Genomic DNA, 226,279 nt, shown 5'->3' on the forward strand with positions numbered 1-226,279 from the left:
CGATCCAGACCCCGTCAAGGATCGTGCCCGTCAGGCGGGCAAGGCTGGCCGTGGCCAGCCTGATGCATCAGCCGTGCACGCGGAAACGCTCGGCGTCATCCATGTAGGCCTTCTCGCCAAAGCCGCCTTCGTTGGAACCGAAAGGCATCATGGCGCGCAGCTTCCAGCTGGCCGGCAGGTTCCACTCGGCAGTGGCAGCCGCATCCGGCAGCGGATTGTAGTGCTGCAGGCTGGCGCCGATGTTGGCTTCAGACAGTGCCACCCACACGGCAAACTGGGCGATACCGCTGGCCTGCTCGGACCAGATCGGGAAGTTGTCGGCGTAGGCAGCAAACTGCTCCTGCAGGCCCTTCACCACGTCCTGGTCTTCGTAGAACAGCACGGTACCGGCGCCGGCAGCAAAGCTGTTGATCTTGGCTTCGGTCGGGCCAAAGCTGTCAGCCGGCACGATCTGGCGCAGCGCGTCCATCACGAAACCCCAGAACTTGTTGCTCTCGGCACCAAACAGGATCACGGCGCGCGAGCTCTGCGAGTTGAAGGCGGAAGGAGACTGCTTGACGGCATCCTGGATCAGGCGCGTCACAGCGTCCTGGGACAGCGGCAGGTTCTTGCCCAGGGCGTACTGGCTGCGGCGCTTGCTGATGATGTCGATAAACTGGCTCATGGTGTTCTCCTGAAAATGGTCTGGCCCGCTCGGGCTCAAGAAATCGGCAGCACTGCGCTGCCATGGATTCAATAGTAGGGCAAGCAACTTGCCTACGGAATCGTCAAGATGGAAATTCTTTCTTTCCATTCTTGACATGATTGGTCATGCACCGGACATCAGCCGATGGCCGGGGCATCCACCAGCACCAACTCGGCATCCTCGCTGGCCGTGATGCGGATCAGTTCCTCGTCGCGGATGGCAGCGCCATCACGTGCCTGCAGCGGCACGCCGTTGACTTCGACCTGGCCCTTGGCCGGCACCAGATAGCCGTGGCGGCTGGCATCGGCAAAGCGGTATTCCACGCTTTCGCCCGCCTTCAGCGTGGCACCCAGCACGCGCGCCTGGGCACGGATCGGCAGGGTGCCTTCGTCGCCGGCGATACCGCTGGCCAGCGTGACAAACTGGCCAGAACGGTCACCCTTAGGGAAGGGCTGCGTGCCCCAGGACGGCTCGCCACCGCGCTGGTCCGGGAAAATCCAGATCTGGAAGATGCGCGTGGTTTCCGACTCCAGGTTGTACTCCGAGTGGCGGATGCCGCTGCCGGCGCTCATCACCTGCACATCACCGGCCACGGTACGGCCCTTGTTGCCCAGGTTGTCCTGATGCGTGATGGCGCCTTCGCGCACATAGGTCATGATTTCCATGTCGGCATGCGGGTGCGGCGGGAAACCGGTCTGCGGTGCAATCGCATCGTCGTTCCAGACGCGCAGCGCACCCCAGTGCACGCGGTCGGGATCATGGTATTCGGCAAAGGAAAAATGGTGCTTGGCATCCAGCCAGCCGTGGTTGGCGGCACCGAGGCTGTCGAGGCTGCGTCGTTCAATCATGTCAGTGTCCTTGGGTGTATGTTTACGATGACTCCAGTGTAGATTTTTCAGCATCACTTCAGAATCCGAAAGATGGAATATCATTCTTTCCAATTCCTTCATCATGCAAGGCCACACCATGCAGAAACTTCCCGATCTCGAAGCCTGGGCGATTTTTGCCAAGGTCGCCGAAACTGGCTCCTTTGCCCGCACCGCCACCGCCTTCTCGCTGTCGCAGGCCACCGTCTCCAAGGCCATCAGCCGGCTGGAGGCGCGCATCGGCACCACGCTGTTCCACCGCAGCTCGCGCCGCGTCACGCTGACGGATAGCGGCCACGCCGCCCTGGAGCGCGCCAGCCGCATCCTGGAGGATGGCGAAGCGGTCGAGGCCGAAATTGCCGAACAGTCCACCAGCCTGCGCGGCCTGATCCGCATCTCGGCACCCATGTCCTTCGGCATCCGCAAGCTGGCGCCACTGCTGCCGGATTTCATGCAGCAGCATCCGAAAGTGCAGCTGGATATCCAGTTTGACGACCGCCAAGTGGATCTGGTGGCAGACCGCTTCGACCTGGCCCTGCGCATTGCCAAGCTGCACGATTCCAGCCTGCTGGCGCGCCGCGTCTGCCGCATGCGCGTGTTGCTGGTCGGTGCGCCCTCCTACTTTGCGCAACACGGCAAGCCGCAGCACCCGCGTGATCTGGCGCAACACCGCGCGCTGCAATACACCCTGATGCGCAGCCCGGCGCACTGGCGCTTTACCCACGCCGAACACGGTGACTACCAGCAGGAAGTGCCGGCGCAAATCCAGGCCAACAACGCCGAAGGCCTTACCCCCGCCCTGCTCGCCGGCCTCGGCCTGGCGCTACAGCCCGAATTCCTCGTCGATGACGACCTCGCCGCCGGCCGCCTGGACACCGCCATGGAGGACTGGCAGATCGAGGAGCTGGCGCTGCATCTGGTCACGCCGCCGGGACGCAGAAGGCCGGCGCGGGTGCAGGCGCTGATGGAGTATCTGGTGGGGCGGCTGGGGGAAGCAGGCTGACATGCCGTGCGTAGTCACAAGTGCCGCCCTGACGTTATCACCGCAAATTCTGCGGCGATAAAGCACTGCAATCACCGCAAGATCGGCGGCAGGCAACAAAAAAGGCCTTGAACTCGCGTTCAAGGCCTTGAATGGGTGGTGGGTCGTGCGTGACTCGAACACGCGACCAACGGATTAAAAGTCCGCTGCTCTACCAACTGAGCTAACGACCCACTCGGCTTCTGTTGTCTTATCGATCACAGAAGCTGAAATTATAGCGAGGTTTTTTCGGTTTTGACAAGTGGTGTGGAAATTTTTTTCAACATCCACCCTGCTGCGGCCATACCGAAGCTCGCCGTCACCGCCACGGCCGAGCCGTAGCCGCTGCAATTCAGGCTGCCATCGGGGCTGTCGGCACCGGTCTCGCAGGCTTCGGGCATGCGCACAGGTTCGCGACTGAAGACGCAGGCCACGTCCATGCGCTTGCCGTCGCGCGGCGCACCATGCTGCTTGCGCAGGCGATAGCGCAGCTGCGCCAGCAAGGGATCGTGGGTCACACGCGACAGGTCATCGATCTGCATCAGTTCGGCCTGCTGTTTGCCGCCCGCCGCGCCCACGGTAATGAAAGGCAGCTTGCAACGGCGTGCCCAGGCCGCCATGGCGGTTTTGGCCGCCATCTGGTCGCAGGCATCAATCACGCCATCGACATCAGACGGCACCAGCCCCAGCCAGTTGTCGGGATCGACAAAATCATCAATCAGCTGCACCTGGCAATCCGGGTGGTAGCTGGCAATGCGCTGCTGCATGGCCTCGATCTTGGCCTGGCCCAGCGTGCGGTCGGCAGCGTGGATCTGGCGGTTGATATTCGATTCGGCCACGTGGTCCATGTCTACCAGCGTCAGCTTGCCGATGCCGGTGCGCGCCAGTGCCTCGGCCGCCCAGGAACCAACGCCGCCAATGCCGACCACCAGCACGTGCGCGGCCGCAATGCGCGCTGCACCTTCCTGGCCATACAGGCGCGCCACGCCGCCAAAGCGGCGCCCGGCATCCACCTGCACCGGCAACTCCATCGCGTCCATCATTTCAGTCGCGCCAGCCGGTCACGACCCACGCCAGCCGCTTCGGAAGACGGGTAGCGCGCAATCAGCTGCTGCAGCGTGCTGCGTGCGCCAGCGGTATTCTTCAGGCCGATCTGGCAGTTGGCAATGGACAACATGGCCTCGGGCGCACGCTCGTGATTCGGCGCCTGGCGCACCACGGTCTGGAAATGGCCCATGGCCGACTGGTAGTTGCGCAGCGCGTAATCGGAGTTGCCCAGCCAGTAGCGTGCCGCAATCGCTTCTTCGCCACGCGGGTGCTGGTTCAGGTAGTTGCGAAAGCCGGTCTGCGCACGGGCGTAATCGGCCTTGCGGAAATGCGCCAGCGCAGCATCGAACACATCCTGGCCATCGTCGGCCTCGACACTGGCTGCCGGCTTGTCGGCCGCCGGCCGGGTGGCGGCTGGCGCAGCCGCCTTGGGCGCAGGAGACGCCGGGGCCGTCGCAGGCTGCTCGGTCATGGCGCGCGCCAGGTCGGTGTGGCGCTCCTGGAGCTCGTTCAGCTCGCGCGTCAGCTGCTCCTCGCGTCCGCGGGAGCGTGCCAGTTCGGTCTGCAGGGTATCGATCTGGCCCTGCATCTGCTGCACGCTGCTGCGCATGCCGGTCATTTCCTGCTGCATGCCCTGGTAGCGCTCGCGCAGGTCCAGGATGGCACGGCGTGCCTCGTTGTCGCCAAACAACTGCGCCTGTGCCGGCTGCAGCGCTGCCAGCGACAGCGCCGCTACCAGCACGGTACGCGATTTCAGATATCTCGGGATCATTCCTTGTCCATTCCTCGGGTGGGACGGGTTCAGCGGTAGCGGAACTCCACGCGGCGGTTGCGCTCGTCATTGCCGGCGCCCGGCACCGCCGGCTGCTCCTTGCCAAAACTCACGGCCTCGATCTGGCTATCTTGCACGCCTTGCAGCACCAGGGCACGGCGTACCGCTTCGGCACGACGCTGGCCCAGCGCCAGATTGTATTCGCTGCCCCCGATTTCATCGGTATGGCCTTCCAGCACCACGCCAGTGCCACGGTTGGCATTCAGCCAGCGCGCCTGGCCTTCCACCACCGGGCGCGCATCGGGGCGCACGCTGTAGCTGTCAAAGTCGAAGAACACGGTGCGCGCCACGTCTTGCGGGCCGCCGCGCGTACCATCGGCCTGGCCAACGCCAACCGGCGTGACGGTGCTCTGGCCGGCGCTGCCAGCCTGGTTGCCGGCGGCATCGGCACCGGTCTTGGGGGCGGAAGAACAGGCAGCCAGGGCGGCGGTGAGTGCCAGGGTCAAGAGGGCGCGTTGCATGGGCTATCTCCAATCTATATAAGGTGGCACAAGGCCGGTCATGGCAGCCCGGTTCAGGCTGCCGCGTGGTCAATTATTGCAGCGGGGCCCAGGCCGGCTCCCGCAATTCTCCCTGACGACCCGCCAGACGGGTCTTGATGCTGCCGTCCACCGTGGTCGTCATCAGGGTCTTCTGGCCACCGATGCGGGTGGCGTACACCAGCATGCGGCCGTTCGGGGCAAAACTCGGGCGTTCGTCGTGCGCGGTATCAGTCACCAGCTGCACGCTGCCATCGCGCAAGTCCATCACCGCCAGCTTGAAGCCGCCGCTGCGCGTGATGTAGGCCAGCAACTGGCCATCGGCGCTCACGGTCGGCGAAATGTTGTAGCCGCCCTGCCAGGTCACGCGCTGGGCATCGCCACCACTGGCAGGCATGCGGTAGATCTGCGGCGCGCCGCCACGGTCGCTGACAAAGTAGATGCTGCGGCCGTCCGGGCTGAAGCGCGCTTCGGTATTGATGCTGCTGCCACTGGTCAGCTGGCGCGGCTGGCCGCCAGTCGCCGGAAGCAGGTACAGATGCGAGCCGCCATCCCGCGTCAGCGTCACCAGCAGCTGGCTGCCATCGGGCGACCAGGCTGGCGCGCTGTTGGAGCCCTTGAAATTGGCCACTTGCTGGCGCTGGCCGGTACGCACGTTGTGCACGAACACCACCGGCTTGCCGAGTTCGAAGGACACATAGGCCAGGCGGCTGCCATCGGGCGACCAGCTCGGCGAGATGATCGGGTGGTTGCTGGCCAGCGCCGGCTGCGCACCTTCACCATCGGCATCGGACACCCACAACGTATGGCGGCCACCGGCCTTGGTCACATAGGACAACCGACTGGAAAACACGCCTTGCCGGCCGGTGATCTGCTGATAGATCCAGTCGCTGGCGCGGTGCGCGGCCAGACGCAGGTCGGCCGCTGCCACGGCATAGGTCTGCGAACCCATGTCACGCTGCTGCACCACGTCCCACAGGCGCACCTGCAGCTGCCAACCATTGCCCTGGCGCTGCACGTTGCCGGCCACCAGGTAATCCGATCCCGCCTCGCGGAACACGGCCAGCGCCGGTCGGCTGGCGGCATCGAGCTGTTCGCTGCTGACGGGCACCGACTTGAACAGGCCGCTGCGCAGCAGGTTGGCCAGGATGATGCCGGAAGGCTGCTGCGGCGCGCTGGCTTCGCCACGGAACGGCGACAGCGTGATCGGGTACTGGCTGATGCCGGCACCGGTGACTTCCACACGGAATTGCGCCTGTGCCGTCAAGGACAGCAGCAGGCCGGCCAGCAGGATCCAGAAAGAGCGCCACAGTGGGCGGGACAAGGTGGGACGAAACATCGGCATCTACATGGCAAACAGCACTGCCACCAATCAGCAGCGCAACAGGCGATGACTGGCCGCTGGCAACATGCCGGCAGCCGTCGTGATCGGAACATGGTAGGCCATGCCCGTGACAGACTGGCTGCGCAACGGGTTACAAAGGGTAAGCAATGGCGACACCCTGCATGTCCGGCCCGCGTCGCACGCGCGCACTACAATGCAGGCATTCCCTGTCACCGGACTGCCATGAACGATTCCCCCCAGGGTGCTGCTGACAGCGCCACCACGCATCGGGGCAGCACTGCCTCCGACTTTGTTCCCAGCCAGCATTCGCTGCTGGTGCGCTTGCGCCGTGTCGCCGCCTATTTCGGTGCCGATCCCAAATGGTGGGTGATTGCCGTACTGGCCACGGTGCTCAGCGCGCTGACCGAACCGGCGGTGCCGGCGCTGCTCAAGCCGCTGCTGGACCATGGCTTTACCGATGGCACGCTGAATATCTGGCTGGTGCCGGCCGCCGTGCTGTTCCTGTTCATCGTGCGCGGCGTCGGCGGCTTTATCGCCCAGTACGCGCTGTCCCGCATCGCCAACGACGGCATGGTCAAACTGCGCCGCGAAATGTTCGGCCGCCTGCTCGATGCCGATCTCGGCCTGTTCGCACGCCAGTCGGCCAGCAGCCTGTCCAACACCGTGGTCTACGAAGTGCAGAACGGCGCCACCCAGCTGGTGCAGGCACTGATGGGCATGACGCGCGACTTCTGCACGCTGGTGGCGCTGGTCGGCTACCTGCTCTATCTCAACTGGCAGCTCACCATGGTGATCGTGATACTGGTGCCCGGCATGTCCTGGGTCATGCGCAAGCTGTCACGTCGCCTCTACGGCCTGGCCAAGCAGAGCCAGAAAGCCACCGATGAACTCGCCTATGTGGTCGAGGAAAACGTGCTGGCACACCGCATGGTGCGCCTGCATGGCGCACAGGAACAGCAGGCGGGCCGTTTCCACATCCTGAGCCGCAAGCTGCGCCAGCTGGCACTCAAGTCCACCGTCGCCAGCGCCGCGATGACACCGCTCACGCAGTCGGTCGCCGCCATCGCCCTGTCCGGCGTGCTGACGATTGCGCTGTGGCAATCGCAATCGCTGCAGGGCAGCGAACGCGAAGTCACGGTCGGCGGCTTTGTCGCCTTCGTCACTGCCATGCTGCTGCTGGTGGCGCCCATCCGTCGCCTGGCCGATGTCGCCAGCCCGATCACGCGCGGCGTGGCCGCGCTGGAACGCGGCCTGGCCATGGTCGAAACCGTGCGCCCCGAACAGGAAGCCGAAACGCCCGCCAGCAGCCCGCTGCCAGCCCAGGTGCGCGGCGAGATCCGCTTCGACAACGTGACCGTGCGCTACCCCTCGCAATCCCCTGGCGTGGCACCGCATGACCTGCCCAACACGATTCCGGTCGAGGCACCGGAACCAGACGACAGCCTGGAAGCGCGCGAGCAGCAGGCCGCCAGCGCCGGCATTCCGCCCGAGCTGGCGGCCGATGCCGATCAGGGCGCGGCCCTGCAACAGGTCAGCCTGGAGATCCGTCCCGGCGAAGTGGTAGCGCTGGTCGGCCCCTCGGGATCGGGCAAGACCACGCTGGTCAACCTGCTGCCGCGCTTTGTGCTGCCCACCGGCGGCCAGGTCGAGCTCGACGGCATCGCACTCGACCAGTGGCCGCTGGCCGCGCTGCGCCAGCAGATCGCCATGGTCAGCCAGGACGTGGTGATGCTGAACCAGACGATTGCCGCCAACGTCGCGCTGGGTCAGGAGATCGACCGCGCCCGCGTGGAGCAGGCGCTGGAAGCGGCGAATCTGGCCAGCCATGTGGCGCGCCTGCCGGCCGGCATCGATACCGAAGTCGGCCACAACGCCACCCAGCTGTCCGGCGGCCAGCGCCAGCGCCTGGCGATTGCACGCGCCATCTACAAGAACGCGCCCATCCTGATCCTCGACGAAGCCACCTCGGCGCTCGACAACGAATCGGAACGCCTGGTGCAGGAAGCGCTGCAGCGCCTGATGCAGGGCCGCACCACGCTGATCGTGGCACACCGCCTGAGCACCATCGAGCACGCCGACCGCGTGGTGGTGATGGAGCAAGGCCGCATCGTCGAACAGGGCACGCACGCCGAGCTGCTGGCGCTGGGCGGCGCCTACGCACGCCTACAGCACCACGGCCTGGCGCAGTGAGCGCCGCCGGCCGGCAGCTTACATCAGCACCACGTCGTACTGTTCCTGCGAGAACAGGCCCTCGGCCTGCAGCGAGATCGGCTTGCCGATGAACTCGCTGAGCGAAGCCAGGTGCTGGCTTTCCTCGTCCAGGAACAGGTCGATTACCTGCGGTGCTGCCAGGATGCGGAACTCGGCCGGGTGGAACTGGCGCGCCTCGCGCAGTACCTCGCGCAGGATCTCGTAGGCCACGCTGCGCGGGGTCTTGACGGTGCCGCGCCCTTCGCAAGCCGGGCAGGGTTCGCACAGCATGCGCTCCAGCGATTCGCGCGTGCGCTTGCGTGTCATCTCCAGCAGCCCCAGCTGCGAAAAATCCCCCACCGTGGTCTTGATGCGGTCGCGTTGCAGCTGCTTGCGCAATTCGGCCAGCACGCCCTCGCGATGCTCGGCACGCTGCATGTCGATAAAGTCCACGATGATGATGCCGCCCAGGTTGCGCAGCCGCAGCTGGCGCGCAATCGCCTGCGCCGCCTCCAGGTTGGTCTTGAAGATGGTCTCGTCGAAATTGCGCGTGCCGACAAAACCACCGGTGTTGACGTCGATCGTGGTCAGCGCCTCGGTCTGGTCCATCACCAGATAGCCGCCGGATTTCAGGTCCACGCGGCGGCCCATCGCCTGCGCCACTTCCTCGTCGATGTTGTAGAGGTCAAAAATCGGCCGCTCGCCGCTGTACAGCGCCAGCTTCTGCACCGCGTTCGGCATGAAGGTCTGGCCAAACGCCAGCAGCACCGCATGCTGCGTGCGCGAATCGATGCGTACGCTGGCGGTGTGCTCATCCACCATGTCGCGCAGCACGCGCTGCATCAGGTTCAGGTCCTGGTGCAGCAATGACGGGGCCGGCAGCGTACGCGCGGCCTGGCGCACGCGCGCCGCGGCCTTGCGCAGATACAGCATGTCTTCCTGCAGGTCGGTATCGGGCGCGTCTTCGGCATTGGTGCGCACGATATAGCCGCCGGGACGGTCCAGCCCGGGCTCGGGCGGCAGCGTCTCCATCAGCTGCTGCACGCGCTGGCGCAGGACATCGCGCTGCTCCAGTGCAATCTTCTGCGATACGCCAATGCTGCCGTCGTCACGCGGCAGGTGCACCATCAGGCGACCGGCGATGCTGATATGGGTGGACAGGCGCGCGCCCTTGCTGCCGAGCGGGTCCTTGATCACCTGCACCATCAGCGTCTGGCCTTCAAACACCAGTTTCTCGATCGGCTTGGGTGCCTGCTGCGAGCGTTCGCCCTCTTCCTCGCGCCGGTCACGACCCTGGCCACGCTGCCAGACGTCGGCCACGTGCAGGAAGGCGGCGCGCTCCAGGCCGATATCGATGAATGCCGATTGCATGCCGGGCAACACGCGTGCTACCTTGCCCAGATAGATATTACCCACCAGGCCGCGCTGCAGCTCGCGCTCCACGTGCAGTTCCTGCACCACGCCGTTTTCGACGACGGCCGCCCGGGTCTCCTGCGGAGACCAGTTGATCAGAATGTCTTGTTGCATGAATGAGAATCCAGCGCCTGCGACTGTCGCAGGCCGATGCTCATATTGTCCACCCGAAAGTGCGCAACAACCGGGCGGTTTCGAACAGCGGCAATCCCATGATGCCGGAGAAGCTGCCCTCGATGCGCGTGATCAACGTGGCGGCATGGCCCTGCACGCCATAGCCGCCGGCCTTGCCAAACGGCTCGCCAGTCTGCACATAAGCGGCCATGCGCGCCTCGTCCAGCGTATCGAACACCACTTCGGATTCGGACAGCGCCTGCTCCATGCGCACGCCATCGGCCTGCGACAGCGCGATGGCGACGGCCGTCAGCACCTGGTGCCGGCGGCCGGACAGGCGGCGCAGCATCTCCAGCGCCTGGCCGTCGTCGGCCGGCTTGCCGAGGATGCGCTCGTCCAGCGTGACCGTGGTATCGGCACACAGGATGGGCGCCGGCGGCAGGCCGCGCGCCTGCCAGCGTCGCACCGCGGCTTCGAGCTTGAGCCGGGTCACGCGCTGCACATAGGCATGTGCCAGCTCGCCTGGCAGCTCGGCTTCCAGGCTTTCGGCATCTTCTTCGGGGCCGGGCAGCAGCAATTGATGCGCCACGCCGATCTGCTCCAGCAGCTGGCGGCGGCGCGGGCTTTGCGAGGCCAGGTAGACAAAATCCTGCAACATGCTTATTCGCGGTGGTAAGGATGGCCGGCATTCACCGACCAGGCGCGGTACAGCTGCTCCACCAGCAACACACGCGCCATGGCGTGCGGCAACGTCATGTCGGACAGGCGGATGCGCTCATGCGCCTGCTGGCGCAGGTCGGGGTGCAGGCCGTCCGGCCCGCCAATCAGCAGCGCCACGTCATCGCCCTGCTGCTGCCAGCCGTGCAGGCGCTCGGCCAGCGCCCTGGTGGTGAGTGCGGTACCGCGCTCGTCCAGTGCCACCACGCGGCGGCCTTTCTGCGTGCCGCCGTCGATGGCGGCCTCGATGCGCTGCATCTCGGCCTGCATCATCTGCTGGGGGGTCTTGCCGCCGCTGCGCGGTTCGGTCTTGACGGTGCGGCAATCCAGCCGCAACTCGGGCGGAAAGCGCTTGGCGTAATCGTCAAACGCGGTCTGCGCCCAGTCCGGCATTTTCTGGCCCACGGCCACGATGACCAGTTTCATGGCCAGCCTGCGGGAATCCGTGCCGCCCGCTCAGGCCTTGCCGACCGGCTTGCTGCCCACGGTCTTGCCGACGATCAGCTTGACCTCGGGTGCAGCGCTGGCGGTACGGCGGCGCGGCGTAGTGGCGGGCTTGGCCTCCGTCGTGGCGGCATCAGCAGCCGGCTTGGCCGTAGTGGCGCGCGGCTTGCGCGCTGCCGCGGGCTTGGCTGCCGTGGCAGGCTTGGCGGCAGCGGGCTGGCGACGGCTGGCGGCGGGCTTGCCCAGGCGCATGCGCACCGGCTTCTCGCCCCAGATGTCTTCCAGCATGTAGTACTGGCGGATCGCCGGCTGCATCACGTGCACCACGGCGCTGCCGCAGTCCACGATGATCCACTCGCCGTTTTCCTCGCCTTCGCTGCGCGGCTTGGGAAAGCCGGCTTCGCGCACGGCATCGCGCACGCTGGAGGCCAGCGCCTTGGTCTGGCGGTTGGAGGTACCGGAAGCGATGATCACGCGTTCGAACAGCGGCGACAGGTGCGCCGTGTTGTAGACCACGATGTTCTGGGCCTTCACATCCTCCAGGCCATCGACGATGGCGCGCTGCAGCTTCTGGATCATCTTGGCCGCAGCCGGGCTGTCTTCGGCAATGCCGTCATCGCCCATGGGCAGATCGGTTTCGGGATTTGCCTCGCGGACGGGCGGCTTGGGAGGGGTCTTCTTGACTGCGGAACGTTCAGTGGCCATCAGGGTGTCTGGTGAAAGATAAAGTTTATGGTGCGCAATATACTGTGCTACGGCTGGGGGCACAAGGGTTTGCAGCCAGTCCTCCAGCTGCTCGGGGCTTTCGTGCTCACGCTCCAGCACGCCGGCGCGGATGCGGGTGGAGCTGAAATCGCTGGGCGGTAGCTGCAGCACTTCGGTGCGCAGGGCCGGCAGCTGCTGGCGCAACTGCTGCAGGTCCAGCTCCAGCTGGCCGCTGCCCTGCTGGCCGTCGGGGCGACACAGCACTGCCACCGTCACCTGCCGCAGCAGGTCTTCGGCGCGCTGCCATTGCGGCAGTGTCAGCAGCAGGTCCTGCCCCATCAGCAGGAACCATTCGACTTCCTGTTCATGCCGCGCGGCATGGCGCTCCTGCAGCTCCTGCAGGGTATCGATGGTGTAGGTGATGGTGCCGCGCTGCACCTCGCAATCGTCCACCTGCACCTGCGGCAGGCTGGCAAACGCCAGCTGCGCCATCACCATGCGGTGACGCGAGGCGCTCAGCCGGCGCTGCTTCATCCAGGGCTGGCCGGTGGGCACCACATACAGCAGGTCCAGCTGCAGCTGCGCCACGGCCGCCGCCGCCAGCCCCACATGGGCCAGGTGTGGCGGGTCAAAGGCACCGCCGTAAATGCCGATTCGCTTGATGGGCATGGTCAGGCCGCCAGCCAGTCCTGCCGCGGCAGGAACTCGGTATACAGGCGCGCCTCGGCACTGCCCGGCTGCTCGCCACGGCGATAGGCCCAGCTGGCCTGCGGCGGCATCGACAGCAGGATCGATTCGGTACGGCCACCGGACTGCAGGCCGAAGTGCGTGCCACGGTCCCAGACCAGGTTGAATTCGACGTAGCGGCCACGGCGATAGAGCTGGAAGCTGCGCTCGCGCTCGCCCCACGCCTGGTCCTTGCGGCGCTGCACGATCGGGATATAGGCCGGCAGAAAGCCGTCGCCGACCGCCTGCAGCATGGCAAAGTTGCGTGCGTGGTCGAACTCGGAGAAATCGTCAAAGAAGATGCCACCTACGCCGCGTTGCTCCTGGCGGTGCTTCAGGTAGAAATATTCGTCGCACCATCGCTTGAAGCGCGGGTACTTGTCCTCGCCAAACGGTTGCAGCGCATCGTGGCAGGTCTGGTGGAAATGCACGCAGTCTTCACGCTGACCGTAGTACGGCGTCAGGTCCATGCCGCCGCCAAACCAGCACACCGGGCTGCCGCCAGCCGGCAAGGCCGCCAGCATGCGCACGTTCATGTGCACGGTGGGCACGTAGGGGTTGCGCGGGTGGAACACCAGCGACACGCCCATGGCCTCGAACGGCGCACCGGCCAGCTCCGGGCGATGCTGCGTCGCCGAGTGCGGCAGCTGCGGGCCGCGCACATGCGACAGGCCGACGCCGGCGCGCTCGAACACCTCGCCGCCTTCCAGGATCATGGTGCGGCCACGGCCCTGCAGCAGCTCGCCCGGCGCCTTCTGCCAGTCGTCCACGACAAAGCGGGCTTCGGGTTCAAAGGCGGCCACGGCATCGGTGATGCGCTGTTGCAGGCCGGTGAGATAGCTCAGCACGGCCTGGGTGTCGGCCGCTGCGGTCAGGGAATCTGTCATGCGGATATCCGGAAAATGCGGGCGGCTCAGGACCTGGAGCCGTCGCGGGAAGCCTGGCGGTCAAACGGGCGCACTGGCGCCGCGTTGTCGGGGTGGTAGCCGGAGCGGCCGGCGTAATACTCGGCCAGGCCGGCAAAATCGGCCTCCATGTCACCGCTGCAGCGTGCGAAGTGCTGCACGCCGACCTCCTTCTTGCCAAAATCAATAAAAGCCAGGCCGAGCGGACAATCGGCGGCGCGCCACAGGTGGTAGAAACCGGTACGCCAGCCATTGGTCTTGCTGCGCGTGCCCTCGGGCGTGACGGCCAGCCAGAAGAAATCGGCCTGGCGCATCTGCGCCACGGTTTCCTCGACCACGCCATGCGCAGCGCGGCGGTTGATGGCAACGCCACCAATCGCGCGGATCCAGTTGCCCAGCACCGGCACGTTCACCACGCTGTCCTTGATCCAGAAACGGAAGGGTACGCCAATCGCCCACTTGAACAGCAGGCCGACCGAAAAATCCCAGTTGGAGGTGTGCGGATAGACCACGACCAGGCCACGCGTCTCGGGCAGGCCATTGAAGTAGGACTTCCAGCCCAGCCATTGCAGCATCTTGCCGGCCAGCTTGCTGCCACGACCGGGAAAGACCGGCTGCGCCGGCATCGGATAGACCTGCAGACCCCGCATGCGTCCTGTTCCTGTTGCCGCTGCAGGCGGCGTCACCTCCGGCCCGGTCATGCCTGCGAAACGGTCGAAGGCACGGCGCGGAAGCCGATATCGGTACGGAACTGCATCTGCGGCAGCTGCACTTCCTGCATCGCGGCATAGGCCTTGGCCTGCGCCTGGCGCACGCTGTCGGCCAGCGCCGTCACGCACAGCACGCGCCCACCGCTGCTGACCAGCGTGCCGTCTTCCTGCAGGCGCGTGCCAGCGTGGAATACCTTGAGCTCTTCCTCGACATCCTGCGGCAGCTGGCAGATGGCCTCGCCGGTACGCGGGTGCATCGGATAACCCGGAGCAGCCACTACCACGCCCAGTGCGACACGGCGATCCCATTGCGGCTCGACATCGGCCAGGTGCTTGCCGGTACCGGTAGCCGGTTCGGTCGCCGCCATCAGCAGCTCGACCAGGTCGGACTTGAGGCGCATCAGGATCGGCTGGGTTTCCGGGTCGCCCATGCGGCAGTTGAATTCCAGCGTCTTGAGCTGGCCTTCGGGACTGATCATCAAGCCGGCGTAGAGGAATCCGGTGTAGGGAATACCGTCCTTGGCCATGCCGCGCAGCGTCGGCAGGATCACCTCGCGCATGGCGCGGGCGTGCACGTCGGCCGTGACGATGGGTGCCGGGGAATAGGCCCCCATGCCGCCGGTGTTCGGGCCCTGGTCGTTGTCCTGCAGGCGCTTGTGGTCCTGGCTGGTGGCCAGCGCCACCACTTCCGTGCCGTCACACACCACCATGAAGCTGGCTTCCTCGCCCTGCAGGAATTCCTCGATCACCACGCGGGCACCACCCTCGTTGTGCTGCACGCCCAGGGTGTTGTCGACCAGCATGAAATCGATGGCGTCATGCGCTTCCTGCAGCGTCATCGCCACTACCACGCCCTTGCCGGCGGCCAGGCCATCGGCCTTGATCACGATGGGCGCGCCCAGCTTGTCCACGTAGGCATGGGCTGCGGCAGGATCGGTAAAGGTGTCAAACGCCGCCGTCGGGATGCCGTGGCGCTGCATGAAATCCTTGCTGAAGGCCTTGGAGCTTTCCAGCTGGGCCGCCTGTTGCGTAGGGCCGAAGATGCGCAGGCCGGCAGCGCGGAACTTGTCCACCACGCCGCCTGCCAGCGGTGCCTCGGGGCCAACCACGGTGAGTTCGATCTTGTGCTGCAGCGCCCACTGGCACAGCGTGTCCAGATCCATGGGCGGCAGGTTTTCGAGCTTGTTCTCGTGCGCGGTGCCACCGTTGCCGGGCGCCACATAGACCTTGTTGACGCGTTCGGATTGCGCCAGTTTCCAGGCCAGCGCATGTTCGCGGCCACCGCCGCCAATCACCAGTACTTGCATCGTTTACTCTCCCAGATCCAGTTCAGCGTTGTGGTAGACGTTCTGCACGTCGTCCTGATCCTCGAGCATGTCGAGCAGTTTTTGCATTTTGGCAGCATCTTCGCCGGTGAGCGCAATGCTGTTTTCGGCACGCATGGTGACTTCTGCCAGCTCCGGCACCAGGCCGGCGGCCTCGAGCGCGTTCTTCACCGCCTCGAACTCGGCCGGCGGCGTCAGCACCTCGATCGCGCCATCGTCATCGGTGATCACGTCTTCGGCGCCGGATTCGAGCGCCACTTCCATCACCTTGTCTTCATCGGTGCCGGGGGCAAAAAACAGCTGGCCGCAGTGCTTGAACTGGAACACCACCGAGCCTTCGGTGCCCAGGTTGCCGCCGTTCTTGCTCAGGATGTGACGCACTTCGGCCACGGTACGCACGCGGTTGTCGGTCATCGTGTCCACCATGACGGCGGCACCGCCGATGCCGTAGCCTTCGTAGCGGATTTCCTCGTACTGCACGCCCTCGAGGTTGCCGGTGGCCTTGTCGATATTGCGCTTGATGTTGTCGGCCGGCATGTTGGCGGCCTTGGCCTTGTCTACCGCCAGGCGCAGACGCGGGTTGGCGTTCAGATCGCCGCCACCCTGACGCGCCGCCACAATGATTTCACGGATCAGGCGCGTCCAGATACGGCCGCGCTTTTCGTCCTGACGACCTTTGCGATGCTGGATGTTGGCCCATTTGCTATGACCTGCCATGGTGGATAATCCTCTGTATTCTTTCTGGGGGGTTAGCCCTTGCTGCAACACCCAGCATTCTACTTTTGATCCCGTTGCACGGAGCACTTCCATGGCCGAACCCCTGCTGATCGCCCAGAATTCGCACACCAGCTGCCACTTGCTGCCTGGTCTGGCCAACCGCCACGGCCTGATTACCGGTGCCACCGGTACCGGCAAGACCGTCACGCTGCAGAAAATGGCCGAAGCCTTTTCCGCTATCGGCGTGCCGGTATTCATGACCGACATCAAGGGCGACCTGAGCGGCATCAGCCAGCAGGGCAGCATCGGCAGCAAGATGGCCGGTGTGCTGCAGGAGCGCGGCATTGCCCTGCCTGAACCGGTCGCCTGCCCCACCACCTTCTGGGACGTATTCGGCGAGCAGGGCCACCCGGTGCGCACCACCATCAGCGACATGGGCCCGCTGCTGCTGTCGCGCATGCTGGACCTGAACGACACGCAAAGCGGCGTGCTCAACCTGGTGTTCAAGATCGCCGATGACAACGGCCTGCTGCTGCTCGACCTGAAGGACCTGCGCAGCATGCTGCAGTACGTGGGCGAGAACGCCAAGCAGTTCACCACCGAGTACGGCAACATCAGCAGCGCCAGCGTCGGCGCCATCCAGCGCGGCCTGCTGCAGCTCGAGACACAAGGCGGCAACCAGTTCTTTGGCGAGCCCATGCTCGACATCGCCGACCTGATGCAGACCGATGGCGGCAAGGGCATGATCAACATCCTGGCCTCGGACAAGCTGCTGCAGGCACCACGCCTGTACGGCAGCTTCCTGCTCTGGCTGCTGTCCGAGCTGTTCGAGCAGCTGCCTGAAATCGGCGATCCGGAAAAGCCGAAGCTGGTGTTCTTCTTCGACGAGGCGCACCTGCTGTTCGACGACGCGCCCAAGGTGCTGCTGGAGCGCATCGAACTGGTGGTGCGCCTGGTGCGCTCCAAGGGCGTGGGCGTCTATTTCGTCACGCAGAACCCGATCGACGTGCCCGATACCGTGCTGGCGCAGCTCGGCAACCGCGTGCAGCACGCCCTGCGCGCCTTCACCCCGCGTGACCAGAAGGCGGTCAAGGCCACCGCCGAAACCATGCGCAGCAATCCCGACATCAACATCGTCGAAGCCATTACCGAACTCGGCACCGGCGAGGCACTGGTCAGCTTCCTCGACGAAAAAGGCCGCCCCGGCATCACGCAGCGCGTGTTTGTCGTGCCGCCAGGCAGCCAGATCGGCCCGATCACGCCGCAACAGCGCCAGTCGCTGATGGCCCGTTCGCTGGTCGCCGGCACCTACGAAAAAACCATTGACCGCGAATCCGCCTACGAGATTCTGATGCAGAAGCGCGCCATGCCAGCTGATGCCGGCAAGGCCGGCTCCAAGGGCGCAGCGGCTGCTGCCGCCGAAGACAGCGGCATGCTCGGCGGCATGGGCACCATGGTCAAGGAAGCGCTGTTTGGCCGTACCGGCCCGCGTGGCGGCCAGTACGATGGCCTGGTGCAGTCGATGGCCAAGTCGGCGGTGCGCAGCGCCGGCCGTGAAATCATCCGTGGCGTGCTCGGAGGCATCCTGGGCCGCCGCCGCTAATCCGCAGGAACACCACCATGTCCGAAGTCCACCACATCACCCACCCGCTGATCCAGCACAAGCTCACGCTGATGCGCAACAAGCAGGCCAGCACCAGCTCCTTCCGCCGCCTGCTCAACGAGCTGAGCGCGCTGATGGCCTACGAAATCACGCGCGACATGCCGATGCAGGAGATCGAGGTCGAAACGCCGCTGGAAACCACCACCGGCCAGATCATCGACGGCAAGAAACTGGCGCTGATCAGCATCCTGCGCGCCGGCAACGGCCTGCTGGATGGCATGCTGAGCATCGTGCCGGGCGCGCGCGTCGGCCATATCGGCCTATACCGCGACCCGCAGACGCTGCAGGCGGTCGAATACTATTTCAAGATGCCGAGCCACATGGAAGAGCGCGATGCCATCGTCGTCGATCCGATGCTGGCCACCGGCAACTCGGCCGTGGCCGCACTCGACAAGATCCGTGCGCTGAAACCGCGCAGCATCAAGTTCATGTGCCTGCTGACCTGCCCGGAAGGCATTGCCACGCTGCACAAGGCGCATCCGGACGTGCCGATCTACACCGCGGCGATCGACCGCGGCCTGAACGAGAAGGGCTATATCGTGCCGGGCCTGGGCGATGCGGGCGACCGCATCTTTGGCACGCTCTGAGCGATCGGCAGCCGCTCAGCGGCGCTTCAGGTAGTGGGTGCAACTGGCGCCCGCTTCCTGCTGGCCCAGCAAGGCATTGCCAGTCTGCACGGCAAAGGCCTGGAAATCGCGCAGCGCACCGGGATCGGTGGTGATGATTTTCAGCACCTGGCCGCTTTCCAGCGTGTTCAGCGCCTTCTTGGCCTTGAGGATGGGCAGCGGACAGCTCAGGCCGCTGGCGTCGAGTTCAACGTCGAAAGCAATATCAGTCGTCATGGTCAGGCCGGGAAGACACCGGTAGAAAGATAGCGGTCGCCGCGGTCACAGACCACGAACACGATGGTGGCATCACGCACGGTGGCGGCCACCTGCTGGGCCACCCACAGCGCGCCCGCCGCGGAAATACCGGCAAAAATGCCCTCTTCACGCGCCAGTTGGCGGCACATGTCTTCGGCATCGGCCTGGGTTACGGAAATCTGCTCATCCACCAGGCTGGCATCGTAGATGCTGGGCATGTATTCTTCCGGCCACTTGCGGATGCCGGGAATGCGCGAGCCTTCGGCCGGTTGTGCCCCGATGATGCGCACGTCCGGATTCTGCTCTTTCAGGTAGCGGCTCACGCCAGTGATGGTGCCGGTCGTGCCCATGGCGCTGACAAAGTGGGTCACGCGGCCACCGGTATCACGCCAAATTTCCGGGCCGGTGGTCTGGTAGTGCATCAGCGGGTTGTCGTGGTTGCCAAACTGGTCCAGCACCTTGCCCTTGCCGTCGGCCTGCATCTGCAGCGCCAGGTCGCGCGCGTATTCCATGCCGCCGCTCTTGGGCGTGAGGATCAGCTCGGCGCCATAGGCGCGCATGCTTTGCGCACGCTCGATGCTCAGGTCTTCCGGCATGATCAGCAGCATGCGGTAGCCACGGATCGCCGCCACCATGGCCAGCGCGATGCCGGTGTTGCCACTGGTGGCCTCGATCAGGGTGTCGCCCGGGCGGATCTCGCCGCGCGCCTCGGCCTGCATGATCATGGACAGCGCCGCGCGGTCTTTCACCGAGCCGGCCGGGTTGTTGCCTTCAAGCTTGCCCAGGATGATGTTGCCGCGTGCGGCATTCTCTGGCGCGCCAATGCGCTGCAGCGCCACCAGCGGGGTATTGCCGATGAACTGTTCGATGGTGGGATAGGTCATGGGAGCTGTTCTGGGTAGGGAAATCAATCGCTTTGCCCGATTCTACTTCCGGTGCCGGAACCGCACGCCGGATAGGTCTACAGCGCGCATCGCCACGCGTGCGGAATCGCCGGAACGGGCTGCAATTTCTGCTGCAGGCCGTGTCACACCTATGGCACAATGGAGGGCTTCACAAGCCCCGGTGGTGGAATTGGTAGACACAGGGGATTCAAAATCCCCCGCTAGCGATAGCTTGTCGGTTCGAGTCCGACCCGGGGCACCAAGCGCACGGCCTACTTCCAGGCTGGCGTCACCACCTCTCTTTCGGCATGCGCCTGCCTGCAGCGCGCCACCATGCCCGCCCTTCCACACCGTCTGTCCGCCCCCTGCCCAGTTGCCGGTGGCATGACCGTGGGTGCAAGCCCTTCTACCGTCTGCCGGCCGCAGGCCGCATAATCCCGCCATGGCACTGATTACCCTGTTGAACGCGCATCTGGCTTTTGGCCACGTGGCCCTGCTGGATGGCGCAGATTTTTCCCTCGAAACCGGTGAGCGCGTCGGCCTGATCGGCCGCAATGGCGCCGGCAAGTCCTCGCTGCTGCGCATCCTGGGCGGGCTGGAGCAGGCCGACGACGGCAACCTGCAGCTGCAGCAAGGCGTGCGTGTCGTCTATGTGGCACAGGAACCGCTACTGGACCCGCAGCACACGGTGTTTGAAGCGGTCAGTGCCGGCCTGGCCGAGGTGCTGGAACTGCGCGAACGCTATCTGCAGACCACCGACACGCACACGCTGGACCAGCTGCAGGGCCGCATCGAGGCACTGGACGGCTGGACCTGGGAACAGCGCGTGGAAGAAACCCTGCAGCGCCTGCGTCTGGACGGTGCTGCCATCGTCGGCGACCTGTCGGGCGGCACGCGCAAGCGCGTAGCGCTGGCGCAGGCGCTGGTCACGCGCCCCGACGTGCTGCTGCTGGACGAGCCGACCAACCACCTGGACATGGATTCCATCCTCTGGCTGGAAGAGCTGCTGAAGAACTTCCGTGGCAGCGTGGTCACCATCAGCCACGACCGCGCCTTTCTGGATGCCGTCTGCACCCGCATCGTCGAGCTGGACCGCGGTCACTTGACCAGTTACCCGGGCAACTTCGCGCAGTACCAGATCCTCAAGGAAGAGCAGCTGGCGCAGGAGGCCGTCATCAATGCGCGCGCCGACAAGCTGCTGGCGCAGGAAGAAGTCTGGATCCGCAAGGGCGTGGAAGCACGCCGCACGCGCAGCCAGAGCCGCGTGGCACGCCTGCACCAGTTGCGCGATGCGCGCGCACAGCGGCGCGAAGCGGTGGGCCGGGTACGGCTGGACGTGGACAGCAGCGTGCCCAGCGGCAAGATCGTGGCCGAGTTGAAAGAGGTCAGCAAGGCCTATGGCGAACGCAGCATCGTGCGTGATTTCAGCGCCACCATCCTGCGCGGCGACAAGGTCGGCCTGATCGGCGCCAACGGTGCCGGCAAGACCACGCTGCTCAAGCTGATCCTCGGAGAAATCGCGCCGGACAGCGGCAGCGTGCGCCAGGGCGCCAACCTGCAGGTCGCCTACTTTGACCAGATGCGCGCCAGCATCGACATGGACGCCACGCTGGAAGACTTTATCAGCCCGGGCAGCGAGTGGATCGAGATCGGCAGCCGCAAGCAGCACGTGAAAAGCTATCTGGGCGATTTCCTGTTCAGCCCGGCACGCGCCGCCTCGCCGGTGCGCAGCCTGTCCGGTGGCGAGCGCAACCGCCTGCTGCTGGCACGCCTGTTTGCGCGTCCGGCCAACGTGCTGGTGCTCGACGAACCCACCAACGACCTCGATATCGATACGCTGGAGCTGCTGGAAGAGCTGCTGCAGAACTACGAAGGCACGGTATTCCTGGTCAGCCACGACCGCGAGTTTCTGGACAACGTGGTCACCAGCACCATCGTCAGCGAAGGCGATGGCCGTTGGCGCGAATACGAAGGCAGCGTGCAGGACTGGCTGACGCAATCGCAGCGCGCTGTCGAACTGGCACGCAGCGCCGAACCGAAACCGGCAGCCAGCAAGCCTGCCGCCGCCGACAGCGCCGCCCCGGCCGCGCCGCGTGGCGGCAAGCGCAAGCTCAGCTACAAGGAACAGCGTGAGCTGGACGCCCTGCCGGCGCTGATCGAATCGCTGGAGACAGAACAGACGGCGATCCAGGCCGAACTGGCCGACGGCACGCTCTACAGCAGCGATCTGGAACGCGCGCTGGCACTGCAGGCGCGCGATACCGAGATCGAGGAAGCCCTGATGACTGCGCTGGAACGCTGGGAAATCCTGGGTGAAATCGGCTAATCTCCTGGACTGCCATGCCCGCCCACTCGCACGCTCCCATCTCACGCCAGCCACGCTGGCTGCTGGCATGGCTGCTGGGTCTGTTGCTGGTGCTGGGCGGCTGCGCCAACCTGCCGGCCAATGACCAGCAGACACCCTCCTACGCCCTGCCGATGCAGCAGGCCACGCCGCTGGGCCAGCTGGCTGGCCAGTTGCGCCAGCAATCCGGCAGCCGCCACACCACCGGCTTCCGCCTGCTCGGCAGTGCCGATACCGCCTTTTCTGCCCGGCTCGCCCTGACGCAGCAAGCCCAGCGCACGCTGGACCTGCAGTACTACGCCATTCATGCCGATGCCTCCACGCGCGAACTGCTGCTGGCGGTGCGCGATGCTGCGGCACGCGGCGTGCGCGTGCGCATCCTGCTGGACGATTTCAACACCCAGGGGCCGGACGCCCAGGTGCTGCAACTGGCCTTTGTGCCCGGCGTGGAAATCCGCCTGTTCAACCCGATCCGCGGACCTCGCAGCAATGGCTTTTTGCGCATCCTGAGCTCGCTGCACGATTTCAAGCGCATGCAGCACCGCATGCACAACAAGCTGTTCCTGGCCGACAACGCCTTCGGCATCACGGGTGGCCGCAACCTGGGCGATGTCTACTTCGGCCAGGGCGATCGCAGCAACTTCATCGATCTGGACGTACTGGCCACCGGCCAGCAGGTACGCGCCATGTCGGCCAGCTTTGACAAGTACTGGAACAATCCGCTCGCCTACCCGGTGGAAACACTGTTGAGCAAGAAGGAAATCGCCGCCCTGACGCCGGCCTCCGGCAGCAGCGAACCGGCAGCGGACAGCCACGGCATCGGCCCGACACAGACAACGCCGGCGCAGCGCAGTTTCCCACAAGCCATGGAACTGGCCAGCCAGCCCTGGATCTGGGCCCCCAGCGTGCTGCTGAGCGACAGCCCGGCCAAGCTGGATCCGGAAGACCACAGCAGCGATGACGTCCCGACCGTGGTCGAGGGCCTGCTGGACATGATGCAGCAGGCGCGCCAGCAGATCACGATTGTGTCGCCCTACTTTGTGCCAGGCGACAAGATGATGGAGCGCTTCGCCGAACTGCGCCAGCGCGGCGTGAAGATCGTGGTGCTGACCAACTCGCTCTCGTCCACCGATGCGGCCTTTGCCCATATCGGCTACGCGCGCTACCGTGAGCGCCTGCTCGCGCTGGGCGTGCAGCTCTACGAAATGCGCGCCCTGCAGCAGTCTTCGGTGCGCTCGGCCTTCGGCTCCTCCGGTTCCCCCAGCCGCGCCAGCCTGCACTCCAAGCTGGTGATCGTGGATGGTCGCATCCTCAGCATCGGCTCGATGAACCTGGACCTGCGCTCCAAGCTGCAGAATACCGAAGTGGCGCTGATCATCCGCAGCCGTGCGCTGTCACGCGAAATCACCGAACGCATGCAGCCACTGCTCGACAACGGCACCTGGAAAGTGCTGCAGCAGCCCGATGGCAGCCTGCTGTGGCAGCTGCAACCACCGGGCAGCGGACCGGATCAGCTGAAAGACCCCGACAGCAGCGCCTTGTTGCGCTCGATTTTGTGGATTATTTCACCGCTGGCACCCGACGAATTGCTGTGACCTCTGGCCTGCAACCCGGCAAATAGGCTAGAATCAATGCTTCACTGCATCTGATGCAGTACGCCGACTTAGCTCAGTTGGTAGAGCAACGCACTCGTAACGCGTAGGTCGCCAGTTCGATCCCGGCAGTCGGCACCACCCTATTCGGATTCCAACAGAATCCTTCAGAAAAGCCAGTTTCCCACAAGGAACTGGCTTTTTTGTCGTCCGCATCCAGCACGACAAGGCTGCACTATTTGGCAATTGCCACGCGTCGGCAATACCCACAAACACGTGTCGCAGCCTACAATCATTGCCATAAATAGCCCCGCAGCAGGAACACAAGGAGCCCCCATGAAGAGCTGGCAATACGCCAACCGCGCAGCCGCCATGACACCGTCCATCATCCGCGAGATTCTCAAGGTGACGGAGCGTCCGGACATCATCAGCTTTGCTGGCGGCCTGCCCTCGCCGCAGGCGTTCCCGGTGCAGGAGTTCCGCGAGGCTTTTGACAAGGTGATGAGCGAGCATCCGCGTGCGGCGCTGCAGTATTCTTCCAGCGAAGGCTTTGCCCCGCTGCGCGAGTGGGTGGCGGCCTCGCTGCCCTGGCAGGTGCATCCGGATCAGGTGCTGATCACCACCGGCTCGCAGCAGGCGCTGGATCTGGTCGGCAAGGTCATGCTGGACATGGGCAGCCGCGTCATGACGCAGACGCCGACCTATCTGGGTGCGCTGCAGGCCTTCTCGGTGTTCGAGCCCGAGGTGATCGGCCTGCCCAATGATGACCAAGGCGTGCAGATTGCGGCTATGGAGCGCGAACAGCTGCGCTACGGAGCGCGCTTCCTCTACCTGCTGCCCACCTTCCAGAACCCGACCGGCCTGACGCTGTCTGCCAGCCGCCGCGAAGAGCTGGCGAGTTCGCTGAATGCCCTCGGCCTGCCAGTGGTTGAAGACAACCCCTATGGCGAACTCTGGTTCGACAACCCGCCGCCGGCCCCGATCAGCAGCCTGCTGCCGGAACAGAGCCTGTATCTGGGCTCGTTCTCCAAGGTGCTGGCACCGGGCCTGCGCCTGGGCTATGTGGTGGCACCGGACCATGTCTATCCCAAGCTGCTGCAGGCCAAGCAGGCGGCCGACCTGCACAGCCCGACGCTGAACCAGCGCCTGGCCTACGAAGTGCTGTCACGCCCCGGCTTCCTCGACGGCCACCTGCAGCGTACGCGCCAGCTCTATCGCGACCAGTGCCAGGCGATGCTGGATGCGCTGCGCCGCCACATGCCCGAGGGCGTGACCTGGAACGTGCCGCGCGGCGGCATGTTCCTGTGGCTGCGCCTGCCCGAAGGCCTGGACAGCACGCACATGCTGCCGCTGGCGGTGCAGCACGGCGTTGCCTATGTGCCGGGCGCCGCCTTCTACGAGAACGATGCCGACGTGCGCACCATGCGCCTGAGCTTTGTCACCGCCAGCGCGGAAGAGATCGATCGCGGCATTGCCCAGCTGGCACGCACGGTCAACGAGTCACTGGACGCGCGCCGTTCAGCCAGCTGAGTCACGCAGGGTATCGGCCGGCAAGCGGTCGATTTCCTGCAGCAGGCTGGCCAGTCCCTGCCCCACCGCCTCCAATAGCGCCTGGCCTTTGGCGGCACTGGCCTGCGTCGCCTTGCCGGCAGCGCCCAGCGGGTGGTAATCCTGCATCTGCCAGGCCAGCTTGGCGCTGCGGCCGTTGCCCAGCAGCGGAAAGTGTTCGGCGCGATATTCGGAACTGCTGGCAAAGTCCTGAATGGCTTCGCTGCGCACCAGCTCCGGGTGCAGTGCCTGCATCAGGCTGGTTTCGGTGGCACCGGCGTGGATGCCAAAACGGTGTTCATGCTCATCAAACGCGCCACCAGCCGCGCCCAGCGGCAGGTTGAACCAGCTGCAGCTGTAGACCAGCATGCCCAGCCGCGCACGCAGGTCGCGCGCCACCACATCGAGCAAACCGACGTTGCCGCCATGCGTGTTGAACAGCACCAGCTTGCGCACGCCACTGGCATGCACGCATTCGGCAATCTCGGTCCAGAGCCGGATCACGGTCTCGGCCTTGAGCGTGAGCGTGCCGGCAAACGCCGTGTGTTCCGGGCTGAATCCGATCGCCTGCGTAGGCAGGAATACGGCCGGCAACTGTTGTGGCAGCCAGGGCAAGGTCGCCTGCACCATGCCATCGGCCAGCGCGGCGTCCACGCGCAGCGGGAGATGCGGCCCGTGCTGCTCGATGGCCGCCACCGGCAATACGGCGATGGCGCGCGCCTTGTCCAGCCGGGCAAAGTCGGCACTGACGGCATCGGCCCAGAAACGCGGAAAGGCAGTGTTAGCGGTATCTTGCATGTTGGCATGATACCGAAAGCGCCATGCCTGCACAGGCCTTTGCCGGCCGGCTTCCGGCTCAGCTAGCTTGCCGCGATAATGGCTTGTCCTGTGGACGCGGCCGGCTGTTTGGCCAGAACCAAGACGACAACCATCCCATGCCTGTGATTTCTCCCGAATTTTCCCGCCATTTGCGCCACCTGGCGGGTGCCGGACTGGCCGCCCTGGGCCTGCTGGCTGGCGCCAGCCAGGCGCAATCCAATCCGGCCGCGGACACTACCGAAGTCCGTACCGATCAGGTGCAGGCGCGTCTGCTGGCGCATGCTCCCGAAGGCGTGATGGCCGGCAAGCCGGTCTGGCTCGGCCTGCAGCTGACGCACCAGCCCGACTGGCACACCTACTGGAAAAACCCCGGCGACAGCGGCCAGGCCACCACGCTGGAGTGGAGCCTGCCGCCCGGCGTCACGGCCGGCGAGATCCAGTGGCCCATGCCGAGCAAGTTCCCGATCGGCCATCTGGCCAACTATGGCTACGATGCCAGCGTGCTGCTGCCAGTGCCGCTGACGCTGGCAGAAACCCCGCAGCAGCCGCTGCGCGTGCAGCTGGAAGCCTCCTGGCTGGTGTGCCGCGTCGAGTGCATTCCGCAAAGCGGCACGTTCGCGATCACGCTGCCTGTGCAGCAGTCCATCGCCAGCCATGCCGCCCTGTTCGACGCCACGCTGCAGCAGGTGCCGCATGCCCACGCCAAGGTGCAGGTCAATGCGCATGTGCAGCCGCAAGACAGCACGATCCGCTTTGAAGCCAGCCAGCTGCCGGCCGACTGGCAGGGCAAGCCACTCAACCTGTACCCGGAAGATTTCGGCATCACCCAGCCAGCCGCTGCTGGTGAGCAGCGCTGGGATCAGGGAACCTGGCAGTTGACCGTCCCGCTGCAAGCCTTCCGCTCCACCAGTCCGGAAACGCTGTCCGTGGTGCTGGTGCCGCAGGCCGATACCGATGCCAAGGGCGTGATCCGCAATGCCGCCGATAGCGCCGGCGTGCTGGCCAGCGCCCCGGTACAAGGCGAGTGGCCAGCGCTGCAGCAGGTGACCGGCCTGTCGCCCGAGCTGGCGGCCGCGCTGCAGGCCGGCCAGAATGCGCCTGCCACAACGACCAGTGTGGCCCCGGTATCGCTGCTGCTGGCACTGGGCGGTGCCCTGCTCGGCGGCCTGCTGTTGAACCTGATGCCCTGCGTGTTCCCGGTGCTGGCGATCAAGATCATGGGCTTTGCGCGCCACGCACACAGCCCCTCGGCGCTGCGCGTCAGCGGCATCGCCTATACGCTGGGCGTGCTGGCCAGCGTATTGCTGCTGGGCGTGCTGCTGCTGGCGCTGCGCGCCGCCGGCGAACAGCTGGGCTGGGGCTTCCAGCTGCAGAATCCGTGGATGGTAGCCGGCCTGGCCGCACTGTTCACGCTGATTGCGCTCAACCTGTCCGGACTGTTCGAGTTTGGCCAGCTGCTCTCCTTGGGATCGCGCAACAGCGACAAGGAGCGCCATCCGGTCACCGATGCCTTCCTGTCCGGCGTGCTGGCGGTGGTGGTGGCATCGCCCTGTACCGCCCCCTTCATGGGAGCCTCCATGGGTCTGGCGATCAACCTGCCGGCCTGGCAGGCGATGCTGCTGTTTGCGCTGCTCGGCCTGGGGCTGGCACTGCCGATCCTGCTGCTGTGCCTGTTCCCGTCGCTGCTGCGCTGGATGCCGCGCCCCGGCGCGTGGATGCAGACCTTCCGCCAGCTGTTGGCCTTCCCGATGCTGGCCACGGTGCTCTGGCTGGTCTGGGTGCTGGGCCAGCAAAGCGGCATCAATGGAGCGGTCACACTGCTGGCGCTGCTGCTGATCGGCAGTGCGCTGGTCTGGTCGCTGGCGCTGCCCGGCCGCGGCCGCTGGTGGCTGGCCGGCGTATTTGCGCTGGCGCTGGCCTGGCTGGGCTGGCAGCATGGCGCGCGCCTGGCGACGCCAGTCGCCAGCAGCGCCACGGCAGCCGATGCCCAGTGGCAGCCCTGGTCGGAGGCGCGTGTGCAACAGGCGCTGGCAGCAGGCCAGCCGGTATTTGTCGACTACACCGCTGCCTGGTGCATCACCTGCCAGTTCAACAAGCAGACCGTGCTGTCCACGCCGGAATTCCAGCAGGCGGTGCAGGCGCGCAATGTGCTGCTGCTGCGCGCCGACTGGACCCGCAACGATCCCGCCATCACCGCCTCGCTGAACGCGCTGGGACGCAACGGCGTGCCGGTCTATGTGCTGCATGATCCGGCCAAGCCGCAACAGCCGCAGATCCTGACCGAAATCCTGCGCTTGGAAAACGTGCAGCAGGCCTTATCTGCCTTGTCATAAGCACCACCAACCAAGGAGACCTCCATGACCGATCGCATCCGCCAGATTCTGGAAAACGACCGCACCATTGCCATTGTCGGCATGTCCGACAAGCCGCATCGCGCCAGCCACGAGGTCGCCCACTACCTGCAAAAGCACGGCTACCGCATCGTGCCGGTCAATCCGCTGCTGGCTGGCCAGCAACTGCTGGGCGAAACCGTTTATGCAGACCTGCCGGCTGCCGCTGCGGCCCTGCAAGCCGCTGGCGAAGCCCCGATCGACATGGTGGACGTATTCCGCCGCAGCGAGGACGTGCCGCCGGTCGCCGACCAGGCCATCGCCATTGGTGCCAAGACGCTCTGGCTGCAACTGGCCATCTCCCACCCGGAGGCTGAGCAGAAGGCCGCCGATGCCGGCCTTCAGGTGGTGCGCGACAAGTGCACCAAGATCGAACACGCCCTGCTGGACTGAGGCATGGCGGCAGGCACCGGTCGCTCGCGCTGGCTACTGGCTGTGCCGGTTGCTGCCGCGCTGCTGGCCGGGGCTGGCCTGAGCTGGTGGTGGCTCTCACCCCAGCTGGATCAGCGCACGTTGCAGGCGCAGATCCTGGAACAGGAAGTGACGCGCCAGCACAAGGAACTGCTGGGCTACTCGCGCTACACCAGCTACCTGAGCGTCAGCAAGCAGACCCTGGAAGCCCAGGTCAAGCTGCTCACCGCCACCATGGTGCGCGCCGAAGGCGTGACCCAGGTGCTGGAGCGCAACATCCTCGGAATTCCGTCCACCGGTACCGTGGCGATCTGGTACACCGCCGAATACCCGTTTGGCTACGACCTGCAGCCCGGCCAGTACGATATCCGCCCGACCGCGACAGACATCGAAGTGCGACTGAAAAAGCCGCGCCTGGTGGCAACGCCCGCCGTACGTGACCTGCGCTACCAGATCCTGTCCGGTGGCCTGTTCACCGACGAGAAAGCTGCCGTGATCGACCTGTATGCCCAGGCCGCACGCCAGGCCCAGGCCCAGGGCGAACGGCTGGCCGCCGAACCGGCCGTGGTCGCCCTGTGCGAAAAGAAGCTGACCGAGTTCCTGCGCGATTTCCTGGCCAAGCAACCCGGTGTTACTGTGGTGCCGCATATCCGCATCGTCTATACCGATGCGTGACAAGCCCTTGTCATTACACCAATCTTGCAGGTATTCACGAAATTGTCATATTGAGTGCCTAGTATTCCATTTACAGTGCAACGCTGAGGCGTGACCTCGCTCTGAGAAATTCAAGTTACACATTTGTGACACCCCCTGCCGTGAGGCCAGCCAGCCCGGTAGAATTCTTTCGCAATAGCCACATGAAACAGGACTGCAGCACAGTCCGGAAGGGAAAACAACATGCGTGCCATCAAGGAAGCGCGAAAATTCATCAAGGCCAACCCGGCCGACCCCAGTGCCGTCACCCTGTCCCGTCTGGTGCTGGCACTCGAATCCGAAGCCGATTTCCCGATCGCTGACATCTACCTGCTGGACTACAGCAACTTCAAGATCGCCCTGCAAATCCTGCAGGAATGGCGTCTGGACCGCCACTACGCCGGCAAGTCCAAGCTGCTGGACACCTCGCGTCAGGCGACCGGCAATGGCAGCACCGCTGCCAGCACGGAAAGCGATACCAACAACGCAGCTGCAGCTGATGCCCAGCCTGCTGAAGCCGCTGCCGAGAAGAAGCCGGCCAAGGCCAAGGCTCCTGCCAAGCGCAAGTCGGCCGACAAGTAAGCCGGTGCTGTGCCACGCCTTGTGCCTGGCCAGCCCATGAAAAAAGCGACCTGGTAGCAGGTCGCTTTTTTGTGTGCCGTTGCCGGCGTCAGGAAGCCACTACGGCCGAATCAGGCCAGAGCAGCGCATCCACGCCATACAGCTGCGCCAGCGATTCGAGCCGCTGCGGCACCTGTTCCAGCTCCAGCCGGCCTCCGGTGGCACGCTCCAGCTCCAGCAGCACGGCCAGCACCGAGGAATCGAAGCGCGTCAGCGCCCCTGCCTGCACCCGGACCGCATCAGCACCCTGCAGCTGCCTGCAGCGCGCCAGCAGATCCTGCTGCACCTGGCGGGCATTGGCCATGGTCACTTCGGCTGGCAGCGCCAGCATGGCGGCTTGATCCGGCTGTGCCATCTTACTTGCCAGCCAGTTCGCGGTTCTGCTGCTGCAGCGAAGCGATCAGGCCGTTGATGCCCTTGGCGCGCACGATCGGGGCAAACTGCTGCTGGTAGGAGTTGACCTGCCAGATGCCTTCGATGGCGATGTTGTAGACACGCCAGCCCAGTGCGCTGTTGGGCGCCTTTTCCAGACGGTAGTCGATCTTGGCCGGGGTGGAGCTGCCCATCAGCTCGCTGCGCACCAGCACGTCGTTGCCGGTAGCACGCACCGGCAGCACCTTGAGCGAGCGGTTGCCAGCCAGCTTGAAGGCACCGGCGTAGGTACGCACCAGCAGTTTCTTGAACTCGTCCTGCACCTGCTTCTTCTGGGCAGGCGTGGCCTGGCGCCAGGCCGGACCCACGGCAGTGCCCATCATGCGCTCGAAGTTCACATGCGGCATGACGCGGCTGTCCACCAGCGCCATGATGCGGTTGACGTCACCGCCCTGCACCGACTTGTCGGCCTTGATGGCGGACAGGATGTCACCCGCCACCTTCTCGACCATGGCCTGCGGACCCAGATCGGCAGCCAGCACGCTGGCGGGCAGCGTCAGGGCACCACCGGCCAGCACGGCACCAGCCAGTGCACCCAGGGACTTGTTCAGGCTACGACGATTCATCATTGCGATTTCTCCTTGTTCATTACGGGCCGTGGTCCGGGCATTCGCCCTCCCTCCACGGCTCAGGTATTTGTTGGATGGCTCATGGTGCCGCAGGTTCCGGTCCGGCGCCGGACCAGTTGCAACAAGCTGCTAATCCGATGCGCCTGTCTGTCACATCTGGACGCGCTTGTTGCGCCTGCACCACGCTTCAGGGTTGTACGGAAGCTGCAGTTCCCGCCGCCAGCGGCTCCACAGTCATGCGGATGGTGCTGCCAGGCGCGCCCGCCACGGGCAGCAGTTCGGTGCGTGCATCCGGGTTGGCAGTGCGTACCACCGGCATGGGTGCGGCCGTGACGGCTTCGTCCGCGGCCGGTACCTCTGGCGTCACGGCAGCAGCCGCCCCTTCGTCGGCTGGGGGAATATAGCCTGCATCGTCGCCATCGACCGGTGGCAGGTAGCCATCGTCCTCACCACCTTCGCCAGCAGCGCCGGCGCCCGTCACGCGGGAATCGCGGTTCTGCAGGTAGGCATCACGGGTAAACACATAGGGATCGAGCGCAATCTGGTCACGCAGGTCGCTGGCTTCCATGTACTTGTCACGTGTGCTCACCACGTCCAGGCCGTACAGCGCATTGCGCACGCCGACATCATCCAGGTGGCCCAGCGGGTTGCCGAAGGAGTCGACCGGACGGGCAATGGTGTCGCGCAGCGTGGACGAGCCCAGCAGCGGCAGCACCACATACGGGCCGGACTGGACGCCATAGTGCGCCAGCGTCAGGCCGAAATCCTGCTTGACGCGCGGAATCTGCGCTTCCGTGGCAATGTCCAGCAGGCCACCCAGGCCCAGCGTGGAGTTGATGGTGAAGCGCCAGAAGCTGTTCATCGCCTCCTGGCCCTTGAACTGGGCCAGGCTGTTGACGGTCGACCAGGCATCCGACAGGTTGTTGAAGAAGTTGTCCACGCCGGTCTGTACCGGGCTGGGCGTGACAAAGTCATAGGCCTTGGCGGCCGGCTTCAGCACGGCGCGGTCCAGCGCATCGTTGAACTTGTAGACGCTGCGGTTCAGCGGCTCCATCGGATCGCGCGGATGCGCATCAGGGCCGGTGGCGCAGCCGGCCAGCAGGGCCGTGGCCGACAGGCTGACCGTCAGCAGCAGGCGGCCGGAAGATCGGGAGGTCATGGGGGTGTTCATTATTGGCTGGCTCCGGAGGCAGGTTCATCGGCCGGGGGCAGGCTGCCATCCGCAGCATCACCGCCGCTGGCGGCATCCGCCTTGGCAGAGTCCAGTGCCGTGCTGTTGATCAGCTGGCCGATCAGGTTTTCCAGCACCACGGCAGACTGGGTGTTGCCAATGACGGCACCATCGGCCCACTGGTTGTCGGAATAGCCGGCTTCGATACCGATGTACTGGTCACCCAGCAGGCCGCTGGTCATGATCTTCAGCATGCTGTCATCGGGGAAATGGTATTTCTGGTCCATGTCCAGCACGGCCACGGCCTGGTAGGTGGTGTTGTCGAACTCGATGCGGTTGACGCGGCCCACCACCACGCCGGAGCTTTTCACCGCAGCTTGCGGCTTCAGGCCGCCAATGTCCTGGAATTCGGCGCGCACCTGGTAGGCGTCACGCGGGGAAATGGTCAGCAGATTGCCGGCCTGCAGCGCCAGGAACAGCATGGCTGCCGCTCCCAGCATCACGAACAGGCCTACCCAGATATCGATTTTTGAACGTTGCATGTGCACGCTTCCTTTGCTTGTCTTGTCGATCTTGTCTAGTTACGCGCCGAACATCATCGCCGTGAGCAGGAAGTCCAGCCCCAGCACGGTCAGCGAAGCGACCACCACGGTACGCGTGGTGGCGCGGGAAACCCCTTCGGGCGTGGGACGGGCGGTATAGCCCTCGAGCAGCGCGATAAAGGTGACAGCGACGCCGAACACCACGCTCTTGATCACGCCATTGGCGATGTCATCCCAGATGTCGACACCGGCCTGCATCTGGCCCCAGAAGGCACCGGCATCCAGCCCGATCAGCGGCACTGCCACCAGCCAGCCGCCGATGATGCCAACCGCGCTGAAAATCAGCGCCAGCACCGGCATGGCGATGATGCCGCCCCAAAAACGCGGCGCCAGGATGCGGCTGACCGGGTTGACCGCCATCATCTCCATGGCGTCGAGCTGCTCGCCGGCTTTCATCAGGCCGATTTCAGCCGTGAGCGAAGTACCGGCACGGCCGGCAAACAGCAGGCCGGTGACCACTGGCCCCAGTTCGCGCAGCAGGCTCAGCGCCACCATCAGGCCGACGGTTTCGGCCGAGCCGAAGCTCTTGAGGATGTAATAGCCCTGCAGCCCCAGCACGAAGCCGACAAACAGGCCGGACACCGCAATGATGGACAGGGAATAGTTGCCCAGGAAGAACACCTGGTCGCGGATCAGGCCGGGGCGCTTCCAGGCGCCGAGCGAGAGCAGCAGGCGCACGAACAGGCGCGCACCAGTGCCCAGACGCACCAGCTGCTGACGCAACGCAAAGCCGATATCGGCAGGATTGAACAGGCTCATGGCTGCCCCTTCCGGCCGCGCAGGCCCAGGTCGGCTGCCAGATCGGGGCCGGGGTAATGGAAACGCACCGGGCCTTCCGGCTCGGCGTGCACGAACTGGTGCACCAGCGGATCACTGCTGTTGCGGATTTCTTCTGCCGTGCCCTGGGCGGCGATACCGCCATTGGCCAGGATCACCAGGTGGTCGGCGATATGGAAAGTCTCTTCCAGGTCGTGCGACACGATGATGCTGGTCAGGCCCATGGAATCGTTCAGGCGGCGGATCAGGCGCGCGATGGTGCCAAGCGAAATCGGGTCCAGGCCGGCGAACGGCTCGTCGTACATGACCAGTTCGGGATCGAGCGCGATGGCGCGTGCCAGCGCGACGCGGCGTGCCATGCCGCCGGAAATCTCGCTCGGCATCAGGTCACGCGCGCCACGCAGGCCAACGGCATGCAGCTTCATCAGCACGATGTCGCGGATCATGGCCTCGGGCATGCGGGTGTGCTCGCGCAGCGGAAAAGCCACGTTCTCGAACACGCTCATGTCGGTGAACAGCGCGCCAAACTGGAACAGCATGCCCATGCGGCGACGCAGCTTGTACAGCTCGGCATGCGACAGCTGGCCGACGTCCTGGCCGCCGAGCAGCACCTGGCCCTGCTGGGCGCGCTGCTGGCCACCGATCAGGCGCAGCACCGTGGTCTTGCCGCCACCGGATGCGCCCATGATGGCCGTGACCTTGCCGCGCGGCACTTCGAGCGATACGTCGTCGAGGATCTTGCGCCCGCCGTCATAGCCGAACTGCACATGCCGCAGCGCGACCAGCGCCGTCGAGGGCGCAGCCGGCTCCGTTCCCGCCTGTGGGGAAAGTTGCGAAGTTTCTTGCATCACGCGATTTTAGTAGTTTTACCGATTGGCAGTCAGTACAAGGACTTGACCTGTTGCGCCAATGGTCCATTTCCGGGCGTTGTTCACGCTCCTGAAACAGACGACTGGATCAGCTGACCAGCACCTCGCCGCGCAGCGAGTGCGGCAGCGCCTCGGTGATGCGCACGTCGATCATCTGGCCGACCAGGCGGTCACGGCCGGCACCGGCGCCAAAGTTGACGATGCGGTTGCAGGCGGTGCGGCCCATCAGCTCTTCAGGATTCTTGCGCGAGGGACCTTCGACCAGGATGCGCTGCACCGTGCCAACACGGCTGGCACTGATGGCGCGCACGTTCTGCTCGATGGTGGCCTGCAGGTGCTGCAGGCGCTTGAGCTTGACCTCGTGCGGGGTGTCATCGTGCAAGTTGGCGGCCGGCGTGCCAGGGCGCGGGCTGAAGATGAAGCTGAAGGAGGTGTCGTAGCCAACGTCCTCGATCAGGCGCATCATCTTCTGGAAGTCGTCTTCGGTCTCGCCGGGGAAGCCGACGATGAAGTCGCTACTCATCGACATGTCCGGGCGCACCGCGCGCAGCTTGCGGATGATGCTCTTGTACTCCATCGCCGTGTAGCCGCGCTTCATCGCCATCAGGATGCGGTCGGAACCGTGCTGCACCGGCAGGTGCAGGTGGCTGACCAGCTGCGGCACCTTGGCGTAGACGTCGATCAGGCGCTGGGTGAATTCGTTCGGGTGGCTGGTGGTGTAGCGGATGCGCTCGATGCCGGGGATTTCGGCCACGTACTCGATCAGCAGGGCAAAGTCGGCGATCTCGCCGCTGTCGCCCATGGGGCCGCGGTAGGCGTTCACGTTCTGGCCCAGCAAGGTGATTTCCTTCACGCCCTGCTCGGCCAGGCCGGCGACCTCGACCAGCACTTCCTCGAACGGGCGGCTGAATTCCTCGCCACGCGTATAGGGCACGACGCAATAGCTGCAATACTTGCTGCAGCCTTCCATGATCGAGACAAAGGCGCTCGCGCCTTCGACACGCGCCGGCGGCAGGTGGTCGAACTTCTCGATTTCGGGGAAGCTGATATCGACCTGCGGCTTGTGCTGGGCGCTGCTGCTATCGAGCAGCTCCGGCAGGCGGTGCAGCGTCTGCGGGCCGAACACCACGTCCACGAAAGGCGCGCGCTTGATGATTTCCGCACCTTCCTGGCTGGCGACGCAACCTCCCACGCCAATCTTCACGCCCTTGGCCTTCAGGTGCTTGACGCGACCGAGGTCGCTGAACACCTTTTCCTGCGCCTTTTCGCGCACCGAGCAGGTGTTGAACAGGATCAGGTCGGCATCTTCGGGGTTGTCGGTCTTCTCGTACCCCTGGGCGGCGCCCAGCACGTCGGCCATCTTGTCCGAGTCGTACTCGTTCATCTGGCAGCCAAAGGTTTTGATAAAGACTTTCTTGGGTGTGGTGGTCGTGGTCATGGTGTGGCAGCGGTTCGTGGTGTTGATCCAGAGGCTGGGGGAAAATATGGGGAACTGCGCATTTTAATGCGGCGTCTGCAAAGAGCCAAACTTCGCATTACCATGCAGATACACCGCGTGACGTTTTTGGTAGCCTTGCTTCATGTCTTCCCAAGCCCCTGATACCCCGACTTTCCTGCCGCACCAGCACAAGGTGCTGGGCGAACTGTTGCGCCTGCAGCGCGATCCCGATGGCCTGTTGAGCAACCCAATTCCGGATGTGAACATCAACGGCATGCTGTTTGGTGGCCAGCTGATCGGTCAGGCGCTGATGGCGGCCTGCGAGGATCTGCCGGAAGACCTGATCGCGCACCAGATGCAGCTGAGTTTCCTGATGCCGGGTCGCCCGGGCGCGCCAATGCGCTACGAGGTGCTGTCGCTGATGCATGGCCGCAACTTCTCGGTGCAGCAGGTGACCGGCTGGCAGAACGAGCGCCGCATCATCGTGGCGACGGTGTCCTTCCACCGTGGCGAGCTGGGCCCGACGCACCAGGTCAGCATGCCGCCCAATGTGCCCGATCCGGAATCGCTGCCGACCATGCGCGACATGGTCCTGAGCGATGAATCCGGCCTGGTGCCGGGCCACGTCAAGGGCGTGCTAAAGCATGCCTCCATCGTCGACCTGCGCCCGCTGGACGGTCTGGATTTCCTGCTGCAGCACGTGGAAACACATTCGTTCCGCTACTGGGTGCGCATCCGCGACACGCTGCCCGATGATCCGCAGCTGCATCTGGCCGCGCTCGGCTACATGTCGGATTACTGGTTCCCGTTTACCGCACTGTCGCCGCATCTGGACAACAAGTTCACTTCCGGCCTGTTCCTGGCCAGCCTGAACCACGGCATCTGGTTCCACAACGCAGTACGCGCCGACCAGTGGCTGCTGGTCGACGCGCGTTGTCCGGCTACTGGTCACGGCCGTGGCCTGACCGTGGGCAATGTCTTCACCCAGGACGGCACCCTGGTCGCCTCGCTGGCGCAGGAAGGCCTGCAGCGCGGCTGGGTCGCCCTGGGCAGCGATATCCTGCCGCCGGGTATCAAGACGGCAGGATAAGGCGGCGCGCCTAGCGCGCCTGGGCTCAGGCGCGCTCCACGCGCACCGGCAGGCCCTGGCGCACGACGCCGCCCGAGACGGTCTCGACCCAGGTGTTGACGTGGCCGTTGCGGGTGGCATCGGCAAAGCCCAGCGTGTTCAGGCAGACGCCCGTCGCCAGATCCGGGTTGCTCGGCATCGCCTTGCCGTCGATGCGGTGTTCGCGCGCGCCCAGCTCCCAGTGGCCATAGCCGTGCTCGATGGCAATCGCGCCCTGCTGGATGCCGTCTCGCACGATCGCCACACCGACCAGGCTACCGCCCGGGCTGGTGACGCGGATCTTCTGGCCGTTGCCAATGCCCAGGCGTTCGGCGTCGGCACGGTGGATGGAGATCGGGTTGTGCGGGTGTACCTGACGCAGGCGGCTCACCGCGATCGACATCGAACTCATCAGGTTGGACTTGTAAGACGTCATCAGGAACGGGTATTCCTGTTCGGTGTAGCGCTCGCGCATCGGCGTGCCGTCGGCGAGGCGCGTCGGGTGCCAGGTCGGGCAACCGTCGAAACGCTGGCCGGTCATGGAGTGGCGCATCTTGCTGATCTCTTCGCTCCAGACCTGCATCGCCGGCTTGTGGCTAGCCTTGATCTGATTACCTTTCCAGGCATCTTCCAGCTTGTCGAAACGACCGCCGCGCGTCATCACCATGGCGACCTTGCGCCATTCTTCCGGCTTGAGCGCACCCTGCAGCTGGGCTGCATAACGCTTCACGCCGGTCACTTCCAGATCGTCATCGGAGGCATCGCCAACCGGCTTGCCGCCGGACCAGGCGATGTTGGCGATACCGCGCAGGTAGAAGTCGGTGGCGCTGTCCAGATCGTAGGCATTGCCTTCCTTGTCCTTGAGCGCGCCCTTGCCGAAACCCGGCATCTTGAGCGTGCGGGCACAGGCGAACAGGAAGGATTCCAGGTTCACCGGCTCGCCCGTGGCCGTCCTAGCGACCTTGGGTTCGACCACTGGCGTGCGCACGGTGGAGGACTTGACCACCACATCAGCCCAGGGCACGGAGATACCCCAGCTTTCGTAGGTCACGGTATCGGGCACGATGTAATCGGCGTAGGCATTAGTCTCGTTGATGAAGGGGTTGATCGACACCACCAGCGGCAGGATGGACGGATCCTTCAGCTTGTCCAGCAAGGCATTGCGGAAGCCATTGATCGAGTACACCGGGTTGCTCATGTGGTTGAACCAGACCTTGGCGCGATAGGGATAGCCGTTCAGGGCCGATGCCACCATCTCGCTGCTGATATTGCCCACGGCCGGGTACCAGGGTGCCTGCGCCGGGTACGGCGACTGGCCGCTGTCCTTCTTGCGCTTGAATTCGCTGGTCTTCTCGTAGGGGAAGCGGCTGCGCGACAGTGCCACGCCGGCCGGCTTGGCCTTGCCCGGGAACTGGGCAAAGTTGTAGCGCGGACCGGGGCCGAAGGGGCCGAACTGGCCGGCATCCAGCACCAGGCCACCGGCCACGTTGATGTTGCCGACCATCACGTTCAGCATGGCGATGCCGTAGGCGGTGTAGAAACCGGCACCACCCATGGTGCCACCGTGGGCATCGGCCACGGCCAGCTTGCCGTGGCTGGTGAATTCCTTCGCCAGCTCCTCGATCTGCTCGCGTGGCACGCCGCACAGTTCAGCGTATTCGTCCAGTGTCTTGCGCTGGGTTTCGCGCTTGAGCAGCGTGAAGGAGGTGGCCACGGCCACACCCAGATCATTCTCGGTCCAGGCCGGCACGTCAATCGTGCTATCGACTTCCAGGTTCACCGGAGCCAGCGTGGTGTGCGGTGCCAGCGTGCCGTCGGCCAGCTGCACCACGTAGACGTCCGGCACTTCCTCTTCGGTCGGGGGTGCCGGCGGCGTGGCCGCAGCGGCGGGCTTGGCGGCAACAGTACCGGCGACAGCTGCCGAGGCAGCAGCGACCGGAGCCGGAGCAGCAGCCACGACTGCGCTGGCGACGGGGGCAGCGGCGCTGGCCACGGCAGCCGGCTTGGCAGCGGCGACGCCCGTAGCGGCAGCCGCCGCCGGAGCCGCTGCAGCAGGTGCCGCTGCCGGTGCTTCCGGCTTTGGCTCGGGCTTGGGGCGCGGCCAACCCAGGTCTTCACCGCGCAGGAAGGTGCCAAAACGCGGATGCTTGGGATCGGCGATCACCAGGTGGGTGGCGTTGGTCCAGGTGGCTTCACCGGCAGCGGCCATGGCCTGCGGGCCGGGTTGCTGCAGGTAGCGCACGTCGTAACGCTGGTTCTCGATGATCCAGCGCAGCATGCCCATCACCAGTGCCAGGTCGGATGCCGGCTTGACCGGCAGCCAGCGGTTGCCGCTGCCGGCAGCCAGGCTGGACGAGGTCGGCAGGATCGGCGATACCACCACGTAGCGGAACGGGTTCTCCTTGCGCGAGCGCGCTTCGGCCAGCTGGCGGCCCTGGCGCTGGAACGGGTTGCCGGATTGTGCCGGCGCCGCACCGATGAACAGGCCGAAACGGGCCGACGGCCAGTCCGGCTTGCCGTGCGGCTGGCCTGCCAGGTCACCCAGGGCAGCACCGGTACCGACGCGGAAGGTCTGGCCGCAGTAGGAGCCGTGGTTGGCAAAGTTGCGCGATCCGAAAGACTGCTCGGCAAAGCGGCGCACCAGCGCGGTGCGACCCTCGTTGGCCGAATCGGTAAAGATGAACTGGTTCGCCAGCGGGCCGTATTCCGGGTTTTGCGCATCAATCAGCGTCTTCTGGTCGAAGATGGCGCGCATGCCATCGACCTGGCCTTCGCCGAACAGGTCGCCGCCTTCGCAGACTTCCTGCACCAGCTGCTCGAAGGAAATCGTTTCCCATTTGCCGGAGCCACGCGGGCCGACACGCTTGAGCGGCTGCAGCACGCGATGCGGGTTGTTCTGCTGCTCCAGCATGGCCGAACCGCGTGCGCAGGAGGTGGCGCGGCCTTCCAGGCCGTTTTCACCACCCAGCATGGCATAGACCTCGCGCACCGGCGTTTCCATTGGCGCCGGATTCACGGTCGCCAGCGGGTGGTAGGGGTTGCCGGCCACGCGCAGGATGCGGTTCTGGGCATCATCGACACGTACGCGCACGCCGCACTGGGTCCAGCAGCCCAGGCAGCTGGACATGCTCACGGTCTGACCCGGCTGGGTGCTGAGCTGGCCAGTCGCGGCATCAATGATGAATTCCGGCGTCAGCGAGTTGCCGCGCAGGGCATCGGCCGTGGGCGTGCCGGCCGTGCCGGTCACCAGCCCCTTGGCGGCCTTGTAGACGGTCTGGCCGTAGCCGGCGGCAAAGGCGGCCAGGCCACCGGCGGCGATACCGCCGTGCGTCAGCAGCTTGCGACGGGAGGTGCCGCCAGCCTGCTTGTCATTGCGGGAAGGAGTGTGCTTGTCAGTCATGGTCTTGTTCCTCGTCATTCCAGTCGTCGTCCGTCAGGCGCTTGCCAGCGGCTTGCCGGGGTAGCGTTCCAGCGCGTAGGTCACCATGGCCAGCAGTGCAGCCACCAGGCCAAACACGCCCACCATGCCGAGCACGCCATCGCTGCCCCAGGAGATACCCTGCAGATACAGGCCGGCACCAAACTTGGGCACCGTCTGCACGGCCATGAACACCATCCAGCGGAACACCCAGGAAGCGGCCAGCATCAGCACCGCCAGCAGCAGCTGGTCACCGGCCGTCAGGGACTTCTGGCCGAGCGGACGCCAGACCATGGCCAGCAGCAGCACGCCACCCAGGATCGATCCCAGCAGCGCCAGGCGCCAGGCGCCGAACTCGTTGAACAGCTGCAGCGCCGCATCAAAGGAAGGCTCCTGTCCGGTGGCACCCAGGGCCGCCCAGGTCACGGCTGCGGCCAGCAGCACCAGCGTGCAGAGCTGCGCCATGCGGCGTACCAGGCCAGCCGGGAAGCTGTCACGCCAGTTCGCCGGCAGCCAGCGCGCCACCAGCAGCATCGCGCCCAGGCTGCCCAGCCAGCCGGTCAGGGCCAGGTTGACCGGCAGCAGCAGCGTGTGCCACAGCGGACGCGCCTTGATCACCGCCATCTCGCCGCCGGTATAGACCAGGATCGATACCGCACTGAGCGCCAGCAGCAGCGCCACCAGGCGCAGCAGGCCCTGCTTGCCCTGCCACCAGAGCAGGCTGAACAGCAGCGACAGCACGACGAACACCGGCAGCAGGTAGGCGCCGAGCGACATCCACGACCAGGGCGTGGGGTTGGCGTAGAAATGCCAGAACCGGCCCGGCTGGTGCAGGTCGGCCAGCAGCGATACCGGTGCCGCGATACAGGCGGTCAGCAACACGACCACCGCCGCCGGCAGCAGGCGCGCCATGCAGGAACCCGGCTTGCCGAAAGCCAGTACCGATGCCGTCAGCGCGGTAGTGGCGGCGATGCCGATCAGGAAGAAATATTGCACGGCCCAGGGCAGCCAGGCCGCTTCGTAGGCAGGGGTCAGCAGTTCGATAATGCCCATGATGGACTCCTTGTTCAGTGACCGGCCACGACGCGCACGCCGGCCTGGCCGTCAATACCGTCGACAAACGCGTCCGGCAGGCCGATGTAGAACACGTGCGGGCGCGTGTCCAGATCAGGCTTGAGCGTCTTGATGTCGTCGCGGTTTTCGCGCAGCAGCGTGGCGACTTCGCTGTCCGGGTTGTTCAGGTCGCCGATCTTGCGCGCGCCGCCCACGCAGCTTTCGACGCAGGCCGGCAGCAGGCCGGCTTCCAGGCGGTGCTCGCAGAAGGTGCACTTGTCAGCCGTCTGCGTCTCGTGGTTGATGAAGCGCGCGTCATACGGACAGGCCTGTACGCAATAGCCGCAGCCGACGCAGCGCTCGTTGTCTACCAGCACCACGCCATCGGTGCGCTGGAACGTCGCCTGCACCGGGCAGACCGGCACGCAGGGTGGGTTGTCGCAGTGGTTGCACAGGCGCGGCAGGCTGACCATGGCCGGCGGTGCGCCTTCGACCTTGGTATCCACCTCGTACTGCAGCACGGTAGTGCGGAACTGGCCGATCGGCGGCAGGTTCTCCATGGAGCAGCTGACGGTACAGGCCTGGCAGCCGATGCAACGGCGGATATCGACCACCATGCCGTAGCGCTTGCCTTCTTCGCCTGGGCGGCGCACCGGCTGGCTGTTGATGGCGGCCTCGGCCGGATCGGCAACCACCACGCCGGTGGCGGTCACGCCCAGGCCGAGCATGGCGCGCAACAGGCCGCGCTTGCTGCCAGAGGGAGGAGTGCTAGGAGTTTTCATACGCGGGGCGTCCTGTAAGCAGATTCACACAACATGGCTTATTCTGTAAAAACCCGTCCCCGCTGCCCATCCGGAAGAGCGGGCATGCCCCTAGACTATTTTCCCTATTGCCAGAAGGGACATTCCTCCTAGAATTTCGGCTTGTCTACCCATCCCATCCCCGCATGACGAACCAGCCTCCTGTTCCGCGCCGCACCCTCTGGCTGCGCGCCGGCCTGCCCTGGCTGCTGATCGGCCTGGCGCTGCTGCTGCCGGCACTGGCCCAGGCCAAGCCGCTGCGCCTGGGCGTGCTCGCCTATCTGGGTGCCGAAGCCGCCGTCGAGGAATGGAGCCCGGTCGCGCGCCAGTTGGAACAGGCCCTGCCCGACTACCAGGTCGAGCTGCTCTCGCTCGATCACGCCGCCTTGCAGCAGGCAGCCGAAGCACAGCAAATCGATTTCGTCATCACCAACCCCGGCCATTACGTCGAGCTGGAATCCAGCCTTGGCGCCTCCCGCCTGCTGACGCTGCAGACCGGCAGCAGCATGCCCGGATCGGCCTGGCAGGCGGTCGGCAGCGCCGTCGTCACGCTCAGTGGCCGCACTGATATCCAGCGCCTGCGCGACCTGCGCGGCAAGCGCGTCGCCATCATCGGGCAACAGGGCTTTTCCGGTTACCAGCTGGTCTGGCGCGAACTCGCCGCCGAAGGCATCGATCCGGCACGTGACCTGACCCTGGAGGTGGTCGGCCTGCCGATGGACAAGGTGCTGGAAGCCGTCGCCGCCGGCCAGGTCGATGCCGGCCTGGTGCGCGCCTGCATGCTGGAAAGCCAGCCGGCCTGGCTGGAGCGTTTCCGCGTCGTCGCGCCGCGCCGCGAAACCGGCTTTCCCTGCGCCAGCTCAACCCGGCTCTACCCCAACTGGCCGCTGGCCGCCTTGCGCCATACCGATCCGGTACTGGCCAAGCAGGTCACCATCGCCCTGCTGGAAATGGACAGCCGCAGCAGCCCGATCCACTGGACCGTGCCGGCCGATTACCAGTCGGTACACGAATTGCAGCGCGAGCTGCATATCGGCCCCTACGCCGTGCTGCACACGCCCACGCTGGGCGATCTGGCTGCACGCTTCTGGCCCTGGCTGGCTGGCCTGGCGGCGCTGATCATCTTTGGCGGCCTCTATACCGCCCATGTGGAACGGCTGGTGCATGCGCGCACCTCAGCGCTGCGCACCGCGCTGGCCGAGCGCAAGGAGCTGGAGCAGCACCTGCGCCAGAGCCGCGAACAGGCAGAGCACATGTCGCGCCTGTCGGTGCTGGGAGAGTTGTCCGGCACGCTGGCACACGAGCTGAACCAGCCGCTGGCCGCCATCGGCAACTATGCGCAAAGCCTGACGCGCCGCATCGACAACCAGCGCCTGACGCCCGATGCCGTGCGTGAAGCCGCACGCGAGATGACCGGCCAGGCCGAACGCGCTGCCGGCATCCTGAGCCGCATCCGCAGCTTTGCCAAGAAGCGCGTGGCGCAACCCGAGCTGCTGCAGCCCACGCCCATGGTGCAGGAAGCCATCGCCCTGTTCCGCGACATGCAGGTCAACCCGCCTGAAGTCACGCTGCTGGACGAGCTGACAGCCGAAACGCGCGTGGTCGCCGATCCGCTGCAACTGCAGCAGGTGCTGCTGAATCTGCTCAAGAACGGCTCCGACGCCACGCAGCAGCTGCCACCGGAACGGCAGCGCCTGGAAGTGCGACTGGCGACCAGCAGCTCCAGCCTGCAGATCATGGTGCGTGACCACGGCGAACCCTTGCCGCCGGAGCGTCTGGCGCACCTGTTCGATCCCTTCTACACCACCAAGCCGAGCGGCATGGGGCTCGGCCTGTCCATCTGCCGCAGCATCGCCGAAGCCCACGGCGGCCGGCTGGATGCCGAATCCGCCGACAATGGTACCGGTCTGGTCTTTACCCTCACCCTCCCGCTTGCATGATGTCCACCGATTCCCTTCCGTCCACCTCCTGGCAGATCCATGTCGTCGATGACGATGAAGCCTTCCGCCGCTCGCTGGTGTTCCTGCTGGAATCGATGGGCTGGGACGTGGTGGCGCACACCTCCGCGACCAGGTTCCTGGAGCAGGGCCTGCCGCAAGCATCTGCCATCGGCTGCCTGCTGCTGGATGTGCGCATGCCCGGCATGAGCGGGCTGGAACTGCAGCAGCAGTTGCGATCGCTGGAGTGCGCGCTGCCGATCGTGTTCCTGACCGGCCATGGCGATGTCGAACTGGCAGTCCAGGCGATGAAGCACGGGGCCTTCGATTTTCTGGAAAAACCGTTCAAGGACCAGCGCCTGCTCGACATCGTGGCCGCTGCGCTGCGCCAGCGCGAAGCCAGCCTGCAATCCGAAGAGCGCACACGCCAGGCCAGTACCCGCCTGCAGCAGCTGACCCCGCGTGAAGCCGAAGTCGCGCTGCTGGTGGCACGCGGCCTGCCCAACAAGCTGGTGGCACGCGAGCTCGACATCAGTGAAAAAACCGTGCACATCCACCGCCAGCACGTGATGGAAAAAACCGGCCTGGGCAGCGCGGCCGAACTGGCGCGGCTGATCCTGCAGGCAGATCCGCAAGCGCTGGATTGACGCGCTGCCGCCTCCACCTCAGGCGCACCGTCCTTCCCCGCAGCACATTCACGCAAGCGGAATGTGCGTATCCCCCGGCACGTATCATGGATCGGCATGCGCGCTTGCGTCCTGGCAAAGCGCCACCCACAAGGACAGCACCATGGCCACCATGAACACCCCCGCCTACTACGACACGGTCCCCGCCATCCTGATGATGGACCCGCTGGCCCGGACCCTTGGCTCTGCCGAAGACGGCCTGATCGAATACCGCTATCTCGATGCCGTCAAGCTGACCGGCCACTCCTGCCCCACCGTCGCCGGTGCCTGGCAGTTGACCCACGCCGCCCTGGCACGGCTCTATCCGGACAGTACGCCGGTGCGCAGCCATATCCGGGTGGAATTCCGCCAACCGCTGGATGAAGGCGTGGTGGGCGTGATCGCCAGTGTGGTGAGTCTGGTCACTGGCGCCGCCAATGCCGGCGGCTTCAAGGGCCTGGCCGGACATTTTGGCCGCAAGGACCTGCTACAGTTCGAGGTACCGATGCGCGGCGACATCCGACTCACGCGCCTAGATTCAGGCCAGTCGGTGGAATTCATGCGCCGCGGCCACAGCGTGCCGAGTCCGGCCAACATGAGCCAGCTGCTGCGCCCGGCACTGGAGCCGCAGGCGTCCGACGCGGAACGACAGGCGTTTGCCACGGTCTGGAGCGGCTGGGTCGAACAGACGCTGCAGCCGACCAGTGCGCCGGACTGGGTCGAGCTGGAGGCCTGAGCCTCCTCAGCCCGGCTTAGTGCAGGAACGGCAGCTGCGTAAAGACCTGCAGGATGGCAGCGTTGACCAGGTCCACGAAGAACGCGCCCACCATCGGCACGATCAGGAAGGCCTTGTACGACACGCCATAGCGATCGGTAATCGCCTGCATGTTGGCAATTGCCGTTGGCGTGGCGCCCATGCCGAATCCGCAATGGCCTGCCGCCAGCACGGCAGCGTCATAATCGCGCCCCATCACCGTGAAAGTCACGAGGCTGGCATACAGCATCATCACCACGGTTTGCACCGCCAGGATCAGCAGCACCGGCAGCGCCAGATCGGTCAATTCCCACAGGCGCAAGGAGAGCAGCGCCATCGCCAGGAAGAGTGACAGCGAGGCGTTGCCAAAAACGTCAATGGCGCGATCGAACATGTCAAACTTGAAGAAGTTGGTCAGCACGTTGCGAATGATCACGCCGCCGCCCAGCGCCCAGACAAAAGTCGGCAATTCAAAAGCCGTGCCTTTTGCCGCCGTCGTCATGACCCCGGCAAACGCCATGCAGGCGGCAAACAGGGCCAGCGTCTCGATGGTGGAGGATGCGGTGATCAGGCGGATTTCGTCCGGCTTGTCGAACATGGCCTCGTCCAGCTGGTCACCAGATTCGGTATGGCGCGTGCTGTAGAGCGATTGCGAGGCGGCAACGGCTTCCACCTGCGTCTGCTGCTCGGGCTCGGGCAGCTTCTGGTGCCCCATCCTCGCCAGCAGATAGCGGGCCACCGGCCCACCGATCAGGCCACCCGCCACCAGGCCAAAGGTGGCCGTGGCAATGCCCAGCGTCGTGGCACCGGTCACGCCATAGCGCTGCTCCAGCACCGGCCCCCAGGCACCGGCGGTGCCGTGGCCGCCAGTCAGGGTGATCGAGCCCGTGACCAGACCCAGCAGCGGCTCCAGCCCCAGCAGGCTGGCCATGCTCACGCCCACCGCGTTCTGCAGCAGGATAAACACCGCTACCACCAGCAGGAAAATCGCCAGCGGCTTGCCACCCGCCCGCAAGCGGCTGAAGTCGGCGCTCAAGCCAATCGATGAGAAGAACATCAGCATGAAAGCTGTCTGCAGCTGCGTCTCGAACTTGAAAGTCAGCCCGAAAATGGAGTTGAGCAGCACCACCACGATCCCTGCCAGCAGGCCTCCCGCCACCGGCTCCGGAATATTGAAATCCGACAGGAACCGGATCTTGACGATGAGGAAGCGGCCCAGCAGCAGCACCAGCGTGGCCAGAATCATCGTGTAGTAACCGTTGAGCGCAATTTCCATCTCGACATCCTCCAGTCCAATGAAGCCCGGCGTCCGGCAGACGCCCTCCTTTCTTCATGCAGCCGTGTGGACATCCTCTCCAGGGAGTCCGTAGCGGCCAGCTACCTGAGCCATTCTAGGCCATGCGTCCGGTCGTTCTGGCGAACGCACCATCGCGAAACGATCCACGAAAAAAATCCCCTGATGATGACTCATCAGGGGATTTTTCATGTCTGGTGGCGCTTCACGGATTCGAACCGCGGACCTGTGGATTATGATTCCATCGCTCTAACCGACTGAGCTAAAGCGCCGAAGAACGACATTGTAGCAGCATTTTTGCCGGCGTGTCACAAAAATGTGCGCCGCCGGCAAAAAAATCAGTTGTTGGTGAAGTTGGCAGGACGCTTCTCGACGAAGGCCGCCATGCCTTCCTTCTGGTCGTTGGTGGCAAACAGGCTGTGGAACAGGCGACGCTCGAACCACACGCCGTCGTTCAGCGAACCTTCGAAGGCGCGGTTCACGGCTTCCTTGGCTGCGTACACGGTCAGGCGCGGCATGCTGGCGATCACCAGGGCGGCAGCCAGGGTTTCTTCCATCAGCTTGTCCAGCGGCACCACGCGGCTCACCAGGCTGGCGCGCTCGGCTTCCTCGGCGTTCATCATGCGGGCGGTCAGGCACATGTCCATGGCCTTGCTCTTGCCCACGGCGCGCGGCAGGCGCTGCGTACCACCGGCACCCGGGATCACGCCCAGCTTGATTTCCGGCTGGCCGAACTTGGCATTGTCGGCGGCGATGATGAAGTCGCACATCATGGCCAGTTCGCAACCGCCACCCAGTGCGTAGCCGCTCACGGCAGCAATCACCGGCTTGCGGATGGTGCGGATGCCTTCCCAGTTGCGGGTGATGTAGTCACCGCCGTAGGCATCGGCAAAACTGTAGGTCGCCATGCCACCAATGTCGGCACCAGCGGCAAAGGCTTTCTCGCTGCCGGTCACGATGATGCAGCCGATCTTGTCGTCAGCGTCAAACGCCTTCAGCGCCGCGCCCAGTTCGTCCATCAGGGTGTCGTTCAGCGCGTTCAGGGCCTTCGGACGGTTCAGCGTGACGATACCGACCTTCTCGCCTTCCACACGGGTTTCAATGCAGGTATAGCTCATGGATTTGTCTCTCCTCTAGATCATGGGGGATGTCGATGATTCCTCCTGCACTATAAACGACAACGGTGACGTATACGTCAGCCAAGGCGCTGCAGGCAGGAGGAATAGCTGGGATAATCTTGCGCCATGTCTGCTGTCATCGACAAGCCCCCCCTCTGGCGCACTGCCCTCTCCCTGTTCAAGGGCTTTGACGGCTGGCTGGCGCTGGCCATCCTGATCCTGATGGGCATCGGCCTGACCGCCATGTACTCTTCCGGCTTTGACCACGGCACACGCTTTGTCGACCACAGCCGCAACATGCTGCTGGCCTGGGCCATCATCCTGGCCGTGGCGATGGTGCCGCAGCAGCGCCTGCAGCAGCTGGCGGTACCACTCTACACGCTAGGCGCCGTGCTGCTGCTGGCGGTACTGCTGTTCGGCATCACCAAGAAAGGCGCCACGCGCTGGATCAACATCGGCGTGGTAATCCAGCCGAGTGAACTGCTCAAGATTGCCGCCCCGATGATGCTCGCCTGGTGGTTCCAGCGCCGCGAAGGCACGCCACAGACCATGGATTACGTGATCGCCTTCGGCCTGCTGCTACTGCCAGTCGGCCTGATCATGAAACAGCCGGACCTGGGTACCGCCCTGCTGGTGCTGATGACCGGTGCCTCGGTGATCTTCTTTGCCGGCCTGAGCTGGAGGCTGGTGCTGCCGCCCATCATCCTCGGCGCCATCGCCATCACCCTGCTGGTCTGGAATGGCGATGCCCTGTGCCAGCCCGATGTCGACTGGCACATCCTGCGCGAATACCAGCGCCAGCGTGTCTGCACCCTGCTCGATCCCACGCGCGATCCGCTCGGCAAGGGCTTCCACATCCTGCAGGGCATGATCGCCATCGGCTCCGGTGGCGTCTGGGGCAAGGGCTTCATGCAGGGCACGCAGACGCACCTGGAGTTCATCCCGGAGCGCACCACCGACTTCATCTTTGCCGCCTACTCCGAAGAGTTCGGCTTTATCGGCAACATCGTGCTGCTGCTGGCCTTCATCTTCCTGATTGCCCGCATCTTCATCATCGCCGCCCAGGCCAGCACGCGCTTTGGCCGCCTGATGGCCGGCTCGATTGGCGTGATGTTCTTCACCTACACCTTCGTCAACATCGGCATGGTCAGCGGCATCCTGCCGGTGGTGGGCGTGCCGCTGCCCTTCATCAGCTATGGCGGTACCGCCATGGTCACGCTGGGGCTGTCGCTCGGCATCCTGTTCTCCATCGCACGCGACCGGCGTACCTTCCATAGCTGAAACACAGGGATCTGCCAGCTTGCGTGACATATGCACGGTATCCACGCAAACACGGATTCCGCCTGGCTTTTTTCACCTTACCATGTGCGTGCAGACCCCTCCGGCAGGGGCCGGATATGCGTGTCTGCACCATCCCTCAGGAGACGTACATGGCAGGCCAGATCGATCTGAAAAAATCCAGCAACGGCAAGTTCTTCTTCACGCTCAAGGCCAGCAACGGCCAGGCCATCCTGAGCAGCGAGATGTACGAAACCCGCGCCAGCGCCAACAAGGGCATTGCATCGGTGCAGAAGAACGGCGCCGACGCCAACCGTTTCCAGCGCCTCGAAGCCAAGGATGGTTCGCCCTACTTCGTGCTCAAGGCCGGCAACCACCAGGTCATTGGCCAGAGCCAGATGTACAAGAGCGAAGCCTCGCGTGACAACGGCATCGAATCGGTGATGAAGCACGCCCCCGAAGCCACCGTCAACGACCTGACGGCCGAAGCCTGACTCTCCCCTGACCCGGCACGCCATCCCCCCGGATGGCGTCGGATATCCGCTGCCAGCGGCTGGAGCGGCTGGCCTTCTGCGCCTACAATCCGCCCATGAACCTGACCAGCGCCCTGACTGCGGCCATGCCCGCCCCTTCGTCCCAGAATACCCGCCAGCCCCTGGAGATTGCCGAATCGCTGTTGCTGGCTCCCTTCGGCCTGAGCCAGGCCCAGCTGCACAAGGTGCTGGCCAGCATGCGCACTCGCGGTGTCGATGATGCCGACCTGTATTTCCAATACACCTGCAGCGAGGGCTGGAGCCTGGAAGAAGGCATCGTCAAGACCGGCAGCTTCAGTATTGACCAAGGCGTCGGCGTGCGCGCCGTGGCGGGTGAAAAAACCGCTTTCGCCTATTCCGATGACATTTCGCTGGCTTCGCTGAAGGACGCGGCACGCACCGTGCGCACCATCGGCTCGGCCGGCCAGCACGGCCGCGTCAAAGTGGAACCGGCCAGCAAGATTGGCAAGCTGTCGAAGAGCCGCCGCCTCTACACCCCGGAAAACCCGATCCTGACGCTGGACAGCAGCGCCAAGATCCAGCTGCTGGAGCGCATCGAAGGCATGGCGCGCGCCAAGGATACGCGCGTCAAGCAGGTCATGGCCGGCCTGGCCGGCGAATACGATGTGGTGCTGGTGGCGCGTGCCGACGGCAAGCTGGCCGCCGACGTGCGCCCGCTGATCCGCCTGAGCCTGACCGTGATCGTGGAGCAGAAGATCGGTGGCGAGCTGCGCCGTGAAGTCGGTTCTGCCGGCGGCGGTGGCCGTCTGGGCATGGACTATTTCGACGATGCCATGCTGCAGCAGTATGTCGATGAAGCGGTGGGAGCCGCGCTGACCAACCTGGAAGCGCGCCCGGCCCCGGCCGGCCAGATGGACGTGGTGCTCGGCTCCGGCTGGCCCGGCGTGCTGATCCACGAAGCCGTCGGCCACGGCCTCGAAGGCGATTTCAACCGCAAGGGCAGCAGCGCCTTTGCCGGCCGCATCGGCGAACGCGTGGCAGCCAAGGGCGTCACCGTGCTGGATGACGGCACCCTGCCCGACCGCCGTGGCAGCCTGAACGTGGACGACGAAGGCCACGCCACGCGCCAGACCGTGCTGATCGAGGACGGCATCCTCAAGGGCTACCTGCAGGACCGCATGAATGCGCGCCTGATGAAGACCAAATCCACCGGCAACGGCCGCCGCGAGAGCTACGCCCACCTGCCGATGCCGCGCATGACCAACACCTATATGCTCGGCGGCAGCGAAGACCCCGAAGCCATTATCGGCAGCCTCAAGCGCGGCCTGTACGCCACCAACTTCGGCGGCGGCCAGGTCGACATCACCAGCGGCAAGTTCGTGTTCTCGGCCAGCCAGGCCTGGTGGGTGGAAGACGGCAAGCTGCAGTATCCGGTCAAGGGCGCCACGCTGATCGGCAACGGCCCGGACGCGCTGACCCGCGTCAGCATGATCGGCAACGACATGCGCCTGGACAGCGGCGTCGGCACCTGCGGCAAGGAAGGCCAGAGCGTGCCGGTGGGCGTTGGCCAGCCGACCATGCGCATCAACGGCCTCACGGTGGGCGGTACGGCGTGACGCAATCCACATGTCGGGCCGGAATTGCATGTCCGACCTTGACATGCGGGATTAGGCTCATGGTATAGTCAGTTCCATGCAAGTTTCACGCGCTTTCTATTTTGGCTTTTGGTTCTCTGTCTTTGGCGGACGAGAGGCTTGAGCACACCTGAAAAGCGTAACCCTCCTGAACCGCCCGGAAACCCCTGGCGGTTTTTTTTTCGCCCCGTTTTTGACCAGTCAACCTACCCACACAGGAGCTCTCCGATGACCCCGCCCAAGACCAGCGACACGACTCTGTATGCACAGCCGGCCGACAAGACTGGAACGACCGACAACGCCCGCATCAAGAGCCTGACCATGCTGCCTCCTCCCGAACACCTGATCCGCTTCTTCCCGATCAAGGGCTCCCCGGTTGAAAAACTGGTGGGCAATACCCGCAAGACCATCCAGCAGATCATGCGCGGCAAGGATGACCGCCTGCTGGTCGTCGTCGGCCCCTGCTCGATCCACGATCCCAAGGCGGCGCTGGAGTACGCGCAGCGCCTGAAGCAGCAGCGCGACCACTTCGCCGACACGCTGGAAATCGTGATGCGCGTCTACTTCGAGAAGCCGCGCACCACGGTGGGCTGGAAGGGCCTGATCAACGACCCCTACCTGGACGAAAGCTGCCGCATCGACGAAGGCCTGCGCATTGCGCGCCAGCTGCTGATCGACATCAACCGCCTGGACCTGCCGGCCGGCAGCGAGTTCCTGGACGTGATCTCCCCGCAGTACATCGGCGACCTGATCTCCTGGGGCGCGATTGGTGCACGCACCACCGAAAGCCAGATCCACCGCGAACTGGCCAGCGGCCTGTCGGCCCCGATCGGCTTCAAGAACGGCACCGACGGCAACCTGAAGATCGCCACCGACGCGATCCAGGCGGCGTCGCGCGGCCACCACTTCCTGTCGGTGCACAAGAACGGCCATGTCGCCATCGTCGACACCGAAGGCAACCCGGACTGCCACGTGATCCTGCGCGGCGGCAAGCAGCCCAACTACGACGAGGCCAATGTCGATGCCGCCTGCGGCGACCTGAAGGATGCCGGCCTGCGCCCGACCGTGATGGTCGACTGCAGCCACGCCAACAGCAGCAAGAAGCACGAAAAGCAGCTCGAGGTCTCGCGCGAAGTCGCGCGCCAGCTGGCCTCCGGCTCCGACAAGGTGTTCGGCGTGATGCTGGAAAGCAATATCCACGCCGGCGCCCAGAAGTTCACGCCGGGCAAGGATTCGCTGGCCGGGCTGGAGTACGGCAAGAGCATTACCGATGCCTGCCTGGGCTGGGATGACACGCTGCAGGCGCTGGAAATCCTGTCCGAAGGCGTCAAGGCGCGTCGCAAGCAGGGAAAATAAGCGCTAGTGCTTTCCCTGAGTCGGCTTCCGCACACGTCAACTCTTTCTAAAATGGGTGGATTCCGGTCACCTGCTGTGACCGGTTCCAGCCAACGGAGACATGCGACATGCAAAGCGAATTGATCGTCAAGTTCAGCCCCACCAAGGAATTCATCATCCCGCTCGACTCGGTGCCCGAGATGGACACCCAGGAAGCACGTACCTGGCTCGACCAGGAATTCGTGCGCCTCGACTGCGAGCCGATCCGTTCCTCGGGCAAGGTGCTGAATGCCGACAAGGTGGTGCGCATTGCCCAGAGCGCCGGTCCTTCCGGCTTTGAAAACCAGGAATGGGCCACCAGCTTTGCCAGCGCCGCCAAGACGGCACTGGCCAAGCAGGTCATCAGCATCGATGCCGAAAACACCATGATCTCGTTCTGAGATCCAGGATTTCCCCGCAAGTACGCCAGCCTCGCGCTGGCGTTTTGCTGTCTGCGGTCTTGCCTGCGGCTAGGGTTTTCCCCGGTACGACCCGGCAGTTGCCTGCCCCTATGATGGTTTTTGCCGCTCCGGCAGGCACCCTCATCACGACAGGAGACACCGTATGATCTGCCCTGCTCCTGCGTCTTTACCAATGAGGAGCTGGCCAGCCTGCCGCCCGCCATTCCCGGCGACCAGCTCTGACGCTGTCCTGTTTGTCCGTTACCCGCCTTTTTCGTGACTGCTACGCCTACCCCATCGACCCTCGCCCAGCGCCGCCGCGTCATCCTGGCCGGCATTTGCGCCCTGATCCTTACCGTTGGCATGGGCCGCTTTGCCTATACGCCGATGCTGCCCATCATGAGCGAGCAGGCCGGGCTGTCAGCGCTGGCCGGCGGCTGGCTGGCCACGCTGAACTATGCCGGCTACATGAGCGGCGTCCTGCTGGCCGCCACGGTCGGTGACCTGCAGCAGAAATACCGCCTGTACCGTTACGGTCTGCTGCTGGCTCTGGTCAGCACGGTCGGCATGGGGCTGACCGAAAACGTCTACCTGTGGGCGCTGCTGCGCTATATCGCCGGCTTTTCCAATATCGCCGGACTGTTGCTGGCCTCCGGCCTGGTGCTGAACTGGCTGATCCGCCACGGCTTCAAGCCGGAGCTCGGCCTGCACTTCATGGGCATGGGCCTGGGCATGGTGGTGACTGGTGTTGCCGTGGCCAGCATGGTCGACCACCTGTCCTGGCAGGGGCAATGGATCTGGCTGACGCTGCTCGGACTGCTGTTCTTCGTGCCAGCCTGGTGGTGGATGCCGGCCCCGGCCAGCATGCCGCCAGCTGCGGCCGGCGCCAGCCCTGCAGCAACGGTCACCAGTCCGGGCGGCCGCTGGATGCGACTGATGATGGGCGCCTATTTCTGCGCCGGCTTCGGCTTTGTCGTTACCGCCACCTTCATCGTCGCAATCCTGCTGGAATTGCCCTTGCTGGCCGGCAAGGGCAACTGGGTCTGGGTGATTGCTGGCGTTGCCGCTGCGCCCTCCTGCTTCCTCTGGGATCGTATCGCCGGTGCCATGGGCCAGGTGCAGGCGCTGCTGCTGGCCTATGCGCTGCAGACCCTGTCCATCATCCTGCCGGTGTTTACCGGCAGCGCCACGCTCAACGTGATTGGCGCCATCCTGTATGGCGTGACCTTTGTCGGCATCGTCAGCCTGACGCTGACGCTGACCGGACGCCATTTCCCGGCCAACCCTGCCAAGGCCATGGCGCGCATGACCGTAAGTTATGGCGTGGCCCAGATTTTCGCGCCGGCCATGGCCGGCACCATCGCCAATGCCACTGGCAGTTACCACGGCGCCCTGATCGTGACCGCCCTGGTGATGGTGCTGGGCATGGGGTTGCTGCTGGCCGTGCTGCAGGAAGAAAAGCGACACGCCCAACACGGCCGAGTACAGGTTGTCTCCTGAAGCAGCCCGCCGGCCAGACCGTACAATCAGCGCATGCACATCCATATTCTCGGTATCTGCGGCACCTTCATGGGAGGTGTCGCCGCGCTGGCCCGTGAGGCCGGCCACAAGGTCACCGGCTGCGACGCCGGTGTGTATCCCCCCATGAGCGACCAGCTGCGCGCGCTCGGCATCGACCTGATCGAAGGCTTTGGCGCGGAACAGACCGCGCTCCAGCCCGACATGTACGTGGTCGGCAACGTCGTCAGCCGCGCCCGGCTCGATGATGGCAGCCCCAAGTTCCCGCTGATGGAAGCGATCCTGGAGCAGGGCCTGCCCTACACCAGCGGTCCGCAGTGGCTGGCCGAGCATGTGCTGCAGGGCAAGCACGTGCTGGCACTGGCCGGTACCCATGGCAAGACCAGCACCTCCTCGATGCTGGCCTGGGTGCTGGAGCAGGCCGGCCTGCAGCCGGGCTTCCTGATTGGCGGCGTGCCGCTCAACTTCGGCATCTCGGCGCGCCTGGGCAGTGTCCCGGCTGGCCATGCGCGCGGCTACTTCGTGATCGAGGCCGACGAGTACGATACCGCCTTCTTCGACAAGCGCAGCAAGTTCGTGCACTACCGCCCGCGCACCGCCGTACTCAACAACCTCGAGTACGATCATGCCGACATCTTCCCCGATCTGGCTGCCATCGAGCGCCAATTCCACCATCTGGTGCGCACCGTGCCGGGTAGCGGCTGTATTGTCGCCAACGGTCTGGAAGAGAGCATCACGCGCGTGCTGCACCAGGGCTGCTGGAGCCAGGTGCAGACCTTCGGCACCGCCGTGAGCGACTATGTGGCCGACGGCGAGCCGCACGATTTTGCCGTGCTGCACCAGGGCCGTCAGGTGGCACACGTGCGCTGGAACCTGACCGGCACCCACAACCAACTTAACGCGCTGGCCACGATTGCCGCGGCCGCCCACGTCGGTGTGGCCCCTGAAGTCGCCGCCGAGGCACTAGGCAGCTTTGTCAACGCGCGCCGCCGCATGGAAATGCGCGGCAGCGTGGCGCGTGACGGTGGCGACATCACGCTCTACGACGACTTTGCCCACCATCCCACGGCCATCCGCACCACGCTGGACGGCCTGCGCCGCAAGCTCGACAGCGATGGCCGCCAGGGCGAACGCATCCTGGCGATTTTCGAGCCGCGCAGCAACACCATGAAGCTGGGCACGATGAAGGCCCAGCTGCCCTGGAGCCTGGAGCAGGCCGATCTGTCCTTCTGCCACTCCGGCGGCCTGGACTGGAACGCGGCAGAGGCACTGGCGCCCATGGGCGAACGTGCCTGCGTGGCCGGCGATATCGATACGCTGATCCAGCAGGTGCTGGCTGCGGTCCAGCCCGGCGACCACCTGCTGTGCATGAGCAACGGCGGCTTTGGGGGCATCCACGGCAAGCTGCTGGACGCCCTGCAGGCCCGGAACTGAGCCATGGCCGGCAGTTTCGACGAGGAACTGGCCCAGGCCGCCGCCCGGCTGGTGGTGGAGGAAGGGCTGGAGTTCGGCCCGGCCAAGCAGCGCGCGCTGAAACAACTCAAGCTCCCGGCGCGCACCGCCCTGCCCGGCAACGACCTGGTCGAAGCCGCCGTGCGCGAGTATCTGGCGGTATTCTGCGCCGATACCCAGCCAGCCGAGCTGCTGGCCCTGCGCGAGCTGGCGCTGCAGTGGATGGACCGCCTGCAGGCCTTCCAGCCGCTGGTGTCCGGTGCAGTGTGGCACGGCACCGCCACGCGCCTGAGCGATATCTACCTGCACCTGTTCAGCGATGACCCGAAAGCAGTGGAGATCAGCCTGATCAACGAAGGCGTGGACTACGAGGCCAGCCGCGTGGCCGGCCTGCGTGGTGTCGACGCCGATGCCCTGAGCATCCATGCCTGGAGCCCTGAGCTGCAGGAGGATATTGGCGTGCATCTGCTGGTACACGATACACTGGCCCAACGGGGCTCGCTGCAGCTGGACCAGCAGCAGCGCAAGCCGCGCGGTACCGCCAGCCAATTGCGCGAGCTGATCAACCAGGATTGAAATCGCCTTATCGTCTGGCAATTTCCTACTTTTGAGGCCATTTCCATGCAAAACTCCAAGACCGACACCTCATCCACGGCCAGCAGCAGTCGCCGACGCTGGCTCGGCTGGACGCTGGCCTCGGTCGCCGCAGGGGCGGCCGGCGTAGCCGGATGGCGCCAGTTCGGGCCGCGCCAGGCCCCGGTACCGGAAGCGGTGGCTGGCGTGCCGGAGCGCTGGCTGACGCATGCATTTGCCCAGCCCGGCCAGATCGGCACACGCACGCTGGAAAGCTTTCAGGGCAAGCCGCTGCTGATCAACCTGTGGGCCACCTGGTGCCCACCGTGCATCGAGGAAATGCCGCTTCTTGACGCCTTCTACCAGCAAAATGCAGCAAAAGGCTGGCAAACCGTCGGTATCGCCGTTGACAAACCGGAAGCCGTGGAGCGCTTCCTGCAGCGCATGCCGGTGCAGTTTCCGGTCCTCCTGGCCGGCAACCGCCTCGGCATGGAGCTGGCTGGAGATCTCGGCAATACGGCGCGCGGCCTGCCGTTCAGCCTGCTGCTGGACGCCCAGGGAAATGCGCTGGCAGCCCATACCGGGCAGCTGGATTTGCCGCGGCTGCTGAAATGGCACCAGCGTGCTTTTTCGTGAAATCCGTACAGTTGACGGATTTTTACGTAAAATCAATACATTCCGCACTTCTGCTGAAGTGTCTTCCGGCCCGGGCCAACGTCACCCCGGCCCAGTCGTATAAACGTAGTTAACGCTACTTATCTTGCATTTAGGCGCAGATCAGCCAAAAATACTGACTGATGCCAGCAAACAAGGGGCTCCGCGCCCTAAGAAAGGTCAATAATGGATCTACGCAAACTCAAGACCTTGATCGACCTCGTGTCCGAATCCAACGTTTCGGAACTGGAGATCACCGAAGCCGAAGGCAAGGTCCGCATCGTCAAGGGTGGCCCCGAGATGGCCCAGGGTCATGCGCCCGTCATGATGCCGGTAGCTACTGCCCCGGCCGCAGCTGCACCGGTCGCAGCCGCTGCACCGGCTGCCGCACCTGCCGCCGAAGCCGCCCCCGAAGAAACCGGCTTCCAGATCAAGTCGCCCATGGTCGGCACCTTCTACCGCGCCAGCAGCCCCGGCGCCAAGGCCTTTGTCGAAGTCGGCAGCACGGTCAAGGAAGGCGACACCCTGTGCATCGTCGAAGCCATGAAGATCCTGAACGAAATCGAATCCGAAAAGGCCGGAACCGTGACCAGGATCCTGTGCGACAACGGCGACGCCGTGGAATTCGGCCAGCCCCTGTTCGTGATCGAGTGATGCACGCCGTGCCGACGCTGAACCGCCGGCACCCCTGCACGATCCCTTTGCGCGCAGCCTGCTGCGTAGCCCCTGAACAGTGAGGACACGACGATGTTCAAGAAAATCCTGATCGCCAACCGAGGCGAGATCGCCCTGCGCATCCAGCGCGCCTGCCGCGAAATGGGTATCAAGGCCGTCATGGTCTATTCCGAAGCCGATCGCGACGCCATGTACGTCAAGATGGCGGACGAGGCGATCTGCATCGGCCCGGCCCCCTCGGCCCAGAGCTACCTCAACATGACCGCCATCATCGCGGCCGCCGAAGTCACCGATGCCGAAGCCATCCACCCCGGTTACGGCTTCCTGTCCGAAAACGCCGACTTCTCCGAGCGCGTCGAGCAGAGCGGCTTCGCCTTCATTGGCCCGACCGCCGAATCGATCCGCCTGATGGGCGACAAGGTCTCGGCCAAGGCCGCCATGATCAAGGCCGGCGTGCCCTGCGTGCCCGGCTCCGACGGCGAACTGCCGGACGATCCGGCCGCCATCCGTGCCATTGCCAAGCGCATCGGCTATCCGGTGATCATCAAGGCCGCCGGTGGTGGCGGTGGTCGCGGCATGCGCGTGGTCCATACCGAGGCAGCGCTGATCAACGCCGTCGCCATGACCAAGGCCGAAGCAGCCACTGCCTTTGGCAACCCCGCGGTCTACATGGAGAAATTCCTCCAGAACCCGCGCCACATCGAGATCCAGGTGCTGGCCGACACGCACCGCAACGCGGTGTTCCTGGGCGAGCGCGACTGCTCCATGCAGCGCCGCCACCAGAAGATTATCGAGGAAGCACCCGCCCCCGGCCTGCTGCGCCGCGCCGTCGAGCGCATTGGCGAGCGCTGCGCCCTGGCCTGCCGCAAGATCGGCTACCGTGGCGCCGGCACCTTCGAATTCCTGTACGAGAACGGCGAGTTCTACTTCATCGAGATGAACACGCGCCTGCAGGTGGAGCACCCGGTCACGGAAATGGTCACCGGCATCGACCTGGTACGTGCCCAGATCGAAGTCGCCGCCGGCCTGAAGCTGCCGTTCACGCAGCGCCAGATCCAGATGAAGGGCCACGCCATCGAGTGCCGCATCAACGCCGAAGACCCGTACAAGTTCTACCCCTCGCCGGGTCGCATCACGCACTGGCACCCGGCCGGTGGCCCGGGCGTGCGCGTGGACAGCCATGTCTACACCAACTACTTCGTGCCGCCCACCTACGACTCCATGATCGGCAAGCTGATCGTGCACGGCGACACGCGCGAACAGGCGCTGGCACGCATGCACAACGCCTTGAACGAGACCGTGGTGGAAGGCATCAACACCAACATCCCGCTGCACCGCGAGCTGGTGGTGGATGCGAAGTTCTGCGAAGGCGGCACCAACATCCATTACCTGGAAGAATGGTTGCACCAGCGCGGACGCTGACCTCCTGAAGCCAGACCCGCCACGTGCGGGTCTTTTTCCTGTTGCCCTGGATTCATCACCATGTACGAACTGCGCCTGCTGTGCCCGGAAACCCACGTCGAGACCCTGTGCGAGGCACTGGACGCGCTGGATGCGCTCAGCGTCTCGGTAGAAGATGCCGATGCCCATACCGAGGCCGAACAGCCGCTGTTCGGCGAGCCCGGCATGCCGGCTCCGCGCGAGGGCTGGCAGCGCTCGCTGCTGGTCGCGCTGTTCCCGGCCGAAGACGCCGCGCAGGAAGCCGCGCGCCTGCTGGCGCTGCAGGACTTTTTTGCCGATTCGCGCGTGGTCGGCATCCAGCATGTGCCGGACCAGGACTGGGTGCGCCTGACGCAATCGCAGTTCGCCCCGGTAGACATCACGCCCACGTTCTGGATCGTGCCGAGCTGGCATGAACCGCCGGCCGAGGCCAAGCAGCTGATCCGCCTGGATCCGGGCCTGGCCTTTGGCACTGGCACGCACCCTACCACGCGCATGTGCCTGCGCTGGATTGCCCGCCATGGCGCCCCCGGCGAGCCGCACAAGCTGGGCCGCGTGCTCGATTACGGCTGTGGCTCCGGCATTCTGGCAATCGGCGCCGGCAAGTTCGGCGCGGTCGAGATCGACGCGGTGGATATCGATCCGGCCGCCGTCGAAGCCACGCGCATCAACGCCGACACCAACCATGTGCAGCTGAATGCCGGCCTGCCGGAGCTGGTCGATCCTGCCGAAGGCCGCTACCAGACTGTGCTGGCCAACATCCTGGCAACGCCGCTCAAGGTGCTGGCACCGCTGCTGGTGGCGCATGTGGCGGCTGGCGGCGATCTGGTGCTGGCCGGCATCCTGGAACGCCAGGCCGACGAGCTGAAAGAGGCCTACGCGCCCTACATCCAGCTGGAAGTCACCGACACGGAAGACGGCTGGATCCTGATGACCGGCCACAAGCCTGCCTGAGCACACGTCTCCTTTTTCCGGCCGCTGGCAGTTGTCAGCGGCTTTTCTGTCCCTGATTCCTACCGATTCCCATGTCCATCCTGATTTCCGGTTCCGTCGCCATCGACATCATCCTGGAGTTTGGCGGCCGTTTTGCCGACCATATCCTGCCCGAGCAGATCGACAAGCTCAGCGTGTCCTTTCTGGCACCGCAGATGCGCAGCGATTACGGCGGCTGCGCCGGCAATATTGCCTATGCGCTGAAGCAGCTCGGCGGCACGCCGCTGCCGCTGGCTTCGGTCGGCCGCGACGGTGGCCATTACCTGGATCGCCTGCGCCAGCTCGGCATCAGCACTGAGCACGTCGCCGTACTGGAGGACTGCTACACCGCGCAGTGCACCATCATGACCGACCAGCAGCAAAACCAGATCACGGCCTTCCACCCCGGCGCCATGTCGCATGCCCATCTGAACCCGGTGCCGGCCGATACGCCGATCACGCTGGCCATCGTCTCGCCCAACGGCAAGGAAGCGATGCAACAGCATGCACAGCAGCTGCATGCCGCCGGCATTCCCTTTGTCTTCGATCCGGGCCAGGGCCTGCCACTGTTCAATGGCGAGGAGCTCCAGCAACTCGTTGATCTGGCGACGTGGGTTACTGTGAACGACTACGAGGCGCACCTGCTGTGCGAACGCCTGGGCTATGACCGCGCAGCCCTGTCACGCCAGCTGCGTGGCCTGGTGGTGACGCTGGGCGAACAAGGTTGTGAAGTGTGGGTCGATGGTGCCTGCCGCGAAGTGGCGGCGGTGACGCCGGCTGCCGTGGTCGATCCGACCGGCTGTGGCGATGCCTGGCGTGGTGCCCTGCTGTACGGGCTGGAACAGGGCTGGGATCTGGTGCGCTGCGCGAAGCTGGGCAACTACCTGGGCGCGCTCAAGATCGCGCACCGTGGCCCGCAGAACTACCAGGTCGATCCGCAGGTAGTGGCAGGCTACTGAGCCGGCTTCAGGGCTTGGGACCGGTCGGGAACGGCCAGGTACCCAGCGGGCTGATGCGGGTGCGTGCCACGGGCGCGGCACCACCGCTGGCGGCAGCGGTCTGGCCATTGAGACGGCTGGAGGCAGTGGTGCTGGTGGCGGATTTGGCGCTGCTGGCGCGCTTGCGCGTGGCCGTGGCGGGCCTGGTGGCAACCGCCGTGTCAGATTCGGCTGCCGGCTTGGCGGCCGTCTTGCGGGTGGTGCTTGCCTTGGTGGCCGACGTTTTTGCCGCCGTAGTCTTGGCAGTCGTCGTGCGCGCACGGCTGGCCGGTGCCTTGGCGGCGGCCGGCTGGCTCACCGGAGCCTCGATGCTGGCTGCCTCGGTCACGACCGCAGCAACAGCCGCCGGCTTCGCAGCCGGCTTCTTGCGCGGTGCGGCAGGGGCGGAAGACGTTGCAGTTGCGGATGCGGCCGGTTTCTTGGCGCTAGCCATGGGGACTCTCCTGAGCAGCAGGGTTTAATTTTGTATTATGGAACCAAGTGCTGTCAGATGCAATAGTTTCAAGCAGTTCCCCTGCTGCCAGCGCCGAAATTGCAGTGTGGTGACCACAGCCGCCATAGGATACATCTCAGGTCGCGCAGCCCTGGCCGAGCACGCCCGGCGGGAACATCGCCTCGGGCCAGCCGCTCAGGCGCGCCAGCAGCGGCCAGTCAAAGCCGGCACCGGGATCGCACTTGCGCCCGGGCGCGATGTGCTCATGGCCCGCCACGTGCGCCAGCGGATACTGTTGGCGGATCGCCTGCGCCAGCTCGGCCAGCGCCACGTATTGCGGCAGTTCAAAGCGCTCGCCCTCCAGCCCCTCGAGTTCGATGCCGATGGAGTCGTCGTTGCAGTTGTCACGGCCGCGCCAGCTGGACGCGCCCGCATGCCAGGCACGGTCATCGCAACTGACAAACTGCCAGATGCTGCCATCGCGGCGGATCAGGAAATGGGCGGATACCTCCAGGCTGCGGATCTGCTGGAAATACGGGTGCGCGTCCCAGTCCAGCGTGTTGGCAAACAGCTGCAGGATTTCCGGGCCACCGTACTGACCTGGCGGCAAGCTGATGGAATGCACCACCATCAGGTCGATCTGCGCGTCAGTCGGCCGGGGACCAAAATTGGGCGACGGCTGCTGCTGTGCCAGACGGCACCAGCCGTTCTGCCACAGGGGCGCGGTGGCCATCATGCGCGATCCCTGCTGGCGGCCTGCTGTGCCAGCGTGGCATGTTCCTGGCCACAGTACCACTGGCCGGACTGCTGCAGCGCGTCCTGGCGCGCCAGATGCACGCCGCAATGGGCGCAGCGCACCATGGCCTGGGGCACGCGCGGTGCCTGCTGTTGCGCCTGGGCCTCGCGGATATCCTGCTTGCGGTTTTGGCGCCAGACCCAGAACACCACGCCAATGACGAGAAGAACGACCAGATATTTCATGATGGAGCGATTGTCGCAGGACTGCGTGACAAGCCGGTCAGACGAGGCGGCGCAGCAGTACCTCGAGCACGAAGTGGTAGCCGACATAGCTCAGCAGCAGCAAGCCGGCGCCGGCGTAGACCATGCGCACGGCACGGCGGCCGCGCCAGCCCAGTTGCCAGCGCCCCCACAGCAGGGCGGCAAACACCAGCCAGGACAGCAGCGAGAAGATCGTCTTGTGACTCCAGCGCCAGCCGCCGGTCAGGCCATAGAGCTGCTCGCCAAACAGCCAGCCTTGCAGGATGGTGATGGTCAGCAGGATGAATCCCAGCGTGACAAAGCGGAAGGTCAATCGCTCCAGCGTCAGCAGCGGCAGCATGGTCGGGGCGGTGGCGCTGTCTTCCTGCAGCAGCGCCGGGCCGTCGCGCATGCGCAGCTCGGCGCGCGACATCAGCCAGGCGTGCAGCACGGCCACGGCAAACAGACCGTAGGAGGCCACGCCCAGCGCCAGGTGCAGCGGCAGCCATTCGGACGCCGGCGAGGGCAGCTGCGGGCCAGGGAACAACCAGGCCAGCAGCACGGTGGCGGCGCCGATCAGGGCCAGCCGCCAGCGCAGCTGCTGCAGCGCGTAGTTGCGGCTTTCGATGGCATAGGCCAGCAGCGCGAGCAGCGCCGTCATGGACAAGGCCGGGCCAAATCCGAAACGCAGCGGGTGTGTCAGGCCGAGGGCAATCACCAGCATGTGCAACAGCGCCGCCACGGCCAGCAGCACGCTGCCGCCACGGCCGAGACGCTGGCGCGCATGGCTGACACCCGCCGCTGCCACATAGGCCAGCACACTGGCAAGCGACAGCAAGGGGACGGCGGACTGGGCACTGGCTACAATCATGGCTAAAGTGTATCCTTTCCGCTAAACCACATGTGTGCAGGCGGATGTTTTCTGCATGCGCCCTTGCTGCGCCTGCCTGTCTCCCCTTTCTGAAAGCGAAAGCGCCGCCATGGCCTCTGCCCTTACCGACAAACTCTCGCGCCTCGTCAAGAACCTGAGCGGCCAGGCGCGCATCACCGAAAGCAACGTCTCCGACATGCTGCGCGAAGTGCGCATGGCCCTGCTGGAGGCCGACGTGGCGCTGCCGGTGGTGAAGGACTTCATCGCCCGCGTCAAGGACAAGGCCATGGGCCAGGAGGTGCTGGGCTCGCTGAAGCCGGGCCAGGCGCTGGTCGGCATCGTCAACCGCGAGCTGGCCGCCACCATGGGTGAAGGCATCAGTGACCTGAACCTGTCGGTGCAGCCGCCGGCGGTGATCCTGATGGCCGGCCTGCAGGGTGCGGGCAAGACCACCACCACCGCCAAGCTGGCCAAGCACCTGATCGAGAAGCGCAAGAAGAAGGTGCTGACGGTATCGGGTGACGTCTACCGCCCAGCCGCCATCGAACAGCTCAAGACGGTGACGCAGCAGGTCGGTGCCGAGTGGTTCCCGAGTGCGCCGGACCAGAAGCCGGTAGACATCGCGCGTGCCGCACTCGATTACGCGCGCAAGCACTATATCGATGTGCTGCTGGTCGATACGGCCGGCCGCCTGGCGATCGACGAAGCGATGATGGCCGAGATCAAGGCGCTGCACGAGGCGATCAACCCGGTGGAAACGCTGCTGGTGGTAGACGCGATGCAGGGTCAGGACGCGGCCAACACGGCGCGTGCCTTCAAGGAAGTGTTGCCGCTGACCGGTGTGGTGCTGACCAAGCTCGACGGTGATGCGCGTGGTGGCGCGGCGCTGTCGGTGCGCCAGATTGCCCAGGCACCGATCAAGTTTGCCGGCGTCAGCGAGAAGATGGACGGTCTGGAGCAGTTCGATGCCGAACGCCACGCCGGCCGTATCCTGGGCATGGGCGACATCGTGGCGCTGGTCGAGCAGGTCACATCCGGCGTCGACATGGAAGCGGCACAGAAGCTCGCCGCCAAGGTCAAGAAGGGTGACAACTTCGACCTGAACGACTTCCTGGGCCAGCTGCAGCAGATGAAGCAGATGGGCGGCCTGTCCAGCCTGATGGAAAAGCTGCCGACGCAGCTCACCGCCAAGGCAACGCAGACCGACATGGATCGCGCCGAGAAGGACATCAAGCGCAAGGAAGGCATCATCTGCAGCATGACGGCGCAGGAGCGCAGCAAGCCCGAGCTGATCAAGGCGACGCGCAAGCGCCGCATTGCCGCCGGTGCCGGCGTGCAGGTGCAGGATGTGAACCGTCTGCTCAAGGAATTCGAGCAGATGCAGGACATGATGAAGAAGATGAAGGGCGGCGGCCTGATGAAGATGATGCGCCGCATGGGCGGCATGAAAGGCCTGGGCGGCATGTTTGGTAGCGGCGGTGGCCTGCCGCCGGGAGGCTTCCCGCCAGGGGGTTTTCCGCCCGGGGGCGGTCTGCCGCGCTAAGCGCCTCTAACCTCCAAAAGCCAATGGCTCCGTCAGTGCGGAGCCATTGCTGTTTTCAGGGCCTGCTTCTGCTGGCAGGCTGGTTCCTGTGCCTGCCCTTAATTGGGGTCCTTGGCGCGGGTGCGGGCCACGGCCGACAGGATACCCAGACCGAACAGGGTCACGGCACCGATGATGATGTACATCTCCGGCACGCCGGCGACAGAGGCACCCCAGGCCAGACCGCCAATGAAGATCAGGAAACCGATCATGTAGAGAACGAAAGACATGGCAACCTCCTCTTGTGTGTTTGTTGCATGGCCTTCATTCTGGTCGTCGGCATGGCAGTCCGCCATCGGCGCAGCGCTGATCCGCGTGTCGGATCAGGCCGACAGCACCACGACAAACAGCCCCTGTCTCCTTGCGGAGCAGGGGCTGTCTGGGCCGGGGAGATGCCGGATCGATCAGCGCGGCAGTACGCTGGCACCCATCAGGTACTGGTCCACCGCACGTGCCGCCTGGCGGCCTTCACGGATCGCCCAGACCACCAGCGACTGGCCACGGCGTACGTCACCCGCAGCGAACACGCCGGGCACGCTGGTGGCGTAGCCGCCCTGCTCGTCGGTCGTGGCGCGTGCGTTGTTGCGCGCATCGGCCTCGACGCCGAAGGACTTGAGCACGGTCGGCACCGGATGGACAAAGCCCATCGCCAGCAGCACCAGGTCGGCTGCCAGGGTTTCCTCGCTGCCCGGTACTTCGGTAGGCTTGCCGTCCTGCCATTCCAGGCGCACCGTCTTGACCGCCACCACGCGGCCCTTGTCCTTGCCGGTTCCGGCGACAAATTCCTTGGTGGCGATGGCGAATTCACGCGTACAGCCCTCGTCGTGGCTGGAACTGGTGCGCAGCTTGAGCGGCCAGTAGGGCCAGGTCAGCGGGCGGTTTTCTTCCTCGGGCGGCTGCGGCAGCAGCTCGAACTGGGTCACGCTGGCGGCGCCGTGGCGGTTGCTGGTGCCGACACAGTCGCTGCCGGTATCGCCACCGCCAATCACGATCACGTGCTTGCCATCGGCGCGCAGCTGCCTGGCCAGCTTGTCACCAGCATTGACCTTGTTCTGCTGCGGCAGGAATTCCATGGCGAAGTGCACGCCATCAAGCTGGCGGCCCGGCACCGGCAGGTCGCGGCTCTGCTCGCTGCCGGTGGTCAGCAGCACGGCATCGAAGTCCTTTTGCAGCTGTTTGGCGCTGATGCTGTCCTTGGCCCAGTTGGTGACCTTGCTGTCGGCCGGCCAGTCGCCCACCAGCACGCCGGTGCGGAATTCCACGCCTTCGGCCTGCATCTGCGCGATACGGCGGTCAATATGCGACTTCTCCAGCTTGAAATCGGGGATGCCGTAGCGCAGCAGGCCACCGATGCGATCGTTCTTCTCGAACACGGTGACGCTGTGGCCGACACGCGCCAGCTGCTGTGCCGCCGCCATGCCGGCGGGGCCGCCGCCAATCACGGCCACCTTCTTGCCGGTCTTCTGCGCCGCCACCTGCGGCACCACCCAGCCGTTGTCCCAGCCGCGATCGATGATGGCGTGCTCGATCGACTTGATGCCGACCGGGGACTTGTCGATGTTCAACGTGCAGGCGGCCTCGCACGGAGCCGGGCAGATGCGGCCGGTGAAGTCCGGGAAGTTGTTGGTGCTGTGCAGCACTTCCAGCGCATCCTGCCAGTCCTGCGCATAGACCAGGTTATTGAAGTCCGGGATGATGTTGTTGACCGGGCAGCCGCTGTTGCAGAACGGCGTGCCGCAGTCCATGCAGCGGGCCGCCTGCTGCTTCGCCTGCGCATCATCCAGGCCGATGACGAATTCGCGGTAGTGCTTCAGCCGTTCCTTGACCGGACGGTAGCCCTCTTCCAGCCGCTCATATTCCATGAATCCAGTGATTTTTCCCATGATCGTCTTCCGTTATCTGAGGTAGGTTGCGGGGGCTTACTCGGCCTTGCCGGTGCTCTTCTTGCTGGCGGCCGGCTTGCGCGCGGCGGGCTTGCGGGCAGCCGGCTTTTTCGCCGGGCCACCGGCCGACTTCATCTCGACGGCGGTGGCAGCGACCTGCTGCGTGATGTCCGGAATCGGGCTTTCGCCGGCACCGGTCTTGCCGCGTGCATGGATCTCGGCCAGGGCACGGCGGTACTCGTGCGGGAACACCTTGACGAACTTCTTCAGGCTGGCGTCCCAGTTCTCCAGGATGTCGCGGGCACGGCGGCTGCCGGTCCAGCGGCTGTGGTCCTGCAGCAGCTTCTTCAGCTGCTCCTCGTCGCTCTGGCCACGGTGCCAGATACCGGCATCGATGCTGGCCTGCTGCTCGTCAACCTTGAGTACCGGCTCCAGCGCCACCATGGCGGTGTTGCAGCGGCTGGCAAACTGGCCGTCCTCGTCGTAGACATAGGCGACACCGCCGCTCATGCCAGCAGCAAAGTTGCGGCCGGTCTTGCCCAGCACCGCCACGGTGCCACCAGTCATGTATTCGCAGCCATGGTCGCCGGTGCCTTCGACCACCGCAGTGGCACCGGACAGGCGCACGGCAAAGCGTTCGCCGGCGACACCGGCAAAGAAGGCCTCGCCGGTCGTCGCGCCGTAAAGCACGGTGTTGCCGACGATGATGTTCTCTGCAGCCAGTCCGGGGAAGTCCAGGCTCGGGCGCACCACCACGCGGCCACCACTCAGGCCCTTGCCGGTGTAGTCGTTGGCCTCGCCAATCAGGCTCAGCGTGATGCCCTTGCACAGGAAGGCGCCAAAGGACTGGCCGCCGGTACCTTCCAGCTGGATATGGATGCTGTCATCCGGCAGGCCCTCGGGGTGCACCTTGGTCACGGCACCGGACAGCATGGCACCGACAGTGCGGTTGACGTTGCGCGCATGCTCGATGAACTTGACCTTCTCGCCCTTCTCGATCGCCGGGCGGCACTTGTGGATCAGGGTCTGGTCCAGCGCCTTCTCCAGGCCGTGCTCCTGCGTATCGACATGCAGGCGTGCCACATCGGCCGCGACCTGCGGCTGGGCAAACAGGCGGCTGAAATCCAGGCCGCCGGCCTTCCAGTGCGCCAGGCCCTTCTGCATGTCGAGCAGGTCGCTGCGGCCGACCAGCTCATCGAACTTGCGGATACCGAGCTGGGCCATCAGCTGGCGCACTTCCTCGGCCACGAAGAAGAAGTAGTTGACCACGTGTTCGGGCTGGCCGCTGAACTTGGCGCGCAGCTGCGGATCCTGCGTGGCGACGCCGACCGGACAGGTGTTCAGGTGGCACTTGCGCATCATGATGCAGCCCTCAACCACCAGCGGTGCCGTGGCAAAGCCGACTTCATCGGCTCCCAGCAGCGCAGCGATGACGACATCGCGGCCGGTCTTCATCTGGCCGTCGGCCTGCACGCGCACGCGGCCACGCAGGCGGTTCAGCACCAGCGTCTGCTGGGTTTCGGCCAGGCCGATTTCCCACGGGCTGCCGGCATGCTTGATGGAGGACCAGGGCGAGGCACCGGTACCGCCGTCATGGCCTGCGATGACAATATGGTCGGCCTTGCACTTGGTGACGCCGGCGGCAATCGTGCCGACACCAACCTCGGACACCAGCTTGACGCTGATATCGGCATGCGGCGCGACGTTCTTCAGGTCGTGGATCAGCTGTGCCAGGTCCTCGATCGAGTAGATGTCGTGGTGCGGCGGTGGCGACACCAGCGTCACGCCCGGCACGCTGTGGCGCAGGAAGCCGATGTAGTCGCTCACCTTGCCGCCCGGCAGCTGGCCGCCCTCGCCCGGCTTGGCACCCTGCGCCATCTTGATCTGGATCTGGTCGGCACTGCTCAGGTACTCGGCGGTGACGCCGAAGCGGCCCGATGCCACCTGCTTGATCTTGCTGCGCAGGCTGTCACCGGCCTGCACGGCGATGTCGGCGGCGACCTTGTCACTGCCAATGATGGCGGCCAGCGTGGTCTGCTGCGTGATCGGGATGCCTTTCAGCTCGTTGCGATAGCGCGCCGGGTCCTCGCCGCCCTCGCCGGTATTGCTCTTGCCGCCAATGCGGTTCATCGCCAGCGCCAGCGTGGCATGCGCCTCAGTCGAAATCGAGCCGAGCGACATGGCGCCGGTGGCAAAGCGCTTGACGATCTCGGCTGCCGGTTCGACTTCTTCCAGCGGAATCACCGCGGCCGGGTCGAAACGGAACTCGAACAGGCCGCGCAGCGTCATGTGGCGACGGCTCTGGTCGTTGATGATCTGGGCGTATTCCTTGTAGGTGTTGAAGTTGTTGGCACGCGTGCTGTGCTGCAGCTTGGCAATCGCGTCCGGCGTCCACATGTGCTCCTCGCCGCGCGTGCGCCAGGCGTACTCGCCACCGGCATCGAGCGCCTTGGCCAGCACCGGGTCATTGCCAAACGCGGCACGGTGCAGGCGCAGCGCTTCCTCGGCGATCTCGAACACGCCAATGCCCTCGACGCGGCTGGCGGTGCCGGTAAAGTACTTCTGCACGGTGGCGGTGTTCAGGCCGATCGCCTCGAACAGCTGCGCACCGCAGTAGCTCATGTAGGTGCTCACGCCCATCTTGGACATGATCTTGCTCAGGCCCTTGCCGATCGCCTTGATGTAGTTGTAGATCGCCTTCTCGGCGCTCAGCTCGCCCGGCAGCTCCTGGTGGATGTTCTGCAGCGTTTCCAGCGCCAGATACGGGTGCACGGCTTCGGCACCGTAGCCGGCCAGCACGGCAAAGTGGTGCACCTCGCGCGCCGATCCGGTCTCCACCACCAGGCCGGTGGTGGTGCGCAGGCCGGAACGCACCAGGTGCTGGTGGATCGCCGACAGCGCCAGCAGCGCCGGCACCGCCACGCGGTCCGGGCCCATGGCTCGGTCACTGATGATCAGGATGTTGTGGATACCGCTGACGTTGTTGTTGCCGGAAGTGACCGCATCCACGGCTTCCGCGCACAGCGAAGCCAGCTTGGCCTCGACGCCATCGGCACCCCATTCCACCGGGTAGGTGATGTCCAGCGTGTAGCTGCTGAACTTGCGCTGGGTGTGCTCGGCGATGTCGCGCAGGCGCGCCATGTCGTCAAAGTCGAGGATAGGCTGGGCCACCTCGAGACGCATCGGCGGGTTCACCTGGTTGATGTCCAGCAGGTTCGGCTTGGGGCCGATAAAGGACACCAGCGACATCACGATGGCTTCGCGGATCGGATCGATCGGCGGGTTGGTGACCTGGGCAAACAACTGGCGGAAATAGTTGGCCAGCGGCTTGCTGCGATCCGACAGCACGGCCAGCGGGCTGTCGTTGCCCATGGAGCCGATGCCTTCCTCGCCCTGTGCCGCCATCGGTGCCATCAGGAACTTGATGTCTTCCTGGCTGTAGCCAAAAGCCTGCTGCGCATCCAGCAACGACACACCAGCATTCCCCTGGTTACGCACCACGTTCTTCACCGGCAGGTCGTGCAGGCCGATGCGCAGGTTCTCGATCCACTGCTTGTAGGGCTTGCCGTTCGACATCTGCGACTTGATTTCCTCGTCGTCGATCATGCGGCCCTGCTCGAAATCGATCAGGAACATCTTGCCTGGCTGCAGGCGCCACTTCTTGACGATCTTGTGCTCGGGCACCGGCAGCACGCCGGATTCGGAGCCCATGATGACGAAGCCGTCATCGGTGACGCAATAGCGCGCCGGACGCAAGCCGTTGCGGTCCAGCGTGGCGCCAATCTGGCGGCCATCGGTGAACACCAGCGAGGCCGGGCCGTCCCAGGGCTCGAGCATGGCAGCGTGGTACTCGTAGAAGGCGCGGCGGCGCGCGTCCATGGTCTCGTGCTGCTCCCAGGGCTCGGGAATCATCATCATCACGGCCTGGCTGATCGGGTAGCCGGCCATGGTCAGCAGTTCCAGGCAGTTGTCGAACGTAGCGGTATCGGACTGGCCGGCGAAGCTGATCGGGTACAGCTTCTGCAGGTCCTCGCCCAGCACCGGGGAGGACATCACGCCTTCACGCGCCAGCATCCAGTTGTAGTTGCCCTTGACGGTGTTGATCTCGCCGTTGTGCGCGACATAGCGGTAGGGGTGCGCCAACGGCCACTCGGGGAAGGTGTTGGTGGAGAAGCGCTGGTGCACCAGGCCCAGCGCCGAAACGCAGCGTTCGTCGGCCAGGTCGTCGTAGTAGACGCCGACCTGATCCGCCAGCAGCAGACCCTTGTACACCACGGTACGGCTGCTCATGCTGGGCACGTAATATTCCTTGCTGTACTTGAGCTGCAGCTTCTGGATGTTGGCGCTGGCGGTCTTGCGGATCACGTACAGCTTGCGCTCCAGCGCGTCCTGCACGATGACGTCCGCGCCACGGCCGACGAACACCTGGCGGATCACCGGCTCCTTCTCGCGCACCGCCGGCGACATGGGCATCTCGGCGTTGACCGGCACATCACGCCAACCCAGCACCACCTGGCCTTCGGCCTTGATGGCGCGCTCCATTTCCTGTTCGCAAGCCAGGCGACTGGCGTGCTCCTTGGGCAGGAAGATCATGCCGACGCCGTATTCGCCCACTGGCGGCAGTTCCACGCCCTGCTGGCCCATCTCCTCGCGATAGAGCGCATCGGGTAACTGGATCAGGATGCCGGCACCGTCGCCCATCAGCTTGTCGGCACCGACGGCACCGCGGTGGTCCAGGTTCTCCAGGATCTTCAGCGCCTGCGTCACGATGTCATGGCTTTTCTCGCCACGGATGTGGGCGACAAAGCCCACGCCACAGGCGTCATGCTCCTGGCCAGCGGCATACAGGCCGTGTTGTTCCAGATGGTGTTTTTCTGCAGAGATGGTCATGGTGTGCATCCAGTCCGTGGAAAGAATCAAGCGCAAAAATCATTGCAACGCAGCAAGAATACGGCAAAAAATTTCCCCTGAAAAAGAAAATAAAAGGGGTCTGACCCTAATTAATTCATGATCAAATTTATAGGAAATTAAATAGGGACAGATTTAAATCAAGGACAGGAAAAGAGTTTCAGGCGTCTGCCGCGGGTGCTTCCACTGCCGGCTTGCGCGGACGACCAGGAGATTTTTTTTCCAGCCGGCGGCCGGTCAGCTGTTGCAGCGCTTGCACAAAGGCTTCCGAGCCCTGTACCCAGCCCTGCCGGGCCGCCTGCTGCAGCTGCTGGCTGCGCTGCTGCACCGCGGCATCGTCAAGCAGCTGGCGATACGCCGCCTCGCGTGCAAACGGGGTGTTGCCCAGTGCCCAGACCTGCGGCGGCACGGCGATCTGGCGCTCACTGCGCAGCCCGGCATAGTGGGCACAGCTGGACCAGGGGTAATCTTCCGGCTGCTGCACCAGGCCGGCCTGCAGCGGCAAGCGATCCAGGCTGGCCATGGCTGCCAGCAGACTGTGCTCCGGATCGAGCACGGTGCCACGGTAGCGTCCTTCCCACAACGTGCCACTGCGCAGGTGGGCGGCGTTGAAATGGCGCACATGGCCGCGTCCCAGATCCTGCATCATGCGCGGCAGCGCCTGCGCATCGGGTGGCGTCAGGATCAGCTGGAATTCATCCGGCAGCAGCACCCAGGCATGCAGTCCTACACGATGGCGCGCTGCCGACTCGCGCACCAGTGCCAGCAGATGCTGGTAATCTGCCTGGGTGATACAGATGGACTGGCGGTTGTTGCCGCGCTGGATGATGTGGTGCGGGTAGCCCGGCACGCACAGTCTGGCCAGTCTAGCCATGTGCGAAACTCCCTGTCGTGAGCGGCTGATGCCGTTTGCGCTGATAGTGTAAGGCCGTCAACCCGATGAACCCCGACCGTATGGCGCTCCGTCCGGACGCCCCGCTGCACGTGCTGATGAATGCCGGCTCCGGCAGTCTGGATGAGAGCCATCCGGACGAATTGCGCACGGCGCTGCAAGCCTCCGGCCGACGCTGGAAGCTGGTGGCACTGGAGCCAGCCGATATCGAACAATCCGCCCGCATTGCCGTGGCCGAGGCCAAGCACGCCGGCGCCATCGTGGTCGCCGCCGGTGGCGACGGCACCATCAACGCCGTGGCCAATGCCGTCAGTGACAGCGGCTGCGTGATGGGCGTGCTGCCCGAAGGCACTTTCAACTATTTCTGCCGTGCCCACGGCATTGCCACCGATCCGGTCGAGGCGCTGCAACAGTTGCTGCACGGCAAGCTGGTGCCAGTGCAGGCCGGCCGCATCAACGGCCACCTGTTCCTGGTGAATGCCAGCCTCGGCCTCTACCCGCTGCTGCTGGAAGACCGCGAACGCTTCAAGGCCACCCTCGGCCGCAGCCGGCTGGTGGCCGGGCTGGCCGCCATCTACAGCATGCTGCGGCGCCCGGTGCAGATGACGCTGGCCATGAGTGGCCAGGCCGACGGCGGCAGCAGCCAGCTGCCCGGCCAGCGCATTTTCCGCACGCCGACACTGTTCGTCGGCAACAACGCACTGCAGTTGCAGCAGATTGGCCTGCTGCCAGCCTCTGAAGGCGATGCCCTGCCGACGCTCGATCAGGAGCTGCATGCGGTGGTGCTGGCTCCGGTGAGTACGCTGCGCCTGTTCTGGCTGGCGCTGCGCGGCGCGCTCGGCTCGCTGGGCGAGGAGCCGGAATCGGTCTGGCACTTCCCGTTCCGCCAGCTGCAGGTACACCGCCACGGCTATCCCGGCCAGACCCAGGTGCAGGTCGCCACCGATGGCGAGGTGCGCTGGATGCGTACGCCGCTGCGCTTCGAGATCGTGCCCGAGGCCCTGCAGCTGATCGTGCCGGACCCGGACCGGCTGCGCCCCATGAATCCGCAAGACCCGAAAGCCCCCTGACGATGACGACCCTGCTGCAGATTTCCGATACCCACTTTGGCACCGAACAGCCCGCCGTGCTGCAGGCCCTGCGCGCATTGGCCGAAGCCGAGCAGGTGCAGCATGTGCTGCTCGCCGGCGACATCACCATGCGCGCCCGGCGCGGCCAGTTCGCGGCCGCCCGCGCCTTCATGGACAGCCTGCCGGTGCAGACGCGCATGGCCCTGCCCGGCAACCATGACATCTCGCTGTGGTTGCCCTGGCGCCGCTTTCTGTGGCCCTATCGCCTCTTCCAGAAGTATTTCCCCACCGCCTTTGATGCCGACGGCGTGATCCACTGGGATCTGGGCCCCATCCAGCTGATCGGCGTGCGCACCACGCGGCGTTACCGGCATATCCAGGGTGAGGCTTCGCAGGCACAGATCGCCAACGTCAGCCGGCGTCTGCGCGCACTGCCCGACACGGCGCTCAAGCTGGTGGCCGTCCACCAGCCGGCGCTGGTGATCGAAGAAGAGGAGCGCAAAAACCTGTTGCGTGGCGCCGCGCACGCCAATGCGACCTGGCGCGCCGCCGGGGCACTGGGTGTGCTCGGCGGCCACATCCATGAACCGTATGTGGAGCTGATCCCGCCCGGGCCGGACGATGCGCCCGGCGCGCTCTGGGCCCTACAATCCGGCACGGCTGTTTCCGACCGCATCCGCGACAACTACCCGAATTCCGTGAATCTGCTCCGCCCTGCCACCGCCGCCCCGCAAGGCCATCTGCACAATCCCCTGCAACTGCTGGAGCCGCAATGGCAGGTCGAGCGCTGGGACTTCGACGCCAGCCTGCAGGCCTTTACCTGCGTTGCCACCACCTGGCTGCGATGAACAGCGCCCTGCTGCCCAACAGCCCCGATGCCCTGGCCACGCAGAGCGCGTTCTGGACCTCGGTGGCCCTGCAATGGGGACAGGCGCCGGGCATGGTATTCATTCTCTGGCTGCTGCTGGTGGCCGCCACCGCCTTGCCCCTCTGCGCATTCATGCAACGCGACAGCGCCATCCGCAGGCCGCTGCATGCACCGCTGGGCAGTGCCGCCATCGTCTGGATGGTGCTGGCCGCCACACTCTGGAGCGCCCTGGCCTGGCAGGTGACGCACGACGGGCCGGTCACGCGGCTGGACACCGCTCTTGCCCATACGCTCAGCCTGCACGTGCATCCGGCGCTGTTGACGTTGTTCGGTACGGTGAGCCATCTGGCGGATACCCCGGTGCTGACGGCCGCCTGCATTGTCGGTGCCGTACTCCTCGCCTGGCGCGGCGAGCGGAAGATGGCGGCGGGCTGGGTCTGGGCCATCGCAGGCAATGCCCTGCTCAACGTGATGCTCAAGCAATGGGTGGGCCGCGTGCGGCCCTCGCATGTGGAGGGCTACACCATGGCGGGCGGCCTGAGCTTTCCGAGCGGCCACAGTTCGGGTTCGCTGGTGGCCTACGGCATGCTTGCGTGGATGCTGCTGCACCTGCACCCCGGCTGGCCCTGCCGGCTACGCGTTGCCGTGCTCACCGCTGCTGCGCTGGCAGTGGCCGCCGTGGGCTACAGCCGCATCGGGCTGCAGGTGCACTATCTGACCGATGTGCTGGGCGGCTGGCTTTCCGGGAGCCTGTGGCTGGCAGGCAGCATGGGACTGGTGCGGGCGCTGGAGCGGCGCGAGAGGGCCGCCTGATCTGGGCGCCGTTCGTCCAAGCGTCTCGCACGTGTGTCAGCCAGGGATTGCGGGCGGAATGTTCGTGCGCTTGCTGTAACGCAGTCCACACGCGCCTGCCAGCGCCCCTTCGCTCACGCCCCGTCCGGGCGCTTTCGCATAATCCTTCGGTAAAAGGTATTGCGGCTGATGCCGAGCCGGCGCGCAGCGAGCGAGAGATTTCCCTCCGCCTCGCGCAGGGCCTGCTCCATCACGTCGCGCGTGTATTGCGCCAGCGGCACGCAACCCGCGCGCAGGCGAGATAATTCGCCCTCCTCGATGACTGCCGTTCGTGTTGTGGCAAAACCCGGGTCGGCGCTCCGGCGATGTCCGTATGGCATATCCTGTGGCGCGCCAGCGCCCGGGGCCTGCCGCGCCTCCTGCAGCTCCTGCACCAGATCGTCCGGCAGGTGCTCCATGCCGATCACGCAGGCATCATCGAGCAGCGCCACCGTGGTGCGCAGCGTGTTGTCGAGCTGGCGCAGATTGCCTGGCCAGGGATGCTGGCGCAGCACGCGCGCCAGCTCCGGATCCAGTTCGATCGCACGATGCGGCGCATGCCGTTGCAGCATGCGCTGCACCAGCGCATCCCAGTCGCTGCGCTGGCGCAGCGCCGGCAGATGCAGGGTCAATCCATTCAGGCGCCAGTACAGGTCGGCACGGAAACGCCCTGCAGCCACCTCTTCCTTCAGGTCGCGGTGCGTGGCACACACCAGCGCAAAATCCACCGCCACCGGCTGGCCACCCCCCAGCGGCACTACCTGACGCTCCTGCAACACGCGCAGCAGCCGCGTCTGCATGGCCAGCGGCATATCGCCGATCTCGTCCAGAAACAGCGTGCCTCGGTGCGCCTGGCGAATGCTTCCCGGCGCGCCCTCGCGCCGCGCACCGGTGTAGGCGCCAGGAGCATAGCCGAACAGCTCGGCCTCGATCAGATTTTCCGGCAAGGCCGCGCAATTCACCGCCACAAAGGCCTGCTCACGCCGCTGGCTGCTGGCGTGGATGGCCTTGGCCAGCACCTCCTTGCCCGAACCGGATTCGCCATGCAGCAGCACGGCAATCGGCTTGTCCAGCACCTTGCGCGCCTTCTCCAGCACGCCGTGCCAGGCTGCATCGCCGGTATCCAGCGCCTGCAACGCATCCGGCTCGCGGCTGATGCTGCGGCTCGGCATATCCAGCGTGGCCGCACGCGACCAGCCCTGTTCCACCCGCACATGCAGCACCGGCACCGCAGGCGCGCTCAGGCAGCGCAGCCGCAAGGGCGCCGGGCTGCGATGGCTGGCGCGCAGCAAGTGTTCGCGGTCCGCGTCCACCACCTGCTCCAGCCGCACCCGACCCAGCTGACTGGCACGCAGGTTGAGCAATGCCAGCGCCGCCTGGTTGGCACCCACCAGCACGCCTTCTTCCGACAGTGCCAGCACACCCTCGGCCAGCGTGCCGATGCCTTCGGCCAGCGGATGCACGTGCAGCCGCATGTGCCGCCCGTGGCAGGCGTCGAACAGGCGGTTCTCGATCATCTGGGTGGCCGCACGCACCATGCTGAATGTGTGCGGATGCCGGCTGCTGCGCTCGCCGGACATGTTGAGCACGCCCAGCACACTGCCATCGGGCGCCACCACGGGCGCCGCTGCGCAGGTCAGAAAAGTGTTGCACTCCAGGAAGTGCTCCGCCCCGTGCACCACCACCGGCACGCCTTCTGCCAGCGCAGTTCCCACCGCATTGGTGCCGCGGTACTGCTCGTGCCAGCTCGCTCCAGGCATCAGTGCCACGCGCTCGGCCCGCGTCATGAAACCGGGATCGCCCAGCGCATGCAGCAGCAGGCCATCGGCATCGGCCAGCAGCAGCACACTGCCACTGCCGCGCGTCTGTCCATGCAGGTATTCCATCACCGGACGGGCGTGGGCCAGCAGTTGGTGCTGGCGTTCGGTGGCACGCTCGACTTCGAAGCGCGAGAGATGCGGCACGTGCGGGCGCATGCCGAAGGCATCCACGCCGGCAGCGAGGCTGCGCCGCCACGAACGCGACACGTGCGCCAGCGATGCGGGCAGCAGATCCTCGGGCTGCGCATCGCGCTCGTACAGCGCGTGGCGGGCCCGGCGCAACAGGGCGTCTGATTCGACAGTGCCAAGTGCGGTCATGGCTGTCTCCTTGTGCAGGACGGTACGGATCCTGCTTTTTCTGTCATTGAGCAGTCGATGCTAGCACGCAAGGCCTCGGCGCCGTGTTGGCGTTTGCACTGTGCCAAAACGGAACACCTGGTACACCGGGGACACGTCCGGGCTGGTACAGATGGCGCACCCTGGCGCAACCACCGGGTACTCCGGAGCACCACAAACAGCCATCCAGGCCACCAGATCTCCGGACAAACCCGCAGGTCCGCGAAGTTGGCACATCGCTTGCAAGAAGCAGGTCGACGGCGCAACTGCCGCCGTTGCAAACCACAACCGACATCCAAGGAGACACCCCATGATCTATCCCGCACCCGGCCAAGCAGGCGCCCCGCTGCAATTCAAGGCCAAGTACGACAACTTCATCAACGGCCAGTGGACGCCGCCGGTGAAAGGCGAATATTTCGACAACATCACCCCGATCAACGGCCAGGCCTACTGCCAGGCGGCCCGCTCCACCGCCGAAGACATCGAGCGCGCCCTCGACGCCGCCCATGCCGCAGCCGACGCCTGGGGCAAGACTTCCGCCACCGAGCGCAGCAACATCCTGCTGAAGATCGCCGACCGCATCGAGGCCAACCTGGAAAAGCTGGCCTACGCCGAAACCGTGGACAACGGCAAGCCGATACGCGAAACGCTGAATGCCGACATTCCGCTGGCCGCAGACCACTTCCGCTACTTCGCCGGCTGCCTGCGCGCGCAGGAAGGCCACATGTCGGAGATCGACGCCAACACGGTCGCCTACCACTTCCAGGAACCGCTGGGCGTGGTCGGCCAGATCATCCCCTGGAACTTCCCGATCCTGATGGCCGCCTGGAAACTGGCCCCTGCCCTGGGCGCCGGCAACTGCGTGGTGCTCAAGCCGGCCGAGTCGACCCCTACCAGCATTCTGGTGCTGACCGAGCTGATCGCCGACCTGCTGCCACCCGGCGTGCTCAACGTGGTGAACGGCTTCGGCCGCGAGGCCGGCATGCCGCTGGCCACCAGCCGCCGCATTGCCAAGATCGCCTTCACCGGCTCCACGGCCACCGGCCGGGTGATTGCCCAGGCCGCTGCCAACAACCTGATTCCCGCGACGCTGGAGCTGGGCGGCAAGTCCCCCAACATCTTCTTTGCCGACATCATGGACAAGGACGATGCCTTCCTCGACAAGGCGATCGAAGGCCTGGTGCTGTTCGCCTTCAACCAGGGCGAGGTCTGCACCTGTCCCTCGCGCGCCGTGATCCAGGAATCGATCTACGACCGCTTCATCGAGCGCTGCCTGCAGCGCGTGGCCGCCATCAAGCAGGGCAACCCGCTGGATACCGACACCATGCTGGGCGCACAGGCGAGCAAGGTCCAGCTGGAAAAGATCAGCAGCTATCTGGAACTGGGCAAGCAGGAAGGCGCGCAGGTGCTGATCGGCGGCGCGCCGGCCCAACTGGAAGGCGACCTGGCTGGCGGCTACTACGTGCAGCCCACGCTGTTCAAGGGCCACAACAGGATGCGCATCTTCCAGGAGGAAATCTTCGGCCCGGTGCTGGCCGTGACCACCTTCAAGGACGAAGCCGAGGCGCTGGAAATCGCCAACGACACGCTGTACGGCCTGGGCGCCGGCGTGTGGAGCCGCAACGGCAACGTCGCCTACCGCATGGGCCGTGGCATCAAGGCCGGCCGCGTATGGACCAACTGTTACCACGCCTATCCGGCGCACGCTGCCTTCGGCGGCTACAAGGAATCCGGCATCGGCCGTGAAAACCACAAGATGATGCTCGACCACTACCAGCAGACCAAGAACCTGCTGGTCAGCTACAGCGAAAACAAGCTGGGCTTCTTCTGACCCCTGCAGTTCCCATCCTCTGGCTTTTTTCCATACCTACAAGGAGACTCCCATGTCCGTATCCCATTTCTTCATGCCCGTGCAGAACATCATCGGCCCCGGCGCACTCGACGAGGCGCTGCAGATCGTCGGCAAGATGGGCTTTCGCAAGGCCCTGATCGTGACCGACCCCGGCCTGAGCAAGATCGGTGTGGCCAACACCGTGTCCGACAAGCTGGCAGCCCAGGGCATTCCCGCCACCGTGTTTGACGGTGCCCAGCCCAACCCGACCGTGAGCAACGTCAATGCCGGCCTGGAAGCACTGAAGGCGGCGCAGGCCGATCTGGTGGTGTCGCTGGGCGGCGGCTCCTCGCATGACTGCGCCAAGGGCATTGCGCTGGTCGCGGCCAACGGCGGCAAGATCGAGGACTACGAGGGCGTGGACAAGTCCGCCAAGCCGCAGCTGCCACTGCTGGCGGTCAACACCACGGCCGGCACGGCATCCGAGATGACGCGCTTCACCATCATCACCGACGAGACGCGCCACGTGAAAATGGCCATTGTCGACAAGCACGTCACCCCCTTCCTGTCGGTAAACGACTCCAGCATGATGGAAGGCATGCCGGCCTCGCTGACCGCCGCCACCGGCATGGATGCGCTGACGCACGCGGTCGAATCCTATGTCTCCACCGCCGCCACGCCGCTGACCGATGCCTGCGCCGTCAAGGCCATCGAACTGATCGCACGCTACCTGCCCACCGCCGTGAGCGAGCCGAAGAACCAGGAAGCGCGCGAGAAGATGGCCTATGCGCAGTTCCTGGCCGGCATGGCCTTCAACAACGCCTCGCTTGGTTACGTGCATGCCATGGCGCACCAGCTCGGCGGCTTCTACGACCTGCCGCACGGCGTCTGCAACGCGCTGCTGCTGCCGCATGTCGAGGCCTTCAACATGAGCGCTGCTTCCGGCAAGCTCAACGAAGTCGGCGCCATTCTGCAGGCCAACAACCCGCAACTGGCGGGTCTGGATCCGGTGGCGGCCATCAAGAAGCTGGCCGATATCGTCGGCATTCCGAAATCGCTGGAAGAGCTGGGCGTGAAGCGCGAGGACTTCGACGTGCTGGCCGCAAACGCGCTCAAGGACGTGTGCGGATTCACCAACCCGGTGCAGGCCAGCCACGCCGAGATCGTCGGCATCTTTGCCGAGGCCTACGGTCCGCGCTGATCGTCCTGGCTCCTGTTGCGCTGGCCTGGATGCCAGCGTTTGCCCCCGCTGCCCTGCGTCCTGACGCAGCACGCGGGGGCGTTTTTTATAGCGGCAGAACTTGGGGCGCCCTTATCGCTCGCTCAGCGCCGCAATTCCGCCACCGTCCGCTGCAAATCCTGCGCCCACTGCTGCCGGCTGCGCCCCTGCGCCCGCTCCGGCTCGCCAAAGGTCACGCGTGCCACCACGCCCTCGGCGCGCACCGTGCGCCAGAGTGATTCCAGCAGCGTGTCGTCCCCGATGTAGCACGGCGCCTGGCTCAGCCTTCCCTGCGCATCCAGAAACTGCAGCGCCACCGGCTGCACCGGCGCATCCACGCTGATGGCGGCCTGCAGCAGGTTGGCGTGGAAGGGCAGCAGATCGACACCGTCGCTGGTCGTCCCTTCGGGGAAGAAGGCCAGCACATCGCCCTGCTGCAGCCGCTCCGCCATGGTGTGCAGCACGCGGTGTGCATCACGGCGCGAGGTGCGCTGCAGGTACAGCGTATCGGCCGAGTCCGCCAGACGACCGACCACCGGCCAGTGCTTCACTTCCGACTTGGAAATGAAACGGCAGAAGCGGATCGCATGGATGGTCGGGATGTCCACCCAGGAAATGTGATTGGCCACCAGCATCAGGCCATCCGGCCCGGCCTCGGCCGGAGTGCCACGCACCTGCAGCGTGATGCCGCAGCGGCGCACCGCCTCGGCCGCCCAGCGCTGCACGGTGGCCCGGCGCTCGGCCTCGCCCAGGCGCGGAAAGCGCGTATAGACGATCCAGAAGCCCGCAAGAATGTGGGCCAGCAGACGCCACAGGCGCCCCAGGCCACGCCAGGTGTTTGTCTCCATTTTTTTCTTCCCGGACTCTGGCTGCGGAAATCAGGCCGGCTGCGCCACCTTGCTGCGTTCTGCTTCGAAGGCGATCTGGCCATCCACCACGGTCGCACGCACGCGACCCTGCAGTTCGAAGCCCTGGAACGGCGTGAACTTGCCCTGGCTGCGCAGCGCCTGCGGCGTCACCTGCCAGAGCTGCTCCGGATCCCAGATGCAGATGTCAGCCATGCCGCCCACCACCAGTTGGCCGGCACTGGCCGACAGCGTGCCGAGCGACTGGCCCAGCACTTGGGCAGAACGGTGGGTCACGGTAGCCAGCGTCTGCAACGGGTGCAGGCCGTCTTCTGCGGCCCACTTGAGCGCCAGTGCCAGCAGCAGTTCGACGCCGGTGGCACCGGGCGCGGCTTCGGCAAACGGCAGCACCTTGGCATCGGCCTCCATTGGCGTGTGGTCGCTGACCAGCGCATCGATCGTGCCATCGGCCAGGCCGGCACGCAGCGCCGCCCGATCGGACGGCTGGCGCAGCGGCGGACACAGGCGCGCCCGGCTGTCAAAATAGCCGATATCGGCTTCGGCCAGATGCAGCGAGTTGATGCTGATGTCGCAGCTCAGCGGCAGGCCGGCTGCCTTGGCCTGACGCACCAGCTCCACGGCTGCCGCACTGGACAGGCGGCACAGGTGCACGCGCGCGCCGGTGACCTTCATCAGCTCGACGATGGTCATGATGGCAATGGTTTCGGCCAGTACCGGCACGCCGGACAGGCCCATGCGCGTGGCCAGCGCACCGGCCGCGGCCACGCCGCCGCCAAGCCAGGCATCTTCGGGACGCAGCCAGACGGTATAGCCAAAGGTGGCGGCGTACTGGAAGGCGCGCTGCAGCACCTGGGTGTTGCGCACCACCACATCGGCCTGCGAGAAGCCGACACAGCCGGATTCGGTCAGCGAAGCCATCTCGGTCAGCACCTCGCCCTGCAGGTTGCGCGTCAGCGCGCCCAGCGGAAAGACCCGGCTCTGGCGCAGGCGCGAAGCGCGGAAGCGCAGCATCTCGACCAGGCCGGGCTCGTCCAGTACCGGATCGGTATCGGGCGGGCAGACCAGGCTGGTCACGCCGCCGGCCACGGCGGCAGCCAGTTCGCTTTCGAGCATGTGGGCATGCTCCTGGCCGGGCTCGCGCAGGCGCACGCCCAGATCGACCAGCCCCGGCAACACCCAGCAGCCGCTGGCATCCAGGGTGCGCTGCGGCGCAAAGTCCTGCGGCAGGCGCCCGATCCCGATGATGCGACCGGAGGCAATGGCGATATCGGCCAGCTGGTCGGTTCCGTCTGCCGGGTTGAGGACCCGGCCACCCTGAATGCGGATTTTCATGCGTTGTCTCTCTCAGGCGTCATGGCTGGCGACGATGCTCATCACGGCCATGCGCACGGCAATACCGAAAGTCACCTGCGGCAGGATCACGCTTTGCGCGCCATCGACCACGGCAGAATCGATTTCCACGCCGCGGTTGATCGGGCCCGGGTGCATCACGATGGCATCGGGCTTGGCGCGCAGCAGTTTCTCGGGCGTCAGGCCGAAACTGTGGAAGTATTCCTGGCTGCTGGGCAGCAGCGCACCGCTCATGCGCTCGTTCTGCAGGCGCAGCATGATGACCACGTCACAGTCGCGGATACCCTCTTCCAGCTCATGGAAGACCTGCACGCCCAGCTGGGCAAAGCTGGCCGGCACCAGGGTCTTCGGGCCGACCACACGCACCTCGGGGCAACCGAGCGTGGTCAGCGCATGGATGTCGCTGCGCGCCACGCGCGAGTGCAGCACGTCGCCGACGATGGCGACGCGCAGGTTGGTGAAATCGCCCTTGTAGTGGCGGATCGTGTACATGTCGAGCAGGCCTTGCGTCGGGTGCGCGTGGCGGCCGTCACCGGCGTTGACCACGTGCACATGCGGTGCCACGTTCTGCGCGATCAGGTAGGGGGCGCCACTCTCGCTGTGGCGCACGACAAAGATGTCGGCCGCCATCGCGCTCAGGTTGGCGATGGTATCGAGCAGGCTCTCGCCCTTGGAGGCCGAGGAACGCGCGATGTCCAGGTTGAACACGTCGGCGCTCAGGCGCTTGGCGGCAATCTCGAAGGTGGTGCGGGTGCGCGTGCTGTTCTCGAAGAACAGGTTGAACACGCTCTTGCCGCGCAGCAGCGGCACCTTCTTGACCTCGCGGTCGTTGATGCTGACGAATTGCGCTGCCGTATCGAGGATGTGCGTGAGGTGCTCGCGCGACAGCCCTTCGGTGGACAGCAGGTGGATCATTTCACCGTTGCTGTTGAGCTGGGGATTCTTGGAGAGGAACATGGAGGCTTTCCCGGATCAAGAAAGGAAAATCAGGCTTTGCTGGGCTTGAGGCGGAAGCTGAAGCTGCCGTCGGTACCGCGCAGCAGCGCCAGCGACTGCGTGGATGGCAGCAGCAGGCGTGCTGCCGCGATATCGGCATCGACCGGCAGCTGGCGGCCGCCACGGTCCACCAGTACCGCCAGCCGCACGCTGGCCGGGCGACCGTAGTCGAAGATCTCGTTGAGCGCGGCGCGGATGGTACGGCCGGTATAGAGCACGTCATCCAGCAGCAGGATGTGTGCGCCTTCCACCTCGAACGGCAGCTGGGTCTGCGCCGTCACGGCCATGCCGCGCTTGGCAAAGTCGTCACGGTGCATGGCGGTGGAGATGGTGCCCACGGCATCCAGCCCCCACTGCTGCTGCAGGCGCTCGACCATCCAGGCACCGCCGGACGTGATACCGGCGAGCTTCAGTTCGGGCGTACGGATGCGTTCAATCTGCTGGCTCAGGGTCTGGAACAGGGCTTCGGCGTCCAGCATCAGGGCGCCACTGGCGGGTGTGGTATCGGTCATGGAATCGGGTTCAGGAATTGTTCAAGAATGATACAGGCTGCGGCCGCATCGGCATCGGCAGCACCACGGGAAAGCGCCTCGGTGGTGGTGTAGCGCTCGTCCACGGTAAACACCGGTAGCTTGAAACGCGTGGCCAGCTGCTTGCCGAAGGCAATCGCCTTTTTCGTGTTCTGGTGTGCCGCGCCATCCGGGTGCCAGGGAATGCCCAGCACCAGTGCCTCGGGTTGCCACTCCTGCAGCACGGCAGCGACGGCGGCAAAGCGCTCATCGCCCTGCGCGGTGATGCTCTTGCACGGGCTGGCGGTGCCGAGGATGCGGTTGCCCACGGCTACGCCGGTACGCTTCTTGCCGTAATCGAGCGCCAGAAAGCTCTGGTAGCGCTCGGGCGGCACCGCTGGCGGCTGGCCGGGTTGCTGGAACAGGTCTTCCGGTTGCATCAGGCGCTCCCGGCGGCGCTGGACAGCATCCAGGACTGGATGCCGAGCAGTGCCAGCGCACGCTCGTAGCGCTGCTCCAGCGGCACTTCGAACAGGACGTCGGCACTGGCTGGCACGGTGAGCCAGCTGTTGCGCAGCAGTTCGTCCTCGAGCTGGCCGCCGTCCCAGGCGGAATAGCCGAGCGTGAACAGCAGTTGCGGCGGACCACCGCCTTCGGCCATGTCCTGCAGGATGTCGCGCGAGGTGGTGACCTGCAGGCCATCGGGCAAGGTCAAGCTGGAGGTGTAGCGCGAGAGCTGGCTGTCGGGATCCTCGAGCCGGTGATGCAGCACAAAGCCGCGCTCGGGCTGTACCGGGCCACCCCACAACACGGCCGATCCGGCCAGGTCAGGGCGATGCAGCGGCAGGCCCATGGTGTCAAACAGGTCATCCAGCAGCACGCCGTCGGCCGTCTTGTTGATGCACAAGCCCAAGGCACCCTCGGGGCCATGCTCGCAGATGTAGACCACGCTGCCAGCGAAGGCATCATCCTCCATGCCCGGCATCGCGATCAGGAAATGCTGTGCCAATTGCAGAGCTGGTGCAGAATCTGTAGCCATATCCCGATTCTAGAGGTTTCACGCCCGCCTGGCGCTCCCTGACGCATGACCCCGATCCCCGCTCAACCCGAATTCGCCTCCGGCCTGATGTGGTTCCGGCGTGACCTGCGCTGCCACGACAATCCCGCGCTGTGGCTGGCGCTGCGCAGCTGCCGCAAGGTCTATTGCGTGTTCACCTGGGACAGCGACATGCTGGACCCGCTGCCGCGCTCGGACCGGCGTGTCGAGTTCATCCACCACAGTCTGGAGGAGCTGGACAGCCAGCTGCGCCGGCTGGCACAGATCCATGGCGTGCCCGATGCCGAACACGCCGGCCTGATCTTCCTGCAGGGCCGCGCCCAGGTGCTGCTGCCCGAACTGGCCTACAGCCTGGGCGTGCAGGCCGTGTTTGCCAACCACGACGAGGAACCGGCCACCATGGCGCGCGACAACCAGGTACGTGGCGGCCTGTCGGACCGTGGCATCTCACTGCGCACCTGCAAGGACCACGTGATCTTTGGCCGCGACGAACTGCTCACCGCCAACCAGACGCCGTTCACCAGCTTTGCGCCCTACCAGGAACACTGGCTGGCCCAGCTCACGCCGTGGTACCTGCGCAGCTACCCGAGCTCGCAGTACAGCCACCGGCTCACCGCGCGGCCACCAGCCTGGCGTCAGCCGCCACCGTCGTTGGAGGCACTCGGTTTCCATGCCACCAATCTGGATGACCTTCCGATTTACCCCGGCACCAGCGGCGCGCATCGCCAGTGGGAAGAATTCATGCACCGCATGCAGGATTTTCCGCAGCGGCGCCAGTTTCCGGCGGTGCGTGGCCCGAGCTACCTGGGCGCGCACCTGCGCTTTGGCACACTCAGCATCCGCGAAGCGGCACGCAGCGCGCGCGAGCGCCAGTTGCAGGGCGATGCCGGCGCCGGCGAATGGCTGGCCCAGCTGGCACAGCGCGATTACTGCATCCAGCTGCTCTACCACCTGCCGCAGCTGACTGAAAAAGCCTTCCACGCCGGGCTGGACCGCCTGCCCTGGGACCATGGCCCGCACGGCAAGAAGCTGTTCCAGGCCTGGTGCGAGGGCCAGACCGGCTACCCGCTGATCGATGCCGCCATGCGCCAGCTGCAGCAAAGCGGCTATATGCACCACCAGTTGCGCGTGCTGACGGCCAACTTTTTGACGCGCCACCTGAACGTGGACTGGCGCTGGGGCCTGCGCCATTTCGAGACCTACCTGAACGATGCCGAACTCGCCAGCAACCTGCTCGGCTGGCAGTGGGCCGCCGGCGTCGGACCGGACGCCCTGCCCTGGTTCCGCATTTTTGATCCCGTGCGGCAGAGCGAACGGCTGGATCCGCATGGCAAGTTCATCCGGCGCTATCTGCCGGAACTGGCAGCGCTGCCGGACGAAGACCTGCATGCACCCTGGGAGGCGGGACCGATCGAACTGCAGGCGGCCGGCGTGATCCTGGGCAACAGCTATCCGAAACCGATTGTGGATGTGAAGGCTTCGCGCCGTGCCGCACTGGAGCGGCGTGCCAGCCTGCGCGGCGAGCATAAGCGCTGAGGCCGCTCAGGCGTCTGGCACCAGCGCCGCGCCGACGGCGAATACTGCCTGCTGCAGCTCGGCCAGGCGTTCGGCCTGGCCCTGGCCGGTAGCGCGCACCAGGCTGCAGGCGCCCATGGCCTGACGGATGGCCTGCTGCAGCGCGTCGGCATCGATCTGGCTGGCGACATCCAGCTGCGACTGCAGCAGGCGCAGGCATTCGGCACCAGCGCCTTCGTTGTCCGGGCGCGCCTGCCAGTGGCGCAGCACCGCCTGCAGCTGCATCTGCCGATCGCGGATCTCGTCCAGCAGCACCTGACGCAGCACCGCGGCCTGGGCCTGGCGCCGCTGCGCTGGCTCGGCCGGCGCATGCACTGTCAGCGTGGGCGCAGCGGCGGCCACCGGTGCCGGCAGCTGTACCAGGCTCGGCCATTCGACCAGCGGCAGCACCATGCGGGCATGGCGGCTCGGCACTGCCAGCGCCGCCAGCTCACGCAGCAGCTGCGGCGGCAGCGGACGTGACAGGTCGGCGGCAAACTGGTGCAGGCCAAGGCGCAGCACCTCGGCGCCGCTGCGCAGCGTCTGCAGGCCATGGCTGTTGATCGAGCGACGGCAACGTACGCCATGCAAGGCGCGCTCCATGCCATGTGCCAGCGTGGCCAGCTCCTGCAGCCCCACGGCAGCGGCACCCGAGGCCAGCTGCTCGGCCAGGCCAATGGCATCGTCCGGGAAGGCACTGCCGGGCTCGAGCGCCCATTCCTGCAGCGTCACCAGCAGCTGGCGCGACCAGTCATCGGCATCCTGCAGAAAGCAGTTGTAGAGATGGATCGGCAGCCGCTGCTCGCCACTGCCGCGCAATTCGTCAGCCGGCAGGCAGGCGGCCAGCTTTTGCAGCCAAGCGCGCTGCGGCGTGATGTCCACCTGCACCACCACCGGCTCCTGCTGCAATGGCAGCACGCCGTAATGCGATGCCAGTGCGCGCGCCAGCGTGGCGCTGCTGCCGGCAGGCAGGCGCGACATGCCATCGTGCAGCAGGTAGAGCATCATGCCGGCCAGGCGATGGTGCACCGCTTCATCGTCCGGCTGGCCTTGTTCCAGCCGTGCCTGCCGCGTAGTCACGCCGGCCAGCAGGCGGCGTACAAACAGGTCCCAGGGCAGCACTGCCAGCGCCAGCAGCTGCGTCACGCCGGCCAGCAGCTGCCAGAAGGCGCGTTCGGCCTCGGGCTGACTGCCCTGCTGCATGCGGGCTCCGGCCAGTGCAAACAGCTCGCGCGTGCCACTGCCGCCATGGCTGCGGAACAGGCGCAGCACGGTGGCGTACAGGTCAGGTTCCGGTCTATCGGCATCAAAACCGCCCGGTGCCAGATCCAGCCATTGCCAGTCGGAACGGCTCACGGCCCAGAGGTCGGAAGCCTCGATGCGGCGCAGGCCGGCCAGATCAGCCAGCAGGCGGTAGCTCGACAACAGCTCGCGCGCATCTTCATAGGCCGCCGGCGCATCGGCCGCATGCCATTCCAGATAACCGCGCAGCGCATCGGTCGCCACCTGCAGCAGGCCGATCGCCTGCGCGCCGCCATCGGGCTGGCGCGGTGCACCGGCCGCCGCCAGGGCCAGCGTCAGCGCATACCAGGACGATGCCGGACGCTGCTGCTGCGCCAGGCTGACCGCCAGCTGGCGGTACTGCAGCGTCAACGGCTCCCACTGGAGCTCATGCAGCGGTGCCTGCAGCAGCGACAGCGCCGCATCCAGCGCCGGCAGGCTCGGCGGTTCAGACCAGACCGTGCGCGATGACGGCTGGGCAGGCAGGGGTGACAGCTGGCCGGCGCTCATGACAGGGTCAGCGCCGGGTCAGAACACGGCCATCTGGAAATCGGCCTTGCCACCATCGCATTCGGGGCATTTCCAGTCATCCGGCACGTCTTCCCAGCGCGTGCCGGCGGGGATGCCATGTTCGGGATCGCCCACGGCTTCATCGTAAATCCAGCCACAAATCAGGCACATCCAGGTTTTGGGTTCGGCCACGCCACACTCCAGTTTGTTGGTTCTTGCAATGGAATCGATTCTATCCAGTCTGACAAGGCACATGGACATTCTGTTGCATGTACGGGAATGCACTGACTTTTTCACAGTGGCGCGGTAAACTTGCAGATTGGGCCGGAGATGCCCGGGCAGCACAGCGGGTGTTGCCGTCCGCGCCCCGTCAGCCGAGTGTCCTGCATGTCTTCCTCCTCTTCCGACCGTAACCAGCAACTGTTCGATCGCGCCCAGCGCGTGATTCCGGGCGGCGTCAACTCGCCGGTGCGCGCCTTCCGCGCCGTCGGTGGCACGCCCCGCTTCATCGAACGCGCCCAGGGCGCCTACCTGTGGGATGCCGAAGGCCGCCGCCTGATCGATTACCTCGGTTCCTGGGGTCCGATGATCCTCGGCCATGGCCACCCGGCCGTGCTCGAAGCGGTGCAAAAAGCTGCGCTTGAAGGCTTCTCCTTTGGTGCGCCGACCGAGCGCGAGATCGAGCTGGCCGAAGAAATCATCAATATCATGCCCGGCCTGGAAATGGTGCGCCTGGTGTCTTCCGGCACCGAAGCCGGCATGAGCGCGATCCGCCTGGCGCGTGGCGCCACCGGCCGCAACCGCATCCTCAAGTTCGAGGGCTGCTACCACGGCCACGCCGATGCGCTGCTGGTCAAGGCCGGCTCCGGCCTGGCCACTTTTGGTGCCGCCACCAGTGCCGGCGTGCCGCAAGCCGTGGTGCAGGACACGCTGGTGCTCGAATTCAACAACGTGGCGCAACTCGAGGAAGCCTTTGCCCTGCACGGCAAGGAGCTGGCCTGCATCATCATGGAGCCGATCGCCGGCAACATGAACTTCGTGCGTCCGACGCCGGAATTTGCCCGCCGCTGCCGCGAGCTGTGTACCGAACACGGCGCGCTGCTGATCATCGACGAGGTGATGACCGGCTTCCGCGTAGCGCTGCGCGGCGCGCAATCGGTGCTCGGCATCGAGGCCGACATCACGGTCATGGGCAAGGTGATTGGCGGCGGCATGCCGCTGGCAGCCTTTGGCGGCAAGCGTGCCATCATGGAACACATCTCGCCGCTGGGTGGCGTGTACCAGGCCGGCACCCTGTCCGGCAACCCGGTCGCTACTGCCTGCGGTCTGGCCACGCTGCGCGAGATCCAGAAGCCCGGCTTCTACGAGGCCCTCGGTGCCAAGACAAAGCGCTTCATGGACGGCCTGCAACAGGCGGCCGATGCCGCTGGCGTACCCTTCCGCACCGATTGCGAAGGCGGCATGTTCGGCTTCTTCCTGCTGCCCGAGCTGCCGCAGAACTACGGCCAGGTGATGCGTAGCGACGGTGCCCGCTTCAACCGCTTCTTCCACGGCATGCTCGATGCCGGCGCGCACTTTGCCCCGGCGCTGTACGAAGCCGGTTTTGTCAGCGCCGCCCATACCGATGCCGACATCGACGAGACCGTGGCGATGGCCGCCGACGTATTCAAGAGCCTGGCCTGAACCACCGCCCCATCATGTCCTTCCTGAAAATCCTGTTCTCCGGCAGCGTGCTGGCCCTCAACACGCTGCTGGTGAGCCTGCTGATGCTGCCCTGGGCGCTGCTCAAGCTGCTGCCTTTTGCTCCGGTGCGCCGCTTGTGCAACCGCATGCTGGCCGCCACCGCCGCGCTCTGGATCAGCGTCAACGACTGGTGGGTGCGCATCGTCAACGGCGGCCGCATCGAGGCCACCGGTATCGAATCGCTGGATCCGCAGGGCTGGTACCTGGTGCTGTGCAACCACCAGAGCTGGGTCGACATCATCGCCATGCAGCAGGTGTTCAATGGCCGCATCCCCTTCCTCAAGTTCTTCATCAAGCACGAGCTGATCTATGTGCCGGTGATTGGCCTGTCCTGGTGGGCGCTGGATTTTCCCTTCATGCGCCGCCGCGCCGATACGGTCGAACAGGATCTGGAAGCCGCCCGTGCCGCCTGCCTGAAATTCCGCCAGACGCCCACCTCGGTGATGAACTTCCTCGAAGGCACGCGCTTTTCCCCTGAAGTCCATGCCGAGCAGAAATCGCCCTACCGCCACCTGCTCAAGCCCAAGGGCGCCGGCATTGGCGTGGTGCTGGACAACCTGGCCGACAAGTTCACCCAGGTGCTGGACGTGACGATTGCCTACCCGGAAGGCGTGCCGAGCTTTGTCGATGTCATGGCTGGTCGCATGGGACGTGTGCAGCTGCATGTGCGCGCGCTGCCGGTGCCGGACACGCTGCAACCCAGGGAGGGCCAGTCGCTGTCACCCATGGCGGTGCAGCGCTGGGTGATGCAGCTCTGGAAGCAGAAGGACGCCCAGCTGGACCGCATGCTGAACCCCGGCACTGACTCCAGCAACCAGCCTGCCGCCTGAATGTCTGACACTACGACTACTCCGCCCGAGCACCCGTTTTCCCGCCTGCTGCTGTTCGTCTTTGGCCTGATCGGCGTGTTCGCCTTCCTGCAGGTCTATTCAGTGCAGGCGATCCTGCCGCTGCTGCTGCAGGATTTCGATGCCAGCGTGGTGCAGGTCGGCAACACCGTCGGCGCCACCGTGCTGGCGGTGGCACTGACCTCGCCGTTTATCGGCATGCTGTCCGATGCCATCGGGCGCAAGAAGATCATCGTCGGCTCGCTGCTGTTCCTGGCGCTGCCGACCGGGCTGATCGCCGCCACGGACAGCATCCAGCTGCTGACCGCGCTGCGCTTCCTGCAGGGCCTGGCCGTACCCGGCATCACGGTGGTGACGATTGCCTATATTGGCGAGGAGTTCCGCGGCAAGGACATGACGCGCCTGATGGCGGCCTATGTCGCCGGTACCGTGCTCGGCGGATTCCTTGGCCGCTTCGTGCTTGGCCATCTGGTGGAGTGGATGAGCTGGCGCCAGGCCTTCCTGGTGATGTGCGCGCTGACGATCTGCGGTGCCTTGCTGGTCTGGCATTTCCTGCCGCGCTCACGCCGCTTTGTCGCCAACCGCCATCTGGGCAGCAGCCTGCAGACGCTGGCCAGCCACCTGCGCAACCCGGCCGTGCTGACCGCCTGCGCCGTCGGTTTCTGCGTGCTGTTCTCGCTGGTCGGCGGCTTTACCTACATCAACCTGCACCTGGCCGCTGCGCCCTACCAGTTCAGTACCGCCGATCTGGCCAACGTGTTTGCCGTCTACCTGCTGGGCGTGGTGATCACGCCCATCTCGGGCAAGATCCTGCCGCTGCTGGGCGCACGCAAGTCGATCCTGATCGCGATGAGCGTCTCGGCCATCGGCCTGCTGCTGACGCTGCTGCCGGCGGCCTGGATGATCATCGTGGCGCTGGCCATCATGTCCAGCGGCATCTTCATCACGCAATCTTCCACCATCAGCTTCATTGCCCACCGCGTGCCGGTCGGGCGCTCACTGGCCTCGGGCCTATACTACATGGGCTATTACGCCGGCGGCTCGGTCGGCGCCTGGGTGTGTGGCCTGGCCTACACCCAAGGCGCCTGGCCGCTGACGGTGGCGGTGATCCTGGTGGCGCAGCTGCTGTCGCTGCTGCTGGTGTTCTGGCTGATGCCGCCACCGGTGACTTCCGCCGTGATCCGGCAGCATTGACGTGCCTGCGCCAGCGCTGGCTCAGTCCAGCGCCACCGTGGTCTTCAGCCACCAGGTTCGGCCGGGTTCGTTGATGCGGCTCGTCTGCACATAGCCCGGAATCATGGCTCCCGAGCGCGACAGGTGCTCGGCATAGGTCTTGTCAAACACGTTGTCGATGCCGGCAATCACGCGCATGCGCTTGTTGACGCGATAGCTGCCGTTGAGCGACAGCGTACCGTAGCCAGCCGTCGGTCCGGTATCCTGGCCGGCAATATTGCCCTTGCCGATATCGACGCGATCCTGCCTGGCGGCCATGCGCCACAGCGCACCGGCGCTCCAGGTACCGTTGTTCCAGTTCAGGCCGAGCTTGCCTTCCAGCGGCGGCTGCTGTGCCAGCGGCGTGCCATCGGTGCGGTTCTTGCCATGCACATAGGCCAGGCTGCCATCCAGCGTCCATTGCGGCGTCAGCGCGTAGCTCAGCGCGGCTTCCAGACCGTAAGTGGTGGCATCGACATTGCGCGACTGGTTACGGCCACCGCGGTTGTCAATCGTGATGTAGTCGTTGACGCGGCCATAGAACGCTGACACGCTGCTGGACAGCTTGTCCGCCTTCCAGTTGGCGCCCACATCCAGCTGCGTGGTCTTTTCCGGTCGGGTGTAGAAGGCGCTGTTACTGGTCTCGCTCCAGCGGTTGCCACCCACGGTTTCCCAGAAATCCGGGAAACGCTGTACATGGCCCAGGCCGGCGTAGACCGAGCCATTGCCTTCGCTGATATCGCGCTCCCAGCGCACGAAGCCGCTGGGCAAGGTTTCGCTGCGCGAATCGCCAGATGTGGTCAGACCGGGCGCGGTGCGGTCATCTTCACCCTTCCAGTGGTCAACGCGCAAGCCACCGATCAGGCGCTGTGTGTCGTCCAGTTCGTGGCGCACCTCGCCAAATACACCCAGCTGACGATATTCGGCGTTGTCGTTGCGTGACTTGGAGAGATAGTCAGTACCGGTACGCAGCTTATGCTGGTTGGATTGAGCGTCCAGGCCTGTCACCAGCTGGGTTTGCGGCGTCAGCTGCAGCGTGGCCGCCACGCGGCCTCCGATGGTCTCGCGATCCGGGTTGCTGAGCGCACGCCTTTCTACCGGCGTATTCGGCCGCATGCTGTAGTTGTCCATCACGTGGTCGATGTAGTTGCGATAGACGTTGGCCTCGACCTTGCGCAGCAGCGGCGAGATATTGCGCTTTTCGAAGCGCAGGCCGATGTTCTCGCGATCGAACCTGGTGCCGTCCATCATGCGGTCGGCATAGGCCGCCTCGCCATCGCTGCGGCCATAGGACAGTTCGTAGAAGGTGTTGTCATCCGGCGTCAGGCCCAGGGCGATACGGCCACTCCAGCGCTCATAGTTCGAGTGCACCTCGTTGCCACTGCCCTCCTCGTAGTTGTTCGAACGGGTATAGGTAGCGCCACCGCGCACATAAAAGTCCGGCGTGGCGTATTGCAGATCACCCATCAGGTCGCGGCGGCCAAAATCGGCCACGGTGGCGCTCAGGTTGCCGGTCAGTTCCGGCTCCAGCGGACGCTCGCCGCGATCCCGCTCGAACAACACCGTGCCGGCCACGTTGCCCGGGCCGTGGATCACGGTCTGCGGCCCCTTGAGCACGGTCAGGCGGTCATAGGCGTCGGGAAACACATAGGCGGTCGGCGGGTCCATGCGGCCGCCGCAGCCACCCAGGATGTGCTCGCCATCCAGCAGCACGTTCAGGCGCGATCCGGCCATGCCGCGCAGCACCGGGTCGCCATCGGTGCCACCCTTGCGGATCACGGTGAAGCCGGGAATGGTCTTGAGGATGTCGGCTCCGTCCTGCGCCGGAATCGGCTGGCGCGCCTGGCGCGGATCGGTCACGACGGTGAGTGGCTGGCCGGCTCCAGCACCCATACCGGCACCGGTCACGACGACGCGGTAACTGGCACCCTGTGCCGCACTGGCGGTCACTTCCGTCGGGGCAGCAGTGGAAACGGCTTCAGGGGTTTGTGCCAGCAGGGTGGCGGGCCAGGCCAGAATGGCGAGGGCGACAGGGGTCAGCACGGGTGCCGACAGACGTGAAAAACGGGCTTGCATGATAAGAACTTTCCAGAAGGCGCACACTCGACAGCACATCACAGGACTGAACCCGCAATGGCGTAGCGCGCTATGGCCAGGCAAACCGTGCCCGCGGCAGATGCCGTCAGGCAGACGCAGGCATGAAAGCCGGGCGTCAGGCGGATTGCAGATGAAAAAGAGGCGAGTCGATCAGGAAAGGACCGGGGGTGCGCGTACCCGCGGCAAGGCCCAGGGCTGGTGACCGGCCAGCAAGGTGGGAGAGGTCGGCTGCAACTGGCCTGCCAGCTGCAACGACGGCGCGGGCAAGACCGTTTCGGCATCGGGCAGTGGCACCATGGCCGCAGCCGCACAGAGCGCGCAATAGGGCAGCAAGGCGACCGGATCAGGCTCCTCGCCCTCCCCGCCTGCATCGGCCCAGCCGACCATTGGCAGATAGGCCATGCCTTCGGCGGTACACACTTCCAGCATGGCCTCGGGCGTGGGTGCCAGCGCCATGCGGGTCTGGTGCTGGGCACTTTGCACGCCCATGCCGGCATGCCACAGCACCGCCAGCGTGGCCAGCAGCCACGCCAGTCGGGATCGCACCAGGAAGGAACGGCTCTGCTGTCGCATGGACTGGATCATACGCAAGACACATGTTGTTGCAAGTGCAAAACCCAGCCATTTGCACAGAACATGATATATATCAAAGCTGAATGAAATGCAGTAGATTTCATGCAACATGCCGGACACAAAAAAGGAGGCCGAAGCCTCCCTGTGTCGTCATGACCGCCGCAGGCGGCCTGTCTGTCTATCAGTGGCGGAAATGGCGCACGCCGCTGAACACCATGGCCACGCCACGCTCGTTGGCCGCGTCGATCACTTCCTGGTCACGCATCGAGCCACCCGGCTGGATCACGCAAGTCGCGCCGTGGTCGATCACCACGTCCAGGCCGTCACGGAACGGGAAGAAGGCATCGCTGGCCACGACCGTGCCTTCCAGGCTCAGGCCGGCGGCTTCCGCCTTGATGGAGGCGATGCGGGCCGAATCCAGACGGCTCATCTGGCCAGCGCCGACGCCCATGGTCATGCCGTCCTTGCAGAACACGATGGCATTGCTCTTGACGAACTGCGCCACTTTCCAGGCAAACAGCATGTCCTGCACCTGCTGCTCGGTCGGCTGCAGCGTGGTCACCATCTTCATGTCCTCGCGCTGCAGCTCGTGGTTATCGGCAGTCTGTAGCAGCAGGCCGCCACCGACGCGCTTGGCCTCGATGCTGTTGGCAACACGCGCGGTACCGGCCGGCAGCGCGATCTTCATCAGGCGCACATTGGTCTTGGGCTTGAACACTTCCAGCGCTTCTTCGGTGAAGTCGGGCGCCATCAGCACTTCCACGAACTGCTTGACGATCAGCTCGGCTGCGGCCTTGTCCAGCGTGCGGTTCAGCGCGATGATGCCGCCAAAGGCACTGGTCGGATCGGTCTTGAAGGCCTTGCTGTAGGCCTCGGCCGGATCGGCACCAATCGCCACGCCGCACGGGTTGGCGTGCTTGACGATGACGCAGGCCGGCTCGTCGAACTGCTTCACGCATTCCCAGGCCGCATCGGCATCGGCGATGTTGTTGTAGCTCAGCTCCTTGCCCTGCAGCTGCTCGCCGGTGACGATGCAGCCGGGAGTCGGGTACAGGTCGCGGTACCAGGCCGCCTGCTGGTGGCTGTTCTCGCCGTAGCGCAGATCCTGCAGCTTGACGAACATGCCGTTGCTCTGGCCCGGGAACAGCACGCGCTCGGGCGTGGCGTCCACGCTGGCTTCGTCAAAGGTGATGGACGACAGGTAGTCGCTGATGGCACCGTCGTACTGGGCGATGCGGTTGAATGCCGCCACCGACAGTGCGAACTTGGTCGCCAGGCTGACCTTGCCGACGGCCTTCAGGTCCTGTACCACCTGGGCGTACTGGCTGGCATCGGTCAGCACCGCCACGTCCTTCCAGTTCTTGGCGGCGGAGCGCACCATGGCCGGGCCACCAATGTCGATGTTCTCGATCGCATCAGCCAGCGTGCAGCCGGCCTTGGCCACGGTGGCCTCGAACGGGTACAGGTTCACGCACAGGATGTCGATGGTCGGGATGTCGTGCTGCTGCAGCGCGGCCATGTGCTCCGGCAGGTCACGGCGCGCCAGCAGGCCGCCATGCACCTTGGGGTGCAGCGTCTTGACGCGGCCATCCAGCATTTCGGGGAAGCCGGTGTGGTCGGCCACTTCGGTCACCGGCAGGCCGCTGTCGGCCAGCAGCTTGGCAGTGCCGCCGGTGGACAGCAGCTTTACGCCCAGGGCATTCAGCTCCTTGGCCAGTTCAACGATACCGGTCTTGTCCGAGACGGACAGCAGTGCGGTCAGGGTAGTCATGTGTTTTCCTTGTTGTCGTGAATGACAGTTGAAAGAAGGCGCTCAGCCGCGCGGAGCGGCATCCAGCATGCCGTGTTCCACCAGCTTCTTGCGCAGGGTGTTGCGGTTCAGGCCCAGCCACTGGGCCGCCTTGCTCTGGTTGTTGCGGGTCTGCTCCATCACCAGCTCCAGCAAGGGCTTTTCCACGGTGCGCAGCAGCATCTCGTACATGTTGTTGGGCTCCTGCCCTTGCAGGTCATCCAGGTACTGGTGCAGATTGCCTCGCACACAGGCTTCCAATTTGTCGTGTCCCATGAATCCCCTTGCTCAATTGTCTATTTTTTATGCAGATTATGCCGCCTGCCGCCAATTTTCGGCAGTCAGGTCAACCCCGGGCTGGATGTCAGGCAAGTAGTCGTGCGATTGCTCCAGCGTGCGGAAATAGCCATCCACCAGTTCCGACTGCAGCTGCGCCTCTTCCACCTGGTTGATCTGCTGGCGGAATTCCGCCGCACCGGGCAGGCCGGCCAGATACCAGCCGATATGCTTGCGCGCGCTGCGCACGCCGGAGAACTCGCCATGCAGCGCATGGTGGTCCTGCAGATGCTGCAGCAGCGCCTCGCGTACCTCGGCCACGCGTGGCGGCGCCAGCGGCTCGCCGGTGGCCAGATAGTGCGCGATCTCGCGGAACAGCCAGGGGCGACCCATGGCTGCGCGGCCCACCATCAGTGCGTCGGCACCGGTCTGCGCCAGCACGGCGGCAGCCTTTTCCGGGCTGTCGATATCGCCATTCGCCACCACCGGAATACCCAGCCCGGCCTTGATCTCGGCGATCGTCTCGTACTCGGCAGCGCCCTTGTAGCCCTGCTCGCGCGTGCGGCCATGCACGGTCAGCATGGCGATGCCGGCCTGTTCGGCCTGGCGCGCCAGCTGCGGTGCATTGCGCTGGTCCGCTGCCCAGCCGGTGCGCATTTTCAGCGTCACCGGCACCTGCTGCGGCGCACAGGCCTGCACCACCGCCTCGATGATCTGCATGGCCAACGGCTGGTTCTGCATCAGCGCCGAACCGGCCCACTTGTTGCACACCTTCTTCGCCGGGCAGCCCATGTTGATGTCGATGATCTGCGCGCCACGATCGATGTTGTAGCGTGCCGCATCGGCCATCTCCTGCGGATCGACACCGGCGATCTGCACCGCGATCGGGCCCGGCTCCCCCTCGTGGTTGGCCCGGCGCGAGGTCTTGAGGCTTTTCCACAAGTCCTTGCGCGAAGTCACCATTTCACTCACCGCATAGCCGGCGCCAAAGCGGCGGCAGAGCTGCCGAAACGGCCTATCCGTCACCCCCGCCATGGGGGCAACGAACAGCTGGTTCGGCAAGGTGAATTGGGCGATCTGCATCGGTCGGGTCTGCAACGGAAAAACTTACGATTCTAACGTGCACAATTTTTATGCACAAGCCTGGGTATGCGTATACTTGCGCGCCATGGAGTCCTTCTTTCACGCGCTGCTGAGCGCGCTGTCCCTGCCGCAATACGGGTTGAGCACGGTATTCGTGGTCGCCTTCATCTCGGCTACGCTGCTGCCTATGGGCTCGGAGCCGGCGGTGTTCGGCCTGATCGAACTCAATCCCTCGCTGTTCTGGCCCACCATCCTGGTCGCCACCGTGGGCAACACCTTGGGCGGTGCGCTCAACTGGTGGATCGGCCTGGGCACGCACAAGGTGGTGGACAAGGCACGCCAGGACCGCACCCACCTGCGCGCACTGGAATGGCTGCAGCGGCTCGGCCCCAAGGCCTGCGTGCTGGCCTGGCTACCGATCATCGGCGATCCGCTCTGTGCCGTGGCCGGCTGGCTGCGCCTGCCGTTCTGGCCCTGCATCGGCTGGATGGCGCTGGGCAAGTTCCTGCGCTACCTGACCATGACCGGGCTGCTGCTGTGGGCGGTACCGGACAGCTGGATCGCGCGCGTGCTGCACTGAGCCGCAGCGGACAAGACAAGGGCACCCCGCAGGGTGCCCTTGTCATTCAGGGGAATCGATCCCGCTTACTTGGTGACTTCACCAATGCCGTAGCCCACGGCACCGCCGATGGCAGCACCGCCCACGGTACGGCCAACGCTGCCGGAGCCGGTAGTAGCACCGATCACGGCACCCGCGCCGGCACCCACGGTGGCGGCCTTCTGGCTGCGGTTCATGTCGTCCCAGGTGGAGCAGCCGACAGTGGCCAGGGAAGCTGCAGCAACAGCAGTGATGGCAATCCAGTTACGCATAGTGTTCTCCTTGCTTGATAAGACTGCCCATGACTTCAGGCAGTTAGGGTCATGCTACTGCCGTCATTGCGCCGGGAGCCGTTACCAGATGCAAGAGTCTGCAAGCAGGTTAGCTCCCGGCAAGCTCACTCCGCCAGCAGGCGCGGCCAATCCACCGGCTGCGACACATCGAGCAACAGCGCCTGCGGCAGCTCTTCGGCTGCCAGCGGCTGGACATGCGCCAGCTGGCTCTCCAGCACCGCCAGATCGGCTTCGGAGGCGTCCTGCCCCTGCTGCTGACGTTGCTGCACACGCTCGCGCAACAGCTCCGGCGTGGCCTGCAGGCTCAGGATCTGGAACGGCACACCCAGCCGCGCCGCCAACTGCTGCATGGGCGCGCGGTGCTGTTGCTGCATGAAGGTGGCATCGAGCACCACCGGGTAGCCAGCCTGCAGCACCTGCTGTGCCAGCTGCCCCAGTCGGGCATAGGTCTGCTCCGAGGCCTCGGCGGTATAGATGTCCGCCTGGCCATGGCTGCTGGCCAGCGGTGCCAGGCCGAACAGGCGCTTGCGCTCGACATCGGCTCGGATGCGGATCGCGCCGGTATGCGCCGACAGCGCCTGCGCCTGGTAGCTCTTGCCCGATCCCGACAGGCCATGCATGATCCACAGCCGCGGCTGGCTCGGCTGGCTCAGGCGATCGGCCAGTTGCAGGTAGGCCGTGGCCTCCGGCAGGCCTTGCAGCGCCGCCACCTTGGCACGCACCAGCGCCCGGTACACGAGGAAATAGCGCAGCGTCTCCAGCCCGGCATAGTCGCCGGTCTGCTCCAGCCAGGTATTGAGCACGCGCCAGGCCAGATCGGGTCGATCCCGGTGCAGCAGGTCCATCACCAGGAAGGCCAGGTCGGCCATCACGTCCACCCAGCGGAAGGCCGGCGAAAACTCGATCGCATCAAATGGTACCGGCTTGCCCTGCAGCAACACCAGATTGCCCAGATGCAGGTCGCCATGGCACTCGCGGATCCAGCCCTGCTGCCAGCGCTGCTGGAACAGCGGTGCCAGCCGCGCGCTTTCGGCACGCGTCCAGCGCAGCAGGCGCTGCAGCATGGCGCGCTCGTCCGCGCTGTGCAGGCGGCCACGCAGGGTGCCAAAGTTGTCGGCTGCCGCATGGCAGATGCCCATGGGATCGCCATGCGGCGCCCCCGGCGCGGAGACCTCGGCCACGGCATGCATCTGCGCCACCTGCAGCGCCAGCGCATCCAGTTGTTCCGGCTGCAGCTCGCCACGCGCGGCCAGTACAGCCAGCAGGCCGTCCTGTTCAAAACGGCGCATTTGCACCGCGTAATCGATCGCTTCGCCGTCACCGCCCCAGACCGGTTGTTGCGGCGTGCCGGTAATCGGCACCAGCGCCTCGTACAGCTCGGGCGCAGTGCGGCGGTTCAGGCGCAGCTCTTCCTCGCTGCCGTGGCGGCGCAGCGCCCGCGTGCTGTAGTCCAGAAAGCCCAGGTTCAGCGGCTTGCGCAGCTTGTAGGCCTTGTCGCCAGCCAGCAGCACCCAGGAAATATGCGTCTGCCGGCATTGCACCGGCGCACCGGGATGCCGTGCCTGCAACTGCTGCTGCAGCTGTTCCACCATCTGCTGAGCAGTGGCCAGATCCATTTCGGGGATCATGCGGCGGACGGGAGGTGCAGAGGTGGAATCGGTGGCAGACATGGCAGCAGCCCGGAAGAGTCAAGGAATGCCCCTATTCTATGGATGACCAAAACAGACTGCAGCCAGCGCCGGTTTTGCGATTCCGCACATTCCCGGATAGCACTTTGGCAGGGACTGTCCCTATAATCGCGCTTGTCAGGAGAGTGTCGCGTGTGTCATGCGTGGCCGCCGAAGGCGCAGGGTGCATTGCACGCCAGAACGCTCAGGCACCAAGGACTGACAGCCACTTTTCTGTCCGGAAAGTGTGCCCCGCTGGAGAGTGCAGCCCGTGCTGCCACCGAAGGAGCAAGTTGCCCGTCATGGCAATGAATCTCTCAGGTACCAGGGACAGCGGGGCCTGCCCTGCCTGCTGCGGCTAGTGCCCTGCGGGTTGTCTGTCCTTTTGTGAAAGCGATACACCATGTCCTCTGCCACGCCGGAAAGCGATCTGCTGCTGACTCCCCTGAATGCCCTGCACCTGGAACTGGGTGCCCGCATGGTGCCGTTTGCCGGCTACTCCATGCCCGTGCAATACGAAGGCCTGCTGGCCGAACACAAGCAGACGCGCGAATCCGCCAGCCTGTTCGACGTATCCCACATGGGCCAGATCCGCATTTCCGGCCCCGATGCCGGCCTGGCACTCGAAAGCCTGATGCCGATGGACGTGATCGGCCTGGGCGTGGATCGCCAGCGCTACGGCCTGCTGCTGAATGACCAGGGCGGCATCATCGACGACCTGATGTTCGTCAACCGCGGCACGCACTACTTCCTGATCGTCAACGGCGCCTGCAAGGCCGGCGACCTGCAGCACATGCAGGAGCGCATCGGCACGCGCTGCACCATTACCCCGATGCCGGACCAGGGCCTGCTGGCGCTGCAGGGTCCGCAGGCCGCGGCCGCGCTGGAGCGCCTGGTTCCGGGCGTGCAGGAACTGGTGTTCATGACCGGCGCCGCCTTCCAGTGGGAAGGTGCCGAACTCTACATCACGCGCAGCGGCTACACCGGCGAGGACGGTTTCGAGATTTCCGTGCCAGGTGAGCGCACCGAGGCCCTGGCTCGTGCCCTGCTGGCACAACCCGAAGTCAAGCCGGCCGGCCTGGGCGCGCGCAACTCGCTGCGCCTCGAAGCCGGCCTGGGCCTGTACGGCAATGACCTGGATACCACCACCACCCCGACCGAAGCCGTGCTTGGCTGGTCGATCCAGAAGGTGCGCCGCACTGGCGGAGACCGTGCTGGCGGCTTCCCCGGTGCCGAAGTGGTACTGGGCCAGATCGATGGCCAGCAGCCCGTCACGCGCAAGCGCATCGGCCTGGTCGGCAGCGGCCGCACCCCGATCCGCGAACCCGCCACGCTGGTCAACAGCGCCGGCGAACAGATCGGCGTCATCACCAGCGGCCTGCCCAGCCCGACGCTGGGCCAGCCGATTGCCATGGGCTATATCCAGCCCGACTACATCCAGAATGGCCAGGAAATCTTCGCGCAGGTGCGCAAGCAGGCGATTCCGGTGCAGCTGGCCAACATGCCGTTCGTGGCGCACAACTACAAGCGCGCCAAGTAAACTTTTCCTATTCCCACCAATTCAATCCTGTCACTGGAGAAACCCATGAGCCTGAAGTACACCGAAGACCACGAATGGATCAAGATCGAAGGCGATATCGCCACCGTCGGCATCACCCTGCACGCGCAGGATGCCCTGGGTGACGTGGTGTTCGTCGAACTGCCCGAAGTCGGCAGCAGCCACGAGCAGAAGGACGCCATCGGCGTGGTCGAGTCGGTCAAGGCCGCCGCCGACGTCTACATGCCGGTCAGCGGCGAAATCACCGAGGTGAACGAGTCCCTGCAGGACGATCCCTCCGTCATCAACAGCGATCCGCTGAACGCCGGCTGGTTCTTCAAGGTCAAGCTGTCCGATCCGTCCCAGCTCGATGCCCTGATGGACGAGACCGCCTACGACGAGCTGCTGAAGAACGCCTGATCCCGGGCGATCCCCCGCCTGACTTTTTCCGCGGCCTGCGCCCTTGGGGACAGGCCGCTATCTCCATTCCTGTCGTCCGCCGGAGTCTCCATGTCCCGCCCTGCCCTGTCCTCCCTGGAAAATGCCAGCGAATTCATCGCCCGCCACATCGGCATCACTGCCGAAGACGAACAGCACATGCTGTCGGTGATCGGTGAAGCCTCGCGCCAGTCCCTGATCGATTCCATCGTGCCGGCAAATATCCGCCGCACTGCCGCGATGGATCTGCCCGCCGCCATCACCGAAGCCGATGCACTGGCCGAACTGAAGGCCATCGCCGGCAAGAACCAGCACCAGATGAAGAGCTTCATCGGCCAGGGCTACTACAGCAACCACCTGCCCACTGTGATCCTGCGCAACGTGCTGGAAAACCCCGCCTGGTACACCTCGTACACGCCCTACCAGGCCGAGATCAGCCAGGGCCGCATGGAAGCGCTGGTGAACTTCCAGACCATGGTCGCCGAACTGACCGGCATGCCGATTGCCAACGCCTCCATGCTGGATGAAGCCACCGCCGCCGCCGAAGCCATGACGCTGGCCAAGCGCACGGTGAAGGCCAAGGGCAACGTGATCATCGTCAGTGGTGACGCACATCCGCAGACGATCGAGGTGATGCAGACGCGCGCCGCGCCGCTGGGCCTGAGCATCAAGGTGGTGCAGTCGCACGCCGAATGGGATGCCGCCATCGCCGCTGACGACTACTTTGCCGCGCTGATCCAGTACCCGGCCAGCAGCGGCTGGCTGATGGACTGGAGCGCCGAATCCGACAAGATCCACGCCAAGAACGCCGCCGTCATCATGGCCAGCGACCTGCTGGCACTGACGCTGCTGAAGACGCCCGGTGAAATGGGCGCCGACATCGTGGTCGGCTGTGCGCAACGCTTTGGCATGCCGATGGGTGCCGGCGGCCCGCACGCCGGCTTCATGGCCTGCATGGACAACTTCAAGCGCAGCATGCCCGGCCGTCTGGTCGGCGTCAGCGTGGACGTGCACGGCAAGCCGGCCTATCGCCTGGCGCTGCAGACACGCGAACAGCACATCCGCCGCGAAAAGGCCACCAGCAACATCTGTACCGCGCAGGCGCTGCCGGCCATCATCTCCAGCATGTACGCGGTCTACCACGGCCCCGAAGGCCTGAAGCGCATCGCCAGCCGCGTCGCGCGCCTGACCGCGATCCTGGCTGCCGGCCTGCAGCAGCTGGGCCATGCCAACCTGCATGGCGACACCGCCTTCGACACCATCAGCCTGAAGACCGATGACGCGACCGACGCCCTGGCCGCACGCGCCGTGCAGCTGGGTGCCAACCTGCGCAAGGCCTGGGATAGCTACCTGTGCATCTCGCTGGACGAGACCCACACGCGCGCCGATGTCGAGCTGCTGTGGAGCATCTTCGGCGAAGGCAAGACCCTGCCCGACTTTGACGCGCTGGAACAATCCGCTGCCGACTTGATCCCCGAAGCGCTGCGCCGCAGCAGCGACTTCATGACGCACCCGGTATTCAACTCGCACCACAGCGAAACCGGCATGCTGCGCTACATACGCACCCTGTCCGACAAGGACCTCGCGCTGGACCGCAGCATGATCCCGCTGGGCAGCTGCACCATGAAGCTGAACGCCACCAGCGAGATGATCCCGATCACCTGGGCCGAGTTCGCCAACGTGCACCCGTTTGCCCCGTTGGAACAGCAGGCCGGTTACGCCGAGCTGGATCAGCAGCTGCGCCGCTGGCTGTCCAACATCACCGGCTATGCCGATGTCAGCCTGCAGCCCAACGCCGGTTCGCAGGGCGAGTACGCCGGCCTGCTGGCGATCAAGGCCTGGCAGGAAGCGCGCGGCCAAAGCCAGCGCGACATCTGCCTGATCCCGGCCAGTGCCCACGGCACCAACCCTGCCAGCGCCATCATGGCCGGCCTGAAGGTGGTGGTCACCGCCACCGACGCCCAGGGCAACGTCGACATGGACGACCTGAAGGCCAAGTGCGAGAAACACAGCGAGCAGCTGGCCTGCGTCATGATCACCTACCCGAGCACGCACGGCGTGTTCGAGCAGCAGGTCAAGGCGCTGTGCGAGCTGGTGCACAGCCATGGTGGCCGCGTCTACCTGGACGGTGCCAACATGAACGCCATGGTCGGCGTGGCCGCACCGGGCGAGTTTGGCGGTGACGTCAGCCACCTGAACCTGCACAAGACCTTCTGCATCCCGCACGGTGGCGGCGGCCCCGGCGTCGGTCCGGTCTGCGTGGTGGAAGACCTGGTGCCCTACCTGCCCGGCCACCAGACCGGCGGTGACCAGCGCACCATCGGTGCCGTCAGTGCCGCGCCCTACGGCAACGCCAGCGTGCTGCCGATCACCTGGATGTACATCCACATGATGGGTGCCGACGGCCTGACCCAGGCCACCGAAGCCGCCATCCTGAGCGCCAACTACATCAGCAAGCGCCTGGCCGACCACTACCCGACGCTGTACGCCAGCGCCAACGGCCACGTCGCGCACGAATGTATCCTGGACCTGCGCGGCCTGAAGGACACCAGCGGCGTGATGGCCGAGGACGTGGCCAAGCGTCTGGCCGATTATGGCTTCCACGCGCCGACGCTGAGCTTCCCGGTGGCCAACACGCTGATGGTGGAGCCGACCGAGAGCGAGACGCTGGAAGAGCTGGAGCGCTTCATCCAGGCCATGATCGCCATCCGCGAGGAAATCCGCCAGGTCGAGCAAGGTGCCTGGCCGCAGGACGACAACCCGCTGAAGAATGCGCCGCACACGGCCGACAGCCTGCTGGCTGCCGACTGGGCACATCCCTACAGCCGCGACACCGGCGCAGCGCTGGCCGGCCGCCTGCCGGGCACGGTCAAGTACTGGCCGCCGGTTGGCCGCGTGGACAACGTCTACGGCGACCGCAACCTGTTCTGCAGCTGCATCCCGCTGTCGGAATACGCCGAATAAGTCCTACCTGATTGACGGGTTGCCTGCGGTTTCTGGCGTAACCGCAGGCAAATGCCCATAAAATCAGGACAAATTGCCATTTGGCCCATCCTGCATGGGTCGGAAGCGGGTGCATCGTGCCCGTGGCGCCATCTGCCCACCCCCAACCTCCGACGCCTGCATGACCTTGATGCTCCTGCTGGCGCTGCCGTTCCTAGGGAGCGCCCTGGCAGCCCTGCTGCCTACCCACGCCCGTAACGCTGCTGCAACCCTCTCCGCACTGGTAGCCCTTGCTGCCCTGGTGCAGGTCGCGCTGATGTTCCCTGAACTGCAGGCCGGCCACGTGCTGCGCGAGGAATGGGTCTGGCTGCCGAATGTCGGCCTCAACTTCATCATCCGGGTCGACGGTTTTGCCTGGATGTTTGCCATGCTGGTCACCGGCATCGGCATGCTGGTGGCCCTCTATGCGCGCTACTACATGTCCAAGGACGATCCGGTACCGCGCTTCTTCTCCTTCTTCCTCGCCTTCATGGGCGCCATGCTTGGCGTGGTGCTGTCGGGCAACCTGGTACAGCTGGTGTTCTTCTGGGAGCTGACCAGCCTGTTCTCCTTCCTGCTGATCGGTTACTGGCACCACCGCAAGGACGCGCGCCGCGGCGCGCGCATGGCGCTGACCGTCACGGGCGCCGGCGGGCTGGCCCTGCTGGGCGGCGTGCTGCTGCTTGGCCATATCGCCGGCAGCTACGAGCTGGACGTGGTGCTGGCCTCGGGTGACCGCATCCGCGCCCACCCCTACTACCTGCCGATGCTGGTGCTGGTGCTGCTAGGCGCACTGACCAAGAGCGCGCAGTTTCCCTTCCATTTCTGGCTGCCGCGCGCCATGGCCGCGCCGACGCCAGTCTCGGCCTACCTGCACTCGGCGACGATGGTGAAGGCTGGCGTGTTCCTGCTGGCGCGCCTGTGGCCGGCGCTGGCCGGCACCGAGGCCTGGTTCTGGATCCTGGGCGGCGCTGGTGCCATCACCCTGGTGATCGGCTCGTTCAAGGCGATCTTCCAGAATGACCTGAAAGGCCTGCTGGCCTACTCCACCGTCAGCCAGCTCGGCCTGATCGCGGTGCTGCTGTCGCTCAACAGCCCGATGGCGGCCGTGGCCGGCGTGTTCCACATCATCAATCACGCCACTTTCAAGGCCTCGCTGTTCATGACCGCTGGCATCATCGACCACGAGACCGGTACGCGCGACATCCGTCGCCTGTCCGGCCTGATCCACGTGATGCCGATCACCGGCACACTGGCGATTGTGGCCAGTGCCGCCATGGCCGGCGTACCGCTGCTCAACGGCTTCCTGTCCAAGGAAATGTTCTTTGCCGAAACCGTGCATCTCGATGCCACCGGCTGGCTCGAGATAACCCTGCCGCTGCTGGCACTGGCAGCCTCGATGTTCGGCATGGCCTATTCGCTGCGCTTTACCGCCAGCGTGTTCTTCGGCAAGCTGTCGAAGAACCTGCCGCGCGAACCGCACGAGCCGGTGCGCTGGATGCGCATCCCGATCGAGCTGCTGGTGCTGCTGTGCCTGCTGGTCGGCACCCTGCCCGAAGCGTTTATCGGCCAGGTGCTGGCGGTGGCCGCCACGCCTGTGGTCGGCGGCCAGCTGCCGGAATACAGCCTGGCGCTGTGGCACGGCTGGAACGCACCGCTGATCATGAGCCTGATCGCCATGGTGGGCGGCATCACGCTCTACCTGCTGCTGCGCAAGCCGCAGGACCAGGACCGCATCCGCCACACGCCGCTGCTCGGCCGCCTGGATGGCGAGCGCATGTTCAACTGGTGCATGGCGCTGCTGCAGCAGTCGGCACGCAAGTTCCAGCGCATCGCCTACACGCGCCGGCTGCAGGCGCAGATGTTCATGCTGATCCTGAGCTGCATCGTGGTGGTGGCGGCCTCGCTGGCCGTGTCCGGCCTGAGCTGGGGCGACCGCCCTGGCCTGCCGCTGACGGCCGACTTTGCCCTGCTCTGGCTGGTCGGTGCCGCCTGCGCTATCGGTGCCGCGGCCCAGGCCAAGTTCCACCGGCTGGCAGCGCTGATCCTGATGGGCGGTGCCGGCCTGGTGGTCTGCCTGACCTTTGTCTGGTTCTCGGCGCCCGACCTGGCGCTGACACAGCTGTCGGTCGAAGTGGTGACCACCATCGTGTTCCTGCTGGCGCTGCGCTGGCTGCCCAAGCGCGAGCCGCGCGACGACAGCCTGGACCTGCGTGCCCGCATCCGCCGCCTGCGAGACCTGATTCTGGCCATCGTCGTCGGTACCGGCATGGCGGTGCTGTCCTATGCGCTGATGACGCGCCAGACACCGCAAAGCATTTCGCCCTTCTTCCTCGAGCGCGCGCTGCCGGAAGGCGGCGGCACCAACGTGGTGAACGTGATGCTGGTCGATTTCCGTGCCTTCGACACCATGGGCGAGATCGTGGTGCTGGCCGCAGTCGGCCTGACCGTGTATGCGCTGCTGCGCCGCTTCCGTCCGCCGCTGGAAAGCATCGAGCTGCCGCGCCAGCAGGCCGCCACCCCGGCCGACCTGCTGACCGACCTGGTCAACCCGCGCAGCGTGCCGGATACCGCGGTCGGCTACCTGATGGTGCCGGCGGTGCTGACGCGCGTGCTGCTGCCAATCACCATGCTGCTGTCGGCGCACCTGTTCCTGCGCGGCCACAATGCGCCCGGCGGCGGCTTTGTCGCCGGCCTGGTGATGTCGATCGGCCTGCTGGCGCAGTTCATGATTGCCGGCACGCAATGGGTCGAGGCCCACTTCAACCTGGACCTGCGCCGCTGGGTCTCCTACGGCCTGCTGATCGCCGGCCTGACCGGACTCGGCTCGCTGGCGCTGGGCTATCCCTTCATGACCACGCACACCGCACACGTCACGCTGCCGCTGCTGGGCGAGATCCACCTGCCCACCGCCGCGCTGTTCGACCTCGGCGTGTTCATGGTGGTGGTCGGCTCCACCCTGCTGATGCTGACCGCGATTGCCCACCAGTCGATCCGCCGCCAGCGCAAGCCGGTACGCGATGAGGGCGCCACCTCCGAATCGGTGGCACCGGACCGCGAAGAATACGACAAGGAGAACACCTGATGGAACTCGTCATGGCCATTGCCATCGGCATCCTGACCGGCTCCGGCATCTGGCTGGTGCTGCGCCCGCGGACCTTCCAGCTCATCATCGGGCTGTCGCTGCTGTCCTATGCCGTCAACCTGTTCATCTTCGTTTCCGGCAGCCTGACCATTGCGCGTGAGCCGATCGTACTGTCCTGGCTGCTGCCAACGCTGCAGAACTACACCGACCCGATGCCGCAGGCACTGGTACTGACCGCCATCGTGATCGGCTTTGCCACCACCGCACTGTTCCTGGTGGTGATGCTGGCCGCGCGCGGCCTGGCCGATACCGACCACGTGGACGGCAAGGAATACAAGGCCAAGGAGTACCAGCCGTGAGGGAGTGGATTGCCAGCCTGATGCCCCACCTGCTGGTCGCGCCGGTGCTGCTGCCAATGCTGACCGCCGCCATCATGCTGCTGCTGGGCGAGCGCACCAGCTGGGCCAAGCGCATCGTGGCGCTGGTGTCCTGTTCGCTGGGCGTGATCATCGCCCTGCTGCTGCTGGTCTGGGTGCGTGGCGGCGATGGCGCGCTCGGTGTCGGTGTCTACCTGCCGGGCAACTGGCAGGTGCCGTTCGGCATCTCGCTGGTCGCCGACCGGCTGACGGCCATGATGCTGCTGATCACCTCGGTGATCGGCCTGTGCGCCATGCTGTTTGCCATGGCCGGCTGGGACAAGGCCGGCGTGCATTTCTATTCGCTGTTCCAGCTGCAGCTGATGGGCCTGAACGGTGCCTTCCTGACGGCCGACCTGTTCAACCTGTTCGTGTTCTTCGAGATCATGCTGACCGCTTCCTACGGCTTGCTGCTGCATGGCACGGGCTGGCCACGGGTGCGTTCGGGCATGCACTACATCGCCTTCAACCTGATGGCCTCGCTGCTGTTCCTGCTGGGCGCGGCCATGCTGTACGGCGTGACCGGCACGCTGAACATGGCCGACATGGCGACCAAGATCCCGCTGATTCCGGAAAGCGACCGCGGCCTGCTGCACGCCGGTGCCGCCCTGCTGGCAATGGCCTTCCTGTCCAAGGCCGCGATCTGGCCGATGAACTTCTGGCTGGCGCCGGCCTACTCGGCCGCGAGCCCGGCGGTCGCGGCGCTGTTTGCCGTGATGACCAAGGTCGGCCTGTACGCTCTGCTGCGCCTGTGGACGCTGCTGTTCCCGCCCAGCGCCACCGGCTCCGAACTGTTCGGCAGCGAATGGCTGACCTGGGCCGGCCTGCTCACCATCGGCTTTGCCTCGATCGGCCTGTTTGCCTCGCAGCGTCTGGGCAAGCTGGCCGGCTTCTCGGTGCTGGTGTCGTCCGGCACGCTGCTGGCGGCCTTCGGCTTTGGCCAGGCCACTGTCACCGGCGGCGCGCTCTACTACCTGATCAGCTCCACGCTGGCGATGAGCGCGCTGTTCCTGGTGATCGACCTGATCGAACGCGCGCGCCAGGAAGAAGAAAAAGTCCCGTCCTTCGACCCGGACGAGGAAGGCCTGCCCTTCCCGATCGACATGCTGGAGCCGCCGCCCGAAACCAACCTGGACGAGAAGGAAGAAGCGCTGATCGGCCGCGCCATCCCCGGCGCGATTGCCGTGCTGGGCGTCTCCTTCATCATGTGCGCGCTGCTGATCGCCGGCCTGCCGCCGATGTCCGGCTTTGTCGGCAAGGTGGTGATGCTGACCGGCCTGATCAACCCGCACGGCATGGGCGTCTACGGTGCCGACATCCCGGTCACGGCCTGGGTGCTGCTGGTGATGATCATCGTCTCCGGCCTGCTCGCCACCATTGCCTATTCGCGCGCCGGCATCCGCTTTTTCTGGGCACCCCAGGACCGGCCAGCCCCCTGGCTGCGCGTGATCGAGATCGTGCCGATCACGGTGCTGCTGGGCCTGTGCGTGCTGCTGATCGTGCATGTCGGCTCGGTGCTGCGCTATACCGAGCGCACCGCCCACATGCTGCACGTGCCGACTGCCTATATCGATGCCGTCAAGGCGACGCGCGTCAAGCCGGGCCCGACCTCGCAGCCGCTACCGGCCGCCGTGCCGCATCCGGTACCGGTGCCGCAGCAACCCGCCGCGTCGGTGCCAGTCATCACGCCGCGCATCGCCCCGGTGCCGATGCCGGCCGCCAGCCCACCGGCTACCGTGCCGCCGGCCCTGCCAGGAGCGTCCTCATGATGCGCCGCCTGTTTCCCTCCCCGCTGCTGTCGGCATCGCTGGTCGCGATCTGGCTGCTGATCAACGAATCGCTCTCGGCCGGCAACTGGATCCTGGCGCTGCTGCTGGGCTGGTTGCTGCCGCTGCTGTTTGGTTCGCTGCGCCCGCAGCGCCCGCGTATCCGCCGCCCGCTGCTGCTCACGCGCCTGATCTTTCGGGTCGGCTACGACGTGCTGATCTCGGTAGTCGAAGTCGCCCGGGGCGTGTTCGTCTCCGGCAAGCGCGAACCGAACAGCCAGTTCGTGGTGATTCCGCTGGAGCTGCGTGACCCGAGTGCACTGGCCTCGCTGGCCGTGATCACCACCGTGGTACCCGGCACCGTCTGGTGCGAGCTGGCGCGCGACAGCAGCGCCGTCATGCTGCACGTCTGGGACCTGCAGGACGAAGCCACCTTCATCAAGATGTACAAGACCCGTTACGAGTCTGCCCTGCTGGAGATTTTCCAATGATCGACCTGATGCAATCGATGAATCCGGTGCTGCACGTGGCGCTGCTGTTCACGCTGTTCTGCTACGCGCTGGCGGTCTGCATGGCGCTGTGGCGGCTGCTGCACGGCCCGTCGGCGCAGGACCGCATCCTGGCGCTGGACTATGTCTACATGGTGGCGATGCTGGCGGTGCTGGTACTGGGTATCCGCAACATGAGTACCATGTATTTTGAGGCGGCCCTGCTGATCGCGCTGACCGGCTTTGTCAGCTCGGCCGCACTGGCCAAGTTCCTGCTGCGCGGGGAGGTGATCGAATGAATACGGTCCTGCCCTGGTGGGTCGAGACGCTGGTCTCGCTGCTGCTGGTGGCTAGCGGCATCTTTGCCGTGCTGGCCAGCTGGGGGCTGCTGCAACTCAAGAGCTTCTTCAAGCGCCTGCACCCGACGGCGCTGGTCACCACGGCCGCCTCCTGGTGCGTCACGCTGGCTTCGGTAGTCTATTTCAGCACCGTCAATGCACGGCTGTCGCTCAGCACCTGGCTGATCATCATCATCCTGTCGATTTCGGTGCCGATCACCACCGTGCTGCTGGCACGCGCCGCCGTGTTCCGTCACCGCCAGGCCGGCGATCCGCGCCTGCCACAGCCGCTGTTGCGCGGCCGGCAAGCGCAGCAGGAGCAGGAATAAGGGATCAGCGGCCGATGGCTGCGCCGAGGCGTTCCGGCGACACGTAGAACTGGCGGTACTCTTCGAACGGCATGGTGTCGGCCGCCTCGATCGCCTGCTGCTGCGTGACCGATTCGGTGGCCAGGCGGGCAAACTCGGCGCGCTCCTCGGCACTCGGCGCTTGCGCCAGCATGCGCGCACGCACCTCGGCCGAACGCTCGCGCACAAAGGCCACGAAGGTCTGATCGGCCGTTTCCAGCGTACGCGCCAGCACGCGCGCCGAAGGCAGGCGTGCGGGATCGTCCAGGCTGGCCTGCGCTGCCGCCAGCGCCTGTGCATGGCTGCTGCCGCCCAACTGCGCATCGAGCTGCTGTGCCAGCGGCTGCATCTCGTCCAGCAGTTGCTGCGCCCATTCGGTCAGCACCACCTCGGTACCGTTGCGCTCCAGGCGCAGGCCCGGTTCACGGCCACGTGCCGCCACCAGCTGCTGGTTGCGTCCGAGCGCCTCAATCTCTTCCAGGCTGTCCGGCGGGCTGTCGCTGAGCAGCGCATGCAGCAGGAATACGTCCAGGAAGCGGATGGTATCCAGATCAATGCCGACATCCAGGAACGGATTCAGGTCCATCAGGCGCACTTCCACGTACTCAACGCCGCGCTCGCGCAGCGCGTGCAGCGGGCGCTCGCCCTGGCGGATCACGCGCTTGGGCCGGATCGTGCCGTAGAACTCGTTCTCGATCTGCAGCAGTGCGGTATCGAGCTGGTTGTAGTCGCCACCCGGGTTGGTGATGCCAATCGCCTCATAGGCCGGGTACGGCTGCGTCAGCGCCTCGTTCAGCGAGGCGGCATAGCCTTCCAGGCTGTTGTAGCTCACGTGCAGCGACGACTGGGCATCGCTCTGGTAGCCGAGCCGGCCCATGCGCAGCGAAGTCGCATGCGGCAGGTACATGGTCTTGTCGCCCAGCGGCTGCAGCATGTGGTCGCGGCCCTCGACAAAGGTCTTGCACACCGCCGGTGACGCGCCAAACAGGTAGAGCAGCAGGAAGGCGTGGCGGCGGAAATTGCGGATCAGGCCAAAGTAGCCATCGCTGTCCACGCCCGGCAGCGACCAGTTGTAGTGGATGCCAGAAATCGTCTGCATGCGGCGGCCGTAGCGGTGGCCCAGGCCCATGCGGTAGACGCTCTTGGCGCGGCCCACGTTGGAGTTGCCGTAGCGGCCAAGCGGAATCGTCTCGTCGGTCGGCAGGCCACAGGGCATGCTGGCGACCCAGAGCATCTCGTTGCCCTTTTCGGCCAGCACCTGGTACACCTCGCGGTGCACGCGCTCCAGCTCGTCCAGCACCTGTTCGGCACTGGCATGGACGCCGGTGACCAGCTCCAGCTGCGATTCGCTGAAGTCGGTCGTGATATGCGGGTGCGTGAGCGGCGAGCCCAGCTCGGCCGGATGCGGCGTCAGGGCCAATTTGCCATCAGGCAGCGCACGCAGGCTCTCCTTCTCGAGGCCGCGGCGCATGCCTTTCAGCTGCTCAGGGGTCAGTGGCCCCATCTTCTTTTGCAGGTCGGTCATGGTGTTGGGTTGGTGGCTCATGCCACACTTTTTCGAACGTGCGCAACAGTAACACAGGCCGGCCTGGTCTGCTGGCGATCCGGGCATAACTCCACCGAAAGGACTAGCCCTTCCCCACCATCACACGGGCTGGCGCGCGTGGCCTTTTGCCCTATAAATGGGCTATGGAGCAAGCCGCCGTCACCCCCTCTCCCGTACTGCGTGACCGCTTCGGTCGGCAGGTTGATTACGTGCGCGTCTCGGTCACCGACCGCTGCGACCTGCGCTGCAGCTATTGCATGCCACGGCGCTTCCGCGGCTTCGAACAACCCGAGCACTGGCTGACCTTTGACGAGATCGAGCGCGTGCTGGCGGCCTTTGCCCGCCTGGGGACACGCCGCATCCGCCTGACCGGCGGCGAACCGCTGCTGCGCAAGAACCTGGCCGGGCTAGCACAGCGCCTGGCGGCCCTGCCCGGCATCGAGGATCTCTCGCTCACCACCAATGGCACCCAGCTGACGAAGCTGGCGCCCGCCCTGCGCGCCGCCGGCGTGCAGCGGCTCAACGTCAGCCTCGATTCCCTGCGCCGCGACTGCGTGCAGCAGATCACCGGCAGCGACTGCCTGCAACACGTGCTGGATGGCCTGCAGGCCGCCAAGGCGGCTGGTTTCGAACGCATCAAGATCAATATGGTGCCGCTGGTCGGCATCAACGACGGCGACATGGAGGCCATGGTCGCCTACTGCATCGAGAACGGTTTCGTGCTGCGCCTGATCGAGGCCATGCCCATGGGCAGCACCGGCCAGGCCAGCAAGGGCATGCCACTGCAACCGTTGCTGCAACGGCTGCAGCAACAGTTCGGCCTGCTGCCTTGTACCGTGCCGCTCGGTGGCGGCCCGGCGCGCTACTGGACCGCACCCGATACCGGCTTCACGCTCGGTCTGATCACGCCCATGTCCCAGCATTTTTGTGCCACCTGCAACCGCGTGCGGCTGTCAGTCGATGGCATACTTTACCTGTGTCTGGGGCAGGAGCAGCGCGTCGAGTTGCGACCGCTGCTGCGTGCCGGCTGCACCGATGCCGAACTGGAGGCCACGCTCCGGCAGGCCATCGAACTCAAGCCCGAACAGCATGACTTCCTGCGTCAACCGGAGAAGATCGTGCGCTTCATGTCCATGACAGGAGGCTGACCATGCCCCAATCCGTAGACCATCTGGTAGAAGGCTTCAAGCGTTTTCAGCACAACTATTTTGGCTCCAGTTCGGTGTTCGACACGCTGCGCGAAGGCCAGCGGCCCAGCACGCTGATCATCGGCTGCTGCGATTCGCGCGTGCACCCGCCCATGCTGACGGATACCGCCCCGGGCGAAGTCTTTACCGTGCGCAACGTGGCCAATCTGGTGCCGCCCTGCGAGCCCGACAACCCGCACGCCAGCGTCGCCGCCGCGCTCGAGTTTGCCGTGCTGGCCCTCGAAGTCGAGCACGTCATCGTGATGGGCCACTCATCCTGTGGCGGCATCCGCGCCCTGATGAACCGCAGCGCCATCGCCGATTCCGCACTCGGCAAGTGGCTGGCCGTGGCCGAACCGGCACGCCAGCATGTCTGCCTGCACCACGCCGATGCCAGTGCGCAGGAGCAGCAAAAGCTGGCCGAGCAGGCCGCCATCCTGGTATCGCTCAACAACCTGCTCAGCTACCCCTGGGTGGCAGATCGTGTCGCCGAAGGCAGCCTGGTGCTGCATGGCTGGTATTTCGACCTGCGCGAGGGTGCGCTCTGGGGTTATGACGCCGAGCAGCACGCCTTTACCGCGCTGGTCTGCCCGCTCACCGCCACCGCCCTGGTCGCCGCCTGAGCCGCATGAACCTGTCGAACCTGCCGAGCCGCCACAGCCTCAGTACCAAGCTGATCGTGCTGTCGGTGCTGTGGCTGGTGGTGGCCACGGTGTCCATCGGTTACACGCTGGTGCTGTCCTGGCAGCTGCAGGGCGGTGGTGCCGCCATCAACGATGCCGGCAGCCTGCGCATGCGCAGCTACCACATGCTGGTCATGCTGAGCCAGCAACAGCCGCGTGAAGTCATCGAGGCCGACCAGCGCATCTTCGAGCAGACCCTGAACACCCTGATCGATGGCGATCCGGCACGGCCGCTGATGCTGCCTGACACCCCGGAAATCCAGAGCCTGGCCCAGGTCATCAAGCGCCAGTGGCAGGTTGACATGCTGCCGCTGCTGGAGCCGGTCGGGGCGCGTCAGATCGGCCTGGCCACGCTCAATGCCGAAGTGGATCGTTTCGTCGCCAACATCAACCAGCTGGTGCGCCTGATCGAACAGCACAATGCACAGAACACCGCCATGCTGCGCATGTTCCAGTTCCTGCTGATCGGCATGGCCTTTATCGGCGCGCTGACCATGATCTACATGCTCTACCTGATGGTGATCCTGCCGGTCAGCCAGCTGCACGATGCCACCCTGCGCCTGAGCCAGGGCTCGCTCGATAGCCGCGTCGAACTGGACAGCCAGGACGAATTCGGTGTGCTCGCCACCGGCTTCAACACCATGGCCGAGCACCTGCAGGAACTGCTGCAGGACATGGAGCACAAGGTGCAGGAAAAGACACGGGAGCTGGAAGACAACAACCTGCAACTGCGCACCCTGTACGCCGTCACCACCCTGCTCAACCAGAAGCAGGAGCTGGAACAGGCCAGCAACGGCTTTCTGGAGCAGGTGATGCGACTCACCGGTGCCGAGGCCGGTTTTGTGCGCCTGCTGGATCCGGATCGCGACATGATGGACGTGGTGGCCCAGATTGGCGTCCCCGATGGGCTGCTGCATCAGTCGGACTGCAAGCACACCAGCGGCTGCTATTGCGGCCGCTCGCTGCAGGCTGTGCAGCCAATCACGCTGCACACCAGTACCGAGCGCGTGCTGCAGGACAACGGCGAGCGGCTGCACTGCGCGCGTGCCGGTTTCGAAAGCTTTGCGATTTTCCACGTGCGCACCAACCGGCAGGATCTGGGCATCTACACCCTGTTCTTCCGCCAGGAGCACAACCTGACCGATGACGAGCACAAGCTGCTGGAAGCGCTGGGCAGCCACCTGGGCGTCACCATCAACAACATCCGCCTGGCCGCGCGCGACCGCCAGCTCGCCGTGATGGAAGAGCGCAACCTGATGGCGCAAGGCCTGCACGACAGCATCGCGCAATCGCTCTCCTTCCTGAACCTGCAGGTGCAGATGCTGGAATCGGCGCTGGCCCATGGCGAACAGGAGCAGGTGCAGGAAAACCTGGCCTTCATCCGCAGTGGCGTGCAGGAAAGCTACGAAGACGTGCGCGAGTTGCTGCTGAACTTCCGCGTGCGCATCAGCAAGCAGGAGCTGCCCGAGGCGGTGCGCACCCTGCTGCAGCGCTTCGAGTTGCAGACGCATGTGGCCACCCATCTGGAGCTGGGCGGCGACGGCCTGCCTCTCAGCCCGCAGGAGCAGCTGCAGCTCATCTTCATCCTGCAGGAGGCGCTGTCCAACGTGCGCAAGCATGCCCAGGCCAGCCATGTGGATGTGCGTATCCGCAATGATGCCGATCTGGTGATGACGGTGACCGATAATGGACGCGGAATCGATCTGGCTGAAATGGAATCGCGCCAGTCGCGCCACGTGGGCATGTCCATCATGGAAGAACGTGCCCGACGCATCCACGCCAGCATCCGCTTTGATCACATGCCCCAGGGCGGCACGCGCGTCACGCTGCACCTGCCGGAAAAAGAACGCAACGCCACATGACTACCGACACCGCATCCAGCCCGATCCGCATCCTGCTGGTCGATGACCACACGCTGTTCCGCAGCGGCCTGAAGGCGCTGCTGCAGCGCCAGTCCGACTTCCAGGTCGTGGGCGAAGCCGGTGACGGCCTGGAAGGCGTCAAGCTGGCCGACCAGCTGCAGCCCGATGTGGTGCTACTGGATCTGGACATGCCAGTCATGCATGGCCGCGATGCGCTGGCGCAGCTGCTCAACACCCAGCCGCAGCTGGCAGTACTGATGCTCACCGTTTCGGAAGACAGCGAAGACCTGGCCGAGTGCATGAAAACCGGCGCGCGCGGCTATCTGCTGAAAAAGATCGATGCCGATTTCCTGCTCTCCGCCATCCGCCGTGCCGTCGATGGCGACAACGTGCTGTCACCCGAGATGACGGCCAAGCTGGTGCAGCGCCTGCGCGCGCCGGCGGCCAGCAGCCAGGCCCCCGAATACGAATCGCTCACCCCGCGCGAGCGTGAGACCCTCTCCTGGCTGGCCCAGGGCGCCAGCAACAAGCAGATTGCACGCGAGATGGACGTGGCCGAAAGCACGATCAAGGTGCACGTGCAGAACATCCTGCGCAAGCTGAACCTGCACAGCCGTGTGCAGGCGGCCGTCTACGCCGTCGAGAACGGCTTTGACAAGCTGGACCGGGACTGATCCCGGCACCAACTCATCGCGTCAGGCCGGCACCGCCAGGATCACGCTGGAAGCCTTGAACAGCGCGCTGGCCGGCTGGCCCTCGGCCAGCTGCAGCTTGTCGGCGCTCTCCCGGGTCACGATCGCCGCCACCGACTGGCCATGGCCCAGGTCGATAACGACTTCGGTATTCACGGCACCCGGATGCAGGCGGCTGATCGTGCCCGACATGCAGTTGCGCGCCGATACCTTCACGCCGTCCATGTCCACCCCCAGCAGGATTGCCGAGGCCTTGACCAGCGCCAGCGCCTGAGCGCCCTCGACCAGACCCAGCGCCAGCACGCTGTCATGCGTCACGGTGGCGACAATCTCCTGCCCGCCCGGCAATGCCAGCACCACCTCGTCGTTCACGGCACCGCGTGTGATCTGTCTTACCGTGCCCAGATACTGGTTGCGCGCACTGGTCTGCATGGTCATTCTCCTTACCAGCTGATAATCGTCGACCAGGCCGTTGGCCTGCTGCTCCAGCAGCTGCACAAAGCGCGCGTGCGCCTCCTCCAGCTGGCGGAAGTTGTGAATCAGCCGTTCACCGCGTTCGGTCAGCCGGGTACCGCCGCCGCCCTTGCCGCCGGCCACGCGTTCCACCAGCGCCTCGCCGGCCAGCTGGTTCATCGCATCAACCGTGTCCCAGGCGTTCTTGTAGCTGATGCCGACCGACTTGGCGGCGCGCGTGATCGAGCCATCCGTGGCAATACGCTCCAGCAGCGCCACCTGCTGGGCACCGCCCAGCCGCCTGCCATCCACCGTCATGTCCAGGGAGCCCTGCAAGGCAATGGCAGTGGTCAGGTCATCGGGGGTGGGCATGGGGACAGGCTCCGGGTTCAGCTAACAGCCTGTGCGACCGTGGGCAGCACGGACCGCTGCATGGTCGCATCGATGGTACGCGCCGCAGGCTGGATGCCCGAGGATACCACCTGCCCTCCGTCCAGCCGGAACACCTGCTGCCCCAGCACGCGCGCGTCTTCGGCATCGTGCGTGATCAGCAGCATCGGCAGCTGCAGGCGCTGCTGCAGCTCCAGCAATTCCTCACGCATGCTCTGGCGCAAGTCGGCGTCCAGCGCGGCAAACGGCTCGTCCAGCAGCAGCACGCGCGGATGCCCGATCAATGCACGCGCCAGGGCCACGCGCTGGCGCTGGCCGCCGGACAGCTCCAGCGGATACTGCTGCGCCATGTGCTCCAGCTCCATGGTCTGCAGCCATTGCAGCGCCTCGGCATGTTGCGCGCGGCGCGACGGATTGCGCCAGCCGCGCTGCAGGCCAAAGGCCACGTTCTGCACCACGTTCAGGTGCGGAAACAGCGCATAGTCCTGGAACACGACACCGGTGCGCCGCTGCTGCGGGCTCAGGTTGATACCCTGCGCGGCATCGAACAAGGTCTCGCCGGCGATGCGCACATGGCCCTGATCCGGCTGCATCAGCCCGGCAATCGCCTTCAGCGTCATGGTCTTGCCCGATCCGGAAGGCCCGAGCAGCACCACGCGCTGGCTGTCGGTCTGCAACTGCACCTGCAGCGCAAACGTACGCTCGCCCGAACGCAAGGTCTTGTGGATAGAAAGATCAAACACCATGGCGCTTATCCCTGCCGATGGGCCTGGTGGCCCGGTGCCAGCCGGCCGGCCAGCATCAGCACGGTGATGCAGGTGATCGACGTAATCAGCACCAGCATATTCGCCAGGTCGTCCTGACCGGCCTGCACCGCCTCGTAAATCGCGATCGACAGCGTCTGCGTCTTGCCGGGAATGCTGCCCGCCACCATCAGCGTGGCTCCGAACTCGCCCAGCGCCCGTGCAAACGCCATCAGCACGCCCGCCAGAATACCGCGCCAGGCCAGTGGCAGCGTGACGCGGAAAAACACCGCCCACTCGCTCAGTCCCAGCACCCGGGCCGCCTGTTCAAGCCGGCCATCGACCGACTCGAAGGCCGCGCGCGCCGGCTTGAACACCAGCGGAAACGCCACCACCGTGGCCGCGACCACCGCGCCCTGCCAGCTGAAGATCAGGCTGATGCCAAAGGTCTCCTTCAGCCAGCCGCCAACCCAGCCACGGCTGCCAAATACCACCAGCAGGTAGTAGCCCAGCACCGTGGGCGGCAGCACCATCGGCAGCGTCAGCACCGTATCCAGCAGATGACGCCCGGGAAAGCGTTTGCGCGCCAGCAGATAGCCCGTGCCCACGCCCAGCACCAGTCCGCACAGCGTGGCCAGGCCTGCCACCTTCAGTGACAGCAGGATGACCGGCAGGATGGCGCTTTCTTCAGGCACGGATCAGGTCCTGTCTCAGGGCTTGCTGAAGCCGTAGCGCTGCAGCACGGCCTGGCCAGCCGGCGACTGCACATAGCGGATAAAGCGGCGACCTTCCACCTGCTGCCTGCTCTCGGCCACCGGCGCAATCGGATAGCGGATCACCACGTCCAGCGGCACGGTGTACACAACCTTCACCTTGTCCTTCATGATGGCGGCATCGGTGCTGTAAACCAGACCGGCATCCACCTCGCCACGCGCCACATAGTCCAGCACCTGACGCACGCTGGTGCCGTTGATCAGCTTGGGCTGTACCTGATTCCACTGCGCCAGGCGCTGCAGCGGCGGCATGCTGTAGCGGCCCACCGGCACGCTGGCCGGGTTGCCAATGGCCACGCGCTTCACGCCCGCCTGAGCCAGATCCGCCAGATTGCGCACCGTCAGGCGGCTGTCCACCGGCGTGATCAACACCAGCGTGTTGCGCACAAAATCCTGGCGCTCGCCGCGCTTGACCAGGTTCTGCTGTTCCGCCTGGTTCATGGTCTCCTGGTCAGCCGAAGCAAACACGTCTACCGGCGCGCCCTTGGCAATCTGCTGCAGCAGCTGGCCGGAAGCGGCAAAGTTGAAGTTCACTTTTGCATCAGCATACTGTCGCTCATAGTTCTGGCCCAATTCCTTGAAGGCGTTGGTCAGGCTGGCGGCCGCAGAAACGGTGATTTCGGCAGCCTGCGCCATGGCACCTGCCGACATCAGCAGTGCAGCCAGCAGTACGGGACGGAAACGGGTAAATCGGGTCATGCAGCTTGCTCCTGAAAAAATTTCGCTATATACGATTCTATACTGCGATGTGCCGGAAAAACCGCCCGAAGACGGTTCTCCTGTCAGCATCAGGGCTGATCAGACACGGCGCGGACGCACCAGCTGCCATGCACGACCCAGATAGGTCACGCTGGCAAAGCCACTCCACACGTGCACCAGGCGGGTAAACGGGAAGATCACGAACAGCGTCATGCCCATGAACAGGTGCAGCTTGAACACCCAGGAGGCGTTGACGATGAAGTCAGCAGCACCGCCACGGAAGGTCACGATATGCTGCGCCCAGGACATCAGCGTCACCATTTCATGGCCGTCCAGGTGACCCAGCGACACGAAGATGGTGGACAGGCCCAGCAGCAGCGTGATCAGGATCCAGATCATGACCAGCTTGTCGCGCCAGGTGGTATTGGCCGCCAGACGCTCGTTGCCGAAACGACGGGCCAGCAGCATCAGCACGCCAATCAAACACATGACACCGAAGATACCGCCCATCACGATGGCGAAGACCTGCTTCTGGCCGTGGCTGATGCCCAGCGTCTCCCAGACGATCATCGGCGTCAGCAAGCCGAACAGGTGACCGAAGAACAGACCCAGGATGCCAACGTGGAACAGGATGTTGGCCACGCGCAGATTGCCCGTGTACAGCGTCTGGCTGGACTCCGACTTCCACGAATACTGCTCGCGGTCGAAGCGGATCAGGCTGCCGAGAAGGAACACGGTCAGCGCAATGTACGGATAGATTCCGAATACGAATTGGTGCAGATAGCTCATGAGGTTTCTCCTTGCGGTCAGGCCGGCTGCGGCGTCTGGCGGTAGAAGTTGATGGGGGCCACAGCCGAAGTCGGCTTGAGCAGCGGCTCAATGCCGTCCACGCCCGGACCAAAAGTTTCCATGGCCTCGTCCATGTCACGCACAGGCGGGGTCACCAGCGGTTCGGGCGTTACCGGAGACAGGCTGACTGCCGCCTGCAGCACGCCGGCATACGGCGAGTTGCTCTCGGCCAGCTTGACGGCCACGTGGTTGAGCACGTGCACGGCATCACCCAGCAAGGGCGTAGCCACCTCGGGCTCGCACTGCGACAGGAATTCCAGAAACAGCGGCACGTAGTCGGGCAGCTCCTCGCTGACCATCTCGAAGCCGTGGGTCTTGTACTCTTCCATCAGGTCGACCATGGCCTGGCCGCGCGCACGGTCCTCGCCATGGATGTGCTCGAACAGGTGCAGCGAGTGCGCCGGGTTGCGGTCGAAAGTTGCCACATAGTTTTCCTGCAGGGCGATCATGTCGCCGCTGCCCAGATGGGTCAGCAGCGGCTCGATCTGCTGCAGCAGTTCAGGCTGCGCCGACAGTACCGTGCGGATCTCGGGCAGGGCCTGGATCAGCTCCTGCTCGGGATAGCACAGCAGTGCCGACATGGCCTGGAAATGCATGGTATTCATGGTTCAGGCCTCCTTACTTCTCGCGATTGGACTGCAAGTCGCGACGCATCTCGTGGAACACGATGGGCGTTGCCTTCTTGCGGCCAAACAGGCTTTCGTTGCTGGTGCCGGTCGAGCAGCCGTTGCCAAAAGTGAAACCGCAAGCAGCCTTCTCTTCGAAGGTGTTTTCCACCAGCTCCTTGTGCGTGGAGGGGATCACGAAGCGGTCTTCGTAGTTGGCGATGGCCATGATCTGGTACATCTCCTCGACCTGCTCCGGCGTCAGGTGCGTGCCGTTGAGCGTGCTCGGATCGGTGACCTTCTCCACGCTCTTCTTGCGCATGTAGCGGCGCATGGCGACCATGGTTTCGAGTGCCTTCACCACCGGCTCTTCCTTGCCCGCGGTCAGCAGGTTGGCCAGGTACTGGATCGGGATACGCAGATCCTTGACATCCGGGATGATGCCGTTTTCGCCGATCAGGCCGTTTTCCATGGCGGACTGGATCGGGGACAGCGGCGGGATGTACCAGACCATCGGCATGGTGCGGTATTCCGGGTGCAGCGGGAAGGCCACCTTCCATTCCATCGCCATCTTGTAGACCGGCGACTTCTTGGCAGCATCCAGCCAGGCTTCCGGGATGCCCTGCTTGCGGGCTTCCTCGATCACGGCCGGGTTGTTCGGGTCCAGGAACACGCCCAGTTGCGCTTCGTACAGGCTTTGCGGATCCTCCACGCTGGCGGCTTCCTCGATCTTGTCGGCGTCATACAGCAGCACGCCCAGATAGCGGATACGGCCCACGCAGGTCTCGGAACAGATCGTCGGCTGACCAGCTTCGATACGCGGATAGCAGAAAATGCACTTCTCGGCCTTGCCGCTGGTCCAGTTGTAATAGATCTTCTTGTACGGGCAGCCGCTGATGCACATGCGCCAGCCGCGGCACTTGTCCTGGTCGATCAGCACGATGCCGTCATCTTCACGCTTGTAGATCGAGCCGGACGGGCAGGATGCCACGCAGGTCGGGTTCAGGCAGTGCTCGCACAGGCGCGGCAGGTACATCATGAAGGTGTTCTCGAAAGCCGAGTACATCTCCTTCTGGATGCCTTCGAACAGGGCGTCCTTGGCACGCTTCTCGAATTCGCCGCCCAGGTCATCTTCCCAGTTCGGGCCCCATTCGATCTTGTCCATCTTCTTGCCGGTCAGCACCGATACCGGACGTGCGGTCGGCGGTGTCGGCATCTCGGGCGCATTCTGCAGGTGCTCGTAGTCGTAGGTGAACGGCTCGTAGTACTCGTCGATCTGCGGCAGATTGGGGTTGGCAAAGATGTTGGACAGGATCTTCAGCTGGCCGCCCTGCTTGGGACGCAGCTTGCCGGATCCATCCAGCTCCCAGCCGCCCTTCCACTGCTCCTGGTCTTCCCAGTTCTTGGGGTAGCCAATGCCGGGCTTGGTTTCCACGTTGTTGAACCAGGCGTATTCCACGCCGTCGCGGCTGGTCCAGACGTTCTTGCAGGTCACCGAGCAGGTGTGGCAACCAATGCACTTGTCCAGGTTGAGCACCATGCCGATTTGGGCTCTGATTTTCATTGTGTATCTCCTGAGATCTTGGTGAGCGGGCGGCCACTGCCGCCCGCGCTGGCCTTACTTGGACAAGGGCTGGTCCATCCAGTCCACGTTCTTCATCTTGCGCATCACGATGAACTCATCGCGGTTGCAACCCACGGTGCCGTAGTAGTTGAAGCCATAGGCCAACTGGGCATAGCCACCAATCATGTGCGTCGGCTTGGTCACCGCACGCGTCACGGAGTTGTGGATACCGCCGCGCTTGCCGCTCATTTCGGCGCCAGGCACGTTCACGATCTTCTCCTGGGCGTGGTACATCAGCGTCATGCCCTGCGGAATGCGCTGGCTTACCACCACACGCGCCGTCAGCGTACCGTTGACGTTGAACACTTCGACCCAGTCGTTATCCACCAGACTGGCTTCCTTCGCGTCCTTCTCGGAGATCCAGATATGCGGACCGCCACGCGACAGCGTCAGCATGCGCAGGTTCTCGGAATAGGTACTGTGGATGCCCCACTTCTGGTGCGGCGTCAGGAAGTTCAGCAGGATTTCCTTGTGGCCGTTGGGCTTGTGGTTGTGCACCGCTGCCGTGGTCTTCAGGTCGACCGGCGGCTTGTACACGCACAGGCCTTCGCCGAAGGCACGCATCCACTGGTGGTCCTGGTAGAACTGCTGGCGACCGGTGATGGTGCGCCACGGGATCAGCTCGTGCACGTTGGTGTAGCCGGCGTTGTAGCTCACTTCCTCGCTTTCCAGACCAGACCAGATCGGCGAAGAGATGATCTTGCGCGGCTGCGCCTGGATGTCGCGGAAGGTGATGTGGTCATGCTCGCGCGGGATCGCCAGGTGCGTGTGATCGCGACCGGTGATGGCGCTCTGTGCCGCCCACGCCTTCACGGCCACGTGGCCATTGGTCTCGGGTGCCAGCGTCATGATCATCTCGGCCGCGTCGATCGCGGTATCCAGACGCGGCTGGCCCTTGGCCACGCCATCCGGCACCACCTTGTTCATCTTGCGCAGCTGCTCGATCTCGGTACCGGTCTTCCAGGCCATGCCCTTGCCACCGTTGCCGGCCTTTTCCATCAGCGGACCGATAGAGGTGAACTTGGCGTAGATCTGGCTGTAGTCGCGCTCGACCACGGTCATCGCCGGCATCGTCTTGCCCGGGATCGGCTCGCACTCGCCGTGCTTCCAGTCGCGCGGGTCAAACGGCTGGCCCAGCTCCTGCGGGCTGTCGTGCATCAGCGGGGTCAGCACCAGGTCATTCTGCACGCCCAGGTAGTCACCACCGACTTCACTGATCGCCTTGGCAAAACCCTTGTAGATTTCCCAGTCGGTCTTGCTCTGCCACAGCGGCTGCACGGCTTCGCTCAGCGGGTGGATGAACGGGTGCATGTCGGACGTGTTCAGGTCGTCCTTCTCGTACCAGGTCGCCGTGGGCAGCACGATATCGCCGTACAGGCAGGTAGTGGACATGCGGAAGTCCAGCACTACCAGCAGGTCCAGCTTGCCTTCAGCCGCCGGGCGCACGGTGATCTCGGTCGGCTTGATGCAGTTGTCCTCGTCGCTCATCACGGCGTTCTGCGTGCCCAGCAGGTACTTCAGGAAGTACTCGTGGCCCTTGCCGGAAGAACCCAGGATGTTGGAACGCCACACGAACATGTTGCGCGGGAAGTTCTTCGGGTTATCCGGGTCGTTGCAGCTCATGTCGATGGAGCCGTTCTTCAGGCCTTCCACCGTGTAGCTCACGGCATCCTGGCCAGCCGCGGCGGCCTGGCGCGTGATGTCCAGCGGGTTGGTCGTCAGCTGCGGGGCAGACGGCAGCCAGCCCATGCGCTCGGCCTTGGCGTTGTAGTCGATCAGCGCCATGTTGGCCATGCTGCCATCGGCGGTCGGGCACAGGATTTCGTTCACGCCCAGCTTTTCGTGGCGCCACTGGCTGGTGTGCGCATAGAAGAAGCTGGTGCCGTTCATCTGGCGTGCCGGACGGTTCCAGTCGGCACCAAAGGCCAGCGGCGCCCAGCCGCTTTGCGGACGCAGCTTTTCCTGGCCCACGTAGTGGCACCAGCCACCGCCGCTCTGGCCGATACAGCCGCACATCATCAGCATGTTGATGATGCCGCGGTAGGCCATGTCCATGTGGTACCAGTGGTTCAGGCCGGCACCGACGATGACCATGCTCTTGCCTTCGGTCTGGTCGGCGTTCTGCGCAAACTCGCGCGCCACCTGGATCACCATCTCGGGCTTGACGCCAGTGTGCTTCTGCTGCCAGGCCGGCGTGTAGGGCACGTCATCCATGTAGCTGGATGCCACGTTGCCGCCGCCCAGGCCACGGTCGATACCGTAGTTGGCCGCCATCAGGTCAAACACGGTAGCGACCAGCGCGCTGCTGCCATCGGCCAGCTGGATACGCTTCGCCGGCACGTTGCGCACGGCCAGTTCGTCGTGCTCGGCACCGAAATACGGGAAACCGACGCCGACGACTTCGTCGTGCTGGCCCAGCAGGGACAGTTGGGCGCGCACTTCGCGGCCGCTGCCGCCGTCACGGTGCTCCAGGTTCCACTTGCCGGTCTTGCCCTCGGGCTGGCCCCAGCGGAAACCGATGGAGCCATTCGGTGCCACGATCTCGCCGCTGATCTCGTCGATCTGCAGCGTCTTCCAGTCGGGGTTGTTGTCTTCACCCAGGTTGTCAGCCAGGTGGCTGGCACGCAGGAAGTACTCGGGCACATGACGGCCGGCCTCTTCCTTCAGGCGCACCAGCATCGGCATGTCGGTCAGGCGACGGATGTAGTCGGTGAAGTAGGCAGACGGCTTCTCGAGGTGGAATTCCTTGAAAATCACGTGGCCCATGGCCATCGCCAGTGCCGCGTCGGTACCCTGCTTGGGTGCCAGCCAGATGTCGCCGAACTTGGCCATTTCGCCAAAGTCGCTGGACACGGCCACGGTCTTGGTGCCCTTGTAGCGCACTTCGGTGTAGAAGTGGGCGTCGGGGGTACGCGTCATCGGCACGTTGGAACCCCACACCATCAGGTAAGTGGAGTTGTACCAGTCGGCCGATTCGGCCACGTCGGTCTGCTCGCCCCAGACTTGCGGGCTGGCCGGGGGCAGGTCGCAGTACCAGTCATAGAAGGACAGCGGCACGCCACCGATCAGGCTCAGGTAACGGCTGCCAGCGGCATAGCTCACCATCGACATGGCCGGAATCGGCGAGAAGCCGATCACGCGGTCAGGACCGTAGTTCTTGATGGTGTAGGCGTTGGCGGCAGCCACCATCTCGTTGGCTTCCTGCCAGGTCGCACGCACGAAACCACCCTGGCCGCGACGGGACTTGTATTCCTTGGAGCGCTCCGGATCCTGGCTGATGTATTCCCAGGCCGTGATCGGGTCCATGCTCTTGCGCGCCTCGCGCCACATCTGCGCCAGCTTGCCGCGCATCATCGGGTACTTCACGCGTTGGGCGGAGTACACATACCAGCTGTACGAGGCACCACGCGGGCAGCCGCGTGGCTCGTGGTTGGGCAGGTCGGCACGGGTGCGCGGGTAGTCGGTCTGCTGGGTTTCCCAGGTGATCAGGCCATTCTTCACGTACACCTTCCAGCTGCAGGAGCCGGTGCAGTTCACGCCGTGCGTCGAGCGCACGATCTTGTCATGCTGCCAGCGTTGGCGATACGCGTCTTCCCACTGGCGGTCTTCCTTCACTACCGCTCCGTGGCCATTCGAGAAGGTGGATTTCACCTTGCTCATGAATTTCAATCGATCGAGAAAGTGGCTCATATCGCCTCCATGTGTCCTGGGTGGCAAGGAGACAATCCTTGCCTGGCCCGTTCTTCAAGTCTAAGAAAATTCCCTGTCTCACCCCATTCGCCAGTGGCTGCCAGTCGCATCGCCAGAAGATGGAGCCAGCCCTACTCCTTTTGGCGTAGGGCTGTGGTCGATCACCGTGCGATCAGCACGGAGCCTCGGCACCCTTGCGGGCGTAATACCACCAGTTGATCAATACACAGCTGATGTAAAAGATGATAAACGCATATAGCGCCCCTTCCACACCGCCGGTCAGATCCATGGATGTGCCATAGCTCTTGGGGATCAGGAAGCCACCGTAGGCGGCAATCGCGGCGGTAAAGCCCAGTACCGCAGCCGATTCGCGGTTGGCGCTCAGCCTGGCGGCTTCAATGGCAGCCTCGCCCTTGCCTTGCGCATTGCGCATGTGCAGGCTGCCGAAGATGGCCGGGATCTGCATGAAGGTAGAGCCATTGCCGATGCCGGTCAGCGCAAACAGCGCCAGGAAACAGGCAAAGAAACCCCAGAAGTTGCCACCCTTGCCGTTCTGCGGCAAGAAGGTCAGCACTCCGACCACGCCAATGATCATGCCGATGAACACCAGCTGGGTCACCCTGGCACCGCCAAGCTTGTCGGACAGGCGGCCACCGATGGGACGCGCCAGCGCGCCGACCAGCGGGCCGAGGAAAGCGTACTGCGTCGGATCCACACCATCAAACTGGCTCTTGATCAGCAGCGGGAAACCGGCCGCAAAGCCCAGGAAGGAACCGAAGGTACCCGTATACAGCCAGCACATCAACCAGTTGTGCTTGCGCTTGAAAATCATGGCCTGATCGGCAAAGGAGGCCTTGGCCGAGGCGATGTCGTTCATGCCAAACCAGGCAGCCAGCGAGGACAGGATGATGAACGGCACCCAGACAAAACCGGCGTTCTGCAGCCAGACCTGCTTGGTCTGGTCACCCTTGGTCCAGGTCTGGGCTTCGCCGCCCAGCGCACCAAACAGCGCGAAGGTGATCACCACCGGCACCAGGAACTGCACCGCCGACACGCCCAGGTTACCCAGGCCGGCGTTCATGCCCAGCGCACCGCCTTTTTCCGACTTGGGGAAGAAGAAGCTGATGTTGGCCATGCTGGAGCTGAAGTTGGCACCACCAAAGCCGCACAGCAGCGCCAGGATCAGCATGGTCGAGAAGCTGGTGTCCGGGTTCTGCACCGCCATGCCCAGGCCGATCGCCGGAATCAGCAGGCTGGCCGTGCTCAGCGTGGTCCAGAGGCGGCCACCGAAGATCGGCACCATGAAGGAATAGAAAATGCGCATGGTCGCGCCGGACAGCGCCGGTACCGCCGCCAGCCAGAACAGCTGGTTGGGCGTGTACTTGAAACCGATGTTCGGCAGGTTCACCACGCCGACACTCCAGACCTGCCAGATGGCGAAAGCCAGCAGCAGGGCCGGAATCGAGATCCACAGATTGCGGCGTGCAATCTTGCGACCCTTCTGTTCCCAGAACGCCGGATCTTCCGGCTCCCAGTGGGTCAATACGCGAGAGGATGCCATGTGAGTTCTCCCGGGCCGCCAGAGCGGCCCTTGTGGTTGAGAAAGGGGTTCGGGATCAGGCCTTGACTGCCTGTGCTGCAGGACGCTTGGCCTTGAAGGAGAAGTGCATCCAGATCAGGCTGACGCACACCGTGCCGTACAGCAGCATGAAGGCACTGCTGCGGATGCCGGTCATGTCGAGCAGGATGCCGAACATGATGGGCAGCAGCCAGCCACCCAGGCCGCCGGCCAGGCCGACCACGCCGGAAACGGCACCGATGTTGGTCGGGAAGTCATCGGCCACGAACTTGAAAACCGAGGCCTTGCCCACCGCCATGGCGACACCAGCTACGAACAGCAGGATGGTGAACAGGGTGGCATTCAGGCCAATGTGGAAAGTCTGCGGACCCTTGGCAGTCTGGATCACGAAGTCGGTCTGCGGATAGGACAGGATGAAGAACACCACCCAGATCACCCACATCACGCCCCAGGTCACCTTGTAGGCGCCGTACTTGTCGGACAGCCAGCCGCCCAGGGCGCGCAACACGCCGCCCGGCAGCGAGAAGCAGGCCGCCAGAAAGGCTGCGCTCTGCAGGCTGAAACCATACTCGCCCACGTAGTAGCGCACCATCCACAGCGCCAGCGCCACATAGCCGCCAAACACCACCGAGTAGTACTGGCAGTAGCGCAGCACGGCCGGATCCTTCATCAGCGCCAGTTGCTGGCCCAGCGACACCTTGGAAGACACCAGGTGCTTGGGATCGTGGTAGGAGAAGAACCAGAACAGGATCGCAGTCACCAGCATGATGACGGCGTACACGGTGGGAACCATCTGCCAGCCGGCGGCCACGATGATAGACGGGGCAATCAGCTTGTTGATGGCAGAACCGGCGTTACCGGCACCGAACACGCCCATCGCCAGGCCCTGCTTGTCCTTGTTGAACCAGCGCGCCACATACGGCGTACCCACCGAGAAGGAGCCGCCGGCCAGACCGACAAACAGGCCGATCACCAGGAACTGCCAGAGCTCGGTGGCGAACTGCATCATGTAGATCGGGATCACACAGGCCAGCATCAGCACGAAAAGCACGATGCGGCCGCCGTAGCGGTCAGTCCAGATACCCAGCGGCACCCGGATCAGCGAACCCGACAGCACCGGCGTTGCCGCCAGCAGGCCGAATTCGGTTTCGTTCAGGCCCAGCTGCTCCTTGATCGGAATGCCGAGTACGGCAAACATCATCCAGATCATGAAGCACACCGTGAACGAGATGGTGCTCGAGGTGAGCACAGCGTACTGTTTGTAGGTTGGGGAAGCCATCGCAGATCCTTTTCGTTCTGTTACTGGTGTAACCATACGCCCTTGCCCGTCGTGCGGGTATTCCCCGCTGGAGGGGGTGTCTCCCCCATACGACGTAGTCGATGCAGCACACGCAACGCCAATAGGCTAGCGCAAACTCGTGACAGATCAGGCACATGCCCCAAGAGTTTGATCTAGATCAAAGTCTGGCTACAGACATAAAAAAAACCTGTCACCAGGACAGGTTTGTCTGCAATGTCAGGCAGTGGCGAGCTCAAACGCCCCAGACCACATCCTTGCCCTCTTCCAGGCTGATCTGCAGCAGCTGCAGGAAGGGCTGGGCCCGGGTGTGGAAGGGAATCGGATCGCTGTTGGCGTCTGCGTCATCTTCTTCGCGCTCTTCCGGCGGCTGGCTGGCCTTGGCCTGGGAGGCCTGGATAGCCAGCTTGAGCTTGTCGATGGCATCCTGCATCGCCTGGGCCTGGATCACGCCACGCTCTGCGGGTTCGCGACCGATGGCTTCCAGCACCTGGTTACCGTTGGCTTCCATCATGATGACATCGCCGGCAGCGGCGGATTTGAACTTGTACAGCATGGTCTCCTCCTTTCGACTTGGGATTCAGACCATTCTAGGCCATGGCTGCCGCATCAGTGTGTAAGAAAAGCCCGGTAGCTTGCCCGGTCAGCGGATTTCAGGCCACCATCGCCAGATAGGCTCGGTCAATCGCCTGCGCCAGTGCCAGATCCTTGCTCGACAGTCCGCCAGCATCATGGGTGCGCAATGCAATCCGCACGCGGTTATAGGCATTCCACCAGTCCGGATGGTGGCCCTGCTGCTCGGCCAGCAATGCCACCCGCGTCATGAAGGAAAAGGCCTGGACGAAATCATCGAATAGCAGCTCACGGCAGATGGATCCGCCACGCGCCGGCTGGTACTGCCAGTGGGGCAGGCCCGGTGCCAGTGTCAGCCACTGTCCTGCGTCAATCAGCTGCATATCGCCTCCTGTGCTTGTCCTGCCGGCATTTCACCACAGGACGCAGCCGAGTGCACTGGGGGATTGCCACAGATGCCTGGCCAGCAACACTGATCGCCCGACCAGGCCGATCATTCCCCAGCAACGCATGCAAAACGGCCGATGTCGGGAACACCACAAAAAAACCCGCATGTCTTTCAACATGCGGGTTTCTCAAAGCTGGTTGCGCGAGGAGGATTTGAACCTCCGACCTTTGGGTTATGAGCCCAACGAGCTACCAGACTGCTCCATCGCGCGGCAAGCTCTTAGTATAACACCATTTATTCGGCTTGTGCAGATTCTTGTGCTTCTTCTGCAACAGCTTCAGCACGATCCACCAGCTCGACATAGGCCATGGGAGCGTTGTCGCCCACGCGGAAGCCCATTTTCAGGATACGCGTGTAGCCACCCGGACGCTTGGCGAAGCGCGGACCCAGGTCGTTGAACAGCTTCATGACGCTGTCGCGGTCACGCAGGCGGTCAAATGCCAGACGCTTGTTGGCAACCGTGTCCACCTTGGCCAGCGTGATCATCGGCTCGATGACCTTGCGCAGTTCCTTGGCCTTGGGCAGCGTCGTCTTGATGGCCTCGTGCTCGATCAGCGAGTTCATCATGTTGCGCAGCATGGCCTGGCGGTGGGCCGAGGTACGGTTCAGTTTACGGAGTTTCTTTCCGTGACGCATGGTGCTTTCCTTTCAGTTATTAGCGGGCAGCCGTATCAGGTACTGCCCGGGCACACATTGGGCCGGAGCCCGGAACAGCCTGCGCCGCCTGGAAGCGGCACAGGCAAGGGATGAAATCAGCGCTTTTCCAGACCTGCGGGCGGCCAGTTTTCCAGCTTCATGCCCAGGGTCAGGCCACGGGAGGCCAGCACTTCCTTGATTTCGTTGAGGGACTTGCGGCCCAGGTTCGGCGTCTTCAGCAGCTCGTTTTCGGTGCGCTGGATCAGGTCGCCGATGTAGTAGATGTTCTCTGCCTTCAGGCAGTTGGCAGAACGCACGGTCAGCTCCAGCTCGTCCACCGGACGCAGCAGCACCGGGTCAAACTGGGCAGCACTGCGGGAAGCAGGCTGGTCGAACACGTCCAGTGCGCCGCCTTCCAGCTGGGCAAACACGGCCAGTTGTTCCACCAGGATCTTGGCAGAAGAACGGACGGCATCTTCAGCAGAAATGGCACCGTTGGTCTCGATCTCGATGACCAGCTTGTCCAAGTCGGTACGCTGTTCCACACGCGCGCTCTCGACGGCGTAGCTCACGCGCTTGACCGGCGAGAAGGATGCGTCCAGCACGATGCGGCCGATGAACTTGAAGGCATCATCGGGATGGTGGCGCATATTGCCGGGCACGTAGCCACGGCCCTTTTCCACCTTGATCTGCATGTCGATCTTGCCGCCCTGGGACAGGTGACAGATCACGTGCTCGGGGTTGATGATCTCGACGTCGTGCGGGATCTGGATGTCGGCAGCGGTGACCGGACCTTCGCTGTCCTTGCGCAGGCTCAGCGTGACTTCGTCACGGTTGTGCAGCTTGAACACCACACCCTTCAGGTTCAGCAGGATCGCGACCACGTCTTCCTGCACGCCGTCCATGGAGGAGTACTCGTGCAGCACGCCGGCAATCGTTACCTCGGTCGGGGCATAGCCCACCATGGACGACAGCAGCACGCGGCGCAGCGCATTGCCGAGCGTATGGCCGTAGCCACGCTCGAACGGTTCGAGGGTGACCTCGGCGCGGTTGGCGCCCAGCTGCTCGACAGTGATGTTCTTGGGTTTCAGTAGATTGGTTTGCATTCTGACTTCCTCTCAATACCCCCGGCTCGTTACACCGGTAAGGCTGGCGAAGCCCCTGACACTTGATGCAAGGTGTGTCAGGAACCAGATCGGGTGCCAGGCGGCCACAGCCACCAGACAATGGAAATGCGGCCGAAGCCGCATGTTCCGGATTAGCGTGAATACAATTCCACAATCAGCGATTCGTTGACGTCGGCGGCGTACTCGTCGCGGTCCGGCGTCTTCTTGAACACTGCTTCAGCCTTGTCGGCGTTCACTTCCACCCATGCCGGGAAGCCAACCTGGCCTGCCAGTTGCAGGGCTTCGATCACGCGGGCCTGCTTGGCAGACTTTTCGCGCACGGAGATCACGTCACCTACCTTCACCATGTAGGAGGGGATGTTCACCGGCTGGCCGTTCACCAGGATGGCCTTGTGGGACACCAGCTGGCGGGCTTCTGCGCGGGTGGAACCGAAACCGGCGCGGAACACCACGTTGTCCAGACGGGACTCCAGCAGCGTCAGCAGGTTGGTACCGGTGTTGCCACGACGGCGCTCGGCTTCAGCGAAATAGCGACGGAACTGACGCTCCAGCACGCCATACATGCGCTTGACCTTCTGCTTTTCGCGCAGCTGCAGACCGTAGTCAGAGGTACGCTGGCCGGAGGTGCGGCCGTGCTGGCCGGGCTTGGCTTCGAATTTGCACTTGTCGCCAATGGAGCGACGGGCGCTCTTCAGGAACAGGTCGGTGCCTTCACGGCGTGCGAGTTTGGCCTTGGGGCCGAGGTAACGTGCCACAGTATTTTCCTTTGGTGTGTACTACTGCTTTCAAGAAAAAGCAGGAGCCGCCAACAACGATGAACGGTTGGCGGCAGTGGGCTTGGGTTGAAAAAACGCGATCAGATGCGACGACGCTTCTGGGGACGGCAGCCGTTGTGCGGCACCGGCGTCACGTCAGAGATAGACGTGATTTTAATACCAAGTGCAGCCAGTGCGCGAATCGAGGATTCGCGGCCCGGACCGGGACCCTTCACTTCGACTTCCAGGTTCTTGATGCCCTGTTCCTGAGCCGCGCGGCCAGCCACTTCGGAAGCGACCTGGGCTGCGAACGGCGTGGACTTGCGGGAGCCCTTGAAGCCTTGACCACCGGAAGACGCCCAGGACAGTGCGTTGCCCTGACGATCGGTGATGGTGATGATGGTGTTGTTGAAGGAAGCGTGCACGTGTGCGATGCCGTCAGCAATGTTCTTGCGGACCTTCTTGCGGACGCGGGATGCAGCGCTGTTGGAATTTTTAGCCATGGTGACTCTACGCTCTCAATTATTTCTTCAGGGACTGGGCTGCCTTGCGCGGGCCCTTGCGGGTGCGGGCGTTGGTGCGGGTACGCTGACCACGCATCGGCAGGCCACGACGATGACGGAAACCGCGATAGCAGCCAATGTCCATCAGACGCTTGATGTTCATCGTGGTTTCGCGGCGCAGGTCACCTTCCAGGGTGAACTTGGCCAGTTCGTCACGGATCTTTTCCAGATCGGCGTCGGTCAGTTCCTTGATCTTCTTGTCGAAGGCGATGCCGCAGGCTTCGCAGATCTGGCGAGCGCGAGTACGACCAATGCCGTAGATCGCCGTCAGACCGATTTCAGCGTGTTGGTGCGGCGGAATGTTAATACCAGCAATACGTGCCATGTGATTCCTCTGTTAACTCTGATCAGCCTTGACGCTGCTTGTGACGGGGGTCGGTGCAGATGATGCGCACCACGCCTTTGCGGCGGATAACTTTGCAATTACGGCAAATCTTTTTTACCGAAGCTGAGACTTTCATTCTTCTCTCCTCTAATGCTTTCTTACTTTGCGCGGAACACGATGCGCGCTTTGGATAAATCGTATGGCGTCAATTCGACGGTTACTTTGTCACCTGGCAGGATGCGGATGTAATGCATGCGCATCTTGCCGGAGATGTGGCCGAGGACTATATGTCCGTTTTCCAGCTTCACTTTGAAGGTGGCGTTGGGGAGGTTTTCAACCACCTCGCCCTGCATCTGGATCACATCGTCTTTGGCCATGGTCAACGTTCCCGGACCGATTTGAAATTCGCCTTCTTCAATAGCGCATCATATTGCTGCGTCATCAGGTAGTTCTGCACCTGGGCCATGAAGTCCATGGTGACGACCACAATGATCAGCAAGGATGTTCCACCGAAATAGAACGGCACGTTGTACTTCAGGATCAGGAATTCGGGCAACAGACACACGAAGGTGATGTAGATTGCTCCGACCAGCGTAAGGCGCAACAGCACCTTGTCCAGGTAGCGGGCCGTGTTCTCGCCCGGACGAATGCCCGGAATGAACGCGCCGCTCTTCTTCAGGTTGTCGCTGGTTTCACGGCTGTTGAAAACCAGTCCCGTATAGAAGAAGCAGAAGAATATGATCGCAGCAGCATAGAGCGCAATGTAGATCGGCTGACCCGGTACCAGAGCGGATGCGGCGTTGCGCAACCAGCGCATGCTTTCTCCGGCACTGAACCAGTTCACGATCGTGGCCGGCAGCAGAATGATGGACGAGGCGAAGATCGGGGGGATCACGCCAGCCATGTTCAGCTTCAGCGGCAGGTAGGACGACTGGCCACCATAGACCTTGTTGCCCACTTGGCGACGCGCATAGTTCACCAAGATCTTGCGCTGTCCACGTTCCACGTATACCACGAAGTAGGTCACGGCAGCAACCACCGCCAGGATGATCAACGCCACGATGATGCTCATCGCATTGGTACGGACCAGTTCCAGCAGACCGGCAATCGCAGCCGGCAGACCGGCGGCAATACCAGCGAAGATGATGATCGAGATGCCGTTGCCCAGACCACGCTCGGTGATCTGCTCACCCAGCCACATCAGGAACAGCGTACCGGCGGTCAGGCTGACCACGGTGGTCAACCGGAACATCATGCCGGGATCGATCACCAGGCCAGGAGAGCTTTCCAGTGCAATCGCGATACCGAAGGACTGGAAGATCGCCAGGGCCAGTGTGCCGTAGCGGGTGTACTGCGTGATCTTGCGCTGACCTGCCTGCCCCTCTTTCTTGAGTTGCATGAAGGTCGGCACCACATAGGTCATCAGCTGCATGATGATCGATGCCGAAATGTACGGCATGATCCCGATCGCAAACACGGTGAAACGCGAGAGGGCACCACCCGAGAACATGTTGAACAGGTTCAGGATGCCGCCCTGCTGCCCACTGAAGAGCTGCTGCAGCTGGTCGGGATTGATGCCCGGGACGGGGATATGCGCCCCGATACGGTAGACCACCAGAGCCAGCAGCAGGAAGCCCAGACGACGACGCAGGTCGCCGTACTTGGGAGCATTGGCCGTGTTAGACAGACTCGTCGCCACTTTGCGCCTTCTCTATGCTTTGCTTAATCAGGCCACGCTGCCGCCGGCCGCCTCAATGGCAGCCTTGGCACCGGCGGTAGCGCCGATACCGGTCAGCGTCACTGCGCGGGTCAGTTCACCACTCTTGATGACCTTCACCACCTTGATCAGCTGGCCAACCAGGCCGGCTTCTTTCAGAGCCAGCATGTCGACCTGATCCAGACCCAGTTGATCCAGCTCAGTCAGGTTGATCTCGGCGTTGTACTTCAGCAGATGGGACTTGAAGCCACGCTTGGGCAGACGGCGCTGCAGGGGCATCTGGCCGCCTTCAAAGCCGACCTTGTGGTAGCCGCCAGCACGGGATTTCTGACCCTTGTGACCACGACCAGCAGTCTTGCCGAAGCCGGAGCCAATGCCGCGGCCAACGCGGCGCTTGACCTGCTTGGAACCCTCTGCGGGTTTGAGGTTGTTGAGTTCCATTGTCAGTCCTTACAGAACTTTCACCAGATAGGCGATCTTGTTGATCATGCCGCGAACTGCGGGAGTATCCTCCAGCTCGCTGACGCTGTTGAGCTTGCGCAGGCCCAGGCCGCGCACGGTGTCGCGGTGGGACTGCTTGGTGCCGATCGGGCTGCGCACCAGCTGCACTTTGAGTGTTTGCTTGTCAGACATGTTTCTCTCCATCAGGCAGTGAAGATGTCTTCCACGCTCAGACCACGCTTGGCGGCCACTTCAGCCGGAGTCGTGGAATTGCGCAGGGCATCCAGGGTTGCACGAACCATGTTGTACGGGTTGGACGTGCCATGGCTCTTGGCCACGACGTCGGTCACACCCATCACTTCGAACACGGCACGCATCGGGCCGCCGGCAATGATACCGGTACCCTTGGGAGCCGGAGAAACCATCACGCGGGCTGCGCCGTGGTGACCCATCACGGTGTGGTGCACGGTGCCGTTCTTCAGGGACACTTTCACCAGGTTGCGACGAGCTTCTTCCATGGCCTTCTGCACGGCAGAAGGCACTTCCTTGGATTTGCCCTTGCCCATGCCGACGCCACCGTCGCCATCACCAACCACGGTCAGTGCAGCAAAGCTCAGGATTCGACCACCCTTGACCACCTTGGTCACGCGGTTGACCGAAATCATCTTCTCGCGCATGCCGTCGTCGCGTGCGTCGTCTTGCGGTTTGGATTGCATTTTTGTAGCCATTTTCGATCCCTCTTAGAACTGCAGGCCAGCTTCACGGGCTGCGTCGGCCAGAGCCTTGACGCGACCATGGTAGGCAAAGCCTGCGCGATCGAAGGCAACCTTCTCGACGCCTGCAGCTTTCGCCTTCTCAGCAATGCGCTTGCCGATCATGGCGGCAGCAGCGACGTTGCCACCCTTGCCGGCGGCGCCCAGTTCCTTGCGGATATCGGCTTCGGCAGTGGAGGCAGAAGCCAGCACCTTGGTGCCGCAACCGGAGATCACGGCAGCATACATGTGCAGGTTGGTGCGGTTCACCATCAGGCGCGGAACGCCCTGCGCTGCAATGCGGATACGGGTCTGGCGCGCACGGCGAATACGTTGTGCTTTCTTGTTCAACATGATGCCGTTCCTTATTTCTTCTTGGTCTCTTTGATGATCACGCGTTCGTCGGCGTAACGCACACCCTTGCCCTTGTAGGGCTCCGGCGGACGGGTAGCACGCACTTCAGCGGCGATCTGACCGACAACCTGGCGGTTGGCACCCTTGATCACGACTTCGGTAGGAGTCGGAGTGACGGCGGTAATGCCTTCAGGCATTTCCATGACCACGGGGTGGGAGTAACCGACGTTCAGGTTGAGCTTGTTGCCCTGGACGGAGGCCTTGTAGCCCACGCCGATCAGGGACAGCTTCTTCTCGAAGCCCTTGCTCACGCCATTCACCATGTTGTTCACCAGCTGACGCATGGTGCCGGACATGGCATTGGCTTCACGGGAGTCGTCTGCGGGAACGAAGGACAGCTTGCCGTCCTTGTTCTCGATCTTCACCAGGCGGTTGGCAGCGGTAGCCAGCTGGCCACCGGAACCCTTGACGCTGATCTGGTCTTCGCCGATCACGACGTCGACGCCCTGGGGGATTTCAACGGGCATTTTACCTACACGGGACATTCTGTATTCTCCTCGCTTCGATTACGCCACGTAGCACAGCACTTCGCCACCGACGCCGGCAGCACGTGCCTTGCGGTCGGTCATCACGCCCTTGGGCGTGGTGACGATGGCGACGCCCAGGCCGTTCATGACCTGGGGCAGGGTCTTGCTACCCTTGTACACGCGCAGGCCAGGACGGCTGACGCGCTCGATACGCTCGATCACCGGACGGCCGGCGTAGTACTTCAGGGCGATTTCCAGGACGGGCTTGCCGTCTTCGTTCTTGACTTCAAAACCGTCAATGTAGCCTTCATCTTGCAGCACTTGCGCGATGGCTGCCTTCACCTTGGAAGACGGCACGCGGACGCTGGCCTTGTTGACCATTTGTGCGTTACGGATGCGGGTCAACAGATCGGCAATGGGATCACTCATGCTCATTCTTGTTCTCCTGCCGATTACCAGCTGGCCTTGGTGACGCCGGGGATGCCACCGGCGAAGGCGATTTCACGGATCTTGGCGCGGCCAAGACCAAATTGACGGAACGTGCCACGGGGACGGCCGGTCAGTTCGCAACGGTTGCGCTGACGGGTCGGGTTGGCATTGCGGGGCAGCTTCTGCAGCGCCAGACGGGCGGCATCGCGCTCTTCGCCAGACTTGCTGACGTCGTTGGCGATTGCCTTCAGTTCGGCGTGCTTCTTGGCAAACTTGGCGACCAGCTTGGCGCGCTTCTGCTCACGTTGGATAAGTGCAACTTTAGCCATGTCTTACCTCAGTTCTTGAAGGGGAAGCGGAAGCCGGCGAGCAGTGCCTTGCACTCTTCGTCGGTCTTGGCCGTCGTGGTGATGCTGATGTTCAGACCACGCAGGGCATCCACCTTGTCGTATTCGATTTCCGGGAAGATGATCTGTTCCTTGACGCCGACGTTGTAGTTGCCGCGACCGTCGAAAGAACGGCCGGAGATACCACGGAAGTCACGCACGCGCGGCAGCGCGATGTTGATGAAGCGGTCCAGGAATTCGTACATCTGCACGCCACGCAGGGTGACCATGCAACCCAGAGGCTGGCCTTCGCGGATCTTGAAACCGGCGATGGCGCGCTTGGCCTTGGTCACGACGGGCTTCTGACCAGCAATCTTGGCCAGGTCAGCAACGGCGTTGTCCATGACCTTCTTGTCGGCAACCGCCTCACCCACACCCATGTTCAGGGTGATCTTGGTGATACGGGGCACCTGCATCGGGGACTTGTAGCCGAACTTTTCGATCAGTTCGGGGGCGACCTTGTCGCGGAATTGGTCTTGCAAACGTGCCATGTTTATGCCACCTTGATTTCTGCGCCACTGGACTTGAACACGCGCACCTTGGTGCCGTCTTCCAGGGTCTTGATGCCTACGCGATCACCCTTGCCGGTGTCCGCGTTGAAAATGGCCACGTTGGACTGGTGGATAGGCATGGCCTTTTCCACGATGCCGCCCTGCTCACCCTTCATGGGGTTCGGCTTGACATGCTTCTTGACCATGTTGATGCCATCGACCACGAGGTACGACTCATCCTTGCGCAGCGCCACGGTGCCGCGCTTGCCCTTGTCCTTGCCGGCGAGGACGATGACCTCATCGCCTTTGCGAATCTTGTTCATGCGTTCTACTCCTTACAGGACTTCGGGAGCCAGGGACACGATCTTCATGAAGCGATCGCCACGCAGTTCACGCGTGACGGGGCCGAAGATGCGGGTGCCGATGGGCTCCAGCTTGCTGTTCAGCAACACGGCGGCGTTGCCATCGAATTTGATCAGGGAGCCATCCGGACGACGGATACCCTTGGCGGTACGGACGACCACTGCGCTGTAGATCTCGCCTTTCTTGACGCGACCACGCGGAGCAGCTTCTTTCACGCTGACCTTGATAATGTCACCGACGCTTGCATAGCGGCGCTTGGAACCACCCAGCACCTTGATGCACAGCACGGACTTGGCGCCCGTGTTGTCGGCAACCTCTAGACGAGATTCTGTTTGGATCATTTTTAATTTCCCAACTTGTACCTGGTTGTGTCGCCCCATTGACGACACCCCAAAGCCAGTCTTGGGCCCGTCATTCACGCCGCGCTTGCGCACTGCGCTGCAGTTGGGCAGACAAACATCGCACCCGAAATGATGCGAAGCCTTGTATTGTTGCACAGCAGTCTCTCAGGGTCAAGCACTGTTGTGCGTTTTTTGCACAAGGGCAACATCGTGCCGCACTGCAGCGCAGGCCGGACGCGACAGTCGTACCATGTGCGACATGCAGATCCGCCAACACCCCCTGGAATTCCGTGTGCCGCCGCCGGTGGTCGATGCCGCTTGTGCGCTGCTGATGTGGCTGCTGGCCCGTGCCGTACCGCAGTGGCAATTGTCCTGGCCGGACAGCTGGCGCTGGGGCCTGCTGCTGCTCTGGCTGGCGGCAGGCGGTGGCGTGGCACTGGCCGGCCTGCTGGCCTTTCGGCGGGCACGGACTACGCCCAACCCGCTGCGGCCCCAGCAGGCCTCGGCGCTGGTGACGGGTGGCATCTACCGCTTCACGCGCAATCCGATGTACCTGGGTATGGCACTGGCGCTGCTGGGCTGGGCCTGCTGGCTGGCGCACCCGCTGGCCTTTGCCTGCATTCCGCTGGCGCTGGCTTATCTGCAGCGCTTCCAGATCCGGCCGGAGGAGCGCATTCTGGAGCAACGCTTTGGCGAGGAGTTCAGGCGCTATCGCCAGCGCGTGCGGCGCTGGCTGTAATCAGCCAGCCGTTCAGGGTGTGGTGCTGCCGGCGTTCTGCGGCTGCATGCCTGCCGGAGGCGTGCTGGTGACCGGCACGCCGCCACCGACCGGCTGCAATTGGTTCGGGCTGATGATCTCGAACACCTTGACCACCTTGAGCACGCCTCCGACGTTGCGCGCCACTTCAGCCGCACGGTCTGCCTCGTCCTGGGTGACGATACCCATCAGGAAGACGGTACCGAGTTCGGTAGTGACCTTGATCGCATTGGCATCGAGCGAGCGGGCGCTGACCAGCGCGGTCTTGACGCGGGTGGTGGTCATGCTGTCGACCGAACGCTGGCTCAGGGTGGCGGGCGGGTTGACGATGACTTCGTTGACGACGCGACGCACATTGGGCACGCCGGTGGCAACGCCGTTGATCAGCTCGCGGTCTACCTCGGCCTGCACCTGACCGGTGATCAGCATGACGCGGTTGTAGCTGGTGACGGAGACACGGCCACGCTGCTGCAGCGCGTCGTTGATGCGGGTGCTGCCGCGCGTCTCGATGCCCTGGTCTTCCAGCTGGGCACCGGAAGTACGGCGATCCAGTGCCAGCACGGTGGCACCGGCGGCACCGCCGACAACCAGCGGCACGCAGGCGGCCAGGGTGCTCCCAAGCACGGCAGCCAGAACGGAAACGCGCAGCCAGCGGCCAGCGGTATGGGTGGTCTTGTTCATGAGATTTCCTCTTCTCCGAGCAGGGTTCGGTCCAGGGCATCGCACACCACATGGGTGGCGAGCAGGCATTGTTCCAGCAGACGCAGGCCGCGCGGCTGCGCGAGCAGGATGTCCACATCGAGTTCGGACAGCAGTGGCATGGCGCTGTTGCCGCCATGCAGCCAGAGTACCGGGATGTCACGCGACTGCGCCACCGCCACGGCCTGCTGGGCGAACGGCTGGGCTTCGTCGGCACTGCAGAGCCAGAGCACGTCATCAGGGTGGCCGAGCTGCTGCAATTGCTGCACGATGGCTTGCGCGATGCCTTGCTGCTGCTGTTCGAGCAGGTCGGGCGGCAAGGCCTGCGGCGTGCTGGCGGGGTGCAGCAGCGGCCAGCCGGCATCGTGGTGCAATACCAGCGCAGGCAGCGGCGGGCGCTCGCGTTCCAGCACGCCACTCAGGCGCGAGCCGGTATAGGCCGGCCAGAATGCGGTGTCGCCAGCACCGCACAGCAGGATGCGGCCACCACGCGCCACGGTATCGGCGAGCAGCTGCGCCGCCAGATCGAGCTGGTAGCCGTTTTCACGCGCGGTCTGCATGCAGGCCTCGGCGTGCTCGGCGAACTGGCGCAGCATGGCTTCCTGCCGGGGGTCGTGGGGGGAATCCTGGATGGGCATGGTCTGGATCATACTGCCTTCACCCGCCCGGACATTGCAACCAGACGTTCAGGAGGCATCGAAAGCAGCCTGCAGCCATTGCCACTGGCCGCCTTGCTCCGGCAACGGGCCATCGCAGACCATGGCATCGAAACGGCAGACCGGTTCACGACGCAGCTGCATCAGGTAGTGGCGCGCCGCCAGTATGATGCGACGGCGCTTGCCGTGCGTGATGCTGGCCGCGGCACCGCCATGGACAGCGTTGGCGCGGTGGCGCACCTCGACAAACACCAGCGTGCCATCGGCTGACCGCATAATGAGGTCAATTTCACCTCCACCCCGGCCCGGCGTGCGGAAATTGCGTTGCAGCAGTACCAGCCCCTGCCGCTCCAGCCAGGTAATGGCGCTGTCTTCGGCCTGCTGGCCGGTCTCGCGGGTAGTGTGTGCCGCTTTGCTCATCGAGGAAGATCCTTGTCCGAAACCCTGACTACCGATTTTGCACCAGCACTGGCCGCGGCGAACGCTGCCGCCGGACGCCAGTCCTATCCGCAGGCCACGCTGTATCTGGTGCCAACACCCATCGGCAATCTGGCCGACATCACGCTGCGTGCGCTGCATGTGCTGCAACTGGCCGATGTGGTGGGCTGCGAGGACACGCGCCACACGGCACGCCTGCTGCGCGCCTATGGCATCGATGCCAGTGCGCGCCGGCTGCTGTCGCTGCACCAGCACAACGAGGAGACGGCAGCGCAGCAGGTGCTGGAGCGTCTGCAACAGGGGCAGCGCGTCGCCTATGTGAGCGATGCCGGCACGCCGGGTATCAGCGATCCGGGCGCGCGGCTGGTGCAGGTGGTGTCGGCGGCGGGTTACCGCGTGATGCCGCTGCCGGGCGCCAGCAGCGTGACCACGGCACTGAGTGCATCGGGCGTGCTGGGCGGTGGCCAGGCGAACGGCGTGAACGGGCTGGCCGATGGCTGGATTTTTGCCGGCTTCCTGCCGGTCAAGGGGCAGGAACGCCAGCAGGCGCTGCAGGCGCTGGCGGCGGAATCGCGCGCCGTGGTGCTGCTGGAGGCGCCGCACCGGATCGAGGCCCTGGCGCAGGGCCTGGCACAGTTGGGAGAGCGTCCGGTGACGCTGGCGCGCGAAATCAGCAAGCAGTTCGAGGCGATCACGACACTGCCGGCGCAGCAGCTGGCCGGCTGGCTGGCCGAGGCGTCGGAGCGCAGCAAGGGCGAGTTCGTGGTGGTGGTGCACGCGGCTGCAGCGCAGGCCGCTACCGATGACAGCCTGGATGCCGACAGCGAGCGCGTGCTGCGCCTGCTGCTGGCCGAACTGCCGACCAAGGGCGCGGTGAAGCTGGCGGCGGAGATTACCGGGGCAGCGCGTAACAGCCTGTATGAACGGGCGTTGGCGCTCAAGGCCGAACGCTGAACTTGGCATGCAGGCACCGCTGCCCACCGCCTTCCATGTCACCACGCCGCACGGCGCGATCGGCCTGTGGTGGCTGCAGCTGTCCGGCGCCGCGCGCGAGCAGCAGCGCGCGGAAGTGCGCCAGCAGGCGGCGCAGATCCTGAACCGGCAGTTTCCCGCCAGCAGCCTGGGGCAGATCCACTGGCCGCCCGGCGCACAGCATCCACCGGACCTGGCCTATGCCGCGCAAAGCTGGCACGCCCCGACCAGCTCGCCCGACCTGTGGTTGTCCTGGTCCTATCTGCCGCTGCCAGCCGGTGAGCCGGGTCAGGCGCTGCTGGCGATCGGCCCGTTGCCGTTGGGGGTTGATGTGACGGCCGCCGGCCTGCTCGACGAACAAGGCTGGGCTGAGGTGCTGCAGTTGTATGGTGGACCGGCCGGGGCCTCTGCCAGCGATACGCACGCCTGCGCCACGCGCTGGGCCGGCATCGAGGCTGCCGACAAGTGCCTGCGCACCGGTCTGCGGGAATGGTCGCAGAACATCGACTTGCAACGCAGCCGCTGCACGGTGCAGGCCTTGCCACTGCCTGCGCCTGATCTGGCGGCGGCGCTGGCCTGGCGGGCGCCGGAGGTGTGAGGCGAAAGCAGCTGGCTTCGCCCCCTACAATCCCCCCATGGCTTCCCCAAAATCCCAATTCATCTGCAACGCCTGTGGTGCTGCCAGCCCGCGCTGGCTCGGCAAGTGTCCGTCCTGTGGCGCCTGGAACAGTCTGGAAGAAGTGACGCTGAATCCGGCGCAAGGCGTGGTCGGCAAGAACCGGCTCAGCAGCCAGCCGCAGGCGCTGGGCGGTGCCTCGGAAGTGGCGACGCTGTCGGATATCCGGGCGCAATCGGTGGCACGCACGCCTTCGGGCATCGGCGAGCTGGATCGGGTGCTGGGCGGCGGCGTGGTGGAAGGCTGCGTGGTGCTGATTGGCGGCGATCCCGGTATCGGCAAGTCCACGCTGCTGCTGCAGGCGCTCGATGCGCTGCAGCTGCAGGGCCAGCAGACGCTGTACGTGACTGGCGAGGAAAGCGCGTCGCAGGTCGCCTTGCGCGCGCATCGCCTGGGCCTGGATGGTTCGCAGGTGCGCGTGCTGGCCGAGATCCAGCTGGAGAAGATCCTGGGCACGCTGCAGACCGAGCAGCCGCAAGTGGCGGTGATCGATTCGATCCAGACCATGTACAGCGATGCGCTCAGCAGCGCGCCCGGCAGCGTGGCGCAGGTGCGCGAATGCGCGGCGCACCTGACGCGCTTTGCCAAGGCCAACGGCACCTCGGTTATTCTGGTGGGCCACGTGACCAAGGACGGCCAGCTCGCCGGTCCGCGCGTGCTCGAACACATTGTCGATACCGTGCTGTACTTCGAGGGCGATACGCACAGCGCCTACCGCCTGATCCGCGCCATCAAGAACCGCTTTGGCGCGGTCAACGAGATCGGCGTGTTCGGCATGACCGACAAGGGCCTGAAAGGCGTCAGCAACCCGAGCGCAATCTTCCTGAGCACGCATGGCGACCCGGTGCCGGGCAGCTGCGTGCTGGTGACGCTGGAAGGCAGCCGGCCGCTGCTGGTAGAGGTACAGGCGCTGGTCGATGGCAGCGGGCCGAGCCCGCGCCGGCTCAGCGTCGGCCTGGAACGGGATCGGCTGGCGATGCTGCTGGCGGTGCTGCACCGCCATGGCGGCGTGGCGACCGGCGACCAGGACGTGTTCGTCAATGCAGTGGGTGGCGTGCGCATCAGCGAACCGGCAGCCGACCTGGCGGTGCTGATGGCCATCACCAGCAGCCTGCGCGGCAAGCCCCTGCCCAAGGGATTCCTGGCCTTTGGCGAGGTCGGCCTGGCGGGGGAAATCCGCCCGGCACCACGCGGCCAGGAGCGCCTGAAAGAGGCCGCCAAGCTCGGCTTCAGCGTCGCCATCGTGCCCAAGGCGAACGCCCCGAAAAAACCCGGCAAGGAGCTGGAAGGCCTGACGATCTACCCGGTGGAACGCGTCGAGCAGGCCATGGAACTGGTGCGCACCCTAGACTAATGCAACATTCTGCTGTCATCTGCTGCCAATTGACGCAATTTGACGGCATCTTGTGACATGTTAGAATAAGCCGCTTTGATCGGCCGGCACCCTGCCGGTCGCCGCCTGCCGCCGGAGCTGCCTGTCAGCCCCTTGTGGTGCCAGGCATCCAGGGAATCACTGCGCATTCCGCACCCGTACGGGGCCCGTCGTCCACGCGATGCCGGTGCCTCGCCCCACCACAGGCAGTCGGCATCACCGGCCTGTTGTTGGCGTGTCCCCGGGCTCGTCATTCACGCAACAGCGTCAGTCCGTCGTCTGTCCCCGCAATGAGGACGTACGCATGGCAAAAAGCATCTCCATCGAACACCTGTTCAAGGTCTTTGGCAAGGAGCCTGACAAGGCCCTGGCATTGGCCCGGCAAGGCCTGAGCAAGCAGGACATCGTGGCGCAGACCGGCGCTTCGATTGGCGTGTTCGACGCCAGCTTCACCATCGAGGCCGGCGAAATCTTCGTCATCATGGGCCTGTCCGGCTCCGGCAAATCCACCCTGGTGCGCATGCTGAACCGGCTGATCGAACCCACCGCCGGCCGTATCCTGGTCGACGGCGATGACATCAACCAGTACAACGAGCAGCAGCTGCGCGGCTTCCGCCGCAAGGACATCAGCATGGTGTTCCAGTCGTTTGCGCTGCTGCCGCACCTGACGGTGCTGGACAACACTGCCTTCGGCCTGGAGCTGGCCGGCGTGGACAAGGAAGTGCGTCTGCGCCAGGCGCGCGAGGCGCTGGCCCAGGTCGGGCTGGAAGTCTGGGCCGACAGCTATCCGGACGAACTGTCCGGCGGCATGCAGCAGCGTGTCGGCCTGGCACGCGCCCTGGCCGCCGACCCGGCGATCCTGCTGATGGACGAGGCGTTTTCGGCGCTGGACCCGATCATCCGTACCGAAATGCAGGACGAGCTGCTGCGCTTGCAGCAGGAGAAGCGCCGCACCATCGTCTTCATCTCGCACGACCTGGACGAGGCGATGCGCATTGGCGACCACATCGCCATCATGAAAGACGGCCAGGTGGTGCAGGTGGGAACGCCGGAGGAAATCCTGCTGAGCCCGGCCGATGACTACGTGCGCAGCTTCATCAGCGGCGTCGATACCTCGGCAGTATTCAAGGCCGGCGACATCGCGCGCCGCATGCCGGTGGAAGTCGCCGTCAGCCCGGAGCGCGGCTGCCGTCCTGCCCTGCAGCGCATGGAGGACCACGACCACCAGTGGGCCTATGTCGTCGATACCCGGCACCGCTTCCTCGGCGTGGTGTCGACCGATTCGATCCGCAGCGCGCTGCGTGGCCACCACGGCCCGCTCGGCCTGCAGCACGCCTACCTGCCCGAGGTGGAAGCCGTTGACAGCAACCACCCGATCAAGGAGCTCTACAGCAAGGTACTGTCCAGCCCCTGTCCGCTGCCCATCGTGGATGAGCAAGGTCGTTACAAGGGCAGCATCAGCAAGAACACGCTGCTGCGCTTCCTCGACCCCGATACCGATATCCATGGCAACCCGCTGCCAGAAACCGCTGAAGCCGATGTCGCTGCAGACACGGCCACGGCCCAGGCCTGAAGGAGCCCCTGCCCATGAGCACCACAATGAACCAGGACCCCTACGAGGCGGTCACCCCCGATACCAATGACAACTGGATCAACGGCCCCGATGCCGTGACTCCCAACGAGGCGCTGGACGCCGCTGCCGGCACCGACGGCTTTGTCGATCCCTACACGGTGGCCGCGCCGGACGGCAGCGACAACTGGATCAACGGCCCGGACGCCGTGCAGGAAAACGAGGCGCTCGACGGCCTCGCCACCAGCGCCGCCGAACTCGCGCAGACGACAGGCAACGAAGCCGGTTTCTCGATCGGCCAGCTGTTCGACGGCAGCCTGCCGGTGCAGGACTGGATCAACGACGGTCTGGACTGGTTCGTCGAGCGCTTCCGTCCGCTGTTCCAGACCCTGCGTGAACCGGTCGATGCGATTCTGGGCGGCGTGGAAGCGGCGCTGCAGTTCCCGCCGGCCTGGGCCATGATCATGCTGCTGGCGCTGCTGGCCTGGCAGCTAGCCGGCGCCCGCCTCGCCATCGGCACGCTGGTGTCGCTATTCGTCATTGCGATTCTCGGCATCTGGTCCGAAGCGATGGTGACGCTGTCCCTGGTGCTGACCTCGCTGTTCTTCTGCATCGTGCTCGGCCTGCCGCTGGGCATCTGGCTCGCCAACAGCGATCGCGCCGAGCGCATCATCCGGCCCATCCTGGACGCGATGCAGACCACGCCGGCCTTCGTCTACCTGGTGCCGGTGGTGATGCTGTTCGGCATCGGCAACGTGCCGGGCGTGATCGTCACCATCATCTTTGCACTGGCACCGCTGGTGCGCCTGACCTCGCTCGGCATCCGCCAGGTACGCCCGGACCTGATCGAGGCGGCTCGTGCCTACGGCGCTTCGCCCTGGCAAATGCTGACCAAGGTGCAGATGCCGCTGGCCATGCCGTCCATCATGGCCGGCATCAACCAGTCGCTGATGCTCAGCCTGTCGATGGTGGTGATCGCCTCCATGATCGCCGTCGGCGGCCTGGGCCTGATGGTGCTGCGCGGCATTGGCCGCCTCGACATGGGCCTGGCCACCGTGGGCGGCATCGGCATCGTGATCCTGGCGATCCTGCTCGACCGCGTGACCCAGGCCATGGGCCAGCAGGACCGCCACGGCCTGCGCTGGCACCAGCGCGGCCCGGTCGGCCTGCTCAACCGACTGCTGCAACGCCAGCCGGCCCGCCCTGCCGCAACCGCCACACCGGCCACACCGGCCACGGCCCGAGCCTGACTCCCAGAACACCACAGAACAAGGATGATTCCATGACGTTTTCCCTGCGCTCCTTCCGCTCCCTCGCCCGCGGCCTGCTGCTGGCCGGCCTGCTCTCCTCTGCCGCCATCGGCACCCAGGCCCAGACGGCTGCCGACCAGCCCGGCAAGGGCGTCAAGGTCTACCCGCTGCAAAGCAATATCGCCGAAGAAACCTTCCAGGCGCTGCTGGTGACGAAGGCCCTGGAACAGCTCGGCTATGACGTGCAGCCGATCCGCGAGGTGGAGTACACCGCCGCCCACCTGGCGATTGCCAATGGCGACGCCACCTTCCTCGCCTCGCACTGGGACCGCCTGCACGAGAGCTTCTACCAGAACTCCGGCGGTGACGCCAAGCTGTGGCGCGAGGGCATCTACTCGCCCGGTGCGCTGCAAGGCTACCTGATCGACAAGAAGACCGCCGAGGCGCACAACATCACGCATATCGGCCAGCTGAAAGATCCGGCGATTGCCAAGTTGTTCGATACCGATGGCGACGGCAAGGCCAACCTGACCGGCTGCAATCCCGGCTGGGGCTGCGAAAAGGCGATCGAATCGCATCTGGACCAGTTCCAGCTGCGCGGCAGTATCCAGCACGTGCAGGGCAACTACTCGGCACTGATTGCCGATACCATCACGCGCTACCAGCAGGGCCAGCCGGTGTTCTATTACACCTGGACGCCCTACTGGGTCAGCAACGTGATGAAGCCCGGCAAGGACGTGGTCTGGCTGGAAGTCCCCAAGACCCAGGCCGCCGCGGGTGCAGAAAGCACCGTCCTGCCGAATGGCAAGGACTACGGTTTCATCGTCAACAACCAGCACATCATGGCGAATCGCGCCTTTATCGAGGCGAATCCGGCTGCAGCCAAGTTGTTCAGCGTGATGCAGCTGCCGGTGGCCAACATCAACACGCAGAACATGGCGATGTTCCAGGGCGCCAACAAGCGCCGCGATATCGAGAAGCATGCCGACGGCTGGATCAAGGCGCACCAGCGCCTGTTTGACAGCTGGCTGGAGCAGGCGCGCGCTGCGGCACGCTGACCCGCACGCAGGGTTTGCCCCCGAGTCAAGGACTGGCCGGGGGCTGCATCTGGCGTCAATTCGGCGTAAACTTGCTGGTTGCTACTATTTATGACGAGAACGGCAGGATGGCCTGCCGGCGACTGACAAGAAAAGGAATCACCCATGAGCGCACCCAATGCCCTGTCCGACCGCGACGGCAAGATCTGGCTGGACGGCCAGCTGGTGGACTGGCGTGACGCCAAGGTGCACGTGCTCACCCACAGCCTGCACTATGGCTGCGCCGCTTTTGAAGGCGTCCGCGCCTACCAGACCGACAAGGGCACGGCCGTGTTCCGTCTGGAAGACCACACCAGGCGCCTGTTCAACAGCGCCAAGATCCTGCGCATTCCCATGACGATGACGCAGGAAGAGGTCAACGAAGCGCACAAGGCAGTGCTGCGCGAGAACCATCTGGAAAGCGCCTACATCCGTCCGCTGGTGTGGCTGGGCTCCGAGAAGCTGGGCGTTTCGCCCAAGGGCAACAAGACCCACGTGATGATCGCCGCCTGGAACTGGGGCGCCTACCTGGGCGAAGAAGGCATGGCCGTGGGCATCCGCATCAAGACCAGCAGCTTCACGCGCCACCACGTCAACATCACCATGACGCAGGCCAAGACCGCCAGCAACTACACCAACTCGATCCTGGCCAACATGGAAGCCACCGACGACGGCTACGATGAGGCCCTGCTGCTGGACAGCGCCGGCTTTGTCAGCGAAGGGTCGGGCGAAAACGTGTTCATCGTCAAGGATGGCGTGGTCTACACGCCGGACCTGTCGGCTGGCGCCCTGAACGGCATCACGCGCAATACCGTGTTCCAGATCTGCAAGGACCTGGGCCTGGAAGTGGTGCAGAAGCGCATCACGCGCGACGAATGCTATATTGCCGATGAGATGTTCTTTACCGGCACCGCCGCCGAAGTCACGCCGATCCGCGAGATGGACCGCGTGCAGATCGGTATCGGCCGCCGCGGCCCGATCACCGAAAAGATCCAAAGCGCCTTCTTCGACATCGTGAACGGCCGCAACCCCCAATACGCACACTGGCTGGCGCTGGTGTAAGCCCACCCCCAAGGAGGACTCCCCATGACCCGCACCAGCAAAGCCGTAGAAGTCAAGGCCAAGGATCTGAACCAGGCCGGCGAAGTGTTCTGCCCCAGCCCGCTCGCCGGCATGGAACTGTGGAACAGCCACCCGCGCGTCTACCTGAACGTGGCCAAGACCGGCCAGGGCAGCTGCCCGTATTGCGGTACCACGTATCGTCTGGCTGAGGGCGAAGTCGTCGCTCATGGCCACTGAGGCGACACGCCTGCACCTTCCGGAGCTGGATCAGGTGACCATTGTCGTGGTCACCTACAACAGTGCCCACTGCATTCCAGTACTGCAGAAGTTCCTGCAGTACTGTCCACACATCATCTTTTCCGATAACGGCAGCAACGACGATACCGTAGAGCAAGTACGTCGTCTGCTGCCGCATGCGCATGCACTGACACATGGCAAAAACCTGGGCTTCGGGACTGCCAATAACCGGGCGCTGACACAGGTCAGCACACCATTCGCCATGCTGCTCAATCCGGACTGCGAGATGGAAGCGCAGGCAATTGCCGATCTGGTACAGGCAGCACAGGCGATGCCGGAAGCTGCCTTGATCGCACCACAGCTGACTGGTGCGTCAGGCAAGCCGGAAATCAATTATCGCTGGCAAAGCCATCTCTGGAAAAGTCAGGGGCCTGGCGCAGATGCGCCGGCCTGCGTTGGCTTTGTGACGGGTGCCGTGATGCTATTTCGCATGGAGCTGGCACAACAGATCGCCTTTTTTGACGAGGACTTCTTTTTATATTACGAGGACGATGACCTGTGCCTGCGCCTGTTCCAGGCCAGACTACCGATTGTCATCTGTCCACAGATCCAGGCCATGCATCGCTCGCGCGGCTCGGTGCGTGGCAATCGCCCGCTGCACAGCGAGTACCTGCGTGGTTACCACCATGCCCAATCCAAACTGCTGTTTGCACACAAGCATGTCACTCCTGCCAAGGCGCAGGACATGCGCCGAAAGCTAATTGCCGGCACCTCTGCCGCCTTGCCACTACGCCTGCTGGCATTTTCACCGCGCCTGCTGGCCCGCATGTGGGGCCGCTTGCGCGGAGTCATCGAATGGAAACCATGACCACGTCATCTCGCCCCACACTGACCATTGGCATCCTGACCATGAACGAGGAACGCCGTATTGAGGCCTGTATCAAGAGCGCCCTGTTTGCGGATGAGGTGATCGTGGTGGATAGCGGTAGCAAGGACAACACCGTGCAACTGGCCGAGTCTCTGGGTGCCAAGGTATATCACCATACAGACTGGAAAGGCTTTGCAGAACAACGCAACCGTTTGCTGCAGTATTGCTCAAGTGACTACATCTTTTTCCTGGATGCCGACGAACTGATACAGTCTGACCTGCAGTCTGAAATCGAAGCCGCAGTCCACTCAGGACAGCCCGATGTCTGGGAGACCTACTGGCTGGAGGTGGCTTTTGGTCGTCCGCTAAAGCGCGTGGTATCGCGCAAGAGTCTGCCACGCCTGTTCCGTCGCGATATGCTGCTCGGTTTTGACGGCGTTGTACACGAGCACGCCAACCTGACGAATCCTGATGCTAAACGTCATGTCTTTCGTAGCGCCTTGTGGCATTACTCGCGCGAAACCATACACGACAGCCTGAAAAAGCTGACCCAGTACTCCATGCTGGGCGCTGCCAAACGCGCCAGAAAAGGACGCAAGGGCGGTGTCCTCTATGGGCTGGTGTCGTCCACATGGATGTTCATCCGCCTGTACATCTTCAAACGTGCCTTTCTGGAGGGTGGGCCAGGATTTCTGTACAGCTTCTTCATCGCACTGGAGTTCTTTTTCCGCCAGGCTGCACTGAAGTACGATCGCCCCTACTTGACTGACAACCTTTCCCGCTGAGCCCGCAAGACTGACATGCCTTCTGACTTCCCCTTTGAGAATGTTGCCTTGATCAGCGTCACTTACAAGTCGGAAAAGCTGGCCCAACATCTGGCACATACGGCTTCCCTGTTCCGACATGTCTGGATCATTGACAACAACAGTCAAGACGACACGATAGCAGCCTACCGCCAGGCGATACCACACGCCACCATTGTTGCCCAGAGCATCAATGCCGGCTTCGGACCAGCCAACAATGTCGGCTTTGAGGCCAGCCGTGCTGACTGCCAGCGTGCCCTCTTCATCAATCCCGACTGCACCATTTCGGAAGCCGCCATCCGTTTGTTGCTGGAAGCGGCAGACACTCATCCAGACGCTGCCATCATTTCGCCCATCGTGTTCTCGACAGCCACACAAGGCGCGAACCTCAAGCTGAGAGACTATGGTGCAGGCTATCCTGCTGGCCAGGTCCGTGACCTGCCCTACTCCCACACACTACCAGCCGTCATCGAGGATGCCTGCCTGGACGGAGCCTGCTTTCTGGTTGATTCGGAAAAATTTGCCAGCATCGGTGCTTTCGACAACAACATCTTCATGTATTCAGAAGAAGATGACATTTCCTTACGCGTGCACAAGAGCCGTTTCCGGAAGATCACAGTGCGGGATGCCCACGCCCAACACCTGGGTGGTGCGTCCAGTACCTCCAGCACGCGGGTAGAGCTGCGCAAGAAATACCACCAGAAATGGGCGGTCTTCTATATGCTAGGTAAACACAAGAGCCCCGCCGTAAGCAAGATCGCCGCTGGCAAGACACTGCTGGTAGCGCCGATCGCCATCCTGCTCTATGCGCTACTACTACAAAAAAGGAATTTTTTGAAGTGGAGTGGCTGGATGCTGGCAGCCCTGGACACTCTGTCTGGCAAAAGATATTTTCAGAATCATATCTAGTCAAGCCATTCATCCGATCAAGCAACGGCGAGCAGCTACTTTGAATCTCGTTCTTGTTGCATCTTTCGCTCCAAGTCCAGCAAATCGCGTTTTCGGTCCTTGAGTCGTCTTGCCGGGTTGCCAACATAAATGCCCCATGGCTCCGTACTGCTGGCAACCAGTGTCATGGCCCCAACAGAGCAGCCGTCGGCGAGATCCACCCCGGGAAACACTATGGAACCTGCCCCGATGATCACATGGCGACCAATACGCACCGGCTTCTTGCTCTCCTGCTTGTACTGGCTGGGCACCGTTGGATTGGTCATGGATCGTCCGGAGTAGTCATCGGACTGCGTGAATACCTGCACCTGGTAGGCCAAACCGGAAAAGTCCTCCATCACGATACCGTGCACCCCTCCTGCCACCAGGCAAAAGGGGGCGATATGTACATGCGCTCCTATGCGCAACCTTCCCGACAAGACACAAAAATCGTCAATCCTTGAATAGTCGCCAATTTCCATCAGTTCAGGGCTGTACAGACAGGCCTTGTCACTGATTTTGACACTCTTGCCCAGCGAGGAAAAACCCATATTTTCCAACTGTTCTTGCGTATAGTAGGCCATGCTGCTCCAAGCTGCTTGCCAGCTGCAGACAGTTCATTCGCACAATAACTGCCGACAGCCTCATCTATCATTGCGGCAGTCTACCACCATTGCACAAGCTTGCCTTTCCGTTCACCTTGCCATGTCCCCCATCCCTTTCAACAAGCCTTATCTGCACGGCCGTGAGCTGGTCTACATTGCACAAGCTGTCGCATCCGGAAAAATCTCGGGTGACGGCATGTTTACACACAAGTGCCATGCGTTTTTCGAGAATCGCTATCAGTTCACGAAAGCGCTCATGACAACCTCCTGCACTGATGCGCTGGAAATGGCGGCTATCCTGCTCGACATCAGCCCAGGAGACGAGGTCATCATGCCCTCGTATACCTTTGTCTCGACGGCCAACGCTTTCGCACTTCGTGGGGCCCATATCCTGTTTGCCGATAGCACCCCCCTACACCCAAATATCTGCCCGGATTCGATTGAGCAGCTCATTTCTCCTCGCACGCGTGCCATTGTAGTTGTGCACTATGCAGGAGTGGCCTGCGACATGGACCGCATCCTGGCCATCGCCGAGCAGTACAAGATACCTATCATTGAGGATGCAGCACAGGCCATTGATGCCAGTCATCGGAACAGGCCATTGGGTAGCTTAGGCGTCATGTCTGCGTTCTCCTTCCATGAAACCAAGAACGTCATCGCCGGAGAAGGCGGCATGCTGGTTATCAATGATCCCCAATACATCCAACGGGCCGAAATCATCCGGGAAAAGGGCACCAATCGTTCTGCATTCTTTCGTGGCGAAGTCGACAAATACGGCTGGGTAGACATTGGCTCCTCCTTTCTGCCTTCTGACATCATCTCGGCCTACCTCTATGCCCAATTGGAGAACTTGGATGTCATCCAATCCCGACGCGTCGCCATTTGGAATCGCTATATGCAGCACTTTGCCGGAAAGCTGGAGGCTTATGGTGTAGAGCTACCCTACTTGCCCGGTTGGGCCAGCAACAATGCCCATATGTTCTATCTGGTCTGTCAAAACGTCAAACAGCGATCCGAACTCATTGACAGTCTCAAGCAGCAAGGCATACATGCTGTTTTCCACTACCTTTCCCTACACAAAAGCCCATTCTATGCGCCACGTTACCAAGGCCCCGCCCTCCTGAACGCCGACCGCTTTTCAGATCACCTGGTCAGACTCCCCCTGTTCTTCGAACTGGAGGATGCGCAAGTTGACCGCATTGCTGAAGCTGTCATCTGTACACTTGCGAAATATCCAGTTTGCCCATGAAAGACACGATTGCCTGGGTCATATGCGCTCCCCCGTACAACCCTGACTCCGGTGGCTCCATCTGCCTGCATGCTTTAGCAGATGTCCTATGCGGACTCGGTCTGGATGCCTGCCTGGCTCCAATTCAGGTTGATGAGATGTGCTCCCCATTCGATCTCAGGGCCTTGAGTAAAAGTTGGCGCAGACGCCTGTTTTCTGGGCACAAGACCATCACGACATCTCTTGGCAACCGGGCCGCCTGCATTTCCGCCTACAAGGCACGTCAGCTCGCCAAAGACGGTGCAATCTTCATTTATCCCGAGCTGGTCCTAGGCAACCCCTATCAAGCACGCAGGGTAGTCCGATGGCTCTTGCACTTCCCAATGCATTTCAGGAAGACTGCGCTTTGGCATGCGGGAGATTTGATCGTCCGTTTCAACGATGCCGTACCGGTTCAGCAGTTGTCTGGAACCCACTTCCTCGAAAATAGCCTGAAGATTGTGCAATATCCTTGGCGAATTTATCAGGATGCAGCAGCACCGGCCAGCCAGCGTAAAGGGAACGCCTATTTGGTGAGAAAAGGCAAAAACAAGCCTTTCATACATTCTGCCGATGCTATCTGTGTGGACGATTTATCCCATACGGAGACTGCGCGTATCTTGGGACAATGCAAAACCTTTTATTCGTACGACCCTTACACGGCCTACTCACTCCTGGCAGTAGTTGCAGGCTGTCAATCCATAGTTGTTCCGGATGAAGGCGTATCCTTGGAGCGCTGGTATCCAGACCCCGCTGATCGCTACGGACTCAGCTACGGGTCGACTGTTTCTCCAGAGTCAGAATTGACTGCACCTAGAGTCTTGGAAAGGCTACAGCAAGCCGAGGCCAGCAACATAAAGGTAGCGGCAGACTTTGTCCACGAGGTCAGTCAGTACCTGACTTGACTGGCATCATCCGCCCCGCCAGCCACACCAGCACCAGCACCGGCACCCCCAGCAGCGCCGTACTGGTAAAAAACGTCGCATAGCCAAACTGGTCCACAAACGCCCCCGACCATCCCGCCACGAACTTGGGCAACAGCAGCATCAGCGACGAGAACAGCGCGTATTGCGTGGCCGAGTACTGGATATTGGTCAGGCTGGACAGATAGGCGATGAACGCGGCGGAGGCGATACCACCAGCCAGGTTGTCGGCCGATACCACCAGGATCAGCGCATTCACGTCATGGCCATGGCCAGCCAGCCAGGCAAACAGCAGGTTGCTGACGGCGCTCATCACGGCACCAGCCATCAGGATACGCATCACGCCAAAGCGCATGGACAGCACGCCGCCAATCCAGGCCCCCACCAGCGTCATGATCACGCCGTAGATCTTGGTCACCGCCGCCACTTCGGCCTTGGTGTACAGCATGTCCACGTAAAACGGATTGGCCATGATGCCCATCACGATATCGCTAATACGGTAGACGGCAATCAGCGACAGGATCAGCGCCGCCTGCCAGCGGTAGCGGCGGAAGAAATCGGCAAAGGGCTCGATCAGCGTCTGCTTCAGCCATTCGCCTGGGGTGCGCGGCTGGGTGTGTGCGATCGGCACCGGTTCGGGCGACAGCAGCACCGTCAGCACGCCGACCAGCATCGAGGCCGCCATCACCAGGTAGGCCGTCATCCAGGCGTTATTCTGGTACAGGGCGCCTACAGGAGCAGAAGCCGCTGCTGTTGCCGCTGCTGTTGCTGCCGGTACGGCAGGCGCTGTTTCAGCCCCCGCAGCCAGCCAGAGCACGCCGGCACCGGCCCAGATCATCGCCAGCCGGTAACCGGTCTGGTAGGTGGCGGCTAGTGCCGCCTGCTTCTCGGCCACAGCCGATTCAATGCGGAAGGCATCGAGCGCAATATCCTGCGTGGCCGAGCTGAAGGCCACCACCAGCGCCGCCACCGTGACGGCAAACAGGCCCTGCTGCGGATTGCCCAGCGCCATGGCCACCAGGCCGCCCATGATGCCGACCTGTGACAGCAGCAGCCAGCTGCGCCGCCGGCCCAGCCATCGCGTCAGCAGCGGAATCGGCACGCGGTCTACCAGCGGTGCCCAGACCCACTTGAAGCCATAGGCCAGCCCAACCCAGCTCAGAAAGCCGATGGTGGCACGGTCGATACCGGCCTCGCGCAGGCGGAAACTCAGCGTCCCCAGCACCAGCAGCAGCGGCAGGCCGGCAGCAAAGCCCAGCGCCAGCATGCGCAGGCTGGCCGGTTCCAGATAGACCAGCATGGCCTCGCGCCAGGACGGGCGGCTTGCTGGGGTGTCGATAGATGCAGTCATCCCTGCTTTGTATCACGCCGGCACGGCACCCATCGCGCCGCTACGATTATTTGCACCGTGCTCAGGTACCGGCCACAAAGGGGTTGCTCTCGCGTTCGCGGCCATAGCTGCTTTCCGGGCCATGGCCGGGAATGAACACCGTGTCGTTGCCCATCGGCCAGAGGCGCTGCGTGATGCTGGCAATCAGCGTGTCGTAATCGCCACCGGGGAAGTCGGTTCGGCCAATCGAGCCGGCAAACAGTACATCGCCGACAAAGGCGCGATTCGCTTCCGGCGAATAGAACACCACATGACCCGGCGTATGGCCCGGGCAGTGGCGCACCTGCAGCGTGCTCTTGCCCACCTGCACCGTATCGCCATCCACCAGCCAGCGCGTCGGCGTGAACACGCGTGCCGGCGGAAAGCCGTAGTTGACCGCCGTCTGCGGCAGCGCGTCGATCCAGTACTGGTCGCCTTCGTGCGGGCCGATGATGGGCAGGTCCAGATGCTCGGCCAGGTCGGCGGTGCCGGCGCAGTGGTCCACGTGGCAGTGCGTCAGCAGGATCTGCTTGAGCTGGATGCCCTGCTTCTCGGCAAAGGCCAGCAGGCGCGGCAGGTCGCCGCCCGGATCCACCACCGCGCCATCCATGGTCTGGTCGCACCAGAGGATGGAGCAGTTCTGCTGGAACGGGGTAACGGGGATGGTGTGGTAGTGCAGCATGTCAGTTCCCTTGCAGGGTAAAGTCGTAATCGATGGTGATGGGCGCGTGGTCCGAGAACTTCTCGTCCTTGTAGATGGACTCGGTATGCGCGTGGCGCGCCAGTGCCGGCGTCGCCAGGTGGTAATCCAGACGCCAGCCCACGTTCTTGGCATAGGCCTGGCCGCGGTTGCTCCACCAGGTGTAACACTCGTCAGTGGCCTCGGGCTTGAGCTGGCGGTACACATCCACGATGCCGGCTTCGGCCAGCAAGCGCGTCATCCAGGCGCGCTCCTCGGGCAGGAAACCGCTGTTCTTGCGGTTGCCCTTCCAGTTTTTCAGGTCGATCTCGTTGTGCGCGATATTCACGTCGCCACACAGGATAAATTCGCGGTTCTGCTTGAGTTCCAGCAGGTAGGGATACATCTCGTCCAGGAATCGGTACTTGGCAGCCTGGCGCAGCTCCCCCGAAGAGCCACTCGGAAAATAGCAGCTGATGATGGACAGCGCGCGCTGCGGCGTATCAAAGCGCAGCTCGATATAGCGGCCTTCAGCATCAAATTCGGGCGAGCCATAGCCGATGCGCACATCGCTGGGCTCATGCCGGGTGTAGATGCCGACGCCTGAATAGCCCTTCTTCTCGGCAAAGTGGAAGTAGCCTTGCATCTCCGCCAGCACCTCGAACTTGCCCACGATGTCGGCCTGCTGCGCCTTCACCTCCTGGACACACATACAATCAGGGGCATGCGCTGCCAGCCAGGGTTCCAGACCCTTGGTGGTGGCCGAGCGGATGCCGTTGAGGTTGAGACTGGTCAAGCGAAACACCTGGCGTGCACTCCTTTGTTGATTCTGTACAGTTGATTGATCGGACGAACCCATGAACCAGGCCGCTACCACCCCTTCCCAGGACTCCCTTGCCCAGGACTTTGTGGCATTTGCAGTGGATTGCGGGGTGCTGCGCTTTGGCAGCTTCACGACCAAGGCCGGTCGCCAATCGCCCTATTTCTTCAATGCCGGCCTGTTCAACGATGGCGCCATGCTGGGCCGGCTGGCTCAATTCTATGCTGAACGCATCATCGCCAGCGGCATCCAGTTCGACATGCTGTTCGGCCCGGCCTACAAGGGCATCCCGCTGGTCGCGGCCGTGGCGGTGGAACTGGCGCGCCTGGGCCGCAACCTGCCGTTTGCCTACAACCGCAAGGAAGCCAAGGACCACGGCGAAGGCGGCAGTCTGGTCGGCGCGCCGCTGCAGGGCCGCGTGCTGATCGTCGATGACGTGATGTCGGCCGGCACTGCTGTACGTGAATCGATTGCCCTGATCCAGGCCGCCGGCGCCACGCCGTCAGCCGTGGCGGTGGCGCTGGACCGTCAGGAAATGGCGACCGAAAACGGCCAGGACGTGCCCTACAGCGCCGTGCAGTACGTGCGCCGCGAACTCGGCATGGATGTCTGCGCCATTGCTTCGCTGGACGACCTGCTGGGTTACCTGCAGCAGCCGCAGCACGCCAGCGCGGAGCTGCAAGCCAGCCATGCGCAGGTGCTGGCCTACCGTGAGCGCTACGGCGTGCGCTGAACGCGTTCGCGTACTGGTCGGAGCCGGGCTTACGGCTCCCAAAAATAGCGCACCACGTGGAAAAACACCGGTGCGGCAAAACAGATCGAATCCACCCGGTCCAGCATGCCGCCATGGCCCTGGATCAGGTTGCCCCAGTCCTTCACGCCACGGTCGCGCTTGATCGCGGACATCACCAGTCCGCCCAGAAAGCCCATGCTGCAGATCAACAGGCCGATCAGCCCGGCCTGCCAGGGCGTGAATGGTGTGAGCGGGTAGAGCGCCACGGCCAACAGGCTGGCGCTGGCAATGCCACCCACCGTCCCCACCACCGTCTTGGACGGTGACAGTGCCGGCAGGATCTTGCGCTTGCCGAACAGCTTGCCCCAGATGTACTGCAGCACGTCACTGGCCTGCACCACGCCGATCAGGAACACCAGCAACAGGATGTTGGTGTCATAGCCCTCGATACGCAGGTTCATCAGCGCCGGCACATGGGACAGGCAGAACACGCTGATCATCACCGCCCACTGGATCTTGGACGTACGCTCCAGGAAACGTGCCGTTTCGCCGCCCAGACTGGCCAGAATCGGCAGCAGCAGAAAACCGTACACCGGGATGAAGATCGAGAACATGCCATACCAGTCGGACAGCACGAACCAGTACTGCAGCGGCAGCAGCAGGTAAAAACAGGCGACCAGTACACCGTAATCGCTGCGCCGGCTGTAGACCAGCGCCAGGAACTCACGCAATGCGACAAAAGACACCAGGAAGAACAGCACGATGGTGCCCACGCGCCCGAACAGAAAGGCCAGCAGCAGCACCAGCGACATGAGCCACCAGGCATCGATGCGCGCATTGAGGTTGTCGATGGTGGCGCTAGGCTGGCCATGCAGGCGATATTTCAGGGTGCGACCGATCACGCTGGCCACCAGCAACACCGCAAATAGCACCATGAACACCTGACCTGCCTCGGCCTGGAAACGCTGTGCATGCTGCGCCACACCGTCGGCGACCTGGCGCGAGGTATCGAACAGGCTCATGGCTGCTCTCCTTCAGGGGCTGCAGGTGCCGCGCTGACCGCCGGTGTCGCGGCCATGGCCTGCCGCTCCAGCTCGTGCAGCGCTGCCAGCTGCAGCATGGCATGGCGCGTGCGCTGCAGGAACGAGGCCTTGTCCTCGCCGTTTTGCAGCACCACCGGCTCACCGATATTCACATGGCACAGCAGCGGCACCGGAATCAGCTTGCCCTTGGGCAGCACGCGGTTGATATTTTCCAGCCAGACCGGGATGAATTCGGTGTCCGGCTGGCTCAGTGCCAGATGGTAAATGCCGCTCTTGAACGGCTGCAGCACGATGTCGTCATCCATCTTGCGCGTGCCTTCGGGAAAGATGATCAGTGATTCGCCACGCTGCAGCGCTTCGCCCATGGACTGGATCGCCGCCTGCGGATCATGGCCCTGACGGTCGATCAGCAGTCCGTTGAACACCTGGTGCATCAGGAAGCGGCGCAAGCCCCCCTTGTCCCAGTAATCGGCCCCGGCCACCGGACGCACCACCAGACGCCAGCGCTTGGGCAGGGCCGTCCACACCAGCACGAAGTCGCCATGGCTGTTGTGGTTGGCGTAGTACACCTTGGCACGCGGGGAAAACACCAGTTCGGCCGGACGTTTGGGCATCACGCCGGTCACCAGCGAGGCAAAAAAGATCAGCACGGTATCGATGATCCGTACCAGCAGGGATTGCATTGGTGCCATGGTTCTTGTCTCTCCCGAATACGTCACGCTGCAGGGCGCAGCCAGGCCAGCATGGCCAGCAGCCAGAACAGCTGGCACAGCGTTGCCAACAACAGCCAGCGCCATAAGCGCATGGCACCGGCACAGCGCTGCGCCATGCTGCGCCCTGCGGGCGGGCGGGCCAGCCCCAGCTGCACCAGATGCTGGTCAAAGGTCTCCGGCTGCAGCTGCCCGTTGGCAAAATCCCGCAGGATGCGTGCATCCAGCAGCAGCCGCGCATGCAGCACGCACAGCCAAAGCCCCAACAGCATGGTAACGGCAGACAGCAGCCATGCCCCCTCCACCCTGAACAGCAGCCAGGCCGTCAAGCCCAGCACCAGCAGATGCCAGCCACGCAAGGCCGCCGCCGCATCCAGACAGGCAGCGGTGGTACGCGCTAGCGCCTGATCCTGTTCCGGAACCATGGTCATGCCCCCTCCTCCTGCTGCCAGGCCAGCACAATCTGCGCCCGTGTGGCATCTGGCAGCACCACGCGTGGCCGCACGAGGCGCAGCTGCGCCAGAGCGCTATCGATATCGGCACAACCCCCGTGGCGCAGCAGCCAGGTGATCAGCACGGCCGCACTGCGCCCGTAACCCAGCGCACAACAAACCAGCACGGCTTGCGCATGCTGCTCCAGCATCTGCTGCAACAGATCGGCAGCACGCCGCAGATCAGCTGCCGGCGGAGCCACCATATCCAGCATGGGTACAGAATGGTATTGCAGCCATTGGCCACAGGCCGGGTACTCGGCGCAGGTATCCAGCACCAGCGCATGCTGGCGCGCTGCCAGCACACTGCCGATATGCAGTCTTTCCGTCACCGCCGCGCTCAGGGGCTGACGGCGCAGCCAGTAGGCCATATTCAGCCGTGCGACCAGCAGATAGGGCAGCAGCAATAGGCTGGCCGCCAGGCTGTGCCGCCCGTGATGCTGCTTCTGCAACGCCTGCGCACCCAACACGGCATAACAGGCCGCCAGCAGACTGAAGGCCACTGCCGGCCAAAGCCACCACAGCCAGCCGCCACCCGGCAGCGACAAGCATGCCAGTGCGCCCGCCAGTACGCCATACCCTGCCGCCCAGCGGATATGCCCCGGCGTAGGGTGATGCATGCGGTGCCAAGGCGATCGCCCCTGCCCCGGAAACAGCCACAGTATCAGCGCACCGGCCAGCGCACCCGTGGGGATATCGATAAAGTGGTGCTGCCAGGTCGTCAGCACCGACAGCGCAATCAGGGCGAACCAGAGCAGCAGTGGCACGCGCCAGCGCGGCGGCAGCCGCTGCCAGTAGAAACGCCCGACGATCAGCGTCAGGATGATGTGCAGCGAAGGTGCCTGGTTATAGGGCTGGTCAAAGGCTGCCAGCGAGCTGAACAGCCAGCCGGACAGGCCCTCCGTGACCGGCTTGCCCCAGGAAAACTGCAGCGGAAACAGCAGAAAACAGAGCACCGCCAAGGCCTGTGCAGCCAGCAGTTGCCGGATGTAGTCATGCAGTTCTTCACGGCTGCGACATAGAAAGAAGGCGACTGCATAAAAGCCGTTGAGCGTCCAGTACGGCAGGATGGTCCAGGCCAGGAACGGAATCTGCCGTTCCCAGTCATAGGCGATCTCCGGCACCGGGGCGCGCAGCGCGCTCAGCCAGTTGACCAAACCGTAGCTGCTGTAGAACACCAGCCCGACCAGGGCCAGCCACAGCAGGGCATACAGGCGCAGCGGCAGGTGCTTGTCCGGCACGCTCAGTCGCCTTGGCGTACGGCCAGCGAGACCGTGAAAATGCCATCGGCATCGATCCACTGCTGCACCTTGCGGAAACCGGCGCTTTCCACCAGCTGGTCCATTTCAAGCTGGCTGCGACGGCGCATCACCCAGTTCTGTCCGCCGCGGTGGCTGCTGAGGCAGCGCGCAATCATTTCCAGCTGCGGATGCCAGGGCTGGCCGGTATAGATCAGGTAACCGCCAGCCTCGATCGCCTCGCCCAAACCCTGCAGCGAACGCATCACCAGATCGTTGTCCGGAAACAGCTCGTGCAGGCCCGACACGATGCCCAGCGTCGGCCGTGGCTGCAGCTGCCGGTAGTTGGCCGGCTCGTAGGCATCAGCCGCCTCGAAGCTGGCTATCGCCTGCAGCCCGCGCTCGGCAATCAGCGTCCGGCCGGCCTGCACGTTCAGATCGCTGTAATCGCGCAGGCGGATGCTGTCCGGTTGCTGCGCGTCTGTGAGGGCGTCCAGCACATAGCGCCCGTGGCCGGCGGCAATATCGAGCACATGCACCGGCTTGCCCGCCGCACGCAGGGCCTGCATCGCGCCCTGTATCGCCTGGCCGAGATGGACCTTGCGCTGGCGGATGCCGCGCCAGCCGATCGCATCCAGATAATTGCGATCCATCAGCCGGCCCAGCGCATGGCTGCCACGCGCCTCGTTGCGGTAGACGTAATCCAGCGTACTGCCCGAATCAAATCCGGTCTGCACGCCCAGCCGGATCCCCTCGGACCCATGGCGACCGAGGCGAATCACCCAGCGCTGCAGCGCCCACCAGGCACCACGCGGCGTCAACGGGGAAAGCGGTGTCGCCAGCTCATCAGCTTCACGCCGGCTAACGCCTTGCCGATGGGCCTGACGCATATCCGGCAGTTCCAGCGGCGACTCAAAGCGCTCGCGCACAAAGCGGCGAATGTGCTGCAGTGCCAGCTCGCGCTTCTGCTCGCCCAGCGTGTCATGGTAGAAGCCCGGCAGCACCTGCCGCTCCTTCACCAGGCTGCCCAAACGGTTGAAAAACGCATGCTGCGGTGCGTGATGCACCACCCAGTCACTGCCCGATACCAGCAACTGGACCGGCGTCCCGATGGCTGCGGCATCGGCCACCACGCGGTCAGCCGCATCGTACAGACCAAGAAGGATGCGCACGGAGATCGCACGGGCAATCAGCGAATCGCTGTCATAGCTGGCGATCCGTTCCGGATCATGCGTGAGATAGCGCGCCTTGACATAGCTGTTGACGAAAAAGTTGCCGCGCAGCTTGTGCAACAGGCGCAGTCCGGGTCGCGCCCACGGCACATACAGCTTGACCTTGAACGCCGGCGAGGCCAGCACGGCGCAGCGGATTTTCGGCGCATAGTCGTGCAGCCAGGTGGCCACCAGCACTGCACCGACACTCTGCGCCACCACGGCCAGCTGCTCTTGCGCCAGGCCATAGGTGGCCTGGATATGGGCCATGAACTCCTGCACGTCCTGCACTGAACGCGCCAGCGACGGGCTGTCACCACGCTCGCCCGGGCTGTGGCCATGGCCGCGGGCATCCCAGGCAAAAAAGGCGAAGTCGTCCAGCTGCAACTCGTCAGCCAGAAAAATCATGCGCCCGGAGTGCTCATGACCACGGTGAAACAGCACGATGGCGCGGTCAGTCTGGCCCGATGCGGCCGGGCGGTAACGGTAAAACAGCTCCGCTCCGTCACTGGCCGTAAAGCGTTTTTGTTGCTCTTGCATGGTTCCTCCCCAGACTTCAGGCCAGCCCACGCTGCAGGCGTCGCCAGCAGGTCCAGGCCAGCAGCGCCGCCAGTACCCACATGAAGGGTGCGCTCCAGCTGCCCAGGCTGCCGGATACCGCGTACCAGAGCCCCAGCGCGCCAAACACGAAGGCCCGGTCGCTCTTGCCAACCGGGCCGTCATAGCGCCGGCCATTGCCATGCACCTGCCCCAGAATACCCACGGTTTCAGTCAGGGCAGCCAGGAAAATCACCACGCCCACGGCCAGCGCCCCTTGAGGCACGAGCAGGGCAAACGGCAGGTAGAGCATGGCATCGGCCACGATATCGGTCACTTCATTCAGGTAGCCACCCAGGCGCGACTGCTGGCCAAACTCACGCGCCAGCATGCCATCGACGGCATTCAGGGCCATGCGCAGGAAAAACCAGAGCGGCAGCAGATAAAACAGCGCAGACCGGTCTGCATACAGGTACAACACCAGCCCCAGCAGCACTGACAGCGCACAAGCCAGCACGGTCACCTGGTTGGCCGTGACGCCGGCTGCATGCAGGGCACGCACGGCAGGCCGCAGCAGGTTCTGGAATTGGGGCTTGAGTGCGTAAATGCTCATGGTGTGAAACTCCTCTCGGCCATTGGTGCAATCAGCTATGCCATAAAGGCGTCGTAGCCGGTCTTGAGCACCAGCGCCAGCACCACCAAAATAAAGGCGATGCGCACAAAGCCACTGCCATGCTTGAGCGCCATGCGCGAACCGATCAGGCTGCCAACCACGTTGGCCGCCGCCATTGCCAGGCCGAGCTGCCACCAGACATGGCCCTTGCTGGCAAACAGCGCAATCGCCGCCACGTTGGTGCTGACGTTGATCAGCTTGGCACCGGCCGAGGCGTGCAGGAAGTCATAACCGAGCACGCGCACCAGCAGGAACACCAGGAAGCTGCCGGTTCCAGGGCCAAAGAAACCATCATAGACGCCCAGCGCCAGACCGATCAGGCTGGCCGCCAGGATCTCGTTGCGACCGACCCAGCGCGGCGTATGCTGCGTACCCAGATCCTTCTTGACCAGGGTGTAGGCCAGGATCAGCAGCAGCACGAAGGGCAGCGCCTTGCGCAGGAAATCCGGGTTCACCATGGTCACCAGCCAGGCGCCGACAAAGGAACCGGCAAAACCAGCCGCAGCGGCCGGCAGCATGGCACGCCAGGGCATGCGCACACGCCGGCTGAACTGCCAGGTGGCAAAGGTGGTGCCCCAGACCGAGGCCGACTTGTTGGTGCCCAGCAGCGTCGCCGGCACCATGTTCGGGAAGGTCGCAAACAGCGCCGGCACCAGGATCAGGCCGCCGCCGCCCACGATCGCGTCCACAAAGCCGGCAAACAGCGATGCCGCGATGACGATAAACCAGTCCATCAACAAACCCCTTTTCAGAAGGCAACAAGGCCTGCTGTGCGCAGGCCTTGCTGTCTGTCAGGCCAGGTCGTCAGACCACGGCACCCGCGTTCGGATCGTCACGCGGATCCTTGCGCTGTGGCTTCATCAGGTCTTCGCGCTTGATGCCCAGCCACATGGCAATGGCAGCCGCCACGAACACCGAGGAGTAGATGCCGAACACGATACCGATGGTCAGCGCCAGCGAGAAGTAGTGCAGCGCCTGGCCACCGAAGATCAGCATCGCCAGCACCATGGCCTCGGTAGAACCGTGGGTGATCATGGTCCGGCTGATGGTGCTGGTGATCGCATGGTTGATCACCTCGACCGTGTTCATCTTGCGGTAGCGGCGGAAGGTTTCGCGGATACGGTCAAAAATGATCACCGACTCGTTCACCGAATAGCCCAGCACCGCCAGCACCGCCGCCAGCACAGAGAGTGAGAACTCCCACTGGAAGAAGGCAAAGAAGCCCAGGATGATGACGATGTCGTGCATGTTGGCGATCACCGCCGACACCGCGTACTTCCACTCGAAGCGGATCGCCAGGTAGATGATGATGCCGAGGATCACGAAACCGAGCGCCTTCAGGCCGTTGTGGAACAGTTCCTGCCCCACTTGCGGCCCGATGAACTCGACACGCCGCAGCGTCACGTCCGGGTTGGCGGTCTGCAGTGCCGCCAGTACCTGGTCACTCTGCTGGGCCGAAGTCACGCCTTCCACCAGCGGCAGGCGGATCATCACTTCCTGCGAAGAGCCGAAGTTCTGGATCAGCACGTCCTGGTAACCGAGGCCGGAAACCGTATCACGCACCTGCTCGATCTTGGCCGGCTGGCTGTAGGCCACCTCCATCACGGTACCGCCGGTGAATTCCACCGACAGGTGCAGGCCACGCGTGACCAGGAAGAACACGGCCAGGGCAAAGGTCGCGAACGAGATGATGTTGAAGATCAGCGCATACCGCATGAACGGTATGTCTTTCTTGATCCGGAAAAACTCCATGATGTTGTCCTTGTTCTGTGGCGGATCAGGCCTTGCCGGCCGCGTCGTCCGTGGGTTTCCAGACCGTGCCGATGGACACCGTCTTCAGCTTGCGCTGGCGGCCATACCAGAGGTTGACCAGACCGCGCGAGAAGAACACGGAGGAGAACATCGAGGTGGCGATACCCAGGCAGTGCACCACGGCAAAACCGCGGATCGGGCCGGAGCCCCAGGCCAGCAGCGCCAGACCGGCGATCAGCGAAGTCACGTTGGAGTCGGTGATGGTGGCCCAGGCGCGGTCATAACCGGCATGGATGGCCGACTGCGGCGCGACCCCGGCACGCAATTCCTCGCGGATACGCTCGTTGATCAGCACGTTGGAGTCAATCGCCATGCCAAGCGTCAGCGCCATGGCCGCCATGCCTGGCAGCGTCAGCGTCGCCTGCAACATGGACAGCACGGCAATCAGCAGCAGCAGGTTGACCGTCAGCGCAATCGCCGAGAACACGCCGAACAGGTGGTAGTAGACGATCATGAACAGGGTCACTGCAGCGAAACCCCAGGCCACGCTCTTGAAACCCTTCTCGATGTTGTCGGCACCCAGGCTCGGACCGATGGTGCGTTCTTCCACGATTTCCATCGGCGCCGCCAGCGAGCCGGCACGCAGCAGCAGCGAGGTGTCGGCAGCTTCCTGCGTCGTCATGCGACCGCTGATCTGCACGCGGCCACCGCCGATTTCGGTACGGATCACCGGATCGGTCACGACTTCGCCCTTGCCCTTCTCGAATAGCAGGATGGCCATGCGCTTGCCGACGTTGTCACGCGTGATGTTGCGGAAAATCGTGCTGCCCTTGCTGTCCAGCGTCAGGTTGACGGTGGGTTCCTGGGTCTGGCTGTCGAAGCCCGGCTGCGCATCGGTCAGGTTCTCGCCGGTGAGCACCACCTGCTTCTTGACGATGACGGTACGGCCTTCACGGTTGAGGAATTTCTCGCTGCCAAACGGCACCGGGCCACTGCCCATTTCGGCGGCACGGCCTTCGGTGCTTTCATCCACCATGCGCAGTTCCAGCGTGGCGGTACGGCCCAGGATTTCCTTGGCCTTGGCGGTGTCCTGCACGCCCGGCAGCTGCACCACCACGCGATCCAGGCCCTGCTGCTGGATCACTGGCTCGGCCACGCCCAGCTCGTTGATGCGGTTCTGCAGCGTCAGGATGTTCTGCTTGAGCGCCTGCTCCTGGAAGCGGGTCGCCTCGGCCGGCTTGTAGCGCGCCACCACGCGGTTGGCATCGCCCTGCTGCAGCTCGGCCTGCAGCTCCATCACGTTGTCCTGGATCGCGTTGCGCGCCTGCTCGGCAGTCGCGGCATCGGCAAAGATGGTCTCGATGGTGTCGCCATTGCGCACCACGTCGGTGTAGCGCAGCTCCTTGTCACGCATCAGCGTGCGGATGTCGCTGGCAAAGGAATCGAGGCGCTTGCTGAGCGCGGTCTGCATGTCGACCTGCAACATGAAGTGCACGCCACCACGCAGGTCCAGGCCCAGGTACATCGGCTTGGAGTGCAGCGCCGTCAGCCAGGCCGGCGAACGCGACACCAGGTTCAGCGCCACCACATAGGACGGATCGGCCGCATCCGGGTTGAGCGTGCGCTCGACCACATCACGCGCCTTCAGCTGCTGGTCCGGCGAACCGAAGCGCACCAGCAGGTGGTTGTTTTCGAGCGTGACGACATCGGGCGTGAGCTGTTCTGCCGCCAGGGCAGCCTGCACGCGCTCCTGCACGCCACTGTCCACCGTGACGGTGGAACGCATGGACGACACCTGCACCGCAGGCGCCTCGCCAAAGAAGTTGGGCAGCGTGTAGATCAGTCCGATCAGCACGGCCACCAGCATGACTAGGTATTTCCAGACCGGATAACGGTTCATGGCAGATTCTTTCCATCAAGCGGTTGCCGCTGGCAGCAGCGGCAACCAGTCGCCCCTGGTACGGCCGGGGCGTGGCCGAAGCCGGTGCAGGCAGACGCCTGCACCCGGGAAGCAGATTACTTCAGCGTACCCTTGGGCAGCACCTGCACCACGGCGCTGCGCTGCAGCTGGATCTCGACGCCATCGGCGATCTGCACGTTGATGTTGGTGTCGCGCACGCTGGTCACCTTGCCCAGGATGCCGCCGGCCGTCACGACCTCGTCGCCGGGAGCCAGCGCCTCGACCATGGACTTGTGCTCTTTCTGCTTCTTCATCTGGGGACGGATCATGATGAAGTACAGGACCGCGAACATCGCGATCATGGGCAGGAAGGACATCAGGGAAGAGGCGGTATCGGCACCGGCTGCAGCCTGTGCGTAAGCGTTGGAAATGAACACGGAAACTCCTGTTTTTAAGGGATGTATGGTTTGCCGGCAAATGCGTCTGATCAGACGAATCGCAGGCATGCAACCGACTATTGTAATTCCTTCGGCTTTTCCGATCGGGACAATCCTGTTACAAGGCAGTACAACCGGGCGGCAGCCTGTTTATCGCGACGCAGCCATCAGCGCGCGCTTCTCCTGCCAGGCATCATGCTGGCGTGGATAGACCTGCTGGAAATGCTGGCGCGCCTGTTCGGCTTCGGCATCGCGTCCGAGCAGCAGTTGCGCCTCGATGATGCGCTGCACCACACGCGCCTCCGGGCTGTAGTGCATCAGCATCTGGGCGCGCGCCAGCTCCACTTCGGCATTCTGCGCCGTCAGCGGCACCACGCTCAGCATGGCGAAGTTGACCGCGTTCTGGTACAACGGCGTACGCTGTGCCTGCTCCATGGTGTGCTCGCGGAACGGCCAGCTGCGCTCCTGCGGCTGGGTATACAGCTGCGTCACCCGGACAAAATCGAAGCTCGCATACGCCAGGCCCAGCAGCATGGCGATCGCCGCCAGCTGCTGCGCCAGCAGCCAGGAGCGTCCCTGCAGCGCGCTATCTGACCTGGCACGCAACGGGCGCTGGCTGGCCAGCAGCACGCCCAGCGCCAGGCCGCAGGCCAGCTGGAACGGTGTATACCAGAGTGGGTATTCGAGCAGGCTGTGAATGGCGATCACCGCCAGCACGCCCCACATCAGCTGGCGCGTGGCAGAGCGCTCAGCCCAGGGACGGCTCCACAGCACCCAGCCAGCCAGCAGCAGGCAGAACAGCGCCGCCACCGGCACGCCCAGCTCGATCGCCAGATGCAGCGGCAGGTTGTGTGCGTTGTCCAGCATGTCGCAGAAACGCGTGCCATCATAGTTGGCGTAGTAGTGGGCGATATCGAGCTGGCCCCAGCCCCAGCCGGTCCAGGGCCGCTGTGCGATCAGGTCCAGCACATTGCCCCACAGCACGGTACGGCTGATGCACATGCGGCTGTCAGCGCCCTGCACGCGCACCATGATGTCCACGCCGCCCAGCCAGTGGGGCAGCACATAGCTGGACACCAGATAGGTCAGCGCCAGCGCCGCCAGCCACAGCATGACATTGCGACGACGGCCGATACGGCCCTGCTCCGGCATGCGCCAGGTCCACCACAGCATCAGCACCATGGTCAGCAGCATCTGCACCATGCCGGTGCGCGACAGCGTGAGCCCCATGCTGACCGCCAGCGGCAGCATCAGCAGCAGCGCTACCAGGCCCGCCGTGCGCGGCCGGATCTGCTCGCTCCGCCCCCAGAGACGCTGCAGCCGCCCGCTGTACCAGAGGTACCAGAGCGCCCACAACGCCATGTTCATCAGCGAGGCGTACTGGTTGCGCTGGCGCAGATTGCCATAGACCTGACCCGCCGGCGCATGGTTGACCAGGCCGCCAAGCCAGGCCGTGAGCTGGAAATACTGCAGCAGGCCGATCAGCGCACTCAGCAGGCCGGCGATCAGCCAGCTCCAGGCGATCAGTGCCACGGCATGGCTGCCCGGCTGCTCAGGGTCCAGCACGTCCTGCTGCGCCAACCGTGCGCCGACCAGTGCCGCCGATCCGATCATCAGGCAGCCCAGCATCAGCAGCTGCCAGGAGACATCCAGCAGCACGCCCAGCACCGCACCGGTGAGCAGAAAGGCCGCCAGATACGCCGCCATGGCGCCTGCGCGCAAGGCCGGGAACAGCAGCAACAGAATGGCGATGCAGAACCAGCCGGTGATCAGCGGGATCGCCGGTGTCATGGCACCGCCCGCCACCGGATTCAGCCAGGGAATGCAGGCGCAGAGCAGGAACAGCCAGGCAACCAGCGAGCGCTGCCCGCCCGAAAAGCGCAGCAGCGGCTGGGAAACAGCAGGAGAAGGGGTTTGCATGATGGCAACAGGATGCGGCACAACCCGAGCATTATGCAACCACCGGCCTGCATCGTCTTAACGGCATTGTGACGGCAGCAGATCCTGGCGTACGCCCTGCGGTAGCACCGGCACCAGTGCCGCATCGGCCATCGTCAAGGCCGCCGTATTCGTTTCTGCCACACAGGCCCAGTCCAGCGCACCGCTGCTGCCGGCGGCCAGGGCTGCGGGCAATCCCTCGGCAGCGGCGGCATTGGCCGCGTTGCGCATCAGCGGTATCAGCTGCAGCTGGTTGTTGGTGCCGGTGCCGCTGGCATCACCACGGTAGACGATGGTGATGCTGCCGTTGCCCTCGCCGGGCTGGACGTTGGCGCAATCCGGGCTGCTGATGCAGATGCGCTCGACGAACTTGGAATTGGCCCCGGTACCACCGGCCTGGCGGTTCCAGGCATTGCTGACGCGATCCAGCTCGTCCTGCGAGGCGATGCCTTCGGTGGCGATCTGGTTGCGCGCCGCTTCGGCCAACTGCAAGCCTTCCACCACGCGGGTACGCACCAGATGCGACTGGTAGGACGTGACGGCAAACGTGGCGGCGATGCCGATCAGGGCAACCACCACCATCAGTTCGATCAGGGTAAAACCACGGGAAACACGTTGACGCATGACAGGCCTCTGGCAGGAAAAAGCGCCGACAGCCCGTCCGGGACTGCAGCATGGAAAAGATGCTGCAGTATACAAAATTCAGGAATTAAATACTATCTTTGTATTCAAAATCTGAAAAACAATCCAAAGACACATCCATTTGATCTCTTTGCCACATGGCACCATCCCAACTCTCGGACGGGGGCTGCTCCAGGAAGATGTCCATGCGCTGACGGTGCACGCCATACAGGCGTCGCAGTTTCGGCGGAATCTGACCGCACGGAATGCGCAACAAGGCGGCTGCGCACTGCCAGTCCCGTCGCAGGTAGGCCATGGTGTAATCCTGCCAGACCTGCCACTCGACATCTGCCATGGCGTCATGCAGCGACAAGGCCTCCGGGCTGTACAGGTCTACCGGCTTCACGCGTCCGACCACGCGTACGCAGTCGACCCAGCGCCAGGCATACGCCGGGCATTGCGCCACCGTGTCCTGCCCGACCAGGATGCCCACGCCGTACCACTTGGCCAGCGATTCGAGTCGCGCTGCCAGGTTGACGGCATCCCCGATCACGGTATAGCTGCGGCGCATGTCCGATCCCATGTCGCCGACACTCATGGAACCGCTGTTGATACCGATATTGACGGCAATCGGCAACTCGCCGCGCGCCTGCTGCCCGGCATTGAAGCTCTTCAGCATCACGCCGATATCGAGTGCGGTCTGCACGGCGTGCAAGGCGTGATGCTGATCCTGCACTGGCGCGCCCCAGAACACCATCACGCAATCGCCAATATACTTGTCGATGGTGCCACCGTGTCTGGCAATCACCTCTGCCAGGGCGTTGAAGATGTTCTTGAGCATGCTTTGCAGCTCCTGCGGGTCCATGTCTTCGGACATGTTGGTGAAGTGCTGCAGGTCACAGAACATCACCGTCATGTCGCGCAGTTGCGCCTGCATGCTGTAGGCCTCCGGCTGGCGTGCCATGCGCTCCACCAGCTCGCTTTGTACGTAGTGGCCAAACAGGTGTACCAGCTGGCGCTTGGTGCGCTTTTCCAGGAAGAATCCGTAACTGGCATGTAGCAGGTAGGTCGCCAGCACGGTCAGCAGCACCGGTACCACCGGCAGGACCAGGCCCAGCCGCCAGAACATGTATTGGGTCAGCAGCATCCAGCCTGCCGCAGCACCTGCACTCCAGAGCAGCGAGCCCACCGCCCCCATGTTGTTGAGCACCAGGATCAGCACCAGTGTCGTCAGCAGCACGGCCGTGGTGTCATAGGCTTCACGATAGTCAGGTACGTGGAAAAATTCCCCGTCCAGCATCGCGGCCAGCGCGGTGGCATGCACTTCCACACCAGGGAACTGGCCGTTGACCGGGGTGGCGCGCAAGTCGCGCAAGCCCGGTGCCGTGGCACCCAGCAGCACGATCTTGCCCTTGAGTGTGGTTGGCGGGACCTTGCCGGCCAGCAGGTCAGAGGCACTGTAATACTGGAAGTGGCCGCCATGACGCCCGCCCGGACTCTTGAACGGAATCAGGAAGCTGCCATTGCGCGCCGTCGGCAACAGCAGCGTCGCGCCATCCTGCACCAGTTCCACCCCGGCCAGCGACGAATCCGGCAAGGAGGGATCGACCGGCCGCAGGTGCAACTGCTGCGGCTGCATCAGGGCCAGGAACATGGCCAGCGACAGTGAGGGATAGTAGCCAAAGCCTTCATCCGGATAACGCACGATCAACGGGATGCTGCGCAGCATGCCATCACTATCGGTATAGGAGTTGATATGCCCGCCACGCGGCGCCGCCTGCATCAGGAAGGCCAGGTTGCTGGCATAACCCGTCATGTCGGGCACCTCGCCAAAACGCTGCGATGCCGGGTACGGCGCCTGCGTCAAGCGCAGTCCTTCTGGCAGCTGGCCGGAGCGCTGGGGCGGCTGCTCCTGGGTGTAGTAGTAACCCAGCACCGCGCGTTCGCCCTCGAGTGAGCGCGCCAGGATGGCATCGCGGTTCAGGCGCTGTTCCAGGCTGGACATCATCTCGCTGGAAAGCGCCCTCTCCTCCTGCCCGGTATCACGCAGCCATTCGCGCACGGCCTGCACGCCGTGATCGTCCTGCTGCGGCTCGGCAAACAGGATATCGACCCCGAGCAGGCCGACCTGCTGGCGATCAAACAGCTCATCCATCAGCAAGGCCACTTTCTCGCGGCTCCAGGGCCAGCGCCCGACCTGCTGCAGGCTGTACTCGTCCACATCGACGATCACGATGCGGCTGTCCAGTTTCGGTACTTCCTGCTGCTCCAGCAGGGCCCGGTCATAAATGTGCTGCTCCAGCCGCGTGACCGGCATGTAGCTGAGCATGCCGGTCGTGTGCGGCAGCAGCAGCAGCATGGGTAGCAGGCTGATCAGGACGCGCAACATGCAGCTCTTGCCAAGCAGCCAAACTGCAACGGCATGACGCCAGTGCAGCAGCCGATCAACAAAAGACTTCACTCTCATGGTAGTTACGCGGAGAAATAGTACCGTCTGTCACGATACAACAAAATTGGCATAAAAAAACCACCCATCCAAAGGAGGGGTGGTTCAGCAGGCGAAGGAACTTGAGCTGCCCAAGGCCGCCCAGTCCCTTGTCTGGATTTACAGCATGCCCTTCAGCAGCTTGCCCATCTCGGACGGGTTGCGCGTGATGGTGAAACCGCACTCTTCCATGATGGCGAGCTTGGCTTCGGCCGTGTCGGCACCGCCGGAGATCAGCGCACCGGCATGGCCCATGCGCTTGCCGGGAGGCGCAGTCACGCCCGCGATGAAGCCGACCACCGGCTTCTTCATGTTTTCCTTGCACCAGTAGGCTGCTTCGGCCTCGTCCGGGCCACCGATCTCGCCGATCATGATCACGGCATCGGTGTCAGGGTCTTCATTGAACATGCGCATCACGTCGATGTGCTTCAGGCCGTTGATCGGGTCGCCACCGATACCGACAGCGCTGGACTGGCCAATGCCCAGTTCAGTCAGCTGTGCCACGGCTTCGTAGGTCAGCGTGCCGGAGCGGCTGACCACGCCCACGCGGCCCTTCTTGTGGATGTGGCCGGGCATGATGCCGATCTTGATTTCGTCAGGCGTGATGGTGCCCGGGCAGTTGGGGCCCAGCAGCAGGGTGCGCTTGCCACCAGCGGCTTCCTTGGCCTTCATCTTGTTGCGGACTTCCAGCATGTCGCGGATCGGGATGCCTTCGGTGATGCAGATGGCCAGGTCCAGGTCGGCTTCGCAGGCTTCCCAGATGGCAGCAGCAGCGCCTGCCGGCGGCACGTAGATCACGGAAACGGTTGCGCCAGTCTGCTTGGCAGCTTCGCTCACGTTGGCGTAGATCGGGATGCCTTCGAAATCTTCGCCGGCCTTCTTGGGGTTCACGCCGGCCACGAAGCAGTTCTGGCCGTTGGCGTAGTCGCGGCACATGCGGGTGTGGAACTGGCCAGTCTTGCCAGTAATACCCTGGGTGATGACCTTGGTGTCTTTGTTGATCAGGATGCTCATGAATGGGGCTCCAGAATGGGTTTCAGGAAGGCTCAGGCCTTGTTGACTTCAGCCACAACCTTCTCGGCGGCTTCGGCCATGGTGTTGGCAGTGATGATCGGCAGACCGGATTCGGCCAGGATCTTCTTGCCGGCGTCTTCGTTGGTGCCCTTCATGCGCACGACCAGCGGCACGGACAGGCCGACCGCCTTGGAAGCAGCCACCACGCCTTCGGCGATGGTGTCGCACTTCATGATGCCGCCGAAGATGTTGACCAGGATGGCCTTCACGTTCTTGTTCTTCAGCATGATCTTGAAGGCTTCGGTCACCTTCTCGGTGGTGGCACCGCCGCCCACGTCCAGGAAGTTGGCCGGCTCGCCGCCGTACAGCTTGATGGTGTCCATGGTGGACATGGCCAGGCCGGCACCGTTCACCAGGCAGCCGATGTTGCCATCCAGGCTGATGTACGCCAGGTCGAACTTGGAAGCCTCGACTTCAGCCGGGTCTTCTTCGTCCAGGTCGCGGTAGGCGACGATTTCCGGGTGGCGGAACAGGGCGTTGCTGTCGAAGTTGAACTTGGCGTCCAGGGCGATGATGTTGCCATTGCCGTCACGGTTCAGCGGGTTGATCTCGACCAGGGAAGCATCGGTGTCCATGTAGCACTTGTACAGCTTCTGGCAGACGTCGATGAACTGCGCCTTGGAGTCGGCCGGCATGCCCACGCCCTGGGCCAGCTCTTCACCCTGCTCGGCGGTCAGGCCAATGGCGGGGTCGATGAAGATCTTGATGATCTTCTCGGGGTTGCTGTGTGCCACTTCCTCGATGTCCATGCCACCTTCGCTGGAGGCAATGAAGGCCACCTTCTGGGTACCGCGGTCGGTCACCACGGACAGGTAGTATTCCTTCTGGATGTCGGCGCCTTCCTCGATGTACAGGCGACGCACCTTCTGGCCTTCGGGGCCGGTCTGGTGGGTCTTGAGCTGCATGCCCAGGATGTCACCAGCCAGTTTCTGCACGTCCTCGATGGACTTGGCCACCTTCACGCCACCGCCCTTGCCGCGGCCACCAGCGTGAATCTGGGCCTTGACCACCCACACGGGGCCACCCAGCTTCTGGGCTGCCTCGACAGCCTCCTGCACGGTAAAGGCAGGAATGCCACGCGGGACCGGCACTCCGAACTGGCGCAAGATTTCCTTGCCTTGATATTCATGAATTTTCATGCGATGTCTCTCTTGGTAGGGAAAGGATGCCCGCTTCTGGCCGGCAGGCTGCAGATCGGACCCAGGAAAAAAAGTATTCCACCCATAAATGTATCACGGTGTTGCCATGCAAAAATTGCTACGATCAGGGCTTTGCAACAATTTCCCGTCATCCAGGAGCATCCAGCATGAGCGCCCATACCGTTTTCATTGATGGCGAAGCCGGCACCACCGGCCTGCAGATCCGCGATCGCCTGGCCGGCATGGCCCACATCGAGGTCGTCAGCATCGATCCGGCCCTGCGCAAGGACCCGGTGGCCAAGCAGCAGCTGATGGCTGGCGTGGATGTGGTCATCCTGTGCCTGCACGACGATGCCGCGCGCGAATCGGTGGCGCTGATCGACGCCCTGCCCGGCCGCAAGCCGCGCATCATCGATGCCTCTACCGCGCACCGCGTGGCACCGGGCTGGGTCTACGGCTTTCCGGAGCTGTCGCCCGAGCACGCCGCGGCCGTGCGCAAGGCCGAGCGCGTGGCCAACCCGGGCTGCTACGCCACCGGCGCGATCGCGCTGCTGCGCCCGCTGGTGGAAGCCGGCGTGCTGCCGCCCGACTACCCCACGGCCCTGCCGTCGGTCAGCGGCTACAGCGGCGGTGGCCGCCAGATGATCGAGGAATACGAAGGCGGCACGGCACCGGCCTACGAGCTGTATGGCCTGGGCCTGTCGCACAAGCACCTGCCGGAAATCATGGCCTACAGCGGCCTGGAGCGCAAACCGATTTTCGTGCCCAGCGTCGGCAATTTCGACCAGGGCATGCTGGTGCAACTGCCGCTGCACCTGGACCTGCTCAACGGCGAGCAGACGGTCGAGCACCTGCACGCCATCTACCGCGCCTATTACGAGGGCTGCCAGTACGTGACGGCACCGGATCGCACCGAGAACAACAAGCTCGACGCGGTGGCGCTGAAGGACACCAACCAGCTCGAAATCCGCGTTTATGGCAACGACGGCCAGCAACAGGCGGTAGCCGTGGCGCGCCTGGACAACCTGGGCAAGGGCGCCAGCGGCGCTGCCGTGCAGAACCTGGAACTGATGCTGGGGCTGTAAGCCGTCCGGCAGCCGCCGGCTACCGCGTCCCCTGGGGCATTCATCATGAAAATCATCATTCTCGGCGCCGGTCGTGTCGGCGAAAGTGTCGCCGAGCAGCTGGTCTCGGAGCAGAACGAGATCACCATCATCGACAACAATGCCGAGATGCTGTCACGCCTGCAGGAACGCTTTGACCTGCGCGGCATCGTCGGTAACGGCGTGGAGCCGGCGATCCTGGCCGAGGCGGGTGCCGCCGATGCCGACGTGCTGCTGGCCTGCACCACGGTGGATGCGCTGAACCTGACCGCCTGCAAGGTGGCGCACCAGAGCTTCAACACGCCCTACCGCATTGCGCGCCTGCGCGCCGCTGGCTGGGATGCCTTCAAGGACCTGCTCGACGAGGACGGTTTTGCCGTCAACCAGGTGATCTGCCCGGAAGCCTCGATCACGCAGTACGTGACCAAGCTGGTGGAGTACCCGGAGGCGCTGCAGGTGCGCGAATTTGCCCAGGGGCTGGCGGCGCTGATCTCGGTGCGCGTGGATTACAAGGCACCGATGCACGGCTCGGCACTGCGCGAACTGGACGTGCTGCTGCCCGAGGCGCGCGCCCATGTGGCCGCGGTCTACCGGCGCTTTGCCAACGAGCCTGACCGCTTCGTGCCAACCAACCCCGATACCGTCATCCTGGCCGGTGACGAGGTGTTCATCCTGGTGGCCATGGAAGATATCCGCCCGGTGCTGCGCCTGTTCCACCAGGCGCTGCCGCCGGTGCGCAGCATGATGATTGCCGGTGGCGGCAATATCGGCCTGCAGCTGGCGCGCACGCTGCAGGACCACATCCAGCTCAAGATCGTCGATACCAACCTGGCGCGCTGCGAGCACCTGTCCACCACGCTGGACAGTTCGGTGCTGGTGCTGCAGGGTGACGTGACCGACGAAGACCTGCTGATGGACGAGAACGTCAGCGAGGTGGATTTCTTCTGCGCGCTGACCAACGACGACGAGAACAACATCATGGCCGGCCTGCTGGCCAAGCAGCTCGGCGTGACGCGCGTGCTGTCCCTGGTGAACCGGCGCAGCTATGCCGACCTGGTGCATGGCACCCAGATCGACATCGCCTTGTCGCCGGCGCAGGCCATGATGGGCGAGCTGCTGGCGCATATCCGCCAGGGTGATGTGCATCAGGTGCACAGCGTGCGCCGCGGCAATGCCGAAGCGATCGAGATTGCCGTGCATGGCAACTCGCGCAGCTCGCACGTGGTCGGTCGTACCGTCGGCAGCCTGCGCATGCCACCCGATACCCATATCGGCCTGATCGTGCGCGGCCTGCCGGACCTGGAAGGCCTGCACCCGGAAGACCGAATCGAGGGCGAGGCAGAGCGGCCGCCAACCCAGCCCGAGGTACTGGCGGCGCGTGATGACACCGAGATCCAGCCCGGCGACCACCTGATCATCTTCGTGCCGCACCGCCGCACCATCCGCGCCGTGGAAAAGCTGTTCCGCGCCCGCCCGACCCTGCTCTGAACCACCACCATGCCGACCGTGCGCCACCTGCTTCCGATCCTGCGCCTGCTCGGCATGCTGATGCTGTACATGAGTGCCAGCATGCTGCTGCCGGTACTGGTGGCGCTGGTGATGCACGACGGCATGGAATGGGTCTACCTGAAAAGCGCTGCGCTGACGGCCAGCATCGGCGCCCTGCTCTGGTTTGGCGCGCGCAAGGCCAGCAACGAGCTGCAGCCGCGTGACGGCGTGCTGCTGGTGGTGCTGACCTGGAGCGTGCTGCCGCTCGTCGCCACGATTCCGTTGCTGATCGGCATGCACGAGATCGGCCGGCCGATCAGCCTGACCCACGCCTATTACGAGGCCACCTCGGGCCTGACCACCACGGGTGGCACGGTGTTGACGAACCTGGACACGCTGCCGGTATCGCTCAATTTCTGGCGCTGCTTCCTGCAATGGCAGGGCGGCATGGGAATTCTAGTGCTGGTGGTGGCGGTGCTGCCACTGCTGGGCATGGGGGGCAGCCAGCTGTTCCGCGCCGAAATGGCCGGCCCGATGAAGGAAACCAAGCTGACGCCGCGCATTGCCGATACCGCTGCCGGCCTGTGGATGATTTACGCCATCCTGTCACTGCTCTGCTATATCGGCTACTGGATGGCCGGCATGCCGCCGATCGACGCCATCATGCACACCTTCAGCACCGTCAGCCTGGGCGGCACCTCCAGCCACGATGCCAGCTTTGCCCACTACAACTCGGTGGCGGTAGAGGCCGTGGCGATGGTGATCATGCTGCTGGCAGCCTGCAACTTTGCGCTGTACTTCAGCGCCCTGCGCCGCAACGATGCGCGCATCCTTTGGCGCAACCCGGAGCTGCGCATGACGCTGATCTGCCTGGTCGGTGGCGGCCTGCTGGTGTCACTGGTGATCTGGGGCACGCAGGACTACACGTTTGGCAAGGCACTGCGCCTGGGCATGTTCCACACCATCTCGATCGGCACCACCACCGGCTACTCGACCTGGAACTACGAGGCCTGGGTGCCATTTACCTCGGTCTTCATGCTGCTGCTGTCCAGTTTTGCCACCAGTGCCGGCTCTACCGGTGGCGGCATCAAGACACTGCGCTGCATGGTGCTGTTCCAGACCGCGCGCCACGAGCTCAACCGCATCGTGCACCCGCGCGCGGTGCAGACGCCGCGCATCGGCCAGACGCGCATTCCCGATACCATCATCCGTGCCGTGGTGGCCTACATGGTGCTCTACGTCAGTACGGTGCTGATCATGACGCTGCTGATGCTGGCCAGCGGCCTGGATCTGGTATCGGCCTTTGCCGCCACGCTGGCGAGCGTCAACTGTACCGGCCTGGGGCTGGGCCAGGTCGGCCCGACCTCCAACTACGCCGCCCTGAACGATTTCCAGGTCTGGCTGTGCAGCATCGGCATGATTCTCGGCCGCCTGGAACTGCTGAGTTTCTTTGTGTTGCTGATGCCTTCGTACTGGCGGCGTTGAGGGTGTATGCTTTATGATGCCTGCTGGTCGGGCATGGGCTTGCAGCTGGTGCAGGCCGCTTCCGCTTTTCCTCCTACAGGTCCTGCATGGTTCCCCATCTTGTCACCGCCCTGAGCGGTCCCATCAACGAACTTGAGCAGCGCATCATCGATTCGATGCCTGCCACAGAGCGCTGGTTCCGGCTCGAGTGGATGGAGCACACGCCTCCGTTCTACACTTCGGTGGATATCCGCAATGCCGGCTTCAAGCTGGCACCCGTCGACACCAACCTGTTCCCCGGCAGCTGGAATCACCTGAGCGAAGACATGCTGCCGCTGGCGGTGCAGTCGGCCATGGCCGCGATCGAGAAAATCTGCCCGGAAGCACGCAACCTGCTGCTGGTGCCGGACAAGCGCCTGCACAACAGCTTCTACCTGACCAACCTGGCGCAGCTGACGCGCATCTTCCGCATGGCCGGCCTGCATGTGCGCATCGGTTCGATCGATGCTGACCTGACAGAACCGCTGACGCTGCAACTGCCGATGGGCGACAGCCTGGTGATCGAGCCCGCCATCCGCACCGAGCGCCGCCTCGGCCTGAAGGATTTCGACCCCTGCACCATCCTGCTCAACAATGACCTGAGCCTGGGCACGCCGGGCATCCTGGAAGACCTGCACGAGCAGTACCTGCTGCCGCCGCTGCACGCCGGCTGGAGCATCCGCCGCAAGAGCCGCCACTTTGCCTGCTACGAGGAAGTCGTCAAGCGCTTCAGCAAGCTGCTCGGCATTGACCCCTGGCTGATCAACCCGCTGCACGCCACCTGTGACGATGTCGATTTCAGCGGCCAGGGCAAGATGGACGTGCTGCGCGCCACCACCGAATCGGTACTGGGCAAGGTGCGCCGCAAGTACAAGGAATACGGCATCAACGAGCGGCCCTTCGTGGTGATCAAGTCCGACAACGGCACCGAAGGCATGGGCATCATGACGATCCGTGACGGCAAGGAACTGGACGACCTGCCGCCGCGCGTGCTGCAGCGCATGCAGGCCGGCAAGAACGGCCAGCAGGTGCGCAGCGTGATCGTGCAGGAAGGCGTGCTGACCAACGAGCGCATCAATGACGCCGTGGCCGAGCCGGTGGTCTACACCATGGACCGCTATGTGGTGGGTGGTTTCTACCGCGTGCACGCCGACATGGGTGAAGACGAGAACCTGAATGCGCCGGGCGCGCATTTCGTGCCGCTGGCCTTCCACAACAGCGCGCACCTGCCCGAGCCGGGCCGCCAGCCGGGTGCCAGCGCGCCCAACCGCTTCTACATGTACGGCGTGATCGCGCGCCTGGGCATGCTGGCCGCCAGCTACGAACTGGAAGCCACCGACCCGCTGGCCGAAGACCTGGTCTGAGCGCCGGCGCACTGGCGCGGCATCCTGCTGCAATGCACAATGGGGACAGCCACCATCTGCCCCAGGAGTCGCCATGCCCGCCAGTGAGCCCACGCACCAGCCAGATCCCAGCCTGCAGGCCGAATCACGGCTGCTGACGCAATGGCAGAGCGACCCTGAGCGCGGACTGGACAGCGCGCAGGTGGCTGAACGGCTGCAGCAGCATGGCCCGAACCTTCTCGACAGCAAGCCGCCAGTACCCGGCTGGCGCCGCTTCCTGCGCCAGTTCCAGGATCCGCTGATCTACCTGCTGCTGGCCGCCATTGCCATCACGATCGTGGTCTGGGCACTGGAAGATTTTGCCGGCTGGCCGGTGGATGCCATCGTCATCACCGCCGTGGTGCTGCTGAATGCCCTGCTCGGCTTCCTGCAGGAAAGCAAGGCCGAAAACGCGGCCGCTGCGCTGGCGCGCATGACCGAGATCATGGTCACGGTACAGCGCGACGGCCATCCGCAGCGCATCCCCAGCAGCTCACTAGTGCCGGGCGACATCCTGCTACTGGCCGAAGGCGATGCCGTGGGCGCCGATGCGCGCCTGCTGCAGGCGCACACGCTGCGCGTACAGGAGGCCTCGCTCACCGGCGAAAGCGAGGCGGTGCTGAAGCAGGCGATCACGCTGGCGGAACCGGTGGCGCTGGGCGATCGCATCAATATGGTATTCAAGGGCACGGCGGTGGCGGGCGGCAGCGGCCTGGCACTGGTCACGGCCACCGGCATGCGCACCGAAATGGGCCATATCGCCCACCTGCTCAGCAGCACTCAGGAGGAGGAAACGCCGCTGCAGAAGGAAGTGGCCCGGCTCGGCCGCATGCTGGGCATGGTCGTGATCGCGGTGGCGCTGCTCGTGATTGCCACGCTGTTGTTGCTCGGTGATGTGCACACGCTGCAGGGGCTGATGACAGTGCTGCTGTTTGGCGTATCACTCGCCGTGGCGGCGGTGCCGGAAGGCTTGCCCGCCGTGCTGTCAGTGGTGCTGGCGGTGGGCGTGCAGCGCCTGTCGGCCGACAAGGCCATCGTCAAGAAGCTGTCCTCGGTCGAGACGCTTGGTTCCGCCTCGGTCATCTGCAGCGACAAGACCGGCACGCTGACCCGGTCCGAAATGACGATCGAGCGCATTGCCAGCGCCTCGGGTATCAGCACGGTGAGCGGCACCGGCTATGCGCCGCAGGGCGAGATCACGCACCAGGGACAGGCGCTGCACACGCAGCCAGCGCTGTGCCATGAGCAGCAATGGGTGCTGTGCGGCGGCAGCCTGGCCAGCAATGCGGCGCTGGAACAGGATGCAGACGGCCACTGGCGCATTCTCGGCGATCCGACCGAAGGCGCGTTCCTGGTGGCGGCCGCCAAGCTGTGCGACAACGGGCTGGACATGCAAGGCTTCGAGCGCCTGGCCGAACTGCCTTTCGATTCCGATCGCAAGCTGATGTCGGTGGTGCTGCGCGAGCAGGCCAGCGGCCGGCTGCTGTTGCTGACCAAGGGCGCACCTGACGTGCTGCTGCAGCGCAGCGCCCGCGTGCAACTCGGCGATGCAGAGATCGCCCTGGACGAGACGCATCGCCAGCGCTTCCAGTCCGAAGTCGATGCCATGTCCGATGCCGCCCTGCGCACGCTGGCGGTGGCCTGGCGCACGCTGACGCCGGAGCAGGCGCAGCAACCCGACCTGGCGCTGGAGCAGCAGCTGACGCTGGCCGGCGTGGTCGGTATCATCGATCCGCCACGGCCCGAAGCACGCCAGGCGATCCGGCAGGCGCACCAGGCCGGCATCCGCGTCATCATGATTACCGGCGACCACCCGCGCACCGCCTTGCGCATTGCCGTCGACCTGGGCATCGTGCCGGCTGATGCGCGCGTCCTTACCGGGCCGGAGCTGGACGAACTGCTGGCACAGGGCGAGGCGGCCTTTGCCGCCGCCGTGCGTGAAGTCTCGGTCTATGCCCGCGTTGCACCGGCGCACAAGCTGCGCATTGTCGATGCGCTGCAGGACGATGGGCATATCGTTGCCATGACCGGTGACGGCGTCAACGATGCGCCGGCGCTCAAGAGTGCCGATATCGGTGTCGCCATGGGCATTACCGGCACCGAGGTGACCAAGGAAGCGGCGCGCATGATCCTGGCCGACGACAACTTTGCCACCATCGTCAAGGCGGTGCACATCGGGCGCGGCATTTTCGGCAATATCCGAGAATTCCTGCGCTACCTGCTCTCGTCCAACATGGGCGAGGTGCTGACGGTGTTCCTGGGCGTGCTGGGTGCCGGCGTGATCGGCCTGAATGCAGGCCCCGAAGCGGCCGCCGGCGCGCTGGTGCTGCCGCTGCTGGCCACGCAAATCCTCTGGATCAACCTGATCACCGATTCCGCCCCGGCGCTGGCACTGGGCATGGACGCCCCGGAAGACGACGTGATGGAACGCCCGCCACGCCAGGCCAGCGAGCGCGTGGTGGATGGCCGCATGTGGCGCCAGGTGACGCTCAGCGGCCTGGTGATGGCGCTGTCCACGCTGCTGACCATGGACCTGTTCCTGCCCGGCGGCCTGCTGCCCAACCTGCTGGGCAGCGACACGCATGACCTGACGCTGGCACGCACCGCCGGTTTTACCGTGCTGGTCATGGCCCAGCTGTTCAACTGCCTGAACATGCGCTCCGACCATTTCAGCGCCTTCCATGGCCTGTGGCGCAATGGCTGGCTGTGGGCGGCACTGGCGCTGTCGTTCGTATTGCAGGTGGCCGTGGTCGAGCTGTCCTGGCTGAACCTGAGCTTTGGCACCACGCCAATGAGTCTGCCGCAATGGCTGGCTTGCATCGGCATGGGCAGCCTGGTGCTCTGGTACGGCGAAATCGAGAAATTTATTGCCAAGATGTAACATAGTTCACAGTCTTGCCGGATTTCTGCAGCTAAGCTTAAAAAAGCTGTCACCCCAAAACTGTTTCGACTATCCGGCATGTCCACACTGTTGCTTCAACTGACCGATCTGCACATCCTGGCTTCTGGTGAACTGGCTTATGGCCAGATCGATACGGCGGGCCTGCTGCGCCAGACCATCCAGGCCATCCAGGCGCTGGAGCGCCGTCCGGATGTCGCCGTGGTGACAGGTGACCTGGTGGACAACGGCAGCGCGGCAGCCTACGCCCACCTGAGCGAACTGCTGGCTCCCCTCGACATGCCGCTGTACATGCTGCCCGGCAACCACGATGACCGTCTGCAACTGCATCGCGCGTTCCCGGAAGGTGCGCCGCTGAATGCCGATGGCTTTGTGCAGTACAGCGTCGACTTGGGCGCCGTGCAGCTGATCGTGCTGGATACGCTGGTGCCCTACGCCAGCCACGGTGCCTTGTGCGCCCGACGCCTGTCCTGGCTGTCTTCGGCACTGGACGACTGCCGCGACCGGCCGGTCGTGGTCGCCATGCACCACCCGCCCTTCATCACCGGCATCGACCACATGGACAAGATCGGCCTGCTGGAGGGCGCCCCCGAACTGGATGCGCTGCTGCGCCGCCATCCGCAGGTGCAGCGCCTGCTGTGCGGTCACATGCACCGCTCCATCCAGTGCCTGTTTGGCGGCACGCTGGCCAGCACCCTGTCCTCGACCGCACACCAGGTGGCCATGGGCCTGTCGCCCGACGCCGAGCCGCAATGGACCCTGGAGCCGCCCGGTTTCGGCCTGCACCTGATCAATGCACGGGGCCAGATCGTGAGTCACCAGGGGACCAGCGCCCCCTATGCCGGCCCCTTCCCGTTCGCCAGCGAGCCACCCGCCATCCTGTTGCAGGCTACGGCTTGAAACACCTGACGACTTGAAGCTTTTCGCTGGTCTGCAACAATGGAGACAGCACTTGTCCAGTGCTGTCTGACAGTCTGGACAAGCGCCAATAGTCCCAGACTATGCATTGATTAGATTTATACAAAACACAAGTCGATAGCAATCGACTATCATTCAATGGTGTTCAGTAGATGGTCTGACTTTGCTGTCACAGGGGCTTCAAGGGCGCCTGCTACAACAGCTGCGGGCCATCCCGATCCCGACCGTTTTTTCACCCCAACTCACCAGGAGATATCCATGTCACTGATCAACACCGAAGTGCTGCCTTTCACCGCCGACGCATTCAAGAACGGCGAGTTCATCAAGGTTTCCGACGCCGACCTGAAGGGCAAGTGGTCTGTCGTGATGTTCTACCCCGCTGACTTCACCTTCGTGTGCCCGACCGAGCTGGAAGACCTGGCCGACAACTACGAAGCTTTCCAGGCCCTGAACTGCGAAGTCTACGCCGTGTCCACCGACACCCACTTCAGCCACAAGGCCTGGCACGACACCTCCGACGCCATCGGCAAGATCAAGTACACCATGATCGGTGACCCGACTGGCCGCATCACCCGCAACTTCGGCGTGATGATCGAGGAAGCTGGCCTGGCTGACCGCGGCACCTTCGTGATCGACCCGGAAGGCAAGATCCAGATCGTGGAAATCCACGCTGGTGGCATCGGCCGTGACGCTTCCGAGCTGCTGCGCAAGGTGAAGGCTGCCAAGTACGTGGCCGAGCACCCGGGCGAAGTCTGCCCCGCCAAGTGGCAGGAAGGCGCCGAGACGCTGAAGCCCTCCCTGGACCTGGTCGGCAAGATCTAAGTCCACGCCTTGACCGGATGGCCGCCAGGCCATCCCGACAACGCCGAGCCAGACGGCGACGCAGCTTTCGCCGCTGCGCCGTCTGGCTTTTTTTACCCGCAAGAAACCTGAACGTGCTGCTTTGAATGATGTTTGCCACCAGCAGCCATGATTGAAACCAGCATCTTTTGACGATGACAGAAAAGGAGATCCCCATGCTTGACCAGCAACTCGCCGCCCAACTGAAAGCCTACCTGGAGCGTGTCACCCAGCCGTTCGAGCTGGTGGCCTCCCTGGACGAAGGCAAGTCTTCCGCCGAACTGCGCGGCCTGCTGGAGCAGATCGCCGGCATGAGCGACAAGATCACGCTGCGTACCGACGGCGATGACGCGCGCAAGCCTTCCTTCACGCTGCAGCGTCAAGGCACCAGCACCCAGCTGCGCTTTGCCGCGATCCCGCTGGGCCACGAGTTCACCTCGCTGGTGCTGGCGCTGCTGTGGACCGGTGGCCACCCGCCCAAGGAAAGCGAAGAAACGCTGCAGGCAATCCGCAACCTGCCGGGCGAGTACAACTTCGAGGTCTACATGAGCCTGTCCTGCCACAGCTGCCCGGATACGGTCCAGGCGCTGTCGCTGATGGCGATCCAGAACCCGAACATCAAGGTCACCATCATCGATGGCGCGCTCTACCAGAAGGAAGTGGAAGAGCGCCAGATCATGGGCGTGCCCACGGTGCACCTGAATGGCGAGATGTTCGCCAACGGCCGCATGAGCGTGGAAGAGCTGCTGGCCAAGCTGGACACCGGCGCTGCCGCACGCGATGCCGAAAAGCTGAGCCAGAAGGCTCCGTTCGACGTGCTGGTGGTGGGTGCCGGCCCGGCAGGCGCTGCTGCTGCCATCTACGCTGCTCGCAAGGGTATCCGCACCGGCCTGCTGGCCGAGCGCTTTGGCGGCCAGATGATGGACACGCTGAGCATCGAGAACTTCATTTCCGTGAAGGAAACCGAAGGCCCGCGCCTGAGCGCCGCGCTGGAAGAACACGTGCGCCACTACGATGTGGACGTGATGCCGCTGCAGCGCGCGGCCGCCATCAAGCCGGCCGAGCAGGCCGGCGGCCTGATCGAAGTGACGCTGGAAAACGGTGCCGTACTGAAGTCCCGCTCCGTGATCCTGGCGACCGGCGCCCGCTGGCGCGAGATGAATATCCCGGGCGAGACCGAGCACAAGACCAAGGGCGTGGCATTCTGCCCGCACTGTGACGGCCCGCTGTTCAAGGGCAAGAAGGTCGCCGTGGTGGGCGGCGGCAACTCCGGCGTGGAAGCCGCCATCGACCTGGCCGGCATCGTCGAGCACGTGACCCTGCTCGAGTTCATGCCCGAGATGAAGGCCGACGCCGTGCTGCAGGACAAGCTGCGCAGCCTGAAGAACGTGGACATCCTGACCAACGTGCAGACGACCGAGGTGATCGGCGATGGCACCAAGGTCGCCGGCCTGCGCTACAAGGACCGTGCGTCCGGCGAGGAGCACCAGCTGGATCCGGCCGGCATCTTCGTGCAGATCGGCCTGCTGCCCAACACCGACTTCGTCAAGGGCACGGTCGAACTGAGCAAGTTCGGCGAGATCGTGGTCGATGCCCGTGGCGCAACCAACATCCCGGGCGTGTTTGCTGCTGGCGACTGCACCACGGTGCCGTACAAGCAGATCATCATCTCCATGGGTGAAGGTGCCAAGGCCTCGCTGTCGGCCTTCGACTACCTGATCCGCAACAGCAGCCAGGACTGATTCCCCAGTCTGCGCTGACATGGCAAAGGCCTGCCGGGTTGCCCTGGCAGGCCTTTGTCGTATCCGGCAAGGATCAGCGCGCGTTGATGCGGTCGCGAATCGGACTGCCGCTGCCCATGCCGGACGGGCGCATGCGCTGCATGCCCTCGGCGCGTGGTGCACGTGGTGCCCGTTGCACGCCTTCCGGGCGCTGTCCGCGCATGCCATCGGGACGCTGGGCACGCGGCCCTTCCGGACGCATGCCGGCCGGGCGTTGCGGTCGCGTGCCATCCGGCAGCACCCGCTGCGGACGATCCGGGCGCACGCCATCGGGCCGGTTGCGCGGACGCTCGCCGCGTTGCCAGCCATCGGGTCGATCCGGACGGTCAGCGCGGTTCGGACGATCCGGGCGGTTCGGACGTGTACCGTCACCGATCACCGGTCGATCCGGGCGCGTACCGGGTCGCACACCATCCGGACGGTCCGGTCGCACCGCGGGACGGCTGCCAATCGGACGGCGACCATCGCGATCGTAACGGTCGTAGCGCTCATCCCGGTCGTAGCGATAACGCGGTGCCTGATGGCGGTACAAGCCGCTGCCACGGTTCCAGTAGCCGTTCTGCCAGAGATAGCCACGCGGCGTATGGCGCCAGTAGCCGGACGTCCAGTCATAGTAGCCGACCGGCGGTCGTACCCAGGAGCCGGCACGCCAGTAGTAGCTGCTGCCGCCCCAGAGCCAGACGCCCGGCATCCAGACCACGTTGACCGATGGGCGCACCGTGATCGTCTCCTGCAACGGCGCCGGAGGCTGTTGCAGCACATAGCCCTGCTCGCCTTCGGCATATTCCAGCACCTGACCGTCTGCCGTATGCAATACGCGCGGGCTGGAAGTGTGCACGGCACAGCCGGTCAGCAGCAGGCCGCCGGCCACGCCCAGGCCAAACAGCAGGCGCTAGTGCCAGCGCGAAGGGGAAGAATGATCGGTTGCCATGACGGACTCCTGTTGCAAGCGCCCTCCTGCCATTGCGGATGGGCATGCTGCTTGGATATCGCTACGGCCACGCTTGTTCAATGCCAAGCGTAACAAGACATGTACAGCCTCAGTGGCCGGCGAAATCGACCAGGGTGAACAGTTCCAGGCCGGCGCCACGCAGGCGCTGGCTGCCACCCAGCTCGGGCAAATCGACAATCGCCACCCCTTCGATGATGTCAGCACCCAGGCGGCGCAGCAGATTGCAGCCGGCCATCATGGTGCCGCCGGTGGCAATCAGGTCATCGACCAGCAGCACGCGCTGGCCGGCATGCACGGCATCGGTATGCAATTCGACCGTGGCCACGCCGTATTCCAGCTCGTAGCTTTCTTCCACCGTCTCGTAGGGCAGCTTGCCCTGCTTGCGGATCGGCACAAAACCGACGTTGAGCTCATAGGCCAGCACCGAGCCGATGATGAAACCACGCGCATCCAGCCCGGCCACCACATCAGGACGCAGCGCCGGATCCATGTAGCGGTGCACAAAGGCATCGATCAGGATGCGGAACACGCGCGGATCCTGCAGCAGCGGCGTGATGTCGCGGAACTGCACGCCGGGGGCCGGCCAGTTGGACACGGTACGGATATGGCTGCGCAGGTAGTCCCGGACGTTGTATTCGGTGGTGCTCATGGCAAGGCTCCGGCAATCAGGAAATGGGGCAATACACCCAAGTGTAGCCGCGGCGCATGGCAATACCGATACCACCAACTGGCGAAAATCGACCGCGCCCCGATGCAAGCGCAGGCAGCCTCAGCGCGTCAGCAGTTCCTCGACCTCGGCCAGATCCAGCTGCCGGCCGCTGAGCACCAGCGTGTCTTCGGGCTGCACCAGCATTTCCGGCCGTGGTGCCAGCGACACGCCGTTGGCGCGGCGCAGGCTGACCAGCGCCACCTGGTAGCGCTCCAGCATCGGCATCAGGTCCGAGATCGTCATGCCGATCGTGGCCGAGCTTTCCGGCAGCTGCAGCACACTGAGCTTTTCCTGGCTGCCATCCAGCTCCTCCTCGCCGTGCAGGGCTTCATCGGCTCCGCGGAAATAGCCGCGCAACAGGCGATAGCGCTGCGCGCGCTGCATCTGTACCAGCCGCAGCACGCGGCGCAGCGGCACGCCGGTCAACGCCAGTGCATGGCTGGCCAGGATCATGCTGCCTTCCAGCGCCTCCGGCACCACCTCGCTAGCACCAGCGGCGCGCAGCGTTTCCAGATGCCGATCGTCTTCGGTGCGCACGATCACCGGCAGCTGCGGCGCCTGCGTGCGCAGTTGGTGCAGCACCTGCAGCGTCATCGGCAGGCTGTTGAAGGTGATGACCACGGCACTGGCGCGTGACAGCCCGGCTGCCGTCAGCGCCGGCATGCGCGAGGCATCGCCGTACACCACCGGCGCGCCGGCGGCACTGGCCTGGCGTACATGCTCCGGATCCAGGTCCAGCGCGATATGCGGAATCGATTCGGCATCGAGCAGGCGCGCCAGGCTCTGGCCGACGCGGCCATAGCCGCAGATGATGATGTGGCCGCTGCGCCCCATGCTCTGGCGCGCGATATTCGTCATCTGCAGCGCTTCGGTCATCCATTCGTTGCGCGCCAGCCGCAGCACCAGCGCATCGCTGTACATGATGATGAAGGGTGCGGCGATCATGGACAGCACCATGCTGGCCAGCACGGCGTTGAACAGCGGTGACGGCAGCAGCTTGTTGTGCAAGGCCAGGTTCAGCAGCACAAAGCCGAATTCGCCAGCCTGCGCCAGGTACAGGCCGGTGCGCAGGGCCACGCCCTCGGTCGCGCCCAGAATGCGCGCGCACAGCCACACCAGCACCAGCTTGAACAGCAACGCCGCCAGCAGCAGGCCGAGCACCCAGCCCCAGTGGTCTACCACCTCGTGCCAATCGAGCAGCATGCCGATGGTGATGAAGAACAGTCCCAGCAGCAGGTCGTGGAAGGGCCTGATATCGGCCTCCACCTGATACTTGTAAGGGGTTTCGGCAATCAGCATGCCGGCGATGAAGGCACCCAGCGCCAGGCTGAGTCCGGCCAGCTGGGTCAGCCAGGCCAGCCCCAGCGTGATCAGCAGCACGTTGAGCATGAACAGCTCGTTGCTGCGGTAGCTGGCAACGAAAAACAACCAGCGCTGCATCAGCTGCCGCCCCATCGTCAGCAGGATGGTGACGGCGGCTGCGGCCTTGAGCAGCGCCAGCAGCAGCTCCAGCGCCATGTCATCGTCATTGGCACCCAGGGCCGGAATCAGGATCAGCAAGGGCACCACGGCCAGGTCCTGGAACAGCAGCACGCCCATCACGCGGCGGCCGTGCTCGCTGTCCAGCTCCAGCCGTTCCGCCATCAGCTTGACGACGATGGCGGTGCTGCTCATGGCCAGCACGCCGGACAGCGCCAGCGTGCCCTGCCAGGACAGGTGCCAGAGCTCCGGCCAGAACCAGCGCAGGCCCAGCAACACCAGCGTACTCAGCACCATGGTCAGGCCGACCTGCATCGCGCCCAGCCCGAACACATGGCGCCGCATGGTACGCAGCTTGGACAGGCTGAACTCCAGCCCGATCACGAACATCAGGAACACCACGCCAAACTCGGCCAAGTGCTGGATGCGCGTGCTGTTCTCCACCATCGCCAGCATGTTCGGGCCGATCACCACACCGACCATCAGGTAACCCAGCATCGGCGGCAGCCGGAACGCCCTGAAAATGACCACCCCCAGCACGGCGGCCAGCAGGTAGATCAGGGTGAGCTCGAGCGAAGTCATGGTCGGAGGGCGCGGCGCTCGGGTAATATCCTCTTGCCGGCCTGCAGGTATCAGGATGAAGGTGCTGCATATTACTGCAATCCGTGCCCGGCGTTTCCCCGTTTTTTCTCCTGTTTTTGACGGATTTCTGCTGCAGCCCACTGGCCTGCCTGACGATGGACAAGCTCAAGCACATCGAAACCTTTGTCGCCGTGGCCCAGCGTGGCAGCCTGACGGCCGCCGCCCAGGCCGAAGGCGTGGCCGCCTCGATGATAGGCCGCCGCATGGACGCGCTGGAGGCGCATCTGGGCGTCAAGCTGCTGGTACGCACCACGCGCCGCATCAGCCTGACACCGGAGGGCAGCGCCTTTCTGGAAGAAAGCCAGCGCATCCTGGCCGATATTGCCAATATGGAAGCCGCCGTCAGCGCCGGCAGCGTGCGCGCCAGCGGCCAGTTGCGCATCACGGCACCAGCCGGCTTTGGCCGCCGCCATGTGGCGCCGCTGGTGCTGCGCTTCCACGAACTGCACCCGGAAGTGCGTATCTCTCTCAACCTGAGCGATCGCGTGGTGGACCTGGCGGCCGAAGGCTATGACTGTGCCGTGCGCGTCGGCGACCTGCCGGACTCCTCACTGGTGATCACGCGGCTGGCCGACAACCGCCGCCTGTGCGTGGCCACGCCAGCCTACCTGCAGCGCCACGGAACGCCGCAGCATCCGCGCGAACTGCTCGATGCCGGCCGCTACCAGTGCCTCACGCTCAGCAGCGAAGCCTCGCAGACGCGCGGCTGGGCGTTCCAGGAAAATGGCGAAGCGTTCTATATCAAGCCCAGCGGTCCGCTGGACTGTAGCGATGGCCAAGTGCTGCATACCTGGTGCCTGCAAGGCCACGGCATTGCCTGGCGCAGCACCTGGGAAGTGGCCGGCGATATTGCCGCTGGTCGGCTGCAGTCACTGCTGGATCCGTATACGGCCCCGCCGAATGGCATTTACGCCGTGTTTGCGCAGCGCAAGCTGCTGCCGCTGCGCCTGCGCCTGTGGATCGACTTTCTCAAGGCCAGCTACCAGCAGCCAGGCTACTGGGAAAGCGTCGACTCAGGCAGCACGCCGTAGCAGCGCATCCACCAGCATGCACAGCAGCGAATAGAGGATGGCACCGATCACGGCCGTCCAGAAACCGGCTACCTGGAAGCCGGACAGCATGCTGCCAGCCGCCCAGAACAACAACGCATTGATCACGATCAGGAACAGCCCGAGCGTGATGATGGTCAGCGGCAGGGTCAGCAATTTGAGCAGGGAGCCCAGCACCAGGTCCAGCAGCGCAATCACCACCGCCGCCAGCACGGCAGAACCGTAGCTGGCAATGGTGATGCCGCTGACCAGGTGGGAGACCACCATGAGGGCGCCCGCGTAGAGCAGCCATTTGACAATGAACAGGATCATGGCTGCAGCCTAGCACGAAAACGCGCGCGCATCATGACGACTGCAACTCAGGCCTGCTTCGCCAGTTCCTCGTCGCGCAGGGCGCGGCGCAGGATCTTGCCGATCGGCGTCTTCGGCAGCGCATCGCGGAACTCGATCTGGCGCGGCTGCTTGTAGCGCGTCAGGTTTTCACGGCAATGCGCCTTGATCTCCTTCTCGGTCAGGGTCTGGCCCGGACGCAGCACCACGAACAGCTTGACCGCCTCGCCCGAGTTCTCGTCAGGCACGCCGATCACGGCACACTCCTGCACCGCCGGCAGCAGCGCCACCACGTCTTCCACCTCGTTCGGGTAGACGTTGAAGCCGCTGACCAGGATCATGTCCTTCTTGCGGTCGACGATGGTGAAGTAGCCCTTCTCGTCCACCACGCCGATGTCACCGGTCAGCAGATAGCCGTCCGGCGTCATGGAGCGCGCAGTCTCTTCCGGACGCTGCCAGTAGCCGGCCATGACTTGCGGGCCCTTGATGGCAATCTCGCCACGCTCGCCCAGTTCCTCGACATCATGGCCATCCTCATCGACCAGCTTCATCCAGGTATTCGGCACCGGCACGCCGATGGAACCGGTGAATTCGGGGTTGGTGACCGGGTTGCAGCTCGCCACCGGGCTGGTCTCGGACAGGCCATAGCCTTCGCAGATCGGGCAGTTGGTCTTTTCGTACCAGTCCTTGGCCACGGCGCGCTGTACCGCCATGCCACCGCCCACCGTCACGCGCAGGTGCGACCAGTCGACCTTGTTGAAATCGGCATGGTGCGCCAGGCCGTTGAACAGCGTGTTCACGCCAGGGAAGCTGTGGAATACATGCTTCTGCAGCTCCTTGAGCACGGCATCCAGGTCACGCGGGTTGGGCAGCAGGATGTTCTTGCCGCCCATCTCGGTGCACAGCATCATGTTCACGGTAAACGCGAAGATGTGGTACAGCGGCAGCGCGCAGACAAAGCCGATCTGGTGGTGCAGCTGGCGGCGTGCCAGGCCCGGCTGGTACCAGGCCCCGCACTGCAGCACGTTGGCCAGGATATTGCGATGCAGCAGCATGGCACCCTTGGCGACGCCGGTGGTGCCGCCGGTATATTGCAGCGCAGCCAGGTCTTCCGGCCCCGGCGTCACTTCACGCAGCGCTGTCGGCGCATGGCGCGATACCGCATCGTTGAAGCGCACCACATTGGGCAGCTGGAAGGACGGCACCATCTTCTTGACCTTGCGCACGACAAAGTTGACCAGCGCGCCCTTGAGCCCGCCCATGCGGTCACCCATGGAAGCCAGCACGATGTGGCGCACATCGGTATGCGACAGGCACTGCTCCAGCGTGTGGGCAAAGTTCTCGATGATGATGATCGCCTTGGCACCGGAATCCTTCAACTGGTGTTCCAGCTCGCGCGCGGTATAGAGCGGGTTGACGTTGACCAGCACCAGGCCGGCACGCAGGATCGCCGCCACGGCAATCGGGTACTGAAGGATGTTGGGCATCATCACCGCCACACGGTCGCCCGCCTGCATGCCCGGCAACTGCTGCAGATAGGCCGCCAGCGAGCGGCTGGCACGGTCCAGCTCGCCGTAGGTCATGTCACGACCCATCATGGTGTAGGCCGGCTTGTCGGCGTGGCGCACAAAGCTCTCGTTCAGCAGCTGCACCAGCGAGCTGTAACGGTTCAGGTCGACATCGGCGGGCACGCCTTCAGGATACTGCTTCAGCCACGGGCGGCTGTCGGTAAATGCACTCATTGCTTGTCCCTTGTGTTCTGTCTGTGCTCTCCATCCGGCAGCTGCTTCATGTTTAGCACGATCGTTCGATTTCGGTTTATATCCCGATTTTGGCCAACTTGAAAGCGGCGTGGCGACATTTGTCTGCAGATGCAGGGTATATCCTGATACATCCGGCCCGGCCGGGGCAATGCCTGCGCCAGCCCATGCCCACGCACGGGTTTGCTACCATGGGGCCTGATCATCCTACTACCAGCCAGGCACCAGCGTCATGACCCTTACCGAACTCAAGTACATCGTTGCCGTTGCCCGCGAAAAGCATTTCGGCAAGGCCGCCGAAGCCTGCTTTGTCACGCAGCCAACGCTGTCGGTCGCGGTCAAGAAGCTGGAAGAGGAGCTCGACGTCAAGCTGTTCGAGCGCAACGCCAACGAGATCTCGCTGACGCCGCTGGGCGAAGACGTGGTGCGCCAGGCGCAGGTGGTGCTGGAGCAGGCCAACCTGATCCGCGACATTGCCAAGCGCGGCAAGGATCCGCTGTCGGGCCCGCTGCGCCTGGGCATCATCTACACCATCGGCCCCTACCTGCTGCCCGACCTGGTACGCCAGAACATGGCGCAGACGCCGCAGATGCCGCTGATCCTGCAGGAAAACTTCACCGCCAAGCTGCTGGACATGCTGCGCTCGGGCGATATCGACTGCGCCATCCTGGCCGAACCGTTCCAGGACACCGGCCTGGCCACGGCACCGCTGTACGACGAGCCATTCTGGGCCGCCGTGCCCAGCACGCACGCGCTGGCCGAGGCAGAATCGGTCGATCCCGACATGCTGCGCAGCGAAAACATGCTGCTGCTGGGCTCTGGCCACTGCTTCCGTGACCATGTGCTCGAAGTCTGCCCCGAATTTGCCCGCTACTCCAGCCATTCCGACGGCATCCGCAAGAGCTTCGAGGGGTCCTCGCTGGAAACCATCAAGCACATGGTGGCTGCCGGCATGGGCGTAACGCTGGTGCCGGCGCTCAGCGTGCCGCCTGAAAAGCTGGAAGCGCATGCCGCTGGCAAGCCCCTGCCCAAGCCGCGCAAGCCGCTCCGAAGCGATCAGGATCACACCGATGCCAGCTTCATCCGCTATGTCCCTTTACATGGCGACGTGCCAAGCCGCCGCGTGGTGCTGGCCTGGCGTCGCAGCTTTACCCGCTACGAGGCGATTGCCGCGCTGCGCAACGAGGTCTATGCCTGCCGTCTGGTCGGCGTGCAACGGCTGACCTGACACCCGGCGGTCATGCCGGCGTCATACAATCGGCAGCCATGCAAGACAAAATCCGACTTTACCTGGACCTGATCCGCTGGAACCGTCCGGCCGGCTGGCTGCTGCTGCTGTGGCCAACCCTGGCCGCCCTGTGGCTGGCGGCACGCGGCTTTCCCGGCTGGCACCTGCTGCTGGTGTTCACCGCTGGTACCATCCTGATGCGCAGCGCCGGCTGCTGCATCAACGACGTTGCCGACCGCGATTTCGACCGCCACGTCAAGCGCACCGTCAACCGCCCGATCACCAGCGGCCGCATCAGCGTCAAGGAAGCGCTGCTGGTCGGCCTGGTGCTGACGCTGATCGCCTTTGCGCTGGTGCTCACCACCAACACGCTGACCATCCTCTGGTCGATCCCGGCCGTCATCGTCACCATCATCTACCCGTTCACCAAGCGCTTCTTCTCGATGCCGCAGGCGGTGCTCGGCGTCGCCTACAGCATGGGCCTGCCGATGGCCTTTGCCGCCGTACTCAACAGCACGCCATCCGTCGTCTGGTGGCTGCTGGTCGCCAACCTGTGCTGGGTGCTGGCCTACGACACCGAATACGCCATGGTCGATCGCGACGACGACCTGAAGATCGGCATGAAGACATCGGCCATCACGCTGGGAAACTGGGACGTGCCGGTGATCATGCTCTGGTACGCCGCACATACGGCGATCTGGTGGACCGTGCTGTGGCAGTACGCCGGCCTGGGCCAGGCCGATGCGCCGGGCTGGAAACTGGCCATCTGGGGCATCACCCTGCTGGTCGCGGTGGCCCAGGTGCTCTGGCACTACGCGCTGATCCGCACGCGCGCGCGTGAGCGCTGCTTCCGCGCCTTCACACAGAACCACTGGATCGGTTTTGTGGTGTTTGTGGCGACCGTAGCGTTGATCCACTGAGGCCCTGGCTAATAATGGTGGCCAGCAAGTATCCACAAGGAATCTCCCATGGCAACCTGGTCCGAAGGCTATGTCAGTGACATCGGCTACACCTATGGCTATTACCCGTACCTGAACCCGGCGCAGCTGGCGGTTCCCTTCCTGCAGGCCGGCCTGGCTTTCCCGGAGATCCGGCAGGCCTGCGAGTTCGGTTTTGGTCAGGGCATAAGCCTGAACGCCCATGCGGCTGCCGGCACGGCCCAATGGTATGGCACGGACTTCAATCCGCATCACGCCAGTTTTGCCCGCGAGCTGGCCGAAGTCACCGGCAGCCAGGCCCAGATCTTCGACCAATCCTTTGCCGAATTCTGCAGCCGCAGTGATCTGCCCGATTTCGATTTCATCGCGCTGCACGGTATCTGATCCTGGATTTCCGACGAGAACCGCGCGCACCTGACTGACTTCATCCGGCGCAAGCTGCGCCTCGGTGGCGTGCTTTACATCAGCTACAACGTGCTGCCCGGCTGGTCAGCCCAGGCGCCAGTACGCCACCTGCTGGCACAGCATGCGGCGGTCATGGGTGCCCCGGGCGAAAACTCGGTGCAGCGCGTCAATGCCTCACTGGAGTTTTGCGGCAAGGTACTGGAGCACAGCCCGTTCCGGGCGCAACTGCAGCCACTGCTGGACAGTCTGGCGGAGCAGAACCGCCACTATCTGGCGCATGAATACTTCAACCGCGACTGGGCGCCGATGCACTTCTCGGACATGGCCAACTGGTTGACGCCGGCCAAGCTCAACTATGCCGGATCAGCCCAGGCCTTGCACAATCTTGATACGTTTGACCTGCGACCGGATCAGCGCGAACTGCTGGCAGGCATTGGTGATCCACTGTTCCGGGAAACCGTGCGCGACTATCTGGTCAATCGCCGCTTCCGCACTGACCTCTGGGTCAAGGGCGCACGTCGCCTGAGCCCGGCCGAGGTGGCACACCGCTGGGACCAGCAGCAAGTGCAGTTGCTGCAAGCCCGCGACCAGGTGACACTGACCCTGGACACGGCACAGGGCAAGCTGCAGCTATTGTCCCAGTACTATGAGCCGGTCCTCGATCTATTGGCCGACCTGCGCCCTCATGCGGTTGCCGAGTTGCGCGATGCCTTGCGCGACCGTGTCATGCCCAACGACTTGCACGAAGTCCTCGCGGTACTGCATGGCAGGCAACAACTGGCCCTGGTGCAGAATCAGGCGCAACAGGAAGCCGTCAGTGCGCGCTGCCAGGCCTTCAACCAGTACATGCGCACTCGTGCCATGACCAATGGCGACATTGCCTGTCTGCTCAGCCCGGCCACCGGTGGCTGCTTCACGGTCGGCCGCCTGCCGCAAGTGTTCATGGAAGGCTGGCGCAAGGAAGCGCTACGCGATGCCGAGCAACTGGCCGACTATGCCTGGAACATCCTGCAGCCGCAAGGTCAGCGCATGATGCGTGACGGCCAGGTGCTGGAAGCCGAAGCCGACAACCTGCAGGAGCTGCGCAAGCTGGCAGAGGCTTTCCTGAACGAGCTGCCACGCTATCAGGCCCTGCAGCTGGTCTGAGTTCGCCCTCAGGTCGTACGCCGCTGCACAAAGAACAGGCTGAGCCCCAGCAGCACGAACACCGCCCCAAAGCTGCGGTTCTGCCAGCGCACCGCGCGCGGCGTCACCAGCAGCTTGCGCAAGGCCTTGCCGCTGAAGGCATAGCCGTGCATGACCACGATATCGGTGATGACCATGGTGGCCGCCATGACCAGCAGCTGCATCGCCACCGGCCGCTCCGGCTGCAGGAACTGTGGCAGCACCGCCACCATGAAGACAATGCCCTTGGGGTTAGTCAGGTTGGTCAGCATGCCGGCCATGAAGCGCTGGCCCCAGCCGCCACGCGCCTCTTTCAGCGCGTCTTCCACGGCATGGCCTTCGAGCATGCCGTGCTGGCTGCGCCATTGCTTCACGCCCAGGTAGATCAGGTAGAGTGCACCCAGCACCTTGAGCAGCCAGAAGGCCGTTTCGGACGCCACCAGCAGCGAGCCCACGCCCAGGCCGGCGATCAGCAGCACGCCCATCAGCCCGGCCTGCAGGCCCCAGATGGTGGCGCTGGTGGCACGCACGCCATAGACGCTGCCATGGCTGATCGACAGGATCGCGCCCGATCCGGGCGACAGCGAAATCAGCAATGACGCCATGGCAAAGGCGATCCAGGTCTGGGGTTCCATCAACTAGCTCCGGCAATCGGAAAAAACAGGACACAAACGACAAGGGGAACTGCTGGCAGCTCCCCTTGCGTGGATGACGTGGCTGCCAGCTTGCGCTGGCAGCCGTCAGGCGCGCTTACTTGGCGCGGCGTGCGTTGGCACCCACCACCGCCAGCGCGGTCTGGTTCAGCACGCGGCGCATGGTGGCGCTCGGCGTCAGGATGTTGGCCGGTGCGGCTGCGCCCAGCAGCATCGGGCCAATCGTCAGGCCGTGGCCGCCGGTGATCTTCAGCACGTTGAACAGGATGTTGGCGGCGTCCAGGTTCGGGCAGATCAGCAGGTTGGCGCTGCCGTTCATCTGGTTTTCCGGCAGGAAGCCATTGCGCAGCTCGGAGCTGAGCGCGCTGTCACCCTGCATCTCGCCTTCGCACTCGATGCCCGGCGCCAGCTTGCGGAAGGCCTGGTAGGCCTCGCGCATCTTCACCGCGCTGGCGCGGTTGCTGGTGCCGAAATTGGAATGCGACAGGAAGGCCACGCGCGGCTCGATGCCAAAGCGCTGCACTTCCTTGGCTGCCAGCAGCGCAATATGCGCCAGCTCTTCGGCCGTGGGGTTCTCGTTGACGTAGGTATCGGCCACGAACAGCGTCTGTTTTTCCAGGATCACGGCGTTCAGCGCAGCGAGCTTTTCGCCGGACTGGGTACCGATGATGTTGTTCACGGTTTCCAGGTGCTTGTCGTAGCTGCCGATGGTGCCGCAAACCATGGAGTCGGCATCGCCGAGCTTGACCGCCAGCGCCGCGATCACGGTATTGCTGCGACGCACGGCAATCTTGGCGGCTTCGGGCGACACGCCATGGCGGCCCATGCAGCGGTGGTACTCCTCCCAGTAGCTGCGGAAACGCGGGTCGTCTTCGGGATCGATCACGCCCACGCCCTCACCGATGCGGATATGCAGGCCGAGCTTCTGGATGCGGCTCTCGATGATGTCGGGGCGGCCGATCAGGATCGGTTCGGCAATGCCGTCATCCAGCGCCTGCTGGGCGGCGCGCAGCACGCGCTCGTCCTCACCCTCGGCGTAGGCGATGCGCTTCTGGCCGGCCGGCACGCTGCGCGCGCTGTTGAACACCGGGCGCATGAACATGCCGGTCTGGGTGACAAAGGTATTCAGCGAATCGCGGTAGGCGCGCAGGTCTTCGATCGGGCGCGTGGCAACGCCGGACTCCTGCGCCGCCTTGGCCACGGCCGGGGCAATGTGCAGGATCAGGCGGCTGTCGAACGGCTTGGGAATGATGTATTCCGGGCCAAAACTCAGCTCCTGGCCGACATAGGCATGCGCCACTTCGTCGCTGACTTCCAGCTTGGCCAGCTTGGCGATTTCGTGGACGCAGGCCACCTTCATCTCTTCGGTGATGCGGGTTGCGCCGCAGTCCAGCGCACCGCGGAAGATGTAGGGGAAACACAGGACGTTGTTGACCTGGTTCGGGTAGTCGGAACGGCCAGTCGCCACGATGCAGTCCGGACGGGCCGCCTTGGCCACTTCAGGACGGATTTCCGGATCCGGGTTGGCCAGCGCCAGGATGATCGGCTGGCTAGCCATGGTCTTGACCATGTCGCCGCTCAGCACGTTGGCCGTGGAGCAGCCCAGGAACACGTCAGCATCCTTGACCACGTCGGCCAGCGTGCGTGCGCCGGTATCCTGCTGCGCGTAGCGCTGCTTGGAAGCATCCATGCCGCCCGGGCGGCCTTCGTAGATCAGGCCCTTGGAGTCGCAGACGAAGATATTCTCGCGCTTCACGCCCAGCGCCACCATCAGGTCCAGGCAGGCGATGGCGGCAGCGCCGGCACCGGAAGCCGCCAGCTTGACCTCGCCAATCTGCTTGCCGACCAGTTCCAGGCCGTTGATCAGCGCCGAGGAAGAAATGATGGCGGTACCGTGCTGGTCATCGTGGAACACCGGGATGTTCATGCGCTCGCGCAGCTTCTGCTCGATGTAGAAGCATTCGGGCGCCTTGATGTCTTCCAGGTTGATGCCGCCCAGCGTCGGCTCCAGCGCCGCGATGATGTCGACCAGCTTGTCCGGATCGCGCTCGTCGAGTTCGATGTCGAACACGTCGATGCCGGCAAATTTCTTGAACAGGCAGCCCTTGCCCTCCATCACCGGCTTGCTCGCCAGCGGGCCGATATCGCCCAGGCCCAGCACGGCGGTACCGTTGGTGATCACGCCGACCAGGTTGCCGCGCGAGGTGTAATCGGCTGCCTTGGACGGATCGGCCTCGATGTCCAGGCAGGGCACGGCCACGCCGGGCGAATAGGCCAGCGACAGGTCACGCTGGTTGACCAGCGGCTTGGTCGGGTTGACGGAAATCTTGCCCGGAGTAGGCCAGCGGTGATAGTCACGCGCCGCTTCCTTGAAGCCAAGATCGGTAGGGGTTTGGGTGTCGTTGTCTGTAGTCATTTTTGTAGGGTAGTCGTCAAGACGTGGTGCCGGGAATGGCCCGATTCAAATTGTTGCACAAGTCAACTCAGGCCGTGACCACAACTTGCCATGCTGAACGCAATGCTGTGGTCATTCGACGCTGGCTCAGCGCTGCTGGCGCAAGGCCGTCAGCAGGCGCTGGCCGGCGCGGCCATTGCTCGTCATGCCCAGGCGCGTCTGCTCGGCGCGGATCGCGTCGCGCGTCTTCGCTCCGATCATGCCGTCGGCTGTGCCAATCGCGTGGCCACGTGCCAGCAGCAGGGTCTGCAGCTCGCGGTTTTCTGCGCGCGACAGGCCGGGGTCATCAGTCGGCCAGGCCTGGATGAAGCCGACGCGGTTGCGCTGTCCGTCCACCAGCGTGGACAGCTGGGCAATCGCCAGCGCGTAGTTCTCGCTGGCGTTGTAGCTGTAGAGCGTGTCAAAGTTCTTGCCGACCAGGAAAGCCGGGCCGTTGCGGCCTGCCGGCAGGAGCAGACCGGCACTGGCCATGGTGCGCGGCAGCGCGCCACCGCCATCGGCCAGGCGCAGCCCCTGGCTGACCCAGTAGTCCATGCCGCGCTTGTTGCGGCGGCCGCTCACGGCTGGCGTGTAACCGGCCGGCAGGCGCACCTCGTAGCCCCAGGTCTCGTTGCTGCGGTAACCGGCCTTGCGCAGGAAGTTGGCGGTCGAGGCCAGCGCATCCGGCACGCTGTCGACGATGTCGCGGCGGCCATCGCCATCAAAGTCCACTGCCGTGCTCAGGAAGGTGCTGGGCATGAACTGGGTCTGGCCAAAGGCACCGGCCCAGGAGCCGGTCAGCTTTTCTGCGGGTACATCGCCGCTTTGCAGGATGCGCAGGGTATTGGCAAACTCGGTGCGGAAATAGCTCTGGCGACGGCCTTCGCAGGACAGCGTGGCCAGCGAGTTGAGCAGCGGACGGCCGCCCAGGTTCTGGCCAAAGTTGCTCTCCACGCCCCAGACACCCATCACCATGGCCGGCTCCACGCCATAGCGCTGCTGGATCTGGCGCAGCGTCGGCAGCCATTTCTGGTAGGCAGCGCGGCCATCGGCCACGCGCTCCTGGTCCACCAGCACCGCCAGATAGTCCCACACCGGCATGGTGAACTCCGGCTGGCGGTTCAGCAGCGGCAGCACCGTGGCATCGGGCTGCAGGCCGTTGGTATAACGGGCAAAGGTGGCAGCACTGACCTGACGGAAGGCCGGGGTTCGCTGCAGATTCGCCAGGCAGCTGCGGAACGCGGCCTCGTTGATCTGCGGCGGCGCTTCCTGTGCCTGCGCCAGCCCGGCAGTGGCCAGCAATGTCAGGGGCAGGCTACGGATGGCCCAGCGGCGGATGCGGGAAAAGGGATACTGCACGGCTTGCTCCAGATCATGTCGATGCCCACATCATAATGATACTTTCCGCTGCATGTGACCTCTGGCGCTACCGTGGCCAATCGCTACAATTCCCGCATGACTTCCGATACCGCACGCTCCCATCCCGCCAGCACGCTGGAGCCGCAGCACGCCCTGCAACTGGCACAGCAGGCCTTCGCCATCGAGGCCGATGCGCTACGCGCCTGCAGCGACCGCCTGCTGCAGACCCAGGCCGGCGACGCCTTCGTCCAGGCCATGCGCACCATCCTGCAGGCCCAGGGCCGCGTGGTGGTAATGGGCATGGGCAAGAGCGGCCATGTCGGACGCAAGATTGCCGCCACGCTGGCCTCCACCGGCACGCCGGCGCTGTTCGTGCACCCGGCCGAAGCCAGCCATGGCGATCTCGGCATGGTGCGCGAGGTCGATGTGGTGCTGGCCATCAGCAACAGCGGCGAAAGCGACGAGCTGGCGCGCATCCTGCCGGTGCTCAAGCGCCAGGGCGTGCCGCTGATCGCCATGACTGGCGGCCTGCAGTCCAGCCTGGCCAGGCATGCCGATATCGTGCTCGACAGCAGCGTCGCCAAGGAAGCCTGCCCGCTCAACCTGGCCCCGACCGCCAGCACCACGGTGCAGATCGCGCTGGGTGATGCACTGGCCGTCGCCTTGCTGGATGCGCGCGGCTTCAAGGCGGAAGACTTTGCGCGCTCGCACCCCGGTGGTGCACTGGGCCGCCGCCTGCTGACCACCGTGGCCGACGTGATGCGTCCCGGTGCCGACGCCCCGGCCGTGTCTCCGGATGCCGACTTCGGCACCGTGATGCAGGAAATGAGCGCCAAGGGCCTCGGTGCCACACTGGTGGTCGATGCCGATCGCAAGGTGATCGGCATCTTCACCGATGGCGACCTGCGCCGCCTGCTCACCGCCGGTACCGATGTGCGCCCGCTGCGCGCCGCCGACCTGATGCACCCGAACCCGCGCAGCATCCGCCCCGATGCCCTCGCCGCCGATGCCGCCCGCCTGATGGAGGACTATCGCATCAGCAGCCTGCCGGTGACCAACCCGGATGGCACGCTGGCCGGCGCCCTCAACACGCACGACCTGATGCGTGCCAAGGTGATCTGACATGCACAGTCCCGCCCTCACCCTCGACCCCGCCCTGCTGCTGGCGGCACAGCCGGTGCGCATCGTGTTTTTCGATGTCGACGGCGTGCTTACCGACGGCGGCCTGCTCTATACCGAGAGCGGCGAAACCCTCAAGCGCTTCAACACGCTCGATGGCCACGGCCTGAAGCTGTTGCAGAAGGCTGGCATCACGCCGGCCATCATCACCGGCCGCGACTCCGCCCCGCTGCGTACGCGGCTGCAGGCGCTGGGCGTGCAGCATGCCGTGTTCGGCACCGAAGACAAGCTGCCTGCGGCCGAGCGCCTGCTGGCCGAGCTGGGGCTGGACTGGTCGCAGGCCGCCGCCATGGGCGACGACTGGCCGGACCTGCCGATGCTGGTCCACGCCGCCTTTGCCGTGGCCCCGGCCAACGCCCATGCCGAAGTGCTGGCGCGTGCGCATTACGTGACGACGCGCCCGGGCGGCCAGGGTGCCGTACGCGAACTCTGTGACCTGCTGCTGCAGGCCAGCGGCCGTTACGCCAGCCTGCTCGCGCCCTACCTGGGTTCCGCCACATGAGCCCGACCATCGATCCCACCACCGGCCAGCTGCGCGCCCCCGAGGTGCCGCAGCGCAGCCTGAGTGACCACAGCGCCCCGGAAAAGACGCTGGACCGCGTGCTGCGCATTGGCACCGACTTCCTGCCGCTGGTACTGCTGGCGCTGCTGGTGCTGGGTACCACCTGGCTGGTGCGCAGCATGCCGGCAGACGACAGCGGCCGTGCCGCGCCGCCTTCCGACAAGCCTGATTACTACCTGAACAACTTCCAGATCCGCTCCTACGATGCCGCCGGCGTGCTGCGTGCCGAAATCGCCGGTGACCATGGCGACCATATCCCGAAAGGGGATCTGCTGCGTGCCAACGGTATCCGCAGCTACCACCTGTCGGAAGATGGCGAAGTCACGCGCGCCAGTGCGAATACCGGCGTGGCGGACCGCCAGGCGGAAACCGTCGAACTGCAGGGCCAGGTGCGCGTCACGCGCGGTCCGCTGGATGGCGGCAACCAGCCCCAGCTGCAGTTTGAGAGCGACACCCTGCACATCCTCGAAGGTGGCAAGCGCCTGGAGACCAACCAGCCGGTGCGCCTGACGCACGGTCCGCAGGTCACGGTGCAAGGCACCGGCATGCAATACCAGCACGGGCAGCAGACCGTCAACGTCCAGGGGCGCGTGCAGGCCACGTTCGAGGCGGCACGCCCGGCCACGCAGCAGCCATGAGCCTGGCTGCCGGCACCAGCACGGCGGGCAGCAGCCCGCTGGTCTTCATCACTGGCGCTTCCAGCGGCATGGGCCAGGCACTGGCGCTGCAGTACTACCAGCAGGGTTGGCGTCTCGCGCTGGTAGCGCGCCGCGTCAGCCAGATGCAGGACTGGATGATGCAGCACGCCATCGACCCGGCGCGCTGCCAGCTGTTCCCGGCCGATGTCAGCCAGCCCGACAGCATCATCGCTGCCGGCCAGGCCTGCCTGGAGCAGCTCGGCCTGCCACAGATCGTCATCGCCAATGCCGGCATCAGTCACGGCATGGATACGGCCGAGCACAGCGATATCGCCGTCATGCAACAGATTTTCGCCACCAACGTGACCGGCATGGCCGCCACTTTCCACCCCTTTGTCACGCCGATGCAGCAGCGCGGCAGCGGCCACCTGGTCGGCATCGCCAGTGTCGCCGGCGTGCGCGGCCTGCCCGGCCATGGCGCCTACAGCGGCAGCAAGGCCGCCGTCATCGCCTACTGCGAAAGCCTGCGCGGCGACTTGCGCGGCACTGGCGTGCAGGTCACCACCCTGCTGCCAGGCTATATCGCCACGCCGATGACGGCAGGCGACCAGTTTTCGTTGCCCTTTCTGTTGACGGCCGAAGAGTTCGCCCAGCGCGCACGCCGGGCGATTGCCCGCGGAGACCGCTCGCGCGTGATTCCCTGGCAGATGGGACTGGTCGCCAGCCTGATGCGGGTGCTGCCCGATGCGCTGTGGGACCGGGCGCTGGCGGGCCGCCCACGCAAGCCGCGCCTGCACGATCCGGCACAATTGCCAGCCTCGCCCGGAGACGAGGCGTGATGGACAGCCGCCCCAACCTGCCGCTGACACCGAATCCGCTGCTCAAGCGCATGCGACAGCGTCCGATTGCCGCACGCACCCGCAAATGGCTCAACGCCGAGGGCTCGCTGACGCGCCGGCTCAAGGCGGTGTGCGAGACGGTCAGCATCCAGATCCTGCACCAGCGCCAGGCACCGCTGTGGCCGGTCGAGAAAAAAGCGCTAGGCCGCCAGCGCTACCAGCAGGGCAGCTCCACCCATGTGCGTACCGTGCTGCAATGGTGCGGATCGCCAGACGAGTCCTTCCCCGGCGTGTTTGCCCGCTCTGCCGTGCTGGCACCGCAGGCCCGCCTGTCCTGGGGCAGCCTGCGCGGCCTGGGCGACCGGCCGCTGGCGCACCTGCTGTTCGTCGCACCCGGCATTCGCCGCACGCCGCTGTTCTACCAGTACGATCCGCCGCATGCACCCGAAACACGCCATGTGCTGCGCCAATGGCAGCAACAGGCCGGCGAGCACGCCGACCGGCTGCCGCAGCGCGGCATCTGGCGCCGCTACTCGGTGTTCCTGCACCGTGGCGCCCCGCTGATCGTGACCGAATGGTTCGCGCCGGAAGTGCTGGACTGGCCGATCGACCACAAGAAGCTGACACCGATACGCCGGCTGCAGCCACGCATCCAGAGACAGCAGCACCGCCGCGCCTGAGCAGCTTGCCGCCCAAGCTGGCAGAATAAAAGGATTGCAGTATTTTTCCCGAGCGCCCCATGAGCACGCTTACCGCCCCGCCGGGCCAGATCGTCTTCTCGCACGGCAACAGTTTTCCCGCCGGCACCTACAACGTGCTGCTGCGCCAGCTGGAGCAGCAAGGCCATACGGTGTACGCCATCGACAAGTACGGCCACGATCCGCGCTACCCGGTGAGCAACAACTGGCAGTACATGGTGCAGCAGCTGATCGATTTCTGCGCTGCCCTGCCCGATCCGCAAGGCCGGCCACGCTACCTGATCGGCCACTCCATGGGTGGCATCCTGAGCTTGATGGCGGCCGCCCGTGTACCGCAGCTGGCACAGGCCGTGCTGATGCTGGACTCTCCGGTGTTCGGCGGCTGGCGCGCCGCCTTGCTGCGCCTGACCAAGCAGACTGCACTGACCCAGCGCCTGTCACCCGGTGCCACCAGCCACCGCCGGCGCCAGGAGTGGCCGAGCGAGGACGCGGTGCTGCAGCACTTTGCCGCCAAGCCGGTGTTTGCCAGCTGGCATCCCGATGCCCTGCGCGACTACATCCGCCATGGCACCGAGCTCTCACCGAGCCTGGAGCTGCCACTGCGCCGCACGCTGGCGTTTGACCGCGACATCGAGACCGCCATCTACAACACCTTGCCCGACAACCTGGATCTCTGGCTGCGCCAGCACCCCTTGCAGGTACCTGCCGCCATGATCGGCGGCAGCCGTTCGCGCGAACTGCGCCAGGTCGGCATGGACACGCCGCGCCGCATCACCCAGGGCCGCATCTATCTGCTGGATGGCGGCACCCACCTGTTCCCGCTGGAGCAGCCGGAACAGACCGCCAGCCTGGTCAGCCGCGCGCTGGCCGAGTTGCAGCACTAGGCCCTGGCGACAGACAACAAAAAACCCGCATGCCCAAAAGCACTGCGGGTTCTCTTCCTGCTGTCAGCACGCGGATGACAGCCGGGATCGACAATCAGTAGTTGTTGTCTTCGTAGCTGCGACGGCCACCGCCATCGCCACGGTTGCCACCGTCACGACGACCACCGCCGTAGGGGCTGCGGAAGCCATCGTTGCCACCGCCGTAACCGCCGCCATCACCGCGACCGTAGCCGCCGTCACCACGGCCACCGCCGTAGCCACCGCCGCCTTCACGACGACCACCGCCGTAGCCGCCGCCACCGTAGCCACCACCACCGCTGCGAGGGGGACGCGGCTCCATCGGACGGGCCTCGTTCACCACCAGGGCGCGACCGCCCATGTCCTGGCCATGCAGGCCATTGATGGCAGCCTGGGCTTCCGCCTCGCTGCCCATTTCCACAAAGCCGAAGCCCTTGGAACGGCCAGTGTCGCGCTCCATCATCACCTTGGCGCTGACCACATTGCCGAATTGGCCAAATTGCTGTTGCAGATCGTTGTCACGCACAGCGTAGGGCAGGTTGCCCACGTACAGTTTGTTGCCCATTAACGGACTCTCCATGATTCAAAAACTGCGATGTCCGTTTGGGCGAGATAAACGTCAAGAGGCCCATTCACACACAAATCAATCACCGCGAAAAACACTACAGGTACCCAGGCACCTTGTAGTCTGGAACATCATACGCGAAGAGTATCCGCAGGCCCCGTGACATTTCCGTGTCAGCGCACGATCTGTTGTCAGCAAGCATCTAAATCCGGGCTTTCCCGGATATGCATGAGTCGCTAGAATGCCGCACTCCCTACTCTGCTGCTGTTCATGGAAGCCTTTCTCGTATCTACCGGCCTGGTCGCCCTGGCCGAAATGGGTGACAAGACCCAGTTGCTGTCGCTGGTGCTCGCCGCCCGTTTCCGCAAGCCCTGGCCGATCGTCTGGGGCATTCTGGTAGCCACGCTGGCGAATCACGCCATGGCCGGTGCACTCGGCAACTGGCTTTCCGGCCTGCTCACGCCCGAGGTGCTGCGCTGGGTACTGGTGGCTTCCTTCATCGCCATGGCGATCTGGATGCTGATCCCCGACAAGCTCGATGACGACGACCAGCCATCCGAACCGAAATACGGCATGTTCCTGACGACCGTGGTGCTGTTCTTCCTCGCCGAAATGGGCGACAAGACGCAGATTGCCACCGTGGCACTGGCCGCGCGCTTTGACGACTTCTGGCTCTGGGTAGTCGCCGGTACCACCGTCGGCATGATGCTGGCCAACGTGCCGGTGGTGTTCCTGGGCGAGCGCATCACGCGGCTGGTGCCGATGCACTGGGTGCACCGCATCTGTGCCGCCATCTTCATCGTGCTGGCGCTGACCGCCGCCTTCTGGCCCTGACGCTGGCATGGGCTGGGCGCGCTTGCTATACTAGCCCCATACTTGTTGCGCCGATTTGCTTCCTGCTTGCGGGCGCCTGATAAATGCCGCTAAACGGAGCCCTGCAACCCGGTTTCCGTTTTTTGACGGCACCGGGTTTTGTTTTTGCCATGTCCTTTGTAGCCATTCCCCAGACCATGCACTTTGCCGGGCCGTTGACCCTGCAAAGCGGTGCCACGCTGCGTGACTTCACGCTCGCGTACGAAACCTATGGCACCCTCAACGCCGATCGCAGCAATGCCGTGCTGATCTGCCACGCCCTCAATGCCTCGCACCACGTCGCCGGCTACTATGCCGACGAGCCGGACAACATCGGCTGGTGGGACAACATGATCGGTCCCGGCAAGCCGGTCGATACCAACCGCTTCTTCGTCATCGGCGTCAACAACCTGGGCTCCTGTTTTGGCAGCACCGGCCCGCGCGACCTGAACCCCGACGCCGATCCGATCAGCCCACGCCAGCGTTATGGCGCCGATTTTCCGGTCGTCACGGTGGAAGACTGGGTCAACGCCCAGGCCCTGCTGCTGGACGCCCTCGGCATCGACCAGTTGGCGGCCGTGATGGGCGGCAGCCTGGGTGGCATGCAGACGCTGAGCTGGACGCTGCAGTACCCGCAGCGCGTGCGCCATGCCATCGTGATCGCCAGCGCGCCCAACCTGAGCGCCGAGAACATCGCCTTCAACGAAGTGGCGCGCCGCGCCATCGTGACTGACCCGGACTTCCACAACGGCCATTTCTACGAGCACGGCGTGGTGCCGGCGCGCGGCCTGCGCATCGCGCGCATGATCGGCCACATCACCTACCTGTCCGATGACGTGATGAACAGCAAGTTTGGCCGCGAGCTGCGCGATGCGGTATCGACCAACCTGAGTGGCTACAAGTACTCGACGCAGGACGTGGAGTTCCAGATCGAGAGCTACCTGCGCTACCAGGGCGACAAGTTCAGCACCTACTTCGACGCCAATACCTACCTGCTGATCACGCGTGCGCTCGACTATTTCGATCCGGCCCGGCAATTTGATGGCGACCTGTCGCGCACGCTGGCGCGTGCCCAGGCCGATTTCCTGCTGGTCAGCTTTACCACCGACTGGCGCTTCAGCCCGGCACGCAGTCGCGAGATCGTCAAGGGCCTGCTGGACAACCGTCGGCGCGTCAGCTACCTGGAAATCGAGGCCCCGCACGGCCACGATGCCTTCCTGCTCGACAACCCGCAATACCTGGAAGGCGTCAGGACCTATTTTGAACGGAGGGTGGCAGCATGAGCGGCGGACTGGTAGCGATCGAGGCGATTGCGCGGCTGGTGCCGCAAGGTGCCCATGTGCTGGATCTGGGCTGTGGCGACGGCCGGCTGCTCGCCTACCTCCGCGAGCAGCGCGGCTGTACCGGCTATGGCGTGGAAATCGACGATGCCCACGTACAGGCCTGCCTGCAGCGCGGCGTGGATGTCCTGCAGATCAATCTGGACACCGGCCTGCCGATGTTTGCCGACAACAGCTTTGACGTGGTGCTGCAGATCGACACGCTGCAGCACCTGCGCAATGCCGAAACCATGCTGCGCGAGACCACCCGCGTCGGCAAGCTGGGCGTGATTGCCTTCCCCAACTTTGCCCACTGGCCGAACCGGCTGTCGATCCTGCGTGGCCGCATGCCGGTGAGCAAGCGCATGCCTTACGAGTGGTACAACACGCCCAACATCCGCGTCGGTACCCATGCCGATTTTGGCGTGCTGGCCGCCCGCAACGGCCTGCGCGTGCTCGACAAATTCGGCCTGCACGAAGGTGAAGTGGTGCGCTGGTGCCCCAACCTGCTGGCCAGCACCGCGGTCTACCAGGTGCAGCGCACCTAGGCCGCCGATCCGGCCAGCTGCTCCGGTGCGTTCGCGGCGGCCTGGCCTGCCTGCGACTGGCGGCGACGCAGCACGCGCTCCCAGGCGCGCTCATGGAACACATAGGCCAAGGTCTGCACCGCCGGCTCCAGCAGGGACAGCGCAATCGCGGCCTTGATGTCGCCGGTGACCAGATATGCCACCGTCGCCGCCACCAGCATATGCATGCCGGAATAGCTCAGCGTCTTGAGCAAGGTCTGGCGGTGGCTGAGAACAAGCTGGCGGATGCGGGTCATGGGAATCTCCTGTTGCGCTTCCGTACCGGAAGACTTGCATAGATGATAACGATTATCATCAGCAACAACAATCGATTCCCGCTATGCCACCGATAGGTGGCCGCCTATTTCTGCTGCCAGGGTAAGCCGCGATAGCGCCAGCCGCCTAGCTGGCCGCGATGGCCGGCGGCATCCAGACTGCCCTCGAAGCCTTCGAGAATGTTATAGCTCGGACCCAGCCCCAGCGCCGTGGCGCGCGTGGCGGCATCGATCGAGCGCGCACCGCTGCGGCACAGGAACAGCAGCGACTTGCCGGCATGACGCGCCGCGATCTGCTGCACGCTCTGGTCAAAACTGGGGTTGACCTCCATCGTCGGGTACTCCTTCCAGGGCAGGGTTTCGCTGCCCGGCACGAACCCGACCCAGTCGTGCTCTGCACTGGTGCGCACATCAATGATTACGCCCTGTCCCTGCTGCTGCCAGTCGTGGGCCTGTTGCGGCGTGATGTCGCCGGCATAGGAGGGGGCGCTGTCCTGGGTATCGTCTGTGGTGCTCATGGTCACATTCATATGCTATATGTAGTTGTAGATGGTGCCCGAACGCGGACACTTTCAGGCATTTGCCAATGTCTTGATACCTGTCAAGGTCTCTGACCCTTATTTGTGGCCAAATGTAATCTGACTATTATCTGGAGAAAAATCATGGATGTCCTGATGACTGAACTGTTCCGCACCGATATCGGCCTGCTGTCGCTGTTTACCATCCTGTTCATCATCGGCATGTCGGTCTTCTTCGTCATCTTTTTCCGCAAGAAGGTGGCACAGGACATGGCCGAACACGAGCGCCAGCTGCGCCAGGGCAAGTCCTCCTGAGCACGCGGAGCGCTTCGCGCCAGAAGCGCTCCTTGGTATACTGAAGGCATGCGGCAGGATCCTGCCGGACCCCTGCTTTCAGCATTCCAACCAACCTCAAGAGGATCTCTGATGTTCCCCGAATACCGCGACCTGATCACCAAGCTGAAGACCGAAGATGCCCGTTTCGAGCGCCTGTTCGACAAGCATAACGACATGGACCAGAAGATCAAGAACATGGAAGCCCGTCTGGAGCCGGCTACCGACATCGAAATCGAAGTCCTGAAAAAAGAAAAGCTGGCCCTGAAGGACGAGCTGTACCAGATCCTGCGCAAGGCTGACGCCGCCGAGGCCTGATCGCCCGGTCCCGTCTGCACACCGCAGCATCCCCCGCCAGCCTGGCTGCCGGGGGATTTTTCATGCCTGTGCGGCAGGCAGCAACTGCAATAGCGACAGTGCGGCCAGCGGTGCGGTTTCGGCGCGCAGCACATGGGCTCCCAGCGTGATCGGCTCGAAGCCCTGTTGCAGTGCCAATGCCTCTTCGGCGGCATCAAGCCCGCCTTCCGGACCAGACAGCAGGCTGACCGCCTGTGGCGGGCGCTGGCCGGCCACCCAGGCATGGAGCGGCTGGCTGCCCTGCGCGAATGACAGCACCGCCTTGCGGCCGGCAGCCGCAGTCACCGCCTCCGGCAGCGTACGCAGCGGGTGGACCAGCGGTACGCGCGTTCGGCCACTCTGCTCGCAGGCAGCAACCGCCACCGCCTGCCAGTGCGCCTGACGACGTTCAGCGCGATCGCCCTTGAGCCGCAACACGCTGCGGCTGGTCTGCAAGGGCTGGATGCTGCACACGCCGAGTTCTGCGGCCTTCTCGACCAGCCAGTCCATGCGCTCGTTGGCCGGCACGCCAACCAGCAGGTGCACCTCGGCTTCCGGCACGGAGCGTTCCGGATGCAGCTGCAGGATGCGAATTTCCACCTCGCTGCGGCCCATGCGCAGCACCTCGGCCTCGGCATGCCCCTGGCGCCAGGGCGCATCGGCCGGCGTCTCGGCATCGGGCAGACCGCCATGGAACAGCTCGATACGATCACCCGGCTGCAGGCGCAGCACCTGCACATGGCGCGCTGCACCGGGCGGCAGCAGCAACTCCATGTCCGGGATCAGCGGCAGAGGACAATGGAAACGCGCCATGGCTTAGATGCGGCCAAAGGCGAAGCCGGTAACGTCCTGCGTGCCCTCGATCTGGTCTACCAGCTGCAGCAGCGGTGCCAGTTCACGGTAGCGGCGACCGGCGTGGCGGATGTATTCGATGAAGCGCGGCGCATCGGCCAGGTATTTCTCCTTGCCGTCGCGCAGCGTCAGGCGCGCAAAGATGCCGGCCACTTTCAGATGGCGCTGCAGGCCCATCCACTCGACCGCGCGGTAGAAGGCGCCAAAGTCCTGGTGCCAGTCTTCGAAATCCATCAGGCCGGCCTTGCGCGCACGCTCCCAGTAGCGAATCGTCATGTCCAGCACCAGCTCCTCGTCCCAGCTGATGAATGCATCGCGCATCAGGCTGGCAATGTCGTAGGTGACCGGGCCGTAGACCGCGTCCTGGAAGTCCAGCACACCCAACGGCGATTGCGGTGTCTCGCCCAGCATCAGGTTGCGTGGCATGAAATCGCGGTGCACATAGACGCTGGGCGCGGCCAGGTTGCGCTGCACGATCAGGTCGAAGGTACTGGCCAGCACCTGCTGCTGCTCGGGCGTGAGCGTGACCTGGCGGTGCTGCGCCAGATACCAGTCGGGGAACAGCTGCAGCTCGCGACGCAGCAAGGCCTCGTCGTAGGCCGGCAACTGGTCCGGGCGCGAGGCCAGCTGCCAGGGCAGCAGTGCGTCCAGCGCCTGCTGGTAGTAGGGCATGGCCGCCACCGGCTGCTGTTCGTCCAGCGCCGTCATCATGGTGTCGCCGCCCAGATCGTTCAGCAGCATGAAACCGTGCTCACGATCCCACTCGAGCACGCGCGCGGCATGCACGCCCGCCTGCTCCATCAGGCCGGCCACATGCACAAAGGGCTGGCAGTTTTCCTTGTCCGGCGGCGCATCCATGATGATGCGCGAGGGCTGGCCGGCTTCACCCTGCACGCGCAGGTAGCGGCGGAAGCTGGCATCGGCATTGGCCAGCACCACGCTTTCGGGGCGAATCTGCTGGCGGGCGGCAATCGCTTCCAGCCACTGGGAAAACTGCTGGGCGCGTTCGGGCGCGGACCAGTTCAGGGCCGCGATGGGATCATTCTGCAGGGACATGGTTCAAGTCGGTAATAATTGGGTGCGGCGCACCTGCGCGCGGCATGCCGCCATTGTATGCAAGGCGTGCCGCCATGGCATTTTTGTCACAGCCAGCCACGGCCCGGCCAATGGCTGGCAGAATGCTTCTTTTCAGGAATTGTCCTGGTGGGCGCAAGCCTGCCCTTCTTCTACCGTGAGCTCCCGACTGCACTCCCCAGCACTTTCGCAACGCCGCAGCACGCGCTGGCTGCGTACGCCTGTCGCCCATGGCGTGCTGCTGCTGTGCAGCGGCCTGGCCATGCCGGCCTGGGCCGATGCGGCTCGTGGCTACGACATTTCCATCGTGCCGCCGGTCGCGGCCGCCTCGGCGCCGCAGGAGCCTGCCAGCGGTCCGACCGTGATCGAGGCCAACCAGATCGAAGGCCAGGTCGACCTGGACGTCACCGCTACCGGCGCCGCCGTGATCCAGCAGCCCGGCACCGTGGTGCAGGGCGAGTTGCTGCACTATTCGATTCCCGCCAACGAGGTCACGGCCAAAGGCGATGTGCGCATCGAGCGCGCTGGCAATGTCTACAGCGGCGATGCGCTGCAAATGCAGCTCGATACGCAATCGGGCACTTTCGACAACGTGCAGATGGAGATGCAGCGCACCGGTGGCCTGGCCCAGGCCAGCAAGATCGAATTCATCGACGGCAGCCACAGCATCGGCCACGACATGATCTACAGCACCTGCCGCCGCGCCGACCGGCAGGAAGGCGACTGGAACCCGGCCTGGTATATCCGTGGCGAAAAAATCATCATCGACACCGAGGCCGACGAAGGCTATGTCGAAAATGGCGCGCTGGTGTTTTATGGCGTGCCGATCCTGCCGATTCCCGGTGGCCTGGGTTTCCCGCTGTCAGACAAGCGCCGTTCCGGCCTGCTGCCGCCGACCTTCTCGCTCGGCACCGAAGACGGCTTCGAGGTCGCGCAGCCCTACTACTTCAATATCGCGCCCAACCGCGATGCCACCGTCATGCCCACGGTCTACAGCAAGCGCGGCGTGGATCTATTCGGCCAGTTCCGCTACCTGGAAGACACCTATGCCGGCAACCTGCAGGCCAATTACCTGCCGGGCGACAATCTGCGTGACAACCTGGACCGCTGGCATTACGTGTTCCAGCATGCGCAGACCTTCCCGTCGGTGCCGGAGCGCTACGGCCAGTTCAAGCTCGACATGCATCTGGAACGCGTCAGCGATGACAACTACTGGCGCGATTTCTACAACTTCGACAGCCGCAACACGCTGCTGAGCGAACGCACCTTCTCCAGCAACATCCAGCTGGGCTGGAAAAAGGACTACTGGTCCGGCTTTATCCGCAACGAGAAGTGGCAGACGCTGCAGCAGCCAGACCCCATCATTCCGCCCTACGACAAGTCGCCGCAGCTGCACCTGAACTACACGCGTGACGATGTGCGCGGCTTTGACCTGTCGCTGGATCTGGATCACACGCGTTTCCGTTCCGACTCCAGCCTGGCCGAATACCCGGATGGCGACCGCAGCTACGCGCGCGCCCGTGTCAGCTACCCCTGGATACGCCCCTGGGGCTATGTGGTGCCGGCGCTGGAAGTCAACGCGCGCCACTACAGCACGGATACCGCCATGGCCAATGGCAAGCGCTCGGACAGCGTGGTGATCCCGACTGCCACACTGGACAGTTCGCTGGTGTTCGAGCGCGATACGCAGATGTTCAGCCGCAGCGTGCGCCAGACACTGGAGCCGCGCCTGTTCCTCGCCTACACGCCCTACAGGGAGCAGAATCATCTGCCGGCCTACGACAGCTGGCTGAAGGACTTCAACCTGTCCAGCATCTTCAGCGCGAACCCGTTCTCCGGCAATGACCGCATCGCCGACACCCGCGCCGCCACGCTGGGCGTGACCAGCCGCCTGTATGACAACGCCGATGGTGCCGAGCTGGCCAACCTGACCTTTGCCGCCCGCAAGCAGCTCAAGACACGACGCGTGCAGCTGGATGAGCACGACACGCCGGACAGCAACAGTTTCAGCAATCTGCTGCTGGACGGTACCGTCAACTGGACACCGCAGTGGAGCACGCGCGCCAGCATGCAGTGGGATCCGGAAATCGGTCGCACCATGCGCGGCGTGATCGGCGGCAGCTACACACCCGGGCCGTATCGCAGCATCACGGCGCACTACCGCCACCAGCGCGAGCGCACCGAGCAGATCGACGTCGGCTGGCAATGGCCGCTGAACGACCTGTGGGGCAGCAAGGACGTCGAGAAGCCTGCCGGCCAGGGACTGGGACCGGGCCGCTGGTACACGGTCGGCCGCCTGTTCTACTCACTGCAGGAAAGCCGCCTGGTCGAATCGATTGTCGGCCTCGAGTACGACAGCTGCTGCTGGATCGGCCGCATTGCCCTGCACCGCAAGGCGGTCCAGCACCAGCCGGCCAAGATGGACAACCGCATCATGTTCCAGCTCGAGTTCAACGGATTGTCACGATTGGGCTCCAGCCCGATCCGGACTTTCACCGACAATATCCCCAATTACCAGCTGCTGCGCGATCGCCGCAACAGCTCCGGATCGCCATTCTGAGAGAGATGCCATGACTGCCGTACGCAAGCCCTCCTTCTTCCACCGCATGCACGCCCCGGCGCTGGCCTGCGCCCTGCTGCTGGGCGGCCAGGCCCTGCTGCCGGCCGTGCAGGCCCAGGGCGCGCGTGCCGGCGTGCAGAGCGACTACATCGTCGCCGTGGTCAACAAGGAGCCCGTCACCAACCGCGAAGTCCAGGTGCGCGCCAACGAACTGTCCCGCAGCCTGACAGCCGCCAAGCAGCCGGTTCCGGCGCGCCAGGCGCTGCTGCAGCGTGCGCTTGATGACGTGATCTTCCAGAAAGCCGCGATCCAGTCGGCGCGCGGTACTGGTATCACCATCAGCGACGAGGAGCTGGACGTGCGTGAGCGCACGCTGGCGCGCCAGGCCAATCTGAGCCCCGAAAAGTTCCGCGCCCGCTTCATCCAGGAGCGCCGCATTGCCGCATCGCAGTACCGCGCCGCCCTGCGTGACGCCTACCTGCTGGAACGCGTACGTGATGCCCGCGTGAACCAGGAAGTGGCCAAGGTCAGCGACCTGGAAGCACTGCGCACGCTGCGCGAGCAGCGCATCAAGCAGGGCCTGCCCGATAGCCTGGTGCCGGCCGTGCGCATGGCACAGATCCTGATCGCCGTGCCACCGGGCGCCAGCGCCGAACAGGTGCAGGGCCTGCAGCAGAAGGCCAACAACGCCGTGAAGGCGCTACGCAGCGGCCAGGAATTCCTGCAGGTGGCGCGCGAGTACAGCGACATCCCGCCGCAGGCCAGCCCGCTGGTGCCGCAGGAGCAGCTGACGGCCGATCTGGCAGCCGCGATCCGCAACGTGCCGCTGGGCCAGAGCACTGATGCCGTGCGCACCGAGGACGGTTTCCACATCATCCAGGTGATCGAGCGCCAGAACATTGACATGGCGTTTGGCGTGACGGAAACCCATGCCCGCCATATCCTGCTGATCCCCAATGACAAGCTGACCGCCAAGCAGGCCACGGCCCAGCTGAACCAGGTGCGCCGTGACATCGCCTCCGGCAAGACCGATTTTGCCGATGCCGCACGTCGCCTGTCCATGGACGGTAGCGCCCAGCAGGGCGGCGACCTGGGCTGGGCCCAGCCCGGCATGTTCGTGCCCGAGTTCGAGGAGCGCCTGGGCCAGCTGCAGGCCGCCGGCAACATGACGCAGCCCTTCATCTCGCGCTTTGGCGTGCATCTGGTGCAGCTGCTGGAGCGCCGCTCGGTGCCCATGACGCAGGCGCAACAGGTCGCCATGGCGCGCGCCGCCCTGCGTGAGCAGCGCGCCGGTGAGGCCCTGCGCAACTGGGAAGAAGAGATCCGCGGCCGCGCCTACATCGAGATGCGCAGGACGCCGAGTTGAGTCGCGCGCCCTCCTCCTCCCGCCGTGGTGGCGCCGCGCCGCGCAAGCAGGCCGTGCGTGGCAGCGGCGGCCATGTGGCACGCAAGCGCTTCGGCCAGAACTTCCTGTGTGATGGCGGCATCATCGCCGGCATCGTCGATGCGATTGCGCCGCGCGCCGGCGAACCGCTGATCGAGATCGGTCCCGGCCTGGCGGCGCTGACACAACCGCTGGTGGAACGCGCCGGCCAGCTCACCGTGATCGAGCTGGACCGCGACCTGGCGGCGCGCCTGCGCCAGCATCCGCAGCTGGACGTGATCGAATCGGACGTGCTCAAGGTCGATATCTCGGCGCTGGTCGCCGAACGCGGCTGGGAGCGCGTGCGCGTCTGCGGCAACCTGCCCTACAACATCTCCACGCCGATCCTGTTCCACCTGCTTGACCATGTGCAGGTGATCCGCGACCAGCATTTCATGCTGCAGAAAGAAGTGATCGACCGCATGCTGGCCTCGCCCGCCAGCAGCGATTACAGCCGCCTGACGGTAATGCTGCAGTGGCGCTACGCCATGGAGCAGGTGCTGTTCGTGCCGCCGGAGAGCTTTGACCCGCCGCCCAGGGTGAACAGCGCCGTGGTGCGCATGGTGCCGCTGGCCGAGCCACCGCAACTGCACCTGCCGACCTATGCCGGACTGGTGCAATCGGCCTTCAGCCAGCGCCGCAAGCTGCTGCGCCATTCGCTCGGCCACTGGCTGGAACAGCACGGCTTTGCCGGCGAGTTTGACCTGCAGCGTCGCGCCGAGGAAGTGCCGGTGCACGAATACGTGGCGCTGTCCCAGCACCCATCGCTGCAACCAGCAGCCTGATCGCAGCCAAAAAACAGCCCGTCGTCATGACGGGCTGTGGGTTTAGAGCATGTGCTGCAGGAAGGCGCGTGCGCGCGGGTGTTGCGGATCGCGGAAAAAATCCTGCGCCGGCCGGTCTTCGGCGATCACGCCCTGATCCATGAACAGCACACGGTGCGCGACCTCGCGCGCAAACGCCATCTCGTGTGTCACCACCAGCATCGTCATGTGTTCGGCTGCCAGCTGGCGCATGGTGCGCAGCACTTCGCCGGTCAGCTCCGGGTCAAGTGCACTGGTGGGCTCATCGAACAGCATCAGCGCCGGCTGCATCGCCAGCGCGCGCGCAATCGCCACGCGCTGTTTCTGGCCGCCAGAAAGGCGGTTCGGATAGGCATCGCGCTTGTCACTCAGGCCGACCTTGTGCAGCAGCTCCTCGGCCTGCGGCACGATCTGCTCGCGCTTCAGGCCCTTGACCGTCATCGGGGCCTCGATCAGGTTCTGCAGCACCGTCATGTGCGGGAACAGGTTGAAATGCTGGAACACCATGCCGGTGCAGGCACAAATGCGGCGCACCTGGCGCTCGTCCGGGTAGCGCGCCTTGCCGGCGGCATCGTTCTCGACCAGAGTCTGGCCGGCGATGACGATACGACCCTGCTCCACCGTTTCCAGGTGGTTCAGGCAGCGCAGCAGCGTCGACTTGCCGGAGCCGGAAGAGCCGAGAATGGCAATCACCTCGCCCGGCTGCACCCGCAGCGACACGCCACGCAGCACATGGTTGTCGCCAAAGCGCTTGTGCACGCCTTCCAGCAGCAGCGCCGGCTGGGCCTCCTTACTGGTCTTGTCGGGCATAGCGTTGCTCCAGGCGCTGGAAGATCCAGGTCAGCACCAGTGTCATGATCAGGTAGAACAGCGCCGCCACGATGAAGGGCGTGACGGTGAACTCGCGCTGCACGATGTTGCGGGCGGCGCGCAGCAGGTCATTCAGTGCCAGCACGTAGATCAGCGCCGTGTCCTTGACCAGCGTGATGGTCTCGTTGCTCATGGGCGGCAGGATGTGGCGCACCATCTGCGGAAGCACGATGCGGCGCATGGTCTGGCCGTAGCTCATGCCCAGCGACTTGGCGGCCTCGTACTGGCCGCGGTCCACGCTCTGGATGCCGGCGCGGAAGATCTCGGCAAAATAGGCGGCAAAGTTGAGCGCAAATGCCACCACCGCTGACGGGAAGTCCGGCAGCCTGACACCGATTACCGGCACAAACGGCAGCGCAAAGTAGATGAACAGCAGCTGCAGCATCAGCGGCGTGCCGCGCATCAGCCAGATATAGCCACTCACCGCCTGGCGCACCACGGCAAAGCGCGACATGCGCAGCAGCGCCAGCACCAGCCCCAGCGGAATCGCCAGGATCAGGGTGATGAAGAACAGCTGGAGGGTGGTGCCCGCGCCTTCGAGCAGCGGGGGCAGCATGTTGAGGATGTTATCCATGCCGGATCAGCAGATCAGCCGCAGGCCACATGCAGGTAGCGCATGTGGCCGGCAGGAATCGCCAGCAGCTTACTGCTTGGCTTCGGCGAACCACTTGTCGTAGATGGTCTTGGCGGAACCGTCGGCAACCATGGCGTCCAGCGTCTGGTCCAGCTTGGTCAGCAGCTCGGCATCGTCCTTGCGCACCGCCACGCCGTAGTCTTCGCTGCCAAAGTTGTCTGCCAGCACGCGGTACTCACCTGGCTTCTTGCTGGTGTAATAGCGGCCGACCACTTCGTCCACCACCACGGCATCCAGACGGCCGGTGGTCAGGTCCATCAGCGCGGCAACGTTGTCACCGAACTTCTTCAGCTCCTTGATGTCCTTGGCGAGCGGATCCTTCTGCACCGCTTCCACGGCTGTGCTGCCGTCCTGGACGCCCACCACCTTGCCAGCCAGCTCGGCCTTGGCCTGGATCGGCGACTTTTCGGTCACGATCACGATCTGCTGGTTCTGCATGTAGGGCTTGGTGAAGTTGACGTTCTTCTTGCGCTCTTCGGTGATGGTCATGCCGTTCCACAACAAGTCCACGCGCTTGCCGTTGAGCTCGGCTTCCTTGGCGCTCCAGTCGATCGGCTTGAATTCCATTTCCACGCCCATGCGCTTGCCGGCCTCACGCGCCAGATCCAGGTCGTAGCCGACCAGCTCGCCCTTCTCGTCACGGAAACCCATGGGCGGGAAGTTGTCGTCCAGGCCCACCACGATCTTGGCCGGCAGGCCAGCGGCGGCAGAGGCTGCGCTGCCGGCAGCAGCCGGAGCATCCGGCGCAGACTTGCTGCAGCCCCACAGCAGGGCGGCGGCAGCAACGGAGGTCATCAGGGTACGGACGGAAAAAAGGCGACGATTCATGACGTGTTTCGTAAAAATTCTTGACAGAAAGATCGAATGATAAACGCTATCGCTCGATGCTGCATCAGCAAAAAGGCGAATGCCCACGCGGACATTCGCCTTCACGGGCTAGCCTGTGACCGGAATCACGGCTTCATGGAGCCGGTCTTCTCGAAGCGCTCGTGCCAGGACAGGGCTTCGGTCAGGATGTGCGGCGTGTGCTTGCCAGGCGACTCGCGCAGCGAACGCTGGTAGTAGTCCAGCAGCTGGTCACGGTAGTCAGGGTGCGCACAGTTCTTGATCACCAATTCGGCACGCGCCTTGGGCGCCAGGCCGCGCAGGTCGGCCAGACCCTGTTCGGTCACCAGCACCTGCACGTCGTGCTCGGTGTGGTCCACGTGGCTGACCATCGGCACGATGCAGGAGATCTGGCCGTTCTTGGCGGTGGACGGCGTCATGAACACGGAGATATAGGCGTTGCGGGCGAAGTCGCCGGAACCACCGATACCGTTCATGATGCGCGTGCCCATGATGTGGGTGGAGTTGACGTTGCCGTAGATGTCAGCCTCGATCATGCCGTTCATCGCCAGGATGCCCAGGCGGCGGATCACTTCCGGGTGGTTGGAGATTTCCTGCGGGCGCAGCAGGATCTTGCTGCGCAGCATGTCGATGTTCTCTTCAAAGTACTTCAGGCCGTTTTCGCTCAGGCTGATGGCGGTGGCAGACGCGTGGCGCAGCTTGCCGGAGGCAATCATGTCCAGCATGCCGTCCTGCAGCACTTCGGTATAGGCCGTCATGTCTTCGAAGGAGCTCTTGTTCAGGCCATCCAGCACCGCGTTGGCGATGTTGCCGACGCCGGATTGCAGCGGCAGCAGGCTGGCCGGCAGGCGGCCCTTCTTGACTTCGCTCTTGAAGAACTCGACCAGGTGGCCGGCGATCATCTCGGACTGCGCATCCGGCGCGGAGAAGGCGGTGTTGCGGTCAGGCGCGTCGGTCTCGACCACGGCCACGACCTTGTTCGGGTCCACGCGCAGATAGGGATCACCGATGCGGTTGTCGCTGTGCGTCATCGGGATCGGCAGGCGGTGCGGCGGCAGCTGGGTGCCGTAGTAGATGTCGTGCATGCCGCGCAGCGCCATGCTCTGGCGGCTGTTCACCTCCAGGATGATCTTGTCGGCCTGGTCCAGCCAGGTCTTGTTGTTGCCGATGGAAGTGGATGGCACCAGCGAGCCGTCTTCCAGCACCGCAGCAACTTCAACCAGCGCCACATTCAGGCCGCCATAGAAGCCGAACCAGACATACTGCGCCACGTGCGACAGGTGGATGTCGGCGTACTGCATGGTGCCTTCGTTGATCTTCTGGCGGCAGATCGGGTCGGACTGGTAGGGCAGACGCATCTCGATGCCGTTGGCCTTGGCCAGTGCACCGTCCAGCTCGGGAGCGGTGGAGGCACCAGTCCAGACGCCGATGCGGAAGGGTTCGCCGCGTGCCTGCGCAGCCTCGATCTGGGCAGCCAGTGCATAGGGCACGACCTTGGGCTGGCCAGAGCCGGTAAAGCCGCTCATGCCGACGTTGTCGCCATGCTTGATGAAACGGGCGGCCTCTTCGGCGGACATGATCTTGTCGCGGAAGGCCTGGTGCATTACTCGGGAGGAAGTCGTCATACTGGCGTGTCTTTCAATCAGGGTGAAAAACATGCCGCTGCACTTGTCTCCTGATGCCAGGGTGCAGGCGGCATGGTGCGGAATCTGCGCAGGCACTGGCGGGTTGTTTCAGCCGCCAAATTGTCGCCAGGCAGACAATCCCGGTTTACGGTACGCGCAACCGTACGGGTAAACCCTGAAGCATTGTACGCCCTGAACGTGACAAATGCATGTTTTTGCTGCACGTTCGCTTCCGATGGCAGCAAAAACAAGGGCAGCCCGCAGGCTGCCCCCTATGTGAAAGCGCGATCGCTCAGATGCGCATCGGCATGACTACGTACTTGAACTG

218 protein-coding genes, 5 tRNA genes, 1 pseudogene and 2 riboswitches (1 of these 226 running past the window's edge) are annotated in these 226,279 nt (G+C 64.3%); of the genes and pseudogenes, 96 read left to right on the forward strand and 128 right to left on the reverse strand.

Translation table 11 applies throughout. The annotated features are described in order from the left end of the window. Positions 1-67 precede the first annotated feature (67 nt). A complete protein-coding gene (locus tag V1261_RS00230; RefSeq protein WP_329769304.1) occupies positions 68-664 on the reverse strand; it encodes a nitroreductase family protein in 597 nt (198 codons plus the stop codon). A gap of 158 nt (positions 665-822) precedes the next feature. Beyond that, positions 823-1,533, reverse strand: a complete 711-nt coding sequence (locus V1261_RS00235) for a pirin family protein (RefSeq protein WP_329769306.1) — start codon at positions 1,531-1,533, stop codon at positions 823-825. Positions 1,534-1,651: 118 nt separating this feature from the next. Between V1261_RS00235 and V1261_RS00240 the strand changes: the two genes are divergently transcribed. Further along, the gene (locus tag V1261_RS00240) at positions 1,652-2,554 is read left to right on the forward strand and encodes a LysR family transcriptional regulator (RefSeq protein ID WP_329769307.1); all 903 of its coding nucleotides are present in this window, start codon (positions 1,652-1,654) and stop codon (positions 2,552-2,554) included. A gap of 136 nt (positions 2,555-2,690) precedes the next feature. Here the strand turns inward: V1261_RS00240 and V1261_RS00245 are convergent. The 5 genes from V1261_RS00245 to tolB form a co-directional block, all read right to left on the reverse strand. Further along, positions 2,691-2,766 (reverse strand) — tRNA-Lys (locus V1261_RS00245). A gap of 39 nt (positions 2,767-2,805) precedes the next feature. Then, positions 2,806-3,612, reverse strand: a complete 807-nt coding sequence (locus V1261_RS00250; protein ID WP_329769801.1) for a tRNA threonylcarbamoyladenosine dehydratase — start codon at positions 3,610-3,612, stop codon at positions 2,806-2,808. Continuing rightward, positions 3,612-4,391 carry a tol-pal system protein YbgF gene (ybgF, locus tag V1261_RS00255; protein WP_329769308.1) on the reverse strand — a complete coding sequence of 260 codons (780 nt, stop codon included), beginning with the start codon at positions 4,389-4,391 and terminating at the stop codon, positions 3,612-3,614. The genes V1261_RS00250 and ybgF overlap by 1 nt, the downstream gene beginning before the upstream one ends. 29 nt (positions 4,392-4,420) lie before the next feature. Then, positions 4,421-4,912 (reverse strand): OmpA family protein, encoded by a 492-nt coding sequence (locus V1261_RS00260; RefSeq protein WP_329769310.1) that lies wholly within the window; start codon positions 4,910-4,912, stop codon positions 4,421-4,423. Between the two features lie 73 nt (positions 4,913-4,985). Further along, complete coding sequence (gene tolB / locus V1261_RS00265; RefSeq protein WP_329769311.1) at positions 4,986-6,269, reverse strand: Tol-Pal system beta propeller repeat protein TolB; 1,284 nt, start codon at positions 6,267-6,269, stop codon at positions 4,986-4,988. 228 nt (positions 6,270-6,497) lie between these two features. Here tolB and V1261_RS00270 point away from each other — a divergent pair, with 228 nt between their 5' ends. Further along, entirely contained in the window at positions 6,498-8,465 is a 1,968-nt protein-coding gene (locus tag V1261_RS00270) for an ABC transporter transmembrane domain-containing protein (RefSeq protein ID WP_329769313.1), read from the forward strand. 18 nt (positions 8,466-8,483) lie between these two features. Here the strand turns inward: V1261_RS00270 and rng are convergent, their stop codons facing one another. The 9 genes and pseudogenes from rng to V1261_RS00315 form a co-directional block, all read right to left on the reverse strand. Then, positions 8,484-9,992, reverse strand: coding sequence for a ribonuclease G (gene rng, locus V1261_RS00275; RefSeq protein WP_329769315.1), 1,509 nt, complete (start codon positions 9,990-9,992; stop codon positions 8,484-8,486). A 40-nt stretch (positions 9,993-10,032) separates the two neighbouring features. After that, on the reverse strand, positions 10,033-10,647 hold the full coding sequence (locus tag V1261_RS00280; RefSeq protein ID WP_329769802.1) for a Maf family protein: 615 nt from the start codon (positions 10,645-10,647) through the stop codon (positions 10,033-10,035). A 5-nt stretch (positions 10,648-10,652) separates the two neighbouring features. Further along, a complete protein-coding gene (gene rlmH, locus V1261_RS00285; protein ID WP_329769316.1) occupies positions 10,653-11,135 on the reverse strand; it encodes a 23S rRNA (pseudouridine(1915)-N(3))-methyltransferase RlmH in 483 nt (160 codons plus the stop codon). Between the two features lie 30 nt (positions 11,136-11,165). After that, complete coding sequence (gene rsfS / locus V1261_RS00290) at positions 11,166-11,777, reverse strand: ribosome silencing factor (protein ID WP_329769803.1); 612 nt, start codon at positions 11,775-11,777, stop codon at positions 11,166-11,168. 111 nt (positions 11,778-11,888) lie between these two features. Further along, positions 11,889-12,527 (reverse strand): annotated as a pseudogene (nadD, locus tag V1261_RS00295) (nicotinate (nicotinamide) nucleotide adenylyltransferase); the annotation flags it as partial. Between the two features lie 2 nt (positions 12,528-12,529). Beyond that, positions 12,530-13,471, reverse strand: coding sequence for an oxygen-dependent coproporphyrinogen oxidase (gene hemF, locus V1261_RS00300; protein WP_329769318.1), 942 nt, complete (start codon positions 13,469-13,471; stop codon positions 12,530-12,532). A gap of 26 nt (positions 13,472-13,497) precedes the next feature. Next, positions 13,498-14,139 carry a 1-acyl-sn-glycerol-3-phosphate acyltransferase gene (locus tag V1261_RS00305; RefSeq protein ID WP_329769319.1) on the reverse strand — a complete coding sequence of 214 codons (642 nt, stop codon included), beginning with the start codon at positions 14,137-14,139 and terminating at the stop codon, positions 13,498-13,500. A 47-nt stretch (positions 14,140-14,186) separates the two neighbouring features. Continuing rightward, positions 14,187-15,506, reverse strand: a complete 1,320-nt coding sequence (gene purD, locus V1261_RS00310) for a phosphoribosylamine--glycine ligase (RefSeq protein WP_329769321.1) — start codon at positions 15,504-15,506, stop codon at positions 14,187-14,189. 3 nt (positions 15,507-15,509) lie between these two features. Next, entirely contained in the window at positions 15,510-16,241 is a 732-nt protein-coding gene (locus tag V1261_RS00315; RefSeq protein WP_329769323.1) for a YebC/PmpR family DNA-binding transcriptional regulator, read from the reverse strand. A gap of 91 nt (positions 16,242-16,332) precedes the next feature. On the opposite strand from V1261_RS00315, the gene V1261_RS00320 reads away from it, so the two are divergent. Together V1261_RS00320 and upp are read left to right on the forward strand one after the other, a co-directional pair. Then, the gene (locus tag V1261_RS00320) at positions 16,333-17,844 is read left to right on the forward strand and encodes a helicase HerA-like domain-containing protein (protein ID WP_329769324.1); all 1,512 of its coding nucleotides are present in this window, start codon (positions 16,333-16,335) and stop codon (positions 17,842-17,844) included. A gap of 17 nt (positions 17,845-17,861) precedes the next feature. Continuing rightward, positions 17,862-18,491, forward strand: a complete 630-nt coding sequence (gene upp / locus V1261_RS00325; RefSeq protein WP_329769325.1) for a uracil phosphoribosyltransferase — start codon at positions 17,862-17,864, stop codon at positions 18,489-18,491. A gap of 15 nt (positions 18,492-18,506) precedes the next feature. Here upp and V1261_RS00330 read toward each other — a convergent pair whose 3' ends face one another. After that, positions 18,507-18,746 carry a sulfurtransferase TusA family protein gene (locus V1261_RS00330; protein ID WP_329769326.1) on the reverse strand — a complete coding sequence of 80 codons (240 nt, stop codon included), beginning with the start codon at positions 18,744-18,746 and terminating at the stop codon, positions 18,507-18,509. A 2-nt stretch (positions 18,747-18,748) separates the two neighbouring features. After that, positions 18,749-19,651 carry a cysteine synthase CysM gene (gene cysM, locus V1261_RS00335; protein ID WP_329769328.1) on the reverse strand — a complete coding sequence of 301 codons (903 nt, stop codon included), beginning with the start codon at positions 19,649-19,651 and terminating at the stop codon, positions 18,749-18,751. 175 nt (positions 19,652-19,826) lie between these two features. Between cysM and V1261_RS00340 the strand changes: the two genes are divergently transcribed. From V1261_RS00340 to V1261_RS00360, 5 genes are all read left to right on the forward strand, one after another. Beyond that, a tRNA-Leu gene (locus V1261_RS00340) sits at positions 19,827-19,913 on the forward strand. 180 nt (positions 19,914-20,093) lie between these two features. Then, positions 20,094-21,977 carry an ATP-binding cassette domain-containing protein gene (locus V1261_RS00345; protein ID WP_329769329.1) on the forward strand — a complete coding sequence of 628 codons (1,884 nt, stop codon included), beginning with the start codon at positions 20,094-20,096 and terminating at the stop codon, positions 21,975-21,977. 14 nt (positions 21,978-21,991) lie between these two features. Further along, positions 21,992-23,590: a phospholipase D-like domain-containing protein gene (locus V1261_RS00350; protein ID WP_329769330.1), complete on the forward strand. Its 1,599-nt coding sequence runs from the start codon at positions 21,992-21,994 to the stop codon at positions 23,588-23,590. 62 nt (positions 23,591-23,652) lie between these two features. Beyond that, a tRNA-Thr gene (locus V1261_RS00355) sits at positions 23,653-23,728 on the forward strand. Between the two features lie 195 nt (positions 23,729-23,923). Further along, on the forward strand, positions 23,924-25,117 hold the full coding sequence (locus V1261_RS00360) for an aminotransferase-like domain-containing protein (protein ID WP_329769331.1): 1,194 nt from the start codon (positions 23,924-23,926) through the stop codon (positions 25,115-25,117). Here V1261_RS00360 and V1261_RS00365 read toward each other — a convergent pair. Further along, positions 25,106-25,933 (reverse strand): creatininase family protein, encoded by an 828-nt coding sequence (locus tag V1261_RS00365; RefSeq protein ID WP_329769332.1) that lies wholly within the window; start codon positions 25,931-25,933, stop codon positions 25,106-25,108. The genes V1261_RS00360 and V1261_RS00365 overlap by 12 nt on opposite strands. A gap of 137 nt (positions 25,934-26,070) precedes the next feature. Between V1261_RS00365 and V1261_RS00370 the strand changes: the two genes are divergently transcribed. The 4 genes from V1261_RS00370 (at position 26,071) to V1261_RS00385 (ending at position 30,030) form a co-directional block, all read left to right on the forward strand. Then, positions 26,071-28,287 (forward strand): protein-disulfide reductase DsbD family protein, encoded by a 2,217-nt coding sequence (locus tag V1261_RS00370; RefSeq protein ID WP_329769333.1) that lies wholly within the window; start codon positions 26,071-26,073, stop codon positions 28,285-28,287. Between the two features lie 24 nt (positions 28,288-28,311). After that, positions 28,312-28,737 (forward strand): CoA-binding protein, encoded by a 426-nt coding sequence (locus V1261_RS00375; RefSeq protein WP_329769334.1) that lies wholly within the window; start codon positions 28,312-28,314, stop codon positions 28,735-28,737. Between the two features lie 3 nt (positions 28,738-28,740). Next, complete coding sequence (locus tag V1261_RS00380; protein ID WP_329769335.1) at positions 28,741-29,430, forward strand: hypothetical protein; 690 nt, start codon at positions 28,741-28,743, stop codon at positions 29,428-29,430. A gap of 222 nt (positions 29,431-29,652) precedes the next feature. Next, positions 29,653-30,030, forward strand: a complete 378-nt coding sequence (locus V1261_RS00385) for a hypothetical protein (RefSeq protein ID WP_329769336.1) — start codon at positions 29,653-29,655, stop codon at positions 30,028-30,030. 88 nt (positions 30,031-30,118) lie between these two features. On the opposite strand, the gene V1261_RS00390 is transcribed toward V1261_RS00385, so the two are convergent. From V1261_RS00390 to miaB, 7 genes are all read right to left on the reverse strand, one after another. After that, a complete protein-coding gene (locus tag V1261_RS00390) occupies positions 30,119-30,424 on the reverse strand; it encodes an STAS domain-containing protein (protein ID WP_329769337.1) in 306 nt (101 codons plus the stop codon). Position 30,425: 1 nt separating this feature from the next. Then, positions 30,426-31,070, reverse strand: a complete 645-nt coding sequence (locus V1261_RS00395; RefSeq protein ID WP_329769338.1) for an MlaC/ttg2D family ABC transporter substrate-binding protein — start codon at positions 31,068-31,070, stop codon at positions 30,426-30,428. Positions 31,071-31,257: 187 nt separating this feature from the next. After that, positions 31,258-32,229, reverse strand: coding sequence for an MlaA family lipoprotein (locus tag V1261_RS00400; RefSeq protein WP_329769340.1), 972 nt, complete (start codon positions 32,227-32,229; stop codon positions 31,258-31,260). Positions 32,230-32,240: 11 nt separating this feature from the next. After that, complete coding sequence (gene mlaD / locus V1261_RS00405; protein WP_329769342.1) at positions 32,241-32,783, reverse strand: outer membrane lipid asymmetry maintenance protein MlaD; 543 nt, start codon at positions 32,781-32,783, stop codon at positions 32,241-32,243. A 39-nt stretch (positions 32,784-32,822) separates the two neighbouring features. Next, positions 32,823-33,602, reverse strand: a complete 780-nt coding sequence (mlaE, locus tag V1261_RS00410) for a lipid asymmetry maintenance ABC transporter permease subunit MlaE (protein ID WP_329769344.1) — start codon at positions 33,600-33,602, stop codon at positions 32,823-32,825. Further along, on the reverse strand, positions 33,599-34,468 hold the full coding sequence (locus V1261_RS00415) for an ABC transporter ATP-binding protein (protein ID WP_329769345.1): 870 nt from the start codon (positions 34,466-34,468) through the stop codon (positions 33,599-33,601). The genes mlaE and V1261_RS00415 overlap by 4 nt, the downstream gene beginning before the upstream one ends. A gap of 109 nt (positions 34,469-34,577) precedes the next feature. Beyond that, complete coding sequence (gene miaB, locus V1261_RS00420; RefSeq protein WP_329769346.1) at positions 34,578-35,927, reverse strand: tRNA (N6-isopentenyl adenosine(37)-C2)-methylthiotransferase MiaB; 1,350 nt, start codon at positions 35,925-35,927, stop codon at positions 34,578-34,580. 142 nt (positions 35,928-36,069) lie between these two features. On the opposite strand from miaB, the gene V1261_RS00425 reads away from it, so the two are divergent. After that, entirely contained in the window at positions 36,070-37,017 is a 948-nt protein-coding gene (locus V1261_RS00425; RefSeq protein ID WP_329769348.1) for an acyl-CoA thioesterase, read from the forward strand. 25 nt (positions 37,018-37,042) lie between these two features. Here V1261_RS00425 and V1261_RS00430 read toward each other — a convergent pair whose 3' ends face one another. Genes V1261_RS00430 through dsrO form a run of 3 tightly spaced genes read right to left on the reverse strand, consistent with a single transcriptional unit; the run spans position 37,043 to position 42,288 of the window. Continuing rightward, positions 37,043-40,435, reverse strand: coding sequence for a tetrathionate reductase subunit A (locus V1261_RS00430; protein WP_329769350.1), 3,393 nt, complete (start codon positions 40,433-40,435; stop codon positions 37,043-37,045). Positions 40,436-40,468: 33 nt separating this feature from the next. Continuing rightward, positions 40,469-41,506 carry an NrfD/PsrC family molybdoenzyme membrane anchor subunit gene (gene nrfD, locus V1261_RS00435; protein WP_329769352.1) on the reverse strand — a complete coding sequence of 346 codons (1,038 nt, stop codon included), beginning with the start codon at positions 41,504-41,506 and terminating at the stop codon, positions 40,469-40,471. 14 nt (positions 41,507-41,520) lie between these two features. Then, positions 41,521-42,288, reverse strand: a complete 768-nt coding sequence (dsrO, locus tag V1261_RS00440; RefSeq protein ID WP_329769353.1) for a sulfate reduction electron transfer complex DsrMKJOP subunit DsrO — start codon at positions 42,286-42,288, stop codon at positions 41,521-41,523. A 164-nt stretch (positions 42,289-42,452) separates the two neighbouring features. Here dsrO and V1261_RS00445 point away from each other — a divergent pair, with 164 nt between their 5' ends. From V1261_RS00445 to V1261_RS00455, 3 genes are all read left to right on the forward strand, one after another. Next, a complete protein-coding gene (locus V1261_RS00445; RefSeq protein WP_329769355.1) occupies positions 42,453-44,246 on the forward strand; it encodes a sensor histidine kinase in 1,794 nt (597 codons plus the stop codon). Beyond that, positions 44,243-44,890: a response regulator transcription factor gene (locus V1261_RS00450; protein WP_329769356.1), complete on the forward strand. Its 648-nt coding sequence runs from the start codon at positions 44,243-44,245 to the stop codon at positions 44,888-44,890. The genes V1261_RS00445 and V1261_RS00450 overlap by 4 nt, the downstream gene beginning before the upstream one ends. Before the next feature lie 142 nt (positions 44,891-45,032). Next, positions 45,033-45,644 (forward strand): hypothetical protein, encoded by a 612-nt coding sequence (locus V1261_RS00455; RefSeq protein ID WP_329769358.1) that lies wholly within the window; start codon positions 45,033-45,035, stop codon positions 45,642-45,644. Positions 45,645-45,660: 16 nt separating this feature from the next. Here the strand turns inward: V1261_RS00455 and gltS are convergent, their stop codons facing one another. From gltS to V1261_RS00470, 3 genes are all read right to left on the reverse strand, one after another. Continuing rightward, positions 45,661-46,938: a sodium/glutamate symporter gene (gene gltS / locus V1261_RS00460; RefSeq protein WP_329769360.1), complete on the reverse strand. Its 1,278-nt coding sequence runs from the start codon at positions 46,936-46,938 to the stop codon at positions 45,661-45,663. 213 nt (positions 46,939-47,151) lie between these two features. Then, positions 47,152-47,228 (reverse strand) — tRNA-Met (locus V1261_RS00465). A 66-nt stretch (positions 47,229-47,294) separates the two neighbouring features. Beyond that, positions 47,295-48,074: an enoyl-CoA hydratase gene (locus tag V1261_RS00470; protein WP_329769362.1), complete on the reverse strand. Its 780-nt coding sequence runs from the start codon at positions 48,072-48,074 to the stop codon at positions 47,295-47,297. A gap of 126 nt (positions 48,075-48,200) precedes the next feature. Here V1261_RS00470 and rodA point away from each other — a divergent pair, with 126 nt between their 5' ends. The 13 genes from rodA (at position 48,201) to V1261_RS00535 (ending at position 61,498) form a co-directional block, all read left to right on the forward strand. Beyond that, positions 48,201-49,355, forward strand: coding sequence for a rod shape-determining protein RodA (rodA, locus tag V1261_RS00475; protein WP_329769364.1), 1,155 nt, complete (start codon positions 48,201-48,203; stop codon positions 49,353-49,355). A gap of 149 nt (positions 49,356-49,504) precedes the next feature. Beyond that, complete coding sequence (locus V1261_RS00480; protein ID WP_329769366.1) at positions 49,505-49,846, forward strand: YegP family protein; 342 nt, start codon at positions 49,505-49,507, stop codon at positions 49,844-49,846. A 125-nt stretch (positions 49,847-49,971) separates the two neighbouring features. Further along, entirely contained in the window at positions 49,972-51,462 is a 1,491-nt protein-coding gene (gene tldD / locus V1261_RS00485; protein ID WP_442877942.1) for a metalloprotease TldD, read from the forward strand. Between the two features lie 246 nt (positions 51,463-51,708). Continuing rightward, on the forward strand, positions 51,709-52,836 hold the full coding sequence (locus tag V1261_RS00490; protein ID WP_329769370.1) for a 3-deoxy-7-phosphoheptulonate synthase: 1,128 nt from the start codon (positions 51,709-51,711) through the stop codon (positions 52,834-52,836). A 107-nt stretch (positions 52,837-52,943) separates the two neighbouring features. Further along, entirely contained in the window at positions 52,944-53,255 is a 312-nt protein-coding gene (locus V1261_RS00495) for a hypothetical protein (protein WP_329769371.1), read from the forward strand. Positions 53,256-53,531: 276 nt separating this feature from the next. Further along, positions 53,532-54,755 carry a YbfB/YjiJ family MFS transporter gene (locus tag V1261_RS00500; RefSeq protein ID WP_329769373.1) on the forward strand — a complete coding sequence of 408 codons (1,224 nt, stop codon included), beginning with the start codon at positions 53,532-53,534 and terminating at the stop codon, positions 54,753-54,755. Between the two features lie 33 nt (positions 54,756-54,788). Then, entirely contained in the window at positions 54,789-56,207 is a 1,419-nt protein-coding gene (gene mpl / locus V1261_RS00505) for a UDP-N-acetylmuramate:L-alanyl-gamma-D-glutamyl-meso-diaminopimelate ligase (protein ID WP_329769374.1), read from the forward strand. A gap of 3 nt (positions 56,208-56,210) precedes the next feature. Further along, positions 56,211-56,801 (forward strand): hypothetical protein, encoded by a 591-nt coding sequence (locus V1261_RS00510; RefSeq protein ID WP_329769376.1) that lies wholly within the window; start codon positions 56,211-56,213, stop codon positions 56,799-56,801. Positions 56,802-56,846: 45 nt separating this feature from the next. Continuing rightward, positions 56,847-57,434: a TlpA disulfide reductase family protein gene (locus V1261_RS00515; protein ID WP_329769377.1), complete on the forward strand. Its 588-nt coding sequence runs from the start codon at positions 56,847-56,849 to the stop codon at positions 57,432-57,434. A gap of 204 nt (positions 57,435-57,638) precedes the next feature. After that, positions 57,639-58,106 carry an acetyl-CoA carboxylase biotin carboxyl carrier protein gene (gene accB, locus V1261_RS00520; protein ID WP_329769378.1) on the forward strand — a complete coding sequence of 156 codons (468 nt, stop codon included), beginning with the start codon at positions 57,639-57,641 and terminating at the stop codon, positions 58,104-58,106. Positions 58,107-58,199: 93 nt separating this feature from the next. Beyond that, positions 58,200-59,549: an acetyl-CoA carboxylase biotin carboxylase subunit gene (gene accC, locus V1261_RS00525; RefSeq protein ID WP_329769379.1), complete on the forward strand. Its 1,350-nt coding sequence runs from the start codon at positions 58,200-58,202 to the stop codon at positions 59,547-59,549. A gap of 60 nt (positions 59,550-59,609) precedes the next feature. Then, entirely contained in the window at positions 59,610-60,521 is a 912-nt protein-coding gene (gene prmA, locus V1261_RS00530; protein ID WP_329769381.1) for a 50S ribosomal protein L11 methyltransferase, read from the forward strand. Positions 60,522-60,592: 71 nt separating this feature from the next. Beyond that, positions 60,593-61,498 (forward strand): carbohydrate kinase family protein, encoded by a 906-nt coding sequence (locus V1261_RS00535; RefSeq protein WP_329769382.1) that lies wholly within the window; start codon positions 60,593-60,595, stop codon positions 61,496-61,498. 7 nt (positions 61,499-61,505) lie between these two features. On the opposite strand, the gene V1261_RS00540 is transcribed toward V1261_RS00535, so the two are convergent. The 4 genes from V1261_RS00540 to V1261_RS00555 form a co-directional block, all read right to left on the reverse strand. Next, positions 61,506-61,970 carry a histone gene (locus V1261_RS00540; RefSeq protein ID WP_329769383.1) on the reverse strand — a complete coding sequence of 155 codons (465 nt, stop codon included), beginning with the start codon at positions 61,968-61,970 and terminating at the stop codon, positions 61,506-61,508. 136 nt (positions 61,971-62,106) lie between these two features. After that, entirely contained in the window at positions 62,107-62,706 is a 600-nt protein-coding gene (gene ampD / locus V1261_RS00545; protein ID WP_405197989.1) for a 1,6-anhydro-N-acetylmuramyl-L-alanine amidase AmpD, read from the reverse strand. Next, positions 62,703-62,951, reverse strand: a complete 249-nt coding sequence (locus tag V1261_RS00550) for a PP0621 family protein (protein ID WP_329769385.1) — start codon at positions 62,949-62,951, stop codon at positions 62,703-62,705. The genes ampD and V1261_RS00550 overlap by 4 nt, the downstream gene beginning before the upstream one ends. A gap of 37 nt (positions 62,952-62,988) precedes the next feature. After that, a complete protein-coding gene (locus tag V1261_RS00555; protein WP_329769387.1) occupies positions 62,989-63,819 on the reverse strand; it encodes a cytochrome C assembly family protein in 831 nt (276 codons plus the stop codon). Positions 63,820-63,928: 109 nt separating this feature from the next. Here V1261_RS00555 and ffh point away from each other — a divergent pair, with 109 nt between their 5' ends. Beyond that, entirely contained in the window at positions 63,929-65,362 is a 1,434-nt protein-coding gene (gene ffh / locus V1261_RS00560; protein ID WP_329769388.1) for a signal recognition particle protein, read from the forward strand. A gap of 98 nt (positions 65,363-65,460) precedes the next feature. Here ffh and V1261_RS00565 read toward each other — a convergent pair whose 3' ends face one another. From V1261_RS00565 to V1261_RS00580, 4 genes are all read right to left on the reverse strand, one after another. Continuing rightward, the gene (locus tag V1261_RS00565) at positions 65,461-65,631 is read right to left on the reverse strand and encodes a hypothetical protein (protein ID WP_018714553.1); all 171 of its coding nucleotides are present in this window, start codon (positions 65,629-65,631) and stop codon (positions 65,461-65,463) included. A gap of 174 nt (positions 65,632-65,805) precedes the next feature. After that, positions 65,806-67,284, reverse strand: coding sequence for a glutamate synthase subunit beta (locus V1261_RS00570; RefSeq protein ID WP_329769391.1), 1,479 nt, complete (start codon positions 67,282-67,284; stop codon positions 65,806-65,808). Between the two features lie 36 nt (positions 67,285-67,320). Further along, a complete protein-coding gene (locus V1261_RS00575) occupies positions 67,321-72,174 on the reverse strand; it encodes a glutamate synthase-related protein (RefSeq protein WP_329769392.1) in 4,854 nt (1,617 codons plus the stop codon). Positions 72,175-72,352: 178 nt separating this feature from the next. Then, positions 72,353-73,066, reverse strand: a complete 714-nt coding sequence (locus V1261_RS00580) for a transposase (protein ID WP_329769393.1) — start codon at positions 73,064-73,066, stop codon at positions 72,353-72,355. A 65-nt stretch (positions 73,067-73,131) separates the two neighbouring features. On the opposite strand from V1261_RS00580, the gene V1261_RS00585 reads away from it, so the two are divergent. From V1261_RS00585 to V1261_RS00595, 3 genes are read left to right on the forward strand one after another with little or no spacing between them, the layout of a single operon-like run. Then, complete coding sequence (locus tag V1261_RS00585; protein ID WP_329769395.1) at positions 73,132-74,154, forward strand: diacylglycerol/lipid kinase family protein; 1,023 nt, start codon at positions 73,132-73,134, stop codon at positions 74,152-74,154. A gap of 2 nt (positions 74,155-74,156) precedes the next feature. Then, positions 74,157-75,002 (forward strand): metallophosphoesterase family protein, encoded by an 846-nt coding sequence (locus tag V1261_RS00590; RefSeq protein WP_329769397.1) that lies wholly within the window; start codon positions 74,157-74,159, stop codon positions 75,000-75,002. After that, a complete protein-coding gene (locus V1261_RS00595; RefSeq protein WP_329769399.1) occupies positions 74,999-75,835 on the forward strand; it encodes a phosphatase PAP2 family protein in 837 nt (278 codons plus the stop codon). Before V1261_RS00590 ends, V1261_RS00595 begins: the two co-directional genes overlap by 4 nt. A gap of 113 nt (positions 75,836-75,948) precedes the next feature. On the opposite strand, the gene V1261_RS00600 is transcribed toward V1261_RS00595, so the two are convergent. After that, complete coding sequence (locus tag V1261_RS00600) at positions 75,949-77,991, reverse strand: sigma-54-dependent Fis family transcriptional regulator (RefSeq protein ID WP_329769401.1); 2,043 nt, start codon at positions 77,989-77,991, stop codon at positions 75,949-75,951. 328 nt (positions 77,992-78,319) lie between these two features. Between V1261_RS00600 and exaC the strand changes: the two genes are divergently transcribed. Both exaC and V1261_RS00610 read left to right on the forward strand, forming a co-directional pair. After that, the gene (gene exaC / locus V1261_RS00605) at positions 78,320-79,840 is read left to right on the forward strand and encodes an acetaldehyde dehydrogenase ExaC (protein ID WP_329769402.1); all 1,521 of its coding nucleotides are present in this window, start codon (positions 78,320-78,322) and stop codon (positions 79,838-79,840) included. Positions 79,841-79,892: 52 nt separating this feature from the next. Next, on the forward strand, positions 79,893-81,041 hold the full coding sequence (locus tag V1261_RS00610) for an iron-containing alcohol dehydrogenase (RefSeq protein ID WP_018714562.1): 1,149 nt from the start codon (positions 79,893-79,895) through the stop codon (positions 81,039-81,041). 122 nt (positions 81,042-81,163) lie between these two features. On the opposite strand, the gene V1261_RS00615 is transcribed toward V1261_RS00610, so the two are convergent. From V1261_RS00615 to V1261_RS00640, 6 genes are read right to left on the reverse strand one after another with little or no spacing between them, the layout of a single operon-like run. After that, positions 81,164-81,907 carry a lysophospholipid acyltransferase family protein gene (locus tag V1261_RS00615; protein WP_018714563.1) on the reverse strand — a complete coding sequence of 248 codons (744 nt, stop codon included), beginning with the start codon at positions 81,905-81,907 and terminating at the stop codon, positions 81,164-81,166. Positions 81,908-81,937: 30 nt separating this feature from the next. Continuing rightward, on the reverse strand, positions 81,938-83,257 hold the full coding sequence (locus tag V1261_RS00620) for a dihydroorotase (RefSeq protein ID WP_329769405.1): 1,320 nt from the start codon (positions 83,255-83,257) through the stop codon (positions 81,938-81,940). 12 nt (positions 83,258-83,269) lie between these two features. Next, positions 83,270-84,232, reverse strand: a complete 963-nt coding sequence (locus V1261_RS00625) for an aspartate carbamoyltransferase catalytic subunit (protein ID WP_329769407.1) — start codon at positions 84,230-84,232, stop codon at positions 83,270-83,272. Between the two features lie 29 nt (positions 84,233-84,261). Next, positions 84,262-84,783, reverse strand: a complete 522-nt coding sequence (gene pyrR / locus V1261_RS00630) for a bifunctional pyr operon transcriptional regulator/uracil phosphoribosyltransferase PyrR (protein ID WP_329769408.1) — start codon at positions 84,781-84,783, stop codon at positions 84,262-84,264. After that, a complete protein-coding gene (ruvX, locus tag V1261_RS00635; protein WP_329769409.1) occupies positions 84,780-85,220 on the reverse strand; it encodes a Holliday junction resolvase RuvX in 441 nt (146 codons plus the stop codon). The genes pyrR and ruvX overlap by 4 nt, the downstream gene beginning before the upstream one ends. Further along, positions 85,220-85,819 carry a YqgE/AlgH family protein gene (locus V1261_RS00640; protein ID WP_329769410.1) on the reverse strand — a complete coding sequence of 200 codons (600 nt, stop codon included), beginning with the start codon at positions 85,817-85,819 and terminating at the stop codon, positions 85,220-85,222. Before V1261_RS00640 ends, ruvX begins: the two co-directional genes overlap by 1 nt. Positions 85,820-85,864: 45 nt before the next feature. Here V1261_RS00640 and V1261_RS00645 point away from each other — a divergent pair, with 45 nt between their 5' ends. Then, positions 85,865-87,373: a cryptochrome/photolyase family protein gene (locus V1261_RS00645; protein ID WP_329769411.1), complete on the forward strand. Its 1,509-nt coding sequence runs from the start codon at positions 85,865-85,867 to the stop codon at positions 87,371-87,373. Between the two features lie 6 nt (positions 87,374-87,379). Here V1261_RS00645 and V1261_RS00650 read toward each other — a convergent pair whose 3' ends face one another. Both V1261_RS00650 and V1261_RS00655 read right to left on the reverse strand, forming a co-directional pair. Continuing rightward, positions 87,380-89,182, reverse strand: coding sequence for a hypothetical protein (locus V1261_RS00650; RefSeq protein ID WP_329769412.1), 1,803 nt, complete (start codon positions 89,180-89,182; stop codon positions 87,380-87,382). Positions 89,183-89,200: 18 nt separating this feature from the next. Continuing rightward, a complete protein-coding gene (locus tag V1261_RS00655) occupies positions 89,201-89,353 on the reverse strand; it encodes a rubredoxin (protein WP_033394833.1) in 153 nt (50 codons plus the stop codon). Between the two features lie 216 nt (positions 89,354-89,569). Here V1261_RS00655 and hemL point away from each other — a divergent pair, with 216 nt between their 5' ends. Genes hemL through V1261_RS00670 form a run of 3 tightly spaced genes read left to right on the forward strand, consistent with a single transcriptional unit; the run spans position 89,570 to position 92,967 of the window. Continuing rightward, positions 89,570-90,865 carry a glutamate-1-semialdehyde 2,1-aminomutase gene (gene hemL / locus V1261_RS00660; RefSeq protein WP_329769414.1) on the forward strand — a complete coding sequence of 432 codons (1,296 nt, stop codon included), beginning with the start codon at positions 89,570-89,572 and terminating at the stop codon, positions 90,863-90,865. 14 nt (positions 90,866-90,879) lie between these two features. Continuing rightward, complete coding sequence (locus V1261_RS00665; RefSeq protein WP_329769416.1) at positions 90,880-91,755, forward strand: acyltransferase; 876 nt, start codon at positions 90,880-90,882, stop codon at positions 91,753-91,755. Beyond that, positions 91,756-92,967: an MFS transporter gene (locus V1261_RS00670; RefSeq protein WP_329769418.1), complete on the forward strand. Its 1,212-nt coding sequence runs from the start codon at positions 91,756-91,758 to the stop codon at positions 92,965-92,967. A 21-nt stretch (positions 92,968-92,988) separates the two neighbouring features. Here the strand turns inward: V1261_RS00670 and V1261_RS00675 are convergent, their stop codons facing one another. The 5 genes from V1261_RS00675 to dusB form a co-directional block, all read right to left on the reverse strand. Further along, on the reverse strand, positions 92,989-95,061 hold the full coding sequence (locus V1261_RS00675; protein ID WP_329769420.1) for a TonB-dependent copper receptor: 2,073 nt from the start codon (positions 95,059-95,061) through the stop codon (positions 92,989-92,991). Positions 95,062-95,232: 171 nt separating this feature from the next. Next, positions 95,233-95,655 (reverse strand): DUF2946 family protein, encoded by a 423-nt coding sequence (locus V1261_RS00680; RefSeq protein WP_329769422.1) that lies wholly within the window; start codon positions 95,653-95,655, stop codon positions 95,233-95,235. A gap of 181 nt (positions 95,656-95,836) precedes the next feature. Then, on the reverse strand, positions 95,837-97,426 hold the full coding sequence (gene purH, locus V1261_RS00685) for a bifunctional phosphoribosylaminoimidazolecarboxamide formyltransferase/IMP cyclohydrolase (protein WP_329769424.1): 1,590 nt from the start codon (positions 97,424-97,426) through the stop codon (positions 95,837-95,839). Between the two features lie 42 nt (positions 97,427-97,468). Then, the gene (locus V1261_RS00690) at positions 97,469-97,720 is read right to left on the reverse strand and encodes a helix-turn-helix domain-containing protein (RefSeq protein WP_329769425.1); all 252 of its coding nucleotides are present in this window, start codon (positions 97,718-97,720) and stop codon (positions 97,469-97,471) included. Positions 97,721-97,756: 36 nt separating this feature from the next. Further along, entirely contained in the window at positions 97,757-98,803 is a 1,047-nt protein-coding gene (gene dusB / locus V1261_RS00695) for a tRNA dihydrouridine synthase DusB (protein WP_329769426.1), read from the reverse strand. An 85-nt stretch (positions 98,804-98,888) separates the two neighbouring features. On the opposite strand from dusB, the gene V1261_RS00700 reads away from it, so the two are divergent. Further along, positions 98,889-99,383, forward strand: a complete 495-nt coding sequence (locus tag V1261_RS00700) for a YqaA family protein (protein WP_329769427.1) — start codon at positions 98,889-98,891, stop codon at positions 99,381-99,383. A 65-nt stretch (positions 99,384-99,448) separates the two neighbouring features. On the opposite strand, the gene V1261_RS00705 is transcribed toward V1261_RS00700, so the two are convergent. Together V1261_RS00705 and V1261_RS00710 are read right to left on the reverse strand one after the other, a co-directional pair. Next, positions 99,449-99,673 (reverse strand): hypothetical protein, encoded by a 225-nt coding sequence (locus V1261_RS00705; RefSeq protein ID WP_329769428.1) that lies wholly within the window; start codon positions 99,671-99,673, stop codon positions 99,449-99,451. Between the two features lie 125 nt (positions 99,674-99,798). Beyond that, positions 99,799-101,364 carry a bifunctional aminoglycoside phosphotransferase/ATP-binding protein gene (locus V1261_RS00710; protein ID WP_329769430.1) on the reverse strand — a complete coding sequence of 522 codons (1,566 nt, stop codon included), beginning with the start codon at positions 101,362-101,364 and terminating at the stop codon, positions 99,799-99,801. Positions 101,365-101,490: 126 nt separating this feature from the next. Beyond that, positions 101,491-101,593: riboswitch (glycine riboswitch) on the forward strand. Between the two features lie 13 nt (positions 101,594-101,606). Further along, a riboswitch (glycine riboswitch) is annotated at positions 101,607-101,705 on the forward strand. Between the two features lie 59 nt (positions 101,706-101,764). On the opposite strand from V1261_RS00710, the gene gcvT reads away from it, so the two are divergent. From gcvT to V1261_RS00755, 9 genes are all read left to right on the forward strand, one after another. After that, positions 101,765-102,901 carry a glycine cleavage system aminomethyltransferase GcvT gene (gene gcvT, locus V1261_RS00715; protein WP_329769432.1) on the forward strand — a complete coding sequence of 379 codons (1,137 nt, stop codon included), beginning with the start codon at positions 101,765-101,767 and terminating at the stop codon, positions 102,899-102,901. Between the two features lie 45 nt (positions 102,902-102,946). Further along, positions 102,947-103,318 (forward strand): glycine cleavage system protein GcvH, encoded by a 372-nt coding sequence (gene gcvH, locus V1261_RS00720; protein WP_329769434.1) that lies wholly within the window; start codon positions 102,947-102,949, stop codon positions 103,316-103,318. A 90-nt stretch (positions 103,319-103,408) separates the two neighbouring features. Continuing rightward, a complete protein-coding gene (gene gcvP, locus V1261_RS00725; protein ID WP_329769436.1) occupies positions 103,409-106,300 on the forward strand; it encodes an aminomethyl-transferring glycine dehydrogenase in 2,892 nt (963 codons plus the stop codon). Between the two features lie 160 nt (positions 106,301-106,460). After that, the gene (locus V1261_RS00730) at positions 106,461-109,403 is read left to right on the forward strand and encodes a monovalent cation/H+ antiporter subunit A (protein WP_329769437.1); all 2,943 of its coding nucleotides are present in this window, start codon (positions 106,461-106,463) and stop codon (positions 109,401-109,403) included. After that, a complete protein-coding gene (locus V1261_RS00735; protein WP_329769438.1) occupies positions 109,403-109,762 on the forward strand; it encodes a Na+/H+ antiporter subunit C in 360 nt (119 codons plus the stop codon). Before V1261_RS00730 ends, V1261_RS00735 begins: the two co-directional genes overlap by 1 nt. Before the next feature lie 20 nt (positions 109,763-109,782). Continuing rightward, entirely contained in the window at positions 109,783-111,588 is a 1,806-nt protein-coding gene (locus V1261_RS00740) for a monovalent cation/H+ antiporter subunit D (protein WP_436231792.1), read from the forward strand. Beyond that, positions 111,585-112,076, forward strand: a complete 492-nt coding sequence (locus V1261_RS00745; protein ID WP_329769440.1) for a Na+/H+ antiporter subunit E — start codon at positions 111,585-111,587, stop codon at positions 112,074-112,076. Before V1261_RS00740 ends, V1261_RS00745 begins: the two co-directional genes overlap by 4 nt. Continuing rightward, the gene (locus tag V1261_RS00750) at positions 112,073-112,372 is read left to right on the forward strand and encodes a K+/H+ antiporter subunit F (protein WP_405197991.1); all 300 of its coding nucleotides are present in this window, start codon (positions 112,073-112,075) and stop codon (positions 112,370-112,372) included. The genes V1261_RS00745 and V1261_RS00750 overlap by 4 nt, the downstream gene beginning before the upstream one ends. Further along, entirely contained in the window at positions 112,369-112,740 is a 372-nt protein-coding gene (locus V1261_RS00755) for a monovalent cation/H(+) antiporter subunit G (protein WP_329769441.1), read from the forward strand. The genes V1261_RS00750 and V1261_RS00755 overlap by 4 nt, the downstream gene beginning before the upstream one ends. 4 nt (positions 112,741-112,744) lie before the next feature. Here the strand turns inward: V1261_RS00755 and gshA (V1261_RS00760) are convergent, their stop codons facing one another. Continuing rightward, positions 112,745-114,304: a glutamate--cysteine ligase gene (gene gshA, locus V1261_RS00760; RefSeq protein ID WP_436231787.1), complete on the reverse strand. Its 1,560-nt coding sequence runs from the start codon at positions 114,302-114,304 to the stop codon at positions 112,745-112,747. Positions 114,305-114,447: 143 nt separating this feature from the next. Between gshA (V1261_RS00760) and moaA the strand changes: the two genes are divergently transcribed. Genes moaA through V1261_RS00780 form a run of 4 tightly spaced genes read left to right on the forward strand, consistent with a single transcriptional unit; the run spans position 114,448 to position 118,710 of the window. Then, positions 114,448-115,452, forward strand: a complete 1,005-nt coding sequence (gene moaA, locus V1261_RS00765) for a GTP 3',8-cyclase MoaA (RefSeq protein WP_329769442.1) — start codon at positions 114,448-114,450, stop codon at positions 115,450-115,452. A gap of 2 nt (positions 115,453-115,454) precedes the next feature. Then, entirely contained in the window at positions 115,455-116,114 is a 660-nt protein-coding gene (locus V1261_RS00770) for a carbonic anhydrase (protein WP_329769444.1), read from the forward strand. A 5-nt stretch (positions 116,115-116,119) separates the two neighbouring features. Beyond that, on the forward strand, positions 116,120-118,036 hold the full coding sequence (locus V1261_RS00775; RefSeq protein WP_329769445.1) for an ATP-binding protein: 1,917 nt from the start codon (positions 116,120-116,122) through the stop codon (positions 118,034-118,036). Further along, positions 118,033-118,710, forward strand: coding sequence for a response regulator transcription factor (locus V1261_RS00780; RefSeq protein WP_329769446.1), 678 nt, complete (start codon positions 118,033-118,035; stop codon positions 118,708-118,710). Before V1261_RS00775 ends, V1261_RS00780 begins: the two co-directional genes overlap by 4 nt. A gap of 21 nt (positions 118,711-118,731) precedes the next feature. On the opposite strand, the gene V1261_RS00785 is transcribed toward V1261_RS00780, so the two are convergent. The 31 genes from V1261_RS00785 to rplN form a co-directional block, all read right to left on the reverse strand. Then, entirely contained in the window at positions 118,732-119,553 is an 822-nt protein-coding gene (locus V1261_RS00785) for a TOBE domain-containing protein (RefSeq protein ID WP_329769447.1), read from the reverse strand. A gap of 17 nt (positions 119,554-119,570) precedes the next feature. Beyond that, positions 119,571-120,317 carry a sulfate/molybdate ABC transporter ATP-binding protein gene (locus V1261_RS00790; protein ID WP_329769448.1) on the reverse strand — a complete coding sequence of 249 codons (747 nt, stop codon included), beginning with the start codon at positions 120,315-120,317 and terminating at the stop codon, positions 119,571-119,573. A gap of 5 nt (positions 120,318-120,322) precedes the next feature. After that, positions 120,323-121,009 (reverse strand): molybdate ABC transporter permease subunit, encoded by a 687-nt coding sequence (gene modB / locus V1261_RS00795; protein WP_329769449.1) that lies wholly within the window; start codon positions 121,007-121,009, stop codon positions 120,323-120,325. Positions 121,010-121,024: 15 nt separating this feature from the next. Continuing rightward, the gene (gene modA / locus V1261_RS00800; protein ID WP_329769450.1) at positions 121,025-121,786 is read right to left on the reverse strand and encodes a molybdate ABC transporter substrate-binding protein; all 762 of its coding nucleotides are present in this window, start codon (positions 121,784-121,786) and stop codon (positions 121,025-121,027) included. Positions 121,787-121,885: 99 nt separating this feature from the next. Beyond that, complete coding sequence (narI, locus tag V1261_RS00805) at positions 121,886-122,575, reverse strand: respiratory nitrate reductase subunit gamma (RefSeq protein ID WP_329769451.1); 690 nt, start codon at positions 122,573-122,575, stop codon at positions 121,886-121,888. Between the two features lie 17 nt (positions 122,576-122,592). Further along, on the reverse strand, positions 122,593-123,240 hold the full coding sequence (gene narJ / locus V1261_RS00810; protein ID WP_329769453.1) for a nitrate reductase molybdenum cofactor assembly chaperone: 648 nt from the start codon (positions 123,238-123,240) through the stop codon (positions 122,593-122,595). A gap of 13 nt (positions 123,241-123,253) precedes the next feature. Next, positions 123,254-124,804 carry a nitrate reductase subunit beta gene (gene narH, locus V1261_RS00815; protein WP_329769455.1) on the reverse strand — a complete coding sequence of 517 codons (1,551 nt, stop codon included), beginning with the start codon at positions 124,802-124,804 and terminating at the stop codon, positions 123,254-123,256. Between the two features lie 54 nt (positions 124,805-124,858). After that, complete coding sequence (locus V1261_RS00820; protein WP_329769457.1) at positions 124,859-128,554, reverse strand: nitrate reductase subunit alpha; 3,696 nt, start codon at positions 128,552-128,554, stop codon at positions 124,859-124,861. 172 nt (positions 128,555-128,726) lie between these two features. After that, on the reverse strand, positions 128,727-130,115 hold the full coding sequence (locus V1261_RS00825) for a NarK family nitrate/nitrite MFS transporter (protein ID WP_329769458.1): 1,389 nt from the start codon (positions 130,113-130,115) through the stop codon (positions 128,727-128,729). Positions 130,116-130,170: 55 nt separating this feature from the next. Then, a complete protein-coding gene (locus tag V1261_RS00830; RefSeq protein ID WP_329769459.1) occupies positions 130,171-131,412 on the reverse strand; it encodes an MFS transporter in 1,242 nt (413 codons plus the stop codon). Between the two features lie 253 nt (positions 131,413-131,665). Continuing rightward, positions 131,666-131,986: a DUF1840 domain-containing protein gene (locus V1261_RS00835; RefSeq protein ID WP_329769460.1), complete on the reverse strand. Its 321-nt coding sequence runs from the start codon at positions 131,984-131,986 to the stop codon at positions 131,666-131,668. Between the two features lie 97 nt (positions 131,987-132,083). Beyond that, positions 132,084-132,386: a 4a-hydroxytetrahydrobiopterin dehydratase gene (locus tag V1261_RS00840; protein ID WP_329769462.1), complete on the reverse strand. Its 303-nt coding sequence runs from the start codon at positions 132,384-132,386 to the stop codon at positions 132,084-132,086. Positions 132,387-132,585: 199 nt separating this feature from the next. After that, positions 132,586-132,662, reverse strand: a tRNA-Met gene (locus tag V1261_RS00845). Positions 132,663-132,685: 23 nt separating this feature from the next. After that, a complete protein-coding gene (rplQ, locus tag V1261_RS00850) occupies positions 132,686-133,087 on the reverse strand; it encodes a 50S ribosomal protein L17 (protein ID WP_329769464.1) in 402 nt (133 codons plus the stop codon). Positions 133,088-133,203: 116 nt separating this feature from the next. Further along, the gene (locus V1261_RS00855) at positions 133,204-134,193 is read right to left on the reverse strand and encodes a DNA-directed RNA polymerase subunit alpha (protein ID WP_329769466.1); all 990 of its coding nucleotides are present in this window, start codon (positions 134,191-134,193) and stop codon (positions 133,204-133,206) included. Between the two features lie 152 nt (positions 134,194-134,345). Continuing rightward, positions 134,346-134,969 carry a 30S ribosomal protein S4 gene (gene rpsD / locus V1261_RS00860; protein WP_329769467.1) on the reverse strand — a complete coding sequence of 208 codons (624 nt, stop codon included), beginning with the start codon at positions 134,967-134,969 and terminating at the stop codon, positions 134,346-134,348. Positions 134,970-135,070: 101 nt separating this feature from the next. After that, entirely contained in the window at positions 135,071-135,472 is a 402-nt protein-coding gene (rpsK, locus tag V1261_RS00865) for a 30S ribosomal protein S11 (protein ID WP_018714615.1), read from the reverse strand. 19 nt (positions 135,473-135,491) lie between these two features. Then, positions 135,492-135,857 (reverse strand): 30S ribosomal protein S13, encoded by a 366-nt coding sequence (gene rpsM, locus V1261_RS00870; protein ID WP_329769469.1) that lies wholly within the window; start codon positions 135,855-135,857, stop codon positions 135,492-135,494. A gap of 22 nt (positions 135,858-135,879) precedes the next feature. Next, positions 135,880-135,993 carry a 50S ribosomal protein L36 gene (gene rpmJ, locus V1261_RS00875; protein ID WP_076342701.1) on the reverse strand — a complete coding sequence of 38 codons (114 nt, stop codon included), beginning with the start codon at positions 135,991-135,993 and terminating at the stop codon, positions 135,880-135,882. Positions 135,994-136,015: 22 nt separating this feature from the next. Beyond that, positions 136,016-136,234 carry a translation initiation factor IF-1 gene (gene infA / locus V1261_RS00880; protein WP_018714617.1) on the reverse strand — a complete coding sequence of 73 codons (219 nt, stop codon included), beginning with the start codon at positions 136,232-136,234 and terminating at the stop codon, positions 136,016-136,018. A 2-nt stretch (positions 136,235-136,236) separates the two neighbouring features. Continuing rightward, positions 136,237-137,556 (reverse strand): preprotein translocase subunit SecY, encoded by a 1,320-nt coding sequence (gene secY / locus V1261_RS00885; protein WP_329769473.1) that lies wholly within the window; start codon positions 137,554-137,556, stop codon positions 136,237-136,239. Between the two features lie 27 nt (positions 137,557-137,583). After that, positions 137,584-138,015, reverse strand: coding sequence for a 50S ribosomal protein L15 (gene rplO / locus V1261_RS00890; RefSeq protein ID WP_329769474.1), 432 nt, complete (start codon positions 138,013-138,015; stop codon positions 137,584-137,586). A 9-nt stretch (positions 138,016-138,024) separates the two neighbouring features. Beyond that, the gene (rpmD, locus tag V1261_RS00895) at positions 138,025-138,207 is read right to left on the reverse strand and encodes a 50S ribosomal protein L30 (protein WP_329769475.1); all 183 of its coding nucleotides are present in this window, start codon (positions 138,205-138,207) and stop codon (positions 138,025-138,027) included. A gap of 11 nt (positions 138,208-138,218) precedes the next feature. Next, positions 138,219-138,743, reverse strand: coding sequence for a 30S ribosomal protein S5 (gene rpsE / locus V1261_RS00900; protein ID WP_405197993.1), 525 nt, complete (start codon positions 138,741-138,743; stop codon positions 138,219-138,221). 12 nt (positions 138,744-138,755) lie between these two features. Then, positions 138,756-139,121, reverse strand: coding sequence for a 50S ribosomal protein L18 (rplR, locus tag V1261_RS00905; protein ID WP_018714622.1), 366 nt, complete (start codon positions 139,119-139,121; stop codon positions 138,756-138,758). An 11-nt stretch (positions 139,122-139,132) separates the two neighbouring features. Further along, positions 139,133-139,666, reverse strand: coding sequence for a 50S ribosomal protein L6 (gene rplF, locus V1261_RS00910; protein WP_329769479.1), 534 nt, complete (start codon positions 139,664-139,666; stop codon positions 139,133-139,135). 21 nt (positions 139,667-139,687) lie between these two features. After that, entirely contained in the window at positions 139,688-140,083 is a 396-nt protein-coding gene (rpsH, locus tag V1261_RS00915; RefSeq protein ID WP_329769480.1) for a 30S ribosomal protein S8, read from the reverse strand. Between the two features lie 17 nt (positions 140,084-140,100). Then, positions 140,101-140,406, reverse strand: a complete 306-nt coding sequence (gene rpsN, locus V1261_RS00920; protein ID WP_329769481.1) for a 30S ribosomal protein S14 — start codon at positions 140,404-140,406, stop codon at positions 140,101-140,103. Between the two features lie 8 nt (positions 140,407-140,414). Further along, the gene (gene rplE / locus V1261_RS00925; RefSeq protein ID WP_329769483.1) at positions 140,415-140,954 is read right to left on the reverse strand and encodes a 50S ribosomal protein L5; all 540 of its coding nucleotides are present in this window, start codon (positions 140,952-140,954) and stop codon (positions 140,415-140,417) included. Positions 140,955-140,956: 2 nt separating this feature from the next. Then, entirely contained in the window at positions 140,957-141,277 is a 321-nt protein-coding gene (gene rplX / locus V1261_RS00930; RefSeq protein ID WP_329769484.1) for a 50S ribosomal protein L24, read from the reverse strand. A 12-nt stretch (positions 141,278-141,289) separates the two neighbouring features. Continuing rightward, on the reverse strand, positions 141,290-141,658 hold the full coding sequence (gene rplN, locus V1261_RS00935; RefSeq protein ID WP_018714628.1) for a 50S ribosomal protein L14: 369 nt from the start codon (positions 141,656-141,658) through the stop codon (positions 141,290-141,292). Between the two features lie 259 nt (positions 141,659-141,917). Between rplN and V1261_RS00940 the strand changes: the two genes are divergently transcribed. Continuing rightward, positions 141,918-142,397 (forward strand): methyltransferase family protein, encoded by a 480-nt coding sequence (locus V1261_RS00940; RefSeq protein ID WP_329769487.1) that lies wholly within the window; start codon positions 141,918-141,920, stop codon positions 142,395-142,397. A gap of 12 nt (positions 142,398-142,409) precedes the next feature. Here V1261_RS00940 and V1261_RS00945 read toward each other — a convergent pair whose 3' ends face one another. Genes V1261_RS00945 through V1261_RS00955 form a run of 3 tightly spaced genes read right to left on the reverse strand, consistent with a single transcriptional unit; the run spans position 142,410 to position 144,190 of the window. Beyond that, entirely contained in the window at positions 142,410-143,096 is a 687-nt protein-coding gene (locus V1261_RS00945; RefSeq protein ID WP_329769489.1) for a BON domain-containing protein, read from the reverse strand. Beyond that, on the reverse strand, positions 143,093-143,752 hold the full coding sequence (locus V1261_RS00950) for an SIS domain-containing protein (RefSeq protein WP_329769491.1): 660 nt from the start codon (positions 143,750-143,752) through the stop codon (positions 143,093-143,095). The genes V1261_RS00945 and V1261_RS00950 overlap by 4 nt, the downstream gene beginning before the upstream one ends. A 48-nt stretch (positions 143,753-143,800) precedes the next feature. Next, positions 143,801-144,190, reverse strand: coding sequence for a YraN family protein (locus V1261_RS00955; protein ID WP_329769493.1), 390 nt, complete (start codon positions 144,188-144,190; stop codon positions 143,801-143,803). Between the two features lie 24 nt (positions 144,191-144,214). On the opposite strand from V1261_RS00955, the gene rsmI reads away from it, so the two are divergent. From rsmI to V1261_RS01010, 11 genes are all read left to right on the forward strand, one after another. Then, on the forward strand, positions 144,215-145,162 hold the full coding sequence (gene rsmI, locus V1261_RS00960) for a 16S rRNA (cytidine(1402)-2'-O)-methyltransferase (protein WP_329769807.1): 948 nt from the start codon (positions 144,215-144,217) through the stop codon (positions 145,160-145,162). Between the two features lie 7 nt (positions 145,163-145,169). After that, a complete protein-coding gene (locus V1261_RS00965; protein WP_329769495.1) occupies positions 145,170-145,778 on the forward strand; it encodes a hypothetical protein in 609 nt (202 codons plus the stop codon). Between the two features lie 37 nt (positions 145,779-145,815). Further along, complete coding sequence (gene radA, locus V1261_RS00970) at positions 145,816-147,210, forward strand: DNA repair protein RadA (protein ID WP_329769496.1); 1,395 nt, start codon at positions 145,816-145,818, stop codon at positions 147,208-147,210. A 322-nt stretch (positions 147,211-147,532) separates the two neighbouring features. Then, positions 147,533-148,801 (forward strand): glycine betaine/L-proline ABC transporter ATP-binding protein ProV, encoded by a 1,269-nt coding sequence (gene proV, locus V1261_RS00975; RefSeq protein ID WP_329769498.1) that lies wholly within the window; start codon positions 147,533-147,535, stop codon positions 148,799-148,801. A 14-nt stretch (positions 148,802-148,815) separates the two neighbouring features. Next, positions 148,816-150,048: a glycine betaine/L-proline ABC transporter permease ProW gene (gene proW / locus V1261_RS00980; protein ID WP_329769499.1), complete on the forward strand. Its 1,233-nt coding sequence runs from the start codon at positions 148,816-148,818 to the stop codon at positions 150,046-150,048. Between the two features lie 32 nt (positions 150,049-150,080). Continuing rightward, entirely contained in the window at positions 150,081-151,106 is a 1,026-nt protein-coding gene (gene proX, locus V1261_RS00985; protein ID WP_329769501.1) for a glycine betaine/L-proline ABC transporter substrate-binding protein ProX, read from the forward strand. Between the two features lie 144 nt (positions 151,107-151,250). Continuing rightward, positions 151,251-152,186 carry a branched-chain amino acid transaminase gene (locus V1261_RS00990; RefSeq protein ID WP_329769502.1) on the forward strand — a complete coding sequence of 312 codons (936 nt, stop codon included), beginning with the start codon at positions 151,251-151,253 and terminating at the stop codon, positions 152,184-152,186. Positions 152,187-152,210: 24 nt separating this feature from the next. Beyond that, on the forward strand, positions 152,211-152,423 hold the full coding sequence (locus V1261_RS00995; RefSeq protein ID WP_329769504.1) for a zinc-finger domain-containing protein: 213 nt from the start codon (positions 152,211-152,213) through the stop codon (positions 152,421-152,423). Beyond that, entirely contained in the window at positions 152,413-153,291 is an 879-nt protein-coding gene (locus tag V1261_RS01000) for a glycosyltransferase family 2 protein (protein WP_329769505.1), read from the forward strand. The genes V1261_RS00995 and V1261_RS01000 overlap by 11 nt, the downstream gene beginning before the upstream one ends. Then, on the forward strand, positions 153,279-154,076 hold the full coding sequence (locus tag V1261_RS01005; RefSeq protein ID WP_329769506.1) for a glycosyltransferase family 2 protein: 798 nt from the start codon (positions 153,279-153,281) through the stop codon (positions 154,074-154,076). The genes V1261_RS01000 and V1261_RS01005 overlap by 13 nt, the downstream gene beginning before the upstream one ends. A 15-nt stretch (positions 154,077-154,091) precedes the next feature. Next, a complete protein-coding gene (locus tag V1261_RS01010; protein ID WP_329769508.1) occupies positions 154,092-155,003 on the forward strand; it encodes a glycosyltransferase family 2 protein in 912 nt (303 codons plus the stop codon). 35 nt (positions 155,004-155,038) lie between these two features. Here V1261_RS01010 and V1261_RS01015 read toward each other — a convergent pair whose 3' ends face one another. Beyond that, complete coding sequence (locus tag V1261_RS01015) at positions 155,039-155,605, reverse strand: acyltransferase (RefSeq protein WP_329769510.1); 567 nt, start codon at positions 155,603-155,605, stop codon at positions 155,039-155,041. On the opposite strand from V1261_RS01015, the gene rffA reads away from it, so the two are divergent. Together rffA and V1261_RS01025 are read left to right on the forward strand one after the other, a co-directional pair. Beyond that, positions 155,604-156,875 carry a dTDP-4-amino-4,6-dideoxygalactose transaminase gene (gene rffA, locus V1261_RS01020; protein WP_329769511.1) on the forward strand — a complete coding sequence of 424 codons (1,272 nt, stop codon included), beginning with the start codon at positions 155,604-155,606 and terminating at the stop codon, positions 156,873-156,875. The genes V1261_RS01015 and rffA overlap by 2 nt on opposite strands. Next, the gene (locus tag V1261_RS01025) at positions 156,872-157,798 is read left to right on the forward strand and encodes a hypothetical protein (RefSeq protein WP_329769513.1); all 927 of its coding nucleotides are present in this window, start codon (positions 156,872-156,874) and stop codon (positions 157,796-157,798) included. The genes rffA and V1261_RS01025 overlap by 4 nt, the downstream gene beginning before the upstream one ends. Here V1261_RS01025 and V1261_RS01030 read toward each other — a convergent pair. From V1261_RS01030 to V1261_RS01040, 3 genes are all read right to left on the reverse strand, one after another. After that, positions 157,779-159,167, reverse strand: coding sequence for an AmpG family muropeptide MFS transporter (locus V1261_RS01030; RefSeq protein WP_329769514.1), 1,389 nt, complete (start codon positions 159,165-159,167; stop codon positions 157,779-157,781). The genes V1261_RS01025 and V1261_RS01030 overlap by 20 nt on opposite strands. 61 nt (positions 159,168-159,228) lie before the next feature. Beyond that, the gene (locus V1261_RS01035) at positions 159,229-159,867 is read right to left on the reverse strand and encodes an MBL fold metallo-hydrolase (protein ID WP_329769516.1); all 639 of its coding nucleotides are present in this window, start codon (positions 159,865-159,867) and stop codon (positions 159,229-159,231) included. 1 nt (position 159,868) lies between these two features. Continuing rightward, positions 159,869-160,669 (reverse strand): exodeoxyribonuclease III, encoded by an 801-nt coding sequence (locus V1261_RS01040; RefSeq protein ID WP_329769517.1) that lies wholly within the window; start codon positions 160,667-160,669, stop codon positions 159,869-159,871. Between the two features lie 52 nt (positions 160,670-160,721). Between V1261_RS01040 and pyrE the strand changes: the two genes are divergently transcribed. Further along, a complete protein-coding gene (pyrE, locus tag V1261_RS01045; RefSeq protein ID WP_329769518.1) occupies positions 160,722-161,417 on the forward strand; it encodes an orotate phosphoribosyltransferase in 696 nt (231 codons plus the stop codon). Positions 161,418-161,446: 29 nt separating this feature from the next. Here pyrE and V1261_RS01050 read toward each other — a convergent pair whose 3' ends face one another. From V1261_RS01050 to sucC, 15 genes are all read right to left on the reverse strand, one after another. After that, entirely contained in the window at positions 161,447-162,352 is a 906-nt protein-coding gene (locus tag V1261_RS01050) for a phosphatidate cytidylyltransferase (RefSeq protein ID WP_329769808.1), read from the reverse strand. An 83-nt stretch (positions 162,353-162,435) separates the two neighbouring features. After that, the gene (locus V1261_RS01055) at positions 162,436-163,152 is read right to left on the reverse strand and encodes a lysophospholipid acyltransferase family protein (RefSeq protein WP_329769519.1); all 717 of its coding nucleotides are present in this window, start codon (positions 163,150-163,152) and stop codon (positions 162,436-162,438) included. 23 nt (positions 163,153-163,175) lie between these two features. Continuing rightward, entirely contained in the window at positions 163,176-163,601 is a 426-nt protein-coding gene (locus tag V1261_RS01060) for a hypothetical protein (RefSeq protein WP_329769520.1), read from the reverse strand. Then, the gene (locus V1261_RS01065; protein WP_329769521.1) at positions 163,598-164,902 is read right to left on the reverse strand and encodes a phosphatase PAP2/dual specificity phosphatase family protein; all 1,305 of its coding nucleotides are present in this window, start codon (positions 164,900-164,902) and stop codon (positions 163,598-163,600) included. Before V1261_RS01065 ends, V1261_RS01060 begins: the two co-directional genes overlap by 4 nt. Positions 164,903-164,904: 2 nt before the next feature. Beyond that, positions 164,905-166,650, reverse strand: a complete 1,746-nt coding sequence (locus V1261_RS01070) for a bifunctional alpha/beta hydrolase/class I SAM-dependent methyltransferase (RefSeq protein WP_329769523.1) — start codon at positions 166,648-166,650, stop codon at positions 164,905-164,907. Between the two features lie 16 nt (positions 166,651-166,666). Continuing rightward, the gene (locus V1261_RS01075; protein ID WP_329769525.1) at positions 166,667-167,260 is read right to left on the reverse strand and encodes a CDP-alcohol phosphatidyltransferase family protein; all 594 of its coding nucleotides are present in this window, start codon (positions 167,258-167,260) and stop codon (positions 166,667-166,669) included. 35 nt (positions 167,261-167,295) lie between these two features. Continuing rightward, positions 167,296-168,054 carry a sulfite exporter TauE/SafE family protein gene (locus V1261_RS01080; protein WP_329769526.1) on the reverse strand — a complete coding sequence of 253 codons (759 nt, stop codon included), beginning with the start codon at positions 168,052-168,054 and terminating at the stop codon, positions 167,296-167,298. Between the two features lie 70 nt (positions 168,055-168,124). Further along, on the reverse strand, positions 168,125-169,072 hold the full coding sequence (gene secF, locus V1261_RS01085; protein ID WP_329769527.1) for a protein translocase subunit SecF: 948 nt from the start codon (positions 169,070-169,072) through the stop codon (positions 168,125-168,127). A 25-nt stretch (positions 169,073-169,097) separates the two neighbouring features. After that, on the reverse strand, positions 169,098-170,972 hold the full coding sequence (secD, locus tag V1261_RS01090) for a protein translocase subunit SecD (RefSeq protein ID WP_329769529.1): 1,875 nt from the start codon (positions 170,970-170,972) through the stop codon (positions 169,098-169,100). 116 nt (positions 170,973-171,088) lie between these two features. Continuing rightward, entirely contained in the window at positions 171,089-171,349 is a 261-nt protein-coding gene (gene yajC, locus V1261_RS01095; protein WP_329769809.1) for a preprotein translocase subunit YajC, read from the reverse strand. Between the two features lie 210 nt (positions 171,350-171,559). Then, on the reverse strand, positions 171,560-173,329 hold the full coding sequence (locus V1261_RS01100; RefSeq protein ID WP_329769531.1) for a PglL family O-oligosaccharyltransferase: 1,770 nt from the start codon (positions 173,327-173,329) through the stop codon (positions 171,560-171,562). A gap of 57 nt (positions 173,330-173,386) precedes the next feature. Continuing rightward, entirely contained in the window at positions 173,387-173,971 is a 585-nt protein-coding gene (locus tag V1261_RS01105; protein ID WP_329769532.1) for a pilin, read from the reverse strand. Positions 173,972-174,056: 85 nt separating this feature from the next. Continuing rightward, entirely contained in the window at positions 174,057-176,357 is a 2,301-nt protein-coding gene (locus V1261_RS01110; RefSeq protein ID WP_329769533.1) for a CHASE2 domain-containing protein, read from the reverse strand. Between the two features lie 216 nt (positions 176,358-176,573). Next, complete coding sequence (gene sucD / locus V1261_RS01115; protein ID WP_329769534.1) at positions 176,574-177,467, reverse strand: succinate--CoA ligase subunit alpha; 894 nt, start codon at positions 177,465-177,467, stop codon at positions 176,574-176,576. Positions 177,468-177,499: 32 nt separating this feature from the next. After that, positions 177,500-178,666, reverse strand: a complete 1,167-nt coding sequence (gene sucC / locus V1261_RS01120) for an ADP-forming succinate--CoA ligase subunit beta (RefSeq protein WP_329769536.1) — start codon at positions 178,664-178,666, stop codon at positions 177,500-177,502. Between the two features lie 167 nt (positions 178,667-178,833). Here sucC and argC point away from each other — a divergent pair, with 167 nt between their 5' ends. The 8 genes from argC (at position 178,834) to ahpF (ending at position 190,541) form a co-directional block, all read left to right on the forward strand. Continuing rightward, complete coding sequence (argC, locus tag V1261_RS01125; protein WP_329769537.1) at positions 178,834-179,751, forward strand: N-acetyl-gamma-glutamyl-phosphate reductase; 918 nt, start codon at positions 178,834-178,836, stop codon at positions 179,749-179,751. A 45-nt stretch (positions 179,752-179,796) separates the two neighbouring features. After that, a complete protein-coding gene (trkA, locus tag V1261_RS01130; protein WP_329769538.1) occupies positions 179,797-181,257 on the forward strand; it encodes a Trk system potassium transporter TrkA in 1,461 nt (486 codons plus the stop codon). 18 nt (positions 181,258-181,275) lie between these two features. Beyond that, on the forward strand, positions 181,276-182,742 hold the full coding sequence (locus V1261_RS01135) for a TrkH family potassium uptake protein (protein WP_329769539.1): 1,467 nt from the start codon (positions 181,276-181,278) through the stop codon (positions 182,740-182,742). Between the two features lie 86 nt (positions 182,743-182,828). After that, the gene (gene gshA / locus V1261_RS01140; protein ID WP_329769540.1) at positions 182,829-184,124 is read left to right on the forward strand and encodes a glutamate--cysteine ligase; all 1,296 of its coding nucleotides are present in this window, start codon (positions 182,829-182,831) and stop codon (positions 184,122-184,124) included. A 73-nt stretch (positions 184,125-184,197) separates the two neighbouring features. Continuing rightward, complete coding sequence (locus tag V1261_RS01145; RefSeq protein WP_329769542.1) at positions 184,198-187,023, forward strand: cation-translocating P-type ATPase; 2,826 nt, start codon at positions 184,198-184,200, stop codon at positions 187,021-187,023. 78 nt (positions 187,024-187,101) lie between these two features. Further along, on the forward strand, positions 187,102-187,941 hold the full coding sequence (locus tag V1261_RS01150) for a phosphodiesterase (protein WP_329769544.1): 840 nt from the start codon (positions 187,102-187,104) through the stop codon (positions 187,939-187,941). A gap of 276 nt (positions 187,942-188,217) precedes the next feature. Further along, positions 188,218-188,781 (forward strand): alkyl hydroperoxide reductase subunit C, encoded by a 564-nt coding sequence (gene ahpC / locus V1261_RS01155; protein ID WP_329769545.1) that lies wholly within the window; start codon positions 188,218-188,220, stop codon positions 188,779-188,781. A gap of 194 nt (positions 188,782-188,975) precedes the next feature. Next, positions 188,976-190,541: an alkyl hydroperoxide reductase subunit F gene (gene ahpF / locus V1261_RS01160; RefSeq protein WP_329769547.1), complete on the forward strand. Its 1,566-nt coding sequence runs from the start codon at positions 188,976-188,978 to the stop codon at positions 190,539-190,541. Positions 190,542-190,614: 73 nt separating this feature from the next. Here ahpF and V1261_RS01165 read toward each other — a convergent pair whose 3' ends face one another. From V1261_RS01165 to V1261_RS01175, 3 genes are all read right to left on the reverse strand, one after another. Continuing rightward, the gene (locus V1261_RS01165) at positions 190,615-191,451 is read right to left on the reverse strand and encodes a hypothetical protein (protein ID WP_329769548.1); all 837 of its coding nucleotides are present in this window, start codon (positions 191,449-191,451) and stop codon (positions 190,615-190,617) included. 169 nt (positions 191,452-191,620) lie between these two features. Continuing rightward, positions 191,621-192,181, reverse strand: a complete 561-nt coding sequence (locus V1261_RS01170; RefSeq protein WP_329769550.1) for an adenine phosphoribosyltransferase — start codon at positions 192,179-192,181, stop codon at positions 191,621-191,623. Positions 192,182-192,301: 120 nt separating this feature from the next. Continuing rightward, positions 192,302-194,302: a monovalent cation:proton antiporter family protein gene (locus tag V1261_RS01175; RefSeq protein ID WP_329769552.1), complete on the reverse strand. Its 2,001-nt coding sequence runs from the start codon at positions 194,300-194,302 to the stop codon at positions 192,302-192,304. A 155-nt stretch (positions 194,303-194,457) separates the two neighbouring features. Here V1261_RS01175 and V1261_RS01180 point away from each other — a divergent pair, with 155 nt between their 5' ends. Continuing rightward, positions 194,458-195,393 (forward strand): LysR family transcriptional regulator, encoded by a 936-nt coding sequence (locus V1261_RS01180; RefSeq protein ID WP_329769553.1) that lies wholly within the window; start codon positions 194,458-194,460, stop codon positions 195,391-195,393. Here the strand turns inward: V1261_RS01180 and V1261_RS01185 are convergent. Next, entirely contained in the window at positions 195,376-195,720 is a 345-nt protein-coding gene (locus V1261_RS01185) for a phage holin family protein (RefSeq protein WP_329769810.1), read from the reverse strand. The two genes, V1261_RS01180 and V1261_RS01185, sit on opposite strands and share 18 nt — an antisense overlap. 50 nt (positions 195,721-195,770) lie before the next feature. Further along, a complete protein-coding gene (locus V1261_RS01190) occupies positions 195,771-197,483 on the reverse strand; it encodes a long-chain-fatty-acid--CoA ligase (protein WP_329769555.1) in 1,713 nt (570 codons plus the stop codon). Positions 197,484-197,733: 250 nt separating this feature from the next. Between V1261_RS01190 and V1261_RS01195 the strand changes: the two genes are divergently transcribed. From V1261_RS01195 to V1261_RS01210, 4 genes are all read left to right on the forward strand, one after another. Then, entirely contained in the window at positions 197,734-198,729 is a 996-nt protein-coding gene (locus V1261_RS01195) for a LysR substrate-binding domain-containing protein (protein ID WP_329769557.1), read from the forward strand. A 38-nt stretch (positions 198,730-198,767) separates the two neighbouring features. Further along, positions 198,768-199,649 carry a 4-hydroxybenzoate octaprenyltransferase gene (gene ubiA / locus V1261_RS01200; RefSeq protein WP_329769559.1) on the forward strand — a complete coding sequence of 294 codons (882 nt, stop codon included), beginning with the start codon at positions 198,768-198,770 and terminating at the stop codon, positions 199,647-199,649. 48 nt (positions 199,650-199,697) lie between these two features. Beyond that, on the forward strand, positions 199,698-200,051 hold the full coding sequence (locus V1261_RS01205; protein ID WP_329769561.1) for a hypothetical protein: 354 nt from the start codon (positions 199,698-199,700) through the stop codon (positions 200,049-200,051). A gap of 69 nt (positions 200,052-200,120) precedes the next feature. Beyond that, positions 200,121-201,218 carry a methyltransferase regulatory domain-containing protein gene (locus V1261_RS01210; RefSeq protein WP_329769563.1) on the forward strand — a complete coding sequence of 366 codons (1,098 nt, stop codon included), beginning with the start codon at positions 200,121-200,123 and terminating at the stop codon, positions 201,216-201,218. A gap of 8 nt (positions 201,219-201,226) precedes the next feature. On the opposite strand, the gene V1261_RS01215 is transcribed toward V1261_RS01210, so the two are convergent. The 3 genes from V1261_RS01215 to V1261_RS01225 form a co-directional block, all read right to left on the reverse strand. After that, complete coding sequence (locus V1261_RS01215; protein WP_329769565.1) at positions 201,227-201,871, reverse strand: LysE family translocator; 645 nt, start codon at positions 201,869-201,871, stop codon at positions 201,227-201,229. A 115-nt stretch (positions 201,872-201,986) separates the two neighbouring features. Further along, on the reverse strand, positions 201,987-204,305 hold the full coding sequence (locus tag V1261_RS01220) for an NADP-dependent malic enzyme (protein WP_329769567.1): 2,319 nt from the start codon (positions 204,303-204,305) through the stop codon (positions 201,987-201,989). 126 nt (positions 204,306-204,431) lie between these two features. Beyond that, positions 204,432-205,646 (reverse strand): lytic murein transglycosylase, encoded by a 1,215-nt coding sequence (locus V1261_RS01225; protein WP_442877943.1) that lies wholly within the window; start codon positions 205,644-205,646, stop codon positions 204,432-204,434. Between the two features lie 132 nt (positions 205,647-205,778). On the opposite strand from V1261_RS01225, the gene V1261_RS01230 reads away from it, so the two are divergent. The 6 genes from V1261_RS01230 to V1261_RS01255 are packed head-to-tail and all read left to right on the forward strand — an operon-like array spanning position 205,779 to position 210,482. Next, the gene (locus tag V1261_RS01230) at positions 205,779-206,804 is read left to right on the forward strand and encodes a KpsF/GutQ family sugar-phosphate isomerase (protein ID WP_329769570.1); all 1,026 of its coding nucleotides are present in this window, start codon (positions 205,779-205,781) and stop codon (positions 206,802-206,804) included. 1 nt (position 206,805) lies between these two features. Then, positions 206,806-207,363, forward strand: a complete 558-nt coding sequence (locus V1261_RS01235) for a KdsC family phosphatase (RefSeq protein ID WP_329769572.1) — start codon at positions 206,806-206,808, stop codon at positions 207,361-207,363. After that, entirely contained in the window at positions 207,360-208,061 is a 702-nt protein-coding gene (lptC, locus tag V1261_RS01240) for an LPS export ABC transporter periplasmic protein LptC (RefSeq protein ID WP_329769573.1), read from the forward strand. Before V1261_RS01235 ends, lptC begins: the two co-directional genes overlap by 4 nt. After that, positions 208,058-208,900 (forward strand): SDR family oxidoreductase, encoded by an 843-nt coding sequence (locus V1261_RS01245; protein ID WP_329769574.1) that lies wholly within the window; start codon positions 208,058-208,060, stop codon positions 208,898-208,900. Before lptC ends, V1261_RS01245 begins: the two co-directional genes overlap by 4 nt. Further along, positions 208,900-209,580, forward strand: a complete 681-nt coding sequence (locus V1261_RS01250) for a chorismate--pyruvate lyase family protein (RefSeq protein WP_329769811.1) — start codon at positions 208,900-208,902, stop codon at positions 209,578-209,580. The genes V1261_RS01245 and V1261_RS01250 overlap by 1 nt, the downstream gene beginning before the upstream one ends. 59 nt (positions 209,581-209,639) lie before the next feature. Continuing rightward, positions 209,640-210,482 (forward strand): alpha/beta hydrolase, encoded by an 843-nt coding sequence (locus tag V1261_RS01255; RefSeq protein WP_329769576.1) that lies wholly within the window; start codon positions 209,640-209,642, stop codon positions 210,480-210,482. A gap of 94 nt (positions 210,483-210,576) precedes the next feature. On the opposite strand, the gene V1261_RS01260 is transcribed toward V1261_RS01255, so the two are convergent. Continuing rightward, positions 210,577-211,065: an RNA recognition motif domain-containing protein gene (locus tag V1261_RS01260; protein WP_329769578.1), complete on the reverse strand. Its 489-nt coding sequence runs from the start codon at positions 211,063-211,065 to the stop codon at positions 210,577-210,579. Between the two features lie 270 nt (positions 211,066-211,335). Here V1261_RS01260 and V1261_RS01265 point away from each other — a divergent pair, with 270 nt between their 5' ends. From V1261_RS01265 to metW, 3 genes are all read left to right on the forward strand, one after another. Continuing rightward, complete coding sequence (locus V1261_RS01265) at positions 211,336-211,899, forward strand: TMEM165/GDT1 family protein (protein WP_329769580.1); 564 nt, start codon at positions 211,336-211,338, stop codon at positions 211,897-211,899. A 149-nt stretch (positions 211,900-212,048) separates the two neighbouring features. Next, positions 212,049-213,200, forward strand: coding sequence for a homoserine O-succinyltransferase MetX (metX, locus tag V1261_RS01270; protein ID WP_329769582.1), 1,152 nt, complete (start codon positions 212,049-212,051; stop codon positions 213,198-213,200). Continuing rightward, entirely contained in the window at positions 213,197-213,784 is a 588-nt protein-coding gene (metW, locus tag V1261_RS01275) for a methionine biosynthesis protein MetW (RefSeq protein ID WP_329769584.1), read from the forward strand. The genes metX and metW overlap by 4 nt, the downstream gene beginning before the upstream one ends. On the opposite strand, the gene V1261_RS01280 is transcribed toward metW, so the two are convergent. Both V1261_RS01280 and V1261_RS01285 read right to left on the reverse strand, forming a co-directional pair. Then, positions 213,781-214,059 (reverse strand): DUF2061 domain-containing protein, encoded by a 279-nt coding sequence (locus V1261_RS01280; protein WP_329769586.1) that lies wholly within the window; start codon positions 214,057-214,059, stop codon positions 213,781-213,783. The two genes, metW and V1261_RS01280, sit on opposite strands and share 4 nt — an antisense overlap. Positions 214,060-214,163: 104 nt before the next feature. Next, a complete protein-coding gene (locus V1261_RS01285; RefSeq protein ID WP_329769588.1) occupies positions 214,164-214,595 on the reverse strand; it encodes a rhodanese-like domain-containing protein in 432 nt (143 codons plus the stop codon). 156 nt (positions 214,596-214,751) lie between these two features. Here V1261_RS01285 and V1261_RS01290 point away from each other — a divergent pair, with 156 nt between their 5' ends. After that, entirely contained in the window at positions 214,752-214,910 is a 159-nt protein-coding gene (locus V1261_RS01290) for a DUF3149 domain-containing protein (protein WP_329769590.1), read from the forward strand. Positions 214,911-215,021: 111 nt separating this feature from the next. After that, on the forward strand, positions 215,022-215,246 hold the full coding sequence (locus V1261_RS01295; protein WP_329769592.1) for a YdcH family protein: 225 nt from the start codon (positions 215,022-215,024) through the stop codon (positions 215,244-215,246). 60 nt (positions 215,247-215,306) lie between these two features. On the opposite strand, the gene V1261_RS01300 is transcribed toward V1261_RS01295, so the two are convergent. Both V1261_RS01300 and V1261_RS01305 read right to left on the reverse strand, forming a co-directional pair. Beyond that, complete coding sequence (locus V1261_RS01300) at positions 215,307-216,077, reverse strand: 16S rRNA (uracil(1498)-N(3))-methyltransferase (RefSeq protein ID WP_329769594.1); 771 nt, start codon at positions 216,075-216,077, stop codon at positions 215,307-215,309. A gap of 3 nt (positions 216,078-216,080) precedes the next feature. Next, entirely contained in the window at positions 216,081-217,172 is a 1,092-nt protein-coding gene (locus V1261_RS01305; protein WP_329769595.1) for an aminoglycoside phosphotransferase family protein, read from the reverse strand. A gap of 175 nt (positions 217,173-217,347) precedes the next feature. Between V1261_RS01305 and V1261_RS01310 the strand changes: the two genes are divergently transcribed. From V1261_RS01310 to rsmA, 3 genes are read left to right on the forward strand one after another with little or no spacing between them, the layout of a single operon-like run. After that, a complete protein-coding gene (locus tag V1261_RS01310) occupies positions 217,348-219,750 on the forward strand; it encodes an LPS-assembly protein LptD (protein ID WP_329769596.1) in 2,403 nt (800 codons plus the stop codon). Positions 219,751-219,760: 10 nt separating this feature from the next. Continuing rightward, entirely contained in the window at positions 219,761-221,116 is a 1,356-nt protein-coding gene (locus tag V1261_RS01315) for a peptidylprolyl isomerase (protein ID WP_329769598.1), read from the forward strand. A 53-nt stretch (positions 221,117-221,169) separates the two neighbouring features. After that, positions 221,170-221,958, forward strand: coding sequence for a 16S rRNA (adenine(1518)-N(6)/adenine(1519)-N(6))-dimethyltransferase RsmA (gene rsmA / locus V1261_RS01320; protein WP_329769812.1), 789 nt, complete (start codon positions 221,170-221,172; stop codon positions 221,956-221,958). Positions 221,959-222,000: 42 nt separating this feature from the next. Here the strand turns inward: rsmA and V1261_RS01325 are convergent, their stop codons facing one another. From V1261_RS01325 to dnaN, 5 genes are all read right to left on the reverse strand, one after another. After that, the gene (locus V1261_RS01325; RefSeq protein WP_329769599.1) at positions 222,001-222,786 is read right to left on the reverse strand and encodes an amino acid ABC transporter ATP-binding protein; all 786 of its coding nucleotides are present in this window, start codon (positions 222,784-222,786) and stop codon (positions 222,001-222,003) included. Then, the gene (locus V1261_RS01330) at positions 222,767-223,420 is read right to left on the reverse strand and encodes an amino acid ABC transporter permease (RefSeq protein ID WP_329769601.1); all 654 of its coding nucleotides are present in this window, start codon (positions 223,418-223,420) and stop codon (positions 222,767-222,769) included. The genes V1261_RS01325 and V1261_RS01330 overlap by 20 nt, the downstream gene beginning before the upstream one ends. Before the next feature lie 69 nt (positions 223,421-223,489). Further along, complete coding sequence (locus tag V1261_RS01335) at positions 223,490-224,308, reverse strand: amino acid ABC transporter substrate-binding protein (protein WP_405197995.1); 819 nt, start codon at positions 224,306-224,308, stop codon at positions 223,490-223,492. 125 nt (positions 224,309-224,433) lie between these two features. Beyond that, positions 224,434-225,951, reverse strand: a complete 1,518-nt coding sequence (locus V1261_RS01340) for an acetyl-CoA hydrolase/transferase family protein (RefSeq protein ID WP_329769603.1) — start codon at positions 225,949-225,951, stop codon at positions 224,434-224,436. Positions 225,952-226,243: 292 nt separating this feature from the next. Next, a protein-coding gene (gene dnaN / locus V1261_RS01345) for a DNA polymerase III subunit beta (RefSeq protein ID WP_329769604.1) crosses the window boundary here: on the reverse strand, positions 226,244-226,279 show its end. The gene runs 1,071 nt beyond the window's last position; 36 of the gene's 1,107 nt are visible here — the last part of the coding sequence; its start codon lies off the right edge, out of view; its stop codon occupies positions 226,244-226,246.

Source organism: Brachymonas sp. J145, from assembly GCF_036312245.1.
Classification (GTDB): Bacteria; Pseudomonadota; Gammaproteobacteria; order Burkholderiales; family Burkholderiaceae_C; genus Brachymonas; species Brachymonas wangyanguii.

Coding starts and splice junctions, on each gene's coding strand:
- ubiA (WP_329769559.1), top strand. CDS start 198,768: ATGCAAGACAAAATCCGACTTTACCTGGACCTGATCCGCTGGAACCGT.
- V1261_RS00770 (WP_329769444.1), top strand. CDS start 115,455: ATGCCCCAATCCGTAGACCATCTGGTAGAAGGCTTCAAGCGTTTTCAG.
- V1261_RS00855 (WP_329769466.1), bottom strand. CDS start 134,193: ATGCAAACCAATCTACTGAAACCCAAGAACATCACTGTCGAGCAGCTG.
- V1261_RS00785 (WP_329769447.1), bottom strand. CDS start 119,553: ATGCCCACCCCCGATGACCTGACCACTGCCATTGCCTTGCAGGGCTCC.
- V1261_RS01060 (WP_329769520.1), bottom strand. CDS start 163,601: ATGACCATGGTTCCGGAACAGGATCAGGCGCTAGCGCGTACCACCGCT.
- V1261_RS00390 (WP_329769337.1), bottom strand. CDS start 30,424: ATGGCACAGCCGGATCAAGCCGCCATGCTGGCGCTGCCAGCCGAAGTG.
- V1261_RS01030 (WP_329769514.1), bottom strand. CDS start 159,167: ATGACTGCATCTATCGACACCCCAGCAAGCCGCCCGTCCTGGCGCGAG.
- V1261_RS00775 (WP_329769445.1), top strand. CDS start 116,120: ATGAACCTGTCGAACCTGCCGAGCCGCCACAGCCTCAGTACCAAGCTG.
- V1261_RS00260 (WP_329769310.1), bottom strand. CDS start 4,912: ATGCAACGCGCCCTCTTGACCCTGGCACTCACCGCCGCCCTGGCTGCC.
- V1261_RS00990 (WP_329769502.1), top strand. CDS start 151,251: ATGAGCGCACCCAATGCCCTGTCCGACCGCGACGGCAAGATCTGGCTG.
- rpsE (WP_405197993.1), bottom strand. CDS start 138,743: ATGGCTACAAAAATGCAATCCAAACCGCAAGACGACGCACGCGACGAC.
- rng (WP_329769315.1), bottom strand. CDS start 9,992: ATGCAACAAGACATTCTGATCAACTGGTCTCCGCAGGAGACCCGGGCG.
- V1261_RS00665 (WP_329769416.1), top strand. CDS start 90,880: ATGTCCTTCCTGAAAATCCTGTTCTCCGGCAGCGTGCTGGCCCTCAAC.
- V1261_RS01175 (WP_329769552.1), bottom strand. CDS start 194,302: ATGACTTCGCTCGAGCTCACCCTGATCTACCTGCTGGCCGCCGTGCTG.
- V1261_RS01335 (WP_405197995.1), bottom strand. CDS start 224,308: ATGAATCGTCGCCTTTTTTCCGTCCGTACCCTGATGACCTCCGTTGCT.
- V1261_RS00705 (WP_329769428.1), bottom strand. CDS start 99,673: ATGCGTAACTGGATTGCCATCACTGCTGTTGCTGCAGCTTCCCTGGCC.
- radA (WP_329769496.1), top strand. CDS start 145,816: ATGGCTTCCCCAAAATCCCAATTCATCTGCAACGCCTGTGGTGCTGCC.
- pyrE (WP_329769518.1), top strand. CDS start 160,722: ATGAACCAGGCCGCTACCACCCCTTCCCAGGACTCCCTTGCCCAGGAC.
- V1261_RS01005 (WP_329769506.1), top strand. CDS start 153,279: ATGGAAACCATGACCACGTCATCTCGCCCCACACTGACCATTGGCATC.
- V1261_RS00380 (WP_329769335.1), top strand. CDS start 28,741: ATGGCGGCAGGCACCGGTCGCTCGCGCTGGCTACTGGCTGTGCCGGTT.
- V1261_RS01110 (WP_329769533.1), bottom strand. CDS start 176,357: ATGTTGCGCGTCCTGATCAGCCTGCTACCCATGCTGCTGCTGCTGCCG.
- pyrR (WP_329769408.1), bottom strand. CDS start 84,783: ATGACCGATACCACACCCGCCAGTGGCGCCCTGATGCTGGACGCCGAA.
- V1261_RS00315 (WP_329769323.1), bottom strand. CDS start 16,241: ATGGCAGGTCATAGCAAATGGGCCAACATCCAGCATCGCAAAGGTCGT.
- V1261_RS01330 (WP_329769601.1), bottom strand. CDS start 223,420: ATGGATAACATCCTCAACATGCTGCCCCCGCTGCTCGAAGGCGCGGGC.
- V1261_RS01235 (WP_329769572.1), top strand. CDS start 206,806: ATGCACAGTCCCGCCCTCACCCTCGACCCCGCCCTGCTGCTGGCGGCA.
- V1261_RS00350 (WP_329769330.1), top strand. CDS start 21,992: ATGCCCGCCCACTCGCACGCTCCCATCTCACGCCAGCCACGCTGGCTG.
- cysM (WP_329769328.1), bottom strand. CDS start 19,651: ATGACCTATCCCACCATCGAACAGTTCATCGGCAATACCCCGCTGGTG.
- V1261_RS01250 (WP_329769811.1), top strand. CDS start 208,900: ATGGACAGCCGCCCCAACCTGCCGCTGACACCGAATCCGCTGCTCAAG.
- V1261_RS00595 (WP_329769399.1), top strand. CDS start 74,999: ATGAACAGCGCCCTGCTGCCCAACAGCCCCGATGCCCTGGCCACGCAG.
- V1261_RS01255 (WP_329769576.1), top strand. CDS start 209,640: ATGAGCACGCTTACCGCCCCGCCGGGCCAGATCGTCTTCTCGCACGGC.
- ruvX (WP_329769409.1), bottom strand. CDS start 85,220: ATGCAACCGGAAGACCTGTTCCAGCAACCCGGCCAGCCGCCAGCGGTG.
- V1261_RS00755 (WP_329769441.1), top strand. CDS start 112,369: ATGAATACGGTCCTGCCCTGGTGGGTCGAGACGCTGGTCTCGCTGCTG.
- V1261_RS01055 (WP_329769519.1), bottom strand. CDS start 163,152: ATGGCACCAATGCAATCCCTGCTGGTACGGATCATCGATACCGTGCTG.
- V1261_RS00750 (WP_405197991.1), top strand. CDS start 112,073: ATGATCGACCTGATGCAATCGATGAATCCGGTGCTGCACGTGGCGCTG.
- prmA (WP_329769381.1), top strand. CDS start 59,610: ATGTACGAACTGCGCCTGCTGTGCCCGGAAACCCACGTCGAGACCCTG.
- V1261_RS00510 (WP_329769376.1), top strand. CDS start 56,211: ATGGCCGGCAGTTTCGACGAGGAACTGGCCCAGGCCGCCGCCCGGCTG.
- V1261_RS00395 (WP_329769338.1), bottom strand. CDS start 31,070: ATGATGAATCGTCGTAGCCTGAACAAGTCCCTGGGTGCACTGGCTGGT.
- V1261_RS00735 (WP_329769438.1), top strand. CDS start 109,403: ATGGAACTCGTCATGGCCATTGCCATCGGCATCCTGACCGGCTCCGGC.
- moaA (WP_329769442.1), top strand. CDS start 114,448: ATGGAGCAAGCCGCCGTCACCCCCTCTCCCGTACTGCGTGACCGCTTC.
- rplN (WP_018714628.1), bottom strand. CDS start 141,658: ATGATCCAAACAGAATCTCGTCTAGAGGTTGCCGACAACACGGGCGCC.
- V1261_RS00820 (WP_329769457.1), bottom strand. CDS start 128,554: ATGAGCCACTTTCTCGATCGATTGAAATTCATGAGCAAGGTGAAATCC.
- proX (WP_329769501.1), top strand. CDS start 150,081: ATGACGTTTTCCCTGCGCTCCTTCCGCTCCCTCGCCCGCGGCCTGCTG.
- rpsH (WP_329769480.1), bottom strand. CDS start 140,083: ATGAGCATGAGTGATCCCATTGCCGATCTGTTGACCCGCATCCGTAAC.
- V1261_RS00515 (WP_329769377.1), top strand. CDS start 56,847: ATGCAAAACTCCAAGACCGACACCTCATCCACGGCCAGCAGCAGTCGC.
- accB (WP_329769378.1), top strand. CDS start 57,639: ATGGATCTACGCAAACTCAAGACCTTGATCGACCTCGTGTCCGAATCC.
- V1261_RS01325 (WP_329769599.1), bottom strand. CDS start 222,786: ATGCCCGACAAGACCAGTAAGGAGGCCCAGCCGGCGCTGCTGCTGGAA.
- V1261_RS01265 (WP_329769580.1), top strand. CDS start 211,336: ATGGAAGCCTTTCTCGTATCTACCGGCCTGGTCGCCCTGGCCGAAATG.
- V1261_RS00470 (WP_329769362.1), bottom strand. CDS start 48,074: ATGAGCTATACCTGCATTGAAACCCGTGTGGAAGGCGAGAAGGTCGGT.
- tolB (WP_329769311.1), bottom strand. CDS start 6,269: ATGTTTCGTCCCACCTTGTCCCGCCCACTGTGGCGCTCTTTCTGGATC.
- secF (WP_329769527.1), bottom strand. CDS start 169,072: ATGGAGTTTTTCCGGATCAAGAAAGACATACCGTTCATGCGGTATGCG.
- narH (WP_329769455.1), bottom strand. CDS start 124,804: ATGAAAATCAGAGCCCAAATCGGCATGGTGCTCAACCTGGACAAGTGC.
- V1261_RS00305 (WP_329769319.1), bottom strand. CDS start 14,139: ATGCGGGGTCTGCAGGTCTATCCGATGCCGGCGCAGCCGGTCTTTCCC.
- V1261_RS01050 (WP_329769808.1), bottom strand. CDS start 162,352: ATGGTGCTATTTGCGGTGTTGCTGGTGGCCAGCGTGATCGGTCGCACC.
- V1261_RS00320 (WP_329769324.1), top strand. CDS start 16,333: ATGGCCGAACCCCTGCTGATCGCCCAGAATTCGCACACCAGCTGCCAC.
- rodA (WP_329769364.1), top strand. CDS start 48,201: ATGTCTGCTGTCATCGACAAGCCCCCCCTCTGGCGCACTGCCCTCTCC.
- V1261_RS00430 (WP_329769350.1), bottom strand. CDS start 40,435: ATGACTGACAAGCACACTCCTTCCCGCAATGACAAGCAGGCTGGCGGC.
- V1261_RS01215 (WP_329769565.1), bottom strand. CDS start 201,871: ATGGAACCCCAGACCTGGATCGCCTTTGCCATGGCGTCATTGCTGATT.
- sucC (WP_329769536.1), bottom strand. CDS start 178,666: ATGAAAATTCATGAATATCAAGGCAAGGAAATCTTGCGCCAGTTCGGA.
- V1261_RS00400 (WP_329769340.1), bottom strand. CDS start 32,229: ATGACCTCCCGATCTTCCGGCCGCCTGCTGCTGACGGTCAGCCTGTCG.
- V1261_RS00270 (WP_329769313.1), top strand. CDS start 6,498: ATGAACGATTCCCCCCAGGGTGCTGCTGACAGCGCCACCACGCATCGG.
- V1261_RS00670 (WP_329769418.1), top strand. CDS start 91,756: ATGTCTGACACTACGACTACTCCGCCCGAGCACCCGTTTTCCCGCCTG.
- purH (WP_329769424.1), bottom strand. CDS start 97,426: ATGACTACCCTGACCGCACTGCTGTCCGTCTCGGACAAGACCGGTATC.
- V1261_RS00710 (WP_329769430.1), bottom strand. CDS start 101,364: ATGTCTGCCACCGATTCCACCTCTGCACCTCCCGTCCGCCGCATGATC.
- V1261_RS00790 (WP_329769448.1), bottom strand. CDS start 120,317: ATGGTGTTTGATCTTTCTATCCACAAGACCTTGCGTTCGGGCGAGCGT.
- V1261_RS00835 (WP_329769460.1), bottom strand. CDS start 131,986: ATGCTGTACAAGTTCAAATCCGCCGCTGCCGGCGATGTCATCATGATG.
- argC (WP_329769537.1), top strand. CDS start 178,834: ATGAGCGCCCATACCGTTTTCATTGATGGCGAAGCCGGCACCACCGGC.
- V1261_RS00950 (WP_329769491.1), bottom strand. CDS start 143,752: ATGCCCATCCAGGATTCCCCCCACGACCCCCGGCAGGAAGCCATGCTG.
- V1261_RS00250 (WP_329769801.1), bottom strand. CDS start 3,612: ATGGACGCGATGGAGTTGCCGGTGCAGGTGGATGCCGGGCGCCGCTTT.
- rpmD (WP_329769475.1), bottom strand. CDS start 138,207: ATGTCTGACAAGCAAACACTCAAAGTGCAGCTGGTGCGCAGCCCGATC.
- V1261_RS00570 (WP_329769391.1), bottom strand. CDS start 67,284: ATGGGAAAAATCACTGGATTCATGGAATATGAGCGGCTGGAAGAGGGC.
- yajC (WP_329769809.1), bottom strand. CDS start 171,349: ATGTCCTTCCTGCCCATGATCGCGATGTTCGCGGTCCTGTACTTCATC.
- rpmJ (WP_076342701.1), bottom strand. CDS start 135,993: ATGAAAGTCTCAGCTTCGGTAAAAAAGATTTGCCGTAATTGCAAAGTT.
- V1261_RS00565 (WP_018714553.1), bottom strand. CDS start 65,631: ATGTCTTTCGTTCTCTACATGATCGGTTTCCTGATCTTCATTGGCGGT.
- V1261_RS00965 (WP_329769495.1), top strand. CDS start 145,170: ATGCAGGCACCGCTGCCCACCGCCTTCCATGTCACCACGCCGCACGGC.
- proW (WP_329769499.1), top strand. CDS start 148,816: ATGAGCACCACAATGAACCAGGACCCCTACGAGGCGGTCACCCCCGAT.
- V1261_RS00615 (WP_018714563.1), bottom strand. CDS start 81,907: ATGGAGACAAACACCTGGCGTGGCCTGGGGCGCCTGTGGCGTCTGCTG.
- V1261_RS00480 (WP_329769366.1), top strand. CDS start 49,505: ATGGCAGGCCAGATCGATCTGAAAAAATCCAGCAACGGCAAGTTCTTC.
- V1261_RS01295 (WP_329769592.1), top strand. CDS start 215,022: ATGTTCCCCGAATACCGCGACCTGATCACCAAGCTGAAGACCGAAGAT.
- rplX (WP_329769484.1), bottom strand. CDS start 141,277: ATGAACAAGATTCGCAAAGGCGATGAGGTCATCGTCCTCGCCGGCAAG.
- purD (WP_329769321.1), bottom strand. CDS start 15,506: ATGCAAGTACTGGTGATTGGCGGCGGTGGCCGCGAACATGCGCTGGCC.
- secD (WP_329769529.1), bottom strand. CDS start 170,972: ATGAACCGTTATCCGGTCTGGAAATACCTAGTCATGCTGGTGGCCGTG.
- V1261_RS01105 (WP_329769532.1), bottom strand. CDS start 173,971: ATGCGTCAACGTGTTTCCCGTGGTTTTACCCTGATCGAACTGATGGTG.
- modA (WP_329769450.1), bottom strand. CDS start 121,786: ATGACCCGATTTACCCGTTTCCGTCCCGTACTGCTGGCTGCACTGCTG.
- metW (WP_329769584.1), top strand. CDS start 213,197: ATGAGCGGCGGACTGGTAGCGATCGAGGCGATTGCGCGGCTGGTGCCG.
- ampD (WP_405197989.1), bottom strand. CDS start 62,706: ATGATGGCCACCGCGCCCCTGTGGCAGAACGGCTGGTGCCGTCTGGCA.
- V1261_RS01195 (WP_329769557.1), top strand. CDS start 197,734: ATGACCCTTACCGAACTCAAGTACATCGTTGCCGTTGCCCGCGAAAAG.
- V1261_RS00585 (WP_329769395.1), top strand. CDS start 73,132: ATGAACCCCGACCGTATGGCGCTCCGTCCGGACGCCCCGCTGCACGTG.
- V1261_RS01205 (WP_329769561.1), top strand. CDS start 199,698: ATGGCAACCTGGTCCGAAGGCTATGTCAGTGACATCGGCTACACCTAT.
- V1261_RS01190 (WP_329769555.1), bottom strand. CDS start 197,483: ATGAGTGCATTTACCGACAGCCGCCCGTGGCTGAAGCAGTATCCTGAA.
- rplQ (WP_329769464.1), bottom strand. CDS start 133,087: ATGCGTCACGGAAAGAAACTCCGTAAACTGAACCGTACCTCGGCCCAC.
- rpsK (WP_018714615.1), bottom strand. CDS start 135,472: ATGGCTAAAAATTCCAACAGCGCTGCATCCCGCGTCCGCAAGAAGGTC.
- V1261_RS00745 (WP_329769440.1), top strand. CDS start 111,585: ATGATGCGCCGCCTGTTTCCCTCCCCGCTGCTGTCGGCATCGCTGGTC.
- rpsM (WP_329769469.1), bottom strand. CDS start 135,857: ATGGCACGTATTGCTGGTATTAACATTCCGCCGCACCAACACGCTGAA.
- V1261_RS00780 (WP_329769446.1), top strand. CDS start 118,033: ATGACTACCGACACCGCATCCAGCCCGATCCGCATCCTGCTGGTCGAT.
- V1261_RS01080 (WP_329769526.1), bottom strand. CDS start 168,054: ATGGACTGGTTTATCGTCATCGCGGCATCGCTGTTTGCCGGCTTTGTG.
- V1261_RS01340 (WP_329769603.1), bottom strand. CDS start 225,951: ATGACGACTTCCTCCCGAGTAATGCACCAGGCCTTCCGCGACAAGATC.
- V1261_RS00940 (WP_329769487.1), top strand. CDS start 141,918: ATGCAGATCCGCCAACACCCCCTGGAATTCCGTGTGCCGCCGCCGGTG.
- V1261_RS00955 (WP_329769493.1), bottom strand. CDS start 144,190: ATGAGCAAAGCGGCACACACTACCCGCGAGACCGGCCAGCAGGCCGAA.
- V1261_RS00550 (WP_329769385.1), bottom strand. CDS start 62,951: ATGAAATATCTGGTCGTTCTTCTCGTCATTGGCGTGGTGTTCTGGGTC.
- V1261_RS01070 (WP_329769523.1), bottom strand. CDS start 166,650: ATGCAAGAGCAACAAAAACGCTTTACGGCCAGTGACGGAGCGGAGCTG.
- ffh (WP_329769388.1), top strand. CDS start 63,929: ATGGCCTCTGCCCTTACCGACAAACTCTCGCGCCTCGTCAAGAACCTG.
- rplR (WP_018714622.1), bottom strand. CDS start 139,121: ATGTTGAACAAGAAAGCACAACGTATTCGCCGTGCGCGCCAGACCCGT.
- dsrO (WP_329769353.1), bottom strand. CDS start 42,288: ATGAAAACTCCTAGCACTCCTCCCTCTGGCAGCAAGCGCGGCCTGTTG.
- V1261_RS01280 (WP_329769586.1), bottom strand. CDS start 214,059: ATGACCCGCATCCGCCAGCTTGTTCTCAGCCACCGCCAGACCTTGCTC.
- dusB (WP_329769426.1), bottom strand. CDS start 98,803: ATGCAGATCGCCCAATTCACCTTGCCGAACCAGCTGTTCGTTGCCCCC.
- V1261_RS01075 (WP_329769525.1), bottom strand. CDS start 167,260: ATGAGCATTTACGCACTCAAGCCCCAATTCCAGAACCTGCTGCGGCCT.
- V1261_RS00730 (WP_329769437.1), top strand. CDS start 106,461: ATGACCTTGATGCTCCTGCTGGCGCTGCCGTTCCTAGGGAGCGCCCTG.
- ahpF (WP_329769547.1), top strand. CDS start 188,976: ATGCTTGACCAGCAACTCGCCGCCCAACTGAAAGCCTACCTGGAGCGT.
- ahpC (WP_329769545.1), top strand. CDS start 188,218: ATGTCACTGATCAACACCGAAGTGCTGCCTTTCACCGCCGACGCATTC.
- trkA (WP_329769538.1), top strand. CDS start 179,797: ATGAAAATCATCATTCTCGGCGCCGGTCGTGTCGGCGAAAGTGTCGCC.
- V1261_RS00445 (WP_329769355.1), top strand. CDS start 42,453: ATGACGAACCAGCCTCCTGTTCCGCGCCGCACCCTCTGGCTGCGCGCC.
- V1261_RS00375 (WP_329769334.1), top strand. CDS start 28,312: ATGACCGATCGCATCCGCCAGATTCTGGAAAACGACCGCACCATTGCC.
- V1261_RS00625 (WP_329769407.1), bottom strand. CDS start 84,232: ATGTTCCTCTCCAAGAATCCCCAGCTCAACAGCAACGGTGAAATGATC.
- sucD (WP_329769534.1), bottom strand. CDS start 177,467: ATGAGCATCCTGATCAACAAAGACACCAAGGTCATCACCCAGGGTATT.
- V1261_RS00365 (WP_329769332.1), bottom strand. CDS start 25,933: ATGCAAGATACCGCTAACACTGCCTTTCCGCGTTTCTGGGCCGATGCC.
- rplO (WP_329769474.1), bottom strand. CDS start 138,015: ATGGAACTCAACAACCTCAAACCCGCAGAGGGTTCCAAGCAGGTCAAG.
- V1261_RS00415 (WP_329769345.1), bottom strand. CDS start 34,468: ATGCAAGAAACTTCGCAACTTTCCCCACAGGCGGGAACGGAGCCGGCT.
- mlaE (WP_329769344.1), bottom strand. CDS start 33,602: ATGAGCCTGTTCAATCCTGCCGATATCGGCTTTGCGTTGCGTCAGCAG.
- V1261_RS00455 (WP_329769358.1), top strand. CDS start 45,033: ATGGCCACCATGAACACCCCCGCCTACTACGACACGGTCCCCGCCATC.
- V1261_RS00945 (WP_329769489.1), bottom strand. CDS start 143,096: ATGAACAAGACCACCCATACCGCTGGCCGCTGGCTGCGCGTTTCCGTT.
- gshA (WP_436231787.1), bottom strand. CDS start 114,304: ATGAGCCACCAACCCAACACCATGACCGACCTGCAAAAGAAGATGGGG.
- V1261_RS00610 (WP_018714562.1), top strand. CDS start 79,893: ATGTCCGTATCCCATTTCTTCATGCCCGTGCAGAACATCATCGGCCCC.
- V1261_RS01010 (WP_329769508.1), top strand. CDS start 154,092: ATGCCTTCTGACTTCCCCTTTGAGAATGTTGCCTTGATCAGCGTCACT.
- V1261_RS00645 (WP_329769411.1), top strand. CDS start 85,865: ATGACCCCGATCCCCGCTCAACCCGAATTCGCCTCCGGCCTGATGTGG.
- V1261_RS00425 (WP_329769348.1), top strand. CDS start 36,070: ATGTCTTCCCAAGCCCCTGATACCCCGACTTTCCTGCCGCACCAGCAC.
- infA (WP_018714617.1), bottom strand. CDS start 136,234: ATGGCCAAAGACGATGTGATCCAGATGCAGGGCGAGGTGGTTGAAAAC.
- rsfS (WP_329769803.1), bottom strand. CDS start 11,777: ATGGGCGATGACGGCATTGCCGAAGACAGCCCGGCTGCGGCCAAGATG.
- rffA (WP_329769511.1), top strand. CDS start 155,604: ATGCTGCTCCAAGCTGCTTGCCAGCTGCAGACAGTTCATTCGCACAAT.
- V1261_RS01305 (WP_329769595.1), bottom strand. CDS start 217,172: ATGTCCCTGCAGAATGATCCCATCGCGGCCCTGAACTGGTCCGCGCCC.
- V1261_RS00995 (WP_329769504.1), top strand. CDS start 152,211: ATGACCCGCACCAGCAAAGCCGTAGAAGTCAAGGCCAAGGATCTGAAC.
- mpl (WP_329769374.1), top strand. CDS start 54,789: ATGCACATCCATATTCTCGGTATCTGCGGCACCTTCATGGGAGGTGTC.
- V1261_RS01100 (WP_329769531.1), bottom strand. CDS start 173,329: ATGCAAACCCCTTCTCCTGCTGTTTCCCAGCCGCTGCTGCGCTTTTCG.
- V1261_RS00450 (WP_329769356.1), top strand. CDS start 44,243: ATGATGTCCACCGATTCCCTTCCGTCCACCTCCTGGCAGATCCATGTC.
- hemL (WP_329769414.1), top strand. CDS start 89,570: ATGTCTTCCTCCTCTTCCGACCGTAACCAGCAACTGTTCGATCGCGCC.
- V1261_RS00690 (WP_329769425.1), bottom strand. CDS start 97,720: ATGGGACACGACAAATTGGAAGCCTGTGTGCGAGGCAATCTGCACCAG.
- gshA (WP_329769540.1), top strand. CDS start 182,829: ATGGTTCCCCATCTTGTCACCGCCCTGAGCGGTCCCATCAACGAACTT.
- rplF (WP_329769479.1), bottom strand. CDS start 139,666: ATGTCCCGTGTAGGTAAAATGCCCGTTGAAATCCCCCAGGGCGTCGAC.
- V1261_RS00840 (WP_329769462.1), bottom strand. CDS start 132,386: ATGCAGCTGATTGACGCAGGACAGTGGCTGACACTGGCACCGGGCCTG.
- V1261_RS01285 (WP_329769588.1), bottom strand. CDS start 214,595: ATGAGCACCACAGACGATACCCAGGACAGCGCCCCCTCCTATGCCGGC.
- V1261_RS01000 (WP_329769505.1), top strand. CDS start 152,413: ATGGCCACTGAGGCGACACGCCTGCACCTTCCGGAGCTGGATCAGGTG.
- V1261_RS00230 (WP_329769304.1), bottom strand. CDS start 664: ATGAGCCAGTTTATCGACATCATCAGCAAGCGCCGCAGCCAGTACGCC.
- mlaD (WP_329769342.1), bottom strand. CDS start 32,783: ATGCAACGTTCAAAAATCGATATCTGGGTAGGCCTGTTCGTGATGCTG.
- rplE (WP_329769483.1), bottom strand. CDS start 140,954: ATGGCACGTTTGCAAGACCAATTCCGCGACAAGGTCGCCCCCGAACTG.
- miaB (WP_329769346.1), bottom strand. CDS start 35,927: ATGACCACGACCACCACACCCAAGAAAGTCTTTATCAAAACCTTTGGC.
- gcvH (WP_329769434.1), top strand. CDS start 102,947: ATGAGCCTGAAGTACACCGAAGACCACGAATGGATCAAGATCGAAGGC.
- V1261_RS00600 (WP_329769401.1), bottom strand. CDS start 77,991: ATGACCGCACTTGGCACTGTCGAATCAGACGCCCTGTTGCGCCGGGCC.
- proV (WP_329769498.1), top strand. CDS start 147,533: ATGGCAAAAAGCATCTCCATCGAACACCTGTTCAAGGTCTTTGGCAAG.
- upp (WP_329769325.1), top strand. CDS start 17,862: ATGTCCGAAGTCCACCACATCACCCACCCGCTGATCCAGCACAAGCTC.
- V1261_RS01300 (WP_329769594.1), bottom strand. CDS start 216,077: ATGGCGCGTTTCCATTGTCCTCTGCCGCTGATCCCGGACATGGAGTTG.
- V1261_RS00590 (WP_329769397.1), top strand. CDS start 74,157: ATGACGACCCTGCTGCAGATTTCCGATACCCACTTTGGCACCGAACAG.
- V1261_RS00575 (WP_329769392.1), bottom strand. CDS start 72,174: ATGACCATCTCTGCAGAAAAACACCATCTGGAACAACACGGCCTGTAT.
- rpsN (WP_329769481.1), bottom strand. CDS start 140,406: ATGGCTAAAGTTGCACTTATCCAACGTGAGCAGAAGCGCGCCAAGCTG.
- V1261_RS01025 (WP_329769513.1), top strand. CDS start 156,872: ATGAAAGACACGATTGCCTGGGTCATATGCGCTCCCCCGTACAACCCT.
- V1261_RS01145 (WP_329769542.1), top strand. CDS start 184,198: ATGCCCGCCAGTGAGCCCACGCACCAGCCAGATCCCAGCCTGCAGGCC.
- V1261_RS01245 (WP_329769574.1), top strand. CDS start 208,058: ATGAGCCTGGCTGCCGGCACCAGCACGGCGGGCAGCAGCCCGCTGGTC.
- V1261_RS01290 (WP_329769590.1), top strand. CDS start 214,752: ATGACTGAACTGTTCCGCACCGATATCGGCCTGCTGTCGCTGTTTACC.
- narJ (WP_329769453.1), bottom strand. CDS start 123,240: ATGAATACCATGCATTTCCAGGCCATGTCGGCACTGCTGTGCTATCCC.
- V1261_RS00345 (WP_329769329.1), top strand. CDS start 20,094: ATGGCACTGATTACCCTGTTGAACGCGCATCTGGCTTTTGGCCACGTG.
- V1261_RS01150 (WP_329769544.1), top strand. CDS start 187,102: ATGTCCACACTGTTGCTTCAACTGACCGATCTGCACATCCTGGCTTCT.
- V1261_RS01260 (WP_329769578.1), bottom strand. CDS start 211,065: ATGGGCAACAAACTGTACGTGGGCAACCTGCCCTACGCTGTGCGTGAC.
- gcvP (WP_329769436.1), top strand. CDS start 103,409: ATGTCCCGCCCTGCCCTGTCCTCCCTGGAAAATGCCAGCGAATTCATC.
- V1261_RS01180 (WP_329769553.1), top strand. CDS start 194,458: ATGGACAAGCTCAAGCACATCGAAACCTTTGTCGCCGTGGCCCAGCGT.
- V1261_RS00655 (WP_033394833.1), bottom strand. CDS start 89,353: ATGTGCCTGATTTGTGGCTGGATTTACGATGAAGCCGTGGGCGATCCC.
- V1261_RS00235 (WP_329769306.1), bottom strand. CDS start 1,533: ATGATTGAACGACGCAGCCTCGACAGCCTCGGTGCCGCCAACCACGGC.
- narI (WP_329769451.1), bottom strand. CDS start 122,575: ATGAGCTATCTGCACCAATTCGTATTCGGAATCTATCCGTACATTGCG.
- V1261_RS00830 (WP_329769459.1), bottom strand. CDS start 131,412: ATGGCTTCCCCAACCTACAAACAGTACGCTGTGCTCACCTCGAGCACC.
- V1261_RS00700 (WP_329769427.1), top strand. CDS start 98,889: ATGGAGTCCTTCTTTCACGCGCTGCTGAGCGCGCTGTCCCTGCCGCAA.
- V1261_RS00580 (WP_329769393.1), bottom strand. CDS start 73,066: ATGGCTAGACTGGCCAGACTGTGCGTGCCGGGCTACCCGCACCACATC.
- V1261_RS01035 (WP_329769516.1), bottom strand. CDS start 159,867: ATGCTGCACTACCACACCATCCCCGTTACCCCGTTCCAGCAGAACTGC.
- V1261_RS00680 (WP_329769422.1), bottom strand. CDS start 95,655: ATGCGACAGCAGAGCCGTTCCTTCCTGGTGCGATCCCGACTGGCGTGG.
- V1261_RS01170 (WP_329769550.1), bottom strand. CDS start 192,181: ATGAGCACCACCGAATACAACGTCCGGGACTACCTGCGCAGCCATATC.
- V1261_RS00370 (WP_329769333.1), top strand. CDS start 26,071: ATGCCTGTGATTTCTCCCGAATTTTCCCGCCATTTGCGCCACCTGGCG.
- V1261_RS00535 (WP_329769382.1), top strand. CDS start 60,593: ATGTCCATCCTGATTTCCGGTTCCGTCGCCATCGACATCATCCTGGAG.
- gcvT (WP_329769432.1), top strand. CDS start 101,765: ATGTCCTCTGCCACGCCGGAAAGCGATCTGCTGCTGACTCCCCTGAAT.
- gltS (WP_329769360.1), bottom strand. CDS start 46,938: ATGGAAATTGCGCTCAACGGTTACTACACGATGATTCTGGCCACGCTG.
- V1261_RS00740 (WP_436231792.1), top strand. CDS start 109,783: ATGCCCCACCTGCTGGTCGCGCCGGTGCTGCTGCCAATGCTGACCGCC.
- V1261_RS01015 (WP_329769510.1), bottom strand. CDS start 155,605: ATGGCCTACTATACGCAAGAACAGTTGGAAAATATGGGTTTTTCCTCG.
- metX (WP_329769582.1), top strand. CDS start 212,049: ATGTCCTTTGTAGCCATTCCCCAGACCATGCACTTTGCCGGGCCGTTG.
- V1261_RS00330 (WP_329769326.1), bottom strand. CDS start 18,746: ATGACGACTGATATTGCTTTCGACGTTGAACTCGACGCCAGCGGCCTG.
- V1261_RS01230 (WP_329769570.1), top strand. CDS start 205,779: ATGACTTCCGATACCGCACGCTCCCATCCCGCCAGCACGCTGGAGCCG.
- exaC (WP_329769402.1), top strand. CDS start 78,320: ATGATCTATCCCGCACCCGGCCAAGCAGGCGCCCCGCTGCAATTCAAG.
- V1261_RS00540 (WP_329769383.1), bottom strand. CDS start 61,970: ATGGCTAGCGCCAAGAAACCGGCCGCATCCGCAACTGCAACGTCTTCC.
- V1261_RS00490 (WP_329769370.1), top strand. CDS start 51,709: ATGACCCCGCCCAAGACCAGCGACACGACTCTGTATGCACAGCCGGCC.
- V1261_RS00650 (WP_329769412.1), bottom strand. CDS start 89,182: ATGAGCGCCGGCCAGCTGTCACCCCTGCCTGCCCAGCCGTCATCGCGC.
- V1261_RS01220 (WP_329769567.1), bottom strand. CDS start 204,305: ATGACTACAGACAACGACACCCAAACCCCTACCGATCTTGGCTTCAAG.
- V1261_RS00640 (WP_329769410.1), bottom strand. CDS start 85,819: ATGGCTACAGATTCTGCACCAGCTCTGCAATTGGCACAGCATTTCCTG.
- accC (WP_329769379.1), top strand. CDS start 58,200: ATGTTCAAGAAAATCCTGATCGCCAACCGAGGCGAGATCGCCCTGCGC.
- nrfD (WP_329769352.1), bottom strand. CDS start 41,506: ATGGGCATTATCGAACTGCTGACCCCTGCCTACGAAGCGGCCTGGCTG.
- V1261_RS00385 (WP_329769336.1), top strand. CDS start 29,653: ATGCGTGCCATCAAGGAAGCGCGAAAATTCATCAAGGCCAACCCGGCC.
- ybgF (WP_329769308.1), bottom strand. CDS start 4,391: ATGATCCCGAGATATCTGAAATCGCGTACCGTGCTGGTAGCGGCGCTG.
- V1261_RS00825 (WP_329769458.1), bottom strand. CDS start 130,115: ATGGCATCCTCTCGCGTATTGACCCACTGGGAGCCGGAAGATCCGGCG.
- V1261_RS00240 (WP_329769307.1), top strand. CDS start 1,652: ATGCAGAAACTTCCCGATCTCGAAGCCTGGGCGATTTTTGCCAAGGTC.
- V1261_RS00495 (WP_329769371.1), top strand. CDS start 52,944: ATGCAAAGCGAATTGATCGTCAAGTTCAGCCCCACCAAGGAATTCATC.
- V1261_RS00360 (WP_329769331.1), top strand. CDS start 23,924: ATGAAGAGCTGGCAATACGCCAACCGCGCAGCCGCCATGACACCGTCC.
- V1261_RS00675 (WP_329769420.1), bottom strand. CDS start 95,061: ATGCAAGCCCGTTTTTCACGTCTGTCGGCACCCGTGCTGACCCCTGTC.
- rlmH (WP_329769316.1), bottom strand. CDS start 11,135: ATGAAACTGGTCATCGTGGCCGTGGGCCAGAAAATGCCGGACTGGGCG.
- V1261_RS01315 (WP_329769598.1), top strand. CDS start 219,761: ATGACTGCCGTACGCAAGCCCTCCTTCTTCCACCGCATGCACGCCCCG.
- hemF (WP_329769318.1), bottom strand. CDS start 13,471: ATGACAGATTCCCTGACCGCAGCGGCCGACACCCAGGCCGTGCTGAGC.
- V1261_RS00555 (WP_329769387.1), bottom strand. CDS start 63,819: ATGATTGTAGCCAGTGCCCAGTCCGCCGTCCCCTTGCTGTCGCTTGCC.
- lptC (WP_329769573.1), top strand. CDS start 207,360: ATGAGCCCGACCATCGATCCCACCACCGGCCAGCTGCGCGCCCCCGAG.
- tldD (WP_442877942.1), top strand. CDS start 49,972: ATGCCCGCCCCTTCGTCCCAGAATACCCGCCAGCCCCTGGAGATTGCC.
- V1261_RS00620 (WP_329769405.1), bottom strand. CDS start 83,257: ATGAAAATCCGCATTCAGGGTGGCCGGGTCCTCAACCCGGCAGACGGA.